The organism is Paenibacillus sp. RC21, from assembly GCF_044907935.1.
Lineage (GTDB): Bacteria > Bacillota > Bacilli > Paenibacillales > Paenibacillaceae > Paenibacillus > Paenibacillus terrae_A.
The window spans coordinates 403,510-634,195 of sequence record NZ_JBIYCS010000003.1 but is presented as its reverse complement, the minus strand read 5'-3'; the positions used below and the strand labels follow the sequence as shown (position 1 = coordinate 634,195).

At 47.2% G+C, this 230,686-nt stretch carries 210 protein-coding genes, 6 tRNA genes, 4 pseudogenes and 3 riboswitches (2 of these 223 running past the window's edge); of the genes and pseudogenes, 47 read left to right on the top strand and 173 right to left on the bottom strand.

What is annotated here, in order from left to right:
* The 25 genes from ABIA61_RS12660 to ABIA61_RS12540 all read right to left on the bottom strand — a co-directional run.
* Positions 1–3,280, bottom strand: partial view of a DNRLRE domain-containing protein gene (locus tag ABIA61_RS12660; protein ID WP_404580812.1) — the 5' portion only. It extends 710 nt beyond the left edge of the window; 3,280 of the gene's 3,990 nt are visible here — the first part of the coding sequence; it begins with the start codon at positions 3,278–3,280; the stop codon falls past the left edge of the window.
* A 36-nt stretch (positions 3,281–3,316) separates the two neighbouring features.
* A complete protein-coding gene (locus ABIA61_RS12655; RefSeq protein WP_404580811.1) occupies positions 3,317–6,091 on the bottom strand; it encodes a filamentous hemagglutinin in 2,775 nt (924 codons plus the stop codon).
* Entirely contained in the window at positions 6,076–6,693 is a 618-nt protein-coding gene (locus ABIA61_RS12650; RefSeq protein ID WP_283655139.1) for a hypothetical protein, read from the bottom strand. Before ABIA61_RS12650 ends, ABIA61_RS12655 begins: the two co-directional genes overlap by 16 nt.
* A gap of 36 nt (positions 6,694–6,729) precedes the next feature.
* Positions 6,730–7,224 carry a hypothetical protein gene (locus ABIA61_RS12645; RefSeq protein WP_025682889.1) on the bottom strand — a complete coding sequence of 165 codons (495 nt, stop codon included), beginning with the start codon at positions 7,222–7,224 and terminating at the stop codon, positions 6,730–6,732.
* A gap of 265 nt (positions 7,225–7,489) precedes the next feature.
* Positions 7,490–8,710 (bottom strand): hypothetical protein, encoded by a 1,221-nt coding sequence (locus ABIA61_RS12640; RefSeq protein ID WP_283655138.1) that lies wholly within the window; start codon positions 8,708–8,710, stop codon positions 7,490–7,492.
* Between the two features lie 143 nt (positions 8,711–8,853).
* Positions 8,854–9,687: a hypothetical protein gene (locus tag ABIA61_RS12635; protein ID WP_404580810.1), complete on the bottom strand. Its 834-nt coding sequence runs from the start codon at positions 9,685–9,687 to the stop codon at positions 8,854–8,856.
* 14 nt (positions 9,688–9,701) lie between these two features.
* Positions 9,702–10,787: a cell adhesion protein gene (locus tag ABIA61_RS12630; RefSeq protein WP_404580851.1), complete on the bottom strand. Its 1,086-nt coding sequence runs from the start codon at positions 10,785–10,787 to the stop codon at positions 9,702–9,704.
* Between the two features lie 14 nt (positions 10,788–10,801).
* The gene (locus ABIA61_RS12625; RefSeq protein ID WP_404580809.1) at positions 10,802–14,254 is read right to left on the bottom strand and encodes a hypothetical protein; all 3,453 of its coding nucleotides are present in this window, start codon (positions 14,252–14,254) and stop codon (positions 10,802–10,804) included.
* A 30-nt stretch (positions 14,255–14,284) separates the two neighbouring features.
* On the bottom strand, positions 14,285–16,120 hold the full coding sequence (locus ABIA61_RS12620; protein WP_404580808.1) for a hypothetical protein: 1,836 nt from the start codon (positions 16,118–16,120) through the stop codon (positions 14,285–14,287).
* 37 nt (positions 16,121–16,157) lie between these two features.
* Entirely contained in the window at positions 16,158–17,582 is a 1,425-nt protein-coding gene (locus ABIA61_RS12615; protein WP_404519920.1) for a hypothetical protein, read from the bottom strand.
* A gap of 64 nt (positions 17,583–17,646) precedes the next feature.
* Positions 17,647–19,965, bottom strand: a complete 2,319-nt coding sequence (locus ABIA61_RS12610) for a PKD domain-containing protein (RefSeq protein ID WP_404519918.1) — start codon at positions 19,963–19,965, stop codon at positions 17,647–17,649.
* A 17-nt stretch (positions 19,966–19,982) separates the two neighbouring features.
* Positions 19,983–20,369: a Low copy number virion structural protein gene (locus ABIA61_RS12605; protein ID WP_404580807.1), complete on the bottom strand. Its 387-nt coding sequence runs from the start codon at positions 20,367–20,369 to the stop codon at positions 19,983–19,985.
* A 3-nt stretch (positions 20,370–20,372) separates the two neighbouring features.
* Complete coding sequence (locus ABIA61_RS12600) at positions 20,373–20,792, bottom strand: hypothetical protein (protein WP_404580806.1); 420 nt, start codon at positions 20,790–20,792, stop codon at positions 20,373–20,375.
* Positions 20,793–20,899: 107 nt separating this feature from the next.
* Positions 20,900–24,352: a peptidoglycan DD-metalloendopeptidase family protein gene (locus tag ABIA61_RS12595; protein ID WP_404580805.1), complete on the bottom strand. Its 3,453-nt coding sequence runs from the start codon at positions 24,350–24,352 to the stop codon at positions 20,900–20,902.
* A gap of 10 nt (positions 24,353–24,362) precedes the next feature.
* Positions 24,363–25,412, bottom strand: a complete 1,050-nt coding sequence (locus tag ABIA61_RS12590) for a hypothetical protein (protein ID WP_404580804.1) — start codon at positions 25,410–25,412, stop codon at positions 24,363–24,365.
* Position 25,413: 1 nt separating this feature from the next.
* The gene (locus ABIA61_RS12585; protein ID WP_404519914.1) at positions 25,414–26,031 is read right to left on the bottom strand and encodes an S-layer homology domain-containing protein; all 618 of its coding nucleotides are present in this window, start codon (positions 26,029–26,031) and stop codon (positions 25,414–25,416) included.
* Positions 26,032–26,086: 55 nt separating this feature from the next.
* Complete coding sequence (locus tag ABIA61_RS12580; RefSeq protein WP_283655128.1) at positions 26,087–26,878, bottom strand: hypothetical protein; 792 nt, start codon at positions 26,876–26,878, stop codon at positions 26,087–26,089.
* 65 nt (positions 26,879–26,943) lie between these two features.
* Positions 26,944–27,162 carry a hypothetical protein gene (locus tag ABIA61_RS12575; protein ID WP_283655127.1) on the bottom strand — a complete coding sequence of 73 codons (219 nt, stop codon included), beginning with the start codon at positions 27,160–27,162 and terminating at the stop codon, positions 26,944–26,946.
* Between the two features lie 125 nt (positions 27,163–27,287).
* On the bottom strand, positions 27,288–27,722 hold the full coding sequence (locus tag ABIA61_RS12570) for a DNA polymerase III subunit gamma/tau (protein ID WP_283655126.1): 435 nt from the start codon (positions 27,720–27,722) through the stop codon (positions 27,288–27,290).
* A gap of 22 nt (positions 27,723–27,744) precedes the next feature.
* The gene (locus ABIA61_RS12565) at positions 27,745–28,797 is read right to left on the bottom strand and encodes a hypothetical protein (RefSeq protein ID WP_404519913.1); all 1,053 of its coding nucleotides are present in this window, start codon (positions 28,795–28,797) and stop codon (positions 27,745–27,747) included.
* 636 nt (positions 28,798–29,433) lie between these two features.
* Positions 29,434–30,132 (bottom strand): queuosine precursor transporter, encoded by a 699-nt coding sequence (locus ABIA61_RS12560; protein WP_404519912.1) that lies wholly within the window; start codon positions 30,130–30,132, stop codon positions 29,434–29,436.
* Positions 30,133–30,284: 152 nt separating this feature from the next.
* Positions 30,285–31,682 (bottom strand): L-cystine transporter, encoded by a 1,398-nt coding sequence (locus tag ABIA61_RS12555; RefSeq protein ID WP_283655122.1) that lies wholly within the window; start codon positions 31,680–31,682, stop codon positions 30,285–30,287.
* Positions 31,683–31,915: 233 nt separating this feature from the next.
* Complete coding sequence (locus tag ABIA61_RS12550) at positions 31,916–33,814, bottom strand: beta-glucoside-specific PTS transporter subunit IIABC (RefSeq protein ID WP_283655121.1); 1,899 nt, start codon at positions 33,812–33,814, stop codon at positions 31,916–31,918.
* A 165-nt stretch (positions 33,815–33,979) separates the two neighbouring features.
* Positions 33,980–34,813: a BglG family transcription antiterminator LicT gene (gene licT / locus ABIA61_RS12545; protein ID WP_283655120.1), complete on the bottom strand. Its 834-nt coding sequence runs from the start codon at positions 34,811–34,813 to the stop codon at positions 33,980–33,982.
* 324 nt (positions 34,814–35,137) lie between these two features.
* A complete protein-coding gene (locus tag ABIA61_RS12540; RefSeq protein WP_283655119.1) occupies positions 35,138–36,379 on the bottom strand; it encodes a PTS transporter subunit EIIC in 1,242 nt (413 codons plus the stop codon).
* Between the two features lie 514 nt (positions 36,380–36,893).
* Here ABIA61_RS12540 and ABIA61_RS12535 point away from each other — a divergent pair.
* Positions 36,894–38,594, top strand: coding sequence for a methyl-accepting chemotaxis protein (locus ABIA61_RS12535; protein WP_283655118.1), 1,701 nt, complete (start codon positions 36,894–36,896; stop codon positions 38,592–38,594).
* 100 nt (positions 38,595–38,694) lie between these two features.
* Here ABIA61_RS12535 and ABIA61_RS12530 read toward each other — a convergent pair whose 3' ends face one another.
* From ABIA61_RS12530 to cobD, 10 genes are all read right to left on the bottom strand, one after another.
* On the bottom strand, positions 38,695–40,311 hold the full coding sequence (locus tag ABIA61_RS12530) for a cobyric acid synthase (protein WP_404580803.1): 1,617 nt from the start codon (positions 40,309–40,311) through the stop codon (positions 38,695–38,697).
* Positions 40,312–40,350: 39 nt separating this feature from the next.
* Complete coding sequence (gene cobS, locus ABIA61_RS12525; protein ID WP_283655116.1) at positions 40,351–41,217, bottom strand: adenosylcobinamide-GDP ribazoletransferase; 867 nt, start codon at positions 41,215–41,217, stop codon at positions 40,351–40,353.
* Complete coding sequence (locus tag ABIA61_RS12520; protein WP_404519905.1) at positions 41,214–41,975, bottom strand: bifunctional adenosylcobinamide kinase/adenosylcobinamide-phosphate guanylyltransferase; 762 nt, start codon at positions 41,973–41,975, stop codon at positions 41,214–41,216. Before ABIA61_RS12520 ends, cobS begins: the two co-directional genes overlap by 4 nt.
* Positions 41,972–43,042: a nicotinate-nucleotide--dimethylbenzimidazole phosphoribosyltransferase gene (cobT, locus tag ABIA61_RS12515; RefSeq protein ID WP_283655114.1), complete on the bottom strand. Its 1,071-nt coding sequence runs from the start codon at positions 43,040–43,042 to the stop codon at positions 41,972–41,974. Before cobT ends, ABIA61_RS12520 begins: the two co-directional genes overlap by 4 nt.
* Positions 43,043–43,123: 81 nt before the next feature.
* A complete protein-coding gene (locus ABIA61_RS12510) occupies positions 43,124–43,990 on the bottom strand; it encodes an ABC transporter ATP-binding protein (RefSeq protein WP_283655113.1) in 867 nt (288 codons plus the stop codon).
* Positions 43,987–45,033 (bottom strand): FecCD family ABC transporter permease, encoded by a 1,047-nt coding sequence (locus ABIA61_RS12505; protein ID WP_404519904.1) that lies wholly within the window; start codon positions 45,031–45,033, stop codon positions 43,987–43,989. The genes ABIA61_RS12510 and ABIA61_RS12505 overlap by 4 nt, the downstream gene beginning before the upstream one ends.
* Positions 45,030–46,034, bottom strand: coding sequence for an ABC transporter substrate-binding protein (locus ABIA61_RS12500; RefSeq protein WP_283655111.1), 1,005 nt, complete (start codon positions 46,032–46,034; stop codon positions 45,030–45,032). The genes ABIA61_RS12505 and ABIA61_RS12500 overlap by 4 nt, the downstream gene beginning before the upstream one ends.
* Positions 46,035–46,241: 207 nt before the next feature.
* Positions 46,242–46,435, bottom strand: a riboswitch (cobalamin riboswitch).
* Positions 46,436–46,635: 200 nt separating this feature from the next.
* Positions 46,636–47,385, bottom strand: a complete 750-nt coding sequence (locus ABIA61_RS12495) for a histidine phosphatase family protein (RefSeq protein ID WP_283656221.1) — start codon at positions 47,383–47,385, stop codon at positions 46,636–46,638.
* Between the two features lie 44 nt (positions 47,386–47,429).
* Positions 47,430–48,401 carry an adenosylcobinamide-phosphate synthase CbiB gene (cbiB, locus tag ABIA61_RS12490; protein ID WP_404519903.1) on the bottom strand — a complete coding sequence of 324 codons (972 nt, stop codon included), beginning with the start codon at positions 48,399–48,401 and terminating at the stop codon, positions 47,430–47,432.
* Complete coding sequence (gene cobD, locus ABIA61_RS12485) at positions 48,391–49,494, bottom strand: threonine-phosphate decarboxylase CobD (protein ID WP_283655109.1); 1,104 nt, start codon at positions 49,492–49,494, stop codon at positions 48,391–48,393. The genes cbiB and cobD overlap by 11 nt, the downstream gene beginning before the upstream one ends.
* A 163-nt stretch (positions 49,495–49,657) precedes the next feature.
* Between cobD and lplA the strand changes: the two genes are divergently transcribed.
* Both lplA and ABIA61_RS12475 read left to right on the top strand, forming a co-directional pair.
* A complete protein-coding gene (gene lplA / locus ABIA61_RS12480; RefSeq protein WP_283655108.1) occupies positions 49,658–50,659 on the top strand; it encodes a lipoate--protein ligase in 1,002 nt (333 codons plus the stop codon).
* 162 nt (positions 50,660–50,821) lie between these two features.
* The gene (locus ABIA61_RS12475) at positions 50,822–51,622 is read left to right on the top strand and encodes a Cof-type HAD-IIB family hydrolase (protein WP_283655107.1); all 801 of its coding nucleotides are present in this window, start codon (positions 50,822–50,824) and stop codon (positions 51,620–51,622) included.
* A gap of 116 nt (positions 51,623–51,738) precedes the next feature.
* Here ABIA61_RS12475 and ABIA61_RS12470 read toward each other — a convergent pair whose 3' ends face one another.
* Complete coding sequence (locus ABIA61_RS12470) at positions 51,739–52,650, bottom strand: DMT family transporter (RefSeq protein WP_404580802.1); 912 nt, start codon at positions 52,648–52,650, stop codon at positions 51,739–51,741.
* Between the two features lie 131 nt (positions 52,651–52,781).
* Here ABIA61_RS12470 and ABIA61_RS12465 point away from each other — a divergent pair, with 131 nt between their 5' ends.
* Positions 52,782–54,275 carry an aminotransferase-like domain-containing protein gene (locus ABIA61_RS12465; protein ID WP_404580801.1) on the top strand — a complete coding sequence of 498 codons (1,494 nt, stop codon included), beginning with the start codon at positions 52,782–52,784 and terminating at the stop codon, positions 54,273–54,275.
* A gap of 9 nt (positions 54,276–54,284) precedes the next feature.
* Here ABIA61_RS12465 and ABIA61_RS12460 read toward each other — a convergent pair whose 3' ends face one another.
* Positions 54,285–55,055, bottom strand: a complete 771-nt coding sequence (locus tag ABIA61_RS12460; RefSeq protein ID WP_283655104.1) for an MBL fold metallo-hydrolase — start codon at positions 55,053–55,055, stop codon at positions 54,285–54,287.
* 152 nt (positions 55,056–55,207) lie between these two features.
* Complete coding sequence (locus ABIA61_RS12455; protein ID WP_283655103.1) at positions 55,208–56,269, bottom strand: sulfate/molybdate ABC transporter ATP-binding protein; 1,062 nt, start codon at positions 56,267–56,269, stop codon at positions 55,208–55,210.
* A 234-nt stretch (positions 56,270–56,503) separates the two neighbouring features.
* On the opposite strand from ABIA61_RS12455, the gene ABIA61_RS12450 reads away from it, so the two are divergent.
* Positions 56,504–56,905 (top strand): secondary thiamine-phosphate synthase enzyme YjbQ, encoded by a 402-nt coding sequence (locus ABIA61_RS12450; protein WP_283655102.1) that lies wholly within the window; start codon positions 56,504–56,506, stop codon positions 56,903–56,905.
* A gap of 168 nt (positions 56,906–57,073) precedes the next feature.
* On the opposite strand, the gene ABIA61_RS12445 is transcribed toward ABIA61_RS12450, so the two are convergent.
* The 3 genes from ABIA61_RS12445 to ABIA61_RS12435 all read right to left on the bottom strand — a co-directional run bounded on the left by ABIA61_RS12445 (position 57,074) and on the right by ABIA61_RS12435 (position 59,798).
* Positions 57,074–57,655: a TetR/AcrR family transcriptional regulator gene (locus ABIA61_RS12445; RefSeq protein ID WP_283655101.1), complete on the bottom strand. Its 582-nt coding sequence runs from the start codon at positions 57,653–57,655 to the stop codon at positions 57,074–57,076.
* Positions 57,656–57,660: 5 nt separating this feature from the next.
* The gene (locus ABIA61_RS12440) at positions 57,661–58,293 is read right to left on the bottom strand and encodes a YigZ family protein (protein WP_014280426.1); all 633 of its coding nucleotides are present in this window, start codon (positions 58,291–58,293) and stop codon (positions 57,661–57,663) included.
* Between the two features lie 149 nt (positions 58,294–58,442).
* Positions 58,443–59,798 carry a glucose-6-phosphate isomerase gene (locus tag ABIA61_RS12435; RefSeq protein ID WP_404580800.1) on the bottom strand — a complete coding sequence of 452 codons (1,356 nt, stop codon included), beginning with the start codon at positions 59,796–59,798 and terminating at the stop codon, positions 58,443–58,445.
* Between the two features lie 251 nt (positions 59,799–60,049).
* On the opposite strand from ABIA61_RS12435, the gene ABIA61_RS12430 reads away from it, so the two are divergent.
* Positions 60,050–60,949 (top strand): NAD(P)-dependent oxidoreductase, encoded by a 900-nt coding sequence (locus tag ABIA61_RS12430; protein WP_283655100.1) that lies wholly within the window; start codon positions 60,050–60,052, stop codon positions 60,947–60,949.
* Positions 60,950–61,059: 110 nt separating this feature from the next.
* Here ABIA61_RS12430 and ppnP read toward each other — a convergent pair whose 3' ends face one another.
* The 6 genes and pseudogenes from ppnP to ABIA61_RS12400 form a co-directional block, all read right to left on the bottom strand.
* Positions 61,060–61,374 (bottom strand): pyrimidine/purine nucleoside phosphorylase, encoded by a 315-nt coding sequence (ppnP, locus tag ABIA61_RS12425; RefSeq protein WP_283655099.1) that lies wholly within the window; start codon positions 61,372–61,374, stop codon positions 61,060–61,062.
* 170 nt (positions 61,375–61,544) lie between these two features.
* Positions 61,545–63,590: a transketolase gene (gene tkt / locus ABIA61_RS12420; protein ID WP_404580799.1), complete on the bottom strand. Its 2,046-nt coding sequence runs from the start codon at positions 63,588–63,590 to the stop codon at positions 61,545–61,547.
* Between the two features lie 349 nt (positions 63,591–63,939).
* A pseudogene (locus ABIA61_RS12415) lies at positions 63,940–65,054 on the bottom strand (RNA-guided endonuclease TnpB family protein).
* A gap of 11 nt (positions 65,055–65,065) precedes the next feature.
* On the bottom strand, positions 65,066–65,464 hold the full coding sequence (tnpA, locus tag ABIA61_RS12410; RefSeq protein WP_283655097.1) for an IS200/IS605 family transposase: 399 nt from the start codon (positions 65,462–65,464) through the stop codon (positions 65,066–65,068).
* 302 nt (positions 65,465–65,766) lie between these two features.
* Positions 65,767–66,666 carry a formyltetrahydrofolate deformylase gene (gene purU / locus ABIA61_RS12405; RefSeq protein WP_134910680.1) on the bottom strand — a complete coding sequence of 300 codons (900 nt, stop codon included), beginning with the start codon at positions 66,664–66,666 and terminating at the stop codon, positions 65,767–65,769.
* A gap of 22 nt (positions 66,667–66,688) precedes the next feature.
* Positions 66,689–67,816: a deoxyribonuclease IV gene (locus ABIA61_RS12400; RefSeq protein WP_283655096.1), complete on the bottom strand. Its 1,128-nt coding sequence runs from the start codon at positions 67,814–67,816 to the stop codon at positions 66,689–66,691.
* 272 nt (positions 67,817–68,088) lie between these two features.
* On the opposite strand from ABIA61_RS12400, the gene ABIA61_RS12395 reads away from it, so the two are divergent.
* Positions 68,089–69,003, top strand: coding sequence for a TIGR01777 family oxidoreductase (locus ABIA61_RS12395; protein WP_283655095.1), 915 nt, complete (start codon positions 68,089–68,091; stop codon positions 69,001–69,003).
* Positions 69,004–69,082: 79 nt separating this feature from the next.
* Here ABIA61_RS12395 and ABIA61_RS12390 read toward each other — a convergent pair whose 3' ends face one another.
* The 4 genes from ABIA61_RS12390 to ABIA61_RS12375 all read right to left on the bottom strand — a co-directional run bounded on the left by ABIA61_RS12390 (position 69,083) and on the right by ABIA61_RS12375 (position 71,666).
* Positions 69,083–69,433: a hypothetical protein gene (locus tag ABIA61_RS12390; protein WP_094155898.1), complete on the bottom strand. Its 351-nt coding sequence runs from the start codon at positions 69,431–69,433 to the stop codon at positions 69,083–69,085.
* Between the two features lie 14 nt (positions 69,434–69,447).
* Positions 69,448–70,653, bottom strand: coding sequence for a WXG100 family type VII secretion target (locus ABIA61_RS12385; RefSeq protein ID WP_404580798.1), 1,206 nt, complete (start codon positions 70,651–70,653; stop codon positions 69,448–69,450).
* A 357-nt stretch (positions 70,654–71,010) separates the two neighbouring features.
* On the bottom strand, positions 71,011–71,265 hold the full coding sequence (locus ABIA61_RS12380; protein ID WP_283655093.1) for a hypothetical protein: 255 nt from the start codon (positions 71,263–71,265) through the stop codon (positions 71,011–71,013).
* Positions 71,266–71,270: 5 nt separating this feature from the next.
* Positions 71,271–71,666: a hypothetical protein gene (locus tag ABIA61_RS12375; RefSeq protein WP_283655092.1), complete on the bottom strand. Its 396-nt coding sequence runs from the start codon at positions 71,664–71,666 to the stop codon at positions 71,271–71,273.
* 271 nt (positions 71,667–71,937) lie between these two features.
* Between ABIA61_RS12375 and ABIA61_RS12370 the strand changes: the two genes are divergently transcribed.
* Entirely contained in the window at positions 71,938–72,162 is a 225-nt protein-coding gene (locus ABIA61_RS12370) for a helix-turn-helix domain-containing protein (protein WP_283655091.1), read from the top strand.
* A gap of 77 nt (positions 72,163–72,239) precedes the next feature.
* Here ABIA61_RS12370 and ABIA61_RS12365 read toward each other — a convergent pair.
* Positions 72,240–72,413, bottom strand: a pseudogene (locus tag ABIA61_RS12365) (FHA domain-containing protein); the annotation flags it as partial.
* A gap of 256 nt (positions 72,414–72,669) precedes the next feature.
* The gene (locus ABIA61_RS12360; protein WP_404580797.1) at positions 72,670–73,251 is read right to left on the bottom strand and encodes a hypothetical protein; all 582 of its coding nucleotides are present in this window, start codon (positions 73,249–73,251) and stop codon (positions 72,670–72,672) included.
* 491 nt (positions 73,252–73,742) lie between these two features.
* Here ABIA61_RS12360 and ABIA61_RS12355 point away from each other — a divergent pair, with 491 nt between their 5' ends.
* Positions 73,743–73,982: a helix-turn-helix domain-containing protein gene (locus ABIA61_RS12355; protein ID WP_283655089.1), complete on the top strand. Its 240-nt coding sequence runs from the start codon at positions 73,743–73,745 to the stop codon at positions 73,980–73,982.
* Between the two features lie 80 nt (positions 73,983–74,062).
* On the opposite strand, the gene ABIA61_RS12350 is transcribed toward ABIA61_RS12355, so the two are convergent.
* From ABIA61_RS12350 to ABIA61_RS12280, 15 genes are all read right to left on the bottom strand, one after another.
* Complete coding sequence (locus ABIA61_RS12350) at positions 74,063–75,988, bottom strand: DUF6382 domain-containing protein (protein ID WP_283655088.1); 1,926 nt, start codon at positions 75,986–75,988, stop codon at positions 74,063–74,065.
* Between the two features lie 65 nt (positions 75,989–76,053).
* A complete protein-coding gene (locus tag ABIA61_RS12345; protein ID WP_283655087.1) occupies positions 76,054–76,566 on the bottom strand; it encodes an A24 family peptidase in 513 nt (170 codons plus the stop codon).
* Positions 76,567–76,683: 117 nt separating this feature from the next.
* Positions 76,684–77,679: a TadE/TadG family type IV pilus assembly protein gene (locus ABIA61_RS12340; RefSeq protein ID WP_283655086.1), complete on the bottom strand. Its 996-nt coding sequence runs from the start codon at positions 77,677–77,679 to the stop codon at positions 76,684–76,686.
* On the bottom strand, positions 77,648–79,864 hold the full coding sequence (locus tag ABIA61_RS12335; protein ID WP_404580796.1) for a hypothetical protein: 2,217 nt from the start codon (positions 79,862–79,864) through the stop codon (positions 77,648–77,650). The genes ABIA61_RS12340 and ABIA61_RS12335 overlap by 32 nt, the downstream gene beginning before the upstream one ends.
* A 39-nt stretch (positions 79,865–79,903) precedes the next feature.
* The gene (locus ABIA61_RS12330) at positions 79,904–80,572 is read right to left on the bottom strand and encodes a TadE family protein (protein WP_404519890.1); all 669 of its coding nucleotides are present in this window, start codon (positions 80,570–80,572) and stop codon (positions 79,904–79,906) included.
* Complete coding sequence (locus ABIA61_RS12325; protein WP_013309278.1) at positions 80,572–80,763, bottom strand: Flp1 family type IVb pilin; 192 nt, start codon at positions 80,761–80,763, stop codon at positions 80,572–80,574. The genes ABIA61_RS12330 and ABIA61_RS12325 overlap by 1 nt, the downstream gene beginning before the upstream one ends.
* A gap of 13 nt (positions 80,764–80,776) precedes the next feature.
* The gene (locus ABIA61_RS12320; RefSeq protein ID WP_283655083.1) at positions 80,777–81,655 is read right to left on the bottom strand and encodes a type II secretion system F family protein; all 879 of its coding nucleotides are present in this window, start codon (positions 81,653–81,655) and stop codon (positions 80,777–80,779) included.
* An 11-nt stretch (positions 81,656–81,666) separates the two neighbouring features.
* A complete protein-coding gene (locus ABIA61_RS12315; RefSeq protein ID WP_404580795.1) occupies positions 81,667–82,464 on the bottom strand; it encodes a type II secretion system F family protein in 798 nt (265 codons plus the stop codon).
* The gene (locus tag ABIA61_RS12310; RefSeq protein WP_283657719.1) at positions 82,461–83,708 is read right to left on the bottom strand and encodes a TadA family conjugal transfer-associated ATPase; all 1,248 of its coding nucleotides are present in this window, start codon (positions 83,706–83,708) and stop codon (positions 82,461–82,463) included. Before ABIA61_RS12310 ends, ABIA61_RS12315 begins: the two co-directional genes overlap by 4 nt.
* A 15-nt stretch (positions 83,709–83,723) precedes the next feature.
* A complete protein-coding gene (locus ABIA61_RS12305; RefSeq protein WP_283655080.1) occupies positions 83,724–84,881 on the bottom strand; it encodes a P-loop NTPase family protein in 1,158 nt (385 codons plus the stop codon).
* 546 nt (positions 84,882–85,427) lie between these two features.
* Positions 85,428–87,755, bottom strand: a complete 2,328-nt coding sequence (locus ABIA61_RS12300) for a histidine kinase (RefSeq protein ID WP_404580794.1) — start codon at positions 87,753–87,755, stop codon at positions 85,428–85,430.
* A 216-nt stretch (positions 87,756–87,971) separates the two neighbouring features.
* Positions 87,972–88,859, bottom strand: coding sequence for a metal ABC transporter permease (locus ABIA61_RS12295; RefSeq protein WP_283655078.1), 888 nt, complete (start codon positions 88,857–88,859; stop codon positions 87,972–87,974).
* Positions 88,856–89,785, bottom strand: a complete 930-nt coding sequence (locus ABIA61_RS12290; RefSeq protein ID WP_283655077.1) for a metal ABC transporter permease — start codon at positions 89,783–89,785, stop codon at positions 88,856–88,858. The genes ABIA61_RS12295 and ABIA61_RS12290 overlap by 4 nt, the downstream gene beginning before the upstream one ends.
* Before the next feature lie 5 nt (positions 89,786–89,790).
* Entirely contained in the window at positions 89,791–90,555 is a 765-nt protein-coding gene (locus tag ABIA61_RS12285; RefSeq protein WP_283655076.1) for a metal ABC transporter ATP-binding protein, read from the bottom strand.
* Between the two features lie 15 nt (positions 90,556–90,570).
* Positions 90,571–91,542, bottom strand: coding sequence for a metal ABC transporter solute-binding protein, Zn/Mn family (locus tag ABIA61_RS12280; protein ID WP_283655075.1), 972 nt, complete (start codon positions 91,540–91,542; stop codon positions 90,571–90,573).
* 236 nt (positions 91,543–91,778) lie between these two features.
* Here ABIA61_RS12280 and ABIA61_RS12275 point away from each other — a divergent pair, with 236 nt between their 5' ends.
* Positions 91,779–92,588 (top strand): DUF3153 domain-containing protein, encoded by an 810-nt coding sequence (locus ABIA61_RS12275; RefSeq protein ID WP_283655074.1) that lies wholly within the window; start codon positions 91,779–91,781, stop codon positions 92,586–92,588.
* Positions 92,589–92,592: 4 nt separating this feature from the next.
* On the opposite strand, the gene ABIA61_RS12270 is transcribed toward ABIA61_RS12275, so the two are convergent.
* The 3 genes from ABIA61_RS12270 to ABIA61_RS12260 form a co-directional block, all read right to left on the bottom strand.
* Positions 92,593–93,033: a thiol-disulfide oxidoreductase DCC family protein gene (locus ABIA61_RS12270; RefSeq protein ID WP_283655073.1), complete on the bottom strand. Its 441-nt coding sequence runs from the start codon at positions 93,031–93,033 to the stop codon at positions 92,593–92,595.
* Between the two features lie 123 nt (positions 93,034–93,156).
* Positions 93,157–93,483, bottom strand: coding sequence for a hypothetical protein (locus tag ABIA61_RS12265; protein ID WP_137062016.1), 327 nt, complete (start codon positions 93,481–93,483; stop codon positions 93,157–93,159).
* Between the two features lie 124 nt (positions 93,484–93,607).
* Entirely contained in the window at positions 93,608–94,027 is a 420-nt protein-coding gene (locus ABIA61_RS12260; protein WP_283655072.1) for an organic hydroperoxide resistance protein, read from the bottom strand.
* A gap of 290 nt (positions 94,028–94,317) precedes the next feature.
* On the opposite strand from ABIA61_RS12260, the gene ABIA61_RS12255 reads away from it, so the two are divergent.
* Positions 94,318–95,640 carry an Nramp family divalent metal transporter gene (locus ABIA61_RS12255; protein ID WP_404519883.1) on the top strand — a complete coding sequence of 441 codons (1,323 nt, stop codon included), beginning with the start codon at positions 94,318–94,320 and terminating at the stop codon, positions 95,638–95,640.
* A 97-nt stretch (positions 95,641–95,737) separates the two neighbouring features.
* Here ABIA61_RS12255 and kdpC read toward each other — a convergent pair whose 3' ends face one another.
* The 6 genes from kdpC to ABIA61_RS12225 all read right to left on the bottom strand — a co-directional run bounded on the left by kdpC (position 95,738) and on the right by ABIA61_RS12225 (position 101,749).
* Positions 95,738–96,463, bottom strand: coding sequence for a potassium-transporting ATPase subunit KdpC (gene kdpC, locus ABIA61_RS12250; RefSeq protein ID WP_283656220.1), 726 nt, complete (start codon positions 96,461–96,463; stop codon positions 95,738–95,740).
* Between the two features lie 58 nt (positions 96,464–96,521).
* A complete protein-coding gene (gene kdpB / locus ABIA61_RS12245; RefSeq protein WP_404580793.1) occupies positions 96,522–98,552 on the bottom strand; it encodes a potassium-transporting ATPase subunit KdpB in 2,031 nt (676 codons plus the stop codon).
* 52 nt (positions 98,553–98,604) lie between these two features.
* On the bottom strand, positions 98,605–100,281 hold the full coding sequence (gene kdpA, locus ABIA61_RS12240; RefSeq protein WP_283657988.1) for a potassium-transporting ATPase subunit KdpA: 1,677 nt from the start codon (positions 100,279–100,281) through the stop codon (positions 98,605–98,607).
* Positions 100,282–100,430: 149 nt separating this feature from the next.
* The gene (kdpF, locus tag ABIA61_RS12235) at positions 100,431–100,505 is read right to left on the bottom strand and encodes a K(+)-transporting ATPase subunit F (RefSeq protein ID WP_223264321.1); all 75 of its coding nucleotides are present in this window, start codon (positions 100,503–100,505) and stop codon (positions 100,431–100,433) included.
* A 215-nt stretch (positions 100,506–100,720) separates the two neighbouring features.
* A complete protein-coding gene (locus ABIA61_RS12230; RefSeq protein ID WP_283655069.1) occupies positions 100,721–101,116 on the bottom strand; it encodes a hypothetical protein in 396 nt (131 codons plus the stop codon).
* 115 nt (positions 101,117–101,231) lie between these two features.
* Positions 101,232–101,407, bottom strand: a riboswitch (cyclic di-AMP (ydaO/yuaA leader).
* A gap of 159 nt (positions 101,408–101,566) precedes the next feature.
* Positions 101,567–101,749: a hypothetical protein gene (locus ABIA61_RS12225; RefSeq protein WP_404529652.1), complete on the bottom strand. Its 183-nt coding sequence runs from the start codon at positions 101,747–101,749 to the stop codon at positions 101,567–101,569.
* 125 nt (positions 101,750–101,874) lie between these two features.
* Between ABIA61_RS12225 and ABIA61_RS12220 the strand changes: the two genes are divergently transcribed.
* Positions 101,875–102,360 carry a glutathione peroxidase gene (locus tag ABIA61_RS12220; RefSeq protein ID WP_404580792.1) on the top strand — a complete coding sequence of 162 codons (486 nt, stop codon included), beginning with the start codon at positions 101,875–101,877 and terminating at the stop codon, positions 102,358–102,360.
* Positions 102,361–102,513: 153 nt separating this feature from the next.
* Here ABIA61_RS12220 and ABIA61_RS12215 read toward each other — a convergent pair.
* Positions 102,514–102,596: transfer RNA gene (locus ABIA61_RS12215), tRNA-Leu, on the bottom strand.
* 262 nt (positions 102,597–102,858) lie between these two features.
* Between ABIA61_RS12215 and ABIA61_RS12210 the strand changes: the two genes are divergently transcribed.
* Both ABIA61_RS12210 and ABIA61_RS12205 read left to right on the top strand, forming a co-directional pair.
* A complete protein-coding gene (locus tag ABIA61_RS12210) occupies positions 102,859–103,548 on the top strand; it encodes an urease accessory protein UreF (RefSeq protein ID WP_349361957.1) in 690 nt (229 codons plus the stop codon).
* Between the two features lie 352 nt (positions 103,549–103,900).
* Complete coding sequence (locus tag ABIA61_RS12205) at positions 103,901–104,122, top strand: XRE family transcriptional regulator (RefSeq protein ID WP_134910706.1); 222 nt, start codon at positions 103,901–103,903, stop codon at positions 104,120–104,122.
* A 127-nt stretch (positions 104,123–104,249) separates the two neighbouring features.
* Here the strand turns inward: ABIA61_RS12205 and ABIA61_RS12200 are convergent, their stop codons facing one another.
* The 6 genes from ABIA61_RS12200 to ABIA61_RS12175 form a co-directional block, all read right to left on the bottom strand.
* Positions 104,250–104,633 (bottom strand): helix-turn-helix domain-containing protein, encoded by a 384-nt coding sequence (locus tag ABIA61_RS12200; protein WP_014280376.1) that lies wholly within the window; start codon positions 104,631–104,633, stop codon positions 104,250–104,252.
* A 96-nt stretch (positions 104,634–104,729) separates the two neighbouring features.
* Positions 104,730–105,104, bottom strand: a complete 375-nt coding sequence (locus ABIA61_RS12195) for a helix-turn-helix domain-containing protein (RefSeq protein WP_283655066.1) — start codon at positions 105,102–105,104, stop codon at positions 104,730–104,732.
* Positions 105,105–105,289: 185 nt separating this feature from the next.
* On the bottom strand, positions 105,290–105,745 hold the full coding sequence (locus tag ABIA61_RS12190; RefSeq protein WP_283655065.1) for a MarR family winged helix-turn-helix transcriptional regulator: 456 nt from the start codon (positions 105,743–105,745) through the stop codon (positions 105,290–105,292).
* Positions 105,746–105,908: 163 nt separating this feature from the next.
* Positions 105,909–105,991 (bottom strand) — tRNA-Leu (locus tag ABIA61_RS12185).
* 15 nt (positions 105,992–106,006) lie between these two features.
* Positions 106,007–106,082, bottom strand: a tRNA-Lys gene (locus ABIA61_RS12180).
* Between the two features lie 81 nt (positions 106,083–106,163).
* Positions 106,164–106,235, bottom strand: a tRNA-Glu gene (locus tag ABIA61_RS12175).
* Between the two features lie 245 nt (positions 106,236–106,480).
* Here ABIA61_RS12175 and ABIA61_RS12170 point away from each other — a divergent pair.
* Together ABIA61_RS12170 and ABIA61_RS12165 are read left to right on the top strand one after the other, a co-directional pair.
* The gene (locus ABIA61_RS12170; protein WP_044644752.1) at positions 106,481–107,239 is read left to right on the top strand and encodes a DeoR/GlpR family DNA-binding transcription regulator; all 759 of its coding nucleotides are present in this window, start codon (positions 106,481–106,483) and stop codon (positions 107,237–107,239) included.
* A 47-nt stretch (positions 107,240–107,286) separates the two neighbouring features.
* Positions 107,287–108,159 carry a Cof-type HAD-IIB family hydrolase gene (locus ABIA61_RS12165; RefSeq protein ID WP_404580791.1) on the top strand — a complete coding sequence of 291 codons (873 nt, stop codon included), beginning with the start codon at positions 107,287–107,289 and terminating at the stop codon, positions 108,157–108,159.
* Positions 108,160–108,288: 129 nt separating this feature from the next.
* Here ABIA61_RS12165 and ABIA61_RS12160 read toward each other — a convergent pair.
* From ABIA61_RS12160 to ABIA61_RS12150, 3 genes are all read right to left on the bottom strand, one after another.
* Positions 108,289–108,377, bottom strand: a tRNA-Ser gene (locus ABIA61_RS12160).
* Between the two features lies 1 nt (position 108,378).
* Positions 108,379–108,454, bottom strand: a tRNA-Asn gene (locus ABIA61_RS12155).
* A 44-nt stretch (positions 108,455–108,498) separates the two neighbouring features.
* Positions 108,499–108,999: a SprT family protein gene (locus ABIA61_RS12150; protein ID WP_283655063.1), complete on the bottom strand. Its 501-nt coding sequence runs from the start codon at positions 108,997–108,999 to the stop codon at positions 108,499–108,501.
* Positions 109,000–109,159: 160 nt separating this feature from the next.
* Between ABIA61_RS12150 and cmpA the strand changes: the two genes are divergently transcribed.
* Positions 109,160–109,294, top strand: coding sequence for a cortex morphogenetic protein CmpA (gene cmpA / locus ABIA61_RS12145; protein WP_007429337.1), 135 nt, complete (start codon positions 109,160–109,162; stop codon positions 109,292–109,294).
* 101 nt (positions 109,295–109,395) lie between these two features.
* On the opposite strand, the gene ABIA61_RS12140 is transcribed toward cmpA, so the two are convergent.
* From ABIA61_RS12140 to iolA, 16 genes and pseudogenes are all read right to left on the bottom strand, one after another.
* A complete protein-coding gene (locus tag ABIA61_RS12140; protein ID WP_404580790.1) occupies positions 109,396–111,618 on the bottom strand; it encodes a Tex family protein in 2,223 nt (740 codons plus the stop codon).
* A 182-nt stretch (positions 111,619–111,800) separates the two neighbouring features.
* The gene (locus tag ABIA61_RS12135) at positions 111,801–112,151 is read right to left on the bottom strand and encodes a type II toxin-antitoxin system PemK/MazF family toxin (RefSeq protein ID WP_007429335.1); all 351 of its coding nucleotides are present in this window, start codon (positions 112,149–112,151) and stop codon (positions 111,801–111,803) included.
* A 6-nt stretch (positions 112,152–112,157) separates the two neighbouring features.
* The gene (locus ABIA61_RS12130) at positions 112,158–112,439 is read right to left on the bottom strand and encodes a CopG family ribbon-helix-helix protein (RefSeq protein WP_007429334.1); all 282 of its coding nucleotides are present in this window, start codon (positions 112,437–112,439) and stop codon (positions 112,158–112,160) included.
* Between the two features lie 294 nt (positions 112,440–112,733).
* Complete coding sequence (alr, locus tag ABIA61_RS12125; RefSeq protein ID WP_283655061.1) at positions 112,734–113,930, bottom strand: alanine racemase; 1,197 nt, start codon at positions 113,928–113,930, stop codon at positions 112,734–112,736.
* Positions 113,931–114,191: 261 nt separating this feature from the next.
* Positions 114,192–115,514, bottom strand: coding sequence for an outer membrane lipoprotein-sorting protein (locus ABIA61_RS12120; protein WP_404580789.1), 1,323 nt, complete (start codon positions 115,512–115,514; stop codon positions 114,192–114,194).
* Between the two features lie 116 nt (positions 115,515–115,630).
* Positions 115,631–115,937, bottom strand: a pseudogene (locus ABIA61_RS12115) (hypothetical protein).
* Between the two features lie 244 nt (positions 115,938–116,181).
* Positions 116,182–117,054: a class II fructose-1,6-bisphosphate aldolase gene (gene fba / locus ABIA61_RS12110; RefSeq protein ID WP_349361956.1), complete on the bottom strand. Its 873-nt coding sequence runs from the start codon at positions 117,052–117,054 to the stop codon at positions 116,182–116,184.
* 53 nt (positions 117,055–117,107) lie between these two features.
* On the bottom strand, positions 117,108–117,959 hold the full coding sequence (gene iolI, locus ABIA61_RS12105; RefSeq protein ID WP_283655058.1) for a 2-keto-myo-inositol isomerase: 852 nt from the start codon (positions 117,957–117,959) through the stop codon (positions 117,108–117,110).
* Positions 117,960–118,064: 105 nt separating this feature from the next.
* Positions 118,065–118,940, bottom strand: coding sequence for a sugar phosphate isomerase/epimerase family protein (locus ABIA61_RS12100; protein WP_192510392.1), 876 nt, complete (start codon positions 118,938–118,940; stop codon positions 118,065–118,067).
* Between the two features lie 137 nt (positions 118,941–119,077).
* The gene (iolG, locus tag ABIA61_RS12095; protein WP_283655057.1) at positions 119,078–120,106 is read right to left on the bottom strand and encodes a bifunctional inositol 2-dehydrogenase/D-chiro-inositol 1-dehydrogenase; all 1,029 of its coding nucleotides are present in this window, start codon (positions 120,104–120,106) and stop codon (positions 119,078–119,080) included.
* Positions 120,107–120,138: 32 nt separating this feature from the next.
* Positions 120,139–121,566 carry a sugar porter family MFS transporter gene (locus ABIA61_RS12090; protein WP_283655056.1) on the bottom strand — a complete coding sequence of 476 codons (1,428 nt, stop codon included), beginning with the start codon at positions 121,564–121,566 and terminating at the stop codon, positions 120,139–120,141.
* Between the two features lie 5 nt (positions 121,567–121,571).
* Positions 121,572–122,477, bottom strand: coding sequence for a myo-inosose-2 dehydratase (gene iolE / locus ABIA61_RS12085; RefSeq protein WP_283655055.1), 906 nt, complete (start codon positions 122,475–122,477; stop codon positions 121,572–121,574).
* Positions 122,478–122,494: 17 nt separating this feature from the next.
* Positions 122,495–124,405, bottom strand: a complete 1,911-nt coding sequence (gene iolD / locus ABIA61_RS12080; RefSeq protein WP_404580788.1) for a 3D-(3,5/4)-trihydroxycyclohexane-1,2-dione acylhydrolase (decyclizing) — start codon at positions 124,403–124,405, stop codon at positions 122,495–122,497.
* Between the two features lie 14 nt (positions 124,406–124,419).
* Entirely contained in the window at positions 124,420–125,436 is a 1,017-nt protein-coding gene (iolC, locus tag ABIA61_RS12075; protein ID WP_404580787.1) for a 5-dehydro-2-deoxygluconokinase, read from the bottom strand.
* Between the two features lie 22 nt (positions 125,437–125,458).
* Positions 125,459–126,295, bottom strand: a complete 837-nt coding sequence (gene iolB, locus ABIA61_RS12070; RefSeq protein WP_404580786.1) for a 5-deoxy-glucuronate isomerase — start codon at positions 126,293–126,295, stop codon at positions 125,459–125,461.
* Positions 126,296–126,310: 15 nt separating this feature from the next.
* The gene (iolA, locus tag ABIA61_RS12065) at positions 126,311–127,774 is read right to left on the bottom strand and encodes a methylmalonate-semialdehyde dehydrogenase (protein WP_283655051.1); all 1,464 of its coding nucleotides are present in this window, start codon (positions 127,772–127,774) and stop codon (positions 126,311–126,313) included.
* A gap of 373 nt (positions 127,775–128,147) precedes the next feature.
* Here iolA and ABIA61_RS12060 point away from each other — a divergent pair, with 373 nt between their 5' ends.
* The 3 genes from ABIA61_RS12060 to ABIA61_RS12050 all read left to right on the top strand — a co-directional run bounded on the left by ABIA61_RS12060 (position 128,148) and on the right by ABIA61_RS12050 (position 132,362).
* On the top strand, positions 128,148–128,909 hold the full coding sequence (locus ABIA61_RS12060; protein ID WP_192510385.1) for a DeoR/GlpR family DNA-binding transcription regulator: 762 nt from the start codon (positions 128,148–128,150) through the stop codon (positions 128,907–128,909).
* 586 nt (positions 128,910–129,495) lie between these two features.
* Entirely contained in the window at positions 129,496–130,491 is a 996-nt protein-coding gene (locus ABIA61_RS12055; protein ID WP_404580785.1) for an ABC transporter substrate-binding protein, read from the top strand.
* Between the two features lie 113 nt (positions 130,492–130,604).
* Positions 130,605–132,362 carry an ABC transporter substrate-binding protein gene (locus tag ABIA61_RS12050; protein WP_404580784.1) on the top strand — a complete coding sequence of 586 codons (1,758 nt, stop codon included), beginning with the start codon at positions 130,605–130,607 and terminating at the stop codon, positions 132,360–132,362.
* 26 nt (positions 132,363–132,388) lie between these two features.
* On the opposite strand, the gene ABIA61_RS12045 is transcribed toward ABIA61_RS12050, so the two are convergent.
* The 3 genes from ABIA61_RS12045 to ABIA61_RS12035 all read right to left on the bottom strand — a co-directional run bounded on the left by ABIA61_RS12045 (position 132,389) and on the right by ABIA61_RS12035 (position 134,926).
* Positions 132,389–134,020 carry a formate--tetrahydrofolate ligase gene (locus tag ABIA61_RS12045; RefSeq protein WP_404580783.1) on the bottom strand — a complete coding sequence of 544 codons (1,632 nt, stop codon included), beginning with the start codon at positions 134,018–134,020 and terminating at the stop codon, positions 132,389–132,391.
* 210 nt (positions 134,021–134,230) lie between these two features.
* Positions 134,231–134,377, bottom strand: a complete 147-nt coding sequence (locus ABIA61_RS12040; protein ID WP_404580782.1) for a hypothetical protein — start codon at positions 134,375–134,377, stop codon at positions 134,231–134,233.
* 36 nt (positions 134,378–134,413) lie between these two features.
* The gene (locus ABIA61_RS12035) at positions 134,414–134,926 is read right to left on the bottom strand and encodes a DUF6933 domain-containing protein (RefSeq protein ID WP_283655047.1); all 513 of its coding nucleotides are present in this window, start codon (positions 134,924–134,926) and stop codon (positions 134,414–134,416) included.
* Positions 134,927–135,264: 338 nt separating this feature from the next.
* Here ABIA61_RS12035 and ABIA61_RS12030 point away from each other — a divergent pair, with 338 nt between their 5' ends.
* From ABIA61_RS12030 to ABIA61_RS12005, 6 genes are all read left to right on the top strand, one after another.
* Complete coding sequence (locus tag ABIA61_RS12030; RefSeq protein WP_283655046.1) at positions 135,265–135,972, top strand: response regulator transcription factor; 708 nt, start codon at positions 135,265–135,267, stop codon at positions 135,970–135,972.
* 1 nt (position 135,973) lies between these two features.
* Positions 135,974–136,918: a sensor histidine kinase gene (locus ABIA61_RS12025; RefSeq protein ID WP_283655045.1), complete on the top strand. Its 945-nt coding sequence runs from the start codon at positions 135,974–135,976 to the stop codon at positions 136,916–136,918.
* A gap of 118 nt (positions 136,919–137,036) precedes the next feature.
* Positions 137,037–137,960, top strand: a complete 924-nt coding sequence (locus ABIA61_RS12020) for an ABC transporter ATP-binding protein (protein ID WP_283655044.1) — start codon at positions 137,037–137,039, stop codon at positions 137,958–137,960.
* Positions 137,953–138,648, top strand: a complete 696-nt coding sequence (locus ABIA61_RS12015; protein WP_404519865.1) for an ABC transporter permease — start codon at positions 137,953–137,955, stop codon at positions 138,646–138,648. Before ABIA61_RS12020 ends, ABIA61_RS12015 begins: the two co-directional genes overlap by 8 nt.
* 123 nt (positions 138,649–138,771) lie before the next feature.
* Positions 138,772–138,916: riboswitch (FMN riboswitch) on the top strand.
* A 170-nt stretch (positions 138,917–139,086) separates the two neighbouring features.
* Complete coding sequence (locus tag ABIA61_RS12010; protein ID WP_283655042.1) at positions 139,087–140,034, top strand: DMT family transporter; 948 nt, start codon at positions 139,087–139,089, stop codon at positions 140,032–140,034.
* 241 nt (positions 140,035–140,275) lie between these two features.
* Positions 140,276–142,318: a methyl-accepting chemotaxis protein gene (locus tag ABIA61_RS12005; protein WP_283655041.1), complete on the top strand. Its 2,043-nt coding sequence runs from the start codon at positions 140,276–140,278 to the stop codon at positions 142,316–142,318.
* A gap of 113 nt (positions 142,319–142,431) precedes the next feature.
* Here the strand turns inward: ABIA61_RS12005 and ABIA61_RS12000 are convergent, their stop codons facing one another.
* Both ABIA61_RS12000 and ABIA61_RS11995 read right to left on the bottom strand, forming a co-directional pair.
* The gene (locus tag ABIA61_RS12000) at positions 142,432–143,913 is read right to left on the bottom strand and encodes a carboxylesterase/lipase family protein (RefSeq protein ID WP_404580781.1); all 1,482 of its coding nucleotides are present in this window, start codon (positions 143,911–143,913) and stop codon (positions 142,432–142,434) included.
* 154 nt (positions 143,914–144,067) lie between these two features.
* A complete protein-coding gene (locus ABIA61_RS11995) occupies positions 144,068–144,631 on the bottom strand; it encodes a GbsR/MarR family transcriptional regulator (protein WP_134910742.1) in 564 nt (187 codons plus the stop codon).
* Positions 144,632–145,148: 517 nt separating this feature from the next.
* On the opposite strand from ABIA61_RS11995, the gene ABIA61_RS11990 reads away from it, so the two are divergent.
* Both ABIA61_RS11990 and ABIA61_RS11985 read left to right on the top strand, forming a co-directional pair.
* Positions 145,149–146,372: a quaternary amine ABC transporter ATP-binding protein gene (locus ABIA61_RS11990; protein WP_404580780.1), complete on the top strand. Its 1,224-nt coding sequence runs from the start codon at positions 145,149–145,151 to the stop codon at positions 146,370–146,372.
* Positions 146,347–148,935: a glycine betaine ABC transporter substrate-binding protein gene (locus ABIA61_RS11985; protein WP_404519861.1), complete on the top strand. Its 2,589-nt coding sequence runs from the start codon at positions 146,347–146,349 to the stop codon at positions 148,933–148,935. The genes ABIA61_RS11990 and ABIA61_RS11985 overlap by 26 nt, the downstream gene beginning before the upstream one ends.
* 103 nt (positions 148,936–149,038) lie before the next feature.
* On the opposite strand, the gene ABIA61_RS11980 is transcribed toward ABIA61_RS11985, so the two are convergent.
* From ABIA61_RS11980 to ABIA61_RS11955, 6 genes are all read right to left on the bottom strand, one after another.
* A complete protein-coding gene (locus ABIA61_RS11980; RefSeq protein ID WP_283655037.1) occupies positions 149,039–150,262 on the bottom strand; it encodes an ABC transporter permease in 1,224 nt (407 codons plus the stop codon).
* A 1-nt stretch (position 150,263) separates the two neighbouring features.
* Positions 150,264–151,628 (bottom strand): HlyD family secretion protein, encoded by a 1,365-nt coding sequence (locus tag ABIA61_RS11975; RefSeq protein WP_404580779.1) that lies wholly within the window; start codon positions 151,626–151,628, stop codon positions 150,264–150,266.
* Between the two features lie 20 nt (positions 151,629–151,648).
* Positions 151,649–152,236: a TetR/AcrR family transcriptional regulator gene (locus tag ABIA61_RS11970; RefSeq protein ID WP_283655035.1), complete on the bottom strand. Its 588-nt coding sequence runs from the start codon at positions 152,234–152,236 to the stop codon at positions 151,649–151,651.
* 266 nt (positions 152,237–152,502) lie between these two features.
* Positions 152,503–153,870 carry an ABC transporter substrate-binding protein gene (locus tag ABIA61_RS11965; protein ID WP_404580778.1) on the bottom strand — a complete coding sequence of 456 codons (1,368 nt, stop codon included), beginning with the start codon at positions 153,868–153,870 and terminating at the stop codon, positions 152,503–152,505.
* A gap of 122 nt (positions 153,871–153,992) precedes the next feature.
* Positions 153,993–154,814 (bottom strand): carbohydrate ABC transporter permease, encoded by an 822-nt coding sequence (locus tag ABIA61_RS11960; protein ID WP_404580777.1) that lies wholly within the window; start codon positions 154,812–154,814, stop codon positions 153,993–153,995.
* The gene (locus ABIA61_RS11955) at positions 154,811–155,776 is read right to left on the bottom strand and encodes a carbohydrate ABC transporter permease (RefSeq protein WP_404580776.1); all 966 of its coding nucleotides are present in this window, start codon (positions 155,774–155,776) and stop codon (positions 154,811–154,813) included. Before ABIA61_RS11955 ends, ABIA61_RS11960 begins: the two co-directional genes overlap by 4 nt.
* Positions 155,777–155,969: 193 nt before the next feature.
* Here ABIA61_RS11955 and ABIA61_RS11950 point away from each other — a divergent pair, with 193 nt between their 5' ends.
* The 6 genes from ABIA61_RS11950 (at position 155,970) to ABIA61_RS11925 (ending at position 161,177) form a co-directional block, all read left to right on the top strand.
* Positions 155,970–156,290, top strand: coding sequence for a hypothetical protein (locus ABIA61_RS11950; protein ID WP_283655031.1), 321 nt, complete (start codon positions 155,970–155,972; stop codon positions 156,288–156,290).
* Positions 156,291–156,506: 216 nt separating this feature from the next.
* A complete protein-coding gene (locus tag ABIA61_RS11945; protein ID WP_404519854.1) occupies positions 156,507–157,289 on the top strand; it encodes a polysaccharide deacetylase family protein in 783 nt (260 codons plus the stop codon).
* A 113-nt stretch (positions 157,290–157,402) separates the two neighbouring features.
* On the top strand, positions 157,403–157,711 hold the full coding sequence (locus tag ABIA61_RS11940; protein ID WP_044647859.1) for a hypothetical protein: 309 nt from the start codon (positions 157,403–157,405) through the stop codon (positions 157,709–157,711).
* A 50-nt stretch (positions 157,712–157,761) separates the two neighbouring features.
* Positions 157,762–158,469: a class F sortase gene (locus tag ABIA61_RS11935; protein WP_404580775.1), complete on the top strand. Its 708-nt coding sequence runs from the start codon at positions 157,762–157,764 to the stop codon at positions 158,467–158,469.
* 2 nt (positions 158,470–158,471) lie between these two features.
* Positions 158,472–159,599 (top strand): amidase domain-containing protein, encoded by a 1,128-nt coding sequence (locus tag ABIA61_RS11930; RefSeq protein ID WP_404580774.1) that lies wholly within the window; start codon positions 158,472–158,474, stop codon positions 159,597–159,599.
* Positions 159,600–159,686: 87 nt separating this feature from the next.
* Positions 159,687–161,177 (top strand): oligosaccharide flippase family protein, encoded by a 1,491-nt coding sequence (locus tag ABIA61_RS11925; protein ID WP_283655026.1) that lies wholly within the window; start codon positions 159,687–159,689, stop codon positions 161,175–161,177.
* A gap of 79 nt (positions 161,178–161,256) precedes the next feature.
* Here ABIA61_RS11925 and ABIA61_RS11920 read toward each other — a convergent pair whose 3' ends face one another.
* The gene (locus ABIA61_RS11920; protein WP_283655025.1) at positions 161,257–161,709 is read right to left on the bottom strand and encodes an SRPBCC family protein; all 453 of its coding nucleotides are present in this window, start codon (positions 161,707–161,709) and stop codon (positions 161,257–161,259) included.
* Between the two features lie 445 nt (positions 161,710–162,154).
* On the opposite strand from ABIA61_RS11920, the gene ABIA61_RS11915 reads away from it, so the two are divergent.
* Positions 162,155–162,706, top strand: a complete 552-nt coding sequence (locus ABIA61_RS11915) for a DUF4367 domain-containing protein (RefSeq protein WP_404519851.1) — start codon at positions 162,155–162,157, stop codon at positions 162,704–162,706.
* 101 nt (positions 162,707–162,807) lie between these two features.
* On the opposite strand, the gene ABIA61_RS11910 is transcribed toward ABIA61_RS11915, so the two are convergent.
* From ABIA61_RS11910 to ABIA61_RS11805, 22 genes are all read right to left on the bottom strand, one after another.
* Positions 162,808–164,133, bottom strand: coding sequence for a prolyl oligopeptidase family serine peptidase (locus ABIA61_RS11910; protein ID WP_404580772.1), 1,326 nt, complete (start codon positions 164,131–164,133; stop codon positions 162,808–162,810).
* Positions 164,134–164,234: 101 nt separating this feature from the next.
* Positions 164,235–165,116 carry an AraC family transcriptional regulator gene (locus ABIA61_RS11905; RefSeq protein WP_283655022.1) on the bottom strand — a complete coding sequence of 294 codons (882 nt, stop codon included), beginning with the start codon at positions 165,114–165,116 and terminating at the stop codon, positions 164,235–164,237.
* 444 nt (positions 165,117–165,560) lie between these two features.
* A complete protein-coding gene (locus ABIA61_RS11900; protein ID WP_283655021.1) occupies positions 165,561–166,364 on the bottom strand; it encodes a histidinol-phosphatase HisJ family protein in 804 nt (267 codons plus the stop codon).
* 18 nt (positions 166,365–166,382) lie between these two features.
* Positions 166,383–167,498, bottom strand: a complete 1,116-nt coding sequence (locus ABIA61_RS11895; protein ID WP_283655020.1) for an ABC transporter ATP-binding protein — start codon at positions 167,496–167,498, stop codon at positions 166,383–166,385.
* Positions 167,495–168,325 (bottom strand): carbohydrate ABC transporter permease, encoded by an 831-nt coding sequence (locus ABIA61_RS11890; protein ID WP_052646828.1) that lies wholly within the window; start codon positions 168,323–168,325, stop codon positions 167,495–167,497. The genes ABIA61_RS11895 and ABIA61_RS11890 overlap by 4 nt, the downstream gene beginning before the upstream one ends.
* A 10-nt stretch (positions 168,326–168,335) precedes the next feature.
* The gene (locus ABIA61_RS11885; protein WP_137061976.1) at positions 168,336–169,274 is read right to left on the bottom strand and encodes a carbohydrate ABC transporter permease; all 939 of its coding nucleotides are present in this window, start codon (positions 169,272–169,274) and stop codon (positions 168,336–168,338) included.
* A gap of 82 nt (positions 169,275–169,356) precedes the next feature.
* A complete protein-coding gene (locus ABIA61_RS11880) occupies positions 169,357–170,724 on the bottom strand; it encodes an extracellular solute-binding protein (protein WP_283655019.1) in 1,368 nt (455 codons plus the stop codon).
* Between the two features lie 150 nt (positions 170,725–170,874).
* Entirely contained in the window at positions 170,875–172,233 is a 1,359-nt protein-coding gene (locus ABIA61_RS11875; protein ID WP_283655018.1) for an aspartate aminotransferase family protein, read from the bottom strand.
* On the bottom strand, positions 172,214–173,035 hold the full coding sequence (gene phnX / locus ABIA61_RS11870) for a phosphonoacetaldehyde hydrolase (RefSeq protein WP_283655017.1): 822 nt from the start codon (positions 173,033–173,035) through the stop codon (positions 172,214–172,216). Before phnX ends, ABIA61_RS11875 begins: the two co-directional genes overlap by 20 nt.
* Positions 173,025–174,134, bottom strand: a complete 1,110-nt coding sequence (gene phnW / locus ABIA61_RS11865; RefSeq protein ID WP_283655016.1) for a 2-aminoethylphosphonate--pyruvate transaminase — start codon at positions 174,132–174,134, stop codon at positions 173,025–173,027. Before phnW ends, phnX begins: the two co-directional genes overlap by 11 nt.
* Entirely contained in the window at positions 174,131–175,105 is a 975-nt protein-coding gene (locus ABIA61_RS11860) for a CehA/McbA family metallohydrolase (RefSeq protein ID WP_283655015.1), read from the bottom strand. Before ABIA61_RS11860 ends, phnW begins: the two co-directional genes overlap by 4 nt.
* Positions 175,102–176,082, bottom strand: coding sequence for a CehA/McbA family metallohydrolase (locus ABIA61_RS11855; protein WP_192510354.1), 981 nt, complete (start codon positions 176,080–176,082; stop codon positions 175,102–175,104). The genes ABIA61_RS11860 and ABIA61_RS11855 overlap by 4 nt, the downstream gene beginning before the upstream one ends.
* A gap of 264 nt (positions 176,083–176,346) precedes the next feature.
* A complete protein-coding gene (locus ABIA61_RS11850) occupies positions 176,347–177,141 on the bottom strand; it encodes a DeoR/GlpR family DNA-binding transcription regulator (RefSeq protein ID WP_283655014.1) in 795 nt (264 codons plus the stop codon).
* A 60-nt stretch (positions 177,142–177,201) separates the two neighbouring features.
* Positions 177,202–178,581, bottom strand: a complete 1,380-nt coding sequence (locus ABIA61_RS11845) for an MATE family efflux transporter (RefSeq protein ID WP_404580771.1) — start codon at positions 178,579–178,581, stop codon at positions 177,202–177,204.
* Between the two features lie 143 nt (positions 178,582–178,724).
* Positions 178,725–178,919, bottom strand: coding sequence for a hypothetical protein (locus ABIA61_RS11840; protein WP_404520256.1), 195 nt, complete (start codon positions 178,917–178,919; stop codon positions 178,725–178,727).
* Positions 178,920–179,043: 124 nt separating this feature from the next.
* Positions 179,044–180,672: a chaperonin GroEL gene (gene groL, locus ABIA61_RS11835; RefSeq protein ID WP_025685232.1), complete on the bottom strand. Its 1,629-nt coding sequence runs from the start codon at positions 180,670–180,672 to the stop codon at positions 179,044–179,046.
* Positions 180,673–180,743: 71 nt separating this feature from the next.
* Positions 180,744–181,025 carry a co-chaperone GroES gene (gene groES, locus ABIA61_RS11830; protein ID WP_025685233.1) on the bottom strand — a complete coding sequence of 94 codons (282 nt, stop codon included), beginning with the start codon at positions 181,023–181,025 and terminating at the stop codon, positions 180,744–180,746.
* 348 nt (positions 181,026–181,373) lie between these two features.
* Positions 181,374–182,144: a twin-arginine translocase subunit TatC gene (tatC, locus tag ABIA61_RS11825; RefSeq protein ID WP_404520259.1), complete on the bottom strand. Its 771-nt coding sequence runs from the start codon at positions 182,142–182,144 to the stop codon at positions 181,374–181,376.
* Between the two features lie 112 nt (positions 182,145–182,256).
* Positions 182,257–182,508 carry a twin-arginine translocase TatA/TatE family subunit gene (locus tag ABIA61_RS11820; protein ID WP_283655009.1) on the bottom strand — a complete coding sequence of 84 codons (252 nt, stop codon included), beginning with the start codon at positions 182,506–182,508 and terminating at the stop codon, positions 182,257–182,259.
* A 179-nt stretch (positions 182,509–182,687) separates the two neighbouring features.
* Complete coding sequence (locus ABIA61_RS11815; RefSeq protein WP_013309212.1) at positions 182,688–183,170, bottom strand: MogA/MoaB family molybdenum cofactor biosynthesis protein; 483 nt, start codon at positions 183,168–183,170, stop codon at positions 182,688–182,690.
* 112 nt (positions 183,171–183,282) lie between these two features.
* Positions 183,283–183,771 (bottom strand): cyclic pyranopterin monophosphate synthase MoaC, encoded by a 489-nt coding sequence (moaC, locus tag ABIA61_RS11810; protein ID WP_137061965.1) that lies wholly within the window; start codon positions 183,769–183,771, stop codon positions 183,283–183,285.
* Between the two features lie 37 nt (positions 183,772–183,808).
* Complete coding sequence (locus ABIA61_RS11805; protein ID WP_283655008.1) at positions 183,809–184,468, bottom strand: 5-formyltetrahydrofolate cyclo-ligase; 660 nt, start codon at positions 184,466–184,468, stop codon at positions 183,809–183,811.
* A gap of 274 nt (positions 184,469–184,742) precedes the next feature.
* Here ABIA61_RS11805 and ABIA61_RS11800 point away from each other — a divergent pair, with 274 nt between their 5' ends.
* Positions 184,743–186,701 (top strand): ABC-F family ATP-binding cassette domain-containing protein, encoded by a 1,959-nt coding sequence (locus ABIA61_RS11800; protein WP_404580770.1) that lies wholly within the window; start codon positions 184,743–184,745, stop codon positions 186,699–186,701.
* Positions 186,702–186,824: 123 nt separating this feature from the next.
* Here the strand turns inward: ABIA61_RS11800 and ABIA61_RS11795 are convergent, their stop codons facing one another.
* From ABIA61_RS11795 to tsaE, 5 genes are all read right to left on the bottom strand, one after another.
* Positions 186,825–186,980, bottom strand: a complete 156-nt coding sequence (locus ABIA61_RS11795; RefSeq protein WP_404580769.1) for a hypothetical protein — start codon at positions 186,978–186,980, stop codon at positions 186,825–186,827.
* Positions 186,981–187,298: 318 nt separating this feature from the next.
* Positions 187,299–188,363: a tRNA (adenosine(37)-N6)-threonylcarbamoyltransferase complex transferase subunit TsaD gene (gene tsaD / locus ABIA61_RS11790; protein ID WP_404580768.1), complete on the bottom strand. Its 1,065-nt coding sequence runs from the start codon at positions 188,361–188,363 to the stop codon at positions 187,299–187,301.
* The gene (rimI, locus tag ABIA61_RS11785) at positions 188,360–188,875 is read right to left on the bottom strand and encodes a ribosomal protein S18-alanine N-acetyltransferase (protein ID WP_283655005.1); all 516 of its coding nucleotides are present in this window, start codon (positions 188,873–188,875) and stop codon (positions 188,360–188,362) included. Before rimI ends, tsaD begins: the two co-directional genes overlap by 4 nt.
* A gap of 17 nt (positions 188,876–188,892) precedes the next feature.
* Positions 188,893–189,729, bottom strand: coding sequence for a tRNA (adenosine(37)-N6)-threonylcarbamoyltransferase complex dimerization subunit type 1 TsaB (gene tsaB / locus ABIA61_RS11780; protein ID WP_404520263.1), 837 nt, complete (start codon positions 189,727–189,729; stop codon positions 188,893–188,895).
* A 3-nt stretch (positions 189,730–189,732) separates the two neighbouring features.
* Positions 189,733–190,212 carry a tRNA (adenosine(37)-N6)-threonylcarbamoyltransferase complex ATPase subunit type 1 TsaE gene (tsaE, locus tag ABIA61_RS11775; protein ID WP_283655003.1) on the bottom strand — a complete coding sequence of 160 codons (480 nt, stop codon included), beginning with the start codon at positions 190,210–190,212 and terminating at the stop codon, positions 189,733–189,735.
* Between the two features lie 135 nt (positions 190,213–190,347).
* Here tsaE and ABIA61_RS11770 point away from each other — a divergent pair, with 135 nt between their 5' ends.
* The gene (locus ABIA61_RS11770) at positions 190,348–190,875 is read left to right on the top strand and encodes a cysteine hydrolase family protein (protein WP_283655002.1); all 528 of its coding nucleotides are present in this window, start codon (positions 190,348–190,350) and stop codon (positions 190,873–190,875) included.
* Positions 190,876–190,963: 88 nt separating this feature from the next.
* Here ABIA61_RS11770 and ABIA61_RS11765 read toward each other — a convergent pair whose 3' ends face one another.
* The 4 genes from ABIA61_RS11765 to ABIA61_RS11750 form a co-directional block, all read right to left on the bottom strand.
* Positions 190,964–191,143 carry an aspartyl-phosphate phosphatase Spo0E family protein gene (locus tag ABIA61_RS11765; protein ID WP_283655001.1) on the bottom strand — a complete coding sequence of 60 codons (180 nt, stop codon included), beginning with the start codon at positions 191,141–191,143 and terminating at the stop codon, positions 190,964–190,966.
* Between the two features lie 256 nt (positions 191,144–191,399).
* Positions 191,400–191,762 carry a hypothetical protein gene (locus ABIA61_RS11760; protein ID WP_404580767.1) on the bottom strand — a complete coding sequence of 121 codons (363 nt, stop codon included), beginning with the start codon at positions 191,760–191,762 and terminating at the stop codon, positions 191,400–191,402.
* A gap of 14 nt (positions 191,763–191,776) precedes the next feature.
* A complete protein-coding gene (locus ABIA61_RS11755; RefSeq protein ID WP_404580766.1) occupies positions 191,777–192,913 on the bottom strand; it encodes an amidase domain-containing protein in 1,137 nt (378 codons plus the stop codon).
* A 640-nt stretch (positions 192,914–193,553) separates the two neighbouring features.
* Positions 193,554–193,949: a hypothetical protein gene (locus tag ABIA61_RS11750; RefSeq protein ID WP_404520270.1), complete on the bottom strand. Its 396-nt coding sequence runs from the start codon at positions 193,947–193,949 to the stop codon at positions 193,554–193,556.
* Between the two features lie 340 nt (positions 193,950–194,289).
* Between ABIA61_RS11750 and ABIA61_RS11745 the strand changes: the two genes are divergently transcribed.
* The gene (locus tag ABIA61_RS11745) at positions 194,290–195,495 is read left to right on the top strand and encodes an L-threonylcarbamoyladenylate synthase (RefSeq protein WP_404580765.1); all 1,206 of its coding nucleotides are present in this window, start codon (positions 194,290–194,292) and stop codon (positions 195,493–195,495) included.
* Between the two features lie 119 nt (positions 195,496–195,614).
* On the opposite strand, the gene licT (ABIA61_RS11740) is transcribed toward ABIA61_RS11745, so the two are convergent.
* From licT (ABIA61_RS11740) to ABIA61_RS11725, 4 genes are all read right to left on the bottom strand, one after another.
* Complete coding sequence (licT, locus tag ABIA61_RS11740; protein ID WP_283654997.1) at positions 195,615–196,454, bottom strand: BglG family transcription antiterminator LicT; 840 nt, start codon at positions 196,452–196,454, stop codon at positions 195,615–195,617.
* 72 nt (positions 196,455–196,526) lie between these two features.
* Positions 196,527–197,975, bottom strand: coding sequence for a glycoside hydrolase family 1 protein (locus ABIA61_RS11735; protein WP_404580764.1), 1,449 nt, complete (start codon positions 197,973–197,975; stop codon positions 196,527–196,529).
* Position 197,976: 1 nt separating this feature from the next.
* Entirely contained in the window at positions 197,977–199,860 is a 1,884-nt protein-coding gene (locus tag ABIA61_RS11730; protein WP_283654995.1) for a beta-glucoside-specific PTS transporter subunit IIABC, read from the bottom strand.
* Between the two features lie 654 nt (positions 199,861–200,514).
* A complete protein-coding gene (locus ABIA61_RS11725) occupies positions 200,515–200,748 on the bottom strand; it encodes a helix-turn-helix domain-containing protein (protein ID WP_044645178.1) in 234 nt (77 codons plus the stop codon).
* Positions 200,749–200,900: 152 nt separating this feature from the next.
* On the opposite strand from ABIA61_RS11725, the gene ABIA61_RS11720 reads away from it, so the two are divergent.
* Positions 200,901–201,275 carry a hypothetical protein gene (locus ABIA61_RS11720; RefSeq protein WP_404580763.1) on the top strand — a complete coding sequence of 125 codons (375 nt, stop codon included), beginning with the start codon at positions 200,901–200,903 and terminating at the stop codon, positions 201,273–201,275.
* A gap of 96 nt (positions 201,276–201,371) precedes the next feature.
* On the opposite strand, the gene ABIA61_RS11715 is transcribed toward ABIA61_RS11720, so the two are convergent.
* Both ABIA61_RS11715 and ABIA61_RS11710 read right to left on the bottom strand, forming a co-directional pair.
* A complete protein-coding gene (locus ABIA61_RS11715; protein ID WP_283656219.1) occupies positions 201,372–202,070 on the bottom strand; it encodes an alpha/beta fold hydrolase in 699 nt (232 codons plus the stop codon).
* A 30-nt stretch (positions 202,071–202,100) separates the two neighbouring features.
* The gene (locus ABIA61_RS11710; protein ID WP_404520277.1) at positions 202,101–202,688 is read right to left on the bottom strand and encodes a DJ-1/PfpI family protein; all 588 of its coding nucleotides are present in this window, start codon (positions 202,686–202,688) and stop codon (positions 202,101–202,103) included.
* Positions 202,689–203,433: 745 nt separating this feature from the next.
* On the opposite strand from ABIA61_RS11710, the gene ABIA61_RS11705 reads away from it, so the two are divergent.
* The 4 genes from ABIA61_RS11705 to ABIA61_RS11690 are packed head-to-tail and all read left to right on the top strand — an operon-like array spanning position 203,434 to position 206,776.
* A complete protein-coding gene (locus ABIA61_RS11705) occupies positions 203,434–204,618 on the top strand; it encodes an acetyl-CoA C-acetyltransferase (protein ID WP_283654992.1) in 1,185 nt (394 codons plus the stop codon).
* A 57-nt stretch (positions 204,619–204,675) separates the two neighbouring features.
* Positions 204,676–205,416, top strand: a complete 741-nt coding sequence (locus tag ABIA61_RS11700; protein ID WP_283654991.1) for an acetoacetate decarboxylase — start codon at positions 204,676–204,678, stop codon at positions 205,414–205,416.
* A 41-nt stretch (positions 205,417–205,457) separates the two neighbouring features.
* Positions 205,458–206,123 carry a CoA transferase subunit A gene (locus tag ABIA61_RS11695; RefSeq protein WP_404580762.1) on the top strand — a complete coding sequence of 222 codons (666 nt, stop codon included), beginning with the start codon at positions 205,458–205,460 and terminating at the stop codon, positions 206,121–206,123.
* Positions 206,120–206,776, top strand: coding sequence for a 3-oxoacid CoA-transferase subunit B (locus ABIA61_RS11690; RefSeq protein WP_404580761.1), 657 nt, complete (start codon positions 206,120–206,122; stop codon positions 206,774–206,776). Before ABIA61_RS11695 ends, ABIA61_RS11690 begins: the two co-directional genes overlap by 4 nt.
* A 238-nt stretch (positions 206,777–207,014) precedes the next feature.
* Here ABIA61_RS11690 and ABIA61_RS11685 read toward each other — a convergent pair whose 3' ends face one another.
* From ABIA61_RS11685 to ABIA61_RS11675, 3 genes are all read right to left on the bottom strand, one after another.
* Positions 207,015–207,194, bottom strand: coding sequence for an H-type small acid-soluble spore protein (locus ABIA61_RS11685; protein ID WP_044645186.1), 180 nt, complete (start codon positions 207,192–207,194; stop codon positions 207,015–207,017).
* A gap of 57 nt (positions 207,195–207,251) precedes the next feature.
* Positions 207,252–207,491 carry a hypothetical protein gene (locus ABIA61_RS11680; RefSeq protein ID WP_014280296.1) on the bottom strand — a complete coding sequence of 80 codons (240 nt, stop codon included), beginning with the start codon at positions 207,489–207,491 and terminating at the stop codon, positions 207,252–207,254.
* 166 nt (positions 207,492–207,657) lie between these two features.
* The gene (locus ABIA61_RS11675; protein ID WP_044645187.1) at positions 207,658–208,056 is read right to left on the bottom strand and encodes a RidA family protein; all 399 of its coding nucleotides are present in this window, start codon (positions 208,054–208,056) and stop codon (positions 207,658–207,660) included.
* A gap of 352 nt (positions 208,057–208,408) precedes the next feature.
* On the opposite strand from ABIA61_RS11675, the gene ku reads away from it, so the two are divergent.
* Positions 208,409–209,326, top strand: coding sequence for a non-homologous end joining protein Ku (gene ku, locus ABIA61_RS11670; RefSeq protein WP_404580760.1), 918 nt, complete (start codon positions 208,409–208,411; stop codon positions 209,324–209,326).
* A 60-nt stretch (positions 209,327–209,386) separates the two neighbouring features.
* On the opposite strand, the gene ABIA61_RS11665 is transcribed toward ku, so the two are convergent.
* From ABIA61_RS11665 to ABIA61_RS11630, 8 genes and pseudogenes are all read right to left on the bottom strand, one after another.
* A complete protein-coding gene (locus ABIA61_RS11665) occupies positions 209,387–211,285 on the bottom strand; it encodes an ABC transporter ATP-binding protein (RefSeq protein ID WP_404580759.1) in 1,899 nt (632 codons plus the stop codon).
* A gap of 20 nt (positions 211,286–211,305) precedes the next feature.
* Complete coding sequence (locus ABIA61_RS11660; protein WP_404580850.1) at positions 211,306–212,502, bottom strand: nucleotidyltransferase domain-containing protein; 1,197 nt, start codon at positions 212,500–212,502, stop codon at positions 211,306–211,308.
* 6 nt (positions 212,503–212,508) lie between these two features.
* A pseudogene (locus tag ABIA61_RS11655) lies at positions 212,509–212,970 on the bottom strand (lasso peptide biosynthesis B2 protein); the annotation flags it as partial.
* 1 nt (position 212,971) lies between these two features.
* Entirely contained in the window at positions 212,972–213,274 is a 303-nt protein-coding gene (locus ABIA61_RS11650) for a lasso peptide biosynthesis PqqD family chaperone (RefSeq protein ID WP_283654985.1), read from the bottom strand.
* Entirely contained in the window at positions 213,243–214,304 is a 1,062-nt protein-coding gene (locus ABIA61_RS11645; protein WP_283654984.1) for a dephospho-CoA kinase, read from the bottom strand. The genes ABIA61_RS11650 and ABIA61_RS11645 overlap by 32 nt, the downstream gene beginning before the upstream one ends.
* A gap of 109 nt (positions 214,305–214,413) precedes the next feature.
* Positions 214,414–214,542 carry a paeninodin family lasso peptide gene (locus tag ABIA61_RS11640; RefSeq protein ID WP_013369856.1) on the bottom strand — a complete coding sequence of 43 codons (129 nt, stop codon included), beginning with the start codon at positions 214,540–214,542 and terminating at the stop codon, positions 214,414–214,416.
* A 44-nt stretch (positions 214,543–214,586) separates the two neighbouring features.
* Entirely contained in the window at positions 214,587–216,512 is a 1,926-nt protein-coding gene (locus ABIA61_RS11635) for an asparagine synthase-related protein (protein WP_404520293.1), read from the bottom strand.
* Positions 216,509–217,777 carry a sulfotransferase family protein gene (locus tag ABIA61_RS11630; protein ID WP_404580758.1) on the bottom strand — a complete coding sequence of 423 codons (1,269 nt, stop codon included), beginning with the start codon at positions 217,775–217,777 and terminating at the stop codon, positions 216,509–216,511. The genes ABIA61_RS11635 and ABIA61_RS11630 overlap by 4 nt, the downstream gene beginning before the upstream one ends.
* A 231-nt stretch (positions 217,778–218,008) precedes the next feature.
* Here ABIA61_RS11630 and ligD point away from each other — a divergent pair, with 231 nt between their 5' ends.
* Positions 218,009–218,899, top strand: coding sequence for a non-homologous end-joining DNA ligase (gene ligD / locus ABIA61_RS11625; protein ID WP_283654983.1), 891 nt, complete (start codon positions 218,009–218,011; stop codon positions 218,897–218,899).
* 55 nt (positions 218,900–218,954) lie between these two features.
* On the opposite strand, the gene ABIA61_RS11620 is transcribed toward ligD, so the two are convergent.
* Together ABIA61_RS11620 and cls are read right to left on the bottom strand one after the other, a co-directional pair.
* On the bottom strand, positions 218,955–219,899 hold the full coding sequence (locus tag ABIA61_RS11620; protein ID WP_283654982.1) for a YitT family protein: 945 nt from the start codon (positions 219,897–219,899) through the stop codon (positions 218,955–218,957).
* Between the two features lie 195 nt (positions 219,900–220,094).
* The gene (cls, locus tag ABIA61_RS11615; RefSeq protein ID WP_404580757.1) at positions 220,095–221,525 is read right to left on the bottom strand and encodes a cardiolipin synthase; all 1,431 of its coding nucleotides are present in this window, start codon (positions 221,523–221,525) and stop codon (positions 220,095–220,097) included.
* 127 nt (positions 221,526–221,652) lie between these two features.
* On the opposite strand from cls, the gene ABIA61_RS11610 reads away from it, so the two are divergent.
* Positions 221,653–222,684, top strand: a complete 1,032-nt coding sequence (locus ABIA61_RS11610; RefSeq protein WP_283654980.1) for a M23 family metallopeptidase — start codon at positions 221,653–221,655, stop codon at positions 222,682–222,684.
* Positions 222,685–222,729: 45 nt separating this feature from the next.
* Positions 222,730–223,191 carry a bactofilin family protein gene (locus ABIA61_RS11605; protein WP_404520443.1) on the top strand — a complete coding sequence of 154 codons (462 nt, stop codon included), beginning with the start codon at positions 222,730–222,732 and terminating at the stop codon, positions 223,189–223,191.
* 419 nt (positions 223,192–223,610) lie between these two features.
* On the opposite strand, the gene ABIA61_RS11600 is transcribed toward ABIA61_RS11605, so the two are convergent.
* The 8 genes from ABIA61_RS11600 to ABIA61_RS11565 all read right to left on the bottom strand — a co-directional run.
* Positions 223,611–224,393 (bottom strand): ABC transporter permease, encoded by a 783-nt coding sequence (locus ABIA61_RS11600; protein WP_404520301.1) that lies wholly within the window; start codon positions 224,391–224,393, stop codon positions 223,611–223,613.
* The gene (locus ABIA61_RS11595; RefSeq protein WP_283654978.1) at positions 224,386–225,306 is read right to left on the bottom strand and encodes an ABC transporter ATP-binding protein; all 921 of its coding nucleotides are present in this window, start codon (positions 225,304–225,306) and stop codon (positions 224,386–224,388) included. Before ABIA61_RS11595 ends, ABIA61_RS11600 begins: the two co-directional genes overlap by 8 nt.
* Before the next feature lie 108 nt (positions 225,307–225,414).
* Positions 225,415–225,906 (bottom strand): hypothetical protein, encoded by a 492-nt coding sequence (locus ABIA61_RS11590; RefSeq protein WP_404580756.1) that lies wholly within the window; start codon positions 225,904–225,906, stop codon positions 225,415–225,417.
* 61 nt (positions 225,907–225,967) lie between these two features.
* Complete coding sequence (locus ABIA61_RS11585; protein ID WP_283657691.1) at positions 225,968–226,945, bottom strand: LCP family glycopolymer transferase; 978 nt, start codon at positions 226,943–226,945, stop codon at positions 225,968–225,970.
* A gap of 15 nt (positions 226,946–226,960) precedes the next feature.
* Positions 226,961–228,301: a UDP-glucose dehydrogenase family protein gene (locus ABIA61_RS11580; protein WP_283654976.1), complete on the bottom strand. Its 1,341-nt coding sequence runs from the start codon at positions 228,299–228,301 to the stop codon at positions 226,961–226,963.
* Between the two features lie 51 nt (positions 228,302–228,352).
* Positions 228,353–229,162, bottom strand: a complete 810-nt coding sequence (locus ABIA61_RS11575) for a WecB/TagA/CpsF family glycosyltransferase (protein ID WP_283654975.1) — start codon at positions 229,160–229,162, stop codon at positions 228,353–228,355.
* Entirely contained in the window at positions 229,140–230,345 is a 1,206-nt protein-coding gene (locus ABIA61_RS11570; protein ID WP_404520444.1) for a glycosyltransferase family 4 protein, read from the bottom strand. Before ABIA61_RS11570 ends, ABIA61_RS11575 begins: the two co-directional genes overlap by 23 nt.
* Positions 230,346–230,503: 158 nt before the next feature.
* Positions 230,504–230,686: the final stretch of a glycosyltransferase family 4 protein gene (locus ABIA61_RS11565; RefSeq protein WP_283656216.1), read on the bottom strand. 1,056 nt of this gene lie beyond the right edge of the window; 183 of the gene's 1,239 nt are visible here — the last part of the coding sequence; its start codon lies beyond the right edge, outside the window; its stop codon occupies positions 230,504–230,506.

Here is a 230,686-nt window from a genome sequence, read left to right as displayed (position 1 = left end):
CTGTAATTCGTGACTGCATATCCATTCTTATATGGTACGGAATGGATATGGAGGCCCATAAATTTCCTGAAAGTACAGTGAGACTTGAAGGCACATCTTTTTTCGGCCAGATCGCTATACTTGATCTCAAAGAAGTATAATGCGGTATTGTGACCGTTGAAGATAGCCCGGATTGCGCTCTTGTTCTTACAGACAAATCGGATATGAGCAGGTTACCAAACACAATTTGGAGCCTGCCGTAAAAATCAGGATTGTGGATATTCATATCCGCAGGCATATCTTGCCTATAAAGTATATGCCCCTCCACCATCAGATCCGCTTCACGAGATCTACGGACTGAAATAGAGCTTTTCTTTACCGCTCCCTGAAAGACGGTTATGCTCCCTAATATATTAGGGATACTCAGTTCCATATTAGAAGAGATATCCTGATGCTCTGTCCTTCTTACACGGATCGACCCAAGCGTTTCCTTTCGATTGACAAGAATCGTTGCCGGAAGTTCGGGAAACGGAGCTGCCCAGCGGGCAACGCTCAGTTCGGAAGCAAGGTTCTCCCTGTAAAAGACATACATACTCGAAGGTACTATTTTCCTATTCACCCACAGGGTGCTGTCCATTGAATTCTCACGTGCAACAGCAATAACAAGCTGAGCTTTCAAAGAATGATTATCCTTGCGCCGTACGGACACCTTACCGTTTAAGTTAGGTACCGTCACTGTGATATCGGCCAGGACCTCCCTTTGGTTATGGACAAACAAGCTTCCCTTCAAAACCGTTGCTCCATGGGACTGTTTGATGCGAAACGAAGCTGGAAGATGAGACACCTTACTTACACGAGAGGTAAGGCCACCTTCTATACTGTTCCTGCCCAAACTATAGATACGAGTATCATAGTAGGTAATATCCAATATAGGACGGTACGATTTTTGCTCCTTGGTAAAAAAACGGATACTTCCATTTTCAAATTCATCCAGAGCTTTAAAGATATATCCAAAATTCGGCCTTTTTCCTTCATACCATGCACGAATGGAATCAGTCACATCAAAAGAAATGTACCCTGAATCTCCACCTACATCTTGAACGATGTTTATACCGTCATAGGTTGAATTAGGACTGCTAAAGCCAAACGGAAACGGTTGGTTTTGCCAGGTAACTCCATATTCTGTCCATTCCCTGGATGCTTCAATGAGCTGTATCCCCTTCAGGGGTACGTTGCGACCATCGAAATACACTTTGAGCTCGGCAGATTTAATCGTTGTATTTTTCTTGGGAATAGAAGCTGTATCCAAATCAAAGCCAACATAAGATCTGTATCTTTCCTGAGCCGAGGCAGAATATCCGACATACATTTGTTCCTCAACACCATAGTTTAATCTGGGCTGAGACTCACGAACAAAAGCATCTTTATTAGAATACATAATCGTCGTGTACGTTGGGGGCTCGATAACATCATATCTGCCTTTCATCCATGTATAGGGTGCAACTCCTATGGATGAAGCCATATTCGAAACTTCCCGAACCGTCATTGCAGACGGAAGATCATCATAACTCCGAGAAGTTATCCCGTATCTGCCGGTAGACTGGGTAAAGGATGCAATAGACAAGAATGAAGGTAGATTCTCCGTCTTCTTAATTTCCAGACTAGCATATATATCTATAACATGACTTTTACGAATATGGTAATGCCCCATTAATCGGGTATGGGTACCTACCAGAATGCTACTGTGTAGTTCAGATATACTTGGTACCGTCAGGAAGGAGGTTAAGTCTTCGGCTCCAAGAGACTCTATACCATATTTCACGCCCAGGTGAGTATGGGCTCGTACAGACAATAATGAATATATTTGATGAATAGACTTAATTTGCAGGCTGGAGCTGAGATTAGCAGGCTCAATTCCCCGTACCTGATATCTTCCGTTGCTGTTTACCTGAGTGTTTACCTTTAAGCTACTGACGATATCATTAGGCTCTTTGACCTCTATTACAGCTTTGAGGTTTTGCTCCTGAACAGCATGAATATCGTATTTGGCGGCTAAGGTAGTACTTGCTTGAACCGATATACGGGAAGGTAATCCCTGTTGCACAACATTCAGGCTGGAAAGCAAATCATTTGGCATGAGCCGCTTCACATCGTATGTGCCTACTGCTATAGCTGATGAGCTAACACTCAGCACAGCAGTGAGATGATCGGATACCTTAACTGCCAACCTACCTTGGACATCACTATTATCCGCAGGCAGGATACTATATCGAGCCTTTACAGCCGTTTTCCCTGACGCACTAACACCCAGTACGGCTGCAAGATTATCCGCTACTTTAACTTCAATAGTACTCTGTACATCATCATGATCCGCAGGGCGGGTCGCATAGTGCGCTTTTACAGAAACATGAGTATTAATATGCATATTGCTCACTATATGACTAGGCTTTTTAACGGTTATATGTGAAGACATGTCAGCCATGTCGGTAGGAATAATGGTCTGCTTTCCTTGAACTCCTCCGCTAATTCCCACTTGCAAAGATGCTGTGAGATTCTGCCTTTCTGGTACTCTCGTATAAATCTGCATGTCAGAATGACCTATCCCCAAAAGGTAACCAGCCATATAGTTTGCAACGATTACATCCATCGTTAACGCAACATTGTACATCCGTACAACAGGAATATATCCACGAAACCATTGGCTATCCTCTGTACTGTGCCTGCCAATAAAAAGTCCATCTGGCTGCTTGATATGTTCAGTGACTTCAGCTTGCACATTTCCTTGAGGAGCCCCATTCAGAAAGGTAGATAGATTGCCTGTAATTTCGTCATATGCGCCAACAATATGATACCATTTGTTTCTGGGTAATTCCCCTAAGTTGGCATATGCTTTTCTTGTACGGGTCGCAACCTGAAGCTCCAATTCCCCCACAGGGTTAAACATGACCAAAATGCCCTGGGTATCGTTCAACCGTCCCCCGGAAGACAAAACAACGTTGCCCCCGATATAATATATCCACACTTCAAAGGTAACACTGGCGACAGGCTTAGAGGTATCCGCGCCTGTACATTGGACATAATGGCTCGTCCCGTTAAAAAACAGGGCATAGGGATCGACGGGGGTGTTTCTGCCTCCCCAACCATCATCTTTCGTAAAATGGAAGCCATTCAGTATGCCGTGATTTCCTTTACCACTCAAATCATGCCATTGCGAAGTGGGTTTTGAGTTGGAGCCAACCTCCAAACCTTGATCGGCAAGGGAAGCGTGAAGGGAAAGGATTAATCCTCTCTTACTAAACATCAACATCACGCCCTATTCCATTGTATTGGAACATCATTACATGGGGCTTGCTTTCGCCCTTAGATCAAACGTTCCGCCCGTCTTCACTGCAATATCCGACTTGATTCGGACATAGAACTTTTCCGCGCCGCCCTTGGCCAAGGTGCCATTAAAGGCTAATTCCTGAGCAGGTAAAAACGGAGTATCCGACATGCTTAAATCAATTTCCATCCCTTTGGCTACCGTCGTGCTGTCCACCCATGCTTTGAGCTGATTTACCGGGAAATCAGCATTATTCTGCAACCATACTGGTTTTGGAGAAGAGGTTTGGCTTGCGACTAATGTACCAAACTCCAGGTAACGCAGCCGCTCTCCTGCATTATCCGTATAGTATTTACCAAATTCATTACGGAAGCCGAGCAACGGTAGATCAAGAGGTAGGAGCTTTCTTAATGCAGGATAACCGTCATTATATTTAGGATCCATAATCCATATATCATCAAAATTCCAGGCCGTATTGGAGTAGGTTCCCCTGTACTTCATTTCACGGGTGGTTAGGCCTGATCCCCCTGTACCGGAAGTAGTCTTATACAATTCCTTATCAAAGTAATTATGTGAAAAGGCTCCGCTTCCTGTGTAAATAAATCCATTCAATCCGGAGGAAGCAAATGCCTTGCCTAACGCGAGGCACCGTCTTATAGTGAGGGTAACCGTATTTCCACCAAATCCACCCACCGTTTTTCCATTTAAATTCGCAACTGTGCAGCAATCCTCCACTACAGAGGAACCAGCACCATAACCTAAAAATCCCCCCAAGTAATCCCCTGTACTCTCGCCTTTACCAGAAGCATAGCATCTGCGTATGATTCCATTACCAGTGAGATAGCCTGCGAACACTCCAGTGTAGCTTACTCCTACAACAGTTACATTTACACTACAGTCCTCTACGATTCCATCCGTAGTTATTTGTCCTACCAAACCGGCTCCATGACTTCCTGTACTTGTAACTTTGCAATATGAAAATGTATCGACATGGCAATTGCTAATGGTAGATTTGGAAACCTGGCCTGCTAATGCTGACGTATAACTGCTGCCTGTAATATTACAATCAATGATATCCAGATTCTTGATCCACCCGCCCATCATATAGCCAAACAGACTTAAAAATGAATCATTGGGACGATAGATGAATAAGTTAGCAACACAGCGCCCTCCACCATCAACATATCCTTTGAAATACGATTCTTTACCCACAAGATTAAAACCAATGGGGTAAAATCCGTCCTCCGCCTGGAATTGTGTCATTTTGATATCATCTTCAAATTTGAAATAAGATTCATTGCGGAACCAGCGCATTTGAGCAAGATCAAACTCGGTCAGAATCATGTAAGGATCCTCCTTTGTGCCCGTCCCACTTTGGTATCGAATGAACTGTCTATGTTCTGGATATCCTCCATTGTAATCCTGACTCATGTACCAATAATTTGCAAAATCCCAATTTTCAAATGTGGATGCAACCTTTAATTCCGACGAAGATTTACCAACACCTGCTGCACTGGTTGGAACTTCAGAGGTTTCTATATCCCAATAACAATTTGTAATTGCAGAAGTATTATTACTGCCTATAAAGCCCCCAATATTGCTTCTTTCCCGAGCTAATGTGATATCCTCAACCTTACCGGTAGAGTAACAATATGCAATTGAGAAACTGCCGCTGTAATAATTTACATTTCCAATGAACCCTCCTGCAATATTGCCTGCTGATCGAACGTTACACTTAAAATTATATAAATAATTAAGGATTGAGCTGCCTACGTAATTCTGATTGGTTTGACTTAGATAACCTATTAATCCACCAACAATTCCACTCTGACCTTCTACTACACCTGAAATAACATTACAATTATATACTGAAGTATTGAATGCATAACCTATTAAAGCACCTGTATATAACTTTTTATTCGTTATGTTAGGATTGATTAACCGTAAATTACGAATTGTTGCCGATCGAGTATATCCAAATAAACCAACAAAATCCCTATCCTGATTCATGTACAAGCTTTTTATAGAGTAACCATTACCATCATACACACCTGTAAATAAAGAAGTACCAGAACTTATCGGTGTAAACCCCTCTCCGGTCTGAAAGCTCCCCATGACAATATCCCTATCCTGCATATACCAGGCCCCAGGCTTCTTCCGTACATCATCCAAATCCTGTTCGGTAGAAACAATATAAGGATCTGCCTGCGTTCCACCACCACCAGAGAAGTGATCCACATAAATATAGGTCTGACCCTCTATCTTTTCATAATAGGGTCTTACGCCGTCCGTCTCTTCCTTCGTCTTCACATAGGTCAGCTCGGCAACACCGTCTTCATCCGCATCACTGACTACGTATACATCCGAATAATCATCATAGGGTAAAATAATCGTTCCGCTAAGGTTGGAGGCTCCATGCACATAAGCGAATTCACGGCCAAACGGAATCTGTCCACGGGTTTCCGCATCCAATACATGCTGCACCCGATCTCTGCCTACGATGTCAATTCCCGTCGGATCGACGGTATCCAAAATAATCGTGGAAGCTATTTTATTCTCGTAAAAGGAATCAGCCAATTGCTTATATTCCTGATAAATCTGCTCTTCATCAGGTGTTAATGTATCATTGACATCCAGCTTTTTTTCCTGCAGCTCTTCAAATTCTTCTTTAATACTTTCCCAACCATTTGGAGTGAGAACTTCTACAGGATATGGGTATATACTGAATACTGACTTTTTATTGATGTTATCCACTTCAATCGTATAATTACGAATTACTGAACCAGCCAATTCAATTCACCTCCGATATCGGGTTTTAATGGAGCACTAAATTCCTGAGTAACCAAGCCGTTTACCTTGACCTGTAATTTACCATTCAGTTCCGTATTGGATACTAGTCTCAATGCCATATGAACGGGTGCGTTGAATGGAATCTTACAGATCGCTTTGACATGAAATTCAACATGGTCAAACAGAAGTGCCGCCTTATATCCAAAATTAAATTGGGTAATCGTACTACTCATTACACCTTTTTCTCCAGCCGCAGCAGGGCTATAATTGGGTAATCCAGATGCCTCCGCATCCTTATATGAAATAATGTCTCTGTAGGATTGAAACACGTTACCCGTCAGGTTATAGTCTTTGTCCGGCGTTGAATATACCAGCTCCACCATCCTGCCAGCCAATTTGAAAATACCGTCACTTTCAAAGAAAAAAGTTTGACCGTGCCCAACCATACCAAAGCGAATCAATTTATCTCTTTGAATGGCGTAAAAGCTGTTTTCTGCCTGAGTGACAAAATCATACTCAGAAAGGTGAGTACCGTCTGTGTACTCACCCAGCCAAATAAAATCCTGTGACACAGGAGAATATCCGTTACATTGTGCAAACATAGATATTCTTCCTCCCATTGTATTGGATATCAGTTGTTAGACGTATTGATAGGCCACACGTGTCAAAAAGTTAACGTTTCCTGCCGTAGCTGTAGCTGGAACGCTTGCTTGTAGTGTCACTTGTGTGTAATTGCCTTTGGAGTTCCCTACGGAGCCATCGTTGATAACGCCCAGAATTTCCTTGTTTCCCGGCGAAAAGGTTCCCTTGGAATTGACCGTATTCCCGCCCGCCTGAATGACCTTCGTCGCTGTCCCGCCAATAGAAGTAAAGCTGGATTCTGCCATACTATCCACACGTACCTGAATCCATGTATTCAGTACCAGCTCCCCACTATCCCCACCTGAGCTATCCTTGGTCGTAATGGTACAATTGGTCATCGTAGAGAAGTCAGTGTTTACATTTCCCCGGTTGTTCCAAATAAGTACACCCAGGGATGGAGAAGAAGATCCTGCGTCTATCGTCCCGATCTCCCATTTTGACAATGTTGTTACGTTGTCTGTTTTAAGCCATGATACTGCTGGTGCTGGCATGTTTTTTCCTCCTTCATTTTAGAAAAGATAGAATAAAATAAAACCTTTCGCCACGTTCCTCATGGCATACTCAATATAAGTAACTTGAATCGAAAACTAACATTCTGCGGAGATAAAGCATACAAAATTCTTTAGAGGTAGTAGACATAAATACACCCCTTAGCTGCTACGAATGAGCATACACTCGTTCAACGCTTCTAAGGGGTGCTGCTATAGCTCAAGCTGATGGATATAGAGTTAAAATAGGATTAAGCCTGCTTATTGCTTATTCAGCCTTTTTATACTGAATGAACAAAACATCTGGTACATCTTCGACAACCTTCAACGTATCCGGCGTAAAGTTAAAGCCTGTAATCAATCCGCTGACATCCTTGATATAGGTAAAGTTAATACCTGGTGTTTGGAGCTGCCCGTTGATGGCCAGATGTACCGTTTTGTCTTTGGCTTTTCCCTTTTTTAGAGTGTATTCCGTCTCGCCCCCAACTGCTTCAAATACCTCTTCTTCATCCGCAGCTTCGATAGTGCCCACTTTCACACTTAATGCTTTGAACGCGGCATCTGCCGCCTTCTCCAAATCAAGAATACGACCTTCCGCATTACCAAAAGCACCTGCTTTGAAGTAACCATTTGAAGAATCTGCATCCCGGTCATTAATTCCATTCATCAAATCCTCAGAAGATTTCAAGCGCTGCGCCAAATGGCTGAGAGCCAACTGTAAAGTCACTCCGCTATAGTTCGGATCTGTCGCAACCCCGATCAGTTGTGCGCCTGTAGCAGACGCCAACTGATCCCGAATCGCCTGATCCGCATCTTGGCGATCTTGTGCCTCCTGGCGAATCTGATCTTGAATAGAAACTACCAGATTCGAATTACCGTCATTGTCCAGCGTACCGGTCGAACCATACACATCCTTCATCAGCTGAATCAGGTTCATATAGGCTTTGGCATCGGTGGCCCCTTCCACGAATCCGCTACCGCCTTGAATGATCGCATCCGAAGGAATGACAGACAAATTCGTGCGAATCACGAAACGATAATCAATCTTGTTCGCTTTTGCATCAAATGTATAAGGCTGCTCTTTGCCCCCTTCTACACTATAAAATTTCAGAAGGTAGCTGCCTTTACTTTCTTCAAGACGACCGTATACCACGTCAGAATCGCTGTCTCCAATCGGGCTATCTGTACCAGCGGCGCGAAGCTGCACCTTCTCGGTCAGTACGACACCCTCCACCTTGGCTCCGGTCGAGACAGCTCTTGTACCGATATCGCCCGATACATCCAGTTGTGTGCTGCCAGCAACCGCTTTTTCATTAACCTGTACAAATACATCAATCTTGGTGTCTTCCAAAATTTCACGGTGATTATGAAACTGGAGGTCAATGTACTTCTCTGCAATCTTGTTCGCTTCGTCAAAATGTTGATTCCGCAACAGTTTGTTGTTCAACTGCTCACCACGAAATCTCGCAATACCTCTTGTTTCTGCCATAACATACCTCTCCTTGTCGGGATTTTGCAAAATCCTCTTTTATGTTTTGTTACGAATGCAATATAAGTTTGCTTGATGCCTTCTTATCCGATACTGTAGTAATATTTTGTTGTAAATCATTAATTTTTACTTTATTTTCTATCTTATATAGTAACAACAATTTCTAGTGTCAAGCCTCTTAAGCCTTCGCCTGCCACATGAGTGTAAATACGAAAATGATCATTTTTATGAATCAGAGGATCGGACAGAACATAGGGTAAGTTGCTCGTATTACTGGATTTCTCACCTGCATGAATGGTCAGGTTGCGGGTGAAAATATTAGTCCAGTTCGGCAACGTTTCATAGTCGAACTGTGAGCATTTTTCAATGGAAAACTCACTCTTACTTGTCCCGTACGCTCCACAAGAAGCATATATTTCTCTGATCTTACCTTCGAAGGGGAATCTCATTTCATATTTACAGGGACCCAGCGGAATCCGTTCCAGCACAAATACCATCGTTTTGACCTCTGCCCGCTCCTGAATATAATCCAGCCTGTCATCCAGACGATGAAACAGGACATCACGCTCCGTATATTTACGGGCCGATACAATTTCTTCCTCCAGCCTTTTGAACCTGAGATCATCAATACCGCTTCCGCCCCCTTGACGATACTCATCCTTCCAGGTGCGGATGTATATTTCATCATTAATCACGAGAGGAATGTGCTGCCCTGCCAATGGATGCTCCAGCGGGTATGTGCCCAAATCGAGACGAATCGTGTTTTCGTCCACTTCTTCATATCCACCCTGAACCAGCAAATGCTGCCCATTCAGATATACGTCCAGCATCTTTGTACCCAATATATAAGGATGTGTCAGACGGATGTACAAGTCTTTATGCTTGTCCAGGTAGGCCTGATCCACAATAATCTCCTGCTCGTTCCAATAGATTAGTTCATTTCCATATCTGCGCAACGTCATCTTCGTACCAGCCAAAATCCAACACCTCCTTATATATGAGTAATATCCAAAATAAAATGAAGCGGCTTGATGCCAAAGTGCTCATTTTTGCGCTCTATCTTCATCCAGAATTTCATCTTGCCGTCGGGGGGGAGAGTCCCCATAGGGAGTCGCTGCATATAATCCCCTTGCGGATGATCTGACCCATCATCATGGCTCAAGTCCGCCCATTCATAACCAAATTCCTCCAGATATTTCAGGATACCCATGGAGATCTGCTCGGACTTCTTATTTTTCGAGGGATTATATAGCTCCATCTGAACCTGAATGGTATTGTCATACATCGTGCCCAGGTAGGTTTCCCCGCTTAAACTAAGCTCTTTATCCTTCCACAGCACACGAAGATCGGTACCATACAGATACAGATCACCACCGTACATATCCATTTCGCCAAGGCTCGATAAAAGAACTCCATTTTCATCATAAACCCTCAGCATTCCGCTAAAGGGCATCGTCGGAAGCTCCAAATGTACCCCTGTCCACGTAGGCTCTACTTTAGAGGAGGCAATAGCATATCCGTCGGGATCGCATAAAAACACGGAATAGCCTTCTGGCAAATTTCCCATCGTTATTTTGTTGCTTTTACATAACACAAGCCTCTCTAAACCAAGTTTTTCATATTCATCACGTTGTGGATTTTTTAAGAGGACACCTATTTTTTCAGCCGACAGATCAGCCGAGTCAAATAGCTCCCACCCCAATCCGCGATCAGCATAAAAAATCCATCGATTGCCCTTCTTCTCTGCCCGCCATCGGCTATACTCCCGGGTTGTCGTATCCTTACTCTCCAGGAATTCCAGCCGATGGTAGCCATCCTGCCAGATGACAATCCCCCCTTCGTCACCATATGCAATAGGAACATAGTCAGCAGTAACTTCTAACAGCAGGGTAGGCTCATCCTTTGGTGCATCAAACAAAAGCATGGTTTCCGGTTCTGTGTGGGACATGATTAACTGCTGCAAGCCTGTATCCAGGGTACAAGCCGTTGTCGGAGATAATTGGTAGCGGGAATGGATTTCTCCACTTTGGAACGCATCATCAAAAATCAATCCACTCCATTTCTTGTAAATCCCCATGAGATTTCTATCACCTACCTTGTCTTCTTCCAGTTCCAGATGTTCCAAGAAGCGATCTTGCCCATAATCATCCATATTTTTCGTTTAGGCATGCCTGGTACCGATTGATTCGTAGCTTCGGATGGAGTCCCAATCACCGTCTTCAGGGTTTTATGCCGCTTGGCTGACTCTGGAGCTTCGATACGAACAGTAGCTGTTTTTTTCAAACGTGTACCCTCTTCTGCATCTGTAATCTGTGTTTTTATTACCTTTTTCTTTCTGCTAGCTTGTTGGTGTTCATCCTCAATATTTGTAGACATGACCTTCTTCTTACGAGTACCTTCAGATATAGCATGCAGGTCGGTTTCTTCTATTTTTAAAATAGGCTCTGCATCGGTATGAGCAGGCACCACTGCTTCCAACGTTTGTTCGTTGGCTTGGCCTTGTTCCAGCTCCTGAATATCCACCATTTTGCTGATATCTCCTAGCGTGGCTGTTTCAAGATCGTCTCTGACACTGGTGTAGGTCTGCTTCTCACCACTGGAGCCTTCCCCATGTACCCATATGGCTTCACGTACATTTTCAACATTGTTACCTTGTCCATGCACCTGCTCGATCACAGCCTCATTCGTTCTCATGATGCTGTTCGCCTGATCGATCTCATCTGTAATCGTCTCGCGAACCGATTCCATAGAGGCTGCTTGCTCTCCGTCAACGAGAACAGCATCGGAGACCTGATTATTCTCTTGGCTGTCTGCACAAGTGCCGCTAGTGATAACACCGGCTTGAATATCCGGATAGACAAAAGCGCGCTCCAATGAAGTCACATCAGCTTCCTTCATCTGTTCTAAGAGCTCGCCAGCTTTGACCTCATGCCGATCGGCTTCCACGCTCACAATGCTTACACGTTCCGACGGAACCAGCACGACTTTTTCCGCTTCCAAGCTCTCAATGCTTGTTCGCTCTGCTGGAACTAACGCCACTTTCTCCGCATCCAATTCCCCAATATACTGTGCACTTTCCAGTGGCCCTGACTCCGTTGCATCAAAGTTTCCAGCGCTCATGGCTGCCCTCTCCAAATGACTGTATTCACCATCCGTAAACGATTGGAGAACGCCCTGTTCCATGGAATCCGTGACACCTGTAGTGCTAGAGAAGGTTCTGCCTGTTTCCGTGTCCTGTATCATGACATTCGCACAATCCGAGCTAATAAGTGCCTTGCCCAATGCCTGGTATTCAGCTTCGGCAGACATGCGTCTTTCTGCATGTTCCATCGCATGATACGCACCTTCCTTAGAAGAGAAGGAGTTACCGGATTCGGAATTTGTAAGCTGTCCCTTTTCAGCAGAAGACTTGCTTCCTTGTTCAGCGTTCGTTTGTAACGTTCCTTCGGTATGCTCAATATTGGCTTGATCCGAACGAATCTGGATAGCTTCCAGCGAACCATCACCCAATGATGTTTCCAACTGATGAAAGACGCTATCTGTAATTAGATCTACCGAAGCCTGAGTTGTCCCTTCCTTCACAGCCTCTGCCACAATATTTTCAATGCCTGCTTCAATCAGCTCTATCGCTTGCTCACCATACATAATCCGGAGCATTCGAGCCATCTTGCTGATTTCAGGAGACTCTGCAATCATTTCTCTCAGAACATGAGCTGCAAGCAACTCTCCATGCTGCCCATCCAACTCCAAGCCATTAAAACGGGCAGAACCAAGATCGTCCAACTCTCCTTCTTCACTGACATATATCCGCTCTCCACGCTGAGAGTCGTCTAACGTCGCGTTATGCTCAAGGATACCCGAACTCAAATGTTCATTGTCGGCATCTGTGGAGGCATGAATATAAGCTGTACTGCTCCGCTCCACTGGCTGAGCTTTGGAGTCGTCGTATGGAGAAGCTGCTCTATACTGATTTAGACTGATAGGATAGACTTGTTCATTATCGTAGCTAGCCACGCTCGCAGGCTCGTTCAAACTGTCCCGGCCTGAGGAAGTGAAACCGCTTGTAACCATTTCTGTCTGCACACCTATCGTGCCATCAGATGATTCCATGCTTCCTGTCATCGAATGACCTTGAACCCCCTCCAGTGAACCGCCGTTCAAAGTCTCCTGCATTCGATGAATTACACTTTCAATCGAGCTTGGTGTGGCTGGTACGTCAACTTGCTGCAAGCCCTCTGGCAGACTACTTTCCATTCCCGCTTCAACCCATTCCATCGCTTGTTCGCCATATACAGAGCGGATCTCTTTAGCCAGCATGCCTTGAGACTCCGTAGCAACTTGAGGATAAATACGATTACCTGTGGCAGACTCTTGAATCATCATTGGCTTGTCATGACTCAACTCTGTTACGCCCATTCGTTCATGTTCAGCACCAGTGCCGGAACGCATCAATGCAGCAGTGCTATGTTCGTCGGTGGAATCCTTAAATTGGCGCTGATTGACAGACACCTGCCAATCTATGATGACATCCTCGCTTTTGTCGGACTTCGCCATACGAGCTTCCATGGGAGCATTATCATCCTTGGCTCTAGCCTCTGTCTCTCGCAAATCATCGGGAATAGTCCCGACTACCTGTTCAAGCTTCCCGGCTTTTGTTAAATCGTTGATTTCGTCCGAATCCAAAATCTGTTCCTTCACACTGGACTCTGATGTCTCAATCAGGGCATCCCGAATATCGGTTCGATAGCGCAACGCCTCACTTGCTGGCTGGAAGAGAGTTTCCATCGCAAGGCTTTCAGCCGCGTTTTGCTGTTCTACCACTACTTCTCGATCCTGAAATATCTGATGAATAACCGTCTGTTGTTCAACGTTGTCTCCCTGCTTCACCGTTTCTCCATGAATTGCAGATTCAGAAGAGGGAGATCCGTCACCCTGTCGATGCTCAGATCCAGAGCTTGCATCAAAAACTCCCTCATAAATAGAGAAAGCCTTCCCGGATTCATAAGCATCACTTGAAGCCTCTACCTGCTGCCTTATTTCAGAAACTGCGTCTTCTTCCTGCACCGCATTAAAAATAAAATCAGCCTGAATGGACTCCTGCCTATATCCCTGCTGTATAGAATCTGCATGTTCCATGGAATGGATCTTGCTACCCATTTTCCAACGCGCATCTGACGCTGTAGAACGTGATGGTTGCTGCACTTTCTGTCTGAGTTCTCCTCTAAAATGCCTGTGAATATCTGATAGGTAAGATACAATGGTCGAGTGAACGGCTTCCACGGTTTGACCCTCGAATTCACCAGCAATCGCTGCCTCTCTCCAATCTCTCCCGAATAAACTTGTAGCGGAATATGGAGCTTTGGATGCATTCTTTAACGTATCCTGCCTCAGCGTTCGGTACGTACTATTCACAGGAGCAGACAGATGGTAACGCGTATCCCGCTGTGTATCCAAGATCATGTCTGTACCAAATGCCAGTTCATAGCCCTTTTTAGAAAAAAGGGCGGTGATACTGATCAGGTAAGATTTTTTACCGTCCAGCATGTCACCGCCGACCTCCTTTAACCCTGTAGGTTAACTGTTCTTAACAAGCGTTTCCTTCAGAATACCCAAGCCGATCGGAGCGAATGGACTAATGGTAGCCAGCGTGAACGGGCTCACAGGTGTATCCGCCAAGGTATAACGGTAAATCTGTTTATACTCATAGGTGGCCAGAACCTCTTCATCCGCTTCCGGTCCTTTACCGTCCAGGAACGTGATTTGCTTGGTTTCCAGATCCAATGTGTAATCCGTACCGAATTTGGCCTCGACACAATTAACTTTGATCACCAGATTGAATGGTGTACCATCATCTTTTAATGAAGGCTGATGAGATAAATGGAATACCTTATTTTTCCCGTCACCTGTGCCCAGAATTTCATGATCTGTCGTTTCTACGACCTCCAGCTCGTCGAGCTGAGAGATATTTTTCGGATGAACAGCGTAGCACTCATCCAGCTTACCGACAAAACCGTCATTTGGATGAACCACATACATAGGAGAAATGTGGTATTTTCCGCTGTATACCGAAGGATTGAATCGGGACTCACCCGCATCCACCTGTTTATCATGTGTAATGAAGGCGAGATAATGCTGCTGATAATACGTTCCGCCAATAGACTGTTGAAGCTGTACGGAGCTGTTACCATTCGAGGTATTCAGTCCATAGTCTACGTATGTGGCACCCAGCTTCATATCCTTTTTCCATTTCACTTCGTCCTTTTCCCGGCATCCAGAGATCAGAACGTGATTTTTTCTTGGCGATTTGCCAAGTGTGGTCATTTTGCCAATGTAAAGTGGTGCAAAGTATGTGTTTTCAGGACCCGAGGTAGGATCGGGACGCAGAAACATAACAATACGGTCTTTGTTGAAGTTCCCCCAATAATAGATGCTGGAATCACGCTGCCAGCCGCGAGTATAATTATCCAGTGAAGTAAAAGACAACGCTGTAGGCAACGAAGGATAAATATAGTATATGCAGGAGTACACAGCGTCCATTAAGCTTGCTCCAGAATCCGGGTCAAAGTTCCGGGTAGTCACATCCCCGAAATTAATCATGTCTGTTCCCGTACCCGCCAGTACTCTGATATAAGAAGCGTGAAGCTCACTACCGGCGTCCGGCGCCTTCACTGTTGTTGGGATTTTAATCGTATTGGTATCGTAGTCAACTGTAAAATCGGTAGGAGAAACCTCTACCTGATTAATATACAACCGGACGCTTCCTGCCTTGATGGTCGTGTCAGCAGGTATTTTAAATTCTCGACGAGTTCCATCTCCGTCAGGAAGAAGGGATTCAGGGTCGCCTACCCTTACTCCGTTATTTACAGCTTCTACGATCTTTTCCGAGCGTACATCATCGAAGGTAAAGAAAAATAAACGTTTGGGCAGACTTGGAGCATTAGCAGCAGGTGCATAGGATACGGTAAATTGATCGCTTGCTAGTGCAGCTTTATTCAGCTTAAACACGCCACTGTAAGGTTCAAAGGTATATTCTGTCTTCTGAACGAATACGCCATTCTTATACAGCATCTCCGAGTCCGCCTCTACAGGACGTACGACGACCTGCAATTGCGTGTCACTACCTTGTACCCGCTGTGCTTCTCCAAGCATGGAGTTTTGTGAGATGAAGTCCATCTCCCCGGGCTGTTTGACCGTCCCACCGTAACCAAAAGCCATGCCGAAGTTACGTATCTGACCGTCACTGCCCGTGGACCTGAACAATCGGACGTCAGCAAATTTGGTCGCCGTATTTCTAGGGTTCCCGGTTACTGCCCGGTATTTAATAAACGTGTTCCAGCCATGAGCATTGAATTGTTTCTCTAATTCCTGCGGAAACAGTTGAAAAGTAGCATCTCCATCAAACCACGACACAATCAATCACCTCTAATATTAGATTAGCCAAGCTACACTACAGAGTAGTTGGTTTTATTTCATTTCCTTCATCATCTACGGTGTTCACATACAAGCCAATGCCCGCGGATCTGAATTGAGTACCTGGTTTTTTGGTCAATGGGGAAATTCCCTCTATCAAGAAGTAACGGTATACATCAAATTCATCTGGACAGTTGGCTCGCTTAACTCTTAATTTGTTGGCATTAAACGAAAAGGCAGCCAAAGAGATCGTATCTTTTAATGTACCGCGCACACCCTCCTCGGGATGAATAACGTATACTTTGGAAGTATGCACCTTCCCACTGTAACGAGAAGGATTGAAAGTGTATTTGTACAAAGGATTTTCAGCATTATTCCAGGCTCGCGGGTAATCCTTCTTGCCGTCAACAGAAGTTCTGGCTGGCGGCATGAGATTGGGTGGCGAATTCCAGGAAAGATAATGGGCTTGATATCTCGCACCCAGCTTGGCGCGATTAACCATGATATTATCCAGACCATTAGCCGGAAAGTTAGGATATGATTTTAATAAAGGCATAATATGAGGTTGTCGGGTAGTGGTATCGTCAAAATCATACGTAGCGACTCCATTCACCGTATCCCTGATCGGAACCGTTCCTGCAAATAAAGCATAAACGTTATCGCCTTCCTCGACCGGATCCAGCTTGCCAAAGTAGAGCGGAATGATCGGGACCAGATTGTTTTCTGGAGCCGGTACATTATCACACTGAATGGTAAAAAAGAAATTAGTATCTGAAAGAGTCCCCTTTACGGAAATTTCAGAATCACTCCACCAGTTTGTGTTTTGGACAGGATAATTAAAAGAGTTGTTGTAATAAGACTCCATCAGCTTGTAGCGCAGACCTGCTTGCATAATCGGAGACTGCATACGCGCGCCTTCTGCTTTAGTCACCGTAAACATAGGACCGCTAACCGTTGTTTTCCAGGCAGATTCCTCTACTTCGATATCTAGCGCTGCTCGAAGCTGTCCGGCTTCAGAATTATCATTCCAGGCCAGTACAACATCTGCACCGTCTGGTTTCAATCCTTTTAAATCCTCCAGCATGTACACATATAAAGTATGGGAAAGCCGGTATTTGCGGAATTCATTCGTTGCCCATTCCCCAAATTGCTTGTAGGAATCTTTATCCGGACGCTTCACATAATCAACCAGTCGAGGGTACCATGTTCCGGCGATGGCGATACCAAAGCTTTGATTATCCTTATTGGAATATATAAAATGTTCGGCAACCGTAATCCTGAAATTTTGATAATTCCTCACTGCATCTGAGGGATGGGTAATATTGGCGTCGAAAATGACCCTTTTATAATTGGCTGCAACTTTCCAGCCTGCGGTAGCCAGCAACTCTCCCAAACGGGGCTGTAAGTCCGCTTCCGTTACTTTTGGAGTAAATGCTGCTGCTGTCGTATCAATGAATGACATTTGTTTCTCCCCTTTCTTTGAATTACGATTGTGTTCTTTGCTACTTCAGGATTTTGCAAAATCCTCACTTCACTACGGTAATGTCCGCTGTCGCCGTTCCTGTCTGTCCCAGCTCATTCGTTAAGGTAAAGGTTACGGTATACTTCCCCTCTTTCTGAAAAGTAAAGCGGGCGTTATTCACCGTAATGCCTTCTGGATTCGCACCACCTGAAGCAAACCAGTTGGAGATCAATACCGGAGAATGCTTGTTATAGGAAGACATCAATTCCACTCCCTCCCCAGCATGGACCGAAATATGGGATGGAGTCAGGGATACAACGAGCGCAGGCGGCGAAATAGGTAACCGTTTTGCTGGCCTTCGAAGATTTCCAGCCTTCAGAATACCGATACCCGCTGGTCGATAAGGTGTCGCTGCCCGCTTGGTCAATGGTGATATGCCCTCTGTCAGATAATAAGAAAACGTCTGATGCTTAGCACCCTCTCCATCGGTGCAGTGTTCATCAACAGCCTCCAGCTCATCCCCGTTCATTATAGTTAGGGGCGACAGTAAAATAACATTTCGTAGTGTTCCGTGCGTACCATCTTCCGGATGTATTAATATAGCTCTCGAAGAATGTACCTGCTCCGTGTAGCGGGATGGATTAAACTGATACTGATAGGCACTGCTCATATCGCTGTTGTTCCAGGCTCGAACGTGCTTGGCTCCAGTCGTGTCCTCCCGCAAGGGAGGCATCCTGTTCGACGGAACAGTCCAGGCAAAATAGTACGATTGATAACGTGCACCATACTTTGTTCTCTTGACCATGACAGAATCAATACCGTTACTCGGGTGAACAGGATATCCTTTTAGCATCGGCATAAGCGTATCCTGATGACGTTTTGGATCTGCATCATCATAGTCAAACCGGGCCGATTGGCTGAGCGCACTCTCTAAACTTAAGCCGTCTTTTGCAAATGCAGTCCCTGCGAATAGAGCAGCTGTAGCACCCGCGTTTTCTGTATAGATTTGAAGCTCCACCCAGACTCTTGCGGAAACAGGACTAAAGCCATCAACTCCAGAAGAAGAGAACACTTCCAAGTTAAATGAATTTTTACCATCCACCCCGTAAACAGAGAACTCTCCAAGGTACTCTGCCTGATCTCTGGAATGGGCGGGGGTGTGGGCTTCCGTGGTTCGTAGCTTTACAAGCTCCTGACCTGCAACACGTAGAGAAATATAGTTTGATTCCGCAGCCACATCTCCCGATAACCACACTTTCATCGTCGATCCGGTATTAACCATAGGACTATCCGAGAAAAAGGTTGCTTTGCGAGATTCCTCACCGCCATTCAGTTCAAAAACGCAACTCTCGTTCATTATCGAATGGGTATTGCCCTTGACATCAAAATCGCCCATATAGATCGGGATCGAAGGTACTGCATTACGCTCCCAGGCAGGTGCTGTATCTGCCAGCAAAACCAGCATGACAGTCTTTGCATCCACGTAGCCTCTAAGCTGGACCTTACTGTCCTGCCACCAGTTCGTGAATTTCACATTCATGGTGGCTACCTGTTCATAGCGATCCAATTGCGGAATCCGCGTCCGCGAAGCAACGTAAGGAGATTGGTAGAATTGAGGGAATTGATGCGTAATCATCAACTGAAGCGCTTGGGTCTCATCGTGCAGCCCCCACATAGAGGATTGAATCTCTACATCCAAAGCGAGCCTTTTAAAATCAGCGGATTTATCCCAGCCTACAATCATTCTGCTCGTATTCACGAACTTTTCCAATTGATAAAAATACATCGTATGACGCTCAAACAGATTGTCCTGTTCGACCTTCTGAACAGCCCAAGAGAATATCCCATCAGATTGTGGCTCCAGCTGCGTTCCCCAACCGGCATGGTTTCTGTGAACAGCAAACGGGATTTTTGAGCCTGTATTGTGCAGCTTTTCCTTCACACTGCCCAGCATAGCCATGCCAAAAAGATGCCCTGATACATTTCGCAAAATGTAGTGCTTGGCTACGACAAATTCAAATTCCTCCGAGCCGTTCAGATCACTGTAATAAACAGCCGCCTCTCCTGAAACCCCTGACGCGAAGCTAATACGTTGTCCGCCATCCTTCTTCTCTTCTGCTGAATAATAGGAAGAAGGCATAAGCTCGCCATCCAAATACACAAAGTAGTCACCCTTATGCGCAAGCTTGGGAATATCTACATAGGAGTTGACGAGTGGAAGAGAGAAGCGCTGAATCGTGGGTTTGGCCAGTCGGCTCGAATACACGACCTTATGAAATTCATCCACAATATCCCATCCGTTTTGAGAGCAAAGGGTAACGATTTGACTCAACAACTGATCTTCGTTAACGAGCATTTCCAGCCAAGGACTATCCTCTGGCATTATGTTTCACCTCCTTTCTATTGGAGCATTTGATAATTCACCCATATATCCTTGTTCCTGCCGCCTTCATTAAAAAACTCAAAACGAAATTCAGTCCCTATCGGACAAGGAATAACGGCTGTAAAATACATCCCTTCAGGTAGATCCTTCGTGAAGATACGTTGGCATATCAGCTTATCCCCTACATACAGATTCCAATAATCGCTGGACTCATAAAAAGATGCTCCCACAGCTACCGCAAGCAGCTCGCAATCATGGCTGACTTGCATTGTGCTTTCTACCTTGCCAATTCCTCGGGATTCAATCCGATTGCCCACAATGTACGGTTGGGTCTTCGTTGGCATAAAAGGCGGGTCCAAACGTCCTCCTACCATATAGCTTGCAAAATTAGCACCACTGGACAAAGACTACACCGCCCTTACATAATCAAGAGTCAGATTTTTGAACAAACCATTTTCACGAATAATGCTTCCCCGTATAGCGTTTAACGATGGAATACCAGCCTCTTCTTCCATTTCTGCATTGAGGGTTGTGGAGGCTTCAAATTCAATAAAAAATCCGGTCACCTGCAACAGATCGTCCCGATACAGCGTTAGCCGTTCCAGCAAGCCGTTATCATAGGTGTATAACACTGACGTTACCAATGCAGGATATTGAAGCATTTCACGGGCCACGTCGATGGTCATGACATTGGGCTCCTCCTGAGCCTTTTTTTCCAACAAGTCGTCCGTCTGACCCGCATGTACCCTTTCCTTACGTACTTCGCGTCGAATCAGATCAATAATCGGAAATACCTCGTTGGAGTTCGTAAAATTCTGGTTCTCCAAAGTTCACACCTCACCTTCTCCTTCAATATAAGAAAAAGGAAACGACAATTAACGCAGGCTACGTAATGCCATTTCCTTTTATTATGTTATGGATCATACTGTAAAAATCAGGATGTTGCAGGAAGAGCGGACCAGGTTAGCTCCAGATAGTTAATCATGCCGCATTCATTACCGACCAGCCTGTTGCCCTTAATCAGATAATATCCCGCATTACAGGTATGGTTGTCATACACATAACACCCATCCAAAAGCTCTACGAGCGGGTTACCGCGAATGACAATGTTTTTGGTGCGGGCTTGTCTTTTCATATCAAAAAATACTTTATTCGCTATCTGCTGCTTGAGATCACGCATGGATGCCCCATCCTGCTCTTCAATCCATGGTAGCTGTAATCCGGTAGTTCTCATATTCCCTTTGGTGGCGACAATCAGGCTTTTATCCAGAAAATGCTCCGTTAACCCCTCAGAACCAGAAATCATCAGATGGTTGCGAACACGCGAGTAGTCGGTAGAAGACGTCATTTCAAGCAAATGATCATCTGTAAATTCCCACTTGGAACGTGCTATCTGATCCCAATCCGGAGTATCCAGAAAATTCATTCGTTTCAGTGTAAACGTTCCGTAACGATCACATCTGACATCATAGGGCAAATCCTGTATGAGCGATTGTATAGCATCTGATGCCCTTGTTCCCGTCTTGAAGGATACCGTTGCTACGAAAGGATTTTCCCAGCCTTCGGCTGTTTTCACACATTCTTGATCTTGGGGAATCGTCTGAAGCTCTCCTGACTTGGGATCAAATCTCATGTAGGAGTGCTTGCCCTTCTTCACATCAACATATACCGTTTCGTCTATATCCAAATCGGGATATTGGCATTCTTCCCCGTGCACACGCCATGAATTAAGCCCGGCTGCGACCACAATATCCTTTACAATACTGGATTTCATCCAGGCAAAGGCGCCGCCGTCCCCAGCATACGCTTCCTCTGGAGGGTAGATCATATCCTTATAAAATATAAATTCCTCCAGCATGTCATAACGGTCTACACAGTGGAACGTAAGCGTTCTTCTCTCGGCATCCTCCTCAATTTCACCCTTGATCATGCCTGTAAATACACGTACCAGCTCATCACCGTAGCCTGCATAAATACGGATGGGAGTCCCTTCACTAATCAGATGTCTTCGCTCACCCTCCTCCCAATAGGTAAATTCGTTAGGTGGCTGCTTCCTCCCATCAGGAAATGCAGCGTAACGTTCCAGGGATAGGGAGTAGATCCCTTTGGCATTATTTAAAGTTACGGTGGCTGACGTCGAGGACATATCCATGTGAGAATGAACCTCCCAGTTCATCACATCCCGTTCCAGTGAAGCGGTATCCTCATACTGAAACCCGCCGACGTCATACCATTTCTCCTTATACGTATCTGCGATATGGGTGGCAAACTGCTCAATAGAGTAATCATGAAAGGAATATTTTACCTCTGCAATATACAGACCACCGCTGGATACGGAAAACCGCAGTCTGTTCGCCGTATCATCCTCGGATACGCCGCGTACCCGGGTATTTTCCCATTGTTCGACACCACCCGGAAGTATGCTTTTAATATATACATCCAGATCTGTTTCGTTATGGCAGGTTACTACATAATCGGTGTACTCGCTCATATGGTTATGGCTATAGGAGCCAACATTCGTAGAAATCCCCTGATCTGTAACCTTGACCACAAAGGCTTTGGAGCCACTGGACATTATTATTTTCCCTTGTGTTCCCTGATCGGCCTTAATTCGGAACTGCATCGTAAATGGAAATTTGTTTATCTTCCCTGTCCGTTCAATACCAGCCTCTTCCCGTGCTGTGGATATCTTCTGCTGATCCCCCAGATCCGTCACCACTACCTGCTGATCGGGAGTCCAATCATTTATTGTGCTCATCGGGTCTTCGAACGTCCAGACTGTTTTGGCTGAGACGGATTCCACATCAAATTCTCTGGCTTTCAGGAAAGTGATCCCGAAATTGCCTCTTGACGCCTTGGAAGGATTCGACATTGAAAATTCGATCTTGTGGTGTCCACCAGGCACCGGAATAGAGGGAGGATAAGCCAGTCCGTTTTTGGCATTTACCCCTTCAATGGTCGCAACTACATGGTCGTCCACCTTCACCTCTACTCTGTCCTGGATATCCATATCCGACACATAGGCCCAGCTTAAACAACCCGCCTTGAACCAGTCATGCACAAACGTGAATTTCTTCACCTGACCCGCCCCGTCTGTTCGTTGAAAACCTAAAACATTACGAACCTGATTAGGCGTTTCATTGGTGAAAAATTGTGTGGCACCCACGATATCCACAAATTTCAAAGGGTCCAGACTCGTTTTTTGAGCCGTAAAATCCTTGTTGTACGACACCTTCTCCGTGGCACGGTTGATCTGGTAGGATACAATGGATTGATCGACTTCTGAGTTTGCGCTGCGAGTTCTTCCGTCCCCCCATTGCTTGATTTTCACAATGACAGGTTTTCGCCCAAACTGGAGGCATTGCTCCGCATTTTCCATTAAAATTTCAATACGTTTGCCCTTCGTGGAGCCAGCCGTATCATCAGCCACATATTCGCCCCAATTTTTCCCGTCTACCAACAGCTCAACCTTACTTCCCAACGGAATGACAGAGGGATCGACAGCAATAATTTTGTAATCCTTCCACTGCCGTACATCTGTTCCTCCTCTTGTAATGCCTTCAGAGTTTGCAGCATTTACATAATAAGCCCACGCTTCCATACTATATTCCGTGTAGGATTCGACAGTGCTAGCTGCCAACGATGGAGTGACTGTGCTTTTATTCTGAACAGCCGCATCCAGCAATCGAATGGGCAATTGTATGGATTTTTCCCCGCGCAGGAAAGCTTCGGGGTTCAAATCCTCGCCATCCTTGCGAACCTCAAAATGAAGATGTGCTCCATCCCCACCTCCACTACTACTCTTGTGACCCGAGTTCCATCCTATAGCAATCGGATCTCCAGCCTTCACATGATTTCCAACCTTGACCATCATCGCATTGGGTTTCAAATGAGCATACCGGGTCGTCCAGCCGTTGCCGTGATGAATATATACAGCGTGACCGTAGCCCTTTACAGCACCAGCCGCAGTAATTCTTCCATCCCATACGGCATGAATGGTATCCTCCTTGTCACAATCCAGGTCCACTCCCTTGTGAAGAGGGCGCTTGGAATTCACTGAACGGTGACGGCTGGTAACCAGCATGCCCTGTATATGATTCGAATCGGTAACATGCCCACGCATTTTCGAACTAGAAAGTATAGGCATGGACATAGGCAAATTGGCGAGACGGGCTATTTCGCTAACCTTTGTGGCTTCCTTTTCACTTGATAGCTGGGTCACACCATCAATGGACAAAAAGTCTTTAACGACCGTATCTTTTACATATTGAACAACGTCTTGGTTTGGCCGCAAGCTGCGGACATAGGACATTTTGTCCAGCTCTACAATTACGCGTGGCTGATGACCCCGAGCCTGTCCGTGCTTATTCATGGATTCAAAAGTCATTTTTCATCACCTATCTGAATTTTTCTAGGGCCCATTCTATGAATCGGTTTAAAAATACGACAGCTTCCGCACGTGTAATACATTTTTCTGGCTCCAGCATATTGTTTTCATAGAGTGGAAATACATAGCTTCCGTCTAGAAACTGCTCACTTATCAAGTCCATAACATCCTGCTCATACCATTGGCCTGAGAAAGAGCTTCGGTCCTGCAAGGTTCTCGGCGGATACGTATTGCTCTCCAATCCACGGTCGGTATATCTGTTATAGATATCCACCCGCATCTGTTGAAGAAGAACAAGAAACTGTGCTCTTTTCATACGAACATTCGGAAAGAAACGGTCATGATAACGAGCATGTACAGTGCTGACAACGACCGTCTCCTGTTTAAATTGCACACTCCCGGCTTCACGATAGTTATATCCGACAGTCGCGGGAAATCCGTTATAGTTGAAGGGGAGATACACAATTCCTTGATGAATCACAAATGCATCCTGCCTGAAGCCGAATGCTTTCTTAATCACTTCCTTTGGATCTTCTTCCGATTGGATTTTCACAGGTAACCGCTTGAGCTTGGTTCCCAGAACCGTGACCGTCTCCGGCTGATATTTCGTTTGGCTCTGATAATCAGCTGCCATGGACAAGATCGCAGAAGGCAGGATAATCAGACTTTCGTCCGTATCCATATAAGGTTTTTGAACACAGCCATCCCCCTGATAAGCGGGTCTGCCATAAGCGATACATACCACCTCAAGTCCGCCGGATAAAGGATGGGGCATCGTTATTTTTTCGTTTTCCACTCTTTCAGGCTGTACCTGAACTCCAGCGACGAAAACAAAAACTGGATTTTCAATATGCATCTGATAGCCGGGAATGGCAAATTCCTGCTGACCATCGAACGTTACAAAGCGCTTGACAATGCGTTCATGTCCTTGTTCAAAAGTGTCGTAGGGCATCCCCTCGATAAAGCTTTGCTCGTTGCGGGCATCCAGACCTAAACGTGCCATATCTAACATATCTCTATAAAACCAATCCAGTGGATCTACATCAATCCAACGTTTCATCTCAATACCCCCTTAGAATCCGGTCCACATACCTATAGGACCTCATCAAAAAGGTGATTCCCTCTGCCCGGGTACAGCCCTCGTCCGGTCTGAAATAAGGGCTGACTTCGCCTTCATCCGCAGGGATGGTAACCATACCACGCTGCTCCATTTCCTCGATATAGCTGGATGCCCAATGGCCATTGAGGTCCATGAATTGGCTTTTGCAGCGGTATTCATCACCTTGCTTGCGAATAAGTGACATTTGGACTTGGATGATATATTTAGTCTCCATCTCCGCCGTTTGAATATCTGGTTTACCTGTCACAACCCCCAGATAGATCGTGCCTTTTTCATCATAATATTTGTGTTCTGAGCCTATAAAAGATAGCCAGTCTGCGTATTCCTTTTTACTGTAAAATAAAAGTGTTAGGGCAGCTGTATAATGTGAAGTTCCACGATTGACCAAGCCTGCTGAGTAGGAAAACGTTTCATTAACATGGGATTTCAGAGTCGGAGCCGGTGGCTTATATTCGCTGATAAACTTGGCCTTAACCTCGACAAAGCGAATTCCGTTATCATAAAATAATCGCTTTTTGTAGATCACATCTTCTGATTTATTGGGGCTTTGCTGAGTCAAATGTATACCTCCTGTCATTAAAAATGATGTTTACTCCGGTTCGACAGAGTATGGATTAATATGACGTACTGCTACGATAAGCAGTGGTCGGATTCATAAGAAGCTGATCCCGTAAGCTTCCGGCTCTACCGTTTTTAAGACCTCTTCCCAGTCCGTTACCGATCGCTTCCAGTTGGGTCGGACTTACGTCATTCGTGACATTAGGCAATGTCATATGGACGATGACGTCACCGGAGTTGATCGTGTACGATGGGTGCATGTTTGCACGTGTCAGATATTCTTTGCTGGTCAGCTCTGTGACGCCCCCTGGCATATGAAACGTTCCAGCTAATGGCTCCACCCCACTCCAAATCCCCAATTGGGCTTGCAGGGACTGCCCTCTCCATTCGCTGTGCTGCTCTCGGAATTCCCATGAAGCTTCCGACTTCATATGAAATGCACGCTGATGACGGAGTACACTTTGCAAGTCCTGAGTTTGGTGCTTGCGCATACAGATATACTCCATAGAGCCTGTTCGTATATCTGCTATTTCAGCGTTTAGCGTCTTCCTGCTTGGATCCCTCTGCACCTTGCCCACGTATTCATTCATGGGGAAGGTCAGCGGCTTCGTTTTACCATTCATATCATGTTGCAGACTTTGGCTCTCATCTGCGGGTAGCTGATCTGGTTTTTGCTGGTTTACTTCGGACCTTGTCCTACAATCTAATAAGGTGCTTAATGTGTGCTTGTGTTCACTCAAACGCCCTAAGCGTGAAGCCAGCTCCCGAATATCAGCACGAGAAGAATGCCTTAGTGTCTGAATAAATGCCTGTAGCTCCACAAGCACATCAACCTCTATATTGCCCATACATTCACCGCCTTTTATAAAATGAAACTCCCGCCCCTCCATACGGAGCAGAGCAGGAGTGCCTTTCATCCAAGCATATTAGCCAGAAATGCCATATCTTCTTCGTCCGCTATCTTATAGCTGCCCATATATGAGCCGTCTTCCCTGACTTCTTCACGGGCTGTATGGCGGGTATCCGAACGATCCATTTGATCAGTCCCGCTCCATAGCCCACCGGCAGACATGGAGGATACTTTAATTGTAAATTCGATATGGTCATGACACTGCTCCAGATAGTAGCCCAACTGAGGGAGCGTAAGGTCCCAAACCTGATGCTTATCCAGGTGACAATAATGGGCCAGCTTAAAAAAAAGATTCGCCCAGTCAACGGGAGCTTGCCGGTCATACTCCAGCTCCTCATCCTCAGTCGCTACATGGACTTTTTTATTCCATTCAGTCCGATCATGGCATCAATAATTTGCTTGGCCGTTTCGAGGTCAACATACTCCTCCAGATGCTCAGGAGTCATCCAGCTATAATAAGGCTTGAAGCCCATCATCAGCACATCTATCAGCTCATGATAACGATCCGCACCTTCCGGGTCATCTGGAATCAGATTTGCAATAATAATGCCGGAATCAATAGCGTTCAGCTTTTTAATCAGCTTACGCGCATCCTTTAACCCAAGCGGAGGCAAATAATACGTTTTACCGTCACGGAGACGCACCTTTTCATCTTCTTCAAAGAAAGCTTTTTCTTTGATCTGTGCTTCCTCTTCTGTCAAAACCTTCTTTGTACTTTCTACCACCGCATCTGACTTGGAAGGCTCATTTTTAGATGGAACGGTGAACTCTCTTTCATTCATTTCGAAAACACATCCTTACGTATCAGTTGTTAGCAGATGTTGTTGCGATCTCATAACGCTTGATCGTGCCGAGCTTGTTATCAAAGCGTTCCGGGTCAATGACCGTCAAGGTTACACTATGCGTAGACGCCTGCTGGCGCTGAGCATCAATCGTGAAATTGGATTTCACACGACATTGATACAATTCCGTTTGGTATCCTTGCACAGAACCGTCCTTTTGCTCAAAACGGCCATCATGAACCAGGTGAACCGTCAACGGTAAATCCCTGCTCGAAATATCCAGAACATCCACCACTTCATTGCGTTTATAGTTTACATAAATGGCTACATCCTTCAACGCTGCATTGAAAATCAGCTTTCCCCCTTCAACAAGGTATTGCTCCTCGGTAGGGGTTCCGGTGAGCGAACGTTTGAGAAGCTTGTTTCCATTTAGCGTACGCACTGAAATTTCAGGCGTGGTATGCAGCGAGGTACCAAAGACAAGCTCTGCCTCACACTTCCCGTTTACTTCCTGAATAACGTGCTTCTCTTCCAGCTCCCATACAAATCCATCATCATCCTGCTGGATTCCACTCAAAGCGACAGGATAGACAATCACTACTTTTTTCCCGGCCAACGCTGCATCGAACACTGCCTTATTACCTGTCACGGTAACTTCTGTGGTTACATCTGTGCCTGTAATTACATCCTCGTAAGCCTTCATTGCAGGACTTGTCGCTGCGGCTTCTGTGAGCAGCACCTGGTATGGGGATTCCCCTGGAACCGTCACGGTTTCCGTTGTCAGTCGGTAAGACGCTCCGCTAACACCTTCACGAAGCTTGGAACCGAGGACGAGACGGACCAGATTTAAGTCAAATTTGGCATCTTGAGCTGTAATATCAATCGTTTTTTTACGAAGCAATGCATCCAAGGGCACACTGGAATCTCCACCCTCGATATCGTGCATATCCAGTTGGATGTCCAAAAGCATGTTGTTCAGTGTTCCAATCGTGATGAGTTCATCACTATTCGGAATTTTAGCCATAAACTTGCCCGCACCTTTAATCAACATTTTTTTGTTTTTCGTCATTCCCATCTTCAAAAACCTCCAGTTTATTATTCCATTCTAATGGTATCCCGATTGGAATGGAGTATTTATATGTGTTCTCAAGGCCCGCGTCATGATCTGAACCCGTGACAACTTGACCTTTGAGCAAACCACCTTCCTGACGATATCAATATAAGTGAAGTATTGGATGTTTTAACTGTAGCGATGTACTTGATCTCTTCATCGTCCTCGTTTCTTCATACAGGGTCTACACCCCTCAATAGACGACCTCGGAATATGCTGCTGCCAATTAGACTGTTCAACCTCATGAGGATAAACAAGTTTACCGAACTGATCCATTACTTTACCCGTAAGTTCGCCGATACAATGCAGGCATAGCAAGGGTTCTCCTGCCATTTTCTCTGCCATAAAGTTTTCTCTAGCCCTTTGTGTCACATAACGAAATTCACACCGGATACATGGGGTAAACTGCATCATTCCTGTAGCCTCCTTCATAGTACAAGGTTTGATTTTCTCCTTACGTAGTCTCCAATATTACAATTCATCTGACGATCTCTATACTTCAATATAAGTAACTGTAAGCTTCATTGAACGATTTATATATAAGAATAAGAACGATTTCATTGGTTATACAAAAAAAAGGAGGAGCAACCCCAAGCCAAATTACGGCTTGAGCGTCTGCCCCTCCTCTTCTGCAAAGCGGAAGTTGCGTGCGATGTACAATATCGGTGTACCCGCCGCGGTTAGTACAAATTTTAAGATATAGGTGGTGAACAGTAGCTCCAGCCATATTCCCCATTCATAGCCGTAAAAGGCGATGCTGCAAAAAATGAGCGTATCAATAAACGAGCTAATCATTGTACTGCCATTGCCGCGAATCCAGAGCTGGTGACGTTGCGGGAAAAACTTGCGAATCCACGAGTATAGACGAACGTCCAGCAATTGGCTAACCGCATAGGCCGTCAGGCTGGCAAGCGCAAGTCTGGGTAATAGTCCGAATAATTGCTGCATCGGCGCCTGGGCAAAATCGGTTGCATTAGGCTGAAACACCAGCGCCATCTGCATCGTTAGCGTCGTCATAATCAGCGTGAAAAAGCCGAACCACACCGCTTTGCGTGCCTCTTTAGGCCCGTATTTTTCATTCAGCAAATCGCTGGCCATGTACATAGAGACATACATTGTATTTCCCAATGTCGTCGTAATACCGAGCAAATCAATGGTTTTGGTTACCTGAATGTTGGCAAGTACGGTAGCCACACCAATCCAGGCGTACAACCCTTTTTTACCGAACAAACGATAACATAACAAAAAGAACATAAAATTGACGAGGACAAAGGCTGCCCCCCATAGCAAATTAAACATGAAATCCTCCTAGTTTTGATAGCGCGGGATGGTTGCGAACCGCGGTTCATCCGGAGTAAGCCGGAAAAACATTATTTTAATGTATCACAGATTACGATTCGTGAACAGTAAACCTGCTCCCTAAACTGCGAAGAGAGTCCCTATCGTTCCAATTAGGAGCTTACCGTCGTATCTAGATCCATACCCTGATCGTTGAACACATCCTGATCATTCTCCTTAAGCACCTTGCCTGAAATGAGTCCTGCCGTAATAGAATCATTGACATTCAGCGCTGTGCGTCCCATATCGATCAGTGGCTCAACCGAAATAAGCAATCCCGCCAAGGCTACGGGCAAGTTCATGGTCGAAAGCACGATCAGAGAAGCGAAGGTGGCACCACCGCCTACACCCGCCACGCCGAAGGAACTAACCGTAACGACCAGAATGAGCGTGAGGATAAAATCCCAGCTCGTCGGATTTATGCCCACGGTTGGCGCAATCATGACCGCCAGCATGGCCGGATAAATACCTGCACAGCCGTTTTGTCCAATGGTCGCTCCCAAGGAGGCAGACAGATTCGCGATGCCGTCTGACACACCGAGCTTTTTCGTTTGCGTTTCAACATTTAGCGGAATCGTTGCCGCACTGGAACGGGATGTAAAGGCAAAAACCAGCGTAGGCAATACCTTTTTCACATACGTTACCGGGTTATAGCCGAACAGAGCCAGCAAAATAAGATGAATGACGAACATGACCAACAGAGCCACATAAGAAGCGAGTACAAACTTGATCAGCTTCAAGATTTCATCCGGATTCGTCGTGGCTACAACTTTAGTAATCAGCGCCAAAATACCGTAAGGCGTCAATCTCAGCACCAGCGTCACAATCCGCATCACCACCGCGTACACGGCGTCGATTACTTTACGGAAGGTTTGCGCCTGCTCTGGCTTTTTACGATCCAGTCCAAGCACGGCTACCCCGATAAAAGCCGAGAAAATCACTACTGCCAGCGTCGAAGTACGACGTGCTCCCGTCATATCCTCAAAAGGATTGGATGGAATAAATTCCAGCACCTGCTGTGGAATCGTCATATCCTGAACTGTTCCAAGACGCTCCTCCATCTTCAAACCCTGTGCTTGTTCCTTTTCCCCACTTTGAATCTCAATCGCTTTAAGATCGAACGACAAGCTGGTCACAATACTGACCGAAGCGGCAATAGCCGTTGTAATCAGCAGTACTGCAATAATAGACACGCTTATTTTGCCAAGATTCTGTCTTCCCTTCAAATTCATAATAGCCGAAATGATCGACACCATGATGAGCGGAATAACTACCATTTGCAGCAAACGGACATAACCATTGCCTGCGAGGTTGAACCAATCGACCGATTTTGTAATGACCTCTGAGCCCGCCCCATAGGCGTATTGAAGAATAACCCCGTAGATCAGCCCGAAGCCCAGCCCGGCAAATACCCTTTTTGTAAAGGAAATGTGTTTTTTCTGCATCCAGACCAACACGCCGAGCAGTGCAAGCAGCACAAGCACATTCAAAATAATAAAGAAGGTATCCATATATTTTTCCTCCAGACAGATGATATTTTATTAAGTGACCCTTCAATCCGTTAATTACTATATCACAATACCAACTATCTTTGTAGGTTTTGTTTTAATAAATGGGTTGAAGCCAGTATAGCTTTGGGGGATTACATTGAAAACGCAAAAAGGCAAGTCTTCCTGTTTCGAAGACTTGCCTTTTGTTAATCCAACGATTGATGTTAGATTATACGTAAAATCTTTTGTTGTCGTTAGACGATTACTGTATAAAAAAGCTCCTGTTCCTTAACCACTTTATGCTCATTTCCAGCAGGCTCCAGTTCACTAAACTGAGCTACGTTCGTAACAATAACAGGTGTAATCGTTTCGTAACCAGCCTTGCGAATTTCCGCCAGATCAAACTCCAGCATGAGATCGCCTACTTTCACTCGATCCCCTGCTTTCACATGAGGAGTAAAATGAAGGCCTTTCAGCTTTACCGTATCCATCCCAACGTGTATGAGCATTTCAAGCCCGGAATCACTCACCAAACCTACGGCATGTCCACTTTTGGCAATGGAGAATACGGTACCTTCAACTGGAGAAACAACGCGACCTTCAGATGGCTCAATAGCCCATCCTCTACCCATGATTTCCTGAGAAAAAGCAGGGTCATTGACTTCACTGAGCGGCTTAACCTCACCCATAATCGGGCTGTATACCGGGATTTTCTCGCCTTTTGGCAGTGAGGCCACAGGAGATGGTGCTACTTCCTCAGTAGAGATGTCTCCAGCAGCACCTGTTGATGAAGCTTCTTCTTCCTTCACATCTTCAAAACCGATCAAATAGGTTGCCACTGTAGCAGCCGCAAATGCGATAATGATACCAAGAATTGCGTACAAGAAAGTTGGTCCGATAAACATTGCCAAGCCAGGCAAGCCAGCCAGTCCACCCATAACATAAGCTTTTGTGCCAAACAAGCCCATGAATCCTCCGCCAACGGCACCTCCGATCAACGCTGCGATAAACGGTTTTTTAAACCGCATGTTTACCCCATACATTGCAGGCTCGGTTACACCCATAATAGCTGTCAAGCTTGTGGAGAAAGCCAACGTTTTGATTTTGGCATTTTTGGATTTCAAGAATACACCCATTGTAGCGCCAGCCTGAGCCAAGTTAGCTGCTGCCATAATCGGAATCATGTAGTCATAGCCCAGCGTGGCGATAGAACCAATCATGATAGGAATCAACGCATAGTGCATACCTGTCATGATGATCAGGGAGAAGGTACCACCGAGTACCAGACCTGCAAGCGGACCTGTATTTTCAAACAACCAAGAAATACCACCCGACAGGCCATTACCAATAATGGCGCCCAGCGGACCTACTGCAATCAACGTTGCAGGCACAACAATCAACAAAGTCAGTGTCGGAACGACAATCAGCTTCAATGATGCATGTGTATACTTATCAATGAATTTTTCAACATGGGCCGCCAGCCAGATCGCAATAACGATGGGAATAACAGTCGATGCATAGGTTGCCGCCGTCACCGGAAGACCGATAAAGCTAACCTTCACATTGGATGCCAGCAATGCCGTAATCGTCGGATGCAAAATAGAGGCACCTATCGCAGCCGCGATAAACATGTTACTTCCCAGTTTTCTAGCAGCACTCACAGCCAGAATAATCGGCAGGAAATAGAATGCTCCGTCTCCTATTGCCGCTAAAATCGTATAGGTTTGACTCTTATCGGACATCCAGTTCATTGCCACCAATAGAGCAATGATCCCTTTGATCATACCTGCACCGGTGATCGCCGGCAAAATAGGTGTAAACATACCAGCTATAAAGTCAAACAGACTGCTGATCGGGTTTTGTTTTTTCTTGGATGCATTGCTTGCGACTGTCTCACTTTGCGGCACCTTGGACATGTTGCTCACCAACGATTTGTACACGTTAGCTACATCATCACCGATAATAACCTGAAACTGGCCGCCACTCTCCATCACTCCCATGACGCCATCCGTTTTTTTCAACTGATCTTTCTGAGCTTTCTTATTATCATAAAGATTGAAGCGCAAGCGGGTCATGCAGTGAACTACCTGCTCAACGTTTTCTTCACCACCAACCAGTTTAAGTATCTCTTTGGATAATTGATTTCGATCCATGAGGGTTTCCTCTTTTCTTTTAAGGTATAAAATGCGTAAATTGGCAATAAAAAAACCTGAATACAGAAAGCAGACAGCTTTATAAAAAGCCAATCTTCTTTCAGCATTCAGGTTTTGCCTTCTGGTTTAGAAGTAGCAATCCTAAATCCCTGATCATCCATGAAATCATTGATTTTTAATGATACGCTCGATATGAATGGTGAGATATAGCATCTCATCCTGGGATAAGCTCCGACCATAGATTTTAGTCGTATAATCTCTTATTTTTTCAGCACAGGCGTAGGCATTCTTGTACTGCACCTTAACCATATCATGAAGGGAATTATCTGCATTTTGTACAGGGGTCCCGTTCATTACCCGTTGAGCAAAAAATTTGAGATGTGTAATAAAGCGGTAGTAGCTTAACGACTCTTCATCCAGCTCCATTACAAAAAAGCGGCTTACAATGTTAATGATATCCTTGACGATGTTAGTCAGGGCTATCGTTTCGCGCATTTCACTGTTGAGCTGAGCATTCACCAGATGCAGAGCAATGAAGGCTCCTTCATCATCCGGAAGCGTAACTCCCAGCTTGTCCTGAATCATATGCAGTGCTTTGGTCCCAATCGAAAATTCCTTGCGGTACATTCGTTTGATTTCCCAGAAAAGGGCGTTCTTTATATCCATCCCCAAACGATAACGCTCTATGGCAAAATGGATATGATCCGTCAGCGAAATGTAGATGCTGTCATGTAATTCCACACCGAGTATCGTTTTGGCATATTGAATGATCTCATCAGAAATTTCAACATATTCAATAGGGATATCAGACATCAGGGTCATCAGTTTGCGGGAAACCTCGGTGCTTTCAAGCTTAAAGATTTTCTCGATATGCCCTTCATCAATCTCATCGCCTGAGCTTTTCTTAAAAGCAATGCCTCTTCCCATAATGACTAATTCTTTCTGCTGCTCATCAATGACCGTTACAACATTGTTATTCAGCACCTTTGCTATCTTCATTCCATCACCTTAGGCCGCTTGGAGTAGTAAAAAAAGGCAATACCAAAACTGACACTTAGTGCCTGCTTATGGTTTTGCCTGATACAATCAGTAACAATCCACGAATGTGCAGTTTTGAATAACTGCCATCATAATATCATATAAGAACTGAGCTGACAAGTTTTTTTTGTAAACACTTTCATAAGGCCCCTAGGCGATGGGAGCACCAAATTACTGCCTTTAATCTGCACGATAGTGCTGCAGCGTGTCCGCTTTTGGAGTTAGAAAACACGATCCCTCCACTGGGGGAAATGACAAGTCCTTCGATGGTTTATTCGAAGCAGCCTAGTTGTTGGCGCTCTTTTCCACTGCCAAATCCGAAGCAGTGCTGGTGCCAGATGTGGATGGTCCTTTTGAATGTTCCTCTTTTTCCTCCACAAAGCCCATGAAATACGTAATTACACCAGCCGTCACAAACGAAATGACCATCCCCAAAACGGCATACACAAGCGTGGAGTCACTAAACAGCGGTAAAGTCATTAGTCCGAATAAGCTTACCAGAGCAGTGATCGCCGTTTCAAACAGGCACACAAATGCCCCACCAATGGCCCCGCCGATCAACGCAGCAAGAAACGGTTTTTTGAAACGTACATTAACACCATACATGGCCGGTTCAATGATTCCTAGCACGGCTAACAAGCCTGTGGTTGCGGCCAGCGCCTTGACTTTGGAATTTTTGGATTTAATACATACGCCGAACGCCGCCCCCGCTTGAGCCATAACCGCCGCCACCATGACAGGAGCAATGTAATCATAGCCCGTCGCAGCAACGGATTCCAGCATATCGTTCACCAGCATATATTGCATGCCCGAAAAATGAAGCAAAGGTATAGTGCCTCCATACAGCAGACCCGCCAATACTTCCGAATTGAAGAAGAACAATGAAGAAAATTCTTCTGACAATGTATGAGCCAAGGTAGTCCACAGCGGACCGAAAACAAACAGCAATAAAGGCATGATAATCATGAGCGTCAACGTTGGGACAACCATCAGCTTTATGGCATAGCGATTAAATTTGCCTAATCCTTGCTCAATTTTCGCTGCAAGCCAAACGGTAATAAGGATCAGTATAAAGGAAGAAATATACTGGGGCTCCGCCACTGGTAAACTGGTCGAGCTGATCTCTTTAGCGGACTTCAGCACTTCCGTAAGGCTGGGAAGAAACGAGCATCCCCCGATGACTGCTGCAATGAATATGTTGCTGCCAAGCTTTTTGGCTGCACTTACTGCTACCATTAGGGGTAAAAGATAAAATACTAATCCGCCAATGTACATTACAATTGTAAAAATTTTAAATTTAGAATCAATATCCAGATACAACAAGACAGAAGCAATCACCTGAATGATTCCCGCCCCGATCAGTGCCGGCAGGATTGAGGTAAACACACCCGAAATAAAATCAAACAGGCGACTTATCGGATTCCTTGCTGTGCCAGTTTTTCCATTGCCGGAAGCGGAAGCAGGCTCCTGTTTGTCTTCTCCTCCTGCCTGCGAAATCATTTCTTTGGAAAGTAAATCCTGATTCATAAAAGCCTTTTCCCCTTTTTTATGTATATTGAAGGCCACATTCGTACTTAATATATAACTGCTTACAGGAAGTACATGGAAAGCGACATTCCTTATACTACTTTCATTCCTTCTTTTTTACAATAGTCTTAAAAGAAGGAATGAGATATTCATTTTCATCCTCTGATGATTTTACATCAAGCTTACATCTAATAGCCCACGACCATAGTTACATTTTTTTGTTTGTTTTTGGGCAAATATGACTATTCAACCGCCTGTTAATTATGTAAAATAGGTCTAACCTACTTTTTAGTAATTCATGGATTGCTTCCCTTTCTTGTTCTTGCCCCTTGAATACAACTGAAATATACATAGAATCCGAACATTTTCAGTTTTTTCTTCAAGCAGAAAAGGAAAATAAGTAGATCATGACGTGTCTAATGTAAATTGGACAAGCGACCTACTTCAAGCAGGGAAATCTGTATATTTTCTTTTTAATACCAACTTATCATTATCATGTGAGAGGAGATTTTCCATGCAACGTTTTAATCGTTCCATTGGCGCAAGATTGCGGATTATGATTATATTGATTCTGCTCTTCGCGTCCCTTCTGTTCAGTGTCAGTTTTTATGCAGTATCCATGAGTATCATTAATAACAGTGTCATTCCTCAGGTGGATCAAATGCTGGAAACCGGGGCCAAGAGTGTGTATCAGGATCTTAATATTTCTTTGGCAGTTCAGGCACAGCAAGGAAATGGTTCAGATTCCGGGTCTGGTATGCAGATGGAATCTTATCTTCAAGATAAGGTCAACACGCTTAAACTTGAATCGGCATATATCGCAGTGGTGAAAGATGGTAATGCCGAAGTTGTCGCACGAAATGAAAAATCGGTATATAAGGTTAAAGATGTACTTGTTCCTGTGGAGGATATCAAAAAAGCAAAACAAGGCGAGATGAATGTCAGTGACATTTACAGCGATTCATACGGATTACACAAAACCGCCTTCTTTGCCATAGCGGGCAGTAACCTGGTCCTGGGTGTGAACGAGGACGTTGGATTTGTGCAGGACAAATCCCAACAAATTTTATGGATCTGCATAGGTATTACAATTGTAACGCTTCTGCTGGGTGGAATTATTTCTACCATTGTCGTACGCAAGGTTGTAGAGCCTATTGCCGAATTGGTTCGTCATAGTGAAAAAATTGCTCAAGGTGACCTGTCGCAAGAACCGAAGGTTATCGGTAACAACGAAATTGCGCAGCTTGCCCGCAGCTTCCAATCCATGTCCCACAATCTGAAAGAAATGATCGGTCATGTGCTTTCCACATCCGGTGCGGTTGTACAAGGCTCGGACGAGCTGCTTCGCCGGACTGAAGCCATGGGTGTAAAAGTACAGGACTCTACCGTTGCCGCAGAGGAAGTGGCAAAGGGTAGTACCAGCATAGCTTCTGCTGCTGCTGAAAATGCACAGGCTATGGAGGAAATCGCTCAAGGTGTTCAACATATCGCCTCCTCTGCCAATGATGTATCCGATCAGATCAGTGAAGCAACCGAAGAAACAGTGAACGGTAATACACTCGCTCAAAATGCTGTTGCCCAAATGTCGCAGGTAGGACAGGCTGCCGATGAGTCGCTTCGATACATCCATAGTATGAATGAGCGCTCCGAGGCCATTGGTAGCATTGTTTCAGCTATTTTTGATATTACGAAGCAGATTCAAATGTTGTCCCTGAATGCCTCCATTGAGGCTGCCCGTGCGGGTGAGCATGGACGCGGCTTCGCCGTTGTAGCCGGAGAAGTTCGCAAGCTGGCCGAGCAGTCGAAAGAAGCGACACAGCAAATTTCCGATTACCTGGTAACCATCCAGGAAGTATCGCAGCAGTCCGTTGACTCTGTGACCCGGGTCAGCCGTGAAATCCATTCGGGAACGGAAATGGTGCAGCAAGCGAGTACAGCCTTTAATCAGCTAAGTCAGCTCATGCAGACGATCAACGCGACGATCCAGACGGTATCCGCAGCAACAGAGCAGGTATCCGCCAGCTCGGAGGAAGTATCGGCTTCCGTGGAAGAGACAGCTCTCATCGCTGCCAATGCCCAGCTTATGATTCAGGAAATCGGTTTAAATTCCGATGAGCAACTGAATGAAATGGAAGGCTACAGCGAGGTCGTACGCCAATTAAGCAAGCAAGCAACCGAACTGCAAACAGCCGTACAAAAATTCAAAATCAAGTAAGCTGAACTACAAGGAAAGAGGTATCTCGCGGCCACGAACACGGCTGTGGAGATACCTCTTTATTTTTTAAAGCGTGATGTTATACGATCATCTATAAAGGTTAAGAGTCCATCCCCATAATGCGGTAGATTCGGTCCATGTCCAAATGAGCCCGCACCACCTCTGCAACACGGTCAAACTCACGTTCCTTGGCTTCACGTACGGTAAAGGTGCTATCCAGCCCTGCCAAGCCCTTGGCTTGTCTCAATCCATCCAGCCAGGAACGGCGAAAACGATCATTATCAAACACACCATGCAAATAGGTACCCCATACTTTACCATCCGCTGTTCCCCAACCTTCCTCAAAGGCTGTTCCCTCGCCGCGACGGATATGGAATAAGGTGTGCATTGGGTTCATTCCCTCGGTACCATCTTTAGGCGCGTGTGGTTCTGTAACACACTCCGTGACGCCCATATGTATTTCATAGCCTTCAATTATCGACGTGGGAGCAGAATCCGAATCGGGTGCAATTAGCAACAAGGGGCAGTGATTAGACAAGGTTCCCTGTACGCGTACCGTTTGCTTTTCCTTTAAAAAGGTCGTGGATAGCGCCAGCCAACCTAACCCTTCTGCCTGCTGCGGCAACCCAGATTCGACCGCTTCGGGATCAAACAAGGCTGTGCCGAGCATCTGATAACCTCCACAAATGCCAACCAACTGCGTGTGTCCCGTATTCATAGCCTCCCGAATGTCCTGCTCCAGACCTCTTGTCCGCAATTCAAGCAGATCGCCAATCGTGTCCTTCGTCCCCGGTAAAATAATAGCGTCAGGTACACCCAGTTCTCCGGCCTCCGTGACATAACGTACACTCACATCCGGCTCTACGGCCAAAGCATCCGTGTCTGTAAAATTGGAAATACGCGGATAACGAATGACCGCGATGTCCAGCGCTTTATCCTTTGCAGACAGCTTGGGCTTCTTGTCCAGCACCACAGAATCCTCTGCCTCAATGCGGATATCCGGTAGATAGGGCAGCACGCCGAGTACAGGAATACCGGTTCGTTCCTCCAGCCAGTCCAGTCCCGGCTGAAGCAGGGACAAATCCCCTCTGAACTTGTTAATGACAAATCCACGGATACGCTGCACCTCATGCGGCTCCAGCAGCTCAATCGTTCCTACCAGAGAAGCGAAAACACCGCCCCGGTCGATATCCGAAATAAGCAGCACGGGAGCGTCCGCCCAGCCCGCAAGATTCATATTTACAATATCGCGGTCCTTTAAATTAATTTCTGCCGGACTGCCTGCCCCTTCCATAAGCACAATGTCATAGGTATCACGCAGCCGATTCAGCGCGTCCATGACCGTCTGTTTGGCTTGCGGCAAAAATTTCTTTCGATAATCGGAAGCACTCATATATGCATAAGGCACACCGTGAACAACAATTTGTGAATGCATATCCTTGACCGGTTTGATCAAAATCGGATTCATGTCGGTCGTCGCTTCAATACCGCAGGCTTCTGCCTGCACACCCTGAGCGCGTCCAATTTCTTTGCCGTCCTCGGTGACATAAGAATTTAGCGCCATATTTTGTGACTTGAACGGTGCGGGACGATAGCCATCCTGCGTGAATATACGGCACAGTGCAGTGGTCACCACGCTTTTGCCCACATCCGATGCTGTGCCCTGGAGCATAAGCACCGCTGCGGGATTCGTGCGGGACGGTTCGAAATTTGACAATTGCCTCTTCCCCTTTTACCAATTCATTTAAAAATCTGCCTACAGTCCGTGCAAAATTACAATAAACAGCAATAAAACGGTCTCCAGCAATTCGTTCAAGGCTCCGTAAATATCCCCTGTCAGTCCTCCCAAACGGCGGTTAATACGGCTTGCTGTGAAGCTTCCAACACCATTAGCCAGCAGCGGCAGCAGCAAAAAGCCTGTCCAAATGGCTAATTCGCCCGGATGGGAAAAAATTGACTGCCCATACGCTATAAAAGATGTATTGCCCAAGCCGCCTGTTCCTGTGAACCATCCGGCAATGATAAATTGCCCTACTGCGGCACACACCGTAATGAGTACAGCCCAGAACACAGCCAATCCGGCACGTCTGCTACTCATATCAGCAAAACGCGCCGCCAGTCCATCATCATTACGAGCTTTCGGCCAGCGCTTCATCGCGCTTACCATAAACCAGCGGCTCCAAACCATCGGAAGCAGCAATAAACCGGACAGATCCCGTTCAGCCAGCACCGTATACAGCAAAGAAGCCTTGAGCATAAGCAACAACACACAAGCAATGACACCCATCGCTCCTACACGGCTATCCTTCATAATCTCCAGCATCCGTTCACGGGAACGGTAGCTGAACAAAGCATCAGCCGCATCCATCCAGCCGTCCAGATGTAATCCACCCGTGAGCCAGACCCAAACAGCAAGAGTAAGAACTGCACATGGCAACGGTGGCAATATCAGAGAAGCAAGCGCTGCAAAGCACCATACAATGAGGCCAATGACCATCCCTACCAACGGATAATAGCTTGCACTACGTTTTAGCAGCTCTGGCGAAAAATCCAGCTCCGCCTTAACTGGAAGACGGGACAAAAATTGAAAAGCCGCCGCAATCGCCTGACGTTCGCCGCTCATAGCTTGTATTCCAACTGTTTTAGTTCTACGGGAATGCCAGCCGTCACCAGAAATACCTCATCACAAAGGCGGGCGATCCGCTGATTCATCATCCCGCTTAAATCCCGATACAGCCGTCCAAGCGGATACTCGGGCACAATGCCATCACCGACCTCATTGGTCACGATGACAAGTGGCCCCGGATACTGCTCCACAGCTATCGCCAGTTCATCCATGGCGGCACGGGCCGCAGCTTCGTCGTCCTCACCTGCGGCCAGCAGCACGTTCGACAGCCAAAGGGTCAGGCAGTCGACCAGCACCATCGGCGCGGACGCTGGCTGCGGTGTTTGACTGGCGTGCAAGTTGGCAGTGTCACTGCCGCGCTGCTGTTCCACAGCGACAGACTGCGCCGCAGAATGCAAAACGCTGCGGCCTTCGCCTGTTGGCGATGCGTCAGGCTGCGCCACTGAGAACGCAGCAGATGCGCCCGATGCAGAGGCTTCGTCGCCAGGATTGGTGCCTTGCGCAGCCAGCCGTGGCTCTACGCCGCCGCCCAGACGCCGCAGCAGCTCCGACAGCGCCTGCTCTTCCTCCAGCGTCTGCCAGTCGTACCCGGCAGACTCGCGCTGGAGCCGATGAAGGGCGATGCGCTCCTTCATCTCCACGTCATAGGCTTGCGCCGTTGCAATGTAGCAGGCGCGCGGGGCGCGCGACATGCACAATCGCTCGGCAAAGCCGCTTTTACCGCTGCGTGCGCCGCCGGTCACGAGCGCCTTCATCGCTGCGCGGCTCCCTGACCGTCCGATACGCCTGCATCGGCAAAGGTCGCCATTTCGCGCATAATGCGGCACGCCGCATCAATCAGGTGCAGGCTAAGCGCACCGCCTGTGCCCTCTCCAAGCCGCATGTCCAGATGAAGCATCGGCTCCAGCTTGAGCTCGCGAAGCACCGCCGCATGCCCGCGCTCGTCCGAGGCGTGCGAAGCGAGCATGTACGCTGCGCTTGCAGGCGCAAGTGTACGCGCAGCGAGCGCAGCTGCGCCGGAGATAAAGCCGTCCAGCACGACCGGACAGCGATGAGCGGCTGCGCCGAGGATGACGCCTGCCAATGCGGCAATTTCCAGACCGCCGACCTTGGTCAGTACATCTAAGGCATCGTTCCCATCAGGCTGGTTCACGTCCAATGCGCGGCAGACGACCGCTATTTTACGGGTCAGCCCAGCCGAATCCACACCTGTGCCCCGGCCGACGATTATTTCTGGCTCCAGCCCGGTAAGGGCACATACGACCGCAGCGCTGGCCGTCGTATTTCCAATGCCCAGCTCTCCGGTTACGAACAGTCGTGTGCCGCCTTTGACTGCTTCCGCAACGGCTTCAGCTCCTGCCAAAACCGCTTGCTCGGCTTCTGTACGCAGCATCGCCGGCCCCTTCGCCATGTTCGCGGTACCCATACGCACCTTGCGGTTCACCAGATCCGCATGAGCGACATCTGCGTTCACACCCACGTCTAGCACCTTGACATCTGCTCCTGCATGACGTGCCAGCACGTTAATTGCCGCGCCGCCGGACAGCATGTTATACAGCATTTGCTGTGTAACCTCAGCCGGGAAGGCGCTGACCCCCTCTTCACACACACCATGATCCGCAGCCATCACCATAACGGTTTTACGGTCAAACTCAGGCTTGTCCACCCCCGTAATGCCTGCTAACTGTATAGCCAGACTTTCCAGCTTTCCAAGACTTCCCGGTGGCTTCGTTAATTGATCCAGATGCTCCGAAGCCGCCAAGGCTGTCGCCCCATCCGGCTGTGCAATGCTGTCTATTAACTGCCGTAATTTTTCGTTCATGCCTTCCACTCCCTGCTCCGTATATATGTGTTTAGCGATCTCATCGTAAATTCTGTTGCTTCAGCACTTGACTCAAGCAAGCTACTCAAGTCGTTCACCCTGACCAGATACATCCCTTGCACGTCTTCGCAGTAAAAGCTGCGGCACACCACTATCCGGGTGAGGCAGCATCACAGGCTCAACACCGTACACATGGCGAATACGTTCCTCTGTTAGCAGCTCTGACGAAGCTCCTAACCCTTCAACCATCCCGTCCTTGAGCACAAGCAAATCATCACAAAACTGGGCAGTCAAATTGAGATCATGCAGAACAGATATAATCGTCACACCTGTTTCCCGGCGCCATTCCGCCAGCAGCTCCATAAATTCAAGCTGATAGCGCAGATCCAAATAGGTTGTAGGCTCATCCAGCAGCAAAATCTGCGGCTCCTGCACCATCACCTTCGCCAAAGCCACACGCTGCCGCTGTCCCCCGCTCAATTGGTCTAACGGCCTGTCCGCCAAAATAGTAAGACCCAGCCTCTCCAGCACGCGATCCGTGATGATTCCCGGGTCCATCCCTTTTTCCTTATCCACCTTTTCTCTACCAAACCAGTCCTGATGGGGAAAGCGTCCCATTTCCACAACTTCCCTTACCGTGTAGCCCACTGGAGGAAGCCCTTCCTGCTGGAGTACAGCCACAAAACGGGAAAGCTCTTTTCTGCCATAGCTGCTGACCTTTTTTCCATATATAAGAACGTTGCCCGAAGTCGGGTGATCCACACCGGAAAGCAGATGCAGCAACGTCGACTTTCCACTGCCGTTCGGACCGATGATGCCCCACCAATCTCCTTCGTCTACGCTCCAGCTTATATTTTTCAACGCATGGAATTCCCCGAAATCACGAGTCAGACTGGCAATCTCCAGCGCCCGGACTCGCGTCTCCTGTGGTCCATTTGCTTCTTTCACAGCAATCCCCCCCTGCGCAGCTTCTTGTTCCGGTACAGGAGATATGCGAAGAACGGTGCACCGACAAAGGCCGTCATGACACCAAGAGGAATTTCCGTCGGAGCCAGCAATGTACGCGCCGCAGTATCGGCCCATGCCATAAAAATAGCCCCGCCCAGCGCGGATAACGGAACAATCATCCGATAGTCGGGGCCCGTCACCAGACGGATAATATGCGGTACAACGAGTCCCACAAAGCCAATCACTCCGCATACCGAGACAGCCGCGGCTGTCAGCAGCGTGGATATGATCAGAACAGATAACTTCGTTGCATCTACATTAACCCCCATATGAGCCGCCTGACGTTCACCCAAGGCCAGAATGTTCAGCACTCGTGCCCGGTTCCACAGAAACACCAGCCCAATGACCACATAAGGTAAAAGAATGCCTGTATACGACCAGCCGCGCAGACTGAGGCTTCCCATTGTCCAGTACAATATTTCATTGACCGTCTCCCTGGACATGGCTGTCAGAAAGGAAACGACCGCACCCAGAAAAGATTGCATCACCACGCCCGATAAAATGAGACTTTGCGTCGGAATTTTGCCGCCTTCCCTCGCCAGCGTCAGCACCATCCACAACGTCAGCATTCCGGTCGTAAACGCCACCAGCGGCAGTGTCCATACGCCTACAAATGAAAATTGAAGCCCCCAATAAATCAGTACCGCTGCCCCTACCGAAGCCCCCGAGGATACCCCCAACGTGTAAGGATCAGCCAGCGGATTGCGCAGCACACCCTGAAATCCGGCTCCCGCCAGCGCAAGCGCTGCGCCTACCAGCATACCCAGTAACACACGCGGCAGTCTGACCTTCAAAATAATCTGCTCTGTGGATGTATTCCAATCCGGTGTAACCGTCTCACCTAACCACGGCAGATGGTTGACCAGAATACCCGTGATTTGGCTGACGGGAAGCTTGGCTGAACCGATGCCGAGACAGAGCAGCAGCGTCAGCAGCAATAAAGCAAGACCTGCCCCTCCAAAGCCAATCAGTCTACGATTCATTTGAAAATTTCAGGATACACGCCCTTGGCCACTTCCTTGAGACCTTCCGTTACACGCGGACCCGGCCGACTGATCAGATTATCATCCACGGCAAACACCCGGTTGAGACGAACAGCCGATATTTGATCCCATCCACTACGGGCTTTGATGATATCGCCCAGTGTCTGGCCTGTTTTGTCGTCCTTGACATTTTTGCTGTATAAAATGACGTCCGGATTGGCCGCAATAATATTTTCCTCACTGATCTGATACCAGCCCTTTTGTGTTGCAGCCACATTTTCGCCGCCCGCCAAAGAAATCAGCTCGTCCATAAACTCGCCCTTGCCGACCGTCCAGCCGGGTGAAAATTCGACGTAGACTCTCAGCTTTTGCCCTTTACCGATATTTTTAACACCGTTTTTCACTTCCGCTACATCGGCTCTCATCTTGTCGGTTACCGCTCTCGCTTCTTTCTGATGATCGGTAATTTTCCCATATAGTTCGATATTAGCCATGACATCTTCAACCGTTTTCGGCTCGGTTTTAAAAATCATAATTCCCATGTCACGCAGCTTGGTTGTCGCCTGCTCACTGAGTGATATCCCTGCAAAAACGACTTCCGGATTCGCAGCAATGATCGCCTCTTCATTCGGCTTCATAATACCGCCCACTTTGGGCTTCTTTGTAGCCGCTTCCGGGTAATCCGAATAGTCCGATACACCGACAATTTCCTTATCCAGTCCGATGGCGAACAGCGCCTCGGTTTCAGCCGGGGAGACGGAAACGATTTTGTCCGGCGCTTTTTTGAACGTAAACTCCTGCCCGGTCGCATCCTTAATGGTCAGCGGGTAGACCGTTTTGCCCGGAGGCTCCTGAGCGGTTGCCGTCTGCCCCGGTTGCTGTGAAGCTTGATCCCCTTTATTTTCAGCGTTCTTTCCGTTAGCTCCACATGCACTCAGCACAACCGCCAAGACCAGAGCCAATAAGCCTGTAGTCCAGACCTTTATTTTATTCCCTGCCATAATTTACACCCCTCCATATAAATTCTTTTAAGAGCGTCACTTGAACATCATCCGATATCTGCTAAATCCAGCCTTCTTTTCCTTTCAAAAAACCCCTGCATCCTCAGATAAGGACACAGGGGTCACGTTAGCGCAGATCGTACGCAGGCGGCAGTTTCTTCCGCATGGACAGTCACTGCGAACACGTCATCCTTTCCTCGAAGGACTATGGTGACAGGCGGACGGGCAGGTATCCTGACTTACAGAAACATGCGACAGCCTGTTGCTCCTTCATATGCTTTATGGCACATAAAGCAGAGCGGGCTGGCATTTTTCCATTTACAGTGGCGGGACCGCGCCGGATTCAAACCGGCTTCCCTTTTAACAGCGCACCGGAAAGAACCCGAGGGTTTCATCCCGCTGCACCGACCTCGTCTGCTGGATATTTGATGTAGTGTTGGTCAAGCCGTTCTTTTACTTGATGATTATAGGTTAAAAAAGACTGGCTTACAACCCAAACCGCCTGTTTACCTGCCCTATGTCTGTGATCATGAGAAGTATAGCGTAGTCAGTTCATCCAGGTTATTCGGGAGTAGCAAATGCGGAGCCAGAGCTATAAACATCATGCCTGCTCCACCAGCCATCCGGTGAACTTATGCCCTGTAGCCAAATCTGGATGTGATTCTGTAGAACGGGTGGCGGTTAAATCTGCAAATGGCTTTTGTGCCAAACTCAACCGAATCGTAATTGCCGCTCCCGGCTTCGGATTCAGGCTCCAAAAATCATGACCCGGTACCAGCATACAAGCCAACTGACGAATCACTCCACCATGCGTGACGACCAGAACAGAAGGTGGAGCATCAGACAAACCTGTTTTCTGAATCTCCATCATTTTACGCCACTCATACAAAGAGTATAGAAATTCACCCAGGCGGTTCACAAAGTCTTTCCAGGACTCTCCACCCGGCGGCGTAACCCGTTGCGGCTCATCAATCCACGCGCGGTACAACGCCACATCCTTGAGCATATCATACGTTTTTCCATCCCATTCCCCAAAATGAAGCTCTCTCAGACGTGGTTCCATGGTGGCAGACCAAGCAGACATATTATCTGGTTTCAGTTCCGATTCTGGCAAAATGATCTGCAAGGTCTGACGACAACGTATCAAGTCACTACAATAGATTCGGGCAAAGGAATGTCTCTGTAATTTTTCCCGCAAAGACTCTAATTCCTGCTCTGCTCCCGGTAGCAAGCCCAGATCGGAGTGCCCCAGGTATCGACGTTCCCTGTTCCATAAGGTTGTGCCGTGACGTACCAGCACAAGCTCCAAATCCCATTGCGGGTGTTCTGTAAAATAATGCTTCAAGGTCATGTCACTTCCTGCTCTATTGCCGGTGTTCGGTGCGTCACGCTTCATCACTGCGTCCACCCCAGTGCATAGCATCCGGCGGACACGAACAGACACAATCCCACGAACATACTGGACACGGCAAACATCAGCCGAATCGTATGTCGGATATCCTCCGGCTCCATCGGTCGCACCAGTTCTCCCATATATGCACGGAAAGAGCGCACGCCATGATATACATTATAGCCCCCGAGACGAATTCCCAACGCACCCGCAACTGCTGATTCTGGAAAGCCACTGTTCGGACTGGGATGCAGCCGCGCATCTCGCCTTACCATACGCCAGCTACGTCCAGCATCATGCCCATAAACCCACGCCGCTACTACCAGCATACCCGCTGTCAGGCGTGCCGGAATGTAATTAGCCACATCATCCAGACGTGCCGAGGCCCAGCCCAAATGCAGATACTTTTCATTTTTGTAGCCAACCATGGAATCGAGGGTATTCACAGCACGATAAGCCAGAGCTAATGGTGCTCCCCCGATCAGGGCATAAAAAAGCGGGGAAATAATTGCGTCCACGATGTTTTCAGCCACCGTTTCGACGGTACCGCGCGCAATCTCAGGCTCATCAAGCCGCTGCGTATCCCGCCCGACGATCATCCCCAGCTCCCGGCGTGCCGCAGACAGGTCACCTGCCTTCAATTCGCGATACACCGCCATTCCGGCGTCCTTTAGTCCTTTGGAAGCAATCGTGGTGGCGATCAGCACAATTTCCGCGCCGATAGACAGCCACGGATGAATCCAGGCAAGCAAGCGCAGTAACGCCCAGCCAAGCGCGAAGGAGCCGCCCACCACAATCAATGGCAGCAGCAAGCCAGCGCGTTTCAAACCACGGTCACTGTGAACCCGGCGGCGAATCGCCTTTTCCAAGGCAGAAATGGCATGTCCCATGCCGATGACCGGATGTGGCAACCACCTCGGATCGCCGATCAGCCTGTCCAGAAGATATGCAGCCATCATGATCAAGCTAACTATCACGCCGCCGTTCCTCCTCCAGCACTTCACCCAATACAGACAGTAGCATGCCGTTGGCTTCCGTGTCCTTGACTGCAATTCGAAAATGGCTCGCCGTTAGCCCCGGGTACATAGCACAGCTACGTATAAGAATCCCGCGCTGTCCAAGCGCCTGTTGAATGGCCGATGCGCTCCACGTCCCCGGCGCCCGTGCCAGCACGTAATTCGCTTCACCGGGGATGACACCGCAACCCCATTCCGCCAAAGCGGTCAGCAGATGGCTACGCTCCGTAGCAATCAGCTCCTGCGTGCGGCGCTCGTACGCCTCACCGCTCCGCAAACACGCCTCTCCGGCCAGCAACGCCATTCCGTTCACGCTCCAGGTCACCTGCTTGGCGGTCATTCGCCGGATGTAGTCCGGATGAGCAATCGCATAGCCCAAGCGCAAGCCCGGAATCGCATAAAATTTCGTCATCGACCGGATCAAAATCACATGGGGATACCGATCCAGCACAGGCAATAGTGAAATTTGCCGCTCCTGCGGGATAAAATCAATAAACGCTTCATCCACCACCAGCACGGTGTCCGTTTTCCCCGCCGCCTCTGCCAGCTCGCGCAGCTCCTGATCGCCGTATTGCACACCGTTCGGATTATTCGGCTGACCGAGAAACAGAACATCCACCTGCTCCATGAGCTGGAGTATGTCCTCCACATCCGCCTTCCATTGAAGCGAGGCCTTGCCGTACACCCTGCTTACCTCGGCTCCAAATTTGCCTGCCAGCTCGGCATATTCCGAAAAGCACGGCTCCACCGTGCCCACACGCTTGGGAGCCAGTCCCAGTAACAGCAACGCCATACTCTCAGCCGCACCGTTTCCGATACTCAGCGACTCTGGTGGAACATGCAGTCGCCGCGCCAGCATATTTTTAAAATTCCGGTGTCCAGGGTCTGGATAGCGAACCACAGTGTCCAACGCGCTTTGTAGCACCTCAAGCACCTCTGGTGGCGGACCCAGCGGATTAATGTTCGCGCTAAAATCCACAAAATCCGCAGCCGCCCCGCCGAATGTCGCCGCAGCCGTCTCCCTGTCCCCACCGTGACCGTAAACCTCTATCATTGCCTATCATCCTTTCCGGCCGTTCCGAATCATTAGCTCCATTATGGGGCTGCTTTTCGCGTTGCGTCAATGCAAATGAGCTTTTGTGTACATCGCTCACTTGGGTTACAATAGAAGGAGATACACATAAAACTACACAGTTTATATATACGGAGGAATGGACATGCTGTTCATCGACAACCAGGGCATACACGATCCAGCCATTAATCTTGCCATTGAGGAGTACGCACTCAAGCATCTTCCGCTGGACGACAGCTATCTGCTGTTTTACATTAATCAGCCTTCTATTATTATAGGCAAGCATCAAAATACCATTGAAGAAATCAACGCCGAATTTGTCAGAGACAACAACATTCAAGTCGTTCGTCGCCTGTCTGGTGGCGGGGCTGTATATCATGACCTCGGTAATTTAAATTTCAGCTTCATTACCAAGGATAACGGGGAGTCCTTTCATAATTTCCTCAAATTCACACAGCCTGTCATTGACGCCCTGCGCCAAATGGGTGTGGAAGCCGAAATGACCGGACGCAACGATCTTCAGGTTGGTGAGCGGAAAATTTCAGGGAACGCCCAATTTGCCACGCGCGGACGCATGTTCAGCCACGGTACACTGATGTTTAACCTGAACCTGGACAATGTGGCCGCATCACTGCATGCCAATCCCGAAAAGTTTAAATCCAAAAGTACTAAATCTGTCCGTAGCCGTGTCGCTAACATCAGCGAGCTAATGGACCGTGAGATGACCATTGAGCAATTCCGCGAGGAGCTGCTGCGCTACATATTCGATGCAGAGCTGGATCAGGTACCCCAATATAAGCTAACCGATGCCGACTGGGCCAAAATCCATGAAATTTCCGCTGAACGCTACCAATCATGGGACTGGAACTACGGTCAATCCCCTGAAAGCAATATCAAGCACACACGTAAATTTCCGGTCGGCATTATTGATATCCGCATGGATCTCAAGGAAGGCCACATCCGTGATATTAAAATCTACGGCGATTTCTTCGGTGTGGGTGACGTCGCTGATATTGAAAATATTCTGCGCGGCAAACGCTACGATGAAGGTGAGGTTCGTCAAGCCTTGTCCTCTCTTGATTTGAAGCATTATTTCGGTAATATTGAATTGGACGATTTTGTCGGACTCGTATTTTTGGAAGACTAACATCCACTTTTCCCCATTGATTCAATCCAATTCTTCAGTGGTTATAAGGGGACAGGCTCTTAAGGGAGTCGTCCCCTTTTCATTGTGATATTGTCATTTTGAATATTATAAGATACAATTTGGACATTGCCCCATGATAGAGATAAAGGAGAGAATACCGATATGTATAAATTAATTGCCATTGATATTGATGATACACTCATTAACGATCAGAAAGAAGTTACTCCTGCAACACAACTGGCGCTTGAAGCCGCTGTAGCCAAAGGTGTCGTGGTTACACTTGCAACTGGACGTGCTTATGCATCTGCCAAACAACTCGCCCGCCAAACTGGCTTGAACGTACCGATTATTACGTACCAAGGTGCCTTGATTAAAAACCTGCTGGACGAAAACGTGCTGTATGAGCGTTATGTTCCACTCGTGGCTGCACGTCGCTTGTATGAATTCTGCGTGGAACGCAATCTGCATCTGCAAACGTATATAGATGACAAATTGTACACACGTGAAGATAATCAGAAAATCAAAGATTACACCGCGCTAAACAATACGGAATATTTTGTAGAGCCTGTATTCAGCAAATTGATAGAACTGCCTACGCCTAAAATGCTGATTATTGACGAGCCGGAAGTGCTGGACAAATTGATTCCAGAACTGCGCGAGCTGCTTGGTGATGAAGTGCATATTACCAAATCCAAGCCTCATTTTCTGGAAATCATGCATCATGAAGGCACCAAGGGTCACGCTCTTACGTTCCTTGCTAACCATTACGGCTGTGATCTGTCCGAAACGATTGCAATCGGCGACTCCTGGAATGATCACGAAATGCTCGAATGCGCGGGTCTCGGCATAGCGATGGAGAATGCCATTCCTGATTTGAAAAAGCTGGCTGATTACATCACTAGCAGCAATAACGAAGACGGCGTTAAGCACGCCATCGACAAATTTGTTCTGAATGCTGAATAATTTGTGCTAATGAAATAGCAACACAACAAAACCTCCAAACGTCGCATGTTCAGTAACACGCGATAGCTTGGAGGTTTTTTCTGTCATATCATAGGATGCTTAACAAATTCTAAATATCAGGCAGCAGAACGCACCTTTCGCCTGTTCACCAGACGGATCATTCCATTGTTCATAAGCATTAATCCGGTCACAATGAGCAGCACCCCCGCCAGCATCCACCAGCTTACATGCTCTCCGTACACCAAGGCTCCCAATCCCACCGCAATCGGCGGTGAAATATACAACCACGTCGTCGGGAAAAGAGGATTTGTACGCTCCATGAGCCAGTAAAACAGTGTATGTCCAATCATCGAACCAAACAGAATCAGATACAATAAAGAGCCCATGGCAGGAAGGTACTGCCACCCCTCAGAACTCCACGGCTCCGTGATCGCAGACAGTAACAGCAGCATCCATCCCCCATGGAGCATTTGCGCCGCATTCAGGGCAATCGGGTTCGTTTCCCGAAATACATCCATCACCCGCTTGGAATAAAGAGCCCCCCCGGAATAACACAGCTCCCCCAGCAAAATGACAAGGCATCCCGCCAGCCACAGGCCGCTGATCTGAACCGCCAATCCAGGCAGCACCACCAGCACCACGCCAAGAAAGCTGATCATGCAGCCAATGACTGTAATCCGCGACGTTTTTTGCCTTAGCAGCATTGATTGCAAAATAACAATCATCATCGGCCCCGTGGCTGACAAAATGGCTCCGATCCCCGAGCTGACATATTGCTCTGCCCAATACAAGGCCGAAAACGTACCAAAGGTCGTTCCCGCTCCAATGAATACCATTTCCTTCCGCCATAATAACGACCAGCGAACCTTACCCATCAGCTTCATGGCGACAAACAATATAGCCCCTGCTGCGAAAAAACGTACACCCGCCGACAAAAACGGCGGAAGTCCCGCTTCTACTCCCACTTTTATAGCCAAAAACGTTGTACCAAAAATAAGACACATTACCGTAAACGCGATTCCAACCATTATACGTCCCTCTCCCTTCAGTTGCTTTCAAGCATACAGGGAGACGAACAGAACAGATGTGTACCTACAGAACAGTTGTATACAGTTTTGAAATGTTTTATAGTAAAATACACAAAAGGAGTGTGGACCGAGTGGGCAAGAACAACAGCGAATTACTTTTTCCAGCCGATCATGCCTTAAAGCTGTATGAGCAGGTCATCCATTATGTGACTGTGCGGATTGATCGCGGGGATTGGCAAGGAGACACGAAGCTGCCATCCGTACGAAGCCTGGCTCAGGAGTTGGGTGTACATAGGCTAACCGTTTTCCGGGCCTATCAGGAGTTGAAGCAACGGGGGCTGGTTTATGTAAAGGACAAATCAGGATATTACGTTCATGCTTCCCCAGCGACCGGCCATGCGAAATATGCTGGCTACTCGGGGCATTCATCCATTGACCTTACGTTTCACTCCGAATCCGCCCATGCGGCAGATGATCCGTCTGTCTCAGCCTGGAGAGGAATGGATGGACTTAGCCGCGTTCAATCGGTGAATGCGAATTTTCAGTTTTCCAAAGCGCTGATTGACCCGTCTCTCCTGCCCAACCGATATTGGGGTGAGCTGATGATGCAGGTATTTGAAAAGCATCCGAAAGTAGCGGCCACTTATTCCTCTGTACAGGGCGATTCCGAGCTTCGGGATGCGATGGCGCAGCATTTTAGCGTCGATAAGCATTTTGCATTGTCACCGGACGAAGTACTGATTACCTCCGGCGCACAGCAGGCTATCGACCTGATTTCCCGTTCTCTGATCCGGACAGGGGACCGCGTATTGACCGAGCGTCCCGCCTATGGCCCTGCTATGGAAATATTCCGCAGACAAGGTGCGCGCCTGACCATGACCGATATCCGACCGGAAGGCTATGATATGGAACAAATTGAATGGTGTATGAAGACAGAAAAGCCACGTGTGTTCTATATCAATCCAACGTTTCATAACCCGACTGGCTTCACGGTACCCGATGAACAGCGCAAGCGTCTGCCCGAGCTGGCCGAGCGCTACGGCTGCCTTATTGTCGAGGACGACAGTACCTATGACATCAGCTTTGGGCAAAAGCCGCCGTTACCTATTTTCGCTTATGATATTTCGGGAAGCGTCGTCTACATTCGCAGCTATAGCAAATATGTCGCGCCAGGTCTGCGAATCGCAGCCGTGACCTGCCGACCACAGCTCATGAACAGCCTGCTGAACGTCAAAGCGCTGGTAGATAACGGCTCGCCACTGCTGAATCAAAAGCTGTTCCTGCAATACTTTCAATCTCCACGCATGCAGCAGCATCTCAAAAAGCTATGTATAGCGCTCCAGATTCGTAAGGAAACGATGGAAGACAGCCTCCGCGATTCCGGCTGGACATGGACCAGCCCGGCAGGCGGCCTCAGTCTGTGGCTCCAGTTGCCTTCTACGTTGAAACCTAATGAACTGCTCTCCAAATGCGTACAGGAGTCGGTCACCTTCGTACCGGGTAATGTATTCGATCCGATTGGCGAGGAAGGCAAAACGCATGTGAGATTGTCCTATTCGTATGCCAACGAGCTGCAAATCAAAGAAGGCATCGCGACCCTTCTCCGCATCAGCCGGACGATGTAAGGGACAGCATTATTCCAATGGCAGGCTCATTCCGGTCCGTGCCAGGCTGATCCCTTCCAGAAGCCCGTAGTTGCGTGTGGCATCCACATCATGAGACATATGTGTAAATACCGTGCGGTTGGGCTGGAGTCTCCCTATAAGCTCCTGAGCCTCCAGCATGTCATATACCGAGCGGGATGCATATTCGGCTTCTTCATGATAAAAGCTCGTTCCCAGCACGAGCAAATCCAGATTGTGCAGGGGCAGAATTTCCGCATCATTTAGTCCGATCGAATCTGAACAGTAGGCCCACGAGAAGCCGTCCTTTTCCAGTCGATAAGCGTAAGCATATCCGTTCTTCCCGTGATTCACACGCCAACCCCGGATATTCCATCCTCCAAGCAAGGCTCCCTGATCGACAGGGATAAGGTCAAGATGCCCCGGAAGCCAGGAAAATTGACGCAGGATCGTGTCGATTACCTCCTGTGGAGCGTACAAACGGCCTCTGTTTCCCGTCCAGCGGCAGGCATCCGCCCATTCCGGCAGTCCTCCAATATGGTCAAAATGTGCGTGCGTCACGAGGATCGTACGGATAAAGCGTAGCCCGCGCATTTCCAGTTGTTTGCGCCAGTCCGGGCCGCAATCAATCATAAAGTCCTCCGTCTCGCTTTCGATCATCACAGACGACCTCAGCCTCACATTTGCCCCTGTCGTGCGGGCCTCCGTACATACGAGACAATCACAATATACACGCGGAACGCCCATCGCATCCCCTGTGCCAAGAAAAATAAGCCGATTCATGGTTTAACTCCTATCTATCTGGGTGTTTTTACTACTATTATAACGAACACATCAAGTCTGCGTAAATCCTTCCAGCGCCCAACGCCAAAAGGAGCATGCCCAAACCTTGAAATCAGGCCAGACATCCCCTTAAGTATGATCGCGTTATAATTTTAAATCATAATAGGCATTGGATCTTTCTTGAGACGGTTTTCCACCATCCAACTGGACTGGTCGTTATACAGATAAGCCCGATGCACCAGTACGCGCACCTGCTGACCGGGCTCCAGCGTGGACTTCTCCAGCGAACGGTACGTCATGAGTCGATGATCCCCGACCTGTACTTCGACCATCCATTCACTCCCCCGAAAATGCAAATGCTTCACAATGCCTTCCTCGGTCGCCGACAAAAGCGCAAACTCCTCGCTTGGCCCGACATCAATATACTCCGGACGGATCAAGGCACGTGCTCCCGTTCCGGCAGCTTCCTCGAAGCCTTTGAGACTGCCCGCCTGTTCGATCACCGTCGATTCCCCAATAAAGGAAGCTACGAACGGGGTCCCTGGCTTTTTATAAATATCCCAAGGTGTTCCCTTCTGCTCCAGCCGTCCCTGATTAATCACCATAATTTCATCGGCTACTTCAATAGCCTCATCCTGATCATGCGTAACGAAAATCGAAGTGATTCCCACCCGCTCAATCAACTCCCGCAGCCAGGTACGCAGCTCCTGGCGAATCTTGGCGTCAATGGCTGCAAAAGGCTCATCCAGCAGCAGTAATTGAGGCTCCGGTGCCAAGGCGCGTGCAAAAGCAACCCGCTGCCGCTGTCCACCAGACAACTGATGCGGATAACGATGCTCGAAACCTTTGAGTCCTGTCAGCTCGACCAGCTCTGTGACGCGTTCCTTGATGCGGGCTTTGGAGCTTTTTTTCACTTTTAGACCAAAGGCAATATTGTCGTACACGCTCATGTGCTTGAACAAAGCATAGTTTTGAAATACAAATCCGATTCCGCGTTCCTGCGGGGCCAGCTCGTTTACCCTTTTTCCGTGAAAATGAATTTCTCCCGCATCCGGTTGCTCCAGACCTGCCAAAATCCGAAGAATGGACGTTTTACCGCCACCACTCGGACCGAGTAAACCAATCAGATGACCCGCTTGAATATCAAAGGATACGTCCTTAACCGCATGAAAATTACCGAAATGCTTGTTTAAACCCCTTACTTCCACATGCATAACCGTACACTTCCTTTCCGCTTCTGAACCTGTGCAGGAACAGCAGCAGCCTTGCTTACCGCAAAGCGCGTACCTCATTTGAAATCATATTATTATTCCAATGTATATACTATGTTTTTCTTATGTGATACTTTATCAAAGGAAAGCTTTCGTCGTCAACTCTATATATTACGTCAGGTGTTCATTGGGTAAAGTAAAATGGGTAAAGTAATAAGAAGAAGGGAGAGTGTAATAATGTTGCATACTTTAGAATTATCCACTAGCGGACGAGATGAGATGCGTGATATTACACGCGAGGTCGCTTCATTGATCGAAAAAAGCGGAGTCCAGGAAGGAACCGCACTGATCTATTGTCCACACACAACGGCCGGAATAGCCATTAATGAAAATGCAGACCCGGACGTCAAACATGATGTGATTTTAAGGCTGGATGAGGTTTATCCGTGGGAGCATCCCCAATATCGCCATATGGAAGGGAATACGGCATCCCACCTAAAATCTATCACCACAGGTCCCTCTCAGACTGTCATTATTCATGATGGAAAGTTGTTGCTCGGACGGTGGCAGGGGCTTTATTTTTGCGAATTCGACGGACCGCGCAGACGCCAGTACCATGTGAAAATCATGAAGGACTGACCATGCAAAAAAACAGACCATGATGTTCTCCTGCTGGATGCATCATCGTCTGTTACAATCTTAGTCGCTTTCGCAAAGTACCGTAATGATAAGGCACCGTCATGAAGTGAACATATCCAGAAAAGCGCCCTACAGATTCATAGCCGAGGCGTGTGATTGCAGGTACGCTCATAGGTTTCTGCACAGCAGCTTTACATGTGCCAAAGCAGCGGGCCTGATTTCTTCAAATGTTAAACCATCCTGAATATAAAAGGATACAAAGCCATGCATAGACAAAAACAGACTTTGCGGTACTCGTGAAGAATCTTCCTCTGAATGTCCCTGATCACTCAATTCCTGACGGATCATGGACGCGAATAATTCCACACAACGGTTTTGCTCCGTGCGACAGTAAGCGAACAGTTCTTCATCGTGCATCATGAACATAATTTCGTATTGATAAGGATTTTCCAAGCCAAAACGGATAAACTCCAGCATCAAGTGCTCCAGTCTGTTCAGACCATCCTCTGGGGTGCCTGTTGCTCCTTGTAGTAGAATTCCGCGTAACGTATTAAAATCCTCAATTACAATGGCGTAGAACAGTTCAGCCTTCTCTTTAAAATGATAGTATAACGAACCATGACTGTAACCCAGATGCTGGCCAATGCTGCGCATTGAAATCGCACGGTAGCCCTTGGTAATAAACAAGTGCCTGGCCGCTTCCAGAATCCGCCCTCTTGACAACTCCTGTTCTACTGCTCTTCTAGCCATATTTTTTATTCCCCTTCAATAAAGTAAAGCTGCTCTCCCTCCGACACAAGCGATTGCCCCTGTGTCAAGTCTGTTATCCAGTTGCTGAAGGATTCCGCATCACCAGCCAGCGGCAGACAGGTTAAGGTAACTTTATCCGTAAACATGGTTTCTCCTGTACGGATGCTGCGATTTCGCAATTCATTTTCCACTTTGCCCAACCAGGTGTAATCCAATTCCACAAAAATTTCACGATGCAGCACACGCGTAATCGCATCCCCTGCCTCAATGGCTGCAACAGCACCGTCTGAATATGCACGAATCAGACCGCCTGCTCCCAGCAAAATCCCCCCAAAGTAACGGGTAACGACAATTGCCACATTTTTCAGCTTCTGGTTACGGATAACCTCCAAAATGGGCTTGCCCGCCGTACCGCTCGGTTCACCGTCATCCGATTGCTTCTGGATTTCGTCTCGTTCCCCGATCATGTAGGCAGAACAATTATGGGTTGCGTTCCAATGCTCTTTTTTAATGCGCTCGATAAAAGCAGCCGCTTCTTCCTCGGTCTGAACAGGCTGGATGTGACCGATAAAACGGGATTTCCGGATCACAATTTCCTTGCTGCCGGAGCCGCGTACAGTTCGGTATTGTTCCAACATTTCACGTATAACCTTCCTTACTTCATTTTACAAGAAAGCAGTCCCCCGCTTCTGGCAGCCGGTGAACTGCTTTCCTGTACTTTATTTGGTGCTATACGCTATAACGCTCCTATCTGAAATCCTGTTTCAGTCAGGAGTTTACAGCTTCCTTATTCGGACAATCTCGCTTCAAGCTCCGCTTTTTGCTCTTCGAAGCCTGGTTTACCCAGCAGAGCAAACATGTTTTTCTTGTAAGCTTCTACGCCCGGTTGATCGAACGGATTCACACCCAACAGGTAGCCGCTGATGCCACAAGCTTTTTCGAAGAAATAAGCCAGGTACCCGAAGGAGTAAGGGCTCAAGTCAGGAATGTTCACAATCAGATTCGGTACTTGTCCATCTGTGTGAGCCAGCAATGTACCCTGGAATGCTTTTTTATTTACAAAGTCCACCGTTTTGCCTGCCAGGAAGTTCAGTCCATCCAGATCATCCTCATCTGCTTCGATGGTGATGTGGCTAGGTACATTTCCCACTTGGATAACCGTTTCGAAAATGTTACGGCTACCTTCCTGGATGAATTGTCCCATGGAGTGCAGGTCAGTCGAGAAGTCAACGGAAGCAGGGTAGATACCTTTGTAATCCTTGCCTTCGCTTTCGCCGTACAATTGTTTCCACCACTCGGAAACGAAATGCAGGGACGGCTCATAGTTCACGAGAATTTCAATAGCTTTACCTTTACGGTACAACGCGTTACGAACGGCTGCATATTGGTAAGCCTCGTTCTCAGCTACATTCGGATTGCTGTATTCCTTGGAAGCGTCTGCCGCCCCTTGGAGCATTTCCTCAATGTTAATGCCAGCTGTAGCAATCGGCAGCAAGCCTACTGCTGTCAGCACGGAGTAACGGCCACCTACATCATCAGGAATAATGAAGGATTCGTAGCCTTCCTCATTAGCCAGTTTTTTCAGAGCACCGCGTTCTTTATCTGTTGTTGCATAAATACGTTTGCGCGCTTCTTCTTTACCGTATTTTTTCTCCAGAGCCGCACGGAATACGCGGAAAGCGATAGCTGGCTCTGTTGTTGTACCTGATTTGGAAATGACATTCACGGAGAAATCTTTTCCTTCAATCAGTTCCAACAGATGATTCACATATGTAGAGCTGATGTTATTGCCTGCAAAATAAACAGCCGGGCCTTTGCGCTTGTCCTTAGGCAGTGCATTGTGGAAGGAATGCGACAGCATTTCAATCGCAGCGCGTGCGCCAAGGTAAGAACCGCCGATGCCGATGACGATCAGCACTTCGGAATCACTTTGGATCTTTGCAGCAGCTTTTTGGATGCGTGCAAACTCTTCTTTATCATAATTGGTAGGCAAGTCAATCCAACCCAGGAAATCGGAACCTACACCGGTTTGGTTATGCAGCTGCTCATGAGCCAGCTTGATGGGTTCTGCAAAATAATCAATTTCGTGCTGTCCTACAAAGGAGAGCGCTTTGGTGTAATCAAAAATAACTTTTTTAGACATGTTTGGAACCTCCTGTTTTGTATTGCTAAGACCATGAATACGAACATAAGGACTTAGGAATAGGATACTTTAATTTGCAGGGCCTGACAAGCTTACGTTACCTGTATGTCCGGTGCCTTGCCAGACCCTAGTCTAGATAGGGTGGCATACCCATGCTACAATAAACGGAGATCAACTGATTCAAACCGTCAAATCAAGCCGAACTCGCATCTGCATCGGACGGCAACCTCCAACAAGAAAGGTGATTAGCTATGAAGAACATCGGATTTATCGGACTGGGCACCATGGGCGCCCCGATGGCATCCAACCTGCTGAAACAGGGATATGGAGTCACGGTCTACAACCGCACCGCCTCACGCTGCGAACCACTGGCAGAACAAGGCGCACGTACGGCTTCAACGCCCCGTGAGGCGGCTGAAGGCCAGCAGCTGGTCATTACCATGGTCAGCGATGATCACTCGATCCGTGATATCTACTACGGCGAGGACGGCGTGTTTGCCGGTCTTACGTCTGGTGTAACTGTGATGGACAACAGCACCATTTCACCTGAGCTGGTCAAACAACTGGCCGCCGAAGCGGACAAGCTGGGCTGTTCCTTCATTGATGCTCCAGTAACGGGCAGTAAGCCTGCTGCTGTAGACGGCACGCTTGTGTTCATGGTTGGCGGTGACGCGGAGGCCATTGCCGCACAGTCGGACGTTTTTGATACGCTGGGCAAAAAGGTGCTTCACATGGGACCGAATGGCAGCGGAGCCGTCGCCAAGCTCGCACATAACACGATGGTCGGTATTAACAACCTCGCTCTGGCTGAGGGCTTCGCCATTGCTGCTAAGTCCGGCATTCCGGCGGAAAGCTTCCTTGAACTGGTACAGCTCGGATCGGCAGGCAGCAAGGCTGCTGACCTGAAAGGACGCAAAATCATCGAGCATGATTTCAGCAACCAGTTCTCACTGGCCTTGATGCTCAAAGACTTGAAGCTTGCTGCCTCGCTGACGGATAGCCAGTCCATCCCGGCGCCTATGCTGTCCATTGCCAAAAGCCTGTTTCAAGCCGGGCAAACGCAAGGCTATGGCGACGAGGACTTATCCGCTGTCGTGAAGACCTATGAATCGTGGATCGGCCGCACTATTGGCGGTAAGCCACTCGAATAAGCCGCATCCTTCTTTTTAACCATGTTGCTGTGCTTTTGTACATATCGCATAGCTTATAGGGTAAGCACACTTGACTTAGAGTCGAGTGGTGCTTGCCCTTTTTTCACTACTTATTCCGGGTAAGAACAGCAGTAATCTGTTACGCTTCGTACTTCCAGCTTGAATGAAGATTGTGCAGGCACGTGGAACGTTGCCGTTCCCTGTATTTCCAGCCATTCCTCAGTACCTGGAAGCAACACCTTCAAATCCCCTGCCAAAATCTCCATAATCTCACGAGAATCCGTTCCGAATTCATACGTTCCAGGCAGCATAATACCCAATGTAACCTTACTGCCATCACCCAAAATAACTGTACGGCTTGTGACCTGACCGCCGTAATATACATTTGCTTTTTTAACTACGCTGACTCCATCAAACTGTGTCATTCGTTATCCCCTCATCTGCTCATCAATGGTTGAATGAATATTTATGGATCATAACATAGTTTTGATCCAAGCCTCAGTATGAAAATACACAAGGCTACAAAATTCCTCAATGTATGAAACAAACAGCCGTAAGCCTTGCTCAGGTTACGACTGTCTGTTTAAAGATTGTTTTATTTCAACAAAGTTTTTACACGATTAACAACGTTCTCTACCGTAAAGCCATATTCCTTAATGACGCGGTCGCCAGGTGCGGATGCGCCAAATGTGCTGATACCGAGAATGTCGCCTTGGTCGCCGACATATTTTTCCCAGCCCAGTGGATAAGCCATTTCTACAGCCAAACGTGCTTTTACTTCAGGCAGTAGAACGGAATCTTTGTATGCTTTGTCTTGTTTTTCGAACAGATCCCAGCTTGGGAAGCTGATAACGCGTACTTGGATACCTTGCTCCGCCAGTGCTTCCTGGGCTTTAACAGCCAGTTGTACTTCGGAACCCGTAGCCAGAATTTGAGCAACCGGCTTGCTGTCTGTCGCATCTGCAACGACATAAGCACCGCGTTTGATACCTTCGCGTGCATGCTCAGCAGTAGCAGCCAGGATTGGCAGGTTTTGACGAGTCAATACCAGAGCAACCGGGTTTTTCTTGTTTTCCAGCGTGTAAGCCCAAGCAGCAGAAGTTTCATTGCCGTCCGCCGGACGAATGACCGTCAGGTTCGGGATAATACGCAGGGAAGCCAATTGTTCGATTGGCTCATGAGTCGGGCCATCTTCACCAACAGCAATACTGTCGTGAGTCAGAACGTAAGTAACAGGCAATCCCATCAGAGCTGCCAAACGAACGGCCGGACGCAGGTAATCCGTAAACACGAAGAATGTACCGCCGAATACTTTTACCCCTTGGTGCAATGTCATACCATTCATCGCAGCAGCCATACCAAACTCACGGATACCGAAATAGATGTTACGGCCGGCATAGTCTTCTGGTGTAAAGTTCGTCAGGTTGTTCAAGTGTGTCATCGTGGAGCTTTCCAGATCGGCAGATCCGCCAGTCAGGAACGGTACGTTTGGAGCCAATCCGTTCAGTGCATTACCGGAAGCCACACGAGTCGAAACTGCTTTGTCTTCGGTCGTGTACTTCGGAAGATCACGGTCCCATCCTTCTGGAAGGTCGCCGTTTACGGCTGTTTCGAACTGAGCTGCCAGGTCAGGGTGAGCCGCTTTGTATTTCGCGAACTGCTCATCCCATGCTTTGTTAGCTGCGATGCCGCGCTCTTTTACTTTAGCAAAATGCTCACGAACCTCTTGCGGTACATGGAAGTCCTCTTCATATACCCATTTGTAAAATTCTTTAGTCAGCTTGGCTTCGTCTGCACCCAGTGGGGAACCGTGAGTACCGCCATGTCCGCCTTTACCTTGTTTGTTCGGACTTCCGTAGCCGATGACTGTTTTCACTTCAATCAACGTAGGGCGTGTCGAGTCGCCTTGCGCTTCCTCAATCGCTTTTTGGATCGCTGGAAGGTCGTTACCATCTTCTACGCGCAGCACTTGCCAGTTGTAAGCTTCAAAACGTTTTGCAACACTTTCGGAAGAGGACAGGTTCAGCTTGCCGTCCAGTGTAATATCGTTGGAATCAAATAATACAATCAGCTTGCCCAATTGTAGACGCCCAGCCAGCGAAGCCGCTTCGTGAGACAGGCCTTCCATCAGATCGCCGTCGCCGCAAATTGCATACGTGAAGTGATCCACAACTTTGAATTGATCTTTATTATAGGTAGCGCCCAGTTGAGCTTCAGCCATTGCCATACCTACGGCCATAGCTACACCTTGTCCCAGAGGTCCGGTCGTAGCGTCTATACCAGCGGTATGTCCAAACTCAGGGTGACCTGGTGTAAGGCTGCCCCATTGACGGAATTGTTTCAGTTCTTCCATAGGCAGATCATAGCCGCTCAGGTGCAGCAGGCTGTACAGCAGCATGGAGCCGTGTCCTGCGGACAGTACAAAACGGTCACGGTTAATCCATGTAGGGTGATTCGGGTTATGATTCATCGTTTTAGCAAAAAGTTGGTAGCCCATCGGCGCGGAACCCATCGGCATGCCGGGATGTCCCGAGTTTGCTTTCTCGATAGCATCGATTGCCAACGTACGGATTGTCGTAATGGACAAATTGTCGATCGTGGAGTTTTCATCCTTTTGAATCGCTTGATTCTGGTCAGTCATAGTTAGCCTCCTCATATTGTAAAAAGTATGCCAATTGCATTTGGTCATGCTCTCCAATACCGCCGTCCGATATAGTAACGACGCCCATTGAAGTGAGTGAATCTGCTTGAATGTTTCAATATGACTTATACATCCTTAAATATTGTACCATTTGCCGTGCAGGTTTGCCAGATCGTTTATAAAGATGGTTGTCGAAATGTCGTACCGAGTCCTCATATAAATATACCCGCAAAGTATTAACCTCATGTGTACTACCCTCCACTTACGCTAACGCTTAGAGGTGAGGGCTTCTAAGGTAATCGTACCTAACGGTACGAGCTATCAAGCCTGAACCATGCTCTATTGTGGGCTACAATTGCTCTAACAGCCGCAATCCTTCGCTTCTGATATTGATAGAAGCGTTCCCATCCCTATCTGACACAAAACCACATTCACAGTGGAATATACGTTCAGAAAGGGATAGAGATTCCTTTACTTTACCGCAACACGAGCAAGTCTTAGACGATGGAAACCACTTGTCTATTTTTATCAGTTTTTTTCCTTGCTCCTCTAACTTGTATTGGAGAAATGTCGTGAACATTCCCCAAGCATTGTCAGCAACGCTTTTGCCAAAGTTCAGGGCTTGCGACATTCCTTTCATATTGAGGTCTTCAATGACCACTCCGTCATACCGTTTGGCCAATTTGTGTGATTCCTTATGTAGAAAGTCTTTTCGTTGGTTGGTGATTTTTTCATGAATCTTTGCTACTACCATCCTTTGCTTGTTCCAACGAGAAGAACCTTTCACACGTCTGGATAAGGTACGTTGTGCTTTCACTAAACGATCTAACATTTGACGGTAGAAACGAGGATAATTGGCTTTCTCACCCTCACTACCGACATATAGTTCAGCCATTGTAAAGTCTAACCCAACGACGGTTTCGACTTGTTTTTGAATACGTTCCGTCTCATATTCAGTGAGAATAGACACGTAGTATTTCCCAGTGGATGTCATCGAGATCGTACATGACTTCATGATATGTTCAGCAGGGATTTCTCTATGTTGTTTTACTTTCACCCGTTTGAGCTTTGGTAATTTGATATAGCCATTCATAAGCATAATGTTTCCGTTCATAACATGGGTTGTGTATGATTTTCTTGCCTTCTTACTCTTGAATGTAGGGAAATCAGTCGTTCCACTATAGAAATTTCTGTAAGCAGTCTGCAAGTTTAATTGGGCATTAGCCAATGCCAAAGAATCGACTTCTTTCAGCCACACAAACTCATCTTTGTATTTGCAGGGGTAGGGAACTTTTGCTTTTTCAAGGCTTCTTTATCGTCCTTGAATTGTTCGTAAACTTCCTTGCGTTCAGCTAACATTTTGTTATACACAAAACGAACACAACCAAAAGTTTTACGCATAAGGTGGGCTTGTTCCTCTGTTGGATACAAACGGAACTTATATGCTTTATTATATTTAGCCATATATTCTCACCTCACTTTTGGCCTTGATTTTCTATATACTTCTTTATTACCTCAACAGGCGAGCCACCTGTTGTAAGTAAGCAAAAACTTCTTGACCAAAACATTTCTTTCCAAAGCTTCTTTCTGACTTGCGGAAAATCTCTTTTGATGAGTCGAGAACTTGCACTCTTATACGCATTTATGAACTTTGTCATTTCAGTGTTCGGATGTGCTTTGAACAGAACGTGAACATGGTTATTGTCATGATTCCATTCCATCAGAGTTATGTTGTAACCCTCCGCAAGTCGCACAAACATGTCTTTTGCATAATCGGATATTTCATCATCAAATACATTTCTTCTATATTTCACGACAAGTACGAGATGATAATACAATAAGAACACTGAATGATTATTACTATCTAATTTCATTGATATACCAATCCTTATACTCGATACGACTGATTATAAACCAACCCAAATAATAAGCAAACCTTTTTGGCTACGCCAAACTGAAATTCATCTCCACCTTACCATTGGAACTAACGTTCCTTAACACGCTTGAAGATGGAGACTTAATTTAGAAAATCGTTTAAAAATCATAAAATCGCGACAAATAATGCATTTTGTCCGGTTTTGACACCCGCAGCTGTAGAAAAAAGCAAAAAACCCGTCATTTCGACGGGCTTTGCTTGTAAGAAGTATGAACTTTTACATTTTAAAAAATATAAAAATCAGTTAAAAACGACCGTTTTATTTTCATGAACCAAAATTCGGTCCTCTGCATGCCACTTCACGGCTCTTGCCAAAACGACCCGCTCAATGGTGCGACCGATCCGTTTTAACTCATTGACATCATCACCGTGGCTTACCCGCTGCACATCCTGCTCGATGATCGGGCCGCCGTCCAGTTCCTCAGTTACATAATGCGCAGTAGCGCCAATAATTTTCACACCGCGATTATAGGCTTGAGCATATGGCTTTCCACCCACGAATGCAGGCAGGAACGAATGATGGATATTAATGATCCGGTTGCGATAATGCTCAATGAACTTGGGTGAAATAATCTGCATGTACCGGGCCAAAATAATGACGTCGATATCCTCACCAATAACCTCCAGTTGACGGCGCTCCGCCTCCGGCTTGGTATCGGCTGTCACTGGAATATGGTGATACGGAATGCCGAATGATTCCACGTACTCCTTCATATCCGGATGATTGCTGACGACCAAAGAAATATCCGCGTCCAGATCCCCTGCCTGCCATTGCCACAATAGCTCTACCAGACAATGATCTTCTTTGGAAACGAAAATAGCGAGCTTTTTCTTGCGGCTGACCGCTGAAATCGTCCACTCCATCCGGAATTGTTCTGCAACCGCGGCAAAATCCTGCTCCAGTTGGGGCTGGGTTTCACTCAAATATGGCAGATCAAATTCAACCCGCATAAAAAACATACCGCCGGACGGGTCCATCGTGTATTGATCAGATTGAACAATATTGGCTCCATGCTCGTACAAAAAGCGAGACACGGCCGCTACAATACCCGGGCCATCAGGACAGGATACGAGCATACGCGCACGGTTTTCATGCGCAGATTGAGTACTGTTTGGCTGATGTTTTACGTGAAGTTCCATGTGGCTACAAATCCCCCTTGGCTTATACTGTCACTGGCAAATGACTGCCGGCAAACCAGGCAATCAGACGATGATTAATATGTTCTTCGCTCAGCTCTGGAAACAGGGCTGCTTCCGTGATCATGTCGTACAGACGCTCCAGCGGCTCACGTGGGTCGGCTTTTCTCGCTTTGGCATCATTTTTCAGCAGCGTCCAGGTGTCTAGCACAAATTTTCGTACATCCACATCCTGCTTTTTGAAAAACGAATTCAATTGCTCTACTTGACCCAAAAATTCATCGCCAAAACGCTCCTTCACATTCCCGCGAAGCAAAGCTATTTCAACCTCATACATTGGACGCTGAGTTTTGGCTTCCTTTCCGATCCATGGCGTTTCCAAAATAAATGGACGTCCTTGAAGTGCTTCATGATGCACCACATTATGAATGGTCTGATAGCCAATCCAGCCCGATCCAATCGGAGTATGGCGGTCTTTATGAGCGCCGACTGGATTTTTACTGTCATTGACGTGAACCACTGCGATGCGATCCAGCCCGACAATACGATCAAATTGCTCCAACACGCCGTCCAGATCATTCACAATATCATAGCCCGCATCGTGAATGTGACAGGTATCCATACAGACAGTAAGACGCTCGTTGTGCTCTACTTTATCTATAATGGAGGCAATTTCCTCGAAGCTACGTCCCATTTCGGTGCCTTTGCCTGCCATCGTTTCCAGCGCAATGTTAACATCCGTCTCCTTCACACCGTTCAGTACCTCGTTCAAGCCATCAGCAATACGCTGAATGCCATACTCTGCATCCTTATCGGTAAAAGCGCCCGGATGAAGCACGATATTTTTCACGCCAATCGCGTGGGTGCGACGAATTTCCTCCTGAAGAAAGCTGACTGCCAGCTCATAGGTATTTTCTTTGTAAGAGCCGAGATTGATAATATACGGGGCATGCACCACGATATCATCCATCCCTTTTTCAGCCATCAACTGCTTGCCTTCCTCCAGATACATGGATTCCATCGGCTTACGACGCGTGTTTTGCGGTGCACCCGTGTATATCATGAACGAGCTGGACCCGTATGAAGACGCTTCTTTTGTAGCGCTGAGCAGACCCTTGTCCGAAAAGGACACATGAGAACCAATTTTCAGCATGATTCGGTTTCATCCCCTTATCCCTGTTATTCTGTTATGCTTATCTTATTTTGATTTAATCATTTTAACGTGATTATCGAAATCAAACAACATGGCTTTTATGGTAGTGCACACACAAATCAGGATTACACGAAGGGAAACGAGGTAAATGAAAGCATGGATTGACATCCTTTAGCGTATACAGATACATTCGAATGAGGTTTTTTTCTTGAAAAGGGTTATATTCTATAACATACATATTTTTTTGCGAATCGGAAGGAGAGTCAAACTCCATGAACATCGTCATATGCGGAGGTACTGGATTAGTAGGGTGTGCGCTGACCAAAAGCTTGCTCAACGACGGGCATACGGTGAAGGTAATCACCCGTAAACCCATGGTAGGTCACGAAGCGAGCCCACGCTTGCAATATATGAGCTGGAACGAACTGAAACAAAAGCCGGAAGCATTAGAGGGCACAGATGTGGCCGTTAATTTGGCAGGCGAAACGCTGAATCAGCGCTGGACGGATAAGTCCAAACAAAAAATTCTCCAATCACGCCTGCTGTCTGTTGCCAAATTGGCCCAAGCACTAAATGCTCTGCAAAAAAAGCCGGAAGTTATCATTCAGGCTTCGGCTGTCGCCGCCTACGGCACATCTCTTACTGAAACGTTCGATGAAACCAGCCCGCGCCGTTCGGAAGACTTTCTGTCTCAAGTGGTCGAGCAGTGGGAGGAAGCCGCCAACGCCTACCCTTCCGATACCCGGTTAATCAAGCTGCGCATTAGTCTCGTACTGGACAGCAAACGCGGTGCATTTCCACTGATGAAGCTGCCTTACAGCTTTGGATTCGGCGGAAAAATAGGCAGCGGCCATCAATGGATGAGTTGGATTCATATTAAGGATATCGTCCGCCTGATCACCCACTGCATCCATACGCCGGATATCACTGGGGCTGTGAACGCTTCATCACCACATCCGTTGACGAACGACCAGTTTGGTAGAACCGTGGCTGAGGTATACCACCGTCCACACTGGTTTCCCGTTCCCGGCGTTCTCGTACAAAAGCTAGTCGGTGAGATGAGTACCCTCGTATTGGATGGTCAAAAAGTAATCCCGCGCAAGGCGCTGGAGCACGGATTTCAGTTTAAATATCCTTCACTGAAGGAAGCACTGGAGGAATTATATTCTCCTCATAAGCAGCATTGAATTGATTTTAAAAAGAGGAACTCTATGTGGCGGCATCTCACCAGCTCAGAGTTCCTTTTTTAGATAATCTATTTTCATTTTAGCCTATCCCTTCAGCTATCCTCTCAACTATTTCCTTATCAAAATCATCTAGTTCAGCCATTAAAAGATCATATTGTTTTATAGATTCAGAGGTGTTCAATACTCGAAGTACAGCAATACTGTAGTGTCCAAGAGTATCAATACCAAATAGCTTATTTACCTTAGGATCTCTGAACTGGCTAATATGCTTCAATTTTTCGATAATTTTTTCGTTGCAGAGCTTCTTTTTTGCTATCTGACTCATAGCATTCATCATAACCTGGTTATGATGAATATCCAGACACTCCACCAATTTATCGTCACTTATCTTTCCCTCTCGTATTTCTTTTGATAAAGTAAGTAGATTCATTATACAATCTCCATTCAATCTAGTTTAACTGGCCCAAAATTCTCCAAAAGATACTGCAGTTCATCCCTGTAATTGCTCCAGAGATGTTCTGCAAGCTCCTTATTTCCAATCCTCTCTGCTTCTTTTATTTCCACCATATAAGCCCTAAGCTCCATGATAATTCTATTTTTGAATTCATATGTTACATCCAAACTTGGAAATCCTTTAGCCTTATCATCAAGGAAATGTTGATACTCATGTCGCAATGCACTAATTGAAGCATCCTCATATATATTCAGCTGACCAGGCTTCCCTGATCCTTTGGGAGCATACGCCATAATATCTCTATCCAAAATCCTAACTTCAACGCCCGCTTCTTGTGTGTTTTTAATAATGTTACTCCACTCTTCTGGGTGAGAAAGTCTTCCCGGACCATAAATATCCCTAAATGGGTCAGCATCATTTTTACCTAACATATTATCAGATAAACGTTTTGAAGTCCCTTCGGCTTCAACAATAGTCCCAGATTTCACCTCATATTCTATTGACGATCCCAAACCAACTTTAGGCTTAATTACTGAGCTAACTCCTCCAAATATTGCTGCTGTACTAATCATATTGGCCCAATGTTCCTTTGACCAAGCATTTGTAGGCATTGTAGCTTCTCTGATCGTTCCATGTACACCAAAAGTCCAGAAGTTAAAAAAATCATTTGCTGAATCAAACTGCTTGGATGCTCGCTCCGCATATCCTTGATACAGACCTTTCGGAATACCAAATGTCCAATAGTCTAAAAATCCTCCTACTGAATCATAGCGTTTTTCATACCTTTCCTCAGCAGCGTTCAAGAAATCTTGACCAAGCTCCAATAAACTATCTGCCGATTTCTGAAACGCATTTCGTGTATCTGGAGGAGGAACAGCACATGCATTAGGTGGAGGTGGTAAACAACTTGCGTCAATGTAACCTGCTTTCATCAGATCAGCTAATCTGAATTTGTCTGCATGGTGACGTAGCTCCCTCGCAATAGAATCCGTCAGGGTAACAAAGTCAGTCATATTCTTCTGAGAGACTTGAAATTGACTATAAAATTGTTGTTTAGTTGTACCATCCCATGATTGCTGCATAAAAGAAATTTGCTGCATCAATTGACTATTCATCTGAATCGCTGTTTTCTGTGCAAGGTCAAATTGCTTGGAGACGGTTATAAGTTGTTCAGGAGTCACTTTAATGGTTGTCATAATTTACCTCGGTTCAAGTTCATTATGACATGATAGCATTATTCAAATTTATGGAAAACAGCCTTATCTCCTAAATTGTTATAAGAAAGAGTGTTTCTTTATACCTGTATCAAAAGACTTAGCCCTGAGTATCGCAAATAGTCATTCACACGTTCTTTTCACAAGAAGAATGAGCAATCGAAGGCTAATCCATTTATCGTCCCAAGTCTTGAGAAAAAGTTTACCGTCAATGAGTTTTCCGGTTTTGTACATAGATAAGCTCCTTTACGGAATAGAGGGGTTGTTGATTACAGGTTTAAAGCTATTTATATTTTGGGTAGTCGGATGTATTTTCCCTTTATGTAGGTTATAGAGAGGTTAATATCCAGATGCCAAACCTCTTGTTTCATCCTCAGCACGTTCTATCGCCTGAATCAAAGTCATCAAAGGTTTTTCAAGTTTGTATTGAATGGCTTTTTCACACGTACCACCAGCAGCTTCCCACTCCCAAAACGCAATGATGTCAACGGGTTCAAGGAAATATAAAGCTAAGGCATTCACTGGATTTGCAGTGTACAGTTTCATAAACTCTTCGTCTAAAAGTTGATTATACGTAAGATATTGCTCTTGCATCACTTCTAGGAGAAAAAGTACACTTCCTCATTCACATTAGTAATTCGATTAACAAAAGCATTTCGTCTTTCAACCGTATTCAGTATAATTTGTATAGCATTTCGAGTACGCGAAGCATCAGAAGTAATACCAAGCATATTAATTAGATCATTAGTAGTGAGATCAGGATTAAATGGGGCTTGCTCTATAATATACATCCATTTATCGTCGCTTCCATTTTGAAATACTCGAATAGCATCGGAAACGTTATAGCCAATCGTTTGCCATTTTCGATTAAGCACGTCAATAATGTGATAATAGTACAACTCTGTTTCTCCGTTGCCTACTTCCTGTCCCCAGACCTTTTTCATACGAACAATGTTTTTAATATCTTGTTTATTGAACTTTTCTTTTAAAATCATAGGTGTCATCTCCAGTTCTATTTTGGTAAAATGTCCATAGCAAAGCTAAGGGTGTTGTACATCATTTTTTTAGGATGATATGATATAGCTTAGCTTTGTTTCATCAGTTCCTTTTTAGATTTTTTTCACTTTGTCGTAAATATTTACGACTTGTTATAAACGATATCATCAACCCTTTCATTATTCAACTGTTTTAACGTAATTATTTCCGACTTATTGGAATTAAATCATATTTTCTATGTCATCTGGTATTAAAGAAGGAGAATGATAAATGATTAGTTTTGAACCATTACAAATAACTTTGATTAAAAAGAAAATCTCTAAAATGGAGTTTATAAAACTAATGAATATCTCCCCGTCAACTGCCGCTAAAATGTGGCGTAACGAGTACATAGCTATGAAAATTATCGACGATATATGTAACAAGCTAGAATGTAATTTGACAGATGTCATTGAACATACTCCAGATGATAAATTGAATCAAAGTACTCAATAGCTACCCCCAAATTAAACGTCAAAAAGAAGCCCATAACATTAATAGGCTTCTTCTTTATACATATCAAACTATTTCACTCAAGAGGCGTTGGCGGAAGATTTAAAAGAGTCCAGTCTATAAGCGTAGGACACTCCGGCAATCTTAAAAGTGTCTCCAGCATTCGGGATGAACTTCTTGTATGGCACCATCGCCTCTCCATTCAGAACAGTTCCGTTCGTCGAGGACAAATCCTTGATGATGTGGCCGTGCTGCTCTCTGCGTTGGAACTTTTATCCGTCTTTTTGATTTCGTCTTTTCCCATATCAGTGTTTTGCAACCGGCCGTAACTGCTTGTAAATGTCGGCATACGTGAAATGTTCATTGCTTTACCTCCTAATTCTGTAATGAGGAAATATATGTTTTCGTACACCACAATTCATTGTCAGTTTTTTGGGAAAAGTAAAGATGAATGACAGAAAAAATGAAGCGGGGCAATCCAAAGAGATTACCCCGCCCTAGCCTAACGGATTATTCCAAAACGTAGGAAATAGTCATTTCAACAGATTTATAAGAAAGGCTGCCGAACCATCTGTCTCCGGTAGAACTTGCAATGTTTGTTCCAAAGACCTGTGCTGTCCATGTACCACGTGCTTCCTGATCTAGAAAACTTGCTCTCTCAGTCATTCCACTGGGCTTCCATGCGATAGTAGCAGATTTGCCGCTAGGAGAGGATACATTCAAATTAGAAAAAACAACCGTCCCCAGCATATTTCTATTGTTGTTGTTGATAATTCCTCTTCCTGGGTCAATCTCAATCGACTTTACCTTGGCATTAAGAGGCAATGACGTAAACCGGAAGCTAACCTGATCGGAAAAACCGCTTTTGCCGGGGGCTAATGCCAACCCTAGGCTTTTGCCTGCGCTCACTGTTCTACTGCTGCTGGAAGCATTGGGAGCGGCACTTAACTGTACATCCACTGTCTGTGTATAGACAGTTTCACCAGCCACATTGGTGGATACCTTAACATTCGGCTCCGCTGCAAATGCAGTCACGGACATTGCGGCACTCATGGATACCGCCAGTAACATTGCACCTAAACGTTTTTTCATGCTCATACTTTTTTACCTCCAAAAAATATTATTAAGGTGGTATGAATTGCTATCCGAGCATAAAGACCTATTTCCAAAAAGGATGACGTTTTCTAGTAGAACAGCAATAACCCCTTGTTAATATTATCGGTATATGGTTGGAAAAAGTCAATTGTTTCCAATGATTTTTTTGGTATAAATGGATTGAATTTTAATATTCTACCCTTTGTGAACCATCGCCTTAGTTCATCGTCTTCGCACAACTTTTTATAGCGTGAATGCGTGATAATCAAAACATCAGATTCACGTACAGCCTCAAGATTTTGCCTATAATAACTCCACTTTTTGGTAAAATGTCCATAGCAAAGCTAAGGGTATGTTGTACATCCCTTTACTAAAATGATATAATCATTTAATGAACATGAACATTTGTTGATTATATAAACAATATAAGACTATATACATCTGTTATCAATAATAATTCAATATGTTCTTGGAGACTATCCATTGTCATGAAGATTAAATTCGAATTAACCTGTAACTTGGAGAGAATTCTTAAAGAAAAAAACATTACACCTTATAAGCTATCAAAAGATACAGGAGAGAGAATCGGAACGATCTATAAGTTAGTAAACAATCAAGGTCTGGATAATTCACGTCTTTCAACCTCATTGCTAGCCAATATTTGTGGATATTTAGGAATTACTTTAGGGGAATTATTTGACGTTGTTCAAGTGGAAGAAACTGAATAAACCTCCTTTCTATTAAAATACAAAAGAAGCCCGTAGCATTAATCGGGCTTCTTCTTTATACATATCAAACTACCCTTCACTCAAGAAGCGTTGGAGGAAGATTTAAAAGATTCCAGTCGATAAGTATAGGATACTCCGGCTATTTTAAAAGTGTCTCCGTCCTTCATAGCATACTCCTTGTAAGGCACCATTGGCTCTCCGTTCAGAACGGTTCCGTTCGTCGAAGACAAATCCTTGACGATGTGACCTTGTCCTTCTGCATCTATACAAAGCTCAATATGAGAACGGGACGCTCCCTCCGTATGTTCTACAAACTGGACCAATTGCGGGTCTCTTCCGATGAAGAAACTGCCTGCAACAAATTGATCCGGCTGCAATCGAATGCGCTCGTCCGCTCCACTTCCTGGTGGCTTGCGCTCCAGACAAGCAATCGGTGATTGTTGAAGGTGTGGAATATGTACTGCCTGATCTGCACGAAGCAGCACGGTTTCCTGCCTTGATGTAGCATTTAACAGCTCCGTCACACCAGACAAGGACTTATAATATGCCTCGCTGGTATCACTGGCTTCCAAATCATTTCTTCGAGCCGCACCTATCCCCTGTGGCTCGTGCAAGTCGTGACGTGCAGAAGCTTTATCTCCTTGTCCCGTATCCCGGCTACCCACATTTTCAGACTCCGGGTCAGGAAAAGACCAGCGCCAGCTTTCCTGTCCTTGATTACCTGAATCGGAAGAGTGCTTATCCTTATTCTGACGTCCTGCTACGAATCCGGTTAGCTTGTCAACCTGATAACGGTCATTTTTCCGTTGTGCAGGAGAAGCTGCGCCAAGCCATTCCGAATCCAGCATAGGGACTGAATCAGCATAAGTATGAGACGAAGCATCCTTGCGTCCCCATTTTCCTGTCCAGCTCATATAAGCAACGGCTACGAGCACCAAGGTCAGCACAACGGAAATAGCCAGCGGCACCGTATCTGGATGGTCCAGATAAATATAGCGCCACACGATGGCTGAAGCTAGAAGACAGCCTAAAGCAATATACGTTTTGTATTTCTGCAATGCAGGCTCCGTTTCTTCTATTTCTACATCTGCCTCATCATTCTCCTGGGGCTTCACGGACGGCTTGAGCCGATTGATCCGTTTAAGCTCCTGGATCTCCTGTAGTGTATCCTGATCCTCATGCATTTTTTTCCCGATTCTCGGATCCCTTGAGGCGAAAAATTTGTATTCCTCTCCTTGCCCATATCCTTCTTGACTCGCTGAATGATCACGCGTTGACGAATGACCGGATAAGGATTGATTAGCAAACGGAAAAGATTTTCCGTTTGCTGTTGAATGCAATCCATCACGCTCTCCTTGAACTCCCATTTGAACATGGGTATCTCTGCTGCGTCCTTCTCCATCTTCACCTTGAACGCTAACACTGTCAGTGCCGACCGCCATCCCTTGCAACAGCAGTTCCTTCAACGCTCTCGGATCAAATTCATCCCTATCACATAATTCAAATATATACTGCATATGGGCCCCTTGAAAATGAACCACACGTGTCATCAAGCGAATAACCAATTGCTTAAATTGGCTCCCAGCCTGTCCTTCATACAATACACCCTGCAAAGGGACATAGGTTAAACTGACGTTTTCCCTTGAACCTGAACCGCTCATAAAAATATAATCTTCGTGTAAAATAAATTGGCGCATATCCAGCATATACTGCGGACTACGATGGAGAGCATCCACTACTGCAAAAAGAATACGATAGAAATCGGAAGTCGACACTCCCCCTCCCTTCCATACCTGGGACAGCATACGTTGACCCGAAATATCGTAGTGCAGCTCCACCTGAAAATCGACTTCCTTGATTCTCAGCTCCAGAAGACCGGGAATCCGATTGCCAGTCATCATTCCGGTTTGCACGGAATTTAAATCATCGGTCTTAAGCCCGCCTTCCTTGTTTAAAATCATAAATGTCCCGCCGTTGCGGGCAAAATCCCTGCTTAAACCAAACAAATCATGACCTCCTTAGCATTTTCCCGATCTCCGTGAGTACCATGCTATCTACCTAACCGAACCTGTTATGGCAAAAAGTAAAGATAAGCGCTGATCGCTCCCGGAATGACAGCGGTCATAAAAGGAAACCTGAGGTGTGCCTCCCTCCCGTTCGTCAGCGCCTTGCCGCTGCGAAACAGAAAGAATCCTCCCAGATTAAAAGCCACACGCCGCAATCTCATCATGGTTTCCCGTCTCCACAGCAGGATCACCAAACCAATAATACCCGCGAAAAAAATCGAATAGAGAGCCGACTGCCATGCAAAAGCAGCCCCCGTCCATGCTCCGATCAAGCCAAACAGCTTCACATCGCCTGCACCGACAGCTCCCATCCAGTACAGAATCAACATGAAGCCGAATCCCGTCCCCAATCCAGCTGCTGCAAATAAAAATCCATGCCAGCCCCCAAACACCGTATTAAACAGCAAGCCCATCGCCATGCCGGGCAGCGTAAGCTTGTTAGGAATTTTCATACTACGTAAATCCGTGACCAGTGCAATCGCCAGCAAAACACCACATACGATATACATCCACGTCAATGCAATTCCCCCCTTAATGATAAGCACGAAGCGTTTCAAACCTTTTCCGTCGTTATTTTCTCTACCTATTCGCATCGTTCCCATATATCCGTGCTATGGCGAACCATCTGTGTTCCTCTATCCGTCCGCCGTCTTCTCCACCGAAAATGGAACCTCGATACGTTGTCCATCCTCCGTTTCGATCACAAAGCTCCATTGACCGGGTGTCGTATTTGTACCTACAAACCAGTTCCATTCAATAATCCCGTCCGCATCGGCAGAGGTCCAGCCCAAGTGTTGAGCCGTGCTTTGACCCGACTTATAAAGTACAGAAAGATTAGCAGACGTTCCAGGTTCCACCTTGGCCTTGATCAAATTGTATATACCCTTCACAGCAGGCTCAGGCTTGGCAAGCAGTTGTATGGAACCCTGCGCATCCTTAGCCGCTGTAGCATCTCCTGTACCTGCTCCCTCTCCCGTATCACCGATCCAAAGACGTTCCTCTGCCGCCGCTTGGAGCACAATACTACGATACAGAAAAGGAACCTTCATCGGCAGCTCGTAAGACAGCTCAACCCTAAAATAAGGGTCCTTAGTTCCCGTAAGAGACGGCACATGCACGCTCGTTACGTGTATACGGTCGTACTCCAGAATGCTATCCTCTATAAAAGGCTTTAAGAGCGGCTTTAGAGCAGGATCAAGTACGGCTTCCGTCAAGCGTCCTCGTAACTCTTCCATGGGCTTTTTGCCCCCCTGCACAGCGCTTTCTACCCAATCACCGATGGGAGGTGGCAGTTGGGCAGCGAATTGGCTTGCATATTCACTCACAGATAACTTGGGCAGCTCATCCAGCGGTTGGCGAACTGCATCTATTTTCGCAGATGCCGCATCCACAGCCAGAGACACCGGATAGATTTTAGCCGAAACCTGTTTAACCGCTTCTGAAGCGGTGGTCTGCAAGGCCGTAGATACCAGCGTCATCTGTACCATATAAATCAGAAAAATAATAAAAAACAGAAACAACGGCAACACCAGCGACGCCTCTAAAACGATACTTCCTTGTTCACGGCAACTCCGTCCCCCAATCCGCTGTAAATACCGATTAATAAGAAAAATGGGCTGTTTTAGTAACATAGTACACACTTCCCTTAATGCTTTCGCCTTCCTCTGAGGCAGTGCCCAGCATCTTCATCACCCCAGGTAAAAACAACAGCCTCATCCCGTTCTTAACCTCTCCCCTTGCATACGTTTGCCGTTCAGCAGGATTGACATCAGTATTCAGGCGAATCAGGGCCAGCATGCGGGACATTTTGCGTTCATTATTGCTATGGAGCATCAAGAACAATCGCAAATGATCCTTGTACGTCATTCGAAATTTAAGAAAATCAGACAAAGGCACATACCCCTTCTGGGCCAGCATAATCATATCTTCAATCGCCTTCTCTACCCCATATAGAAGAGCTGCCGCCAAAACGACCAACGGATTGCCTTTGGAGCTATTTTTGACCAATCCCTCCATCGTACGAATGGCCAGCCTCATGGCAAAAATCTCGCCATAAGCGGAGGCCAGGTTTCCGGTCGGATTATGGAAACCGTACAGAATGTACTCGACCTCCTGATTATTCAACTCCAGTTGGTCTCCCAAAATTTGCGCTGCGTTTCCCACACTTCTGCCTGATCCGGCTAAACTGCCAAATCGACTAAAATCCACGTGATTAAAGTATGAGAGCGCATATTCATTCTGGAAAAATTCATCACCCATTTGCGTCAGCAAGCCGGATGCTGCCCCGTATAGACCATCCATACTGTCCATGGAAGCTCCTGCCGCATCATAGGTGTCATAGGACAAATCAGCCGATACAGACGGGCTGGATGCAGACTGGTTAAAAGAAATACTTTCATCGTAATACTGCTCCAACTTTTGAAATTGTCCGGCACCTTGCGTACCTTTTGAAAGCATTTCAATGATCCGATAGGCTTGCTTGAGCTTGTTCTTCGCCTCTTTTTCCATTTTTTTGCGTTCTTTATCAGGTCCGCGTCGCGTGTCCATTGCTCTGGCTTCATCATCGAGTACATTAGAAGGTCCCGACCAGGCATACGCATTCAAGTATTGATCCATTTCCTTGAGCGTTGAGATCACTTCTTGTCTGAACATATCTGTATTGAAATTCGGATCTGTATAAAAGGATAATGTGCGGATCATACTCGTTAATCTGTTGTTAACCGTATGAATAGCCGTTCGCTGCTTTTCTATAGTCGTTTCCATCTGATCAAATTCCTTATCTGGAATCAATAAATCGTCAGCCTTTTGCCTTGCGCTTCCTACAGACGGATCAGCACTGGAGCTCCCTCCACTCGGAGTAGGGGCTGCGGAAACCTCATCATACCCTGCATTGGCAGCTCTCTGTTTATATTGAGCAATGACTTGACGCATCTCTTCGTTAATTTGCCTGGCTTCATTCAGCGGCTCCTTAGCCTCTACAAGCAGCTCATCATGCTCTTTTCCTACCTTGGTCATGGCTTGGCCCAGACGATCAAGTGCCAATCTCGCCCTGCTCGCATATTTCTCGATCTGCATGATTTTAACGTCGTCTACACTCTTTTTATTATCCTCATACACATGCACGTAATGCTTATATTGGGCGGCAATATCGGCTACAACCTCAAGCGAATCCCAAATATACTGATTGGGGATATACGCACCCCTCTGTTTAATAATCCGTTTGCGAACCTCTTCCATATAAGCTCCTGCCTCACGCTGCTTTTCCAGCATGTCATCCAGCTTGGCCTCACGTTTGTCATACAGCTTTTGCAGCCGTTTCAGCAAATCAACCGTATGCGAGGCCTCTTTCATGTTCTGAGAGAGCGGCTTCAGCTTTTCCAGCACTTCCACTGTAAAATCGACAGGCGCTTTATACTTCATTTCTTCTCGAATCTGCTCATTAAATATGGCATATTTACCAAGCTCTCTTTCCATATGCAAAGAGCTTGACTCCAGCTTCATATTCATAAGCGGCAGTGTGTCTGCCCGCGACGTACGCTTGGCGCTGTCATTCAGCACTTTGACCATAATTTGTTCTCCGCTGCTCTCACCATAAGCAAACAGACCGTAATCCTGTTGCAATGTTGGATCATAGGCAGACATGACTGAACGAACCGCCGCATGGGTCAACCGTTCGGTTTGCACATGTAGCGCAGCAATTCGTGCATAATCAATAAAAACAGCAATGAAGCCGAACATGACCGCCAAAATCAGAATCAAAAAAACCGTGACGGCACCTGACTCTCCATCCTTTGCATTACGTCCTCTTCCAAACACCCGCTTCCTCCTTTCCAGTCCATTCGCGTTCCCCGCTTCTTACTGACCGTTCTGTCCATATTGCGTCAATACTTGTCCTGCAACTGCCGGGTTTACCTTTTCCCCTGATCCTCTGCCCATAAACTTTGCTCCATAATATCGAGCCAGCTCCACCGTGCGAATCCATTCCACAGGCTCCACTACCCCTGAGCTCATGGTCCCCTGCAAATCCGTCTGATCCAGAAACTGATTCAGCAAAGGCACTTTCACTATTTTATTCAGCTCCGTCGTCACCTTGCGGCTGATCAGGCTGTTCTCATACGTCATCTGTCCCTGCATACCGGCAGGCATGCCACTCTCGGCGTGAGACAGCTTCTGAGCGGGCAAATCGCCTCCTCCACCGCCACCAGGCACCTGCACACTTACCTGATTATTGGCTCCAGCCCACCCAAACAAAGCTCCCAGCATCACATCATCCTTTAAGCGCCAATAAAGCGAATCTCGTTGTCCTTGGGTGAATGCGCCTGTACGCGGTTCCTTGAAGCTGTTATCCCAGCTATAAGCGGCTCGTTCCGAAGCAGTAGAAGCGACCTGCACCAAGATGGATTTTTGATATATGTACAGGCAAAAAAATAACATCACAAAAATGACCAGCAACAGTATAGGAAAGACGAGGGAAGCTTCCAATGAGAAGCTCCCTTCTTCTTTGTGTGCCAAATTGCGCAGCATTATGAATCCATGAAGTCGTTACTCTTTTTATCCGCTTTTTTCAACAGACCTTCTACAATCTTCTTGATCTGATCCTTGAAAATAATCGCCACCGCAATCAGAATCGCGATAATCAAAATCATTTCCAACGTACCCAGACCGTCCTCATCCTTGTACAATTTACGAATACTGCCTGTTACTAATGTCATCATCGTTGTATTCCTCCTACATATTCATCATCATTAAAGCGGGAGCACCCACCAGCACAATAACCGTTAGCAAAATCAGCGCCATCGGAAATACCAGCTTAGATGAAGCCTGCTCTCCTCTTGTGCGGCTAATCGAAGTCCGCTTGCTCCATAACGTCTGGGACAACTCACGTAAAGCCATCACAAAATCGCTTCCGCCGCGTCTCATATTCAGCAACACCGTTGTCGTAAACACCGTCATTTCCTGAATGCCGCAGCGCTTGCTCAAATGCTCAAATGCCTGTTGAAAGGAATAGCCACTTTCCAATTCCCCCACCGTCTGACGCAGCTCCCGATACAACGGATGTACCGTATCCGCCCCTTTGCGCTCCACGCAATGAAGCAATGCCCGCTGTACCGTCTCGCCTGCACCGACCAAAAGCATGATTTTACTCAGCAATTCAGGTAACTCCATTAAAATTTGCTGATCCCGCTTCTGTACCTTCCCGTGCAAATCCTTGACCAACGCGATAGGCACCAGAATACCCAGCCCTAATCCGAGCACCAGCCCGGTCGTATCCCCGCCCATCATGAGCGATATTAAAGCTCCACCAGCGACCATCAAGTATCCGTAGCAGAGCATCTCAGCTAAAAAAATCATCGTTTTCTCCCCGCTGTTGCGCATACCGTACAGCTTTTGTACCGAGCGCTGTAGCTTGAACATCAGTAAAGGCAGTCTTTGGGCGGCACGTGAAGCATGGATCATGTGTACGAAAGGAACCGAGAGCCTTTGCAGCCGCAGTCCTTCCAGCTTCATATGACGAAAGCTCGCATACTTAGCACCATATATCCGGTTCAGCACCACCCAACCTCCCACTTGCAGAACCAGCATGACCAGACAAACCAATATCACCACGCTATCTCTCCTTACACTTCAATCTTCATAATGTGGTTGATCCACACGAGACAGCCACCAAGCACCAATAGGCAAAAGGTAGACAAAATCATACCTGTCCCGCTGTATAACGGCATCATGTAATCTCCCGCAGTCATGGTCATAAACAGTACAAACAAAAAAGGCGCCGCAAACATAACTCTCGATTCAAAACGTTTCTGCGCGATCATCACACCGATCTCTTGCTGAATTTCCAGCTTCTCCCCTATAACACTTGAAGCCCGTCGCACGACCTCCACCAGATCACCCCCGGTTCGTTTGCAAGCTGCAAACACGTCCGCAAAATTCGTAATATCCTCCATCTGCGCCCGATGAGCAAAATCCTGCAAAGCCGTCTCCACAGGTTGTCCAATTTCCAGATAGGCTGTAATAATGTTAAATTCAAAAATCAGATCATGATCTCCATCCGGGCTAAGTAGCCTTAAATCCTCCACGGCTTCACGAAAGCCGTTCTCCACCGACCTTCCCGCCGAAAGGGAAGACGAGAGCGAATATAAAGCCTGCTTGAATTGAATGCTTAGAGCCGACCTGCGCCGTTGCAGCAAAAGCTGACGAAAATAACGTGGCGTCACTAAAGCTCCAGCAGCGCACAGCAACGACAATATCCATTGATGATAAAAAAGATAGCCGATCATCGCGAATAGCACGCCACTAAAGAGGATACACAGGCTTTTTTGCACAGGTGACAGTGTATATACCGTATAGTCCGGCAGAGAATTAGCCTGACGGGATGCTTGCCCCGACTTCACAGCCGCTTTTCCTGGCTTCATACCGACGCTTCCCCCCTGCTCCAGCTTTCCGGCTTCATCCCGGCCATTTGCAGCTTCAACGTATGCTGCAGACCTTCACCGCAACACTCCAGCCTTCCGACGATGCGTCCTTTACTTTCCCCCCGCTCCTGAAAACGATAGAGCGGATTGAGTATCACTTCACCATTTTCAAAGCCAGTTACCTCGCTAATTTCCAGCACCCGTCTGGATTTGTCGCGCAATCGTGACAGATGCACGAATATATCAATGGCCGAGCTGATCTGCTGTCGTACCACACCAAGCGGAAGATCAGCCCCACCCAGTACCATCGTTTCCAATCTGCTGACCATATCACGAATATTATTCGCGTGCCCCGTCGATAACGATCCATCATGTCCTGTGTTCATCGCCTGTAACATATCCAACGCCTCGCTCCCCCTGACCTCACCCACCACAATGCGATTGGGCCGCATACGCAGGGAGGAACGAATCAGATCACGAATCGTGATTTCGCCCTTGCCCTCGGTGTTGGCATTCCGTGTTTCCATGGAAACCAGATTAGGGACGGTTACAATTTGCAGCTCTGCCGAATCTTCAATCGTAATAATCCGTTCCGACGGCGGGATAAACTGGGATAATGCATTCAGAAAGGTGGTTTTACCGGAACCCGTACCCCCGCTTATAAAAATGTTGTACTTGCTACGTACCAAGTCCTTGAGCATATGGGCGGCTTCTGCATCCAGCGCCCCCATTCGTATCAAATCATCCATCGTCATCGGACGCTCGGGAAACTTCCGTATCGTCATCGTCGGCCCTTTGAGAGCGACTGGCGGTAGCACAATATTTACGCGTGATCCATCCTTTAATCGGGCGTCGACAATCGGCGAAGACTCATTCACAATCCGGTTCACCCCGGCTACAATCGTCTGGATCAAATCCTCCAGTCGCTCACGGGATTCAAATTGATCGGGTGCCTGGATCACCTCACCTGCCCGCTCCACAAAAATTTCCCGATGACTGTTAATCATAATTTCCGTAACCGTAGGATCATCGATCAACGGCTGGAGCACATCCAGCCCACGGAAGGAATTAAAAATTTTACGGACCAGCGCATGCTTTTCTCTGGAGGTCAAACCTGCCAGCTCTGTGTCATGCAAAATTCGATTTTCAATATGCCGCACTAACTCTGCATCCCCTACCGAGGACGTGACGTCCAGGCCTCCCCGGATATCCGCTCGTAGTGCACGAAACCGTTCTTCATTCATGTTCATCGGCCCCCTTTAAGACCAAGCAGCGGGCGGCTGTGTTACAGTCTCCACATTCAGCAGCTCGCGGCACAGCTGGCGAATTTCCCGCTGATAAATCGGCGAACTAAGCAGCAGCTCACGATGCTGCATCTGCTTCCATGAAGGAATGTAAGGCAGCGCCCCGTTCAGCTCCATAAAATCCCGAGGTAACGAGTTGACCATAGTTCCCATATAACGGTTCACCACAAAGCGGGTTTTGGTCAGCATGGCTTCAAGTCCTTCCGGCTGTGTGGCTTCCAGAACATCCAGCCATAGCCCGCACTTGTGCATGCTCATTAAATCGTCAGCCAGCAGCCAAATCAGCCTATGACTGGCTTTAAGCACAGCTTGAGCCCGGTCACTATTTTCAGACTCGCCATCTACAATTACGACATCATACTGTCCACTTTCGGCAATCGTCCGAATCAGCTCTACCGCTTCATCACAGGTCATGTCTATCAGTTCCTTGCGGTTATCGACAGGTTGAAAGGTGTCGGCCTGAATTTCAGAACGGCGCACACAATACGAAGCGACAGATAAGGGATTTCCGTTATGTCCCATCGCCTTGAGATCATAAAGCAGTCTGGACAGCCCCTCTCCTTCTCCTTCACTAGAACTGCCGGAACCTGTGAATAACGAACTTGAATCCACCGTTTCCAAATTCAAATAAAAAACCGAATACCCCTCATTTCCCAGCTGCTTGGATATATTGAGTGCGGCCGTTGTCTTGCCCAGCCCGCCGGAGGCTGCAACCATGCCAATAATCATTCCGCCTTCCCGGCTGTTTAAGCTCTGCTGCCCACTTGTCCGCTGTCTCACCGTTTCCAAAATAAAGCCCACCAGTTCAGACAAGGGCTGATATTTTAATAAAGGTTGTCCGTATTCGCTCACCTGTTCTCCCTCATGTAGCACCAGACAAGGAATATCAGAAGCTTCCCGATCTGTCCACAGACTCAAAAAAGCGGCTTCACCCACCACAACATCCGGCTTTTTCATTCCAGCCGTTTCCATCATGTATTGGCGAAATGCCTCCGGCTGCGAAAATGCCGTTACTCTCAGCCTTCTGGCGTACTCGCTTCCGTGTACATAATTCAGCAGTGGCTCGATATAATCCCGACTACCTACAGCCAGAACCACTTTTACCGGAATCATGACGCTCATCCCCTCCCCCAAAACAACAACGCAAAAAAGCACCGTTCATCAAACCGTACATACATACGGTTGGTGAACGGTGCTTCCGTCACGTGCAATCTATTTACTGGTAGAATAGCACAGCGCCTATTTTAGAGCAAGCATTTTTTATGTTAGAATTTCTTCACAATCCTTATGTAGCAAAAGGCGGGCATTCAAGCCCGCCTCCATTGCCTTAATCTTAGAAGAATTTGTGGTGACAACGGTGACAGTCATGGTGACGATGATGACGATGTTTCCGGTGGTGATGGTGATGGCCTTTCAGCACGCCACATTCCACATGAGTGAAATGACGACGTTTAACTTTAGGTTCAAATTTAATTGTAGTCACCGTTGTTTTGAAAATCTTCTTAAAGAAACGTTTTCTTGGCTTAGGAAAATGACAATGACGCGGACGATGTTTAAACATATTCGAATTCGCCTCCAATTCTTTGAGATAGAATATACTATGGAAGCACTGAACAACCGGAAACCAGCATCTGACTATTTATAAAAGGATTAGGCGATTCAATCCTCTTCCTCCAACTTGATGTCCGGGTCATAGTCCGCCACGATCAGAACATCCATATGACGCGCTTGACGGAGAATTTGCGGGACGACCGCATCCTTTCCCCAACGGCTGCTTCTGGAGGACTGCCCCACAATTAACTGCGTCCCCGTGTACCCTTCCACCGGAGTAATCAATATATCAGCAATCTTTCCCCGACTGGAAACAAGCCGGATTTCGAAGGTTCCTCCCAGACGGTGGGTTAGCATTTTCAACTGCTCCAGTCGGGAGTTTAGCTTCTCCGGTATGCTTATACCTACATGAACATAGGTCACGATCCACACCGCCTTCAAACGAAAAGCAATACGAAAACCGCGTCGAATCAGCCTTTCGGCATTGTTACTGAGCGTCACCCCTACGAAAATTACTTCCTCTCTACGCCACGGACCTCTAAGCGATTCGTGTCGATCCCACGATTCCAGCCGTTCGTCTACGTCATCTGCCAATTCCCGCAGAGCAAGCTCCCGCAAGGCAATCAGATTGCCTAATTTAAAAAAATGGCTAAGCGCCTGCTCCACCTTGACAGGATCGTATATTTTGCCATCACGCATACGCTGTTGCAACGATTTGGGAGCCACATCAATGAGCTGCACCTCATCGGCCAGCCGCATCATATGGTCGGGAACAGTCTCCCTCACCCGAATCCCGGTAATCTGCTCAACCGCGTCATTCAGGCTCTCCAGATGCTGTACATTCATTGTGGAAATGACAGAAATCCCTTGTTCCAAAATCATCAGCACATCCTCATAACGCTTGGATCTTGAACTGCCGGGAACATTGGTATGCGCCAGTTCGTCAATTAGGACCACCTCGGGATTGCGCCTGAGAATCGCTTCAGTGTCCATTTCCTCCAAATGTACGCCATGCCGCTCCATAGTCTGACGAGGAACGGTATCCAGCAAGCCTACTTGTGTCAGCGTTTCCGTCCTTCCATGCGTTTCCAGTAGTCCGATAACAACATCAATCCCGCTTGTCAGCAGATCATTTCCCTCTCTGAGCATCGTGTACGTCTTGCCGACACCGGGAGCAGCACCAATATATACCTTGAGCCTGCCGCGCCGGATTTTGGCAGCCTCAGCCTGCGCTTCTTCATCGCTCAGACGATGATACGGATCATTGTCTCCTTCCTCCTGCCTCATCGTCGGCAAAATACGTTCGCCCTCCTGCTCAGCGCGGTCGGCAATAAGCAGCAGATCCATATTTTTCATTCGCTTAAAGATTCCGTTCACCAGCGAGCCTCTAACCAGTTCCTGCCACCGGGTCTGCCGGGAATGTCCCATAACGATCCGGGTAACATTGCGCGCCACCGCATAATGGATAAGCTGCCGAGGCAATCTTCTGCGGGAAATGAGCGGGATTTCTTCAAATTCCGACCCTACCTTGTCAACCAGTTGCTCAATCGAGCGCTTGAAGGCCGCCGATTCCTTGGACAGCTTGCGCTTCGGATCGACAAAGGAGGCCACCAGCATATCTCCACCCAGCCGCTTGGCCACTTGCTCCCCCCTGCGTACATAAATGGACCCGTTCCAGTGATACTGGACAGGCACCAAAATACGCTCTGCGGCTCCTGATGCCCCGTGCAAACCCAATTCCTCTCGATGCCGTTCCAGTGAATCGTTCACATCCTCCGCCACCAATCGCAGAGCCAGCTCACGCAGCTTACCCAGATTCCCCCGATGAAACATCTCAGGATTGGGCGCATGCATGTACCCTTTCGCCAGCCGTTCCAAAATCGTTTCGGGTGTGACATCAATCAGACGAATTTCATCCGCCAGCTCCAGCGTATCGATAGGAACTGTATATTCCGTTTCTATTCCTGTTAGCTGATAAACCCACTCCGTAATTCCTTCCAGCTCATAGACATTGACCGTCGTAATGACACTAATCCCCAGCTCCAGCAGATATTGAATATCCTCCAGCCGGGTTGGAAATGGGGCGCCTTCCCGGTTGCGATGTGCCAAATGATCCACCAGCACCACCTCGGGATTGCGTTCCTCCAGTGCTTTTAGATTTAAATCCTTCTGCTCTATCCCATCCTGAACCCAATGGATACTGGGTATCCGCTCCAGCGTGCCCACCTGCTCCACCGTCTCGCGCCGCTGCATGGTCGACACTGCACAAATCACAACGTCGATACCTTCATGCTGAAGCGATTGTCCTTCCTGAAGCATATGATACGTTTTGCCCGATCCACTGACCGCTCCAATGTATATTTTGAGTCTGCCTCGATGCAGTTTATTAATGGAATCCAATATTTCCTCTGGTGATTTACGTTTAAAACTCTCCATCTTTGTGCCTCCCTGCAACGTGACAGATCGTTCCGTCCGTTCTTGTATCGCTGTAATGAATGTACTCCCGTGTCCCCAACAATTCAAGACGATCCGCTCCAGCTTGCGCCAAATAAGTCACACAGGGCAGCATACGCGCAAAAAAACGCGCATTCAGGCATTTTCTACCTGTCTGCACGCTATTTTAGGCACTCATAGATGATCGCTTTCTGCGAATTACTTGCTGTCTTCACGAACCAGTCCTCGTTGCTGGAACAGCTTTTGCCACACCACCCCATGGGACGGGGAAAAGAGAAAGGCCAACAGCAACAGCAAACCCGATACACACAGCATACATGCGGCAATAGAGGCATCCAGTACACTTGCTATGTAAAAGCCTGCTACCGAACTGATCGCCCCCAACCCGACGCTGTACACAATCATACGGGATAACTTCTCCGTCAGCAGATAAGCCGTAAGAGGCGGTACCACGAGCATTCCGACCACCAGAATCGCACCCACGCTCTCAAACGATGCCACCGTCGTAAGCGAGACGAGACTCATCAGCAGATAGTGAAAAAAAACAACCGGAATACCTATCGAAGCCGCCAGCGCAGGATCGAAAGAAGTGATTTTAAATTGTTTGAAAAATACTCCTACCACGAGCAAATTAATCAAAAACATCGCACCCGTAATCCAAAGCGCTCTCGGACCGACATCTACGCCGGCAATCTCCAATGTATTCCACGGCACATATGCAATCTCACCATATAGCACGTGATCCATATCCAGATGGACATTGGAAGCAAACACACTAACCAGCAGAACACCTATGGCAAACAGTGTCGTAAACACCACACCAATGGCGGCGTCACTTTGCAGACCACTTTGTTGGAACAGCTGAATCAGATACACCGTAAGGAGTCCCAATACCGCTGCACCAAACATCATCCACACCGAATCCCTGGACCCGCTGATCAAAAAGGCAATGACAATCCCTGGCAACACGGCATGGCTGATGGCATCACCAATCATGGCCATTTTTCGTAGCACGAGAAAACAGCCGACAATGCTGCATCCCCCTGCCACTAACATTCCAGTCAAGATCACATAAAATGTACTCACAGGGCATGCTCCTTTCCTGGCTGTGTTGCAGCTGCCAGCTCCAGATTCTTTTTGGCGTTCAACCGAACGATAGCCTTGGAAATCAATCCACGCTGCGGTGCAAAAACCAGACTCACCCCGAACACGACAGTCGCACACAGCACACACAACGGCCCTGTGGGCAGATTTTGTCCCAGAGAACTAATAATTGTTCCACCGAAGCCCGCTATAGCACCAAACAAACCCGACAGACACACCATGACCCCCAGCTTCTCCGTCCAGTATCTTGCAGACACCGCGGGTGTAATTAACAAGGCCGCCATCATAATGACACCCACCGCCTGAATACCGGCAACCACCGCAATAACAATCAGCAGCATCAACAGCTTATCCAGCAAGCCTGCCGGAAAACCAAGTCCACGGGCAAAGCCGGGATCAAAGCTAAGCAGCTTAAATTCCTTGAAGAACAATATACAGATCCCGATCAGTACCACCGAAATGGCCGCCATCGTGTAAACATCAGACAATACCATCGCCGCTGCCTGACCGAACAGAAATTTATCCAGCCCGCTCTGATTCCCCGCCCCGCTGTGCTGGATTTCCGTCAAGAGCATAATGCCAAAGCCGAAAAATACAGACAGCACGGCCGCAATCGCCGAATCGCTTTTGATTCGTGAGTATCGGGTCAGCGCACTGATGGCAAAGGTTGCAACAATACCTGCAATGGCGGCCCCGATCATAAATCCAAATACGGATTTTGTGCCCGTAATCATAAACGCTACACATACCCCCGGCAAAGCCGCATGTGCCAAAGCATCCCCCATGAGCGACTGCTTGCGCAAATACATAAAGCTGCCAATCACGCCGCTGCTTAAACCGAGCAAGATGCAGCCCAGTAAAATCCACTGCATATTCGGATCGGCCAAAAGCGTAGCCAAGCTTGTCATACCGCTCACCTCACTCCGAGTATCGATCCGGAATCCGGACCTGTTTTGAGTATGCTCAGACGTCCGCCATACGTACGTTGCAGATTTTCCTCGGTGAAAATATCTGCCGTCTCTCCGAACCCCATCAGATGCCCGTTTAGCAGCATGACCTGATCAAAATAATCTGTGACCGTAGACAAATCATGATGAACGACAAGTACGGTTTTTCCTTGCCGCTTCAGATCTGTGAGCAATGAAATAATGGCTTTTTCTGTTGCAGCGTCCACACCTACAAACGGTTCATCCATAAAATAAAGCTGAGCGTCCTGCGCAAGTGCTCTGGCTAGAAAAACACGCTGCTGCTGCCCGCCGGATAACTGACTGATCTGCCTGTCCGCATAGTCGCTCATGCCTACCTTGTCCAGACTTTCCAGCGCAGCCTGACGATCAGCGGCTCCCGGCCGCTTGAACCAACCAAGTCTGCCATATCGTCCCATCATAACCACATCCAGCGCATTCGTTGGAAAATCCCAATCTACCGACTCACGTTGCGGCACATAACCAACCTTGAGCAACTGCTGTTTATAAGGCTTGCCGTAAACCAACACCTCGCCCCTGAGCTTTGGTATTAGTCCCAGCGCAGCCTTGATCAGCGTGGACTTCCCAGCCCCGTTCGGACCGATAATACCAATCAGCTTGCCTTCTGGCACCTCGAAGGAAACGTCAAGCAGAACGGGCTTTTTTTGATAAGCTACAGATAAATCACGAACCACAAGCGGTGAATGCCTCATGTGTTGCCTCCTCCTTTAATTAAGAGCTTTAACAATCGTATTGACGTTATGCTTGACCATTCCAATATACGTACCGTCTTCCGTGCCCTCTTCACCCATGGCATCCGAGTACAACTCGCCACCAACCTTGATCGTATGACCCTGCTGAGCCGCTCCCTGAATGACCGCATCTATGGCCTTTCTCGGAACGCTGGATTCTACGAATATGGCCTTGATTTTATGTTCAACCAAATAATCACGCAGCTTGGTCACATCCTGAGAGCCCGCTTCTGATTCTGTACTCATTCCTTGAAGCCCTTTCACTTGAATGTCGTATGCATCTCCGAAATAGCCAAAAGCATCATGGGCCGTGACGAGCACGCGCTGGGCTTCCGGTATGCTGGCAATCTGCTCCCGCGTGTAATCATCCAGCTTCCGCAGCTCAGCGAGATAGGCTTCTGCATTCGCCTTATAATCCTCCGCATGAGCAGCATCAAGCGCAGACAATTCATCTCTGACGGTTTCTACCGCAGACATCCAGTTTTGTACGTTAAACCAGATATGCGGATCATGCTCCGACCCCATTTCCGGGCTACCTGAGCGCAACTGATCCTGAGCAATATTTTTGGATACAGGTACGACAGGTTTTTGCTTGCCGATCTTCTCCAAAATGTCCTGCATTTTTCCTTCCAGATGCAACCCGTTATAAAAAATAATATCTGCCTGATCCAGTTTGCGCATATCTCCCTGAGAAGCCTTGTACAAATGCGGGTCAACGCCTGATCTCATAATGCCTGTGACCTCCACATGATTACCGCCTACCTTGCCGACAATATCAGAAATCATGCCAATAGTAGCTGTGGCCTTTATTTTTTGCCCCGCCTCCCCGGCAGCTCCCTGCTCCGCCTTCTTACCATTAGTGCATGCACTTGCTGCAACTAAAATCAGGAACAATGTTCCTGCAATCAAAGCCCAACGCGGTACAGCCGCCTTAAACCGTTTATTCATGTTTCAATATCCTCCTCTATTTATATGCATTCAGGACAAACTATTTCGTGTTATCAATTGTTTTTTACTAATACTATTTTTTAGAGTATACACTAAAATGTTTCCCTAGGTAAACATATTAAATATAAAAATCTATTTATACTGTCAGCTCGTTCGATTTTAGCTCTCCGAATGTGTAATATATAGAAGATATCCAATCGTTAAATGAAAGAACATATATAAAGAAGGTGAAGATCATGGAGCAAACAGAATACGACCCTTACCGGGACAAGCATCAACAAAATCAAACACGGAAAATGCTGCCCATTTTTGTGTTGCTGTGCTGTCTGATCCCTCTCACTTCCTGTGCACGTGGGGATGTCCATGTAGACGTTCATCTGGATCAGAGCGTGGATATGGATGCTTCGTTCAGTGTAAACAATCAGACGCTGTTGATGCTGAATAATCCCGGGCTACTGGACCGCTTGGCCAAGCGGATTCAAGGCAACAGTCTAAATGTTAAGCCACTATCTGAGCAGGGAAGAAAGGGTTATCAAATCAAGGGGCACTATCAAGGAGATTGGAGTACAAGCGGAAAAAATCCCATTCTGGGTTTAAATCTACCTGAGGGATTAGAATTTAAAAGCGCTGTGACTCAACATTTTTTCACAACGAATGTTGATCTTACAATGAAGCTCGATCTGCCACGAATGCTTCCTGAAGAAGCTCGGGGACTGAGTGACAAATTGGAGCAAATGAATGTGTTCGCACGCAAAATACTGGAGCGGCAGCTTGATCTTAATTTTAGCCTGTCCTTACCGATCCAGCCCGCTGCGAGCAATGCCGACAGTGTATCGGCAGACGGGAAAACGCTACGTTGGGATATTGCCCCATTAGAGCCTAATGAGCTAAAGCTATCCGTCAACGTACCCAATGTGCGTCATATTATATATGTAGCCGTTGCGGGCCTGATCCTCATTACGGCAATTGTGATATGGCTAATCCGTCGTCATCGCTCCAAAAAGGGCGCTAATAAGGAAGCTGCTCCTCCGAAACCTGAATCCTGAACAGTTAAAAAAATCGTTGCCTCATTTCTGGTGGGGGGATCTGACATTGATCCTCCTCATCCTTGCCAAACCAGCGGTATCGGTTACGTGCCACCCAGCTATAGACTGCATTGCGTATAAAGCGGGGGACGAGGATGAAGACATAGGCCAGCGGATATGGAAAACGAAGACGTCTGGCAATCCGCAGAGCTGCGGTTGACCTCGTGTAATACATACCGCCTTCAATTAGTACGAACGTATCCAGCTTATCCGTTGACAATCCTCCTGCACGCAATAGCTTTTGTCCCTGCTCGGATTGCAAGGAACCAAAATGAAACCTCCCCTTCGGGTCACGCTTAATAATGAAGCGGGCCGCCCCCTGACAAAAATGGCATACACCATCCACCAACACAATTGAATAATCTTGCTGAGAAGGATTTCGATAAGCATCGTCAGATTGCTTCATAAATGCATTTCACCTCCAGGAAATAAACAACAGAATATAATCAGCAATATAGTATAAACAAAAAAACGCCGAAATCATCCGACGCTTGTTTAACAATGTATAGGCTTTTACCTGTTTTGAGAACTAGCTCAATGCTTTCTCAAACAGCTGTTTCGATTTAATTTGCTCTAAAAACTCATCATGGAACTTATCCATACACTTGCAGATAAAATCCTTATGACATACCGGGCAAGGCGTCGTTAGCAATCGACTGATATTCGTCAAGATCCACTCCGGATTACGTTGAGAAAAAACGCGGCACTCCGTTCCATCGGCCAAACTCATTTTAAACTCATAAAGCCCTTCTTTTTCGTTGCTGCCAGCCAGCGTGAAATTAACAATATTCGGTCTGTAAGACATCATATCACCCGTATTTTTCAAATTTGTTTCGTACCTGATGACCAGAATCACCTAAGCCATCTTAATGAATTTTGGCGATGATGTCAAATGGTCGCGGATCTCGGCGAATCAAGGTCTATATGCAAAAGCCGCCGATCAATCAGCGGCTGGAACGTAGAGATGATGTGTTTCGTGATCAAATGACGTTCAGCTCAACGTCAATGTTGCCGCGAGTCGCTTTGGAGTATGGACAAAAATCATGCGCCTGACGTGCCAAATCTTCGGCTTGGGGACGCTCAACACCCGGTATTTTCACGTCCAGACGCACCGCTAATTGGAAGCCGCCGTCGCTCGGGTCCTTGCCGATGGACACGTGGCTGGTGACCTCAACATTGTCTACCTTTACCTTGGCTTTGCGGGCTACATTAGCCAATGCGCTCTCATAACATGCACCATAGCCTGCCGCAAACAATTGCTCCGGATTCGTTGCCTCTCCACCTGCGCCACCCAATTCCTTCGGCGTACTGAGCTTATGCTTCAAAACTCCGTCCGAGGAAGCGACAGAGCCGTCTCTTCCACCATGTACCGTTGCTGATGCTGTGTATAATGCTTCCATGATTTCATCTCTCCTTCTTTTATGTTTTACATTCTGCTGGCTGGGATTATCGTCATATTAATGATGATTTCCTTCTCGTATGTACTTTAAACGAACCACACAAAATGAATCATTTGAAATATGAATGAAGGGAAAGCTTGATTTTTTCATTATATCTATAAAATAAGATTAATTTGCTTGACCACACAAAAGTTGCACTAGACAAAAACTATTGTGGGTGTACAATAGGGATAAGGCAATCATTATGTCACTAATAATATATTTCAACATGAATAAAGAAGGTGAAGCGTATGAGAAATACAAAAGGTAACTTGGCGGAAATCGCTTCACTAGCGGAAGTGAATCGTTCCTTGAACGTCCCGAAGAACGGCACGTGGTTTCGGAAATTCCTAGCCTTTGCCGGACCCGGCTATATGGTCGCTGTCGGCTATATGGACCCCGGCAACTGGGCTACAGACATTGCGGGCGGATCGCAATTTGGCTATACACTGCTCAGTGTCATTCTGATCTCTAATCTGATGGCCATCTTGCTGCAGGCCTTATCCGGCAAGCTCGGCATTGCCACAGGTAAAGATTTGGCTCAAATGTGCCGTGAAGCCTACAGTCGCCCGGTCGCGATCGGCTTATGGCTTTTATGCGAAATCGCTATTGCAGCCATGGATTTGGCCGAGGTCATCGGTTCAGCCATTGCACTCAAGCTGCTGTTCGGCATACCCCTATTGTACGGTGTCCTGATTACTGCATTCGATGTCATGCTCATTTTATTGCTGCAAAACAAAGGTTTTCGTGCTTTGGAAACGCTGGTCATTGTACTGATGGTGACGATTGCCGGCTGCTTTGGCATCAATCTCATTTTGGCCCAACCGGAATGGAGCGGCGTGTTAGGTGGCTTTGTGCCGGACTCGCAAATCTTGACCAACCCAAGCATGCTGTATATCGCCATTGGTATTATGGGTGCTACCGTGATGCCCCATAACCTGTACCTGCATTCGTCCATCGTACAAACTCGTAAATTCGAGCAGACGTCAGCAGGCAAACGGGAGGCTATCAAATTCGCGACATGGGATTCGAGTATAGCACTCATGTTCGCCCTGTTTATCAATGCCGCCATTCTGATCGTGGCCGCAGCCGTGTTCCATACAGCAGGAAAAACCGATGTGGCGGAAATCAGCGATGCTTTCTATCTGCTGTCGCCATTGCTCGGAACCACACTCGCGAGTATCCTGTTCGGGGTGGCGCTGCTCGCTTCCGGTCAGAATTCAACCGTAACCGGTACCTTAGCCGGGCAAATCGTCATGGAGGGCTTTCTCAGCCTTCGTCTCGCGCCTTGGCTGCGCCGTCTGGTGACCCGACTCATTGCTATCATTCCAGCGGTAATCGTCACAGCTATCGCGGGTGAAAAAGGGGCCGAAGAGCTGCTGGTACTAAGTCAGGTTATTCTGTCCATCCAGCTTCCCTTTGCCATCATCCCATTGCTGATCTTCACCAGCGACAAAAAGCGTATGGGTGAGTTTGCGAACAAAACATGGCAAAAAGTATTAACCTGGATCGTGACCGCCGTCATCATTGTTTTGAATGTGGTGCTTATCATTCAAACCATTTCAGGTCATTGAGAGATAAGCAACACTTTAAAATCAAGAAAAAGGTATCTCACTAGCCCAAATGGCTGCGGGATACCTTTTTTTGATCGCTCTATTCCAACCTCTAGACTTACCGCTTGGCAGGCTGGGCCCGCGTTTGGGCTTCAAGCGCGAGGTTCAGCTTGAGCACGTTCACACGTGGCTCACCAAACACTCCGGCACTGCGTCCTTCGGTCTGCTCCTGCACCAGTGCCTTCAGCTTATCCTGCGCAATACCGGTCAAGCCGCTAATACGCGGGATCTGAACCTGTGCCGCCTGCGGCGAGATATGCGGGTCCAGACCAGAGCCGGAGTTCGTAATCAGGTCCACCGGAACCTGACTGATCGGTACATCCGGGTTATTTTTCTGCCAATCCGCTATGGAATCCTTGACCCGCTGTATCAAGGCCGGATTGGACGGTGCGTAGTTACTGGAGCCTGAACCGGCCCCATTATAATCTATGCTCGATACCCGCCCCTGAAAAAACGCCGGATTGGCAAAGGACTGCCCGATCAGCTCGGAGCCGACTACCTGACCCTCGGCATTACGAAGCATACTGCCATTCGCCTGCTGCGGAAACAATACCTGTGCCACGCCCGTGCTAACCAGCGGATAAGCGAGGCCGCACAGGAGGATCATCAGCACCGAGGTACGCAAGGCTACTCCTATAATGGTGCCTCCCCGCATCTCTTCTCTCTCCGACTGTCCATTCGGCACAGCCCCCTCTGGACGCTTGTTATTCCCCTGCCGGGCAGACCCGGCTTTTTCGTGGGCAGCAAATCTGCGTCCAGACATCATCCGATAAAAGCCACTCATATTGCTCACCCTTTCCGCTTCCATTCAGTATCCAAGATGCACACCTTCACAGGCTGCGTTAAATCCACAAATGCACTAGCAAATCAATGGCTTTAATGCCAACAAACGGCACCACCATACCGCCCAAACCGTAAATCAGCAAATTCCGTCCCAGCAGGCGATCCGAGCTCATGGGCTTATACTTCACGCCCTTCATGGCCAGCGGGATCAGAAGCGGAATAATAACAGCATTAAAGATCAGCGCCGACAAAATAGCGGACAACGGAGAGCCAAGCCCCATTACGTTCAATGCGCTCATTTGCGGAATCGCCAGCATGAACATCGCCGGAATAATGGCAAAATATTTGGCAACATCGTTCGCGATACTGAATGTCGTCAAAGCACCGCGTGTCATGAGTAACTGCTTTCCGATAGCGACCACCTCAATAATTTTGGACGGATCGGAATCCAGGTCCACCATATTGGCGGCTTCCTTGGCTGCGACCGTGCCACTATTCATGGCAAGCCCAACGTCAGCCTGCGCCAGCGCAGGAGCATCATTCGTACCGTCCCCGGTCATGGCAACCAGCTTTCCCAGCTCCTGCTCACGACGAATAACCGCGATCTTATCCTCTGGCTTGCTTTCAGCCACAAAATCATCCACACCCGCTTCCCGCGCAATCGTCGCAGCAGTCAGCGGATTATCCCCTGTACACATGATCGTACGGATACCCATTTCCCGGAGCTGATCGAACCGCTCCTTCATGCCCGGCTTCACCGTGTCCTTCAAATAAATAATGCCATACATCTGATCATCCAGCGCGACAGCCAGCGGCGTACCTCCTTCAGAGGCCACCTGATTCGCCTTTTCCTCCAGATCGGCTGGGACGCTGCCGTTTTGCGATAGTACCCACTGCCGGACAGAGTCCACCGCGCCCTTACGTACCTTTCGTCCATCGGCCAGATCCAGACCACTCATCCGGGTTTCCGCCTTGAACTCGATAAAGGTCCCTCCTGCTGCCAAGGATTCATCCAGTGTGTACTCCTGCTTGCGCATCAACTCCAGAACTGAGCGCCCCTCGGGCGTCTCATCCTTCATCGAGCTCATCGCAGCCCACTTTACTAACTTTGTTTCCTCTACGCCCCCTACAGGCACGAATTGGCTCGCCATCCGGTTACCGAAGGTAATTGTACCCGTTTTGTCCAGAATCATTGTATTGATGTCTCCAGATGCTTCTACCGCCTTGCCTGACATCGCCAGCACGTTAAACTGCGTGACCCGGTCCATACCGGCAATCCCGATGGCTGACAGCAGTCCTCCAATCGTCGTCGGAATCAGACAGACCAGTAACGAGATAAGTACGGGAACAGGCAGATCGATGTTAAAATGACGAGCAATCGGTGCTAGTGTCACTACCACGATCAGAAAAATAATCGTTAGGCTGATCAGCAGGGTATTCAGCGCAATCTCGTTCGGCGTCTTTTGCCGCTGTGCGCCTTCCACGAGCGAAATCATTTTATCAATGAACGTCTCACCCGGTTCTGTCGTAATCCGGACCTTAATCCGGTCACTAACCACACGCGTCCCGCCGGTTACCGAGCAAAAATCACCACCCGATTCCTTGATCACCGGAGCCGATTCTCCCGTAATCGCCGATTCATCCACTGAGGCAAGACCTTCAATAACCTCACCATCGCTCGGAATCATCTCGCCCTGGGACACCATCACAATGTCACCTTTCCGCAGCTCGGTTGAGCTGACCACCTGAATCTCATCCCCGACAAGCTTGTTAGCTTGTGTGTCCTGCTTGGATTTTTTCAAAGAGGCAGCTTGTGCTTTACCCCGACCCTCTGCGAGCGCTTCAGCAAAGTTAGCAAAGAGCAACGTGAACAACAGGATGATAAAAACAGCCAGGTTAAAGCCCATTTCATTACCCGTTCCAAAATAACCGGGAAACAGCAGCATCAGCAACACAACCAAAGTGCCGATCTCCACGACGAACATGACAGGATTTTTCATCATGATCATCGGATTTAATTTCATAAAGCTATCCTTGATCGCATGCTTCAAGATGCTTTTATCCAGCATGCGTTTGCGTTGTTCCTTCATGATCAAGCACCCCGTTCATCCATTCTCAATTTCTTCTTCATGTTCATCTTCTTCACATGGTCAAAAATTCAGCCACAGGCCCCAATACGATGACGGGCAAGAAGGTCAACGCACCAATCAGCAGCACAACCCCGATCAGAATCGCCCCAAACAGCTTGTTGTCCGTACGAAGTGTGCCTGTCGTCACTGGAGTCGGTGCTTTGGCATTCAATGAAGCTGCTACAGCTAACAGTGCAACAATCGATACATATCGTCCGAAGAACATAACGATACCCGTTGTCGCGTTCCAGAATACGTTGTTATCCGCAAGCCCCTCAAATCCCGAACCGTTATTAGCCGCAGATGACGCATATTCATATAACACCTGAGTCAACCCGTGATATCCGGGGTTTGTGACCGCATCGTATCCCCAATGACTCATAAAAGCGAGCGCAGTCGGCACCAGAATGAGAAACGGATGTACCAAAATGGCAATTGCGATCAGCTTCATTTCCTTGCCTTCAATCTTCCTGCCCATAAATTCCGGGGTCCTGCCGACCATCAATCCACATATAAATACACCCAGAATCGCGTACATCAGCATATTCATCAGCCCGACACCCTTACCGCCGAAAATGACGTTCAGCATCATTTCACCCAAAGCAGCCATACCGCCCAGCGGGGTCAGTGTATCGTGCATATTATTGACCGAACCTGTCGTAGCCGCCGTCGTTACCGCCGTGAACAGTGCCGATTGTCCGATGCCGAAGCGGACCTCTTTCCCTTCCATGCTTCCCTGAGAAGCATCCACCCCCAGTGCCTGAATCAGCGGATTACCCGTTTTCTCTGACACGTACGTAATAGATAGGAATACGAGAAACAGTACCATCATGGAGCTAAAAATAATCCACCCCTGCTTGCGATTACGAGCGAACAGCCCAAAGGTATACGGCAGAGAAGCTGGCATCACCCACATCGCCAAAATTTCCAGCACATTCGTCCAGGGACTTGGATTTTCAAAAGGATGCGCCGAGTTGGCCCCATCGAAACCGCCCCCGTTCGTCCCCAAGTGCTTGATCGATTCCATCGAAGCAACGGGTCCCAAGGCAATCTGTTGCTGTGTTCCACTCATCGTCGTGATATCCGCCGTAGGCTGAAGCGTCTGCGGTACTTTCAGTCCGACCAGCACCAGCGTAAGCACAAAGGCCAACGGAAGAAAAATCCGTATAATTGCTTTGATAAAATCCTGAAAAAAGTTGCCCATTCCTTCACCGCGCCGCGTCAATCCTCTCATAAAAGCCGCAGCAACCGCAAAACCGGAAGCAGCCGAAGTAAACATCATCATCGTAACGAACGCCATCTGCGTCATATACGTAAGTCCACTTTCTCCGCTGTAATGCTGGAGATTCGTATTGGTCATAAAGCTGATCACTGTATTAAAAGCCAGTGACGCTTCCATATTGTCGTTTCCAGCCGGATTACCGGGGAGCAGTCCCTGCAAGCGCAGTAGCACATAGCTGATCGCCACAAGCACGACATTCGTAGCGATAAAGCTCATCACATACGTGGTCCAACGCATGCTCTCCAGCTTTTTCAATCCTATAACCTTGTAAATCAGCTTCTCCGTCCCGCCAAACACTCGGTCCGTCCGATTCGGTTCATTTGAGAATACATGATACATATAGGTGCCCACTGGTTTCACCAAGAGCAGCAATATCACAATCACAATTCCAATTTGCAGCAGCTCCATCATCTATTCCCTCCTCCAAAATGCTCCTGCGTTTGGAATAACAGACGGGTTCGTAGCACCAGGCGTTGCACACGTTTGCGAAAGCCCGCTGCCTCTGATGCTTCATCCATGATCTGCTGTTCCCCGCCCGCTTGATCCTGTTTAGCTGATTAGAACTTTTCAGGATTCAGGAGTGCGTAGATTAAATACACAAACACAATAGCCGTAAGCGTAAGCACAACCATCATCCTTTTCGCCCTCCTTTGGAGGTCTGTGCATCACACCAGCGTACAAACAGCAGTATCACTCCATAACTCGCAGCCATCACGAGCAGCATGTATATATCCATCATGTTCATACCCTCCCGTATCTGTCCTCAGATCGTTATTCTTACACCCTCGTAAAATCAACATACAATTACTTTGAAAATTTTAATTTATATTAGCCATATCGTAAGCGACTATCCGTTCAGCAGGAAACCCACCTCTCCATTCAAAGTGTAGATCACATGGTCCGCTCCCAAACCTCGATAAATCCCTTGAGGATTACAGCCGTGTGTAATGACATAGATCGAATCTGATGTCAGCGGCCGGCATATTTGCAGAAAACGGCACGTCAGATTCAAGCTGTTCTCGAACAAATACACGCAGCCAATTTCTTTTTTGGGAAAATTCCATTTCCCCGCTTGCATCGTATTGATGCGCACAATATGCTCCACACCCATTTTTTTGAGCTGTCGTTCCTCCTGAGCGCTATTCGTAAGAACCGCAAACGCCAGTTTTTTGAACATAAGCAATTTCACAAAATTTCTGCCCGTTTCATTCGGTGCAGTGACAATGATTAGCCGACCTTCCATCAGTAGCTCCTCTCCCGGTATAAAAAGACAACAAAAAGAAGCCAAAGGAAAAAGGCTTTCCTCCGGCTTCTTACGTAACCATGATAAAATAAACCATGGCTGCACACGGCGGTTTGTTGCCTCTCCCTGTACGCTTACGAGGTTAGCTGTCGGATTCGGACGTGAGAGTCGCCCTATTTCTGACACTTGGCCAGAAAATTCACCCCTTGAGACACTCGGCCCTTTAAAAGCCGCATAGATCTCGTTTGGTTCCCCCGCTTTTGCAACTGCAAAATTCAGCGCTATAGACAATTCGTTGCTGCTTCATTCACTTAATTTGAAATTACGTCTTGAATCATACACCCGCGCAAGGAACACTGTAAAGCTCACCTGCGGGGTTATAAATCGGTCTTTGGAGCATAAAAGATTAATAATAGCGCTTACAACACAAATATCCTTCTCCCAGCTCCTTCAATCTCGGTTTTTCATCCCTTTTCGAAAATGAAGAGGCATGTCAATATTGGCGTATGGGGAGCATTTTTTGTCCTTTTTTTGTAAAAGAGAAAGGAAAAGTGCTGTATGTACCTGATAAACGCCGATTGAACCTGTTTTTACCATGAGAAACACCGCTATTTGCCCCATTTGCAGTGCCATTTGCCGTTTTGGACAAAATACGATTTTACAGCAGCAGACGGCGCATTACATCTATTTATAGACTTGCAACTCTTCGTTAAATTGCTTACAATTTAATTGTAGAATATCAAATTAGGAGGAAAACCATGACCGTTTATGAACATGATGCACAAACCCTGCAAGGGAAAGAAATTCCGTTGTCCACATACGAAGGAAAAGTACTGCTCATCGTGAATACAGCCAGCAAATGCGGGCTAACCCCCCAATACAAGGCGCTACAAGAGCTATATGACCAATACCATGAGCGGGGTCTTGAAATCTTAGGGTTTCCCAGCAACCAGTTTGCCAAGCAAGAGCCGGGTTCCAGCGAGGAAATTTCGGAGTTTTGCCAGATCAACTATGGAGTTACATTTCCGATGTTTGCCAAAATAGATGTCAATGGCGATCAGGCGCACCCTTTATTCCGCTACATCACCCAAACAGCTCCGGGCGTATTAGGCTCCAAAGCAATCAAATGGAATTTTACTAAATTTTTGATTACACGCGAAGGTAACGTATTTAAGCGCTATGCCCCACAGACAACTCCGGATAAATTGGCGGGGGATATCGAGAAGCTCTTGCAACAAAGCTGACAGGTCCATCCCTGTTCACAAGCAGCCAATCCAAACGGCTGCTCCTGTGGCTAGGAAAAAGGGATATTTTAGTTCGGCTTATATAACAAAAAAAAGCATCCAATCACGTCAAAAACGTGTCAGGATGCTTTTTTAACTGTGTCTTGCATGTAATGCGGTCGAGAGGACTCGAACCTCCACGGGCGTACGCCCACTACCCCCTCAAGATAGCGTGTCTGCCATTCCACCACGACCGCAAATTCTAATGTTTTGAGGCAACAGATTTATTATACTCCCTTGTATTCTATTTGTAAACATAAATACAATAATTATTTTTATGTCAAATAAACTAACATATAAAAGCTATAAAAATATTTAATTTGACATATCAACACTATGAGTGTAAATATATATTACATAATATCTCTAATTTTTTTCTGAATTCATTTTTAAAGTCATTTAATATAACATAAATATTCTACTCCAAGGAGGCGAACCGCATTGCACAAAGGCAATCGTTTGCTGAACTACGCATTGCTGTTGGACCCTTCCCTGCCTGTCGGTGGCTTCACTCGTTCCTACGGGCTGGAGGAGCTGTTTCGCAATGGCCGCTTAACCTGTTTACAAGACCTGGAACACTATGCACGCACTGATCTGCTTCCTCAGTTCACATCCCTCGATGGCATGGCTATCAAAAGCCTTTATATTGCCGTTCAGCAAAATGATGGTTGGCGTATCGCCCTCATTGATAAAATGCTGCACGCCCAGCGCTCTTCCCTACAACACGTGAAAGAGTCACGCCTATCCGGCCAACGCCTGCTTAAGCTCGCCAAAGCCTTGTACCCTTGGCTTGAATTCGACCAACTCGAAGCTACACTCATCCAATACAATGCGATTGGTACACTTGCAACCGTTCATAGTTGGATTAACGTTTCCCTTGGAAATGATGTAGAGCAGACCATTCACGGCTACCTTGCCGCAGCAGTGTCCTTCTGTGTCGAAGATGCTTCCAAGCTGCTTAATCCCCCTTATGAGGAAAAGAATCCTGTTATTCAGCGAATGACCAACGAGCTTCTAACCGCATGGAAACAATTCAACACCCCAGAGTCTGAGCCAACCGCATTTCAGCGTGGCCTTCTGCATAGGCATTGGTCCAGCTCCTACATTGCTCAGCCACCCTATATGAGCAGCAACCACCAGCGCGGGTGAAATTCACTGATTCCTTTGTCCGGCCCCATTATACGCCTACAGCATCCCCCTGATGCCTGTTTTCACCAATCCAGTACCAACGACAAAAGCACTCCCACCACTTTTTCCAGTGGCAGAGTGCTCTTTTTATCCAGAATACAACTGCAATTTCACACAATTAACAGGCTCCAGATGGATTATCCAGACATCCATCACTTAATTAAGTTATATTTTTATCTGAATTACGTATTTTAGATTGTAAAAACACGTATAAACGTGTATCATAGTTTTAGATGGTTAATTCTAACATGTTTACTGATGATTATTATAACACACCAATTATTCCGCAAGAATCCGTAAGGGGCGATTTCACTTGAACAACAAAATGCCTGTCACCTCCTTAGGGTGGGCCATCAAACAAAGGCTTGTCGAACTTCGGCTGGATCAGAAAACATTTTGTGAAACGCATAACATCCCGCCTTCACGCTTGTCCAATCTGATTCACGGCACCCGCAAAGCACAAAGGTACAGAAAACAAGTTGCTGCAATCCTCAACATCGACGATAACGATTATAAGGAGGCATCACCACTCTGAAACCAACGATGTGAGCGTCCCCCAAGCATGCGGCACGCTATAACATCGGCAACCCAAATAAACTCGTCAATCGAACCCGTCGGTCCGTTTTACGGGTTTTCAACCTGAGTGATCTTTAGCGAGAAGATCATTCAGGCTGTGTTTTGTCATTCTCACCTTTTTGCTTACGATATTTCGCAAATTCCACATATTCTAATATGAAATTCTGTTCTTCTGTATCCAGATCCTCTGCCTGGCAATTCAATGGCCCCATCACTCCAAAAAAATAAGCAGCCTTCTGCTCCTGAAGTACACCCTCACCCGGTTTGACGCCTTTCATTAACCAATCCAGCGATACATTAAAAAAGTCCGAAATCTGGATTAAATGCATCGTTCCCGGCGTTGTTTTACCTCTTCTCCAGTCTCCAAGATTACCCGAGCTGATTTTGAGCTTTTCACAAAACGCCTTCTTCGTCATTCCCCGATCCTTAATCAAGGCTTCAATTCGCTGATAAATCGTTTGGTCTCCCAAAATTATCCCCTCCGACACCCTAACTTTTTCTTGAACTATTCCCAAAATTTCAACCATACTTATTCGGTTATCATTACTTTAATATTCCGCACCCGATTATTCCGTAGTGGAACCTTCCTGCCTTTTCTCTTTACGAAAGCGGGTAAATTCAATATACTCAAGTATAAAATCCTTTTCCACCTCGCTAAGCGATTCCCCCTGGCAATCCAGTTGCCCTGAAACTCCAAAAAAATAAGGGTCTCTCGACTCCCTCAGCGCCTCACCCTGCACATTGCGCCCCAACATGATCCAATCCAGACTGGCATTAAAAAACGAAGCGATTTCAATGAGCTTATTCGTGCCTGGCGTCGTTTTTCCTCTTTTCCAGTCCCCAAAGTTCCCTGTACTAATACCCAACTGCTCGCAGAACGCTTTTTTTGTCATTCCACGTTCCTTGATAAGTTCTTCAATACGTTGGTAAATAGATTGCATAGAAGTTCCTTCCTCCCCAGCAGACTCTCAAATAACCATATCATGTCCCCTGTTCCCATTTCAAAGATCACGTGTGCCAAAATTGCCGAATTATGTATGTTGGCTTTCATTATACCACAATATGCAACAAAAACCGCCTATTTTCCGAAGAAAATGGCGGCCCTCAGTCAGCTCGTGTACACCCATTACAAATTATAGTTGTCAATTTTAAGTAGAATCTGCTTCAATTCGTTCAAAGTTTCACTCAAGTGTGATAAATCTTCTTCTGGCAGAAGCACCAGTCTCTCTTGAATTTTATTGGAAAAGGTATGAAATACCTGTTCACAAAAAGCATCGCCTTCTTCTGTAATCGCCACGTTCACGACTCTGCGATCCGAGTCACACGACTGGCGGTCAGCCAACCCAAGCTCCACCAGCTTGTCCAGCAGAGGAGTCATGTTCGGGCGTGAGACATTAAGTAGTTTGGACAAATCAGATACCGTAGACAAACGCACTTCTCGCAGCAACAGTAATGCCTGAAAGTTATTAGGCGACAAATGTAATGGGAAATCGAGCGGACCGTAGGTGAAAAATTTCTTCTTCACCATTGGAAACAAGCCCAAAATATTTTCTGATATATTCCCTAACAGTTGAGTGTCCATATTTTTCACCATCACTTCATCAGTTTATACTTATCATTCTATAACATTATGGCTTTATATTATACTATGGAATCATTATTTCTTCATAATAATTACTTTATTACATTACTGCACAAACAAAAAAAAGCCTCTACTACCAGAGACTTTTCCGTTTATTCATTGATGCGGTCGAGAGGACTCGAACCTCCACGAGCATACGCTCACTACCCCCTCAAGATAGCGTGTCTGCCATTCCACCACGACCGCATAATAAAATATAAATGGTGAGCCATGAAGGACTCGAACCTTCGACACCCTGATTAAAAGTCAGGTGCTCTACCAACTGAGCTAATGGCTCATGCTGTTCATCCAAGATGTCCGCCATCAGACTTCAGGAATTTCCCTTAAGCATATAACATGTAGTCCATAAAGACAACAATGACCCGTAGGGGAATCGAACCCCTGTTACCTCCGTGAAAGGGAGGTGTCTTAACCGCTTGACCAACGGGCCGCATTTTTAAACACCAACTTGGCGACAAGAAAGAGTATATCAAATAGAAGAATGAATGGCAATACTTATTTAAAAAAATTTAAAACAAGTAGTTTACCGAAAATTAAACCGCATTTTCACTTACGTAAATTTGCTCTTTTCACATTAATCAGAAGCATAAAAAGAGATTATATTGCAAAATAACTTAACTTTACTTATAATCACTTACATAATACCGAAATCATTTTGAACACAAGGAGCTTTGTATGTATCAAGAAGAACGGATGCTAAAAATTGTGGATTACCTACAGCTTCACAAGCGTATTTCGGTGGATGATATTTGTGAATTTTTTAATGTATCACGAGATACGGCCCGCCGGGATCTGGTAAAGCTAGAGGAGCACCAGAAGATTATTCGAACCCGTGGCGGTGCCCTTCTGCCTACACTGGATCATGAATTAACCAGAAACTATAAAGAGAGACTGCTCACCGTATCCGCAGAAAAACAAATTATCGGACAAATAGCTGCCAATATGGTTCGTGACGGAAATCGCATCATACTCGACTCCTCCACCACTGTGCAGGCATGTGCCGAAAGACTCCATGTACAGGAGTGCTCGGTCATTACCAATTCGATCAATCAGGCTGATGTTCTTTCCGAAAAGGACGGCGTTTCCATTCATCTGCTCGGCGGACGCTTGCAAAAGGAGCACCGTTTTGTCTACGGTTCCTCCGCCATCGCTACCCTGTCCCGCTATTTTGTAGACAAAGCTTTTGTTGGGGTCGGGGGCATTTCTCTCCATGGACTGAGCATTAATCATGAAGAGGACGGTATGCTCAAGCACCAAATGATGAAACAGGCCGATCAGGTGATCATTCTTGCGGATCACTCCAAATTCGGCAAAAACCTTTCTTACCGCTTTGCCGATTTATACGAGGTGGATATCGTTATCACCGACCGCTTGCCAGACCCGGCCATGCTGGATGTTTTTCGCCGTCATGATGTTGAAATTATTGTTCCGTAAAGGAAGAAGTTGCATGAGACATAAAGAAGAAGACAGGAGATGGAGAAATGAAACTGTTTGCGATTGATTTGGATGGAACGCTGCTAAACGACGAAGGAAAAATAAGTAAGGTGAACGCGGACGCAATCCGCAAGGCACAGCAGCAAGATATTCAGGTAACCATTGCCACGGGCAGAGCCGCTTATGATGCCTGGATCAAGCTGGAGGAAGCAGGACTTGTCACCCCCGTCATCGGGGCAAACGGCGCGACCGTACACGATGCACAGCGTCGCCAGCTAACCTCTACGCCTATGGACCGGAATGAAACGTTTGAAGTGCTTAGCTGGCTGCGCGAAAACGATTTTTATTATGAGGTCATGACAGACCGCGCTATTTATTCTCCACAAAACGGTCATCAGCTACTGGCTGTTGAAATGGATCGCCTGTTAAGCGCCAATCCGGATATTTCGCTGGATGCTCTGTTACATGCAGCCGAAAAACAATATGAACAGACCGGACATACCCGTATCCCCTCGTATGAAGACATTCCGCTGGATGTAGAGATTTATAACGTGCTGTGCTTCTCCTTTGATCAAGCCAAGCTGAACCGGGGTCGTGAGCGTTACCGGGATTTTCCCGGCCTGAACATGGTCATTTCCTCAGACCGCAACTTCGAAGTCGAGCATAAGGATGCTTCCAAAGGAAACGCACTACGTTATCTGGCAGATTATTTGAGTATTCCCATGGAGGAAGCCGCAGCGGTAGGAGACAGCTATAACGATATTTCCATGCTGACAATGGCAGGTAAAGGCATCGCTATGGGCAATGCAAATGACGACATTAAGGCCGTCTGCTCTGAAGTTACCCTGACCAATGTAGAGAATGGCGTAGCTCATACTCTCCTAAATATACTGGATCAACTTCCGAAGCCGACCTTTTAAACTAAAAATTCACATGCTGTGCCACTTTTTAGATCATCGTTATTTTCAGAATCGAATATAGACAAAAAAAGACGCTCGCAAGCATCATCCGATGCATACAAGCGTCCTTTTTCTGATTTGAAAAACCAACGGAGAGAGAGGGATTCGAACCCTCGCACCGCTTTCGCAGCCTAACCCCTTAGCAGAGGGTCCCCTTATAGCCACTTGGGTACCTCTCCATGGCTCCCCGAACAGGACTCGAACCTGTGACAACTCGATTAACAGTCGAGTGCTCTACCAACTGAGCTATCAGGGAACATTACTGTAAATTATCATACAGTATATTTAATTTACCATGATTCAGGGGGTGCCGTCAAGTGCCAGCAGACGAAGTTTACCTCCGCATTTGCCGCAGCGGTAACGCTGGGGGTTCATTTTACGCTTCCGCAAGTATTCCTGACTACATGAGGCGCACACCAGCTTGTAGCGATAGGGCTGCGGCTTCCGTTCCGCTCTCCCCGGTAGAGTTTGGCAATGCCTGCTCCCTCCTACACGGGCCAACCATGCTTTGAAATCCGCATCTCGGTGCTGGTAGCCCATCCCGCGCAAATGCAAATGATAATGGCACAGCTCATGCTTAATAATTTTTTCCACCTCGGGCCGCCCGTAGGCTGCAAGCTGATGCGGATTAATTTCAATATGATGGCTTTTCATAAAATATCGACCGCCTGTGGAAGACAGACGCGAATTAAAGCTGGCACGATGGCGAAACGGTACGCCAAAACTCTCCATTGAAATGTGCTCCACCCATTCCTGAAGCTCTTCCTCGCTCATGGAATTGCTTATGGACTTGGACTCCATCCTTCCCCAATCCCCTCCTTTGCTCCATACTGCCAAGCATATTACAAAATAGCGTCCAAAGTCTAACCCTCAATTCATAAGCCATTCAATTGATAAGCACACTTTAGGCACCCACCCCATATGCTAAACATACAGATGTAACGCAGAGGAGGAGATTGGCTTGCCTCAATGGCTCAGCAACCAGCTTATGCGGGCCTTTTACAAAAAGGACCGGCGCCAGATCAAACTGTTGAATGACTGTTGGTTTTTTTATCATAAAGCACCGGGTGTAGAGTTTGATGCCAACAATGGGTAGAAGTTCAGGGCAGTAAAAAATGAAGGCCGGAATCTCCGAAGTGGTTCGGAGATTCCGGCTTTTGTTATACCCTAAAGGCGGTTATACGGATTTGTAGAGTATTATGCCTGCGATTGCGCTTCTGCCGGAGCTTTCATCGTCAGACCGACCCTGCCTTTTTTCAAGTCTACATTCAGTACCCACACGGTTACGTTATCACCAACGGATACGACATCCATCGGATGCTTGACGAAGCCGCTGCGCAGCTGCGAAATATGAACCAATCCATCACTCTTGATGCCGATATCGACGAACGCACCGAAATCAATTACATTGCGGACGGTTCCCTGAAGCTCCATGCCCGGTGCCAGATCCTCGATCTTGAGCACATCCTTACGGAATACAGGCAACGGCAGCTCGTCACGCGGGTCGCGGCCCGGACGCTGGAGGCTGTCCAGAATATCCTTCAACGTCGGCACGCCGACTTCCAGCTTCGCGGCCAGTTCGTCAATGTTGGACACGTTCAGCGCTTCCATCGCAGCCTTGGTGCCCAGATCGTGGGCGCTGATGCCCAGTTCAGCCAACAGGCGGTCTACGACAGCATACGATTCAGGGTGAATCGGCGTGCGGTCCAGCGGATTTTCTCCACCCGGTATACGGATAAAACCAACCGATTGCTCGTAGGTTTTCGCGCCAAGACGCGGTACCTTTTGCAACTGACGACGGTTGTTGAATTTGCCGTTTTCCTCACGGTATTTCACGATATTTTTGGCAATTGTCGAGTTAATGCCCGCTACATAGGACAGTAATGCCGAGGAAGCGGTATTCACATCCACACCGACATGGTTAACTGCCGATTCAACAACATCCTTCAAGCTTTCATCCAGATGCTTCTGTGACACATCATGCTGGTACTGGCCTACACCAATGGCCTTCGGCTCAATCTTGACCAGCTCGGCCAACGGGTCCTGCACACGACGTGCAATGGATGCCGCGCTGCGCTCAGCCACGTCCAGATCCGGGAACTCCTCCTGCGCCAGCTTGGAGGCGGAATAAACGCTCGCGCCTGCCTCATTGACGATCAGGTACGCTAGGCTGCTGTCGCCAATATCTGCGATGACTTCAGCCACGAATTGCTCTGTTTCACGCGAAGCCGTTCCGTTACCGATGACGATCAGCTCAATGCTGTATTGGGCAATGAGCTGCTTGAATTTCTCGGCAGCCTCACGCTTTTTGTTGTTCGGCGGTGTCGGATACGTCACCGCGACTTCCAGCAGCTTGCCCGTATCATCTACGACCGCCAGTTTGCAGCCTGTCCGAAACGCCGGATCGACACCGAGCACACGGCGGCCCTTGATCGGGGCCTGTAACAGCAGGCTCCGCAAATTGCCCGCAAAGATAGAGATGGCCTGCTGCTCGCCCTTCTCTGTCATTTCAGCGCGCACCTCACGCTCAATAGAGGGTGCGATGAGCCTTTTATATGCATCCTCAATGACGTTGCGCAGCAGCTCTTCCACGGCGGATGAGCCTTTAATCACTTGACCTGCGACGTAATTGTGAATCGAATCGGGCGCTACCTCCAGTCCGACCTTGAGAATGCCTTCACGCTCTCCGCGATTAATCGCCAAAATACGATGAGGCGGCATTTTCTTAGCCAGCTCACGATAGCTGTAGTAATTCTCGTAGACAGACTCTTGCTCTGCATCCTTCGCTTCGGAGGTTAGCATGCCATGATCCAGTGTATATCGACGCACCCATTGGCGAATACCCGCGTCGTCCGCTATATTTTCCGCTAAAATGTCCAAAGCTCCTTGTATTGCCGCCTCAGCGCTGTCCACTCCCAGTTCCGCATTCACATAGGACTCAGCTTCCTTCAGAGCATCACCCTGCTTCGGCTGACTCCAGATCCAGATGGACAACGGCTCCAGCCCCCGTTCCTTCGCCACACTCGCGCGGGTTTTGCGCTTTTGCCGATATGGACGGTACAGGTCCTCCACTTCCTGAAGCTTAACCGCAGCAGTGATGGCAGCCTGAAGGTCTTCTGTCAGCTTGCCCTGCTCATCAATAATGCGAATGACCTCTACCTTGCGGTCCTCCAAATTACGTAAATACAGCACACGATCTTCAATTTCACGCAGCTGATTTTCATCCAGTTCCCCAGTCATTTCCTTACGGTATCGTGCGATAAAAGGAATCGTATTCCCTTCATCCAGCAAACTGATCGTCGTCCGGATTTGCTTGAGTGCCAGCGACAGCTCTCTCGCCACTTGTTTGACAATCCGCTCCTGGCGTTCTGCTTCGTTCGGCTCCTGCCGGACTTCCATCTTCGTTTCCTCGTTAGACAAAGCTATCCCTTCTTCCTTACAACTCTTGTCTTTCATCATGTCTTTCATTATCACAAAAAAAGAATCAAAGCGCCAGCACGTAACGATGAGGCCAGGCCCAGCCTGCATTTTTCATCGGACACGCAAAAGGACAGCGCCCACGCGCTGCCCTTTTCCCGTTTCACTCGTCGTTCCAAAAATGCCTAAAAATCAATCAAACCAAGACTGATTTGTAGCGAATCGCTCACTTTGCGCATGGTTTCTTCATCCAAATGGGTGATTTTGTCGGTAAGCCTTTGCTTGTCAATCGTCCGAATTTGCTCCAGAAGAACGACAGAATCGCGATCAAAGCCATGCGTCGCCGCGTCGATTTCCACGTGTGTGGGTAGCTTCGCCTTTTGAATCTGGGCGGTGATGGCCGCCACAATCACGGTGGGACTGAACCGATTGCCGATATCATTTTGGATGATCAGCACAGGTCTGACGCCACCTTGCTCGGAACCGACTACGGGTGAAAGGTCTGCAAAAAAAACGTCGCCGCGCTTTACGATCAATATGGATTACACCCCGCTAACTGTACGGCCCAAGGTGCTGTTTGCATCTTCCTCCGCATGAAAGGCTTCGGAGGCCATGGTCAAGTTAATTTTAGCCATCTCCATATAACCACGCTGCATGGCTTCACGAATGTAACGTTTCTTACGTTCGCCCACATACAGCTTCATGGCCTGCCTGATAAATTCACTACGGTTGGAATTTTCCATGGCTACGATCCCGTCCACTTCCTGCAAGAGATGATCCGGCAAACTGATCATTATTCTTTTGGTGTTCTGCAAATTGGCCAACTTCTCTTCCACCCCCAAAACCTTGTCGCCATTGTACCATTATAACGTTATTCCCGGTAATTTATTCAAACGGAATACAAGAGAATGTATATGATATTCGTATATCATCTATGCTGTATTCCATTATAAACTACGCAGTTCGTTTTCGTACAGGCGTTTGATCCCCGAAATACAAGTGTCAGCGGAGCCTGATGCGTCGTTTTGACAGTTACAGCGCTCTTTTCTTTCCTTTGTACATATTTCGGGACGTTCTGCGAAAACTCCTGCTTTTATCCGGTAATTTGCGTCATGAAATTAATCCCAGCGGGTTGGAAGAAGCGAATTCACTCGAACGACAGGAGTATCTCCCCGTGTATAAACACGCGGCACCCTGTGTGCGATCATGCAGATCACCTCATAGTGGATGGTACCCAGCTTGGATGCCAGCTCATCCGCCGCAATCGTTTCGCCGGACTGCTGGCCGATGAGAACAACCTCTTCGCCGATTTGAATTTCTTCCGCATCCTCTGCGAAAGATTGTAAGGATACCATACACTGATCCATGCAAATGGTGCCGAGCACCGGGACGCGGCGGCCGCGTATCAATACTTCGATGTTCCCACTCAGCATGCGGGAGTATCCATCCGCGTAGCCAATCGGCAGTGTGCCAATTCGTTCTTCCTCAGTGGTCACGTACCGGGTGCCGTAGCTAACCCCCCAGCCGGGAGGGAGCGTCTTGGTGTAAACCACTGCCGTCTTTAATGACAATACAGGCAGCAGCTCAATGGCTTGCCGGTTAACCTCATCGGACGGATACAGGCCGTATATACTGATGCCAATCCGCACCATATTGGGGGAAAGCGCAGGGGTATCAATGGTGGCCGCGCTGTTGCCCGTATGTATAATGGGAATGGTGATGCCTTGTTCCCTTAGCGCCTCCGCCACGCCCTGAAACCGATTATACTGTTGCAGTGTATAGCTTTTGTCTTGTTCATCCGCGCGGGCAAAATGGGTGTACATGCCTTCCAGCAGCACTTGCTCCAACTGGTGAGTCTGCCGGACAAAGGCAACTGCCTCTTCTCCAGGCAGCAGGCCCAGTCGTCCCATGCCGCTGTCTATTTTGATGTGCACCTTCAGCTTGCGTTCGCTTCCTTTGCGGTCCAGTCTGCGGATACCCTCCAGCACTTCTTCACTGAACACAGTCAGTGTAATATCATGCTCCCAAGCCGTCTGCACAGCTTCGGGCAGGGTATAGCCGAGTACAAGGATAGGCAGTCTGATCCCCGCCTGCCGAAGCTCCAGAGCTTCGTCCAGAAAAGCGACGCTCAAGTAATCCGCACCAAGGCGTTCCAATTCCTTTGATATTTCCACGGCACCGTGTCCATAGGCATTAGCCTTGACACAAGCCAACAACAGCTTATCCGCTGGCAATGCCCTGCGAAAAGCCTCATAGTTGGCGCCAAGGTGATTCAGGTTGATTTCGGCCCGGGTCGATCTGTATTGTGCTTGCAAAATCCAGTCACCTTCTTCAATTGTTAGCCTGTAACATAGCCTCTTACCATTCGAAATGGCAAAATCCTTACTTCCAAAGGTTAATGGTAATGTTCAGAAACGTGGCTGTCAATGGCAGATGGCGTTTGCCAGCATCCTCCATAAAGAACATGACTCCCAAGCGAGCGGTGCACACCTCTAGACCTCGAATGAACAAAAGACGGATACGGGCGGAAGCAGAGTAAAATACACTCTAAACCGTCTGCATCCGTTTATAAAGTTTTATTTACCCGATTGATCCTGTATAGAAGCGGCAATTTGTATCATTTCGCTCACGGGCAGGTCAGCACTGGTAATACGGAACTCTATGCCGTCATTCATCCAGGTCATCGTCTGCTGCTCACTACCCGTCAGAACAGCAAAGCTTCCTCCAATATCGACCAGTTCACCCGCAGCCAGCGAAACGGCCCGATCTTTCGGACGCGCCTCCACTATCGTATAGTTATACGTCCCACTATACCGTAGCATCACCGCATGTGTACCATTGTCCTCCAGCTCCGGCGTATCCTTAATCTGTACCCCGGCCGGCGTATAGGACGGTTCAATCAAGCCGAACTCACCCATCACAGCTTCAGCAGCATCCGTGCCTGCCGATGTCCCTGTTGCTGCATCAGATGCACCCGGGGTTTGCTGCTGCGTCTCTGTGTTGCCCGCTGTATCCGGCTTGGCCTCCGTATCCGTGCTGCCCGTCGCGTCCGCGCTATCCGGTTTTGACGTATCGCCTGTGGCAGCTCCATCCATCGACGCTTCTCCTGACGGCTGCTGTGCCTTCTCTCCTGCTGTTCCCTGCACTTGTCCTTGCTCGCCCGAGATTACGCCAGTCGTGCCATCAATCGTACCTGTAGGATCTAGTTGCCCGCTGGAATCCACTGCTCCGGCCGAAGGCGTCCCTTCATTTCCCTTACCTGTTTTTCCAGAAGCCATATTGCGCTCCATATCAAAAGAGTCCTTGTCGAACTTCGTATCAAACGCAAATTGATCGAATTTCAAATCCACAACTACCTTCGCATTCGCATCAGATACCTGTACCTGAGTGGGTGCATAGTTATTTTTGGACAGCCATATTTTTTGCCTTACCAGCGCGTGGCTGTTGTAGTTTGCCGCTACATCGAACACATAGGATTTATCGTCCGAAGCCAGCTGACGTGAAGCATCGCCGATAATACTGCGAACCAGCGTTTCATACAAATATACCTGGCCCTGGTTGTTCGGCCAATCGCTTTTAAAGCGGAAGCTCTTATTCAGACTGGGCGTCAATACGAATACACCCTCATCATTTCGCAACACGATCTGAGTAACATCCTTTTTCTCATTCGTCATGGCAATTCGGTAATAGGAAGGCTTGCGGTAGGAAATGTCCACCTTGTACTCCTGCGGCGTGTCGCCGGTATGCAGCGTCATCAAAGCTGTACCGTGGTAGCTGTTCAGGTCACTCACCACGTCACTCAAATCCTTAACCACATCATCCGCGCTCTTCTTGCCGCACCCGGCCAGCAGCAGCGTTACACACATGACCATGGCAAGCATCCATGAAATCCGGCGCATATCATCAACCCCTTCAGCACATGTTTTAAATGAATTAGTACATGTCTATGAAGGACTTGTTCGATTTATGCAGACTGGCATGACAAGCTTGAGAGCTTGGATGGCGATTTGTATTGCTACAAAAGCTTTTGAACACTAATGATAAATTCATACCAAAAATACATCGAAAAACCGATTAAAACAACTCCGGCACTGATCGTGACCCACTTAATTGCCGTTCGATTCATCGCTTTTCGAGTAGTTGCTACGATAGTCATTAAGCCTAAATCATGAATCAGAATACCAGATTTCCAGGTGAAATAGCTACGAGCAACCCATTTTTGTATGAAGAGAACAACGTTTAGTAATAAAATTAACTTTCATTCCTCCAAGGCCCACAATCCATCCATGCATAAACCCGTTCTTTAGCCCTTGTTTCGTCATCTCAACCGTAATCGTACCCACAGGCAGTGCTATAGAAAAGCCCAGTAAAACATATGTAAAAAGCAATCCCGTTACAAAACCTCTTTCATTAATAATGTATAAAAATACATTGTATACTATGGAAAATAAAAATCGATACATTTTGCCTACTTTTTGCGCACGAAAAAAAGCCGTTCCCTACACGGTAAAATCCGCACAGGAAGCAGCTTTGAAATTACTTTGAAGGCTGTGTTCTCTAATCGCATTACACGGTAAAACGCGCATCTGCCTTATGACTCGTGCCAAACTCTTGCATCTTCCCTTTGACCACAGCAGTAATCGCTGCCGTACCCGGTGTGAGAATTGTTTTCGGATCATAGACATGGGAATCACTCGTTAATACGTTACGAACGGCCTTAGCCCAAGCCTGAATGCATTCGGTATTGACGTTGATTTTGGCGTGGCCCAATTCAATCGCCTTGGTAATCTGATGCTCAGGGATGCCGGAACCACCATGCAGTACAAGCGGGATGCCCGTCAATTCCGAAATATGCTTCATTTCAGCAAAGCCCAGCTTGGGCTCTCCCTGATACGGCCCGTGAACCGAGCCAAGGGCGGGCGCCAATGCGTCAATTCCCGTTTCCTGCACCATGCGTGAGCATTCCTGTGCATCCGCGTACCGGATTCCGCCCACCAGCCCGTCTTCCATCCCTCCGACCGTACCGACCTCTGCTTCCACAGAGACCTTATAAGGACGCGCATAATCTACGACTTGTCGGGTCATCGCTATATTGACATCAATCGGATCATGAGAACCGTCAATCATCACCGAGCTGAACCCGGCATCAATCGCTCGCTTGCAGTTCTCTACCGTCCTGCCATGATCCAAATGAAGCGCCACCGGAACGGTAATCGACATTTCCTCCATTAAGGCGCTGACCATCACTGCAATCGTCCGATAGCCTCCCAAATATTCTACCAGCCTGTCGGAAGCAGCCACAATGACGGGGGCATGCTCTTCCTCGGCTGCCTGTAAAATCGCTTTAGCCCATTGTAAACCGTTTAAATTGTACTGTCCCACCGCATATTTCTCGTCTTTGGCTTTGAGCAGCATCTCTTTCATGGACACGAATGGCAACGGCATAGTGGCCCTCCTTTCCGGGTATCTCTATTTCCAGATCATCTGACCGATTATCTGACTTCCTGCCGAATCTCATAAACGCCGGACACCGCCTGAATGGTTGTCTCTTTGGCCGTCCGGATGGCTTCCTCGGCATCCAGCTCATAATATTCCGGCCGGAACAGCTCCACCGATACAACGTCCGAGAAGCCAATTCCTTTTAAAGTGGACAAAATGCTCTCCAAATCAATGGCGCCAAGTCCCGGCCATACCCGGTCCTCATCGGTCAGAAAACCAATTGGGAAATCCTCGGTGTCGTCAATGTGCAAAATAAATATTTTCGAGCCGTCCGCCTTTTGCAAATCCTCCAAACGTGAACCCATCGCATGGAAATGGAAACAATCCAGCACCAACCCAACATTAGCCCGATCCACCGCCTCGACAATATCGTAAGCCTGACCAAATGTATTAACTGTACATTGCGGATGCCCCACAAACTCGACCGCTATACGGATGCCGTAAGGCTCAGCTAAATCCGACAGCTCTTTCAAAACAGACACAGCGCTTTGACGAATATCCTCTTTGCGTATTTTTTCTTCTGTCACCAGCGGAACGGCTACGATGTATTGAATCCCCAGTTTTTGGCCTGTAACGAGCATTTCTTTAAATTCACGAATGATTTCCTGATATCCGGCTTCGTCACGATTGTTGAAAAAGACTAACGCGTTGAACGCCAACGGCTTAATATGATGAGTGTTGAAATACGCTACCAAATCGTCAATCGTATGATCCTGCAAGTATTCCGGTAATTTATCCATCGTGCGAATTTCAATGTAGTCGTAGCCGTGCTGTTCACAAAGCTCCAAATCCTTCACCAGATTGGAATTTTGCAGGGTCGTCGCCTGATTAAAACATAGCTTCATCGTCTGCACCTCTCTCCTGTTATGAGGAAACACCGTAGTCCCAGTTCGAACGGGTCTGCCCAAGGCGTTTCGTAAAATATCTTCAAGTTCCGGTTATTGCCTTGATCATTTCGTCGGTGACGCAAGTCCCAAACCATCTTTGATTTTGTTCAGCATAAAGGTGCTGGATTCATCTGCCTTTTCCATCCAGGCAAATACGGAGTTGGTGGCAATTCCGTCGAATTTCATCTCTTTTAACTTACGGAAGATGGTGTCAAAATCCACTTCTCCCTCGCCAATGTTCAAATGCTGATGGACCGTCGCTTCGACGCCGGGAGGGTTGACGATATAACGCAGGCCGTCAGCAGCTTTGTGGTTAAATGTATCTGCAAACAGTACATGCGTCAGGCGGTCGCCTGCATAGTCGAACATGGGCGCAATATCGCCAATCCCATCATCATAGAAAAAGGTATGCGCCGTGGAATACACCAGGTTAATCCAAGGTTTGTCGAGCGCCCGAATCATATCCACTGCGCCCTGATTGGTTTCGATAAAATCATACGGATGCGCTTGCAGATTCAATTTCACGCCTTCCCTCTCAAAAACCGGAAGCAGCTCATCCATGGATTTGATAAACTTTTCCTCGCAAATATCCGCGTTAAACTTGGAGCCGTTAAATTCGCTGTTCATCAGGTCCACATCCAGCTCCACCGCGATTTCAATGGCACGCTTCCAGTTCCGCACGGCAGCCTCGCGGCGATCTTCGTCTGGTCCGGCCCAATAATATAGCGGCAGCAACGATGAAATTTTCACTCCTGCGTCGTTTAGCCACTTTTTCAGATTTTTAATCTGAGCCTTATCGACCTTGGGATATTTGTAAAATGGACAGAAGTCCTCACGAGGTGACAATTCAATGTAGTCATAGCCCAATTGCGCCGTTTTATCTACCATTTCTTTCAACGGGATATTTTTGTACAGGGTTGGGTCCAACGCTAATTTCATATTTCATTCCTCCATTTTTTGTGATGATTTTTTAGCCTTACATCAAAAGCTGTACCAGACAAGCATATGAGCATCTAAGGCGCTACGGGGTCGGATGAAGTCCCTCACAAATTTTTGTTATAAGTCTTTTGTTGTGATTATTGATGAACGACATTTTGGTAGAAGGCTGGCTTATCTCCGATTGTAACCGCTTCCTTAACTCCGCTTGCTTGTGCCTTCACACACGCATCGGCTGTCACTGCGGCAATGTAGCCGTCCCATGAGGTTGGGCCTTTCGGTTCGCCTGTTGCCTTGATCGAATCAATGAAATCCTGCAACTCCCGGTCATAGGCATCTATAAAGCGTTGCTTCCAATCCATCAGCAAATCCACGCCCAGTTGAGCTTCCTTGCGGTACACAATGCCCGGCACCTCTGGCAGCTTCGCTACACCCTCTTCACCAATAATCTCGCATTGGATGTCATAGCCGTATTTGCAATTCACGAACACCTCGGCTTGAATAGCGATCCCGCCTTTGGTTTCCAGCATAATAATTTGAGGGTCCTTCAAATGGCTTGATGCATGGCGCGTTTTCTTAGGATATACGACCTGTACGGAGGTATAATCATCATCGACGAGCCAGTGCAGCACATCTATTTCGTGAATCAGCGTATCGGTAATCGCCATGTCAGTCGTGTAGTTATCGTCTACTTCCGGATTCCGGTGTGCGGCGCGGATCATGAGCGGCTCTCCGATAAAACGATTGTCAATCGCTTGCTTCAATTGCTCGTAGCCCCGGTCATATCGGCGCATAAAGCCCACTTGAACCAGTCGCTTGCCATGCTTGATCTCTGCTTCCACGATGCTTTTGCAGCCTTCGGCTGTCGTAGCCAGGGGCTTTTCACAAAAAACGTATTTTCCTGCCGCAATCCCCGCCAGCACGCTCGCCTCATGTGCAGGTCCCCAGCTCGTAATAATGATCGCATCTACATCGGATGCAGCAACCAGTGATTTATCATCCGGGTACACGACGGCATCCAGCTTGAATTGCTCAACCGCACTTTTGGCAGCTTCCGGGTTCACGTCTGTGACTGCTACAATTTTACCGCCGGACAGGTTGTTGGTAATTCGTCTGATATGCTCGCGTCCGATGGCTCCCGTTCCAATAACTCCAATATTTAATGTCATGTTGTTGCTCCTCCTCTAATTCATCTGTACGATTATTTCATTTGCACGATCTCTTCAAGATGCTTGCCAGCAACGGGCTGTTTGCCGTGATTACGGAAATTATGCTCGACTTGCTCCAATGTAAGCCCTTTCGTTTCTGGCAGGAATTTTTTGACGAACAGGATTGCGAGAATGCCAAGTACGACGAAAATGTAAAATGTTGTGGACAATCCCAAGCCCCCGAGCAAAACCGGGAACAACAAGCCAATAATAAAGTTCACAATCCAAAGGAAGAAAACGGTTAGTCCCATACCAAAGCCACGCAAACGAAGCGGGAATATTTCCGACAGCATCAGCCAGGTAACCGGAGAAATGGCTCCCTGTTGGAAAGCAAGGAACGTGACGGTCAATGCCAATACTACATAAGGCAGGGCAGGTGATCCTGCTAACGTGCTGGAGAAAATGGAAATGAGCAGCAGCGCCGAGGTGGTCCCGATCAGCCCCGTCATGAGCATTGGACGACGGCCCACTTTGCCAAGTAGCCATATCCCTACAAAGGTCGCCAGTACGGAAATCGCACCGTTAGCAATGTTGCCTATCAGAGCGGCCTGGGTTGCAAACCCCGCATTTTTTAATATTTCGGTGCCGTAATACATGATGGAGTTCACGCCTGTAATCTGCTGAACCACCGCGATACCAATACCGATAAGCAAAATACGACGTACCCAGGGAACCGCCAAATCCTTAAAACCTGCTTTTTGGATATCAGACTCTTCTGCCAGATTGGTTTTGATTTCTACCAATTCGCTGGATGCCTGCTGTTCATTACGAATTGTTTTCAATACGTCCAGAGCCTGATCATTTCTGGCCTTAGATACAAGCCAGCGTGGACTTTCTGGTACACGCAGCATACCGAAGAACAGGAATAAGGCGGGTAGCGCTGCAATGATGAGCATATAACGCCATACATGTGGATGCTCGCCCATCGTTGTACCGAGAATAGCATTGAAAATAAAAGCAAGCAGCTGACCACTTACGATCATTAATTCGTTTTGGGTGACGATCCGGCCGCGCCTGTCGGCGGGAGACATTTCCGCCAGATATGAAGGCACGGTTACGGATGCGCCACCAACAGCTAACCCGAGCATAAAGCGGCATATAATCATCACCGTGATGTTCGGTGCGAGCGTACAGCCAAGCGTGGAGATAAAGAACAGGATAGCGAGGTACAGTATATTTTTTCTGCGACCGTTGTAATCGGATAATCTGCCGCCGAACACTGCACCAAACGCAGCGCCGAACAGCAGCGCACTGGCAACTAAACCTTGTGTAAGCGCTGTAAGATTAAGCTGATCTTTGGCTGACATGTAAGGAAGCGCACCGTTAATAACTCCAGTGTCATATCCGAACAGCAGGCCACCCAAGGTAGAAATGATGACGATCTTGCGCAAAAATGTATTTTGAACTGCCCCGTTACTCAATTCGTTCACCTCTCCTCTGTCTTCCCTAAAGTGTGAGCAAGTAAAGCTTCATTAATATACTTGCGAGCGATCAGCGCGTACTCCAGAGGGTGCGCAACCGCCGGGTCCTGTTCCGCTTCGACAACAATCCAGCCGCTATACTGATGCTTCAAGAGCACTTCGTACACTTTGCTGAAATCGATGCATCCATCGCCAGGGACCGTAAACATGCCCATCAGGAAGGAATCACGGAAAGATTTTTTCTCTTTTTTACAGCTATCCAGCACTTTCTTGCGTGCATCCTTGAAATGCACATGCTGAATGCGGTCCATATGCCGATGCAGCAGCGTCAGGTAGTCTCCATCTGACACATAAATATGGCCTGTATCATAGAGCAAATGTACATACTTCGGGTCGGTATTTGCCATGAGACGATCTACTTCTTCCAGCGTCTGCACACCTGTTCCCATATGATGATGAAATACCAGCTTTAACTGATATTGCTCTGCAATCCTGCCCAGCTCATTCAGCCCTTGGCACAACTGGCTCCATTCTTCATCTGTAAAATAAGGCTTGTCGGAAAAAACGCATCGGCCTGTGCCTTGTATGCTGTATGTTTGCTCGGAAACAACTGCCACACTGGCATGCACCTGCTGCAAATAAGCACAATGCTTGTGGAAAGCCGCCGCTGCTTCCTCGATACCGTCACGAATGATGTAGCTGCTGAACCACTGTCCGGCAATTTTCAGATTGCGTAGCTGTAATTCTTTATTCAGGATTTGGGGTTCAGGGAAAAAGCCGCCTACCTCTGTTCCGTCAAATCCAGCAACGACAATGTCACTAAGTAGATGCTGAAGCGTGTTGTCTGCCCCGATTTCCGGTATATCATCGTTTCGCCAGCCAATCGGGGCAATCCCCCACAAAATAGACATGAGCCAGACCTTCCTTCCTAGTATTGTTTGGCGTTTTCCAGCTTTTTCTCTTTGGCCTCATACGCCTGTTGTACGTTGTCTGAATCAGATACTTCGGCTACACCGACATGCCACCAGCTATCATAGCCATCCGTCATTGTCTTCGGCAGCACCTTCAGTTCAATGAGTGTGGAAACCGTCTGGTTTTTCGCGTCTTCGAGCGCTGCTTTTAATTCCTCTACCGTATTGGCACGGTAAGTCTTCGCTCCATAGCCTTCGGCTACTTTGGCATAATCTATATTGAGAATCTGATTGTCATGTGTACGGAATTCACAATAGTAGCTGCCGCTGCCATGCTCCATCTGCAAATTGTTAATACAGCCATAGCCCGAATTGTCGAATAGCACAATGTTGATTTTCTGATTGTATTGAATCGAAGTAATCAGTTCGGAATGCAGCAGCAGGAAGCTGCCATCACCTACGATGGAGTATACTTCCTTATCCGGTTCCGCCAATTTCAGTCCCAACGTGCCGGATACCTCATACCCCATGCAGGAGTAACCATATTCGAGATGATAGGTGTTCGGGACGGCAGGATTCCATACGCGCTGCAAATCCCCCGGCAAAGATCCGGCTGAGCTAATGATGATACTGTCTGGCGCAATCGTATCGTTAACTGCGATCAAAGCCGTCGTTTGCGGCAATTCGGTCTGGAGAGCGTCCGCATATTCATTCAGCACTTCCTGTGTAAACTGGTTTTTCACCTCTGGTGTAAAGCCTTCTCGACTAAAGGTCACTTGGCTTAGACGGTCACGTTCGGCTAACCAATCCTTCTTCAACCGTGAAATGGTGTCTCCCCACGTGCTTGTGTAGCCTTCCAACCGGGAGCCAAGCTGTTCCAGCGTTGTTTTGGCATCTGCGACAACCTGAAATGCATCCAGTTTGTACGCTTGCATACGACTGACATTGATATTCAGGAACCGGGTCGTATCCCACTCAAAAGCCGTTTTCGAGGATGTGGCAAAATCGGTGTATCTTGTGCCAATCCCGATGATCAGATCCGCCTGTCGCACCGCCGCATTTGCTGCTGCCGTTCCGGTGATACCCACGCCGCCCAGGTTGTTTGCAAACGTGCTTTCCACCGTCGATTTCCCGGCCTGTGTTTCGACCAGCGGAATCTGGTATTGCTCGGACAGCGCGATCAAAGCTTCGCGTGCCTCAGAGTATTTAGCACCGCCGCCGACCAGAATCACGGGCTTGCGGCTCGCCTTTAAAATATCTGCCGCACCCTGTAATTCCCGTTCGGACGGCAGCTTGCGGTCGATATAATGAATGCGCTTACTAAAAAACGATTCTTCGTAATCGAATGCTTCGCCCTCCACATCCTGAGAAATACAGATCGTTGCTGGTCCTGCCGTGGCCGGATTCGTCATCGTTTCGAACGCCCGAATCAGGCTGGACATAAGCTGCTCGGGGCGGGTGATGCGATCCCAATAGCGGGACACGGGCCGCAGCGCGTCATTGGTCGTGATGGCTGCGCTGTGCTCCTGCTCCACCTGCTGTAGCACCGGATCAGGCTGGCGTGTAGCAAAGGTATCCCCCGGCAGCAGCAGCACAGGGATGTTATTCGCCAGCGCTGTACCTGCGGCAGCCACCAAATTAGCTGCGCCCGGTCCGACGGATGTCGTGACTGCGTATATTTTTTGCCGCAGTAGCTGTTTGCTGTATGCAATAGCTGCGTGGGCCATGCCCTGCTCATTTTTCCCCTGAATAATCTTCAAGTGACCTGATTCCTGCTCCAGCGCCTGTCCGATGCCCAGTACGTTTCCGTGTCCAAAAATGTTAAATATACCTTCTACAAATGGAAACTCTCGGCCATCGATATGCACGTATTGCTGATTCAAAAAGCGTATTAACGCTTGTGCGGTCGTCAAACGAATTGTTCGCATCGTCTGCTCTCCTCCTATCTGTACTGTTTGGCTTCATTCTCCGCGATCAGTTGCTCGATCTCTGTGGCTGTCGGCATGGCATCGGAAGAACTGTGCTTGCTCACCACAATAGAAGCCGAGGCGCTGCCGAATCTAAGAGCCGTTTCAATATCCTTGCCCCGCAAGAGTGCATACAGGAACGCGGAGGCATAGGAATCGCCTGCACCAAATGTTTTTAAAACCTTCGTCTTATAGGCTCGGCCGCTGAACGTTTCTCCTGTGTTGGTATAAGCGTAGGAGCCTTTGACCCCATGCTTGATCACGATTAACTCCGGTGAATGCTGAAACAGATAGCGAATCGTCTGCTCATTGGCTTGCTCTCCCTGCTCATCGTCAGCCGTTTGATTTTCCAAAGCATCATATTCGTCACGAGTGCCTATAACTACATCTGACTGCTCGGCAACCAGTGCGTAGTACACTGCCGTTTCCTCCGGTGTGGCCCACGAATACGGACGGTAATCCAGCTCAAACACCACTTTAACGTCATTTTTCCGTGCCAGACTTACCGCTTTCAGCACCGCCTCGCGGGAGGGACTTTTGGACAAAGCTGTCCCTGACACGAGCAACAGCTTGGCTTTGCGGATATATTCCTCATCCACCTCGGACGGGGCCAGGTACAAGTCCGCCACATCCTGACGGTACATCAGAATACTGCATTCATCCGGACTTTTAATTTCGGTAAAAGCCAGCCCGGTCTTGTGCCCTTCCTGATCCACCACGATATTGGAGGTATCAATGCCTGTGTTGCGCATGTATTTTTCAATAAAACGTCCATGCTGGTCGTCAGCAATTTTGCCAATAAATCCGGCCTTCAAGCCCAACCTGGAACCCCCAATCGCGATATTCGCCGGGGAACCCCCTACATATTTGGTAAACGTCATCGTCTCTTCCATCGGGCGGTTATATTCCGTTGCGTTCAGATCAATACAAGCTCGACCGATGGCAATCAGATCATATTCTCTCTCGGTGGGACTGTTGAATTCATATTTCACGGGCTGTTTCTCTCCTCTCCGGTTAACGCTTCAATATCCATTCATGCGCAGGATCATTATGAAACTTCCAAATACGTGTCGGTCCAGCCATGACATTCAAATAATAGGACGTATAACCGTCCGGCACACCCACCGGATGATATCCCTTCGGTACAATGACCACATCGCCGTTCTCCACGGTCATCGTCTCATCCAGCAAACGGTCATCGGTATAGACACGCTGAAACACAAAGCCCTGCGGCGGGTTGATTTCATGATAATAGGTTTCTTCCAGCAATGATTCATCTGGCAGACGATCCCGGTCATGCTTATGCGGAGGATAGCTGGACCAGTTTCCGCTATCCGTGAACACTTCAACCACTAACAGACTGTTCACACCCGGATCGGAATCCGGTAAAATGTTATGCACCGTGCGTTGATTATGATACTGCCCCCGATGCTCCACCTGATTATCTGCAGCCCGAATGAGCCGGGTCGGTAGCTGCTTGGTCGAAGGAGAGTAGCATAACGCAATCCGGGCTGGCGTGACCGCCTCCACCTGAAAAGCACTATCATTGGATACATACACACTATCGGTCGGTATTTTCTCAAACACGCTCGTTCGCGTGCCTATATTCTCATAAGTTTCTCCCTGCGCGGTAACATGAATGCGGCCTGTGACCGCCACAATACAGCATTCCATTTTGCCCAGTTCCTCGGCGTACACTTCACCCGGAGCCAAATCCACGATTTTAAAACCGATATAGGATAATGGCGAATTACTCGCTGTTACATCATGGACGAGGGTCCCCGTTTTCGTAGTTGGTGTAGTTGTTGGAGCTTCGTTATTCGTGCCTGGTTTTCGCAGCAATTTGCTCATCTCTCTACTCCCCCCTCACTCAAAAACAGGCTTGGGATACCGCGCTGTCACAACCTTTTTGCGGGTATAAAATTCTACCCCATCCTTACCGTTGGCAGGTAGTGTTCCGAAGAATGAGGATTTCCATCCCGAGAAAGGGAAGAAAGCCATCGGTGCGGGTACACCCAGATTTACGCCCAGCATGCCTGCGTCGATATTTTCACGGAAATAACGAATCGCTGACGCATTCGTAGTGAAAATACATGCTCCATTTGCAAATTCAGATTGGTTGGCAATGTCTACCGCTTCCTGGAGATGCTTCACACGGATAATGGACAGCACAGGAGCAAAAATTTCTTCCTTCCAGATCGTCATGTCCGTAGTTACGCCATCAAAAATCGTTGGCCCGATAAAAAAGCCTTCGTCCGACACACGTTCACGCCCATCACACAATAAAGTGGCTCCTTCTTCAATGCCTTTTTCAATGTAGCGAATGGTTCGTTGCTGATTTTCTTCCCGAATGACCGGACCGAGGAACACCCCATCATCCAGCCCATTGCCGATTTTCAGGCTCCCTGCTTTTTCTGTCAGCTTGGCTAGAAGTGCGTCCGCAATTCCTTCCTCCACAGTAACCACGGCGCATGCCATACAGCGCTCACCTGCTGAACCAAAAGCCGAAGCTATAATGTTCGTCACCGTATCGTCCAGATCCGCATCATTCAGCACAATGGTATGGTTTTTCGCTCCCGTAAGAGCCTGAACACGTTTGAGATTTTCACTACCACGCTTGTAGATGTATTCCCCTACCGGCTTGGAGCCGACAAAGGAAATCGCCTTGATCTGCGGATGATCCAAAATACCGTTGACCACATCATGAGCGCCGTACACCACGTTAAATACACCTTTTGGCAGTCCCGCTTCCGTAAACAGCTCCACCAGCTTTTCAGTTAACAGCGGCGTTCTCTCGGAAGGCTTCAAAATAAACGTATTTCCCAGCGCAATCGCCATCGGGAACATCCAGCACGGTACCATCATTGGGAAGTTAAAAGGGGCAATGCCGCCAACCACTCCTATCGGATACCGATAGTTCGCCACTTCCACATCCGTTGCAATTGTCGCCAACGAGTCACCCATCATCAAGGTAGGCGCTCCAGCGGCAAACTCCACATTTTCGATCCCACGTCCAACCTCACCCAACGCTTCGGACAAATTTTTACCGTTCTCAATGGTGATCAGGCGGGCCAGCTCTTCTTTGTGCTGTATGAGCAACTGTTGGTAATTGAACAAAATGCGGGCTCGGCGCGGGACAGGGACCTTCTTCCACTGTTCAAAGGTACGGGCGGCAACCTCTGCCGCGTAATCTGTATCCTCCTGCGTCGAAATCGGCACCAGCGCTACAACCTCTTTCGTAGCTGGATTGTATACTTCCTCATAACGTGTTGTTTTGCTCTCTACCCATTCTCCGTTAATGTAGTTTTTCAGTTTCCGTGCTTCAGACATACATTGTTCCTCCTTGCGGCTATTTGGTTGATGCTGAAGTAAGCTCTTGGTTACATTGGGACAAAATTCATTCACAGGGGTGCTAAACCATGGTGTTCATCCCTCTTTTCATCGTTTGTTTGTTATCTTTTTGTTATGTTTTGGTCATAATCTGATAACATCATAATATTTGAAGCGCTTTCAGTCAATACGTAATTTGAATTTTTTATAAATTTATCTATCCAAATTACGAATATATATCGAAATAAACATAAAACACAAAAAAATGATTAAGTTTTGGTTAAATGTTGTTATAATGAATGTAAGAGAACCTTTTACCGCTGTTCAATTGCAATAATCGCTCTCATTTAACCAAATTAAAAGGTGGATTTACATGTTAAAGACGAAACGCATTAAACAAATTCAGGAATATGTTTTTGAGCACCAGACAGCTTCATTAGATGAATTAGTTAATGTATTTGATGTTTCCAAAAATACGATTCGTCGCGATGTTCAGGAACTCGTGGAACGTGGAGAGCTTAAAAAGGTATATGGAGGTGTGGCGGTTAATCATACGACACTGGAGCCTTTTAACGACCGAATCACACGGCACCAGCAGGAGAAGACACTCATCGCCAAAGCGGCGGCAAGCTATGTGGAAGACGGGGATATTATTTTCATAGATTCGGGAACCACGACGCTGGAAATGATCGAATTTCTCAAAAACAAGCAACTGACGATTATCACTAACAATTTTGATTTTATGATCGACTCTTTCCCGTTTCCGGGTTTGAATGTTATTTCGACAGGCGGTATGCTGGAGCGGAAAACCAAATCTTTTGCCAGTTTCAAAAATATTGAACTCTTAAAATCCTATAACATTAATAAAGCGTTCATGGCTTCTACCGGCATTTCCATTGCCAATGGGGTCACCAATTCCTCTCCCCTGGAGAGCGAGATCAAGCAGGTAGTGGTCGAAAAAAGCTCGGAGGTTTTCTTGCTGGTGGACCACTATAAGTTCGACAAATACGCGCTCATGACCTATTGCAGTCTGGATCAGATTCATTATCTCGTCACAGACACGATGCCAGATAACACGTATCAGGAATATGTGCGGGAGCACGATATTCAGTTGATTATTGCGGATCGGGAGTAGAAGTAGAGCGATCAGACAGGACGTTGCGACAGAACAAAACACACGGATAGAACCGGGACAGCCGGCTTATCCGTGTGTTTGTGTTTTGTACAAAGTTAAATTGAGTGCATTCCAAAAAATCTTTATATAAGCTGCACTGAAAGTAAATAGTTACATTTGGAGCCACTGCGCAGTCGGATGGTGCTTCCCATCACCGTCGCCCCTGGATTTCTTGAATAAAGCTTATATTAGGATCAATAAGATATTTAACCTTTGCTTCTGCATCTGAAATCACAATAGTATATAGCTCGTTCTACAGTAATGTACCTATTTCCTCTTTATTAAATAACTAAATTAGACAAAAGCACATAGGGCTGGCTCAAAAGTAGTTTTAACTACTATAAGCGGCCTCTTTTTTGCGTGAGACAAATTGTAATACAAGGTGCGATACGTGTCAGCTCTATTCATGCATCTTCATTTTGTACAAAATCGAATTCCGTGACCAAGTTTGTCCATTGAGTATTGAAGGTGCATCGCTTATCATTGCTTCTGTGATAATAATTCTCATTTACACAACCCTGAATCCATCAATCATACGGAGGTTACCATGATCAATAAGAAATCCACTCGACAATATACGACTATGCTCGGCCTATTCTCTCTTATCGGAGCATTGCTGTTGGGATGCGGCACCTCGGAGAAACCTGCTGCAAATAGTAACACAACAGCACCCACTGCAGGAACGACGGCATCTACCAAGACTTCAGAAGCGGCTGCAACACGCTCTTACACAGACTATAGGGGACACACGGTAAACATCCCCACGTCTCCCCAACGTATTGCCTATTTCGGAGAAAACTATGGGGATCTGCTGGTTTTGGGCATTCAGGCTGTAGGCACATCCACTTCCATGATTGAGGGCAAGGTGTATGAGAAGCAGGTTCAGAATGTAGCCGATCTGGGATTTCCGATTAATTTGGAAAAAGCATTGACGCTAAAGCCTGACCTGATCATTACAGGCAATACAGACGAAAAGCAGTATGTAGCTCTGAGCAAAATCGCGCCTACGATTGTATTCGACACCTTCGCTCCGCTGAACGAGCGATTGCTGCACCTCGGAGAAATCGTAAACAAGAAAAAAGCTGCCGAGGATTGGCTTGCACAGTACAAAATCAAGGAAACCGAGATGTGGAGCAAGCTGCATGCCAACGGCGTCAAGCCGGGAGAAACAGCTACGGTCTTCACTTACTATCCCGGTGATCGCTTGTTCGTGATGGGAAAGACAGGACTGTCACAGATATTGTACGAAAAGAATGGCCTCAAGCCTACGGCCCCTGTCCAGAAAGTGCTGGATGAAGACCAAGGATTTGTGCAAATTTCACCTGAAGTGATTGGACAATACGCCGGAGATCGGATTTTCATACTCAATACCCCAATTGCTGAAGCCAAGCAATCTACTGAGCAGTTGATGAAAAGCAAGCTCTGGCTCCAGCTTCCTGCCGTAAAGCAGGGACATGTGTACGCTCAGGATATTGGCAAGACCGAAAGTGATGCCACCACTCGGGAATGGTTGCTGGAGGAATTACCCAAGCTGATCAAATAAGAATGGGGAAGCATATCGACACTTGTTGATGTGCTTCTTTTTTGTTCACCCAAAAGGAGGTATACTTATGTATATATGATAACGATTCTCAATAAAAGGAGTGTTACACAGTCATGCAGCCTCAATCGCTCGTCTGTCCTCCCTCACCCAGCTCGTTGCTTTTTCACTTTAAGGGGATTGAGTGGGTTCGGAAGCCTGGTGAAGTGCAGTCCTCCAGCCCTTCAGCATCTGCATTTACATCTTATTCACATGCGGTTCCATATCACTGCCTGCTTATGTTCATCGATGGCACAGGTATGGTGGACATTGGACCGGAACAGTTTCTATTCCATGCGGGTCACGGGTATTGGCTGACTCCCGGTGATTCCTATCGGATCGCTCCCCTGAATGGAACTGTACCCGAATACTACAAGCTCATGTTCGAGGTCATCGTCATGTCATCGGAATCAGGATCAGACACAGCTCTGGTTGAAAATACAAATAGCTCTCCTTCCATATATAGAGGTCCTCTACTGCCGGGGTCACGTGAGCATATCGTTACCTCCTCTTCCAAGTCCATTCGGTTGACCGATGAGCTATTCCATAGCGCCCATCAGCCGATACACCTGCATAATGGCCTTTCTGGATTACGGCAGCAAATTATCTTTCAGGAGCTACTGCTATTGTGGCAGGAATCGCATGTCAATGTGGAGCATAAAGATAATTCTTGCCCGGCTTTGCCAGCATCAGTTGAGGCCACCATTACCTACATGGAGAAACACTACGAAAAGCCGATTACCGTCAAGCAGCTTGCCGAACAAGCGAACGTTTCCATTTGGCAATACTCGCAAATGTTTCGCAAAAGGACAGGCAAAAAGCCGCTGCATTACCTCACTGAGCTACGCTTGAATCATGCCAAGCGGCTGCTGCTGGAATGCAAACGGCCTTTACGTGAAATTGCCCGTCAGGTTGGTTTCTCTGACGAATATTATTTTAACCGCCGCTTTCGGCAAATGACCGGGATTCCCCCGAGACAATACGCGCTTACCGTTCCCTGTTCTGTCCGCGTCAAGGATTGGACGGGTCACCAAATCTATATTCCGCGCCGCCCCTGCCGTATTATTTATCATGGAGAAACGATGGGCGACCTGTTCGCACTGGGGGCCAAAGCCATCGGTGGAAGTTTACGGTTCAGTGAATACAGCGTCTATAAGCATCGTCTAGCGAACGTTGCCGATGTCGGTCTTCCACTCGATACTCGCTTGACCAGTGCTCTCGATCCCGATCTGATTATCATCGCCAATTCGGATGAACAGGAATATGAGCGCATTGCCAGCATTGCGCCCACCGTTACCTTCAACTCCTTTGCCACGCTGGAGGAACGTCTGCGGACGCTCGGCTCCTGGCTTGGCAAGGAGTGCGAAGCCGAACAATGGCTGTCTGCCTTCGCCGACCGCAATCTGAGCATGTGGCAACAGCTTGGCACAGAGATTACAGCCGGAGAAACGGCCTCCGTCTTCATCTTCGATCATGGTAATCGTCTATTTGTGATGGGGATGTCCGGCTTCTCGGCGGCTCTTTACCACCCGCAGGGCTTTCAGCCTGTTGAGCCAATCCAAAAGGTACTCGACGAAGGGCATGGCTTTGCAGAAATCGAGCCACACCAGCTTCCCGACTACGCTGGGGACCGTATTTTCATGCTCATTCCCACTGCACCGGACTCCAAACGTACGCTGGAACGCATGCTGAACAGCGCTCTCTGGCACAACCTGCCCGCTGTGCGTCAAGGCCGGGTGTATTTCGTAGAAGCTGACCGCTGGAACTGGAACGATGCCATGACCCGGCAAAAGCTGCTCATCGCATTGCCCAAGCTGCTCGGTACTTCTTCGTAAAACGCCTAACATTTTTCATAAAAATACTACATCAAGCCCTGAATGCTCCCATCCGGCTCCAGCGACATATGCTCGGCTGCCAGGGTTTTAGGCAGACCGGGCATGGTCATGGTGTTGCCCGTTTCCACGACCACAAAGCCTGCTCCTGCGGACAATGACACTCTGGACACGTGGATCGTAAAGCCCTCCGGTGCGCCTAGCAGAGACGGCTGATCTGAAAAAGAATACGGCGTTTTGGCCATGCATACAGGCAGTTGTCCAAAGCCAAGCTGCTCCATACCGGACAACGCCCGTTTAGCCGCTGGAGTATACGCTACCTCTGTCGCGCCATAAAGCTCCTGCGCAATGAACCTGATTTTCGCTTGCAGATCAAGCGCACTATCATACAAGGGTGCAAAATGAGCCTTGTCCTCTTGGAGCAGATGTAGCAGACTTTGGGCCAGCTTTTCTCCCCCTCGGCTTCCATGTGCCCACACCTGCGATAGCTCTGCGGGTACACCCAGCTTGCCACACTCCGCGAAAATCAGTTCCAATTCGGCTTCGCTATCTGTTACAAAATGGTTGACAGCTACCAGTACAGGCACGCCGAATTTTTGCAAATTCCGTACATGCCGATTCATATTGGCTAATCCAAGCTGTAATTGCGCCAGATTTTCCTCGTCCAGCTCATTTTTAGCTACACCGCCGTTATATTTCAGCGCTTTGGCGGTTACGACCAACACAGCCGCATCCGGCTGCAAACCGGACTGACGGCATTTGATATCAAAAAACTTTTCTGCCCCCAGCTCAGCCCCGAATCCGGCCTCCGTCACGACAACCTCCCCTAGCTTCAATGCCAGCTTCGTACCGATCAGACTGCTGCATCCGTGCGCAATATTGGCAAAAGGACCACCATGCACAATGACTGGTGTTCCCTCCAGCGTTTGCACCAGATTCGGCTTTAACGCATCCCGAAGCAGCACAGCCATACCTTCCACTGCTTGCAAATCCTCCGCCGTTACCGTTTCGCCCGCTTCATTATATCCGATGACCATTCGACCCAAGCGCACTTTGAGGTCGTCGATATTCTCGCTCAAGCACAATACCGCCATCACTTCCGAGGCCGAGGTAATCAGAAATCCGCTCTCTCTCACTGCTCCATTACCTGTTCCCAATCCGGTTACTATACTTCGCAAACTCCGGTCATTCATATCTACAGCCCGTTTCCACATGATTCGTTCCGGCTTCAAGCGCAAAGCATTGCCATGAAACAAATGATTGTCAATCATCGCTGCCAGCAAATTATGCGCCGCCGAAATCGCGTGAATATCGCCCGTAAAATGCAGATTAATATCCTCGGCCGGAACAATCTGGGCTTTTCCTCCCCCGGTTGCTCCCCCTTTCATGCCAAAGCAGGGGCCAAGTGACGGCTCCCGCAGCGCAGCTATGGTCTTGTGCCCCAGCGCATTCAGCGCCTGTGACAGTCCAATGGTGGTTAGCGTTTTTCCTTCTCCCGCAGGAGTCGGATTCATTGCTGTGACCAGCACCAGCTTTCCGTTCGGACGGTCCTTCACCTGCTCCCACAGGGACGGATTCAGCTTCGCTTTATATTTTCCATACGTCTCCAGATGCTCTTCTGCGATTCCTGCTTCTTTGGCTACCTCAATAATCCGTTTCATGCTCGTTATGTACCCCCTGTTTTTAAGTCTGACCGATGGTGTCAAACACTGTATCGTTTTATTTTACCAAAGTGTGACGCTTTTTGCGCTGTGATTCATTTCATCGCAAGCTTTGCTTTCCTGTGAGTTGTAAAAAAAGAGCATCCCCCGCCCAGATGGACTTTGGTGGATACTCTTTTGGCACGTCCTGTTTAACGACCAGCTCAGAAACTAACCGACAAAGTTGGCAGCATAATTTTCAGCAATAAATCCTTTAGAAATCAGGACAGCTTGGGATTTCTTCGTCGCAGGACCATAGCCTTGGGACAGCAGATCATTAATATGTAAGCGATTATAATATACTAGATTATATATCATAAGAGGGAACAAATGGAACTTATTTCCGAATTGATCTCAAGACTCTCGAACATTTTCTTGTTTATAATGCTTCTCCAAGGCCTCTTTAAAAGCATCAATAGGATACTGGTATTGTATCGATTTGAAGACAATTCGGTTATTCCACTGGTTTTTTTCCAGATCGATCCCATGCTCCATATCCAGTTCCTTCATGACGAAAATAATCTCATTCAGCGTCCCGACGACACTGCGATTATTGGTTGTAGCAGGCAGCATCTGCTCACCTTCCTGTGTGTACGCCTCTACAATTTGCTCATCAAAACCCTCACTGAGCATAAGTTCCTTCAAGGCTTGGACAAAAAGAGTTGGCAGGTTTTTGTACTGCGCCTTTTTGATTCCGAACAGTGTAACACTCAAGCGGGATGCATCATGCATAAACACAATATTTTTTTTCCGATTCAGCAAAAACAAGTTGGCGTGCCAACTATTCAAAGGCGGATAAATATCAACTTGAAGTGGTTCGACATCCCATTCCTTCAGCAGCTTTTGTGTTCCCCGTATGACAAACATCGTTGCTCTCCTTTATGACGGTCCTGTGCCGTAGCTCATGTTTCGATCATGTCCAAACTTTCGTATAAGGCATGTCCCGGATATCATAACACTGTATTCCAAACTTCGGATTGTAAACTCTTTCAGTATAATATAGGAAGGCGGTGAATTTCCAGTAATTTGATTACATCTTATGCTGGAGATGGAGAAAAAAAATCTACTTCAGTGCATTTAAGTTGAGAATATTCGCCCGTTTAAATTCGTTGGATATTTTCATGGAAATCCTCTCCACTGCTCTATATAATTCAGGTACAGTTCGTCACACGAGCTTAATCTAAAATTAGGGGTGTTCCACACCTATGTCACAACATATTTTACTCATTGAAGATGATACAGCCATTGCCGAGATGCTGCTCAAAGCGCTCAGTAAAGAAGGCTACACATTAACCACCGCCTATGACGGGGAAGAAGGGCTTCTTGCCTTTGAACGTCACACCTACGATCTGGTATTGGTGGATCTGATGATGCCCAAGGTGGATGGTATGGAGGTCATCCGTCGAATCCGTACCCACAGCGCTGTGCCGATTCTGATTATGTCAGCCAAGGACAGCGACGTGGATAAAGCGCTTGGACTGGGCTTCGGGGCAGACGATTATATCGCCAAGCCTTTTTCGATGGTAGAAATGACGGCACGCATTCAGTCCGCTATCCGCAGATTCACTATCTATGCGCGGCAGCAACAGCAGGAGGAACAGCCGAAAGCACAGGTCCTGACCTACGGAAATCTGCGCATTGATTTTGATCATTTTATGGTCACCCGCAACGGAATCCAAATTCAGTTAACAGCTAAGGAATCTGATATTCTCAAGCTATTTGTCACCCATCCGAACCGTGTATTTACTAAAGCGCAATTATACGGGTTTATCTGGAAAGAGGATTATATGGGTGACGAAAATGTGATTAACGTCCATATTCGCCGCTTGCGTGAGAAAATCGAAGAAGACCCCTCCCACCCTGTTCATATTAAGACCTTATGGGGCATTGGCTACAAATGGGAGAACGGGTGATATGAACATCGAGATCATTTCTGAATGGATCGTCGTCCTCATCCTGTCCGTCGTTATTGTATGGCTCTGGCGGGAGCGTGTGGCCCAAAAGCGCAAAATAAAGGATATCCGAAACGCACTGGAACGGATTGTAACCGTTAATCATGCGGAAAAGCTGTTATATGTCACAGGCGATCCCGAGCTGCAAAGGCTCATGACGGAAATTAACCGTCTGCTGGACTTGAATTTGAGAGTGTCTGTGGATTACAACCGAAGCCAAATCGCCATGCGTAAAATGATTTCAAACATTTCTCATGACCTCAAGACCCCGCTGACGGTGGTACTCGGATATGCCGAGATGCTGGATGCCGATCCGCATATTTTGCCGGAAGAACGTGCAAAGCTGCTATCCAGGATTCATCAGAAGACAAGCGAAGCGATTAAGCTGATCGGAAGCTTTTTTAGCTTGGCGAAGCTGGAGGCTAATGATACGGACATTCCGTTGACCCGGCTAGAGGTGGGAGAGCTGTGCAGACGCAGCATTTTGGAGTTTTATGATCTGCTGACCGCGCAGGGGTTTGCTGTGCATATTGATATCCCGGAGCACCCCATTCATGCCTTGGGGAACGAAGGAGCGTTTGGGCGGGTGCTGAACAATCTGATCTCGAATGCGATTCGCTACGGTGCCGATGGTCGGACACTGGGACTGACTCTAACGGAACAGCAGGACACGGTGCGTATAGAGGTATGGGATCGGGGGCAAGGCATACAGGAGCCTGAGCAGGACAAGGTTTTTGAACGTATGTACACGCTTGAGGATTCCCGAAATAAGGCGATACAGGGCAGCGGGCTGGGTCTTACGATTGCCAAACGTCTGGTTGAGACGATGAACGGAGAGATTCATTTGAGCAGCATTCCTTATGAGCGGACGGTCTTCTCTTTTACATTGAAAAAAATCAACTATTAATCGAACTCAGCATTATGCAGAATGCTCAACTTAATAAATTTGTAAGAATCGAGAAAGAAAAATGAACATTTCACCCTTTATGCTTAAATTATCAACAGTATACGAAGGGAGAACACCCATGACTTACATATTAAGGACGCATCAACTGACCAAAGCCCTGAAGGGCAACGAAATTGTAACGGGGGTCAGCATGAATGTGCGCCAGGGGGAAACTTATGGCTTTCTCGGTCCTAATGGGGCGGGGAAGACGACGATTATGAAAATGATTACGAACCTGCTCAAGCCCACCTCCGGTGAGATTGAATTGTTCGGTGAAAAATTAACGCCAAAGTCGTACCACCTGCTCGGCCGGATGGGCTCGATTATTGAATATCCGATTTTTTATGACAGGCTGACCGCCCGACAAAATCTCGAACTTCATTGTGAATACATGGGCTATTATAACAAGCAGGCTGTTCGGGATGCACTGGAACTGGTGAACCTGCGAAACGCAGATGACAAGCCGGTAAAGGATTTCTCTCTGGGGATGAAGCAGCGTCTCGGGATCGCCCGAGCGATTGCGACCAAGCCGGAGCTGCTGATTCTGGACGAGCCAATTAATGGATTGGACCCGGTGGGGATCAAGGAAATCCGCCAATTGTTCCACATGCTGTGCAAGGAATATGGCATGACGATCCTTGTGTCCAGCCACATTTTAGTGGAAATTGAGCAAATTGCCGATACGGTGGGTGTGATTAATCACGGTCGACTGATTGAGGAAGTGTCGATGGAACAGGTGCGGGAAACCAATACAGAATACATCGAATTTACGACCAATGACTGCAAAAAAGCAGCCTACGTCCTCTCCCATCACCTGAATCTGACGAATATCCGGGTGCTGAATGATCAGAATATACGCATTTACGATACAAGTGTACCGCAGAAACAAATTACGAAAACACTCATTTTAAATGATGTAGAGGTGGATTCCATCCACCAAAAAAACAGTACACTGGAAGACTACTTCGTGCGGCTGTTACATGGAGGTGAACTCCATGCTTAAACTGATGCAACTGGAGCTGAAAAAGTTTCATTTGGCGGGATATATCCGTTCGGCGTTGATCGCCAACGCGTGTATTTTTGGCCTGTTCATCATTATTGCGCTGGACAGCCAAAGTGAAGGAGTGCCCGAATTTACAGGGTACGCTGAGCTTTTGGACCTCCTGGACTATATGGTCAGAGCCACATTTATTATTTTTGCCTCCGTCCTGCTGTGCCGCTTTATTGTGAGCGAATTTAAGTCCAAGTCGATTAACATCTTGTTCATGTACCCGATTGACCGCAAAAAGCTGATGTTCGCCAAACTCTTGGTCGTGTTGCTGTTTACGTTCCTGTCCATTATTTTATCGGAAATCATCATTACGGCAGCCCTTCATCTATTAAATCAGTTCGTCGTTATTGTACCGGATAAGCTTAGCCTCACTATACTGGGACAGCAATCAGTGCGGACACTGATCAATGCGGTTGCAGCAAGCTTTATGGGGCTGGTTCCGCTGTACATGGGGATGCGAAAATACTCGATACCTACCACCATTGTGAGCTCGATCCTGATCGTAGCCTTGCTTTTCTCGAATAATAACGGCGCTACGCTTAGCTCCATTGCACTTGTACAGATCGGCTTTGCCGTGCTGGGAATGCTCGTAGCTTATGCGGCCATCCGCCGCATCGAGTATAACGATATTACCTCGTAATATGTAATTTTGTAAAACGCTTTCAAGAAATATATGAAAAACCTTGCTCGATGTACACATATTTTTCACTGGACTTCATTCTAAAACAGGTATATCCTAATAGGAGAAATTAAAAAACGGAATAAGGATCTTCGGGGTAGGGTGTGATTCCCAACCGGCGGTATGGCTCATGGAGCTAAGCCCGCGACTCTGTATCTGGCAACAAGATACGGACTGATTTGGTGAGATGCCAAAGCCGACGGTAAAGTCCGGATGGAAGAAGATCGAAGCATGAACATGCCGTCAAGTGGATGAATGCTGCATTCTTGGTTTTGCAGCAACTTCTTAACTTGCATAAAGCGGCAAGTTTATTTGATCAACCCCCGTCTTGCATGGCCTATCGCCATGGACGGGGGTTTTTATGCCACCGGTCCTGTATTCGCAAGGAGCTAATTGAGAATGAGTCAATCATCAACTGTACTAACATCCAAAGGTTTTGATCGTAGCTCCCACATGAAAAGCGGTTTTTGGCTAGTCGCGATTGGAGCGGCCTTGTGGGGCGCGGACCCACTGTTTCGCATTATTTTGCTCAAATCATTTACCTCTACACAAATTGTGCTGATGGAGCATGTGCTGCTCTTTATCGCCCTGGCACCAGTGCTGTGGAAGCATCGCGAGGAGCTTAAAGCGGTACGGCTTCGTCAGATTTTGGCTATCTTGTTCGTCTCGTGGGGCGGTTCTGCTCTGGCCAGCGTGATTTTCACGATGGCACTTAGCAACGGTGATCTTAACGCTGTGCTGCTGCTCCAAAAGCTTCAGCCGTTGGTCGCTATTATTCTGGCCCGCGTTATATTGAAGGAAATGCTGCCGCGTAATTTTGGAATATTAATTGTCGTGGCTCTGTTTGGGACGTATCTTCTTACCTTCGGCTGGTCGCTCCCTTTTGGACATGTTAATGATTTCGTCCACGTCGGCAGCCTGCTTGCACTAGGAGCAGCGGTCCTGTGGGGCGGTTCGACAGTGATGGGAAGCTACTTGCTTCGTTCGATGAAATATGAGACGGTGACCTCCCTGCGCTTCATGGTGGCTCTCCCTCTGCTGATCGTTCTCACCTCTGTGGAGCATGCACCTTGGAATATGCCTGCTGGCACATGGGCGGGCGCAGCCGTGATTATCAATCTGTTGCTGCAGGCGCTGCTCCCCGGTCTTCTCAGTCTGTTACTGTATTACAAGGGCCTCAGTACGACCAAGGCGTCTTATGCCACGATGGCAGAACTAAGCTTCCCGATGGTCGGTGTTGTAATTAACTGGATCGCTTTCCAGCAGATCGTTACGGTAGCGCAATTGACTGGCTTTATGCTTATCTGGATTACGCTCTTTATGATTTCTCGTCAGCAAAAAAACTAATAGGTTCAATGTCCATTTTATCCCTCACCCAAGCCAAATCGAGAAGATGCTTTTGCATCTCCGATTTGGCTTTTTATGTATAAGTATTAATATATAACATGATACTTTAGAACTATTTTTAGATAAAAACGTGCAAAACAAGCACCTATTTATCTTTTCCCATAGATTACATCTATAAAATTCATCGGTTTCTGTCGAATAAAACAATGTAGTAATTATCAGACACAGAGGAGTAAGAACTATGACTAATAAAGCAAAACAAACAGTGCCATGGTGGACCAGGTTTCTCAGACAGTTTTATTTAATGAAAACAAGATTAATTGTAGCTTTTTTGGCTGTCTTATTGATTCCCAGCATATTGATTGGGTACTTTTCCTATCAGAGTGCCGAAACACAGCTTCGCCAGCAAATGGGTAGCTCGATTGATTTCAACCTGTTTTTATTTCGCAGCAACATTAATCAATATGTATCACCTTTAATAAAAGATTTAAATGTATTAGCTACTGAGGTTCAATCCAATACCCTGAACTCCAAGGAAGAAGAAATTCAGGCTAAATTTGATGTGATCCTGAAAGCTCATCCCGAGCTGGATGGGGTACTTCTCGGTAATACAAAAGGAGAATATGTCCGTTCACCAAAGAAAGAATCAACGGATTATGATCCCCGTGAAAAAACATGGTATTCAAATGCGATGAAGTTAAACGATGAAACATTCATTAGTGCTCCGTCAGTCAGTGCTTCCTCGGGTAATTTAGTGGTCACGTTGTCCAGAAACTTACCAGATGGTCAAGGAGCTATAGCAATGAACTTGAGTCTGGATAGACTAAGCCAAAGCTTGAAGGATGTTACGATCGGCAATCGTGGCGGACTGTTTGTGGTTGATGCGAACAGTACAGTTGTAGCGGGTGCTGGAGCTGCCTTTAAGAATACGGGAAAAAAACCGGCAGACTCCATTGAGGGACTACCCGTTATTACCAAGTTAAATGAAGGGGAAACCCAATCATCATCTGCAACGAAAGAAATTCGATTTATGAACAGAGATATGCAATCATTTACACTCGTTGATCCTCTCACGGGATGGAACATCATCGCCTTGGCAGATCAGGAGGATTTTAGCGATTCGGTAGCTCCCATTTTGAAACAAAGCCTGATCGTTATCGCTATATCCGTGCTGGCTGCTGCTATTGTTATTATCCTGATGATTCGCTCGTTCCTGATTCCACTGGGCAAGCTGCAAAATGGAACCCGCAGCGTCCGTGACGGCAATCTCACCGCACGGGTCAATCTGTCCGGCAAGGATGAATTCAGCGAGCTGGCGCAAAATTTTGACCAGATGACACATGCACTGCATACGATGGTTTCCGAGGTCAACCAAACGTCGTCCCGACTCGCGTCCTCCTCCCTGATGATCAAGGAAAGCACGGAGCAAACGACGGAATCCGTGCAGCATGTAGCGGAAACGGTTATGGAATCCGCAGAAAATGCGACCACCAGTGCAGAGGCATCCGAGCAAACGGCCAATGCCGTTGAGGAAATGGCCAAGGGTGTCAGCACCATTGCGGAATCGGCAAGCTCCATCGTAGATTCAGCAGGACAGACTGAGCATGACGTAGCCAAAGGCAGCCAAATGATCGGAAGCGTACGCACACAGATGGACCGTATTTTGGAAGCTGTGACCCAAACCGCCAGCCTGATGGATGAGCTGTCACAGCTCTCTGACGATGCGAAGCAGATGAATAGCGCAATTGCTGCCATTGCCAAGCAGACCAACCTGTTGTCGCTGAACGCGTCAATTGAAGCCTCCAGAGCAGGCGAAGCCGGGCGTGGATTCGCCGTGGTAGCCGTGGAGGTTCGCAAGCTGTCGGAGCAATCCAAGGAAAGCGCGGATTCCATCAGCCAGATCATTACACAGATGCTGGATCTGATCCAGCGCTCCACAGCTACGATGAACGGTAATGTTCGTAACCAGGTGGGCGAGGGACTGCGTATTAGCCAAGATGCAGAAGGTGCTTTCACGAATATTGAGCGCTCCACATCTCATATTGTGGAACAGATTCAAAGCGTATCCGCAGCCGCTGAACAAATTTCGGCCAGCACAGAGGAAGTTTCGGCTACTGTTACCCATCTGGCAAGCCTGTCCCGCAATTCGGCGGATAGCTCACAGACGACTTCCGCAGCCGTTCAGGAGCAAATGGCGGCGATGGAAGAAATCGCTTCTTCCTCTCAGGAGCTGTCCAATATGGCGCAGGATTTGCAAGAGCTGGTGAAGCGATTCAAGATTTAGTTCCTGTAATACATCTGCACCTGTTCAACCTAAAAAAGCCTTCGCCCGTATACAAAAATACGGGCGAAGGCTTTTGTGATGTTAGGGCATTAGACGATATCTCAATACTTGGATCAAATACTCATCTGTCCGGTCAACTGGCGGCGTCTTTCCCCTTCCGGGTCATGCTGCACCGAGATACCTTGATGAAAAATGGTCGTAGCCCGCGATTCCCTGTCATATACCGGCCATTCCCCTTCCGGCAGCACAGGCTTTCCGTCACGTGCAAAAGCAACCCATGCCTGCTGCATATCGTAAGCCAGCGTCCTCATAGGCGGATGAACGTCCAATCCAAGCTTGCCTAGCAGCTCCAGATTATCAAAAACAAACGCAATTTCCGCGCCGTGAACCGCTTGTCCGAATACAGGATGCCCCGGCAGTGTCCAGTCAAAACGGTACATCCACACCGGGGCATGAACCGCTTGGGCAACCGCTAGAGCCAGCGCAGGCCGCCAGAAGAACAGATCGGTCAGCATCTGCGCTTGACCCTCAATCGTAACAGGGAAAGGTTCCGTCAAATCGCCAACATCTGACATGCCCGTCATCATTTCCAATGCCTGACTCGCCGTCGACTTGTTCATCAGATGGGATTCCTTGCGAATAAAGTAAGCACCCTCCTGCAAATTTGTCCCGATCATAACGGATACCCGCTTCGCTGATCCTTTTGCTATCGCAGAAAGGGGTACGTCAGGCAAGGTCACACCATCCACAACGGGTTGATAGAGCATTGCCAGTCCCGGACCCATCATTTCATGCGTCTTGGCCATGGCAAACATGAGCGCCTCCGTCGGTAGCGTAAACAATCGTTCCGGATGCAGGGTGTCCACCCCCAACTGCTGGAGATATGCAGTCGTGACTTGCTCCGCCTGTGAAGTCGGCAGCACCTGCGATGCTCCGCTCTGTAAAATAGCACGTCGGAACAGGCCCTCAGCGGCTGGCATGGCCAACAACGCGGCAATGCTCATGGCGCCCGCCGATTCACCGAACACCGTCACCTCGTCCGGGTTACCGCCAAATGCGGCAATATGGTCCCTGACCCATTCCAGCGCAGCAATCTGATCCAGCAGCCCCGCATTAGAGGTCAGTCCGTCTCCCCGTGGAGTCAGGTGCAAAAAGCCCAACGGCCCGAGCCGATAATTGAGCGTAACGACGACAACATCGCCATTCTCCGCCATCCGTGCCCCGTCATATAATGGAATAATTCCCGATCCTGTTACAAAAGCTCCGCCGTGAATCCACACCATCACCGGACGTCCCTTCGCAGGTGCCTCCGAAGCAGGCGTCCAGACGTTCAGGTACAAGCAGTCCTCCGAATGCTCAGGCGGTTCCACCAGATTCCCGGTCATACTCTCAGCAGATGGCATAGGCTGCGGACAGATCGGCCCAAAGCGCGTCGCATCTCGTACCTCTTCCCAAGGCTTCAAAGGCTGAGGCGCGTGAAAACGCAGTTCTCCCACAGGAGGCTGTGCATATGGGATGCCTTTCCATACACGATATCCATTCACCGTTTCCCCACGAAGCTGACCCAGGCGGGTATGTACTGTAATACTCTCCATAATGAAGCCTCCTTTAACTCTATTATACCCTTTGCACAGGGCCAAACCAAAATCGAACAAAGCTAATCCAAAATTAACAAAGCCAAACACAAAAAAACGCCGGGAACGCTTTTTACGCTCCGGCATTTTTATGGAAAGAAAAGAGGATAAACGATTAATCACGAACCTCTTCCTTCGGAATCAGCTTGTATATTTCTTCGCTTTCCATCGAATCAATCAGTCGGTCCAGCCACTTGTAATAGGCAACAGCCTGCTTCATTTTCAAACGATCCTGCTGGAGAACAGCCTTAAATTCCTCATATTCCCCATCCCGCTCCAGCAATCTGTCCAGCTCCTCAATGGCCTTGCGCAGCACCAGCAAATTCGTTTCAACCGCTTTTCTCCATTTAATTGCAAAGAAGTCTGTGAACGTTTGATGCCAGTCATATTCGACCTCATACAAATCCTTGCGTGAGCCTTTGCTCCACACCTTGTTGACCATTTTCAAATCCAGCAGTGTTCGGACACCGGTACTCATGCTCGTTTTGCTCATTTCCATTTCACGGCCCATTTCGTCCAGCGTCATCGGTTTATCCGCAAAAAAAAGCAAACCGTACAAATGCCCCGCAGACAGGGTGATCCCATACAAGTCCATATTTTTACCTATAGCTTCTATGACACGTTTGCGAATTTTTTGCAGCGAAGCCTGCTGCTCATCACCTAACTGGTACAAGCTCATGCTTGCAACCTCCTAATTTTAGAGCATTTTGCCTAAGATCGTATGAACGACTTTTACCCGTAATCGATTGGCTTTGACGCAACACATGAAATGTTTCAATTAAAAATGAAATGTTTCAAAAACAAAGCTTCTGTCTATATTACAACAGCATGGGTCGTTCAAAATCACAATTCGCAAAATTGCTAATGATAGTAAACTTTTAAAATTATGGATATACATAAATCTTTTGCTTATGGTTATATTTCATTGTCTATTTTAAAAAAAGAGCTATCGGTTGTAAAGTTCCGGATGTTTGAGCATTCTAAAGAACGAAGGAGCATATGGCAGGAAACTTTGTACAGTTTTTTCTGTACGTACTTTATGAACAGTTTTTTTGTTTGAAAAGTAAGCAATGCTTCTGTTACAATTAATTTTGTCATTAACCGTTCAGGATGTTCAAAATATTGATTTTTATACTCGATCCTTAATGCAACACGGGGTTAATACCAAGCAAAGTATAGAAAGAAGAGGTGTATGTATGACGATTTTGGAAGTCAAAAATGTCAGCAAACTCTTTGGTCCTCACGCAGAGCAAGGTGTTCCGCTCCTGGAGCAAGGCTGGGGCAAGGAAAGGCTGGCCAAAGAAAAACAAATTACCGTTGGTGTCAACAAGGCCAACATGGAAATTAAGCAAGGTGAAATTTTCGTTATTATGGGTCTTTCGGGCAGTGGCAAGTCCACTTTAGTGCGAATGCTAAATCGCTTGATTGAGCCTACCTCCGGTGAAATTCTGGTCCACGGCAAGGATCTCCGTAAGATGAACAAAGAACAACTCCGCGAAGTTCGCCGTAAAACCATTAGTATGGTTTTTCAAAAATTCGCCCTGTTCCCACATCGGACTGTATTGGAAAATGTAGAATACGGCCTTGAAATACAAAAGGTAGAAAAAACGAAACGCCAGGAAAAAGCACAGCAAGCGCTGGAACTGGTTGGTCTTAAAAACTGGGGCGATAAAATGCCCGATGAACTGAGTGGCGGTATGCAGCAACGTGTCGGTCTGGCACGGGCGTTGGCTAATGACCCTGAAGTGCTTCTGATGGATGAAGCATTCAGCGCACTGGACCCCCTCATTCGCCGTGACATGCAGGATGAGCTGCTGGAGCTTCAAGATAAAATGAAGAAAACGATTGTGTTTATCACCCATGACCTGGATGAAGCGCTACGGATCGGTGACCGGATTGCATTGATGCGGGACGGATCGGTCGTGCAGATCGGTACACCGGAAGAAATTATGATCCAACCGGCTAACTCTTATGTAGCCCGCTTCGTCGAGGATGTGGATCTGTCCAAAGTATTGACGGCTGCTCATGTTATGCTTCGTCCAGAAACGATCACAATGGATCGCGGTCCACGTGTTGCTCTGGAATTGATGCGCGAACGCGGGATTTCCAATCTGTTCGTCATTGACCGTACCAAGAAGCTGTTGGGCGTTATCAATGCTGAAGATGCTGTCCATGCACTGCGCAATAATTTGAAGATTGAAGATATTCTCATGACGGACGGACCGAAAGTTGCTGCGGAAACGGTCATTAATGATTTGTTCGAAATTACAAGCTCGTCCAAGGTCCCTCTGGCTGTGGTCGATGACAAACAGAAGCTGTTGGGTGTTATCGTCCGTGGAGCTTTGCTGGGCGCACTTGGCGGAGATGTAACCACCACGAAGGAGGTGAATGCCCTTGATTCCGAAACTGCCAATCGCTGAGTGGATTCAAAGCATTGTAGACTGGATGGGTATTCATCTGGCTGGATTGTTTAATGTTATCTCTTCTGTTATTGAAGCTGTTGTAGGCTTTTTCTCCGGCCTGTTCATGCTTCCGCACCCTCTGGTGTTCATCGTGATCATCGGGATTATCGCGTTTATGATCGGTCGGGTTCAGCTTACGCTGTTTACCGTCATCGGCTTCCTGCTAATTGACAATCTCGGCTATTGGAACGAAACGATGAATACGCTCGGACTGGTCATCACATCCGCACTCGTATCCATTGTCATCGGGATTCCGATCGGGATCTGGTGTGCATACAGCAAAACGGCGTCACGCATTATTACGCCTTTGCTTGATTTTATGCAGACGATGCCCGCGTTCGTCTACTTGCTCCCTGCGGTTACCTTTTTCAGCCTTGGTGTTGTACCAGGCGTTATCGCATCTGTTATTTTCGCAATCCCGCCAACCATTCGAATGACGAATTTGGGGATTATGCAAGTGTCGGGTGAATTGGTCGAAGCCTCTGACGCATTCGGTTCAACCTCGGCGCAAAAGCTGTTCAAAGTACAGCTTCCACTGGCTATGCCAACCTTGATGGCTGGTATTAATCAGACGATTATGCTCTCACTGTCTATGGTCGTTATTGCTTCCATGATCGGTGCGGAAGGTATCGGTGCCGTTGTATACCGTGCCGTGACACAGCTGCAAATTGGTAAAGGTTTTGAAGCCGGATTGGCTGTCGTTGTTCTGGCTATCGTGCTTGACCGTTTCACGCAGAACCTGTTCAAACCAGCGAAAAGAGGTAAAAGTCGCATATCTACCAAACAAAAGGTATGGATTACCTCTGCGGTTACGGCTGTCATTCTGATCGCTGGCGCATCGCAATATTTTGTTGGATCGAATCCTTCTGCATCTGGCAAAGGAAACGCTGCTGCCAACCCGGTTGGCGAAGAAGTCGGTTACAAGATTATTGGAATTGATGCCGGGGCAGGGATTATGAAATCAACTGCCAAGGCGTTAAAAGACTACAATTTGTCCGACTGGAAGCTGGTAGAAGGTTCCGGTGCAGCCATGACTGCAACACTGGACAAAGCCATAAAAGCGAAAAAACCGATCATTATTACAGGTTGGACGCCGCACTGGATGTTCAACAAATATGATCTCAAATATTTGGAAGACCCTAAAAAATCTTATGGCGAGGCCGAGGGTATTCATACGATTGCCCGTAAAGGGCTGCAACAGGACGCCCCTATCGCTTACGAGTTTCTGAAACGGTTCAAATGGACACCGGAAGATATGGGTGAAATGATGGTTGCTATTCAAGGCGGAACCAGTCCTGAGCAAGCTGCCAAGGATTGGGCTGAGAAGCATGCCGATAAGGTGCAGGAATGGACCCAAGGACTGCAACCTGTCAATGGTGACACCTTCAAGCTCAGTTATGTGGCTTGGGATTCTGAAATTGCCAGCACGAATTTGCTGAAATATATTTTGGAAAACAAATTGGGCTACAAAGTAACCGCGTTGCAAGTTGAAGCAGGTCCAATGTGGACGGGTGTCGCCAGTGGTGATGTGGATGCTTCTCCGGCTGCATGGCTGCCACTGACACATGCGGATTACTGGGCTAAATACAAGGATAAGCTTGATGATCTGGGCGCTAATATGACGGGTGTCAAAACGGGCTTGGTCGTGCCAGCTTATATGAATGTCAAATCTATTACTGATTTGCAAGGCAATGGAGCCGCTCCGGCTTCTGCCGCTGCTGGGGACTTTGGCAAGGAGGTCGGATACCGTATTGTTGGTACCGACCCCGGTGCCGGTCTCATGAAGCTGACTGCCAAAGCTATGAAGGAATACAACTTGTCTGACTGGAAGCTGCTTGAAAGCTCCGGGGCTGCTATGACAGCTACACTGGATAAGGCGATCAAAGCCAAGCAGCCCATCGTTGTAACAGGCTGGACCCCTCACTGGATGTTTAACAAGTATGATTTAAAATACTTGAAGGACCCTAAGAAGGCTTATGGTGATAAGGAAGAAATCCATACAATTGCCCGCAAAGGCTTGAAACAGGATGCACCTGTTGCTTATGAATTTCTGAGCCGCTTCAAGTGGACTGCCGAGGATATGGGTGAAGTGATGATCGCCATTCAGGACGGTAACTCCCCACAGCAGGCCGCCAAAAACTGGGCCGATAAGCATCCAGATAAGGTGCAGGAATGGATTAAGGGCTTGCAGCCTGTCCATGGCGATCCTTTGAAGCTGAGCTACGCTGCCTGGGATTCTGAAATTGCCAGCACGAATGTATTGAAATATGTATTGGAGCAAAATTTGGGTTACAAAGTGACTGCCCTTCAGGTAGAGATTGGCCCTATGTGGACAGGCGTTGCAGGCGGGAGTGTGGATGCTACCGCTGCTGCCTGGCTTCCACTGACGCATGCGGATTACTGGGCAAAATACAAGGATCAGGTGGACGACATTGGAACCAGCATGACCGGCGTTATGTCCGGACTCGTAGTTCCATCCTACGTACCCATTGATTCTATTGAAGACTTAAAAACGCAATAATAATTCATTCAACGAATACGATATACACTTAAAACCAAAAGGCAGATCAGGAGTAAAACCTGATCTGCCTTTTTAATATGCGTATTTAGTTACTCTTAGCCTTTTAGCCTTTAAGTGTAACTCCCTCTTGCGTTGATATATCGGCATGCTGGTCTGCCGTCTGACGCTGTCTAAAGAATAGCGGATAGATCGCGAAGGACACCAGCAGACTTACACAGCCAATAACGCCCAGCGCAATCGTATCCTTGAAGACATACGTGATATCCAGCCCTTTGAGGGTGATGTTCCGTACAGCATCCAGGTAATACGTTAGTGGCAATATTTCGGCAAGTCCCCGCAAGAAGCCGGGCATCGCTTCCAGCGGCCACGTATAGCCTGACAGCATAAAGGAAGGAACGGCAATCAACATGAGGGTTTGGGTCGCATCCACTCTTGTCTTGGAAAAGAGACTGAACAGGAACCCTAAACCGCACAAGGCAAAGTTAAAGGCCAGCGACACCATAATCAGCGGCAGCACCTGCCCCCTGAACGGGATATCAAAGCATAGGGCGCTAATACTGAATACAGTCAGCACATTGAAGGCTCCCGCCACATAATACGGTGTCAGCTTGGCAATCGCGAGTCGCCAGGGGGTATTTTTCCATGCGGCAAATCTCCCCCAAGTCCCTGCTTCCTTATCCCGCGTACAGGACAAAGCAATACCGAGCAGCAAACACTGCTGGAGAGCGGCAGAAATGACCCCCAGCGGCATGAACAGCTTGTAATCATATACCGGGTTGAACAGCACTCTGGACCGGAACGGGATGGTACTCAGCGTTGATGCCGCCTGATCGGCGTTCATTCCCTTTTGCTTCATGGAATTGACCGAAACCCCGGCGCTCACGCTACTGATGACCTGATTTGCGATCCGGCTGGCGCTGTTGGAATACATCATGTTACTGCCGTCAATCAGGGTCAGCACAGGCGGGTTCTCCCCATGCTTAAGCCGGGTGGTGAAATTGTCGGGAATGACGATGCCTACCTTCGCTTCCCCGGTTTCCACCTGACGGACAACATCCTCCTGATTGGTGGCCTGCCGTGTAACGGCAAACGAATCTGTCGCATCGAACGCCTGAATGATCTGGCGACTGAGCTGAGAATTATCTCCATCATATACCGTGACAGGCATCTCGGTAATCCGCTGATGAGAATACAGGAAGCCGAACAAGATGGTATACACAATCGGTGTAATCAGCAGAATAGCCATAAAGCGTCGATCCCGGAAGATGCTCAGCCATTCCTCACGAAATACATCGCGGATACGAATTCTTTCCTGTTGATCCTGCATATTACTGCGCCCCTTTGCCTGTAAACAGAACCGTGGAGCCTGTCGGAACCGAAGCAGCAAGATCCGGCAAAGCTATTTTAACGCCAAAGGAACGGACATCCTTATCACCGGAGCTTTGACTCGGTTTTTGAATAGCGAAGTCGGCAGCCGATTCCAGCAAGATGACTTTACCTTTCAGCTCCTTGCCGCCCGACAGCAGTTTAACTTGTACAGTATCCCCTGCCTGAAGACCATTCAAAGACGTTTCCGGCACATAGAATTTAGCCCAACGCTGAGTCGAAGTTTCAATCGTATAGACCGGGAAGCCTGCGCTGGCCATTTCACCCAAGCTGAGCGATTTGGATTTCACAATGCCGTCCTCGGATGCACGCAACGTGGTGTAGCTCAAGTAGGTCTGAGCTTCCTGAAGGGCAGCTTCTGCCTGGGCTACCTGTGCGTTGGCACCTGCAACCGCCGACTGTGCCTGCTCTACCGTGGATTGCGCCGCCTTCACAGCAGATTGCGCCTGTTCTACCGAAGCCTGCGCGGCTTTGACATCCTCCTGCTGCAAAGTAACCTTGCCTGCTCCTGCCTGTGCTTCCTTCACCGCAGCCAATGCCTGACGGTATTGTGCTTCAGCCGCCGTAATTTCTTCCTTGCGGCTTCCCTCGCGTACCATATTCAGTTGCTGGAATGCTGAATTGTACTTGGCTTCCGCCTGTTGATGGTCCAGCGTCGCTTGATCCAGTGAGGCTTGGGTTGCTGCCCCGGCTTCTTGAAGCTTTTTGGCACGCTCCAGATTTTTAGTGGTCAAATCCAGCGTTTCCTTGGCAGCCTTCACACTCACTTGTGCTTGCTCCAGCTCTTGCGGTCTTGCGCCGCTCTTGAGGGCATCCAGCTTCGCTTTGGCCGCAGCCGCAGCCGCTTGTGCCTGTTCGATCTGACTGGAGGAAGCCTGTGCAGTCACGCCCACTGCTGTGGTGCCCTGGCTCTTTTTGGCCTGAGCTGCACTCACGGTAGCCTGTGCCTGCCCCACTCCCGCTTGAGCCTGCAATACGCCAGCCTTCGCTTTGGACACATTACTCTGGGCTGCCAGCAATGCCGCCTGTGCCTGTTTCACCTTGTCTTCCAGCTCACGGCTTTCCAGATGGGCTAACACCTGCCCTTTTTTCACCTTGTCGCCCTCATTGACGAGCATCTGATCAATACGTCCCGCCATCTTAAAGCTGGCATTGAGCGTATCCGATTCTACATAAGCTGTTGGAATGGAAGAGGACTGATCCGCAGACAAGCTACTCCCCCCCCTTTGAAAAGCGGTCAAAGCATAAATCCCTATAGCGATTAAAACAATAAGTACGGCGTAAATCGTATATTTTTTAGCTTTCATGTTCTCATCACTCCATCTGTCTATTTATGATGCATACCCAGCGCATTACAAACAAAAATTTCAATACTCTCCCGAACTACCTGCAAGTTCATCGTTTCGCCCCAAACCATGGATCGCATCGGTGCAAAAATGTAAATACCAAATAAGCAATTTGCCGTCGTTTTCGCATCCAGCTTACTCGAAATTTTCCCGTAAAACTTACCAGAGTCGATCTCCGCTTCCATAAAATCAAAATAGTCAGCCAATACCTGCCTGATATTAAAATGCTGCTCCTGCGAAACCCATCCCTTGCTAACTAGCAAACGACAAAAATCCGGCTCTCTTCCAATAAACTCAACGTGTACTTGAATCAGCTTGTGAATCCTCGTTTCTACCTGATCCTTCGGAACCTGAGACATGGTTTCACGGATATCCTGAACAAAGCGCTCCATCCCCATCTTCAAAATATAAATGTACAGATCTTGTTTATTTTTGAAGTTGTAATAAAGGGTCCCTTTAGCAATGCCGCATACCTTGGCGATTTCCTCCATATTGGTTTCATTGAAGCCACGTTCGGAAAAAGCCTTAAGCGCACCGTTAAAAATAATTTCCTTCGTCTGGTTTTTCATGCTTCCTCCTTTTTGAACTGACCGTCCAGTACAAAAATATGTATTCATTATAAGCCCATTTTTAGTTATCCAGCAATAGGAAATGTACAAAATAAACAATTTTAGACAGTTCGTCTAAACGGACGTTCTAAAAACGGGAGAATTCAGACATACAAAAAACAGACCGAACAAGTGAGGGGGTCACTTATTCGGTCCGTTATTTTATAAAAGCGGCTGGTAAAGGGGTCGCGTATTAAGTTTACCAGCCGCTTTTAAGGGAAGGCCGATTATTTTTTTACCGTTTGATTGTATTGCGCAATTTTGCCTGTAATCTCTTGTGCGGCTTGATCCAACGCCTGTTTTGGCTGTTGCTGTCCGCTCAAGACGGCCTCGATTGCACCCTCTACGATTTGACGCGCTTCCGGGAATACGCCCATCACTGCGCCTTGTGTAGCCGTGGATTGCGCCGATGCGTGCAATTGGTCAACAGCAGTTTGGAATTGCGGGTATTTCACCATATTGTCCTTAAGTACCTGCTCGTTATAAGCTGCTTTGGTGATCGGGAAGTACCCCGTATTCACGCTCCATTGTGCCTGTACAGCCGGGGAAGCAACGAATTTAATGAACTCCCACGCTGCCTTTTGCTGGGCTTCAGGCTTGTTGTTCATGATGTACAAGCTCGCGCCGCCTACAACCACACCGCCTTCTTTCGCTTCGTTCGCTCTTGGCAGAAAGCCAGTGCCTACCTCGAATTTATCGCCAACCTGCTCCACAATATTACGCAGCGAAGCGGTGGAATCCAGTGTCATGGCAATTTGTCCTGCGGAAAAAGCTTTGGCAGTATCATCGGAGTTACGTCCCAGATTGGATACAACCTTTTCGTCGATCATTTTCTTCCACCAAGTCAGGGTTTTCACACCTGCATCCGAATTCAGCAGCGATTCCGTTGCTGCCTGATTGCGTCCGTTGCCATTATTCACATAATCCGCATTCTGATTAGCAAACAACTGCTCCATAAACCAGCCATAGATAGCGATGGAGGCACCGGATTTCCCGTCCTTGCTCAAGGCTTTGGCAGCCTTTTCGAATTCATCATATGTTTTTGGAGGATTAGCCGGATCAAGTCCCGCCGCTTTAAAAGCATCCTTGTTATAGTACAAGATTGGATTCGATGTATTAAATGGCATTGCATTCAGCTTACCGTCAATGGTGTAATACCGCGTAATATTGGGCTCAAGCTGCGAAAGATCGAACTTGTCTGCATCAATAAATTGTTGTACAGGAGTAATCATCTTGGAGTCAATCATGAATTTACTGCCGATTTCATACACCTGAATGATGTCCGGGCCGCTATCGGAACCCAGCGACGCTTTTAGCTTGTTCAAGCTGTCATCATATTTACCTTGGTATACCGGCTCTACCTGAATGTCCTTGTGGCTGGCGTTAAAGTCTGCGGCGATTTGCTTGATTGCTTTCTCACCGTTACCGGACATGGAATGCCACCAAGTCAGCTTCACCGGAGAACCTGCTGCTGCTCCCGCATCACTACCGTTGCTTGGCTTCTCAGCCGCCGTGTTATTGCTACAACCTGCTGCAACAACGATTGCAGTGAGGATAAGCAAGGTCAAAGCACTTTTCAGACGAAAAAATCTCATAATCTCTCTTCTCTCCCTTTGATTAAATGATTCTCGCATACAGATTTTCTTGCAATATTCTTTGGTGATAAAGCACTGTATATAGGCTGCTTGCGCAGGTGTTACTGTACTTGTGGGCTTGTTTAGCCTTTAAGCGCACCCGCTGCCATCCCGCGTACCAACTGCTTCAGACCAAAGATCAGCAGAAGCAGAGACGGTAAAATGACAAGGGCCGTACCCGCGAACACAAGATTCCATGAGGTGGATTCCTGAAATTCGAGCATGGAAATTCCGATCTGTACCGTACGCATATTCTCGCTGTTCGTGATCAACAACGGCCACAGGTACGAATTGTACATATTCAGGAACGAATACACAGCCAATGTTCCGAGCGCCGGGCGCGATAGCGGAAGCACATGGAACAGGAAGTAACGAACATGTCCGCACCCGTCCATACGAGCCGCCTCGAACAATTCCTTGGGAAGCTGGAGAAAAAATTGCCGCAGCAGGAACGTTCCGAATGCCGTCGCCAGAAACGGAACTGTCAGCCCTTGATAGGTATCCAGCCAATTCCAGCTACGTACGGTCAGATAGTTCGGAATAATGGTCACTTCCCACGGAATCATCATGGTAGCGACAAACATGCTGAATATGAAGTTCTTCCCCTTGAATTCCATTTTGGCAAAGGCATATGCCGCCAAGCTGGCTGTAATCAACTGACCGATCATCGTCAGCCCCGAAATGAGAAAGGTGTTACCGATGAATGCAGCAATCGGAACGATTTCAAACACCTCGGTAAAATTGGCCATATGAAAGGAATGCGGGAAAAAGCTCGGTGGATAGGCGCTTGCTTCCTCCGGCGACATAACAGCCATAAAAAATGTATAAATGACCGGATATAAAATCAAAGCAGCCGCAATCGTAAGCAGCACATACACGAGTGTTGAACTAAGATGTCGTTTCATTGGTAATGCACCTTCCTTTCCACCCATTTGAACTGGATCATCGTAAGCAACAGGATGACGACAAACAGTACAATTGCCTGTGCGCTGCCCGTTCCGAATCGGAAATTAACGAAGGCTTCCTGATAAATGGAATACACGAACACATTCGTGCTGTTCACCGGACCGCCCTTGGTCAAAATGTTAATTTGGGCAAAGGACTGGAAAGCTCCAATGATGGATACTACGGTTACAAAGAAAATCGTTGGCGACAGCAGCGGCATGGAAATACGCCAAAACGTCACCAGCGGGCCTGCCCCGTCCATTTTGGCACTCTCATACATGTCATCTGGAATCCCTTGAAGTCCGCTTGATAAAATAATGTAATTAAAGCCGAGATTCATCCAGATGGTCATGATCGCTACGGAAAACAACGCCCAATCCGGGCTGGTCAGCCACGGAACCGGATTGATATGTAGCAGGGAAAGCACGTAGTTAAACATCCCCAGAGTCGGATGAAAAAGAAATTTCCAAATGACCGCAGATGAGCCGACCGACAGCACCATCGGCAGCGAAAAAGCGAACTGGAAAATACGCATCCCCCGCAGCTTGCTATGTGTAAGTGCAGCCAGCACCAGCGCCAGTAAAATGCCTACAGGCACCGTCAGCAGCGCAAACAGGAGCGTAACCTTGATTCCTTGCAGGAATTGACCCGAGCTGAAAAGTGTAGCAAAGTTGTCTAACCCAACATAAGCTGCAACATTTCCTGCGGGATCTGTGGAGTGTAAGCTGAGATAAACCGACTTGATCATCGGGTAAAACATAAATACAGCAAACAAAATGAGCGATGGAGCCAAAAACGTATACGCCAGCGCGTTTTCGCGCAGTCTCTGAATTTTTAGCGAACCCGTGCGTACGCGGGCCTTAGACGAAGTCTGTTGCTGGCTCCTCGTCCCGAGTCCCATAGATTTGTTAAGCTCACCCAAAACGGAGCGCCCCTTTCTTTTCAAACCAACCTCAGTAAGTGTATCGTTTCGATGTAAAGGGAACATCAAGTGGGTTGGAGCATAATGTTAATGTTTCATGCCTTTGTAAAACCTGTCTCATCTGGGTAGCTGCACAATGGCACAGACTCCTGCATACGATACATCATTATATGAGTATGGAGGTGAGAGGCGAATGCCGTACAACACTGTCAATCCGCAAACCTTATATCAGGCCAGACCGGAATTTCAGACAGAACTCAAAAGGGTCCGCGATCATCTGCATCACCAGTTGGGTCCTTACGTCAATCACACCGTCCGGGTTCAAACAATGGATCATCATGTGTATGAAGGAAGGATTGTCCACATCGACGCGGATCACTTGTATCTGAGAGTTCCTCAGCCGCACCACACGCCCCCCCCAGGCACCCCCACTCCCTATCGTTCCTATGCCTACAGAGACGTCATTCTGCCGCTGGTGCTGTACAATCTGCTGGTGGTGACACTGCTGAGCTAACGCTCGATCCATTCAGTCACAAAACAAAAAACCTCCAATTTCGTGAACAGCCGACCATCGGCATATTACGAAGCTGGAGGTTTTTACGTATTTATTTTACATTTTGGACAGGAATTTAACTGAATTAGAAGCAGATAAATTTTGGGAACGAGGAATGGTATGTGCTCCTTCTTGGCAAGCTAATGTGAGAAAACGTCAGAACGGAGAAGAAGCCTAATGAAATATAACCGATTACTGTCTGCAAGTATCGTTGTTTCGTTGTTCTGTGCCAGCTTTTGCGCCACACCCTATACCGAGGCCGCCTCGTATGCCTCCCCTGCACCAACAAAGGGTAGAGCCTATTATGAAGAACGTGGCGACATTGTATGGGAAGTTCCTACCCAGCGCAAGGTAATTGCCCTCACATTCGACGACGGACCGGATGAAAGCAAAACGCCCGCCATTCTGGATTTACTCAAGCAATATGACGCCAAAGCGACCTTCTTTGTCGTCGGCAGCCGTGTAGAAAAACTCCCTGACATTGTTAAACGGGAACGAAAAGAAGGCCATGAGGTTGGCAACCATACTTTCCATCATCCATCCTTCCATAATATTTCCCGTAACAAAGCTCTGTCTGAAATGGATCAGGGCCAAGCCAGCATCGTTCAAGCAACAGGGGTTGAAACCCATCTTTTCCGTCCACCGGGTGGTTCCTATACCGACTCGCTCGTCAAACTATCTAAAGAAAAAGGGCTTAAATTAATTTTATGGTCCTGGCATCAGGACACCCTGGATTGGCGGAAGCCCGGTGTACACCGGATCGCCAATAAGGTACTTCGTAATGCTCGCAATGGCGATATCGTCCTCATGCACGATTATGTATATAAAAGTACACAAACCGTTGAAGCCCTCAAAATCATTTTACCTGAGCTGAAAAAAAGAGGCTTTACCTTCGTCACCGTATCCGAACTGCTTGCCAATCGTGAGACTCCTGAAGGACTTATTGAGGTGAATAAGTAAAGAGTTGGAAAGTTCCGATCCAATCCTTTCCTTTGAAATCATTGGCTACATAAAACGTTCTTCATACGGAAAATATATTTATGAATTACCAACTATCTCAAGGAGGCAATAACATGAAAAAAGCAATATTGACTGTAGCGTCCCTGGCTGTACTTCTGTCAGCAGGATCAATGGTATCTGCAGCACCCGCAACGGAAAAGCATGAACACAAAATGCACCAACATAAGGTTAAGGCTCATGCAAAACATGAACACAAGCTGCACGCCAAGAGCAAACATGAGAAAGTCCACAAGCTACATGCGCGTGAAGCTGCACCTGCCAAAATGATTGGAGAAAAAAGCATTCATGCGAAAAGTATAAAAGCAAAGGCTACTAAATTGCCAAAAACCGGATTCGGTGGCGCGAGCGAGCAAATGAATTAGGGAGGGGTAAAAGGAGAGGGTTAGCTTGTTAACCCTCTCTCTTTCTTCATATGAACAATAAGTGGATTATTCGTGTCATTGTGCTATTGATTTTGCTGGGTAGTACGAGCTGTTCATCTTCGGCTGAACCTCAAGGTAGCTCCCATGCTAACTCCAGCCACACCCCGGCTAAGCCTGAAATTCAACAAACTAAAACGACGAAGCCCTTACAGGTTAAAAGTAAACCTTTCCAAGGGAGCATTCCACGTAAAATCGATATTCCTGCGGTTCGTATTCATTCGATTATAGAACCGGTAACCTACTTAAAAAATGGTCAAATGGGCGTTCCAGGCAACAAGGATCGAGTAGGTTATTTATCTACTGGTATATTGCCAGGAGCGGCAGGTAATGCAATTATGGATGGTCATGTTGATACATACACAGGCCCGGCAGTTTTTTATCCTCTTAAAAAACTGAAAAGGGGGGATTTTGTGTATGTGACTGGCGATGACGGTTGTAAGCTACAGTTTGTTGTGGAGTCGGTAAAATTTTACTTAACCTCTGAAGCACCGATTCAAACGATTTTTGGCCCTACAGAAGAACACCGTTTAAACTTGATTACCTGTGCCGGACGCTACAGTCGAAGCAAGAAGGAGCATGAAGGAAGGCTGGTCGTCTTTACCAAATTAACACACATGAATTCAGCCTGTGAGAAAATTACGGTTCAAAACAAGGACAATTCCAAAAACAACCCAATTATTTTCAAGGAGAATGAATAATTGTGCTTAGGATCAGAAAATTACAATTGCTGTGCATGATCTTAATAATAATTCCGGCTTACAGCTTCTCTTTATTTCATGCACAAGCCGAGCCAGCTAAACAGGATAACGTTACCCCTTTTCTTCAAGAACTGTTTGATGACCGTACCCGGTTGTTAATGGATCAGGACAAAACGCATATCGAAGACCATTACTTATTTAAAGATAAACGAAGCAGCCAATATGCGTACCTTCATGAACTAAACAGGGCCGAATATATTCATGAATGGGCCAAGTTTCGAAAAATAAAATTTGTGAATGCGAAAAGTTCCATTCGGATAGCCCGGGCCATAGTGTTGGGCGATACGGCAAAAGTGTCACTTGTTCAGTCCTTGAAATTGAGCTATGAGTATATCGACAGCTATCCCGGTCGGCATGATTTTGGAATTGGAACACGTCATGGCATTACACTGAGAAAAAGAGATAATCGTTGGTACGTGGAACGTGAATGGTATTCAGATCCTCTGGAAGAGAATTCAAAAAAAATTCAAAAATCCGACTTATTTTTTACTCCCCATAAAGATCCGGCAACACCAGAAAGGGTTATTCATAAATACAACAGGGCCCGCGCCGTTGACTATGCGAACAAGTATGCAGGAACGACATGGGGAGCAGGTAATGGTCAGCGATATAATCAAAAATACCTGGATTATAACTCCAAAGGAGGCGATTGTACCAACTTCTCCTCCCAAGTTATCGGGGACAAGGAGGAAGGTGGAGGGCTTCCTATGAAATCAGGGTGGCATTACTTGTATCGCAACGGTGGAAGCCAATCCTGGGTTCAAACGGACGCATTTAAAAATTTTCTGCTACGCTCCGGCTATGGAAGGATTATAGAACAAGGAAGCTTCTCCGATATTGTCCAATCGGTCAATGAACGACAGCAGCATGTTAACAAGCCCCAGTTGCTTCCAGGTGATTTAATTGCTTACGTATTACAAGGAGACGTAGACCACTTCTCGGTTGTAGTCGGATTTGATCAGAGTGGCTATCCCTTAGTCAACTCCCATACCGCAGACCGTTTCAGAGTCCCCTTTGACTTAGGGTGGGATAAAAATACCAAATATTTGTTGATTCATATACAAGATTAAGCATCATGACCCTTAAGACTTGTTCATATCCCGGAGGTTGCTGTCATAGGAATAAAATGGACAGCTTCTAATGGGGTGGAAAATGATTTGAAATTACCTCTTATATTAAAACAAACCATGGTGAGAGCTAATGCGATGATTGTTGTAAAAGCCATCGGTTTGGTTGGAAAAGTATTTATGACACGACTTGTTGGAGCTGAAGGAATGGGCCTTTATCAGCTAGCCTATTCCTTCTATAGCTTAATATTGATGATTATTTCAGGGGGATTGCCGACAGCTTTGGGTATGTTTACAGCTAAACATACAGCAAGAGGCTGGCGGTTGTTCAAAGTATTTGCGATATTCCTGATTCTCACAGGATTGGCATGCAGTATCTTAACCTTTTGGCTATCAAAGCCGATCGCTAATTTGCTCGGCTATCCACAGCTCGATTTTGTAATTCGATGCCTCTCCCCTGCTATACTGGCCGTTCCCTTGCTAAGTCTGCTGCGCGGATATTTGCAAGGGCTTGAAAGGTACACTGCGATTGCCCTTTCGGAAATCATAGAGCAAACCGCCCGGATCGGTACTTTAATGTTGCTGGTGCCACTATTTATTCAATCCGGCATCGAGTTTGCTGTAGGCGGAGCGGTACTGGGAACTTTTACAGGCGCATTGTTAGCCTTTGCTGTGCTTACTGCTTTTTTTATGTATAACCGTCCCTCTGTAGCTTTATCCCCCCCATCAAGTCGAGCAGATTTACCTTTAGTGGTACAAGCTTCCTTTGCTATTGCACTTACACGCTTGCTTATCCCAACTTCCGACTTTATGGATGCGATCATCATCCCTCAACGATTACAGGTTGCCGGGGTTTCTTCCAAAGAAGCAGCGGAGATGTTCGGTATTGTCACAGGTATCGCTCTTGTCGTCGCTTATATGCCTACTTTAATTACAGGCTCGTTAACACATACGCTCACGATGAAAATAACTTCAGATTGGCAAAATAAGGAGTATAGCTTATTCTACAAAAAAAGCCATACCGCCCTTCAGGTAGCATGGGTGTGGGGATTAGCCTCTGGTTTCTTCATTTTTGAATATGCCTCAGAAATTTCCCTATTTGTTTTTGGTATGCAAAGTGCTGAGATCCCCATTAAATCATTGGCGATGTTACCGTTACTCGTCGGATTGCGGGAAATTACAACAAGCATCTTATGGGCACAAAATCGGAAGAAAACTCCCTTTATTGGCCTTGGAACAGGAGTCCTTGCCAATTTCATCATTCTTTATTCCTTAGTTTCCATTCCCGGTCTTGGATATGCCGGCATGTCCCTGGGAATCATCATGCTGGAGCTGATCGCAACGGCCTGGAATTTCAAAGCCCTACAACCCTTCCAACGAACCAACCCCCGTACAGCCATTGTGCTGTTGATGGACATTTTAGTTTTTGAAGCCATTCTTATCGTTGGTACGCTGTGTTCCAAGGCGTTATCCTCATTGGGCTGGCCGGAGACTGTTCATATGATTGTAGAGGTACTCCATTACTGCTTCTGGTGTGCTATGTATTTGAAGGTACGATTAAAGAGCGTTTTCGAAGAGTAGGGAAGGCCTCCCACAAGTTTATTAAACTCGTGAGATGCCTTTTTCTATTTGATAATATTATTAGCTTTCAGATTTCTAATCAGCTATTGGTCATCATCTTCTTGTCGAGCTGATCAAGTACCATCGGCCATGCCCGCTCGTGCTGGTCCCTCGAATTTGTATCTGGAAAACCTGCGTGCGTTAGGCGAAGCTGTGTGCCATTTCCGCTGAGTTTAAGCTCAACGGTGAGCACCGTTTCATGCCCCTTTGTGCCCCCTTCCCCAGTAACCCAGGTCAATTCGATAAGGCGATCTGGTTCAAGTCTTAGAAATCTTCCGTAATGCGGATGACGTTTTCCCTCAAAATGCGTTTCGAAAAAGAAGGCTGTATTCACTCGGGCGTCCATGATTACGGACCCTGGGGCTGCAAACCATTGCTCGAACTGCTTGGTCCACGCTTGATACAGGACAACAGGGGACGCCTCCATTTTTCGTTCCACCGTCAGATGATGCGGCCTTTGTGAAATATCTGGCAAAGAAATAGGTAGTGTCATTTCATCTTCAATCCCTTCAGTCCAACAGCATTTTGATCATGTCTACATTATTATAACCATAAAGATGTAAGATAAAAAAAGCCACTCAAATGAGTGATAGCTAATCATCATCTGGATTCTTCGCTGCTGCTTCAAGTATTTGGGCGCTTCCTCAGAAGACAGAGAAAGGTTGGAGCATCATTTTTACGTCTAATGTTTTTCTCGGATTACATTTTTTATTCTGGATTGAATCTTCTAGCAGATGGTCTGTCTGGAGGCGCTCTCTGAGATATAATGAGCCGTCTTATTTGCATGTAATCAAACCAAAGAAAAAAGGCTACTCAAAAGTTCAACGAACTCATGAGAGCCTCAAAAAAATCTGATCAGAGTTAACATCTCCTAACCCCTTGCTACAACAAGGGTTTTTGGCATTTTCACATCATGCCGTCCATGTTGTGCAATTGGTATGTCCGCCCCAACCAAATTAGGTGCTGCTCCTACAACTGTAAAAGGAAATGTATATGTTCCAGTAAAAATATACAATATTCTTTTCTCCAATCCTAAAACGGTTAACGTTACTCAACAAACCATTACTATTCATACACCACAAGAGGAAAATGTACAAATTCCGAATCCGCTTGTAGAATTTAAAACATTACAAGCTGCTGAAAAATCTGTAGGCTTTGCAACTTATGCACCTTCAATCCTTACTGATGAATACAAGCAAGATTTGATCCAAGTCATAAGCAATTCAATCGTTGAAGTTTTTTATAGCAATGGCAAAGATACCAATCGTTATAGAGTAGCGGAAGGCAGCGAGGATATTAGCGGAAATTATGAAATTTATAGTCAAGTCTCCAAAAAGGATATACATGGTACTGACATCACAATAAAGGGGAATAATAATGTAGTAAATCAAGCAGCATGGACGCAAAACAATAAAAGCTATTCCTTGTTCTTGGAATCTGGCGTATCCGTTCAAACCCTGGAAAAAATTCTGAAACAGTTGTCTGTATAAAAGTATTTATGAAGTAACTAGCCCCCCATCACTCTAAGAAGCTGATGAGAGGCTTTACTGTTTAACGATAAATAACCTTTTTATTTACATAGCTATACCTTTCAGTCCAATGTTTTGGAGGCTAGCCACTGCATCATCGTTGTTTTCTTTCCGTTAATCACCTTCGATACTTCGTTGTTATACACGTAAATCCAGGACCAATGGCCATTGTATTCATACGGTGTTTTGTCGCTCTTCTTGTACAAGCCGGAAGTATCCACTACGTTGTCAAATAACGACATATGAACATCCTTTGCTCCGGCATTCACTAAACGGTTGTAGGTCGGAATCATATAATCGTTGGGCGGTACTATGGTGTCGGTTTTGGCGGCCACAAACCAGATCGGCAGATCCTTCATTTCGCTAATTTGTTCATCGGTTATAAGGCTATCCTTCAAGGCTTCACACACAACCATAGCTGCTGCAAAATAGTCTTTATAATCACGGATCATCAGCATAGTCATGTATCCGCCGTTGGAGTCTCCGCCAATATAGATTCGATCTGTATCAATGTCTTTGTTCTTGGCCACGTAGTCCTTAATTAAGGACATCAATGCTTGCTCATACTTCGAGGTTCCATCTCCAAAGCCTGTAAAACCATCCATCCAGTAGGTTGGGGTCTGAGGCGCCAACACATAAGCCCCGCCAAAATAGGATTGAATGTCCTTAGAAGCAAAATTTGCCGCTTTATTTCCAGAGATCGGAATCGTTGGATCTGTGCCTCCTTCCCCCATACCGTGTAGCCAGATTACTAGAGGGTTTTTTACTTTGTCTTTTGCCGGCGTATAGTCCGCATAGGTTAAAGTAACCCCGTCAAAAAAAGCTTTGCCGGTTGTAAATTGATCAACAAGCTTCCGTATCTCACCTGTGGAAGTATCAATCTTCAAGCCGGAAATCGTTCCTGATTGGGTTTTAATAGCTTTTTGCTGCGTGATCGTGTATTTGTTTTCATTCCATCCGTTAAACCCGGAACCTGCATCATAATGAATAGCGGAGCTTAATGTTATGGCCGGGCCGATCTCCATTTCCAATACAACGTAGTTTCCGGTTTTCTTTACAGGGTTGCCGCTTTTGTCCGATACATAGGACTTGGTGATCTTCCGGTTGCCTTTTTCAACAAAGGGATTTACCAACCTGCTATCGCTTCTTTCTACATGCACCTTAAATGTATCCTTTGTTATCGCATCTTTGGGTACCGGCTTACCCAGGTTAACAATGATCTTCGTAATGGTTGCTCCCCAATCCTTAACCTCCGCAACCGTCCGGTATGAAGTGGGCTGTATCTTTATATCCTTGGCCCATGCACCAGAACTGAAAGCCAGGGTCGTACCGATAGCCAGAGTAAATATCATGGTTGTTTTAGCAGCCTTTTTAAACCGTTTAAACATGATGTCGTACCTCCCAGGTCCATTTGTGAAACGCTTACATTGTTTATTTTAATGATTTCTTTTATTTGCATCCCGCCTTTTATTAACCTAATTAAGGTCATTTACTGACTCCTGGCCCCAGAACACCCCTTGTTCCCTTTCCGGTATTGATGTGGTGTAACCTGATAAACCTTCTTAAATACCCTGGCAAAAGATTTCTCGTTCGGAAATCCGTGCTCCAGCGCAATTTGTATGATGGAATGGTCCGTATTCATAAGAACACGAAAAGATCCCTCCAGGCGGATGGCATTGATATATTGAAATAGGGTCATGCCTACATGCTTGACAAAAAAGCGGGACAAATACTCAGGAGATAACCCAAAAACCTGGGCTATGGAATCCAGCGATAAGCTCCCATCGTAATTCTCTTTGATATAATCGGTTATCAACGTCAGCCGTTCCAAATATTTATTGGAGTTAAAGCCACGGATAGATTCATTGTCGGTTTTAAAATGCTTTAACAAAAGATACACCAGTTTATAAGATAACGACGTTAAATGGATATGTGCTAAAGGGTCATTATTCTGGTTGAGGTAAGCTGCAAATAATGTGTTTAACAAATCACGCAGCTCCGCAAATTGCTGCAATCTCTGCTCGTTGGTTTCGAAAATGGATATACAGTCAAATGAAATGGGATTACTGCCGTTAACATTTTCTCTAATAAATCCACAAGGAATCAGAACGGTTATAGCCTCTCTTCCTTTTCCCTTAGCCACAGAAAAGGAATGAATAGCATTTGAATTGATGAGCACTATATCCCCCTCTTTGGAGCTATAATTCGCGCCATCAATATAGATATTATCGATTCTTCCTGAAAGCACATAGGATATTTCTATGCTGTCGTGCCAATGCCCAGGTATGTAAACTGGTTCATTTGAGGAATGAACTATAATTTTTAATGGAAAATGATTGTCTGCCTGGACCATTTCATATTTGTACTCCAAGTTTGTCGCCCCTCTCAGATGTGAACATAGTAATATAGAAGAAAATGGCTTCAGCAGAATGCCGAAACCACTTATATTTAACCTTTCTCTTTCTATAAATAAAAAAACCTAAGTACAACAAAATACATAAGATCCTTGGATCTTAACATTTTGTTCCTTAGGTTTTGCCTGCGTAACAGTAACAATCCTAGTACTATTCATTTAACTAAGCTAAGTATATAGTGGGTTAAAATTTATGTCAACGCTTTCATTTTGATTTTTAGTGTTTTAAGTCCACCGATATACCACTGCATTCAAACCACCTCAAAATAGAACATTCGCTCTTATTATATACAAATATACGTTCTGTATTGAACACATAAAAAACGCTGGTGCTAATTTCCAGAGTTCTCCTGTCCATCCTAACAACAACCACTGCCATTACATTGACAGTGGTTGTCATTACTATATGGACACCAAATACGGCGCTCTTCTCTTAAATTGCACAACCTCTTGAATACCTAGGCCATGCAGCAGCTCTATCGCTTCCGCAAAGCCTTGCTCAACATCCCCTACCTGATGTGCATCCGAACCAATGGATACCGCACTGCCGCCTAAATTCACATACATGTCGAGAATATACGGATGAGGGTGAATCCAGCCTTGTCGATATAGTCCTGTCGTATTCAGCTCAAGCACCTTTCCCTTCTCGATGATTAGCTTCAAAATATCATACAAAACAGGTTTGCAAGCCACAATATCTTCTTCATCAACTGGATAAATCGTATATCTCGTAACATAATCCAAATGGGCAACGATATCATAATTATCCATCTGGTCAACAGCCTCTCTTACCTGCATAAAATAGTGTTTAAGCCTTTGCTGGATGGGCAGATCATGATAAGCCTTTTCGGAAAAGTCAAGGTAACCATCATTATGCGCAGAAAGCAAAATGACGTCAAACTCGCGCTGAGCCAAATATTCGTTTATGACGTCTTTATAGTCGCTTCGAAAGCCAACCTCGATGCCTTTGCGAATCTCCATAGGATAACGCAGTAATAGCTCTTCCACTTCTCTATGGTAGCTCTTCCAGTCAATATGAACATCCTGCTTGAAATATTTGCAATCATACTCTAAATGGTCTGTCGTAACGATAGCAGGCTTCCCCAGTGCGAGCGCATATCGCACAAGCTCCTCCAGCGTTGAGTTGGAGTCAGGCGAATAGGAGGAATGCACATGCTGATCGATTAAGAGATTGGGTATTGTCATCCTTTACTCCTTCTATTTCTATTGAAACTGCAAAAGATTGCGCCCTTCGTCTGTCATATCGAACAGATGGAATTTATTTGGCCTAATGCCGATCAAGACCGTCTCGCGCTCCTTTAGCAGTTTCTCGTTATCAGTCAGTAAACGAATCATAATATCGGACTGTCCAGCTGGATCCGTCATTTTCACTAATTGTCCATTACCTAAATGCTCAATAAGATCAATTTCTAGCATAATAGCTGCTTCATTTGGTTGCTCCGGAAAGAACAAATCATGAGGACGTACGCCCAGTTTAACCGCTTTCCCTATGTGCTGCTCCTCAACCCTGCGCGCCGGAGGGATTTCCAATTCGAACAGTTTCGTCTTCACCCACTGCCGGTTCTCTCTCAGCTCCACGGTTCCGTCAATCAAATTCATAGGCGGATTGCCTAGAAAGCTTGCGACGAACAGGTTAGACGGATGATGGAATAGTTCATTCGGGGGTGCGTATTGCTGAATTTTTCCGCCGTTCAGAATAGCTACCCGATCAGAGATGGCTAAAGCTTCCTCTTGGTCATGCGTGACAATAATAGTCGTTACTCCTAATTTGCGTTGGATTTTCCGAATTTCGTCTCGTACATCCAATTTTAATCGCGCATCCAAATTGGACATCGGCTCATCCAGTAGTAAAATTTCCGGGTCCTTGGACAATGCTCGCGCCATGGCGACACGCTGCTGCTGGCCGCCTGATAGTTGCGAAGGCTTGCGATCGAGCAGATGATCGATTTGCAAAATTTTACTCGTTTGCAGAGCACGCTCGTACGCATCCTTCTTAGACATTTTCCGCTCGCGAAGCGGAAACGCGATGTTGTCACGAACCGTCAAATGAGGATAAAGCGCATAGGACTGGAACACCATACCAATATTTCGATCCTTCGGCTCCACATGATTGACAAGCTTATCCTTAAAATAAATTTCCCCGGAAGTTGGCTTCAGTAACCCAGCCAGCATCATAAGTGTAGTCGTTTTCCCGCAGCCTGAAGGACCTAGCAGCGCAACAAATTCACCTTTTGCAATTTCAAGATTCAACCCGTCAACTGCACGGCTTTCGTTTTGCTTACCATCATAGTTTTTCACGATATTTACAAGAGAAATCATACCTGCTTTGCTCCTCCCAAATTGACCTTCAGGAATACTTTTTGAGTAAAGATATAGAACACAACTAGCGGAATCGTGTAAAACAAACCAATCGCCGTGATCAATCCATAGTTCATAATGACATTTTCCTTCGTTACCAGACGAGACAGATAGCCAGCCAGCGTCAGCATATTGTCATCGAATATGAAAAGCTTGAATAGAAACCATTCACCGTAGGCGCCTAAGAAGGCGAACACTGCAATCGCCCCGATGCCTGGCAATACATACGGAACGAGCACCTTCATGAGGGCTCTAAATCTCGTACATCCATCGACCATAGCCGCCCATTCCAAATCCCACGGTACCTCGTCGAAGAAACCTTTCATAATATACACTCTGCCTGGCAATGATCCTGATATCGCAACGAGAATAACGCCTAAGTACGTGTTCACCAGATTCATTTGAACAAGGATGAAAAAGGTAGCGATAATGAGTGTAATGCCTGGAAATGAGCGCATCAGGAACAGGAACTTCATTGCGCCCAGCTTTCCTTTGAAATCGAGCCTGGAGAATGCATATGCGGCAGGTACGGCAATAAAAATTTCAATCACCACAATAAGAAACGAATAGACTAATGTATTTAGAACAATAGGCCAAATCGCCGGCAGGTTAACCCCCGCATACTCGACAGGTTCTTTGACAAAATTGAAGTTCTCCAGTGAAAATTGGCCTGTCGTGCTATTAAAGGTTGCCGAGAGAAAATACCATATAATCATTCCAACGATAGGCATGGTGAATAACAGCAGATATGTGTGCACGAGCAGCTTTTTTACAGTAGTTGTCGACATCTTGGCCCTCCTAATCTTCAATGCGTGATGGCTTGATCATTTCATCGAAATCAAACAGCCTCAGCAGCCATAATGTCAAAATAAGCGAGATCAGAACTACCACAAGAGAAAGAGCGGCACCGTAGCCATAATATTTTAAATTAAAGGCCTGCTGATATGCATATAAAGATAACGTTGTCGTGTCTCGCATAGGCCCGCCATTGGTCAGTAGCAAGATGAAGAAATAGGAGGACACAAAACCGATAAGGTCGGATATCGTAATATACATTAACGGCCATTTTAATGAAGGAAGGATAATTTTAGTGATGACCGATTTTTCACTTGCTCCATCTACTTTGGCAGCCTTATACAAATCTTCAGGTATGGAGCTAATTGCAGCCGATAACAGAATCATGCCGCCTGAAGTTGTAGATACAATGGTAGCAATGATCACTACAGCCATAGCGATTTTCGTAAACCACGAAATGGGATCGCCATCTGGCTGGAATAAGAGCAGAACCTTATTGATAAACCCCTCATCCGTAGGATCAAATAAATATTTCCAGAACGTAACATATACAACAGCAGGAATGATGCTCGGAATTAACCATAGGACACGATAAATGACTGCCGTAAATTTACCCTTCAAGAAGTACTGGGTCGCAATCGATATAAATAAACCAAAGAACAAAGAGAACACGAGCGTAATAACTGCAAATATGAAGGTGTTCCATAAAATTTGAGGCATGCTGTAATCGGAAAATATTCGCTTGAAATTATCCAAACCAACAAAGTTGATTTTCATTGATGCATTCAAATCCGTGAAGGACATGATAATGGTCGCAATAGCCGGAAGAATAAAAAAGACTAGCACCAGAAGAGCAAAGGGCATAATGAATAAATATGGGTACACTTTCTTGGTAAAAGGCTTCTTGTAAGCCGTCTTGGCCAAAGCCACTGGGATCTCCATAATGAGATCTGCACCTGCTTCCTATAAAGAAAATATACAGAAAAGGCGCTCATGCAAGCAGAGCACCTTTTCTGTATCATCGTTATTCTACAATGAGACTGTCCGCTGGTACATTTTGTTGTACATCCTTTTTGAATAGCTCATAGGCCTGAGATGCTGTTCGACCTTTTGTCAGAATAGCATCAATTCCAAGCGTAAAAGATTTCATATAGACCGCATAATCCATTTGAGCCGGGCGAGTTTTCGTAAAATCGATTAAATAAGCATGATCTTTGTAGAAGCTCATTTTTTGGAAGCGCGGATCCTCCTGTGCTGCCGCCGTTACAGGCAGCTTGCCGCTCTTAAGCGTATGATTAATCTGCAGATCTGCATCCAGCACATGCTCAATCAGCCTTTGAACATAAGGCATCTTTTCATCATCCACATTAGCTCCTACATAGATCATCGCAGGATTGCTGTAGGATACAGGCTTTCCTCCCTGCTGAACTGACGGAACCGGAATCCAGATGGCATTTTCCTTAAACCATTTTTCATAGCCAGCCAAGTCATCATCCATGCCAAGTTGCTTACGCATGACTTGATAAAATTCAGTACGGGCAAATTCAGCGAATAACTGGCCTTTAATGAACAGCTCCGCAGCCTTGTCCGTATCAATATCAGCAATCCCCTCCGTGACTACGCCGCGCTGCAGCGCGTCATACCAAAACTCATAGACCTTCTGCGTATTTGGCGACAGCACCATCTTGTTCTGTTCCGCATTATAATTGAAGTTGCCGAATGTATAATTCCAGCCCTCAAATCGGGTATCCTCAACTCCAAAGCCTACCTTAACCAGCTTTTGCTTAACAGCCGCATCTGCAAGATCAACAAGCTCGCCGAATGTAAAACTGCCGGAATCAACACGAGCCTTCAGCTCATCGATTTGCGCGGCTGTCCAGCCCAAGCCTTCCAGTGCCTTTCGGCTAATGAATACAGGAGAAGCGTCCATATCCTGAATAACGCCATAGTAGTGGTTTTGGTACTTCATAATGTTATCGTAGGATTTTGGCATGTTTTTGAACACATCTGATGTCCCAACCCAATCCACATCGCGGATTAGACCGGCGTTCAACTGCCACCCAATATCTACGCTGGAGTTAATAAACACATCTGCTACTTTTTTAGCTTGCGCTTGCAAAATCAGCTCATCATCGCCAACGCCAGGCCACCAGTCTATTTTGATCTGCACATTTTCCGACTTCAATTCTTCGTTCAAACGCTTTTCTGCTTCTATAAAATTGTCCTTACGCGCTCCCCATGTGTTCTCACGAACGGAAATCACGACCTCTTTCATATTCCCATCATTGCTAGAAGACTCTGTAACCGAACCAGAATTTGAGCCTGTACTACATCCCGCTAACAATGTAATACTTGTAATTATACTAACTAATCCAAGTGCAAGCCTCTTCATGCTTCTAAACCCTCCTCGTTTTCCAGCTATCACTGGCATAACTAAACTATAACGGAGAATTGTAAAAACAGTGTCAATTACACATCAATTATTTGTTTTATTTTATTTTCAATTGTATTCATGTTGTTTTCACAAGTTATTAATCTGCTTTCATTTTGTGAACACTTGCTCCAGCGATTGATCCAAAATCAAAATAGCTTCCTCCATTTGTGTAATACTGGTAATTAGTGGGGGGACAAGCGTAATGACATTTCCGCTGGATACCTTGAAGCTTAGTCCTCGGGACAAGCATTCATAGAGAACTTTCTCAGCGCCTGTCACTTCCTTCTCTTTTGTCTCGCGATCAGATACGAGTTCTATTGCCGCAAGCATGCCTTTAACCCGAACATCACCTATTACGGCATACTTCTTCTGCAACTCCCCAAGATGAAAAAGCAGCCATTGCTCCATACTTTGCGCATGGTCAAGCAGGTTTTCCTTTTCGATGTATTCAATGGTAGCCAAAGCTGCCGCACAGCCTACAGCACTTTTCTCATGGGTATAATGTCCGAGTGAAATATCGCCCGCAATATCCAAATGCTCTCTCGCAACGATGCCCGCCATCGGAAAAATCCCGCCTCCAAAACCTTTACCAATGACGACGATATCTGGAACAATATCATAATGCTCGTGAACGAACATTTTGCCTGTACGACCTAATGCCGTCGGTATTTCATCCAATATGAGCAACACGCCATAATCGTCGCAGATTTGACGAAGTCGTTGCATATAGGCAACGCTAGGAATCTGTACATCCGTGCTTCGAATAGGCTCAAGAATGACAGCGCACACATCAACTTCTCGTTCCAACATATAGGATAGGTAGTCCAGATTTTTGGCAGCAGCCGTTTCTCCTTCACCAAAGATTGAACGATAGCTGTTATAAGGCATCATATGCTCTGTTCCAGTCATCAACGGTCCAATCCCACTCCTGAATACAGCTTCGCCACCAACCGATATTGCATCCAGGTTTGCGCCATGAAAGGAATCCCACGTCGAAATGGTTTTGTGCTTACCGGTTGCTCTGCGTGCAAGCTTTAGTGCTATTCCAATAGCACTTGTACCTCCGGGTGCAAATAGCACCTTGTTCAAATCTCCCGGTGCAAGCTCGGTCAGCTTCTGTGCCAGATCAATCGCAACCTGGCTCGTATATCGGCGGGGCAGAAATGGCAGCTGCTGCATCTGTTTAATGATGGCATTCATTACATGCTCATTTTTGTAACCCACATGATGAACGCTATTTCCATGAAAGTCCATTACTCTGCGTCCATCCACATCCTCAATGTATATTCCCTCTGCACTTACAATGGCATTTAAACATGGCGTGGACATCGACTGATGAAGAAAGAGCTTGCTATCCTGGTCCAAGACAGCAAGCGTCTCTTCACTTAGATGCTCATCTTGCCAAGCTTGACGTTCATCCGTTCCATTGATATCTCCTTCTATACGACTATTGATGCGGATTGGCATAAGGCAGCTCCTTATTCATCAATCGTTCATTGATTTGCTCAATCATCGCAGGCAACTGGGATATGTCCTCAATAACGCCATGCGCTCCTGCTTCCATATAGTTCTTACGCACACCAGCCATAATCTGACGTTCTTCCTCTGGAGACAAATGCTCTACCTCAGCTTCCGTAAGACCAAGCATAGAGCTGCCTTTCACGATACCAATCGCCCACACGCCTGCACTATTTGCCTCTTGAATATCAGATATCGTATCTCCGACCTTAACCACTTGTGCATGATGACCCAGACCAAGCTGCTTCATATTTTCATAGATCATATACGGATAAGGTCTGCCTTTATCCATAACCAGATCAGGAGTTACCCAATGATCAGGTTCGTAGCCATATTCCTTGGCAGCCTTTTCCACAATGGAAAGCATGGTGGAAGTATAGCCTGTCGTTGCTCCAATTTTTAAGCCTTGCTGCTTCAACAGCTGTATGGTCTCTACAACATGTGGATTTGGCCTTCCATATTGCGGGAGAATAGACAGCAGTCTAGGTTCAAATCGATCATGCAGCTCATCAATATCCGCCTCCGTATAACTACGGGCAAATTTCACCTGAAAAGAAGCTTCTATTCTTGGCATTTGCAGCAACGATCGAATATGATCCCGCTTCAGTTGCCCCATTGGAGCACGAACCTCTTCCATCGTTAATGGGATGCCCATTTCCTTGAAAATATCCATAAACACCTGCACTGGTGCAAAGCAGCCATAATCAACTGTCGTCCCTGCCCAATCTAAAATAATGCCTTCAATTTTCATATTTGGTCACTCCAACATAACGTAATATTTGCTCACTTAATCGCTCCATATCCTTGGCATGCACATCCCCTATATTCCCGATTCGAAATACATTAGCATCTGTTAATTTGCCAGGGTAAATGACAAAACCAGCCGACTTCAAGAAGTTATAAAAATGTTCAAATGCAAAAGGAATATGTGTTGGATACAAGAAGGTTGTAATAATGGGAGACTGTAGCTCCCTTGGCAAGTAGGCCGTAAAGCCAGCTTGAGTCAACCCTTCCACGACGATTTGCTGGTTGGTCCGATATCGCGCATGACGGGCTTCCACGCCGCCCTCTTCATCTAGCTCCTTTAGCGCCTGCGCAAACGCGTGCACGACATGCGTTGGCGAAGTAAAGCGCCATTTGCCAGCATCCTTCTCCATCGTCTCCCACTGGTCATACAAATCAAGCGATAACGACCGCGCTTTTCCTTTGCATTTTATGAGCTCATCCCTTTTACATAGAATAAAGCTAAAGCCTGGAACACCCTGGATGCATTTATTTGAACTGCTTATTATAAAGTCGATTTGCAACTCCTCTACTTCCATCGGAATGCCTCCGAAGCTACTCATTGCATCAATTATTGCTATTCGATTATTCCGCTTAATCACATCCATCACCGCTTCAAGCGGATTCAGAATGCCTGTTGTCGTCTCACAATGGACCATGGCCACATGTGTAATAGCTTCATCCTCAACCAGTTTTCTCTCCACTGCTTGTGGATCTACCTGCGTATTAGCTTCAAATACAAGAGATAGATGGGGAATTTTGAGCACCTTTGCGATTTCCTCGATGCGCTTCCCATACGCGCCATTTTGCAAAATTAACAGCTTGCCTTCACTCGGGATGACAGATCCAAGCGTCGCTTCAATACCGAAGGTGCCACTGCCCTGCATGAACAGAGCGGCATAGTGCTCGTTAGATGTGCGGCCAACCTCTAATAGTTGCAGACGAATCTGCTCGACAATCGCCTTATACTCATGATCCCAAGTGCACCAATCCTTTAGCATCGCCTCTTTGACCGTTGATGTTGTGGATAAGGGACCCGGTGTTAATAATAAATACGGATTGCTCATAGCTCCTCCAATAACTGCCGCTCAGATTTCGGGTAGATTGGATTGCTCCACGCTACTCTGCCCGATGCATCTACACATTCCACTCGTACATATTGCTCATTATTTTGAATGATATATTCGGCTTCGGTGATGCATTGACCCGTCGGATCCATTTCAGCCAAGCCATTGTCCGGGAAAGTAATAAAACGAATGCTTCGTACAGGAGAGCATTTGACTTTAAACCTGTCGTTCTCAATGCGAAGATCATGGATCATGGGACCATTGGAGCTATAATAATGACCTGCTTTTATGGCCTCGATAATCGCCTGTTGCTCTAATTGATCGGTCTCTACAGCTATCCAACCTCCATAAAATTCGGATACCACCATATCAGTCGGCCCCCCGTGAGCATCGTCTGCGGCGATTGCGTTTACCTGCTTGCCTCGCTTGAGAACATAGTCCCAGTAGGATACACCATAACCTACCGCCTCTTGGATTTCGGATTGATGATTATAGATTTCGATCGCTGCATAGCCCTCAAGTTTATGCAAATCCTCTTCCCGATTTTTAGACCATTCGGGATGATTCATAATGACAAGATTTCCTTTGCTCCTCATTTCATCAATCAATTGCTGAATGGTATCCAAGCTCTCATAATCCGGCTTTGCATGTTCCTCATCATGCTGAAAAGGCTTCTCTGCCAACAATGAGCGATCCAAAAGTCCATGCAGATGATACTGCTGACCGGTCGTATTACGTTCCATCTCGCAAGCCATTTCATAGCCGTCCAGCATAATAAACGTTTCCGTGTCATACGCATCGCTATGAAAATAGATCTCATGGTCACTCAAGCACATAAAATCATAGCCCTTAGAGCGATAGGCTTCTATCATTTGCTCTACGGTATACTCGCCATCACTGCGAAAAGAGTGTGCATGAATGTTTCCTTTATACTTTTGACAGACAGCATCCAAAAGAACAGCATCTCTCATTGTTGTTCCTCCTCCGCCAAATCTCCCACAAAGATCGGATTAGACCAAGCTACTCTGCCCTTCTCGTCCACACATTCGACCCGAATATATTGCATGTCCTTCTGAATCATCATGCTTCCAGAGGTCATCAGCTCACCTGTCTCGTATTGCACGAGGAACGGCCCGCGTTGTGGAAATGCTTTAAACATAATATATTGGCAGGGCGAACACTCGACGTTGACGAACCCATCCTCCACACGATAATCCAGGATCTCAGGTCCAGAACTGGAATAAAACTGTCCCTTCTTTAGTGCATCTATAATCCCTTGCTGCGAAAGCTCCTCCGCCTCGACAGAAACCCAGCCGCCCCCATACTCAGCAATTTTGCTGTTTGGGTCATGATTGTGCGAGTCATCAGCAGCGATCCCAAACACACGCTTGCCATTTTGAAGCGCATGATCCCAGTAGGCCGCTCCATAAGACGAACTTGGCGTCCATTCCGTGGCATGATTGTATATTTCAATCGCAAAAAATCCATCGTACTGAACCATATCCTCGAAACGTGTCAAATGCCATTCCGGGTGATTGAAAATGACGAGATTTCCATGAGCCTTCATTTCATCAATGAGCTTCTGCGGAGATTGTGATCCCTCCCAAGGAATGGGAATCTCAAACGATTGCAAATGATGAAATTGTTCCTTCTCCGACTCTATTGTCGGATCACCCAGCACTCCAAAGTGGTAGCCAGAGTCTTTATCCGGCACGTGATTCAAACCTCCTCTTTCCATGCCTGGCAGCACGATGAAAGAATCCGTATCATATTCAGCCGTACGAACGAATACATCATGATCCGTTATACTGATAAAGTCGTAGCCCTTATCCTTGAACGCAACGACAACATCCAGCGCCTCTTGCGATCCATCTGACCATGTCGTGTGTAAGTGCAAATTTCCTTTGTACTTCCTTTTGCTTTTGTCTAAATACACTGCGTCTTTCATCGTCACCACTCCTGTTTTTATCATCATCAGATTACTAGGAACCTGCTGAAGCGCAAAATTATGAACACAAATAAAAAAATGCTTTTAATTGCTTTTATTTTTATTTATGTTGTTTTTATTATTCTACTGCTAAAAAACAATCAATACAATGCGATCCCAAATATTTAACATAGAGATTACAAATTTAACACAACAACAAACAACACAAAAAAAGCTAGTAGAGAAGAAATTCCTTCTCTACTAGCTTTACGCCTGAATCAAGCCTCACGTATATGATTCACTCGGCATCATCCATTTTGTATTGGAGTCTTCCAGCTGCGTCTTCCATTCTGATGGAGGCTCCAGTTCCGAAATAACCACATCGACATTCTCGAAGTCGCATATCTTAACCATAGACCGCTTGTTCCATTTCGATGAATCCGCCAAAACGATGGAAGTTTCCGACTGCTGGATCCATTTACGAGTCAACGTAGCTTTCTCATAGTCATAGCTTGTAAATCCGTGCTCCATCGATAAGGCATCTACAGTTACAAATGCCTTATTCACAAAAAAATCCGACATATTTGCTTCTGCAATAGCACCTGATACACGGAGATGCTTCACGCTCACTTCGCCGCCAAGCATAATAATTCGGCCATCGAATTGCTCTCGTTTCTGAAGCTCGATCAAGGACATCATGGCAGAGATCGAGCTCGTTAGAACGGTAACCTGCTGCTTCTGAGATAGATACGGGATAATCTGAAGCGGTGTCGTGCCTTCATCTATAAAGATAACGTCATGATCATCAATTAGTGTAAAAGCAAGATATCCAATTTTCTCCTTCGCCTCTTGGTTAATACAGGCTCTTTCAAACAATGCTGGCTCTACCTCTACCTTCAGCTTGATCGCACCGCCATACACCTTCTTGAGCTTATTCTCCTTCTCCAGCTCATCCAAATCTCTACGAATCGTTTCTGTTGTAACCTCGAACATGCGTGCTAGGTCGCCCGCAATGACCTTCCCATGCTCGTTTAGCATGTTCATAATACTTAGCTTTCTTTCTTCACCCGCAAGAGACATTGCAAATCCTCCTATTCTTCCTCGCTACTATTCCCACGCATTTAGACACTCACTTGGACATTATAAAGATAACGCCGAGGAAGGCGTCTCAGGGACATTCTTAACCAAATTCCGCATCCATTTCTGGGAGCGATAACGTTTATACCCTATGAAGGCCTTGCTCATCTCTTCACACAAAAATAATGCATACACCCATTCCAGCGGCAGACGGAGCACATATGCCCCAACAAATACTGCCGGTAATGCAATGGCCCATGTTGTAATTAAAATCATGCTCATCGTAAACAAATTATCTCCACCTGCTCTAAACATACCGACAATCCATACATTATTCAAGAAAAATGCGGTCATTGCCACAGCCTGCAGCAGAAGGATATTTCCTAAAGAAGCGTGAACCTCCCCACTCAAGTAAGGAAAAATAAAGGACACAAACGGCGAAACCATCATCATGACAACACTAACGATTATACCCGTAATGACCGAAATCCGAGTAAATCTGCGAGCATAATCCAGCGCCTGCTCCTGCTTGTCCTGTCCCAGCTTTTGTCCGATCATCACTTTTGCTGCGTAGGCAAATCCGTGAATCCCCATCATAAAATATCCTTGTAGCGTATTCGCAAGCTGGAATGTAGTCAATGCCGCGATGCTTAATGATCCAAAAGCTACGGTATACAGCATATTTCCGATCGACCACATGCCTTCGTGAAACACTAGTGGGGTTATCGTTTTCACCACCTGCTTGCGCAGTATCAGAGGTAAACTGAACAGCTCTTGGAATCGAATATTTAAATAATACGATTTGCAATAAATGAAAACAAACAAAAACAGAAAACTCGTACCTGAAGCTATCAACGTTCCCCATGCCGCTCCTGCAACACCCAGATTGGGTAAACCCAACTTCCCGTAAATCAGCCCATAGTCGAGTGTAATATTAATCGCCATCGCACATAGACCGACATATAAAGTTACCCTAACCTTCCCTATAGATCCCAGCGCCTGAGCATAAGCATCTCTAATCGCACTGATCAGAAAAACAAAAACCATAATCGTGAGGTATTGAATACCAAGCTGCAGTATTTCAATGTCCTTAATAAATAGAGAAAGAATCGGCTCCTTCCAGATCCACACAACAACAAACGCCAGAAGACTGATGCAGATTCCCGTCAACAGCATAAAACCGAATGTTGCTCGCATAAGCGTATGCTGCTGTTTTCCGTGGTACTGGGTCATATAAGCAGTCATCCCATAGACTGCTGTAAGGATCATCGATAAAATGAAGCTGATTCTGCCTACTGCAGCGGTGATAGCAACTGCCCCATCTCCCAAGCTGGTCACCATTAGCATATTCACTAGAGAAAATGAATTAGCAACAAGCATTTGTAGCACAGAAGGAATAACTAATCCCTTCATCTCCCGAGTAAACCCAGACTTTCCGATCATACCCTCTCCCAAGCATATCCCTCATTCACATTCAAATTGTACGATACCTCGCATGTTTTTCACTTCGTTCTGTTTGTATAAATATAGTCTTCTTGTTGTTTTAGTTGCTTTTATGTTGCCTAACTCATCATACATATTGCTTGTCATTTAGTCAATGCATGAGGGCGAGAGATCATGACCTTTACCAATCCTTTAATTTCCATCGCAAAATGCCCACCAATCAAAAATAAACTCCACAAACTCACCAAACATGGTTTGATAGTTTCAATGTTCTTCTGCGTAGTATTTTTGAACCGTCTGTCATCAAAAAAATCCTGATAAGCAAATTTCAATAACATAAAAAAAGACTACCTCCTTGGTTTAGGAAGTAGTCTATACTTTAAAAATTAGTTTTTCACGTAACCAGTTCTCACAATGAGCGAAAATAGCCTAAACTATTTCACAAATGTAAGGGCTGAAAAATTACATCATTCCGCCCATTCCACCCATGCCGCCCATGTCAGGCATTGCAGCCTTTTCTGGTTCTGGCTTATCAGCGATAACTGCTTCGGTAGTCAGGAACATTGCTGCTACGGAAGCAGCGTTTTGCAATGCATAACGGGTTACTTTTGCAGGGTCAACGATACCAGCGTCGATCATGTTTACCCAGTCGCCAGTAGCTGCGTTAAAGCCTACGCCAACTTTTTCACGTTTCAGACGCTCAACGATTACGGAGCCTTCTTCACCCGCGTTAGCAGCGATCGTGCGGATTGGAGCTTCCAGAGCGCGCAATACGATGTTCACGCCTGTTTGCTCGTCGCCTTGCAGTTCAACGGCTGCAACAGCGCTGTATACGTTCAGGAGCGCTACACCACCACCGGATACGATACCTTCTTCAACGGCAGCACGGGTTGCGTTCAGGGCATCTTCGATGCGCAGTTTGCGTTCTTTCAATTCTGTTTCAGTAGCCGCACCGACTTTGATAACCGCTACGCCGCCGGACAATTTAGCCAGACGCTCTTGCAGTTTCTCTTTGTCGAACTCGGAAGTCGTTTCTTCCAGTTGTGTACGGATTTGGCTAACACGAGCGTCGATGTCGGCTTTGTTTCCAGCGCCGTCAACCACAATCGTATTTTCCTTCGTGATACGCACTTGACGTGCTGTACCCAGTTGGTCTACGGAAGCAGTTTTCAGGTCCAGACCCAGTTCTTCCGTAATCACTTGACCGCCTGTCAGGGCAGCGATATCTTGCAGCATTGCTTTGCGACGGTCACCAAAGCCTGGAGCTTTAACAGCTACAGCGTTGAATGTACCACGCAGTTTGTTAACAACGAGCATAGCCAGCGCTTCGCCTTCGATGTCTTCAGCGATCAGCACGAGCGGTTTGCCTTGTTGTACGATTTTCTCAAGCAAAGGCAAAATTTCTTGTGTGTTCGTGATTTTTTTGTCTGTGATCAGGATATACGGATTGTCCAGCACAGCTTCCATTTTGTCCGTATCTGTAATCATGTACGGGGAAATGTAGCCACGGTCAAACTGCATACCTTCAACCACTTCCAGCTCAGTTGCAAAACCGCGGGATTCTTCAACCGTGATCACACCGTCTTTACCCACTTTTTCCATAGCTTCAGCGATCAGTTCGCCTACTTCGTCGTCAGCAGCGGAAATACCGGCTACTTGTGCAATGGATTGTTTGCTTTCGATTGGTTTGGAGATCGCTTGCAGTTCAGCAACAGCTGCTTTAACCGCTTTGTCGATCCCTTTACGGATACCGATCGGGCTTGCACCAGCAGTTACGTTTTTCAAACCTTCTGTGATGAGGGCTTGAGCCAAAACAGTAGCGGTTGTCGTACCGTCACCAGCTACATCGTTGGTTTTGGTTGCTACTTCTTTAACCAGTTGAGCGCCCATGTTTTCGAAAGCGTCTTCCAGCTCGATTTCTTTTGCAATCGTTACACCGTCATTTGTGATGAGCGGGCTACCGAATTTTTTCTCCAGTACAACGTTACGGCCTTTCGGTCCGAGTGTTACTTTAACAGCGTTAGCCAATGCATCTACCCCACGAAGCATGGAGCGACGAGCGTCTTCACTAAATTTAATGTCTTTTGCCATTTGCGATAAACCTCCCATGGATTATGAATGATTTGTTCGATTCCTATATTCAGGTCTTGTCCGGATTCCGGTTAACCAATGATCGCGTGGATATCGCTTTCTTTCATAATCAAATATTCTTTACCTTCATATTTGATTTCCGTTCCAGCGTATTTAGAGAAGATTACACGGTCGCCTTCTTTTACTTCCAGAGGAATGCGGGCACCGTCTTTCAATGCGCCTGCGCCAACCGCGATAATTTTGCCTTCTTGCGGCTTTTCCTTAGCAGAGTCAGGAAGTACGATTCCGAAGGAAGTCGTTTGTTCTTGCTCAATTGCTTCCACCAATACGCGTTCACCCAAAGGTTTGATCATGAAAAAATAGCCTCCTTATTAAGTGTTTTATTCCGTTATACGGTTGTTATGTTGTATGTATTAGCACTCGACACTCGTCAGTGCTAACAACCAACTTTATGATACTCAACTTGAGATTGAATTTCAAGTCCCTGATGTATTTTTTATGGGAATTTCTATGGCCGACCCTTCTCGATTATATCCATCTGCCATAAAAATAACCGTTACCTCAGGCTAATGGTTATTTTTATGGCAGCTAAGCTGCTGCTTTTCATGATCTGCCAATCCCTGATCTTCAAGGTCTGCAAGTTGCCATGTAGCTCCAGAACACGAAGATACCGTTTTGCACAGAAATTCGGGCTCTACCTGTTACCGCTCCGGTGCTACACGCAGTTGTGCCTCCCGTTCTTCGTCTGCACGCAGTTGCCTGCGGTACACCACTGCCGACATATACACACTCACTTCATACAGCACCAGTAACGGGATCGCCACCAGGAAGTCGGAGATAAAATCCGGGGGAGTTATGACGACAGCGACAAAGACAAGCAAAAAATAAGAAATTTTCCGCCATTTGCGAAGCCTCATCGGAGTGAGTACCCGAATTCCCGTCAGGAACATGATGAGTAGCGGCAATTCAAACAACAGAGCCACAGGCAGCACAATATTAAACATGAAGGTGAAATATTGGGCGATGCCATACGTTTCATGCAGTCCCATACTTTTGGTGACAGACGACGTAAACTGAATCGCCATCGGGAAAACAATAAAATAGGCAAAAGCTGCACCAATCACAAACAGCAGCAGCACATAAGGCACATACCGCAAAGTCGCATTCCGTTCTTGCGGTCGCAAGCCTGGACTAACAAACTTCCACAGCTGGTAGCATGCAAACGGCAGTGCAACCGCAATTCCGATCAGCATGGCGATCTTCATATAGATGCCTATTCCGTCCCAGAAGGAAAATGCATTCAGCTGAAAAGCCTGCGCCGAACCGGAGCGAATAAGCCAGTCATAGACAGGACCTGCGGCGAATAAACCACCAGCCAGTGCCAGAACAAATACAATCAGCACATAAATGATTCTACGACGTAGCTCGCCCAGATGCTCCATGAGCGGCATTTCATGCTCTGGTGGGGTCAAACTCGCTCCTCCTTTCTGGATCGGACGCAGCTGCGCCTCCTAAAAAATAAAGCCCTTCCCTGGAGAAGAGGCTCTTCTTGAAATTGTAAAAGGCATCAAAAATGAAACTAACCTAAGATAACCGTTTATCCTCCGGCTGGGGCTGCACTTCTGAAGCCGTCGTCTGGGATGCTTTGGCCGTACTATCCTTACTGTCTTTGCGTTCAGTCCGCTGGTCTTCAGACAAAATGTCACGTGCTCCGTTTTTAAACTCACGGAATGTACGCCCCACAGCGCGACCCAGCTCAGGCAGCTTGTTCGGACCGAATAGCAGCAGCGCCAGAATAATTAACAAAATATAACCCGGTGCTCCGATATTAGGCATGAGTGTTATCCTCCTTATGTTGACGGGCAAAAACTAAAAACAAGAAACAGCATCTGGTATACAGACGCAGAAACAACCATGGGTACCCTACTTGTCCGTTATATGTTTCTTGTATAGTTAGCCCGCATACAGTCATGTAAATTCTTACGGATATCATACCACACTCGACGTGCTGCCTTCTACCGGAACTGGCCTGTCACCATAAGAAGCGCCTCTGGCAATTGATCCATAATAGCCGCCAAATTTTCATGCACGCCCTTGGGCGTTCCCGGCAAATTCACGATCAGCGTACGCCCCCGGATCCCTACGATTCCACGAAAAAGCATGGCCGCCGGATTTTTCTGCATCACAATCATACGCATCGCTTCCGCCATGCCGGGCACTTCCCGTTCCACGACCCGCCGAGTCGCCTCGGGTGTCACATCACGGATTGCCAGCTCGGTTCCGCCCGTCGTCAGCACCAGGTCTGCATGAAAATAATCGGTCATTTCGATTAAAGCCGCAATAATTTCATCCGGTTCATCGGGAACGATCCGGTACTCCACAATCTCTCCGCCCAGCTCTTCTTCGATGAGTTCCCGGATGACCTGTGCGCTTGTATCCTCACGCTCTCCCCTCGCCCCTTTATCACTGGCTGTCAGGATCGCCGTTTTCCACACCATAAGATCACCCTTCTCCTATCATGAAAGAATACTTTCTCTTCTGAAAATCAGAAACAGCTACGCTGCATTCTCCACTACATCACAGTACCCTCTCGGCGACATGTTGTCTATGTCAAGGTTCCCGGTGGTCCTCCCTTTGGAAATCCCCATGCTTGCCACCTGTTTTCGATTGCAGCATGGTAGGGCCGATGATCATATCTTTTTGCAGCGCCTTGCACATATCATACACGGTTAACGCTGCGGCTGAAGCCGCTGTCAAAGCTTCCATTTCCACACCTGTCTTGCCCTCAGTCTTCACTTCGGCTTCAATATGAAGCACATCATGTCCATTATCGGAAAACGTAATATTCACACCCGTCAGGGCCAGCGGATGGCACATCGGAATCCAGTCCGACGTTTTTTTCGCGCCTTGAATCCCGGCGACCTGGGCCACAGCAAGAACATCGCCCTTGCCGATCCTACCCTCTTTCACAGCCGTGAGTGTAGCCGGATTCATCGTAATCCGCGACACGGCGACTGCTGTACGAACCGTGGACGCTTTGCCCGAAATATCCACCATACGAGCTCGTCCCTGTTCGTTAAAATGAGTAAAGGAATCCACGACTCCCTCACAGCTCCTTTCACATGCCGACTTCGCTTCATTCATCGTTTGTTTTTTCTGATTTTGCAATATCGCAATGTATGGGACCTTCCGGGGTAAAAAGCACATCTACCCTCAAATCCCCCGGCTCCATGGGTACCTGCTCCTGCAATTGTCCTGGCAGCAGCAGCGAAACATAAAGCGGACCTGCATTGCCGTTATCACGCTTCTGCGCCTCTACCTGTACGGTGAAACGATCATAGTAGCCTCCGCCGTAGCCGATTCTGCCCCCATGACGATCAAAAGCCAATCCCGGCACGACAACCCAGTCGATTCCCGACCACATTTCAGGCGCCCATTGATCGCATGTGGGCGCAGGCTCAGGAATGTTCCACATGCCAGGCACGATATCGCCGTGCTGCCCCATCTGCCTCAGCTCCATGGTCCGGGTTACCGGGTCCACTCTGGGAGCCAGCACACGGTCCCCCCGTGACCAGCAATGCTCGATAAAGGGAGTCGTAGAAATCTCGCTGCCAAAAGAAAGATAGCTAAATACCGTCAGCCTATCTCCGTTTCTGTCTATTCTAAGCTGCTCCCATGCCTCAATTGCATGCCGACAGGCCACAGCCGATGCCTCCTGCCGCGTCAGCGGGTCCATGGAGTCCCGCGCCTCCCGTTGCTGCAAGCGCAGCGCGTTCTTCACACTCCAGACATCCAAAGAATATCCGTCCTCCCGCACAATCGTCGATAATGCTTTAAAACGTTACTATTTGTCCAATTGTCAGTAAGTCTTGTACCTTGCAAGCTTTTTTCATTTTTTTTCAGTTCTCATTTAAGTTTATCATTGTTTATACAAATTGACTACACGCGGCTCAAGGGTTTACAGGGTGATAGCAGTGCATTAGTGGGTATTTTCATGTAAACTGGAAGGAAGACACCCTGCGGAGGAAGCGGGGAAAACTGTGCATAATGTAATGGAGGAACGATACGCGATGCTATTGCAAGTAACTGGAATTACGAAATCCTACGGAATTGAGCCCGTTCTGGACGGGATTAACCTTCAAATATTGGAACGTGAACGCATTGGACTGGTAGGTGTGAACGGCGCGGGCAAATCGACATTGCTCAAAATCATCGCTGGAGAACTATCATATGACGGTGGACAAATTTTCAAGGCGAAGGAGACCAGCATTGGTTATTTGGCACAAAACAGCGGCTTGAACTCCGACCGATCCATCTGGGCAGAAATGATGCTCGTATTCACTCCACTGATCGAAGCCGAGCGGGAACTGCGGCAGCTGGAGCAGGAAATCGCCGACCCCGCCAATGCGCAGAACGAGAAGCGCTATGCCGATCTGCTGGAAAGATATGCGAGAAGGTCGGACTGGTTCAAGGATCACGGCGGCTATGAAATGGAGACCCGTATTCGCAGCGTGCTTCATGGTATGGGCTTTGGCTCGTTTGCACCGGAAACGCCTGTATCCACACTGAGCGGTGGACAGAAAACACGTCTCGCGCTGGCCCGCATCCTGCTGCTCGCCCCTGACGTACTCATGCTGGATGAGCCGACCAACTATCTGGACATTCAAACGCTGACCTGGCTGGAAGATTATTTGCGCGGCTATTCTGGCTCGTTGCTGGTCGTATCCCATGATCGTTATTTTCTCGACAGACTGGTGACCACCATTATTGAAATCGAGCGTCATCGTTCGACCCGGTATACAGGTAACTACAGTCGATATATGGAGCTGAAAGCTGCCGAGTACGAAACCAATCTCAAGCACTATGAGAAGCAGCAAGGGGAAATTGCCCGTCTGGAGGCATTCGTACAACGCAATATCGTGCGGGCTTCCACGACCAAACGCGCCCAGAGCCGCCGCAAGCAGCTGGATAAAATGGATCGAATGGATCGGCCGATGGGGGATCTGAAAAAAGCCCATTTTTCCTTTGAAACAGCTTATATGTCAGGGAAGGAAGTGCTGGAGGTACGCGACCTCTCCGTGGCCTATGAAGGTAAGAAACCGTTATTTCAGCATGCATCCTTCGACTTAAAACGCGGCGATACCGTTGCGCTGATTGGTCCGAACGGAATTGGAAAATCGACGTTGCTCAAATGCCTGACCGGAACGTTAAAGCCTGCTGCCGGGTCGATTCACTGGGGCACAAAAATCAAAATCGGCCTGTATGATCAGGAGCAAACGAACCTGAACCCGGCCAATACGGTGCTGGAGGAGCTATGGAGCGAGTACCCCCATATGGAGGAGGTACGAATTCGCACAGTGCTGGGTAACTTCCTGTTCAGTGGTGACGATGTACTGAAAAAGGTAGCTACTTTAAGCGGCGGTGAAAAGGCTCGCGTCTCTCTCGCCAAGCTGATGCTGCGCGAAGCCAATGTGCTGATTCTCGATGAGCCTACCAACCATCTCGACCTGTTCAGTAGAGAAGTGCTGGAGGCTGCCCTAATCGACTATGACGGCACGCTGCTGTTCATCTCCCATGACCGTTATTTCCTTAACAAAATGGCGGAACGTGTCATTGAGCTTCATCCTGGAGGAATAGAACATTTCCTGGGGAATTATGATGACTATGTAGACAAAAAGCAGGAGCTGGCGGAAATTGCGCAAGAAGCTCTGGAGGCCAGTCAGGCAACAGGCAGCAAAGCATCGTCTGTATCCGCAACGGTCGAGACAACACCCAAAACAGGTGCAGCAGCCTATGCCGCAGACAAACAAGCCAAGAGCGAGGAACGCAGTCGACAGCGCAAGCTGGAGACACTGGAAAATCAAATCAAAGAGCTGGAAGAACAAATTACCGGGCTGGAGGAGCAAATGACTCTGCCAGAGGTTTATCAGGATTACACGGCGCTTCAGGATATTCAGGCACAACTTGACGCACGCAAGCAGGAATTGACAGCAACCTACGCATCATGGGAGGAACTGTTAGAGGAGTAAGATCTGCTTCACAATTATGGCCTTAAAAATTTCACATTTGCCCCATTCGTCTTTTTATACACAAAGATATCCACAGAATATGTGCATGAAATGTATTGAAAAATGGCCTTTAGGGCCATTTTTTTATTGATAAAAAGCCATTTTCATATGAAAACCAAATTTATCCACCCTTTTATCCACATTATCCACAGATTTCTCAAAACCTAAAGATGCAAAATGCCCCCTGTTCTTGCATCCCAAAAAAGTCTTAAGCTGCTTGCTTCGAGCTTGATTATCCACATTTCGGACGGGATATGTGGATAACTTTGTTCACAACTTGACAAATCATATCATTGTTCGGGGAGTATTAAATTTCAGATTTTTTTGATGAATGCTGAAAAATCGTGCAACATCATGACGAATGTTGCGGGAGAATTAGACAGTAAAATTCCCCGGCTCAAATTCCTGTATTTATGCCTCTTGAATTTTATATATAGAGATGTATACGTATTTTTCGAATTTAGCTTATATATTACATAAAAAGACACGACCCAAATGAGTCGTGTCCCTATCCACTTTCTTCACTTACCTTCTACTCACTAGCCAATGCCTCTCCAATTAAGATTGGACGGACCACTCTTCCAGAGACAGCCCGGGATCGGCTTTCATGTCCAGCGAGGTGAATTCGCCACGCTTCCACTTGGCGAAAGCTGCCGCACCAATCATGGCTGCATTATCCGTACAATATTTCATAGATGGTACTAGCAACTCAATACCTTCACGCTCGCAACGTTCGCGAAGTGCCGTCCGCAGTCCGCGATTGGCGGCAACACCGCCACACAGCAGCAGTTGCTTCGCGCCGTATTCACGCATAGCACGAATCGCTTTTTCTACCAGCACCTCCACGACCGACTCTTGAAAGCCTCTTGCGATAGCTCCGGCATGAACAGTTTCTCCGCGCATTTTCGTCTGGTTGATCACATTCAATACCGCCGATTTCAAGCCGCTGAAGCTAAAATCATAAGAATCCGGCTCCAACCATGCACGCGGCAAGGTGATAGTTTCCTCCGATTCATGAGCCACTCGGTCTACGTGCGGACCACCGGGATACGGAAATCCAATAGCACGGGCTACCTTGTCGTAGGCTTCCCCAACCGCATCATCCCGTGTGCGGCCAATCAGGTGAAAATGACCCTCGGACTCCATCCATACCAGCTCCGTGTGCCCACCCGATACGACCAGAGCAATGCATGGATATACGATTTTATGCTCCAACTGATTTGCATAAATATGTCCTGCGATATGATGGGTTCCGATCAACGGCTTGCCGAACGCCATGGCGGCGCTCTTGGCGGCAACAATGCCCACCAGCAGCGCACCAACCAGTCCCGGTCCTTGCGTCACGGCAACCGCCGAAAGCTCGCGGGGCGTAATTCCCGATGCTTGCATGGCCTCGTCCAGCATGTAGGTAATGCTCTCCACATGCTTGCGGGATGCCACCTCTGGCACAACTCCGCCAAAGGCTTTATGTGTTTCAATCTGACTGGAAATCAGGTTAGAAAGCACCTCGGTGCCATTTTTCACGACGGACACAGCTGTCTCGTCGCAACTCGTCTCCACTGCCAGTATATAGCAAGGCTCGCCAGAGGCGGCGCCTGTACCTGCTTTTTCCTCTTGCGTCATTGCTTCTGCACGCTTCCTTCCTGTTCACCGGATGCCCCATGTGCGGGAAGATCCGCCCACATGATCACGGCATCCTCGTTATTATCCGAATAATAGCCCTTACGGACGCCCGCTGGCTTAAAGCCTTTTTTCTCATACAAGCCCTGAGCAATCCGATTCGTCACCCGTACCTCCAGCGTCATGCGTTCCATCCCCAGATAAGAGGCCGTTTGCATTAGCTCGTCCAGCAGCTTATCTCCAAGCTTGCGCCCGCGATAGGCCTCACGAACGGCAATATTCGTAATATGAGCCTCGTCCATAATCGTCCACATCCCTGCGTAGCCGATGGCCTGTCCGTTCAGCTCCATAATCATATATTTAGCAAAATGATTCATCGTCAATTCATTGCGGAACGCTTCTTCCGTCCACGGTAGCGTGAACGCTTCATGCTCAATCGCCAGCACATCGGGAATATCATCCAGCTGCATCAGTCGAAACTCCAGCTTTTCTTCCCGTTGTATGTTCTTTGCCATGTTGTTCACCGCTCTCTTCAGCGCTGACGAAGCAGATTGGCTTCCGCCTCCGCCAACTGGGTATAGTTTGGAACCAGCGTATGTAACTCGTCATGTTCCTGACGAAGCAGCTTATCCGCCCCAAGGCGGCCAACCCATCTTCCTTCCAGCTCATACGGTACGATACGAAGCTCGCTCCATGCACGCAGGCGCTCGGCTGTTTCTGCGTGAACCGCCGTTTCACCGACCAGCCAAATGACCGCAGGGCGCTGTTCGGACGGCAAAGCCTCCAGCCGTTGCAGCAGGTCCTCAGTCCAAGTGGCCATCAATCGGATCTCATCCGGTTCCAGACGCTGCGGAATCCCGGTATTGCCGTCCACATTCGCTGCGAACAAGCCTGTGTAAACCTGTCCGCGCCTTGCATCCAGCACTGGAACAATCCAGTCTGCCGCCTGCTCTCCGGGCGAGTGTATACTTGCTAACTCACTTCCAGCTTCTTGCCCCTGCGACTCGGTGCCACGGCTCCAACCGCCCCAGGCCAGCGCCTGCAAAGTGGATACGGATGTCACCGGGACTCCCCAGGCCCAAGCAAGTGTTTTCGCTGCGGTCACCGCAATGCGAATGCCTGTGTAAGACCCCGGTCCCACACCCACCGCAATGCCGTCCACATCATCTCGTGTCAGCCCGTCTTCGTTCAGAAGCCGTTCCAATTCGGAAATCACGTGCACCGAGTGATTGCGTTCGCCATAGACATTGCTTTCTCCCAGTAACTCTTTTCCGTTCATCAGAGCGGCCGCCATCACGGTCGTCGCTGTATCTAACGCCAAAAACCGCTCACGCGGCTTTACATTCTCATCTGTATGCTCTCTTTGCATGCTTCAAACTCCATTCTCCCGCAAACTGCGGCACCATTGTTCATAAGGCTCGCCGTACCCGGTAAGGTGAATCAAGCGCTCCTCCACATCCGTTGTTTCTATATACATGTGAAGCCGCTGCTCCGGCAACATATCTGGTATAATACTGCCCCATTCGACCAGACATACGCCTGTCCCGTAAAAATATTCGTCCAGCCCAAGATCCTCTGCCTCATCCTGTGTAATACGGTACACATCCATATGGTACAAGGGCAATCGGCCTTCATACTCCTTAATGAGCGTAAAGGTGGGGCTGTTTACGATACCCGGGACACCCAGATGACTGGCAAAGGCTTTGGAAAAAGCGGTTTTGCCCGCTCCCAGGTCTCCATCCAGCACGATCACCGTTCCGGGAACCGCTTTGGCTGCCAAAAACCCTGCCAAAGTCCCGGTCTGAGCCTCTCCGGCAGAACGGAACGTAAACTGTTCCTGCGAAATTTTCATATATTTTAATCACCTTTCGTCCGAATCGGACCGTGCCAACTTGTCCTTTATTATATAGTTCACCTTATGTCGCCGCAAGGCATGAAGACATGCTATTGTAAGATAGATGAAACATACAGGGAGGGAATCGAAACGATGGGACAAAACGTTTTACTCATAATTGACGTGCAGCAAGCTATGTTTATGTATGATGAGAAGCTGTACCGAGAGCAGGAAGTTGTAGAGCATTTGCAGCAGCTTTTGACCAGAGCCAGAGCTGCAGGTACACCGGTGATTTTTGTGCAGCATACCGATGAAGCGGATGAGGATTTCCGGGAAAACAGTGTAGGCTGGGCCATAGCCGATGCAGTGCGTCCCCTTCCCCATGAGCGAATTGTCCGTAAAACATCCTGGGACAGCTTTTACCAAACCGAATTGGACAATGTGCTCAAGGAACTGGGAGCTGATCGGCTCATCATTGCGGGGATGCAAACCGAGTTCTGCCTCGACACGACCTGTCGGAACGCCTACAGTCTGGGGTACCAGAATAATGTGCTTGTGTCGGATGCGCACAGTACATTTAATAGTAAAGTGCTGAGTGGCGAACAAATCGTTGCACACCACAATGAGATGCTCGGTAATCGTTTTGTACGTTTGCTTGCAACGGAGGCTGTACATTTTTAATATGAATCATTCTGATTTTAAGGCATGTATGATAAAATAATAGAGCGAGTCACCCGCCAAAAGTTTCTCGCTCAGAGGTCGATTGCTTTCAAGCAGTCGGCTTTTTTACATTTGTATAGAAGATCCGATTGTATTGGTTGATGAGTTCGTCGAGAAGCATAGATTGCTTGAGCACACGTGCATCATCCAATCCGTGTTCTTTTTGAAGATCGTAGAGCTTCTGTCTGTTCTTTTCCAAGCGATATCGCAAAATTTCTTGCTTTTTCATCACAATCCCTCCTTTTATGATCTTAGTGTAAGAGGTTATTTCTATTATGAGGATGAATAAATTCAGAAAAAATGTCCGATTTATAGAAAAAAGACCAGCTTGAGCTGGCCTTTGATTAAAGTTAACATTTAGCATAAGATTATCAGTCGCTAACGAATAATATCAACAAATCACTAATTCACGATGAATCTGGCTGGCTGAGTATATAAAGCTTGATTAACTCAATAAGAGTAAAAAAAAGACCCCGTGTGGGGTCTTAAAAATTATCTCTAACTGTAACATTGGTTGTTTGAGTGTCAGAGCTTTTAGTGATAATCAGTAAGTATTTGATATTTTTTTTCTCTACTGATATTACCTTGTTGCTCTCGACTTCAGTTATTTCCCATCCCTCACCTTTGAGTTTTTCTTGATATGAAGCATTAAAATTTTCAAAGGACTGAGGAATTTTATAGTTCTTTAAATCTCTAGCAGATTTTTCATCGACTTCGATGGCAGTGCTGGGAACAGGTAAATTGTTAAGTTCCTGAACATTTTCATATTCAGTACTAACCTCCTTGGTCGAACTGTCTGTTACATTTGAGCATGATGCAAGGATTATTAATAATACTAAACAAATCAAGCGCATAAAACACCTCAGTCATTTGGGCTTCTTTTTGCAGTACTCATTTTCCATGCATAAACCTTGTACCCATTTGAATACCAAGTAGATAAGGGAGCGTCTTTTCTATTTGTTGTATGCTTAGTCAAAAAGAAACGGCCATTCGTAAACTCAGTTATAATAGCTGTATGATCGATGTCACCATCATTATTGAAGTCAGCATTTACTGGGTCTCCCATTGACATATCGTTTGTAATAGATGCTAATTTAGCTCTATACTTCCAGTGATTATAGAAATTATTTGCACCCCCCCAGCTATGAGATGGTTTAAAGGGGGAGCCATTTCTAAAGTACCAAGCATCATCACCAGTTAAATATAAACCATCCCATTCCAGCATACCACCAGCGTATAATGCCTGTGAAACAAAGTTGGTGCAGTCATTCCAACATGCTCTACTTACAGAACAACCAAAATAATCGGCGTAGTACTTAGAGTAAGTTGGATTACGGTCATCCCACCATTTGTAAGCATAGTCTCTTGCATTAACTGAACTGTATCCATTTGCATATCTTAACGGTTTTATGTCCGCCTTTTCTTGATAAACTGAGGCTTCAACAGTTGTAGGAGCCTCAACTGTTGAAGCCTCAGATAAGGATACTGGTACAAGTTCCAACAGTTCCGCTAAGTCTTTCTCATTAATGGACTTTGCATATAATTTTGATTTAAGGTTATTAATAATCTTATTTTTCTCAGCGTTTTCGTATAAATCCACAAACTTAACTAGCTTCACAATCTCTTGTCTGTCAGACTCTGAAAAGTCATCAAGTGATACCCCTAATGACTTTATAAATCTTTGATATTCAATGTTGTCGAGATCTTGATTGATTTTAATATTTTTTTCTGCAATATACTTTTCTACAATATCAAAAGCTTTAGCATATTGTTTTAAGGCTTCGTCTTTTGTAACATTTGTTTCTTTAAGGGTATTGATTCTTAGTTCGGTTTTTCCTTGCACAATGTTATCTACCAATGTAGAAAAAGACGAATTGGGTTTAGCTTTTGACGTCAATTCCTTTTCTACGTCTGCTGATGCAGGCGATGCTATGAATGAGGTGGTTAAAAAAGAAATAACAAGTATCGGACTAACAATTTTCTTTATAAATTTTAACATAATTGCACCCTTTTATGTTATTTATAGTATAAAGACTAGCACACAGCCGAAAATATTTTAATATGCCGTTTATATCAAAAAACGATGTCGTATTTTGTCTTTTCAGGATTATTTGTTTATTTTTGATGAATCTGATATTTCATAAAGATAGCTGTGGCTATTGAAATAAAAATATTTTATTAAATAATGATAAAATGAGTCACCCGCCAAAAGTTCCTCGCCCAAGAACGAATTTTTTACACAGTAGTTTCTTTCATGTGCTGCATAGAAGGTTCATTATACTAATTGATAAGTTTTTATCCAGAACGTTGGACTGCTTGAGCACACTAGAATTATCCGATCCATATCTTTTGCAGATTGTAGAGCTTCTTTCTGTCCGTTTCTAAGGAATGTTGCAAAATTTCTTATTTCTCATCCCAATCCCTCCTTTCACATTCTTAGTCTAAAGCGTTATTTCTAAATCTATGATGGATAAATAAAGAAAACATGTATGATATATAGAAGAAGACCAGCCCTTAAGCTGGTCCTGAATTAGAATTTAACGTTTAGCATATATTATCAACCGCTTCCATGTTGATCAAAAAGAACTCTGATTAAAGAATCGTGTACCTGAGTAGGAACAAACAGTACCAAAAGAAAGCTAGTCGCCAACAACATTATCGCGATTTTTCTTTTCATTTGCGTACACCTCTTTAATGAGTTTTTGGTAGGCTGCTTTTGTTTCGGAAAATGCCTGTTCTCTAAAAAGCTCAAACAAACCTATACACTTAATTATACATGATTTATTATTTATAATAGAAGATTTCCCCAAGCATATTAATAAATATTCAAAACCATCTGGGTATATACCCTTACTTAAATAATAAAAGGCTAATTCGTGTAGAAAACGAGTAAACTGCTCAGATATGTGCTGCTGCGTATAATGTCCTACGGCTTGTTGCTGTTGTTGTATATATTCTGTAATTTCCTTTTCAAACCGTTGTAAAATATTGTCTACATCTATATTAAATCGGTTCGCTGCCTCAATAATATTCACTTCTCTTTCACCTTACTTTAATTACGACCAGAGCCATAGTCTCAGTTACAGCGGACATCTGCTATGGTAAAATATAAGACGATATTTTTTTATTTATATACGGATAAGGAGATTTTGTACCCATGAACAATCCGAGTAAGCAATGGTTAGGCGGCGCAGCAATGATTATCTCTGATTACACTTGTGGCTTGCGTCTCCTCGGGAACTTCACAGGCCGACTATGACAGCTTAAATGAACGTGTGGCCGAACGTGTTCTCATTTCCAGAATGGCAAGCTGTTGACCAAGGCCCAATCAGGCCTTAACTGAGGAACTGCAATTTAATATGAAGAAAGTTTGTGATGAACTTGATAAAAGCGGATACAACTGAATTTGCTGTTCAATGGAAGACTCAGGGAAATCAAGAAACTATATACTGGCAGCTAACCCCACCCAAGGCGGCCGGAGAAACTGTACGGCAGTATTCTGCACAAGATGAGCGGTTTATTGCCGAAGCGGCAGCTTTATTACTTAGCGGAGGTACGGTGGCCTTCCCTACTGAAACGGTCTATGGCCTAGGAGCAGACGCATGCAACACCGCCGCAGTAGAAGCCGTGTTCGCCGCCAAAGGTCGACCGGCTGACAATCCTCTGATCGTGCACATTGCTGAGCGGAGCCAGCTCGAGGAACTGGTTACTGGTGTAAATAAGACTGCCGAAGCGTTAATGGATGCTTTCTGGCCGGGGCCGTTGGCATTGGTGCTGCCTGTCCGGGCAGATGTCCTGTCGAAGCGCGTGACCGCCGGACTTGACACCGTCGCTGTACGGATGCCTGACCATCCCACTGCACTGGCGCTGCTGCGTGCGGCTCGCATTCCCGTAGCGGGGCCCAGCGCTAACCGCTCCGGTCGGCCAAGCCCCACATTGGCCTCTCATGTGATGGATGACCTGGCAGGTTACATCAGCGGTGTTGTGGACGATGGGGCCACAGGCGTCGGATTGGAGTCGACAGTGGTACAAGTGCAGCCTGACGGGACAGTGACCATACTGCGTCCAGGCGGTATCACGGGCGAACAGCTGGAGGCGGTAGCTGGTATTACGGTCTCTACGCAGGCTAATACGGCGGGCCCACTTCACAAAGAAGCAGCAGTCGCTCCGGGCGCTGCCAATGACGACCATTCGGCACCGCGTGCGCCGGGTATGAAATATGCCCATTATGCACCGCGCGGATGGCTCGGCCTGGTAGGCGGTGCTTCGCCGCAGCGCGTAGCGGACGCGGCTGCTGGGCTACTGCGCAATGCGGACAACAGGGGCGAGGTTACAGGACTACTTCTTTTTGAAGAACACAGATCCTTGTATGCCAAGGATGCTGCTTCCTGCGTCGTTTCTCTGGGTTCGTTATCCTCACTGGAAGAGGGGGCCCGCTTCTTGTATGCCGCGCTGCGTCGGTTCGATGAAGTGGGAGCGACCTACATTATCGCTGAGACCTGCCCGGATACCGGACTTGGCGCAGCCATCATGAACAGGCTGCTCAAAGCAGCTCGTGGTTCTCTCATTGATACCAATTGACCATACAAGAAAGCTTTACTGCTGAACACGCCTCAGCCATACCGGGCGCATATCCTCAATTCAAATAGGCAAACGCAGGCTCCTTTAGGAGTTTGCGTTTGCCTATTTGAATTGAATCTTCATTCGTTTGAACTCATAAGAAGCCGGCTAATATGAATCGTCAGGTAGATTTGCTCTTCTCGGGTCAGAATGAATTTGAACGATTTTTCAATGTATGATTTAATGACAAGCGTGCATTGATGCTCTTTGGCAAAGGTTGTACTTATATTGTCGTAGAGGAAAAAATTATCGGAGTCCAGCGGACGTTCCTCAAGTAAACGCTGCGCAAGAAATTGCAAGTGTGTCACAAAACGTGAATAGTTTATGGATTCCGTATCCAGTTCAATCCCGAAATAGTGATTGATAATTTTCAGAACATCTTTGATGAAATTCGTCATGAAGATAACGTCTTGCAGTTGCCCTTCGAGGTTTTGCGCGTTGACAATATGAAAAGCAATATTGCCGCCCTCTTCCTCCGGCAATCGGAGACCCAGTCTGGATTCGATTTCTTTCAGTGCCCGAATGCCAATTTCGAATTCCCGTGGATAGAATTTCCGCACCTCCCACAGCAGCCTGTTCTGTAGGATGATTCCCGATTTAAAGCGAATAACCGCCAGATGAAGGTGGTCTGTTAACGTGAAATACACCGAATCAATCAGCTTAGAACCCAGTGTTTTCTCCGCCATTTCCACAATTCGGCGTGTGATTTCCAGGTATTCGGCAGGTGTTTCTTCCATGAGCTTGATCAGATCTTTGGAGGTCTGGTCTTCGAGCACATAGATTTTTTCGATCTTGGAAGGATCAATGAAATTACCGATCTTGTTGCTATATCCGATAGCTTTCCCCATAACAATGATATCTTCCCCGTTCTCCTTCTCGGCAAGAACAATACTATTATTGAGAATTTTGACAATCTTCATATGTGTGGAGAACCCCCGTATCCATATAAACTCAGAACCTGCCACAGCAGGCCCTGAGCTTATTTATTCTTCTTAAAGATTATCTCCGTTACTTGCAATGACTTGCTTATACCAGTCAAAAGATTTCTTCTTCATTCGTTTGAGGCTTCCGGTGCCATCATCATGCTTGTCCACATAGACAAAGCCATAACGTTTCTTCATCTCTCCCGTTCCGAGCGACACGGAATCTATGCAGGCCCAGCTTGTGTAAGCGATCAATTCAACACCTTCGGCAATCGCCTGCTTCATTTCTTTGATGTGACCCCTCAAATAATCAATACGATAATCATCATTAATATTTCCGTCCTCGTCCACGATATCCACGGCACCCAGACCATTCTCGGCAATCATCAATGGTACCTGATAGCGATCATACAAGGTATGCAACGTATAACGCAGTCCGATAGGGTCAATCTGCCATTTCCATTCACTTTCCTGAAGGTATGGATTCTTAACACCGCCCAGCAGGTTGCCACCGGTCTGTTCCTGATTGGGATCTGAACTGACACATACGGACATGTAATAACTGAAGGATGCAAAATCCATGGTTCCGCGTCTTAAGATATCCGCATCGCCCGGTTCTTGATGAAGTGTGACCCCCTCCTGCTCAAAGAAATGCTTCGAATAGGAAGGATAATATCCGCGGTGAAGAACATCGGCACAATAATAGATTTTCATCTGCATTTCCCGGGTAGCCAGCATAATATCCTCAGGATTGCATGTCAGCGGATAAAAGGTGAAGTGAGTCAGCATGGACCCAAATTGGAAGTCCGGATTAATTTCTCTACCGCGGGCTACCGTCAGCGCAGAGGCCACAAATTGATGATGGAGTGCCTGGAAGCGGAGCTGGGCATTGTCCCTTGTCAGGTCGATTGTTTCACCGTTCTCATCATAGATGATACCTCCGGCTTGATAAGCTTTTTGTGCAAGGGTAAGGCAATTGATTTCGTTAAAAGGAATCCAGTACTTCACATCATTCTTGTAGCGATTCAACAGTACCTCAGCATACCGCAAGTAATGCTGAATCATCTCCCGGCTGGCCCAACCATTAATCGTTTTGGACAGGTGGAATGGAAACTCATAATGCGCAATCGTAACGAGAGGCTCGATGTTGTATTTTTTCAGCTCGGCGAATATCCGGTCATAGAATTCAAGGCCCTTCTGATTAGGCTCCGGCTCATCTCCGTTAGGGAAAATACGCGTCCAGTTAATGGAAAGACGGAACATCTTGAATCCCATTTCGGCGAACAATCGAATATCTTCCTTATAATGATGGTAAAAGTCAATGGCTTCATGCGTAGGATAACGTTCTGCCGGGTCAAGCTCAAGGGTAATCCTGCGTTTCTGGTGGATGGAACCGCCCGTGAACATATCCAGTGTGCTGACTCCCTTGCCGTCTTCGTTCCAAGCCCCTTCAATCTGATTGGCGGCTGTGGCTCCGCCCCAGTAGAAGCCTTCAGGAAATTGATTAGCATTATTCATATTATATTCCTCCTTTGGTTATTAATGTCATGATAGCATCGCCAGGTTGTACATTTGGCAATGATTTGCTCTTAATTTCTGTAAAACTGTCGGTATTGGTTACAATCATCATAGTAGTAGGGTCCAGGCCAAAAGCCTTGATTGCTTCAATATCGAACTCAATCAACTTGTCCCCCTTGGATACGGTATCTCCTGTTTTCACAAACGCTTTAAAGCCAGAACCCTTCATTTTCACTGTGTCTATCCCGATATGAATGAGCAGTTCTACCCCATTATCGGTTACCAGTCCCACTGCATGTTTGCTTTTATAGAGGGGGGAAATGATCCCATTCATCGGTGCGTAAAGGATGTTCTCCCCAGGCACGAAGGCAATTCCTTTTCCCATCATTTCTTTGGAGAAGACTTCATCCGAAACTTCGCTCAGCGGTATGCTCTGTCCACTAAGAGGAGCATAAAGTTCAACAGTCTCTTGCTTGCCTGAAGGCACTTTGATGGACACGGACTGGGCAACCGACTGAGCAACTGTTCTTTCAGTCGGGTCGACCGGCTCATCAAATCCGATAATTCTGGCCAAGATAAACGTTACGACAAACGAAATGGCAAGCGTAATGACGGCTACCGTGAAATTGTTGCCGGCCCCAACGAACATCGGAAGCGAAGCAAGGCCCGGACCAACAACCACATAGGCTTTGAGATGCATCAGCCCTGCGAAGACTCCAGCAACACCGGCCCCGCCCATTGCGGCATACAGCGGTTTTTTGAGCTTCATCGTTACACCGTAGAGCGCAGGCTCCGAAATCCCGAAAGATGCCGTAATACCAGATGAAATCGCAAGCTGGCGAAGAGAAGAACTCTTGGTGCGTGTAGCAACTGCAAAGGATGCGGCGCTCTGCGCAAAGTTGGAGCAAAGGTGGGCAGCCAGAATCAGCATATCATAGCCCGGATTAGCGATAGACGAAACCATAATAGGAATGAAGACTTTATGAATACCCAGGGATACAAAGATAGGCATCAATACAGCCAGAATGGCTACTGCAATAAATCCGATATGGTCCTGAATCAGCAGAATGCTTTGAGTGAGGCCATTGCCCAGGAAAACACCGATCGGGCCAAGAGCCAAAAAGGCTACAGGTCCGGTAATCAATATAACAATGAGCGGACTGAGAAACACTTTGACCACATTGGGCGAGACTCTGTCGGCAAAACGTTGAATGTACCCCATGAAAAACACGATCAGGATGATCGGTACGACTTGTCCGCCATAATTGGCCGGAGTCAGCGGAATACCGAATAATGCCAGCGGATTACCTTCAGTAAACAAGGCAGTCATTTTGGGATGCAGCAACGCCGCACTCACAGCTATTGCCAGCGGCACACTTGTTTTAAATTTGACGGCAGAAGAGTATGCTACCAGTACAGGCAGGAAATAAAAGGCTGCATCCGCAAGGTTACTAAGGATGATATAAGTCTGGTCAGCTGTCTTTAAGATCCCTGTCATCGAGAGCAGCAACAACAGCACCTTGAGCATCCCGGCTCCAGAGACTGCCGGAACGAGAGGCTGGAAGATTCCCGCGATTAAATCAAAGAAAGAGCTGATACTGAATCTTTTTCTGGTTGAAGATTCAGTGGGCCCGGGAGACGACCCTCCAATTTCGGGCAGTTCCCGATAGACGTAGCTAACTTCATTTCCAACGATCACCTGGAACTGGCCGCCACTGTTCACTACGCTGATTACTCCATCTACCTTCTCAATAAAATCTTTGTCCGCCTTGCTCACATCCTTCAATGTGAAACGCAAACGTGTGGAGCAATGATATACGCTTTCAATATTTCCCTGTCCGCCTACACCTTTTAAAATCTGGGACGCTGTTTGTTTATGGTCCATAATAATCCCCTTCTTTTTCATTTAACTGGAAAAGTTAACAAAAAAAGACCCAGATAAAGTACGACAGTACATAAATGTACCATTGAATACTCTACCCAGGTCTTGCCTGCATTATCAGTAACACGCCCAGTTAAATTTTGTAGTTGTAAGAAATCAATTAAATTCCGGAATAAAGCGATTTCATCTTGCCTGAAACTATAATACATGCTGATTTTGAAAAAGTAAAGGGGGGCCTTCAATTCTTATTCTGAGCACAATAAATTCAATGGACTGCGATTTCATAGCGGCCTTGTCCATAATTACCTCCCGTCGGAGTCATTGATCGTTAAAGAAAAAGAACAACGATACAAAGGGCCGATATGGCAGCCCTAAAATCATCATTCTGCTGCTGCGTGAAGGCCGGAATCTTCCCCTTATAGCTCAAGGTATATTGATAACTGCTAGAGTCTCCATGGATTTAAGCAGTACTTGTAACTCGCCAGCTATCACTTTCTCCTTGATAAGTTATTACCTTATTTGAACAAGCTGCTAGTAGAACAAATATTGAGATCATGGGACAAACAAAAGAATTTTCCTCATCGAAACATTCCTTATATGTTTACTCAGCCCAGTATATTATGCAAAAAGACCGTTAATAGTAACGGTCCATGTCAATTATTCAGTACTTTCTTTGGCATTCGGTATGTACTCCAGAAGATCACCGGGAGTAACACCTAATCCGCGACACAATGCACCGAGTGTATCGTAATCTATACGTTTGGTGGCATTGCCAGCAAGCGAGGTAATTGTGTTTCGACTCACGCCTGTTAACTCCACTACATCTTTGTTTTGTAATCCACGTTCTCTCATCATTTCTCCAAGGCGACAACGTATACTCAAAGGTTCCATAGAAATCCCTCCAAAAAAATAAGCACTACATGTTGACATATTGAAATGTTAACTAATATTCACGTACACCCATCGTAGCAAAACCATTCGTTATTAGCAATATGTTAAAGTTCCAAAGCATTTTTCAACTATCCAATAGGAGGCACAATTATATGTTTATAGCACCAGAAACTAATTCACTCGCACTAGAACGGGCAGCGATGGTATTTGGACCCTATGATCAATCACATATGTATGAGATATTTGAGGGAATTATTTACGGTGAACACTACTTCTTTCACATTGAGCATGGTTGCTTGTGGCTCCGTCATGTACTTAAGATAGACCATCCTGAACATACACACTTATTCGTCGACGGTGACATTGGTGGACTACAACTTGCAGAAAACATTCAGTGTGATCTTATGACAGTTGTATCGGATACTATTGAAAGACTACATACTATGGATAGCATGACATTTTTACTCAACGAGCTGCTGTGGCTAGAGAATCGTGGAGATATCAAATTGAATTTCGTAAGAGCATGAAATAGCCCCATCTTATCACTAAGATCAAGGCTATTTACAATTACATTCCGTTTTTCAACGTATCATAGCCCGTACCGCAGACGCCATCCAGAGCGGTCAGAGTTGCTTGAGCAACACATGCGCAAGCAACTCTGGATTGCTAATCATGACGTCATGGGCCGCATCTATCTCGATATAGCGCCAGCCTGAGTCCCTCCGCACGCGCGACAGTGATCGCTCAAGCAGATCTCCAGGTGCCTGAGTGCAACGTATATAGGATTTTCGTTGAATATCGAACGGGCTTTCAAAACGCATTCGCTCGAAATATGTATTCACTGGTTGCGGCGTCAACTGAGCGTCAACCCATGGCTGATCCGGCTCTCCGACCCCGAACAGAGCTGCTGGAAGTGGAGGAATGTTCCAGCTTTCATCTGCGGCTGCCTGTGCGCCATAGTCTTCAATTAGTATCGGAGCATGGTCCAGCAGCATCTCACCATCGCCCGGCAGAAAAGCATCGAGTAGCACAAGATGTGAGACGACATCGGACAGTTGGAGGGCTGCGGCACTCGCAGGAAACCCGCCGTAGCTGTGACCGACCAAGGTGACATCATCGAGATTCGCAGCCCGAATATGATCCACAATGTCGTTGATATGCGTCGTCAGATTCACGTCTCGCGAGAGCGCGGGTGCCCGTTCGGCAAGCCCGGTCAGCGTCGGCGTTGTGACGAAATGGCCTTCTGCTTCGAGCAGCGGAACCACACGCTCCCAGCACCATCCACCATGCCATGCGCCATGAACTAGCACGAAAGATGTCATCATCGAACCTCCTTATCTCTTGCAATATACTTATCTAGCAAAGGGGTCATCATTTTTATTGGAATTCCAGATGTATTCAATTTGATTAGCCACCTGTTGAGCTTTTTCAAGACCAAAGTGGTCAGAAACAAAGCCTAAGGACATATCTATTCCAGCGGATACACCCGATGAAGTATAGAACTTTCCATCTACTACCCATCTTGCCTTTGGAATCCAGTCAACTTCCGTGTCGATGGATTTCACCCAATCAAAGGCTAATTTATTGGATGTGGCGCGCCTGTTTTTTAACAAGCCTGTTTTAGCAAGCAGCGCAGAACCTGTACAGACGGTTATACAAAAACAGGACTGTTCCGCAATCTCTTTGACCTGTTTCATAAATTGATCGTCATGGATTAAACTTCTTGTCCCCTGTCCGCCCGGGATCATGAATATGCCATCGGGCTTTGCTTGTGCAATAGGTTCTGTAACAATCTTGGTTTTTTGCCGACTCTCAATAATTCCCCCGTTCATAGAGAAATATTTTAAGTCATACTCTTCAGGCAGGCGGCCAAAAATCTCAACGGGTCCGAATACATCCAGTGTTTCAAAATCATCGAACAAGCATATGTTAAAGTCCATACGACTCACCTCCCTCAAAGATTAATCATACTATACACCCTGTTTCCTGAATTAAACAATATAAAAAGCGCCTTTTCGGGCGCTTATTCAGGCCGCATCAACTTAGCAATGAAAGAGCTCTTGAATTTCCTTCTGTGGAGATTCAGGAGCTTTTTGTGTAATTGGGGTGACACCGTTAACAAGAAGCAAGCTGGCACAATTATGACGAAGATCATGAATATTTAAAGGCAAAGCCGTCTTCAGAAAATTCTGAAGGGCTTTTTTTTATTTCCCAGCGATGAGTTAGGTTCTATTTGCGAAGAAAAGGAAGGGCGTGATTAAGAGGAAGGTGTGCAAACTCAACGATTGGCCTCGTCTTTTTCACGTATTGATTAGAAATTTCATTTTTAACAGAAAATCCAATTTGTGATCATTATTTTCAGAAAAATCGAGAAATTAACAGAAAACATTAGAATGGCCTATTTATTTTGGAGTATATGGCTTTATAAACATCTGTATACAAATATATGTAAATATTTGAACATTGAGCAAATTCTGCATTGGGACTATGATGAAAATGGTTTTAATTTCCAACGAAAGAAGGCGATCGCACCGTCACACCCACCGTCTTAGGCACCATGATATGCCCGCATGCAAATGTATCTTGCAGTCGCTGTACTTCGTAAGGTAAGAGCGAAAATTACGAATGGAATTGCAGTCATGGATGTATTGTGTCTTGAACACAGCGAAAGGAATGTGAATTTTTATGAAAAAAGTAGCTTTAGTAAGCCCGTTAAGAACAGCGGTCGGCTCTTTTAACAAAACCCTTGCGCCCCTAAGCGCTCCTGAACTGGGAGCAATTGTGATGACAGCATGCCTTCAGCAAAGTAAATTAGAGCCTGCTTTGATTGATCAAATTTATTTGGGAAATGTTCTTCAGGCGGGCAATGGCCAAAATCCTGCCAGACAGGCGGCACTGAAAGCCGATATCCCCATTGATGTACCCGAATCAACGATAAACACGGTTTGCGGTTCAGGACTTCATGCCGTTGCTTTAGCCTACGATTCAATATTAGCCGAACAAAGCAACATCGTCTTGGCCGGAGGTATGGAGAGCATGTCAAACGCCCCTTATCTGCTAAGGAATGCAAGAAACGGCTACAAGCTTGGCAACGGTGAATTGGTAGACTCCCTGGTGGCCGACGGACTTACGTGCCCGATCAATAATTACCATATGGGAATTACCGCAGAAAATGTTGCCGAGAAATATGGAATTTCAAGACTTGAGCAGGATGAGTTTTCCTATGAAAGCCAGATAAAGGCTTTAGAAGCAAAAAACAAAAAGGTTTTTGAAGAGCAGATTGTTCCGGTCATGATCAAAAACAAAAAAGAAACTATTTATTTCACGGAGGACGAACACATAAGAGGAAATACAACGAAAGAAAAACTTGCTCATTTAAAAACTGCGTTTAAGGAGAACGGAACGGTTACCGCCGGAAATTCTTCGGGGATCAATGATGGCGCGGCAGCTATGCTTGTAGTGTCGGAAGACAAATGTAAGGAACATGCGTTGAAGCCGTTGGCATATATCAAGGGTTATTCACTTGTTGGCGTTGACCCTGCATATATGGGAATGGGACCGGTAAAAGCCATTTCGTCACTTCTTAAAAAACAGGGAATATCCATCGATGCCATTGATCTTTTTGAAATTAATGAAGCGTTCGCCGCACAAGCATTAGCGGTATTGAAAGAGCTTGGGGTCAGTCCGGAGAAGGTGAATGTCAATGGCGGCGCGATCGCGATCGGGCATCCTGTCGGTGCAAGCGGTGCCAGGATATTGGTTACGTTGGTTCATGAAATGGTGCGAAGATCTTCACGTTACGGCATAGCCTCGTTATGCATCGGAACGGGAATGGGAATAGCGATGCTGGTTGAAAATGCACTCATTTAAAATGCGTGTTCAAAAGATGACTTTTGGAACTACCTCTTAAAAGGAAGGGAGATCGCTATGAATCAAAAAGATGTACTTTCACTCCAATCCATGCCTGCGGCCAGCGGCAGTTATGGGCGCCCGCCATGCCGCTTCATCAACCGGGAATTTTTTATCATTACCTATGAATCCGACCCCGCTGCGATTAGACAAGCGGTCCCGGAACCTCTTCAGCCGGATGGAAGCAATACTGTTTCCTATGAATGGATCAAGATGCCCGATTCATCCGGTTTAGGAAGCTATGAGGAAAGCGGTATTGTCATTCCGTGTACTTTTCAAGGAGAACCCTGTAATTTTGTTGCCCAAATGTATTTGGATAACGCGCCTGCTATTCTTGGGGGACGTGAAATCTGGGGATTTCCGAAAAAATGGGCGAAGCCTCATCTGATCGTTGAGGATACGGAGACGCTTACAGGTACATTGCATTATAATCACGTCCTGGTGGCCACGGGAACCATGCCTTTCAAATATAACATTCTTGATGAACAGGAAACGGCTAAAGCCATCGCAAAAACACAAGTTAATTTAAAATTAATTCCTGATGTTGACGGTACCCCCAAAATTGCTCAGTTAGTAGCGTATAATCTCGAAGCCATCACTGTAAAAGGCGCCTGGTCAGGGCCTGCCAGATTAAGCCTGATTCCCCATGTCAATGCTCCTGTGGCAGATTTGCCGGTTCAAGCTTATATTGGCGGAAAACATTTTATTGCCGATTTAACGCTTCCATATGGAAGAGTCCTCTACGATTATCTCCAATAAAGTTTGCTTTCCTAAAAATATATATATAAGGAGACGGAACCATGAATAACAAAGTAATCTCCGCTGAAGAAGCAGTTAAGAAGGTCAAAGACGGAGACACGGTGATGGTCGGAGGTTTTCTGGCAGGAGGCTTTCCGGAGGATCTGGTGCGTGCGCTTGTCGACACAAATTCCGCCGGCAATCTCACGATTATTTCCAATGACACAGGCACACCGGAATTATCTATCTATAACCTTGTAAAAAGCGGCAGAGTAAAGCGGATTTTTGCATCCTATATCGGCTCCAATCCGGAAACGGGAAGGCTCCTTATGACGAAAGAAGCAGAGGTTCAGCTCTTCCCGCAAGGCACGCTCGCTGAAAAAATACGCGCAGGGGGAGCCGGTTTGGGCGGTGTTTTAACACCTGTAGGTGTAGGCACCATGGTAGAGGAAGGAAAAAAGAAAATAGAAATTGATGAAAGGGAATATTTGCTTGAACTGCCGCTCAAAGCGGATGTGGCGCTAATCAGAGCCCATAAGGCTGATGAAGAGGGGAATCTTGTCATTAACGGCTCTTCACGCAATTTTAATTTGGTTATGGCTACAGCGGCAGAGTATGTAGTGGCTCAGATAGACGAATACGTAAAGACGGGAGAAATTGACCCCAATCATGTCAACGTTCCCGGAATATTTGTCGACGCGATTGTAAAGGTGGGTGGACACGCATGAATAACAGAGAATTAATTGTTCGAAGAATAGCCCAGGAATTCAAAGATGGCGAAGTTGTCAACCTTGGTGTTGGAATGCCTACAATGGTGGTGGACTATATCCCTGAAAACATTCATATTATGCTGCAGGCGGAGAACGGAATCCTCGGTGTAGGTCCCAAAGCGGCTCAGGGAAAAGAAAGACTCGATTGTATCGATTCAGGCGGAAACTACGTTACATCTGTAGAAGGAGCTTGCTTTTTTGACAGTGCACTTTCATTTTCCATCATCCGCGGAGGACATGTGGATATCACCGTTTTGGGCGCCCTGGAGGTCGATGAGAAAGGTAACCTTGCAAGCTGGATGATCCCGGGTAAAAAGGTGCCGGGCATGGGGGGAGCCATGGATTTGGTGGTCGGAGCCAAGAGAGTGATTATAGCCATGGAGCATGTGAACAAAAATGGGGCGCCGAAAATACTGAAACAATGCAAGCTGCCCCTGACCGCTGTAAATGTTGTAAAGACCATAGTAACCGAAAAGGCTGTCATCGATGTTATTCCGGGTAGAGGGCTAGTGCTGAAGGAAATTGCTCCGGGTTTGTCGGTGGAAGACGTTCAAATGGCGACAGAGGCTGAACTGATGGTTTCACCACATTTGAAGGCCATTGCAGTGTAAAGGTCATGGGAACGGCACAAGCCCTTAAGGGGAGATGGGGCCTGACTCTGAAGAAGTTTCAGGTCCGTGTGGGCTAATCCCCCGTGGAGGCTTGAGTCCTCTCGACCGCATTCATTTTTACAAGTAGGGTTCGCTAATTGCTCATTGAGCAATTGCGAGCCTTTTTTTGTTGGAGTGGGACCATTCTGGGCTTTTTGTCACGGCCATAGATAATGACTAAATGTTTGGTTCCCATCTCCTATCGCTCTTCCAGACGATCCACACGAACGGTTTGAGTATTGCCAGGGTTGCTTCCCACCTGTACGGTAGCCATACCGTTTGCTTCATCCACATGCTCGATCCAGATCGGTTTACCCTCTAATTGCACGGCAATGTTTTCGGATGAATTGTAAATCGCTTTTGCTCGTTCCACGTTCATGCTGATCTCCTCCTGATGATTTGTTTTGTATTCATGTATTCAGAAATACAGGTTCACCTAGTCCTCATCTATAATCCGTTCAACGTCCAATGAAGGGATGCTATGAGAAGGCGAAGTTGAAACCACAGCCTCCAAATCCACATGACCCACAGCTACAGGAAAAGGCGGCTGGATTCCATGGGAAAGGGCAAACTCGGGCGGCAATGCATCCTGTTCGCCTCCGGCGGGTCCCCGAAAGGCGATATGGCTTTGACCCACACGATGTCTGATTTGCCGAGGATATGATTTTCCGGGCATAAATTGTGTACCTCCTTTTGAATCGGATATGCCTTACTATGCACCAAAAAAGCTGCAACCATGCGCAAGCGGATTTTTCGTGAGTTTTAACATCAAACAGCCCCAGCTTCTCACGAAGACCGGGGCTATCTATGATTCCATTCCATAAATGAGGTACGTATTATTTTTATGCTTTAGCTGCCCAAATTTCAATTTCAATTTTTATTTCAGGCAATCCTAGAGCAGTAAGGTAGCCGATAGTCATTGCAGGATAATCATTCCCGAATAACTTTTCCCATTGGGAATACATGTAATCCCAATCTATCTGCTCAGTTGCCCAAACATTTACTTTAATAATATTGTCAGCGGTTAATTGTTCGGCGTCCAAAACTGATTTAATGTTATTAAAAGTATTGCTGATTTGCAGGTTAAAGCTTTCTGGGAATTGGCCATTCTGATCTACTCCAATTTGACCTGAAGTCACGAATAGCTCTGAATTTCTGGGAATTTTAGTTATATGTGTGTAATTCCCTACTGGTTTTGGCATGCCTGCTGGATTTTTTCTAATTATTTTTTCATTTTTCATTTAATCGACCTCGTCATTTTAAAATTTTTCTACCGTTTCTCCTAACCATTTTTAGGCAGACTCCACCCATAAAAATGATTTTAGAAAAAAACAGCAGTAGAGTATCCATATCCAAAAGATATAAAATTTAATGATCTTTTCTTCATGACATGAACACTCCTTCCTTATAAAATGGCAAGATTATTTATTATTCCTTATCTTAATATACCCAATGTAACTTAACAACCTCAAATCATTGTGTTATGCGATGTAGCTCTCCGAAGCATACTAAGTGAAAAATGAATATGCTCACAGCCGAGCGTTGGAATCGAAGGATACAAAATGCGGATTAAAGAAAAGGAGGACTGGCGGTATGCATACGGTCTGGAAAGGCGCGATCAGCTTTGGGCTGGTTCATGTGCCCGTTAAGATGTTTTCGGCTACAGAGGATAAAGATATTTCCATGCGTTATATTCACAAGGAATGCGGAAGTCCGCTCAGTTATGTACGAAAGTGTCCCGTTTGTGACAAGGAGGTCGAATGGGAGGAAATTGGAAAAGGCTATGAATACGAAAAAGGGAAATTTGTCATGTTCGATAAAGAGGAACTGGAGCAAATCAGCGGACAAGCAGATAAAAATATCGTTATTTTGGATTTTGTGGACTTGCAGGAGATTGATCCAATTTATTTTCAAAAAACATATTATTTGTCCCCGGATCAGGCAGGCTCCAATGCTTACAAACTGCTTATGAATGCCATGAAGGATACCGGAAAAATTGGCATTGCTCAAATCTCAATCCGATCCAAAAGCAGTCTGGCGGCTATTCGTGTGCTGGATGAATGTTTGGCGGTGGAGACGATGTTTTACCCGGATGAAATTCGCCCGGTGTCCCAGGTTCCTAATCTGCCGGGGCAGGAGGAAGTTAAAGAGAAGGAGCTGACGATGGCAAAAATGCTCATTGAGCAGCTATCCACGCCTTTTGATGCAGCAAAATACACGGACCAGTACCGCGAGCGTCTGCTGGACCTCATTCAGCATAAAGTGGCTGGAGAAGAGATCCGAATCGCTCCGTCTCAGCCGCAGACCAATGTCGTGGACCTGATGGCTGCACTCCAGGCCAGCATCGAGGCAGTGAAGCCTGTCGTTACCGATCCTGGCCCTGCCGCTGTAAAAAAACGCCCTGCGCGTAAAACAGCAGCCACCACAACACAACAAGCGGTGGCAGGAGATGCCGTTCCTTCGACTCCGATCAAAAAGAAAAGAAGTACTGCCAAACGCAAGGAAACCTGAGACTGCGACATCTCAATTCACCATGCAATAGGAATTTAAGCAGGCCAACAGAACAGGCAGCTAAGGGGTGGCGATGACACTGCTTTGGTATGACAGCAGTTGACTGAACGCCCCCCGCTCTTCCTGTACCAATTGGCGGTAATTCCCCTGCTGTATAATCTCGCCCTGTTCCAGAACGACAATTTGATCGGCATGACGAATGGTCGACAGACGGTGAGCAATGACGATCAACGTCATTTGACCTTTCATCCGCTCCAGCGCCGCCTGAATATCGGCTTCATGCTCCCCATCCAGCGCACTTGTCGCCTCATCCAGAATGAGTACCGGAGGACGATGCAGGACAGCCCGCGCTAGTACCAACCGCTGACGTTCCCCTCCAGACAGGCGAATGCCGCGATCCCCGATCACCGTGTCCAGCCCTTCGGGCAATCTGGTAACAAAGCCATCTGCGGCTGCAAAATGTAACGCTTCCCATAACTGCTGCTCGCTCGCATTCGCATCGGCCAGCTTCAAATTTTCACGGACAGTGGCATGAAACAAAAAAGGGTCCTGCGACACATACCCAAACGACTGCCGCCACTGTGGCAACAGCTCGTCGTCCAGCACATGTCCGTCCATTTTAATCTGGCCCCGAGTTGGTCGTAAAAATCCCATCAGGACGTCAACCATTGTACTTTTGCCTGCGCCCGATTTCCCCACAATAGCCGTCATTCCCTGAGCGGGGATGAACAGATTTATTTGGTGTAATGCAAGCTCTGCTGTACCATCATACCGATAATCCAGACCACTGCATTCAATGCCCGTACGAAGATACAAGGGCTGGCGTGCAGATGCAGTTGTAGATGCAGTTGTAGATGCAGTTGTAGATGCAGATACAGATTTATGGGTTACCGATAAATCGCTTGGAATGCGAGTCTCAAAGGTTGTAAGTGCAGTCAGCGATGGATCTGAGAAAGCTTCGCATTCCTGCTGTACCTTGGTCACACTTTCAAAAGCAGACAGCATAGACATGATATATTCCAGACTCGCTTGAATAAGGGCAAACCTTGGCCATAAGCGAGAAAATATAAGGATGAGCACAATCAGCTTTTCAGGAGAAACGTGTAGCCATTGCAATGACACTAGCATGATGCAAGCGATAAACACGGCAGCCGCCGTGCGGTGAAAAAATTGTGTGGTGGCATTTTGCCGTACAAACTGGGTTGTGTTGTCCTCCATACGTTGGGTCAAAGATCGAAACCAGTCTATATTCGCAGCTTCCAGCAGATTGCTTTTAATATCCTTCATCCCGTTCATATGGTCGGTGATCCCGGCAAAATAAACCTGCGACAGCTCGGTGGTACGGTCGCCCAGTTGTTTAGCATTTTGAATGGATCGGCGAAAGACGACAAACAACCCCAATCCGCACAGGAACACCAGCCCGGTTAAAGAAGGAGACAGCCAAAAAGCCAGCGCAATCTGAATCAGCGTAAAAATAACGGCTGTGGTGAGCTGGAGAAGCAGATTGGTTCCCTGACTAACACGCGCCAGCTCGGTCGTCATCACATGACTGAAATCAGACTTTCGCTGACGCAAGTAAAAAGTCCACTGGGCCTTCATAAAGGAGGTATACACGTCTATTCGAAGGGAACGCATGAACCGTTGCTGAATCCGCGAATTCAGAATGGATTGGTAACGCTGAAGAAGTGCCTGCCCTATGAGCAGTAACACAAAAAGCAGCAGCATTCCCGGCAACAGCCAGCTTTTAGGGATGTTTGACAAGAAAAGATCAAATCCGCCTGACAGGAAGGGTATCCCTGCATGACCGCCAAATATGCCGATAGCCGCCAGCATGGGAACAAGCATGTAAATACCCAGCCCCTCCAGCAAGCTGACGATGATCATACATCCAATATTGAGAAATAAAGCACCGCCATTCACGGCGTACAGCTTGGTCATATATAATCGCAGGTGGTACATAATGCACGCTCCTTATCAGGTCAGTGCTTTGAGAATCGCCGTTTTAGCCAGAGAAATGGACGTAGAGGGATGTACAGAAAATGCAGCTGACGAGGCAGCGGTAAAACGGCCGGATCGCCCGTAGAAGGAAGCAAACGGCTGATCAGGTACATCAATCGGTGGCTCGGCCCCTTTAGGGAGAGCAAATAGGATCGACTGGTTGGCTGGTGGGTAGCTGGTTCGGCTACCGGGTACTCCGCGGGTACGCTGGCCTGAATGAAGTCCAGCGCGCTCAGCGCGAGCCTGTGCGCCTGCCGGGTAGCCGCTACCTGACGCAGCGGCTCTGGTACCGAGGTGCCCAGCAGCGCGGCGGCGAGCGCCCAAGCCTGCCCGCCCACAGGCACGCCCCCGTATCGGCGCAGCATCGGCAGAAGCGCCTCCCAATCGACGGCGCGTACCGCAAGCCTGTCGATGTCAACCAGCCAGCGCAGCCTGAACCAGCCGTGACGCGCCCCGTGTGCGCTGAGGTACAGAAACTGGTGCTCGCTGCCAAGCGTGTACATACAGGGTGCTCCTGTGGCTGTGGCTTCACTCATTTGCCTGTGATCCCACAGCTCGTCAAATGAAGGTTCTCCGCCTGCATCCGGCTGGAGCCGCCAATGCAGCTCTATCTCTACCCGCTTATGCGGATGAAGAAAGGACGCATGATGGTCCTTCCATTTCCAACTGCCCAGGACACGTGCTTCTCCGCTTTTGGATACATACCCGGCTTCCCGCATCCAATGCTCCGCCTGATCCATGTCGTCCGGGGCAATGAGTAAATCCACGTCCTTGGAGGTACGCAGTGAAACATCCCCGTACAATTGCTGCGCCAAGGCAGGACCCTTGAGCATAAGTACACGGATGCCATGATTCATGAGCAGCCTAGTCACACGTCCGGCTTCCGCCTGCAGGTGTAGCATACGCAGAGTGTTCCGGTGATACTGCGCCTGAAGGTTGCGCAGCAACTCAGCAGGAATGGCCGGATGATTTATTCTTTTCAACTGGAGATATACCGCAGGTACCACCCGATGGTGCTCTGCCAGCCGCAACAAGCGGGTCCAATCGAATCCATACAGATAAGCAGCATGGACTGCATCCAGCCTTGAAGTGGCATCTTTTCGCAGTAAAAAGAGCAGCAGCGTCAATTCCTGATCCTCATTCCAGCGGTCAGGTTTCAGAACAGTATGGGTGGACATGCTTTTAGCAATCTTCGTATTTGGGTCCGTCACAGCACGCCTGCCGAAGGTGCCCACCACGGTAAACGCCCCCATCTCCCGTTCGCCCGTAACATAAATCGGTCCACTCCGCACCCAGGCATGTGCCGCCAAACGTCCCGCAGCATTCTTGGCTGTGCCAAGATACAGCGTGCAGTCCAGCTTTCTGCGACTCAGCAACGTCATTGCGGCGGCAGCCTGCACAAGACAGCTACTGCGCCAAGGGGTATACCGACTTGCCAACTCCACAGCATGTGAAATATGCCGAACGGCTTGCTTCTGCCGGGCATCACACTCCCAAGAGGTTTCTTCCATCCGTATACCCCAGCCGCGTGCATAATCTTCAAACGGACGATGCTGGTGAAGACGCGCCCATCCCAGTTGCAGCCAGGCTTCCGGCAATAGTCTCCTGACCTCCGGGGATAGACGACGAAGGCGTTGAAGCCACATTTTAAACCGTCTCCCGCAAAAGCTTGAGCAGTCCTTCCCGCTCCAGTTCAGTCACAAAGGTATGTACCTGCTGTCTGCACCGTTCCTCGTCCACTTCATATTCATCCGTCAGAGCAGCTACGATCTCCCCGAGTGAAGGGCAGGATTCCGCCAGTTCCCAAATTCGTCCTCCCGTGAAGCCGAGATTATAATATTTTCCTGTGTTGATGCTCATCATGACCTTTTCCCCGTCCATGTCACTGACATAGACTTCCTCACCGTGAATGACACGGTCATGATCCTTCGTCGAATGAGTAGCTGCCATAGCTGTTTTCCTCCTTACGAATGATATCAAGTACCCGATCTACAACCTCGGACGCGGTAAAAGCAGAGCTATCCCTCAGTAGTCGCCAGCCCTCCACCTGCCGGGCCATCCGGGCTGCCGTTCCAAAATGCCATTCACCCAGACTCATTCGCGGAATGATCACCCTGCGATATGTATGAAGCAATAACGTATGCAAGAACTCCAGCATGTTCAAAGGTTGCTCCGTAACCGCCGCCAACTCCCCTTCACGTTGGAACTCACGGTTGGGGGACTCTGCCACCAGCTCGAATACACCTCCCAAGGGAAGCGGTTTGTTGTGGAAGTAATCCACTCTCGGCACGGCATATTTATTCAGCTCACCTGTAAGCTTGCGCAAATGTCCATTTTTGAGCATCGCAGGATTTCCGTCCATTAAAACAAGCCCGTGATTACTTTTGCGTGCATGCTGATTTCCCTGTAAAGCCTTCAGCTGGAGCAAGCTTTCCAGACCCAACTTTTGCTGCGGGTAAGCCGGATAGACTATAGTTTCGGAAGCCGTAGCTTGCATAGCAATAACATCATCACTGACCATCCGATAGCCTGCCTGCGTAAAAGCAGCAGCCAGCGTCGATTTTCCTGCTCCGGATTCGCCCACGAAAGCATAGGCCCTGCCTCCGATAACTACCGCACTCCCGTGAATAGGCAGTATCCGTCTCTGCATCAGAAGGACACCCATACATGTGCCCAGCACAAACAACCGCACCGTATCCGGATCAGCGCCAGAGTAAGAGCATACTTCAATTGCCCTGCCTCCCCAGACGGCGTAAATGGCTGTGTCCGGTATATGGAACATAAAGCGGTCACCCTGCATCACAAAATTAGCCTGCTCCAGTTGATCGCTCCATGCTGTCAAATCAGCCTGACGAATGACCACATCCTCCACCGCTCCCGGCGCTGCGGGTATCAATTCAGGCAGGTACAGCTCGCTGGCAAGTTTGAGTCCAAAGGCTGTATACATTGTCAGGTTAACATTGGTACTCCTGTCATGCACGATAGGACTCACTCCCTCTGTCCTTTAAAAATCCCGCCTTTATTTCTTCGAGCAAAGTCTCCAACCCCCAAGAAATAAAGACGGCTGTGTATTGAATAATTGCCACTCTCTAGCTTGGGTTATACAAATCGGCATCGTGGTCAGATACCCAGTCAATCTGTTTCCAGCCCTTACCTGCCATCGTCTGGTTAATATCCAGTACCTCTATGGTTGGCTCTTGCCATTCTTTTTTACTCATGTCATCACCTCCCCTCCAACGAACGACGTATCTGTCTGACCAGATCAGTTAAATCCGCGTATAAAGCGGTACACAATCAGACTGTGCATTAGCAGCCGTATGCTGGGATCGGACGCCTGCTCCGGTCGCGGTTGACGAAACTTCGCCATAGCCGTTTTAATGACATCGATATTCAGAAATTCGGCGGCATGTAAATCATGGCACAGCAGTTGAAGTTCTCCCATAAACGTCTCCCAGCAGGGGAGCATACGGTGCAGCCAATCTGCAGGCTGGACACCGCGTACACGCTGGTTTAACCGGACATCATCGGGCAAATAATCCCGCATAGCTCCGCGAATAAGTGCGCGATCCCGGCCGTTTTGCACGTATTGCTCAAAGGGCACCGACAGGCAAAAGCGGATCACCCGGCTGTCTCCGGTCGGATCACGTTCCCACAGTCCGTATCGCAGCGACAGTTTGGTCGCAACCACACCATTTTTGTTCGCAATCGCCAAATTCGTGAACTTTTCTTTTCTCGCCTGATCTGCATTCTTCATCCATCCGGTTCCACTCAAAGTCGGAATGTCCTCCACATTCATCCGCTTGGCAAACTCCGGGTGAATGAGCGAAGGAACCGGACTCCGATTACCGCCGCGTAACCAGGAACGAGAATCGAGCGAGGTCGCTTTTTTCAGCATCACGGGTAATAAATGCGATACTCGCCTTCCAGTCAGCTTGCTGTACTGCCACAATCCCTGAAAAGATTGCAGCCAGTGCAAACGACGAAGCTGACGGGCATAATAGTCCAGCGCAGGCCCCCACGAAATGGTAAAATTACCTCGCGCTCCGGTTAGCAGCACACCCACATTTTGTTCCTGTGCTTTTTCATAAAAGCCTCTGATCCAGAACGAATTTTCAAAATATTTATAGGGAGCTTCCATCAATTCCAGCCAGATATCAATTTCTGAAAATGGGCTTTTCCCCTCAAAATCCAGGTAATTTTCGTGAATGTTGCCCACATATCGAGCCGTGGATTGGATATAAGCCCGTTCATTTGCCAGCAGTGTCGATGGTGTCCAATCCGTAAAATCCTGTACGGGCACATAGCTGTACGCATGAAGAGGCTTTTGCTGCAATCGCAGCGACGGTGCGGCAAAGCTGGCAACCGCACCGGAATCCAGACCGCCACTCAAGGCCGCTCCCACGCCACGATGCGTGCGCAATCTGGCATTCACCGCCTGTGAGAATACCTCGCGAAAAGCCTCCACGTACTCGCCGCCGGTTTTGAGCCGCAGCGGCTCCACATCATCCAAAGAAGCATATTTATGGATGGTTGACTTTCCCTCCTCCATGGTGAACCAATGGGCGGGCGGGAGCTGGTTTATATGCTTGTAGCCAGTAGTCCCAATATCGACGGATTCCTGCATGGCGCGGATCGACAGAAATTCCGCCAGCCACGGCTCATGCAATTCTTTTTGCAGGGAAGACAGCGTCAGAAGAGGGGCTACTACTGTACTGAATGCAAACCCTCGGTCATGTTGGTATGTATACAGCGTGCGGCTTCCTGCCATATCACGAGCGCCATATAATCTGTGCCGCCCGGCATCCCAAATGACAAAGGCAAAATCGCCTATCAGATAGCGGGCCGCGTCGAGGGCCCATTTGTCGTATGCCAGCAAAATCAACTCGCTGTCCGTGATGTCGTGCCGCCGTTCCTGTCCCACCCCCAGCCGTTCAAACAGCTCGAAACGATTGTCAATAATCGCATCCGCCGTGATTGCCAAATTCCGTTCCTCGTCATAGAAAGGGAGACGCTCATGGACGGATTCCGGTGTCACATGCTGCGCGTGGCAGCCCAAGAATATGGAACCCTCACACCAGGCGCAAACGCGGTCGGCGGGATATTTTCGCAGAGCTTGCATCATTTTACCGCCTTCTTCGGTGCATACGGGCTCATGTCCGAAGCTGTATATTCCGGCAATCGCACTCACGTTTTCCCCCCTTTTTCTTTTTCCATACCTGATAGCGCTACAGACGCCCAGCGACCCAAATGACGAGCAAAGGGGATACGAGATCGGAGCCGTTGATTTCTGCGTTGGTAGGTTTGGAGCTGTGCGATAAGACGATTCCGCTCCTCATAGCTATGTGCCAGCCTATTTTCCAGCGATTGGAGACGTCTATCATTTACAACCTGTACAGCATCATTCTGTCGAGAATCTTGAAGTACAGGATGCTGTTCTGCTTTTATTATAAATCCCCTGTTATCCGCATCCTGCTTTTCCAGCATCCGATAAGCGTTCTTCCACTCAAAGCCGCTTTGCTGGAGAAACTGGCTCGTACGCCGACTTAGTAGCTCCACATCGGCTTCCTCTTCAAACCTTACCCCGGTGATATGCTCGGCCTGCTCCAGTGCTTCCCCGTAGCCAAGTTGTGTAAACATACGAGCTCCGATGCTTCTGCAGTACAGCTCGATTTCCTTTTTGTTCAACAGATGTTGCCAGCTATGTACCGAGTCCAGATGCGTCTGTTCATGCTCCCCCACGAACGGATCACCCGCTCCCATGCTGTAAAATAGACTGGATTTAGGTGTATCCGCAAAATCCCCGTACTTTTCTATGCCTGGTTCATAATCGACACCCAGAAAATCGCACAGCCTCCCGATCTCCACCGCTGGGTTGGCTACAAGTTGTTCATACACAAGCGGGTATGCAAGCGGATGAGGCGTAGCAAAATAATGTGCATAACGGAACAAACCGACCGTAATATCCGTCATTTTCATATTAAAATGCGGGCTCTCCAGCTCCTCCAGCAGATGAAAGCGTTCGCTGCGCATCTGATTAACTTTTTTGAATGAAGCCGCGATAGATAAAGGATTACGGATAAGCCATACCCTGCGGGCTGCCGGGAAAAGACGGTCTATAAATTCCAGCACCGTATAGTAACGCGGGGATTTGTCGATAACCATATTTGCTTTAGTCCCTTCAAGCAGACCGTTATAGATCTCAAGTGCATACGACCGGGAAGCCTGCTCCAATACGTGCGGAGGAACCATACCGTTAAAAAACTGCCGGATGATTCCAGTTCCCCCATAGGGACGTGTTTGCGACTGGGGAAGATCATACAGGCTGAGCAGGAACCACATTTCCTGCGTAGCAAACAGGCGGGAGTGGTTTTGCAAAATGGTAGTCACTAGCGAGCTTCCACTTCGGGGGACACTAAGCAGGAAAACCAGTCCCTCGCCTTGCTTATCAATCAAGGAAACTCCTCCTCTACCTCTGCTCAAGACATTTAATAGATACACTACGTATTTTATTATAAATTTATGATACATATTGTATCTTGTCAATCCCTTTGACGGATAATTTCTGTACATGACGCTCATGTTAATCCATAACTACATCTACAGGTACATCATTCCGCCTACTCCGTTTCCATGTGAATTTCTCAAGCTCAGCTTATAACAGGTTAAAAGAAGGAGCGTAGCGTTATGGGACAAGCTGTTAAAGGCATCATTACCATCGAAGGTCTGGAAATTCCTATCACCAATCCGGATAAACCACTGTGGCCCGAAGCTGGTATCACCAAAGCGCTGTATCTTCGCAAGCTTGCGGTGCTGGCTCCTTTTCTGCTCAAATATAGCCACAACCGTTTGCTGACCGTCATCCGATGGCCGCACGGCATTCACGGGGATTTTTTTTACCAGAAAAATGCCCCGCAGCCCCGTCCAGACTACATCGAGACTTTCCTGCATGACGGCATTGAATATATGGTGCTTGGTACGCTACCGCAACTGCTATGGCTCGGCAATCAGGCCGCGCTGGAGTTTCATCCCTCCCTGCATCAGGCGGGCAGCACGCTACCGTGTGAATGGATGATTGACCTTGATCCTTCCAGAGAAGTGGAGCCACGCATTATGGAAGCGGCATCCATCGTCGGTGAAGTGCTGGCTTCACTTGGTTTGGAATCCGTACCCAAAACGTCCGGGGCCACGGGTGTACAAATTATCGTCCCGATCCGCACAGGTATCACCTTCGACGAGCTTCGCAGCATCGGTCTGCTGGTGGGACAGTTCGTGACCGAAAAGCACCCTCATCTGTTCACACTGGAACGGTTAAAAAAGGATCGGGGAAATGCTATCTATTTTGATTATTTGCAGCATTATCAAGGAAAAACCCTGGCCGCTCCCTATACCCCGCGGGCACGCCCTGGCGCTACGGTATCCACCCCACTAACATGGGACGAGGTACGACAAAACGTATCGCCGCTTGACTATCATTTGCTGAATATTGAGGAACGGCTAAATCAGGTGGGCGACTTGATCGCCAAGGTCCCTCCCCAGCCCATCGAGGATGTTCTAAAGCATATGCGCGCCAAATAAAAAAAGGGGACGAACTCCACAGCCGTAAAATCGGCCGAGGAATCGTCCCCTTGCGCTAGTGTATTCCTTTTTTCTTGAAGCGTCCGCCCTTCACATCATGAATGTTACCAATTGCCACAAAGGCATGCGGGTCCCAATCCTCAACGATGTTCTTCAGCTTCGCTTCTTCCAGACGGGTGATGACGACGAAAATGACTTTCTTGCTTTCGCCTGTAAAGCCGCCCTCACCTTCCAGATAGGTTACACCCCGTCCAAGACGGTCCGTCAGGGCATCCCCGATGTCGCGGTATTTTTCACTAATAATCCAGACCGATTTGGACTGATCCAGACCTTCGATGGTAATATCAATCATTTTCATCGCAATATAATAAGCAATCATGGAATACAGGGCATTCGGCCAACCGAATACAAAGCCTGCGCTGCCCAGAATGAAGATGTTAACGAAAAGTACGATCTCACCGACCGAAAAAGGAGTTTTTTCACTGACGAGAATAGCTACGATCTCTGTTCCATCCAGCGAGCCGCCGGACCGGATGACGAGACCTACCCCAACGCCGAGAATGACACCGCCAAAAATAGCGCCCAACAGCGGTTCGCCAGGGGTTAACGCATTTACACTGTGAAGTAACGTGGTTCCGATAGACATCACGATAATGCCGAATAATGTGGATAAAGCGAAGGTTTTACCGATTTGCTTGTAGCCGATAACCAAAAATGGAAGGTTCAACAGGGTCAGGAAAATGCCGAGCGGGTAGCCAGTAATCTTGGAGGCCATAATTGAAATACCTGTGACCCCACCGTCGATAACGCCGTTAGGAACCAGGAATATCTCGAGGCCCACTGCCATAAGCGCTGCACCGAAAATAATCATGGCCGCACGCTGAAACAGGCGTTTTGCTTTGTTTTTAGGATTGGCTGGAATTTTGCTGATCTTGGTCAACTCTCCGGTCACATCTGTGATCTCAGACAGATTTTGGACTTCCTTGCTCACTACACTCATATATAAATCCCCCCGTTACAGTATGGTATATTGGACCAAAAAAGGGGCTGCATTCCGCAGTCCCTTCTCCTTTACCGCGCTTGTGTTATATGAATACTATACCATAAAACAGTGATTTTGCGCAAAAAAGTTAGCAAAAAGCACATAAATCTCAATAAAGCGGGATTATATTGATAAAAACGGCGAAAACCGCCTTTAAAGGAGCGGAGAGAGCATGCGAGCCAGAATTTCAGCTGTTTTCTGTAATCGTGGCCGTCTGCGGAACACCTTTAAATCGATGTGCGAGGAGTTGGACAGGTCCTCTTCAAAATCGGCCGAAAGGTGTTCCAGCGCTGGCCGGGCAAAGAGTACAGCGGTCAACTCAAAATTATAGAAAAAGCTGCGCATGTCCATATTGGCGGTCCCGACCGAGCCGAGCAAATCATCCACAATGATGACTTTAGCGTGAATAAATCCTTTGCGGTATTGATAGAACTCCACACCCGCCTCCAGCAGCTCTTGCACATAGGACAGGGACGCCAGATGCACCAGCTTTGAATCCGATTTGTATGGAATAATAATTCGCACATCTACGCCGCTGACCGCCGCCAGCTTAAGCGCTTCATAAATCCCCGAATCGGGAATAAAATACGGTGTGGTTATCCAGATCCGCTTCTTGGCAACCGCCAGCGCACCAAAGCACATTTCCTGAATCGTATCCCATACCTGATCGGGGCCGCTGCTCAAAATCTGTACTTCCTCATCCCCTTCACAGGAATGCGGTGGAAATAAATTCTCATCCATCAGCCGTTCCCCGGAGGCCAGCTTCCAGTCGCTCAAAAAAGCATTTTGCAGAAAATAGACGCTATCTCCCTCAATCTGCAAATGCGTATCGCGCCAAAATCCCACCTTGGGGTATTTGCCGAGATAATCGTCGCCCACATTGATTCCTCCAACAAACCCAATCAGTCCGTCCACCACTACGATTTTACGGTGGTTACGGTAGTTAATCCGGCGATCCAGCGTCGCGAAAAACGGGGGCAGAAAATAATGAAACTCTACACCTGCCTCACTACAGGCACGAATAAAAGAATAGGGCAGATTGTAGCTCCCCACGCCGTCCACCACGAATCGAACCTTCACACCCTCGCGCGCCTTGCGGATCATGACCTCCTGAAACCGGATACCGATGTCGTCCGCCCGGAATATGTAAAACTCTACATGGATATGATGCTGCGCCCGTTCCAGCGCTGTCAGCATCGCCTCGAAGGTTTCCTCCCCATTCGTTAGCACATGTGTGCGATTGCAGCCGGTCAACGGATTTTCCGACATACGGATGAGCTGGTTAAAGAGACGCTCTTGTTGCTTGAAATGAGGATTATGCATTTGTTCCACATTCTCAATCACCCTCGATTGCGACCATAGGCGCTCGCGGAATTCACGAAACAGCTGTGATCCCCCTTTTCGCACCATTTTGCGCTTCTTATAATCCTGTGCAACAAAGTAGTACACGACAAAGCCGATAAGCGGGAAGCAGAACAAAATAAATAGCCAGGCTACCGCCTTGGACGGCTTGCGAAATTCAAAGAGCAGGATCGTCCCGGTCTGAAAAATAAAAACAATTAAAACCAACAGCAACCACAGCATGTTTAAGCCTCCTTATACATCTACGTTTTATACCAAGCTCCAATTTTTTTGACATGTTTGCCCCTTAAGCTGAATAGATAGTAACCAAGCACTATAGGATAGGAGCGATGTCCAGAAAGGAGCGATTATGAAAAAAGGAAGCCTAAATCGCCGGATGACCTTGCTCGTCATTCGAGATGCACAGCAACCGCCCAAGCAGCTACAATGCTCTACAGCCGCTGTCATTCTCGTCCCGACCCTTGTGATCGCGTCCATCTCTACACTCGTGATCGGGCTGCAAATCCGTTCTTCCCATATTATCTCCCAAATGGAAACGAATCTTGCTGTCCAGAGCTTGCAGATGGAGGTTACGGTAGCGGACAAGGATGCGGCAATCGGGCGACTGCGCCGCGAAGTCATGAAGCTGACGAATCAGGCCACCAGTATTCGCGAACGCCTCCAGCGTGTAACGGAACTGGAGCAGCAAATGCAGCAATTTATTCGTAAATACGGAAAATCCTCTGCCACCAGCAGCAGCAAAGCGGCCATGACCCCACTCTCCTGGGATGCCTCCGGCTATACCGGGGGTGAATTGATTACAGTACATGAAAATACAGCCATGCTTACTCGTCAAGCCATGGATGATTTTCAGGAAATCGAATCCCTGCTGGACACGGTAGAGCGCACGGTTCCCCGCTCTATTCAGCAGGCGAACGCCGTACAGCAGAACCTTGAGCAGAAGCAAGCCGCACAGTTGCTCCAGACCCGCAGACTGGCGCTTGCCGAACAAGGCAAGCCTTCGGCCTGGCCTGTCAGTTCACGCCAGATGACCTCCAGCTTCGGCTATCGCAGCGATCCGTTTACGGGCAAATCGGCTTTCCATTCGGGCATGGATATTGCCGGACAAACGGGTGATCCCGTCTATGCCGCAGGAGCGGGCACCGTGCTGGAGGCAGCCTCCAGCGGGGCACGGGGCAAGTGCATTATCATCCAGCATCCTGACGGATTCCAGTCCTGGTATATGCACCTGAGCGGTATGCAGGTGACTCCGGGGGAACGAGTCCGTAAAGGACAGACCATCGGCCTTCTGGGAAGCACGGGAAGAAGCACGGGGCCTCATCTTCATTTTCAGATCGTCAAGCATAGTCAGCCTGTCGATCCGTTACTGTATGTACAATGAGGATTTTGCAAAATGCTTACAATAAAAGGATTGGAGGAAAACAACATGTTCAAGGACTCCAAAAAAAAGCTGGCCGCTCCTGCGACCGATACGCTGTTGGCTAACGGCACCAGCTTTGAAGGTACGATTGAGGCTGAGGCCAATATTCGGATTGATGGCCATTTTCAGGGCGATATCCGCAGCACTCGCGCCGTCGTGATCGGGGAATCTGCTGTTGTGCGTTCGGATATCATCGCACAAGACGTCATCCTGGCCGGCAAGGTATTCGGCAGCATCACCACAGAGGGACGGCTGACGATCACGCCTACGGGCGAACTGTACGGTAATGTAGCCGCCGCCGCGCTGGTCATCTCCGAAGGCGGCGTACTGGACGGTACGAGTCAGATGATCCGCACGAAAGACGCAGAACCGTCTGCTTCAACTTACGGTTCTGATCTTGAAACACAATCCGGTACTCGCAAAGACAGAGATACCAGTCAAGCAAACCTGCAATCAGAGACGGGATAATTCCATTTACTCCATCCTATCCTCCGACAGTCGTGACAGCGGATCTTCACCCGGAGGCAGCACTTGTCTCAAGGATTGATTATGCCGCCTTTGGCTCAATTGATCAACCAGACTGCTAATGAGCTTCGGCGCATTTTCAAATAAATTCGTTACCTGATCACGCAGCGTAGGCCATACACCCCATGAGAAAATAAACAGCAGGGCAGCATATCATGCAGCACCCCCTTCTGATCTGTTTTTCTCTACCTCTTTAAACGCAAAACGACCCTATTGATTGATTCTTGCTGAAAATAGGTTGCAATATACCCCGGTACGCATAATCTGTAGCGGTAATTGTATAGATACAAGCGCCAAAACAGTGCAAAAAGGACGTGCAAATGGATAGCCATTTAACACGTCCTTTTTACTGCTTTCAGAATTTAGGTTGAAACATCCCGTTTTACAAAAACTACCCAGGCAATTGCGATAAAAATTACATAATAGGCAGCCAGCACGGTGAGCGAAAAGGTCAAACCAGAACTTACCGTGCCCGGCGGCATTTCGAGATATTTTTTCAGGTCCATATGCGTAAACAGCACGTATTTGGTCCATTCATAACGATCTGTACTAAACAAACCGATTGAATTATAGATTGTTTTGGTGAACATCATGAACAAAGACAGGCCAATCGCCAAGGCGCTGGAACGAAAAACAGCGGACAGCATAAAAGCAAAGGCGATGGTCACGAATAGAGCGATATAGCTGTACAAGAAGTTCAGTGTTACATAAGAAATCGGATCACTGAACGGCGGAATCGAACCGGCTGGCGTATCTTTGGATAACATCAGCCAAGAGGACAGCGTAACCATCGCTATTAAAATGAACGTTCCGAGCAAACTGAACAGGATGACCGATATATATTTGGACAAAAGAATTTTGCTGCGGGTCCAAGGGCGGATAAGCAGCAGCTTGATGGTTCCCCATGTAAATTCACCCGCCACCGAATCAGCCGCTACAATGACCGTAAACGTCGTATTGAGGAAAAATGTAAACATCGCCGTCAACACGATACCATCCCACACGCTGACCTGATCGGAAACCAGGGCAATCAGCATCGGAATCACAGCCGTGATGACCGCCAGCAGCCCTAGCATAATCCACGTCCGTACACGCAAGTAAATTTTAAGATTTTCGTTATGTACCAGCTTGAAGAAGTCAGCCAATGGACCCGCCTCCCGTCACTTCCAAGAATTGATCTTCCAGCGTACGGGCCACCGGACGAATCGCATATACCTTGACTCCATTTGCAGTAAGAAGGCTGTTCATGTCTGCTATCTGCTCCCGCTCCAGATGCAGCAGCAGTTGGTTGCCTTCGACGCGCCCTGCACCGGCAAGCGCATAGGCTTGCTGGGCATCATTCACTTCAAAAGCAATTTCCGCCGTCTGGGCCTCTCCACCTGTGCTCTTTAGCTGCTTGATGTCAATCAGCCGTCCGCTTTGGATAATGGCGACACGGTCGCACATCAGCTCCATTTCGGACAACAAATGACTCGATACAAATATTGTAATTCCCTCGCTCCGGCTCAACTGCCGCAAATAATCCCTCAGCTCGCGGATACCCTGCGGGTCCAACCCGTTGGTCGGCTCGTCCAGCACGAGCAGCTTTGGCCGATGCAAGATCGCCTGTGCTACCCCGAGTCTCTGCCGCATTCCGAGCGAGTAGGTTTTGACTTTATCGTGAATCCGGTTCCCGAGTCCTACCAAACGGATCGCCTCATCTATGCGCTCCCTGGTCACCCCCGATGACATTCTCGCAAAATGCTGCAAATTTTGATAACCGGTCAGAAATTTGTACATCTCCGGGTTCTCCACAATCGCACCAATGTGGGAAACAGCCTTTTCAAAATCGGTTTTGATGCTGTCTCCACAAATATGGATATCGCCTTTACTGATCGAAATCAGGCCAACCATCATACGGATGGTGGTTGTTTTTCCCGCACCGTTCGGTCCGAGGAAACCAAATACCTGCCCCGCTGGAACCTCCAGCGTCAGATCGTCCACAATCGCTTTTGAAGAAATGATTTTACTCACACCCTCCATACGTATGACGGGAAGCTGTCCTGTCGCTTGCTGCATGCTATGAAACTCCTTCCATCCGGAGTGAAGCTCTATTCTATTTTGCTGTTCATTTCCGGTTTTGGAAGTATTGTACCATATTTAACCTGTTAGAAACACCGCGTCCATCTATTCCTTATCCTTGTATATCCAGAGTACCCGCCACTCTTCACCTTCCTGCGTCACATAACAAGGCTGTACGATTTCAAAAGTGCCGAACCGGGTCTTGTAATGCTGGGTAACCGTAATGCGATACGCCTTTCCCAACTCGTCTCCACTCTGCTCTGTGCGAATATCATATTCAGCCTGCGGCTCTCCCAGCTCGAATTTGAACGTATCCGTCCCCATATCCTGCATAAACACATGCGCACGCTGCTGTACATACGTGGATTTTTCAAATCTCTTCTTCATTTGTGGATGAAAAAGCTCCCAGGAGCCTCCGAAATTACCTGCTTGCTCCATCATATAGAACTCATTCAGCGCTTCAACCGCCTGATCGCCCTCACCCGTAGACATCACCCCGCCCAGACCCAGCCACAGCAGCCATAACAGCCCACATATCAATGCAAAATACAGCAGCTTGCGGACGAACGCGGAAACCGCTCTTCTTCTGAACAGCACAAATCGCCCCTCCCCTCAGTTGCACATTCTACTGAACACTACAGATGTATGTGGGACAAGCCTAAGGTGATATGGCTGTGGTAAGCAAATGCTTCTCCATCAGTCCACGGATACGCTGGCGTTCCTGATCATCCACGATGTAATAATACACTCCGTTGATTTTGGTTCCATGGCCCTTCAACTCAATCATATCCGTCTGCCGTAGAGACGGGCCGATCCGGGTCAGGAAGGTCGTCATATCTTCAAAGGTCATATCCGTGCGGATCTGCTCCCCCGCTGCCTGCAATATCGATTTTCCCCTTAACAGCCCTTCCTTGCTGATCGCCTGTGCGACAATTTGCTTGAGCAGCTCCCGCTGGCGGGCATTTCTCCCGAGATCCCCGCGCGGATCATCAAAACGCATCCGGGCATAGGCCAACGCCTCAGTCCCGTTCAGTTTCAAGCTGCCCTGTGTAAAATGATGTCCTTCATATTGAAAATCGAGCGGATTGTTAACCGCGACTCCCCCCAAAAGGTCTACCATTTTCGCAAACCCTTCCATGTTCATTTGCACATAGTAATCCATCGGATGATTCAAGAAATGCTCTACCGTACGAATCGACATGTCCACCCCGCCAAAGGCAAAGGCATGATTGATTTTGTCCTCACGTCCCCTGCCGATCAGCTCCGTTCGCGTATCGCGCGGGATGTTGAACATCAACACAGTGCCTTCGGCGGGATTAACGGACAGGACGATCATCGTATCCGAACGCCCCCGATCATGGGGACGCTGGTCCACCCCCAACACAAGCACGGTGAACGGCTTGAATTGGGATATGGCCGCCGGATTGGGTGTGCCCGATCCGTTGCTTGTTACTGCCGGGCGTCCCGCTCCGCCTGTTGCAAGGGTAGAAATCGCGGCGGGCTGCACGATACTCCGCGGATGGTACATGGCATTTGCCGCCGTTTGAACGGAATGATATACATAAGCGGTGTAAGCACAAGCACCTACCATCAATAATGCAGCGGCCCCTAATGTTATTTTCAGCCATCGTTTCATACAGAGCCTCCCCCTTTACGGGTTCATTACAGACCGATGACGATCCATATCCATATTGTTCATCTGCGGCCTGCCGACAGAATAGTATGCAAAGGCGGACTGTCTGATTTGCTCCTCACGGTACACATTGCGTCCGTCGATCATAATGGGATGCTTCATAAGCTCGTTCAGCTCACCCAGCCCCACCTCACCAAATTCCTCCCACTCCGTCAGCAGACACAGCGCGTCGCATCCTTCTGCCGCTTCTCGTGCGCTATCGGCCCACATCACTTCCGAGCTGTCCAGCAATTTGCGGAAGTTGGCGGTAGCAACCGGGTCATACGCGCGAATTTGCGCCCCCGCTTCCAGAAGCGACTGCATAATATCCAGCGCTGGAGCATCTCTTACATCATCTGTATTCGGCTTGAACGCCAGCCCCCATATGCCAATCGTGGCTCCTTCCAGATCACCCAGCGCTTCTTCCAGCTTGCGTAACACATTAAAGCGCTGCCCCTGATTCACTTCCACCACCGATTTCAGCAGCTTGAATTCATAATCCACATTGCCCGCAATTTGGATCAGCGCCTGTGTATCCTTGGGAAAACAAGAGCCGCCATAGCCGATGCCTGCGGACAGAAAAGAGGAACCGATCCGCTGATCCAGCCCCATGCCGTGTGCCACACGCGTAACGTCTGCGCCCACTTTTTCACAAATATTCGCAATCTCATTAATAAACGAAATTTTAGTCGCCAAAAAAGCGTTCGACGCGTACTTGATCATCTCCGCCGAACGGATATCTGTGGTCAAAATATTTGTCGTCAGCGGCTCATGCAGCGTACACAGCACAGCGGCGACATGAGGGTCGGATGCCCCGATCACGATGCGGTCCGGCTGGAGCGTATCTGCTACCGCCGAGCCTTCGCGTAAAAATTCAGGAACCGAAGCCACGCCAAAAGAGTAGTTCGTGCGGCTCGCGATCAGGCTGTGAATACGATCATTGGTTCCGACAGGCACCGTGCTTTTGGTGACAATCACTTTGTAGCCATTCATGGCGTCTGCCACCTCGCGTGCGGCTCCTTCAATATAGGACAGGTTCGCTTCCCCGCCCGGCAACGAAGGCGTACCGACCGCCAAAATAACAATCTCCGCTCCCTCTACCGCAGATGTGGTATCTGTTGTAAAGGTCAGGCGTCCCTGCTCGACATTATCCTGGATCAAGCCTTTTAAGCCCGGCTCATAAATCGGTACTTTTCCTTCATGAAGCTGACTAATTTTGTCCTCATTCTGGTCGACACAGACAACCGTATTCCCGAGCGCGGCAAAACAGACTCCCGATACCAGTCCGACATACCCCGCACCAATTACACATAGCTTCAAAGCGGCTCCCCCTTTTACATACTGTCTCGCTGAATTACGCTTTTACCAGCTTCACTTCTCTACGCCTCTCCCTGCATGCCGATTATGATGGAGCGTAAGCCGTTTGTTCCGCCGATAGGATTTGAGAAATCGGTATACATACACCGGATTGTTATAGGCGTATCTCTTCCATAACCGTTTCGGCTCGCTGATCAGGCGGTACAGCCACTCCAGCCCCAGCCTTTGTATCATTAGCGGCGGTCTGCGAACCTTTCCGGTGATATAGTCAAAGGCCGCTCCTACACCAATCATCACGCCACGGATGCGGTCTTTGTTACGATACATCCATATTTCCTGCTTCGGACAGCCCAAGCTGACGAAGATGATATGCGCGCCTGACGCATTGATGTCATGAATAATCTGCTCCTCCTCATCGGGCCGAAGCTCCCGAAATGGCGGTGAAAAGCCACCTACAATTCGAATTCCTGGGTAGTCCTGCTCCATTCTTTCCTTCAGGCTGTCCAGCGCATCCGGCGTGCTGCCGTAAAAATAGATACTTAATCCTGTCTGCGGCGCGCGTTCGCACAGCTTGAGCATCAGACTGGGGCCGTCCACCCGGTCCTGACGCTCAAATCCATACAGCTTGAGCGCCCAAACCAGCGGCATACCATCCGGGGTACACAAATCTGCACGCGCAAGTGCTTCATGGAACTCGGATTGATTTCCGGCTGTAACAATAGAATGCGTGTTACAGATACATACATAGCTGTCCTTGCGTCCGACTGCCCATTGCTCCACCGTGTGTACGGTTTCCTGAAACGTAAGCGCCGCAATATCTGCGTCCGCAATCCTTCCGACTCTATACTGGGGCAGTTGCTTCATAAGCACGCTCCTCTATCGCCTCGTTGTATATGGCCATCAGTTGCTCGTAATTCACTTCTTGCGTGTAGCGTTCAGCATATATTTCCGATACCTTCTGTCTCATGGCTGGATAGTTTTCATAGGCTGTCGCACGACGGATTACGGCACTTATATGTTCCATATCATCATGTTGAAAATGGAACCCGGTTACTCCATCCTCCACCACTTCCTCCAGCGCCCCGATCCGGCTGCACAACACCGGGGTTCCCACGGAATAGGACTCTACGATGGTCATGGGAAAGCCTTCATACCAAATGGAAGGAACCATGACATACATGGCCCGGCTCATGCAATCCAGCACCGTGTCTCCATCCTGCTTGCCGAGAAAACGGATGTCCTCCTGCGGATATGCGGCAGCCAGTTCAGCCTTTTCCGGGCCATCCCCGATGATGACCAGTCTCAAGTCGCCCCGATCTTCCACCTGTATCCAGGCTTGCAGCAGATTACGCACCCCTTTTTCAGCAGAGATCCGCCCCACAAACAACAAGTAACGATCATCCGGGTCATACACGGCTTCCACCTCTTTACGTTGGATGAAATTTGGCTTTACCGCGATACGATCCGGTGGAATGCCACTTTCAGCAAATTTCTCCCGCGCAAACTCGGTTAGCGCAATATATCGACTTACTTTGTGCTGCCATGTGCCGATCAGATCGTTGAACTTGATCATCGCCGCCACTGGAATCGTCTGTAGCGGTGAGCCCCGGTAGCACCCGTGGCGGATGGAATGCAGCAGCGTGCCGTGCAGGCATTTTTCACAAACCTCATTCCCTCGCATAAAGGTCGCCGCCGGACAAATCAGCCTGTAATTATGCAGCGTCTGGACGACCGGAATCCCCAGCCGTTCACAGGCATGATAGACGGAAGGAGATATAACTGGAAAAAAGTTATGCACATGCACCACATCCGGCTTCACCCGCAAAAGCAGCTTTTTGATTCTTTTGAACTCTGGCAGGGACCAAGCCGCCTCCACCGCCAGCTTTGCCATGTTAGCCAGCCCTTTGCTTTGGATGCTGTCGTTATGCACATAATAATGCTCTGACTCTATCCCTCTGGAGCGCAGCATAGCCAATTCCTGTTCAACAACCTTGTCTTCTCCCCCGCTTTGCTGATAAAAGTTGTGGATGACCAGCACCTTGCCCACCGTTTTTTGGTTATATTCACGTCGATGGACATGGCTTGCTGTATCCGTTAATGGTGATGATATGTCGGACTGAGGGACCTCCCCCTGAACATGATGATGATCTGGGTTTGAAGCCTGTAGATGTACTGGAGGCCCCGTCTGTATGTTGATCTGTTTGCTCACGTGGCGGTCCCTCGTTCCTGCGTAGATTGCATGGGATGGTGCATAGGCTGCATCGGTTGTATCCGTGAGTGGCTTAGCATTTCTTCCGCAATACGATCCCACGACATACGCTCGACTGTAAGAAACGCCTGCTCCGCCATACTTTGTCTCAGCTCAGCATTGTCCAACAATTCAGAGAC

Coding starts and splice junctions, on each gene's coding strand:
- ABIA61_RS12355 (WP_283655089.1), top strand. CDS start 73,743: ATGAAGATTAAATTCGAATTAACCTGTAACTTGGAGAGAATTCTTAAA.
- ABIA61_RS12170 (WP_044644752.1), top strand. CDS start 106,481: ATGTATCAAGAAGAACGGATGCTAAAAATTGTGGATTACCTACAGCTT.
- ABIA61_RS12555 (WP_283655122.1), bottom strand. CDS start 31,682: ATGGATACCTTCTTTATTATTTTGAATGTGCTTGTGCTGCTTGCACTG.
- ABIA61_RS12290 (WP_283655077.1), bottom strand. CDS start 89,785: ATGACAAGCTTGGCTACGCTTTTGGCCGATCCGAATATGCAGTGGATT.
- ABIA61_RS11680 (WP_014280296.1), bottom strand. CDS start 207,491: ATGCCCGGAAAATCATATCCTCGGCAAATCAGACATCGTGTGGGTCAA.
- ligD (WP_283654983.1), top strand. CDS start 218,009: ATGGGACAAGCTGTTAAAGGCATCATTACCATCGAAGGTCTGGAAATT.
- ppnP (WP_283655099.1), bottom strand. CDS start 61,374: ATGACACAGTTTGATGGAGTCAGCGTAGTTAAAAAAGCAAATGTATAT.
- ABIA61_RS12190 (WP_283655065.1), bottom strand. CDS start 105,745: ATGGACACTCAACTGTTAGGGAATATATCAGAAAATATTTTGGGCTTG.
- ABIA61_RS12375 (WP_283655092.1), bottom strand. CDS start 71,666: ATGATTTTAAAAGAAAAGTTCAATAAACAAGATATTAAAAACATTGTT.
- ABIA61_RS11685 (WP_044645186.1), bottom strand. CDS start 207,194: ATGAACGTGGAACGAGCAAAAGCGATTTACAATTCATCCGAAAACATT.
- ABIA61_RS12560 (WP_404519912.1), bottom strand. CDS start 30,132: ATGTTTAATTTGCTATGGGGGGCAGCCTTTGTCCTCGTCAATTTTATG.
- ABIA61_RS12520 (WP_404519905.1), bottom strand. CDS start 41,975: ATGAAGGCGCTCGTGACCGGCGGCGCACGCAGCGGTAAAAGCGGCTTT.
- ABIA61_RS12460 (WP_283655104.1), bottom strand. CDS start 55,055: ATGAATCGGCTTATTTTTCTTGGCACAGGGGATGCGATGGGCGTTCCG.
- ABIA61_RS12195 (WP_283655066.1), bottom strand. CDS start 105,104: ATGCAATCTATTTACCAACGTATTGAAGAACTTATCAAGGAACGTGGA.
- ABIA61_RS11640 (WP_013369856.1), bottom strand. CDS start 214,542: ATGAGTAAAAAAGAATGGCAAGAGCCAACCATAGAGGTACTGGATATT.
- ABIA61_RS11840 (WP_404520256.1), bottom strand. CDS start 178,919: ATGTTATTGAAATTTGCTTATCAGGATTTTTTTGATGACAGACGGTTC.
- ABIA61_RS11595 (WP_283654978.1), bottom strand. CDS start 225,306: ATGCAGCAAGCGACAGGACAGCTTCCCGTCATACGTATGGAGGGTGTG.
- ABIA61_RS11990 (WP_404580780.1), top strand. CDS start 145,149: ATGACGATTTTGGAAGTCAAAAATGTCAGCAAACTCTTTGGTCCTCAC.
- ABIA61_RS12285 (WP_283655076.1), bottom strand. CDS start 90,555: ATGAGGCATTCACCGCTTGTGGTTCGTGATTTATCTGTAGCTTATCAA.
- ABIA61_RS12270 (WP_283655073.1), bottom strand. CDS start 93,033: ATGAAGCAATCTGACGATGCTTATCGAAATCCTTCTCAGCAAGATTAT.
- ABIA61_RS12020 (WP_283655044.1), top strand. CDS start 137,037: ATGACTTACATATTAAGGACGCATCAACTGACCAAAGCCCTGAAGGGC.
- ABIA61_RS12300 (WP_404580794.1), bottom strand. CDS start 87,755: ATGGAGAGTTTTAAACGTAAATCACCAGAGGAAATATTGGATTCCATT.
- tkt (WP_404580799.1), bottom strand. CDS start 63,590: ATGACTGACCAGAATCAAGCGATTCAAAAGGATGAAAACTCCACGATC.
- ABIA61_RS11765 (WP_283655001.1), bottom strand. CDS start 191,143: ATGAAAAAGCAAGAAATTTTGCGATATCGCTTGGAAAAGAACAGACAG.
- ABIA61_RS11690 (WP_404580761.1), top strand. CDS start 206,120: ATGAATAACAGAGAATTAATTGTTCGAAGAATAGCCCAGGAATTCAAA.
- iolG (WP_283655057.1), bottom strand. CDS start 120,106: ATGACATTAAATATTGGAGTTATTGGAACGGGAGCCATCGGACGCGAG.
- ABIA61_RS12615 (WP_404519920.1), bottom strand. CDS start 17,582: ATGTCATTCATTGATACGACAGCAGCAGCATTTACTCCAAAAGTAACG.
- iolE (WP_283655055.1), bottom strand. CDS start 122,477: ATGTCTATTTTGTGGGGGATTGCCCCGATTGGCTGGCGAAACGATGAT.
- ABIA61_RS12470 (WP_404580802.1), bottom strand. CDS start 52,650: ATGGTTGGAATCGCGTTTACGGTAATGTGTCTTATTTTTGGTACAACG.
- ABIA61_RS11660 (WP_404580850.1), bottom strand. CDS start 212,502: ATGTCCACCCATACTGTTCTGAAACCTGACCGCTGGAATGAGGATCAG.
- ku (WP_404580760.1), top strand. CDS start 208,409: ATGCATACGGTCTGGAAAGGCGCGATCAGCTTTGGGCTGGTTCATGTG.
- ABIA61_RS12310 (WP_283657719.1), bottom strand. CDS start 83,708: ATGAATGAAGAACGGTTTCGTGCACTACGAGCGGATATCCGGGGAGGC.
- ABIA61_RS12370 (WP_283655091.1), top strand. CDS start 71,938: ATGATTAGTTTTGAACCATTACAAATAACTTTGATTAAAAAGAAAATC.
- ABIA61_RS12475 (WP_283655107.1), top strand. CDS start 50,822: ATGTATAAATTAATTGCCATTGATATTGATGATACACTCATTAACGAT.
- ABIA61_RS12640 (WP_283655138.1), bottom strand. CDS start 8,710: ATGGCAGAAACAAGAGGTATTGCGAGATTTCGTGGTGAGCAGTTGAAC.
- ABIA61_RS11995 (WP_134910742.1), bottom strand. CDS start 144,631: ATGAGCTTGTACCAGTTAGGTGATGAGCAGCAGGCTTCGCTGCAAAAA.
- ABIA61_RS11620 (WP_283654982.1), bottom strand. CDS start 219,899: ATGAGTGTAGTGAGCAAGGAAGTCCAAAATCTGTCTGAGATCACAGAT.
- ABIA61_RS11950 (WP_283655031.1), top strand. CDS start 155,970: ATGCCGTACAACACTGTCAATCCGCAAACCTTATATCAGGCCAGACCG.
- ABIA61_RS12565 (WP_404519913.1), bottom strand. CDS start 28,797: ATGGGAATGACGAAAAACAAAAAAATGTTGATTAAAGGTGCGGGCAAG.
- purU (WP_134910680.1), bottom strand. CDS start 66,666: ATGGAACTTCACGTAAAACATCAGCCAAACAGTACTCAATCTGCGCAT.
- ABIA61_RS11705 (WP_283654992.1), top strand. CDS start 203,434: ATGAAAAAAGTAGCTTTAGTAAGCCCGTTAAGAACAGCGGTCGGCTCT.
- ABIA61_RS11575 (WP_283654975.1), bottom strand. CDS start 229,162: ATGAAGCAACTGCCCCAGTATAGAGTCGGAAGGATTGCGGACGCAGAT.
- cobD (WP_283655109.1), bottom strand. CDS start 49,494: ATGATAGAGGTTTACGGTCACGGTGGGGACAGGGAGACGGCTGCGGCG.
- ABIA61_RS11900 (WP_283655021.1), bottom strand. CDS start 166,364: ATGACAATACCCAATCTCTTAATCGATCAGCATGTGCATTCCTCCTAT.
- ABIA61_RS11675 (WP_044645187.1), bottom strand. CDS start 208,056: ATGAAAAATGAAAAAATAATTAGAAAAAATCCAGCAGGCATGCCAAAA.
- ABIA61_RS11885 (WP_137061976.1), bottom strand. CDS start 169,274: ATGGAGATCCCAGTGGCTTTGGCCAAGACGGCTTACAAGAAGCCTTTT.
- licT (WP_283654997.1), bottom strand. CDS start 196,454: ATGAAGATTGTCAAAATTCTCAATAATAGTATTGTTCTTGCCGAGAAG.
- ABIA61_RS12580 (WP_283655128.1), bottom strand. CDS start 26,878: ATGGGCAATATAGAGGTTGATGTGCTTGTGGAGCTACAGGCATTTATT.
- ABIA61_RS11605 (WP_404520443.1), top strand. CDS start 222,730: ATGTTCAAGGACTCCAAAAAAAAGCTGGCCGCTCCTGCGACCGATACG.
- ABIA61_RS12305 (WP_283655080.1), bottom strand. CDS start 84,881: ATGATTCCGGTAAAAGTGGTTCTGGCTGTAGGTAGTCGGGATTATATC.
- ABIA61_RS12385 (WP_404580798.1), bottom strand. CDS start 70,653: ATGACAACCATTAAAGTGACTCCTGAACAACTTATAACCGTCTCCAAG.
- kdpA (WP_283657988.1), bottom strand. CDS start 100,281: ATGGAGCTGCTGCAAATTGGAATTGTGATTGTGATATTGCTGCTCTTG.
- ABIA61_RS12280 (WP_283655075.1), bottom strand. CDS start 91,542: ATGAATAAACGGTTTAAGGCGGCTGTACCGCGTTGGGCTTTGATTGCA.
- ABIA61_RS12165 (WP_404580791.1), top strand. CDS start 107,287: ATGAAACTGTTTGCGATTGATTTGGATGGAACGCTGCTAAACGACGAA.
- ABIA61_RS12380 (WP_283655093.1), bottom strand. CDS start 71,265: ATGCAAGAGCAATATCTTACGTATAATCAACTTTTAGACGAAGAGTTT.
- ABIA61_RS11875 (WP_283655018.1), bottom strand. CDS start 172,233: ATGCCAATCCGCATCAATAGTCGTATAGAAGGAGATATCAATGGAACG.
- ABIA61_RS11700 (WP_283654991.1), top strand. CDS start 204,676: ATGAATCAAAAAGATGTACTTTCACTCCAATCCATGCCTGCGGCCAGC.
- ABIA61_RS11845 (WP_404580771.1), bottom strand. CDS start 178,581: ATGATCGGAAAGTCTGGGTTTACTCGGGAGATGAAGGGATTAGTTATT.
- iolD (WP_404580788.1), bottom strand. CDS start 124,405: ATGCGAACAATTCGTTTGACGACCGCACAAGCGTTAATACGCTTTTTG.
- ABIA61_RS12010 (WP_283655042.1), top strand. CDS start 139,087: ATGAGTCAATCATCAACTGTACTAACATCCAAAGGTTTTGATCGTAGC.
- ABIA61_RS12495 (WP_283656221.1), bottom strand. CDS start 47,385: ATGACCTTGAAGCATTATTTTACAGAACACCCGCAATGGGATTTGGAG.
- ABIA61_RS11940 (WP_044647859.1), top strand. CDS start 157,403: ATGAAAAAAGCAATATTGACTGTAGCGTCCCTGGCTGTACTTCTGTCA.
- ABIA61_RS11815 (WP_013309212.1), bottom strand. CDS start 183,170: ATGGTGTGGAAAACGGCGATCCTGACAGCCAGTGATAAAGGGGCGAGG.
- ABIA61_RS12035 (WP_283655047.1), bottom strand. CDS start 134,926: ATGTTTGTCATACGGGGAACACAAAAGCTGCTGAAGGAATGGGATGTC.
- ABIA61_RS12650 (WP_283655139.1), bottom strand. CDS start 6,693: ATGTTTGCACAATGTAACGGATATTCTCCTGTGTCACAGGATTTTATT.
- ABIA61_RS11820 (WP_283655009.1), bottom strand. CDS start 182,508: ATGCCTAATATCGGAGCACCGGGTTATATTTTGTTAATTATTCTGGCG.
- tsaB (WP_404520263.1), bottom strand. CDS start 189,729: ATGCAAAGAGAGCATACAGATGAGAATGTAAAGCCGCGTGAGCGGTTT.
- ABIA61_RS11965 (WP_404580778.1), bottom strand. CDS start 153,870: ATGAGATTTTTTCGTCTGAAAAGTGCTTTGACCTTGCTTATCCTCACT.
- ABIA61_RS12505 (WP_404519904.1), bottom strand. CDS start 45,033: ATGAATCGTAGACTGATTGGCTTTGGAGGGGCAGGTCTTGCTTTATTG.
- lplA (WP_283655108.1), top strand. CDS start 49,658: ATGCTGTTCATCGACAACCAGGGCATACACGATCCAGCCATTAATCTT.
- iolA (WP_283655051.1), bottom strand. CDS start 127,774: ATGTCTGAAGCACGGAAACTGAAAAACTACATTAACGGAGAATGGGTA.
- ABIA61_RS12260 (WP_283655072.1), bottom strand. CDS start 94,027: ATGGAAGCATTATACACAGCATCAGCAACGGTACATGGTGGAAGAGAC.
- kdpB (WP_404580793.1), bottom strand. CDS start 98,552: ATGAAGGAACAACGCAAACGCATGCTGGATAAAAGCATCTTGAAGCAT.
- ABIA61_RS11695 (WP_404580762.1), top strand. CDS start 205,458: ATGAATAACAAAGTAATCTCCGCTGAAGAAGCAGTTAAGAAGGTCAAA.
- ABIA61_RS11730 (WP_283654995.1), bottom strand. CDS start 199,860: ATGGACCATAAACAAACAGCGTCCCAGATTTTAAAAGGTGTAGGCGGA.
- ABIA61_RS12430 (WP_283655100.1), top strand. CDS start 60,050: ATGAAGAACATCGGATTTATCGGACTGGGCACCATGGGCGCCCCGATG.
- ABIA61_RS12455 (WP_283655103.1), bottom strand. CDS start 56,269: ATGCATGTGGAAGTAAGGGGTTTAAACAAGCATTTCGGTAATTTTCAT.
- ABIA61_RS12060 (WP_192510385.1), top strand. CDS start 128,148: ATGTTAAAGACGAAACGCATTAAACAAATTCAGGAATATGTTTTTGAG.
- ABIA61_RS11960 (WP_404580777.1), bottom strand. CDS start 154,814: ATGAAACGACATCTTAGTTCAACACTCGTGTATGTGCTGCTTACGATT.
- ABIA61_RS12050 (WP_404580784.1), top strand. CDS start 130,605: ATGCAGCCTCAATCGCTCGTCTGTCCTCCCTCACCCAGCTCGTTGCTT.
- ABIA61_RS11970 (WP_283655035.1), bottom strand. CDS start 152,236: ATGAAAAACCAGACGAAGGAAATTATTTTTAACGGTGCGCTTAAGGCT.
- ABIA61_RS12445 (WP_283655101.1), bottom strand. CDS start 57,655: ATGGCTAGAAGAGCAGTAGAACAGGAGTTGTCAAGAGGGCGGATTCTG.
- ABIA61_RS11720 (WP_404580763.1), top strand. CDS start 200,901: ATGTTTATAGCACCAGAAACTAATTCACTCGCACTAGAACGGGCAGCG.
- ABIA61_RS12030 (WP_283655046.1), top strand. CDS start 135,265: ATGTCACAACATATTTTACTCATTGAAGATGATACAGCCATTGCCGAG.
- ABIA61_RS12645 (WP_025682889.1), bottom strand. CDS start 7,224: ATGCCAGCACCAGCAGTATCATGGCTTAAAACAGACAACGTAACAACA.
- ABIA61_RS12450 (WP_283655102.1), top strand. CDS start 56,504: ATGTTGCATACTTTAGAATTATCCACTAGCGGACGAGATGAGATGCGT.
- tnpA (WP_283655097.1), bottom strand. CDS start 65,464: ATGAAATTAGATAGTAATAATCATTCAGTGTTCTTATTGTATTATCAT.
- tsaD (WP_404580768.1), bottom strand. CDS start 188,363: ATGACGCAAGAGGAAAAAGCAGGTACAGGCGCCGCCTCTGGCGAGCCT.
- ABIA61_RS11920 (WP_283655025.1), bottom strand. CDS start 161,709: ATGACACTACCTATTTCTTTGCCAGATATTTCACAAAGGCCGCATCAT.
- ABIA61_RS12595 (WP_404580805.1), bottom strand. CDS start 24,352: ATGACTTTTGAATCCATGAATAAGCACGGACAGGCTCGGGGTCATCAG.
- ABIA61_RS11895 (WP_283655020.1), bottom strand. CDS start 167,498: ATGATTTCTCTTGTAAATATCGTGAAAAACTATGATGGTAAGCAAAAC.
- licT (WP_283655120.1), bottom strand. CDS start 34,813: ATGAAGATAGCAAAGGTGCTGAATAACAATGTTGTAACGGTCATTGAT.
- ABIA61_RS12360 (WP_404580797.1), bottom strand. CDS start 73,251: ATGAAAAAACGTTTAGGTGCAATGTTACTGGCGGTATCCATGAGTGCC.
- iolB (WP_404580786.1), bottom strand. CDS start 126,295: ATGAGCAAATTGCTGCGAAAACCAGGCACGAATAACGAAGCTCCAACA.
- ABIA61_RS12040 (WP_404580782.1), bottom strand. CDS start 134,377: ATGATATATAATCTAGTATATTATAATCGCTTACATATTAATGATCTG.
- ABIA61_RS12100 (WP_192510392.1), bottom strand. CDS start 118,940: ATGAAATTAGCGTTGGACCCAACCCTGTACAAAAATATCCCGTTGAAA.
- ABIA61_RS11650 (WP_283654985.1), bottom strand. CDS start 213,274: ATGGCAGCTACTCATTCGACGAAGGATCATGACCGTGTCATTCACGGT.
- ABIA61_RS12540 (WP_283655119.1), bottom strand. CDS start 36,379: ATGAATCAGGATTTACTTTCCAAAGAAATGATTTCGCAGGCAGGAGGA.
- ABIA61_RS11755 (WP_404580766.1), bottom strand. CDS start 192,913: ATGTTAAAATTTATAAAGAAAATTGTTAGTCCGATACTTGTTATTTCT.
- groES (WP_025685233.1), bottom strand. CDS start 181,025: ATGATCAAACCTTTGGGTGAACGCGTATTGGTGGAAGCAATTGAGCAA.
- ABIA61_RS11725 (WP_044645178.1), bottom strand. CDS start 200,748: ATGGAACCTTTGAGTATACGTTGTCGCCTTGGAGAAATGATGAGAGAA.
- rimI (WP_283655005.1), bottom strand. CDS start 188,875: ATGGCAAAGAACATACAACGGGAAGAAAAGCTGGAGTTTCGACTGATG.
- cobS (WP_283655116.1), bottom strand. CDS start 41,217: ATGAGCGGCGAACGTCAGGCGATTGCGGCGGCTTTTCAATTTTTGTCC.
- ABIA61_RS12550 (WP_283655121.1), bottom strand. CDS start 33,814: ATGGATCGAAATCAATTATCCAAAGAGATACTTAAACTGGTTGGTGGT.
- ABIA61_RS11980 (WP_283655037.1), bottom strand. CDS start 150,262: ATGCAGGATCAACAGGAAAGAATTCGTATCCGCGATGTATTTCGTGAG.
- ABIA61_RS12315 (WP_404580795.1), bottom strand. CDS start 82,464: ATGAAGCCAGGAAAAGCGGCTGTGAAGTCGGGGCAAGCATCCCGTCAG.
- kdpC (WP_283656220.1), bottom strand. CDS start 96,463: ATGAGTGGCTTTTATCGGATGATGTCTGGACGCAGATTTGCTGCCCAC.
- ABIA61_RS11585 (WP_283657691.1), bottom strand. CDS start 226,945: ATGAAACGATGGCTGAAAATAACATTAGGGGCCGCTGCATTATTGATG.
- ABIA61_RS12120 (WP_404580789.1), bottom strand. CDS start 115,514: ATGCGCCGGATTTCATGGATGCTTGCCATGGTCATGTGTGTAACGCTG.
- ABIA61_RS12590 (WP_404580804.1), bottom strand. CDS start 25,412: ATGAAACGTTGGATTGATGTAGATCCACTGGATTGGTTTTATAGAGAT.
- ABIA61_RS12570 (WP_283655126.1), bottom strand. CDS start 27,722: ATGAATGAAAGAGAGTTCACCGTTCCATCTAAAAATGAGCCTTCCAAG.
- ABIA61_RS12330 (WP_404519890.1), bottom strand. CDS start 80,572: ATGCTGCGCAATTTGGCACACAAAGAAGAAGGGAGCTTCTCATTGGAA.
- ABIA61_RS11890 (WP_052646828.1), bottom strand. CDS start 168,325: ATGTCGACAACTACTGTAAAAAAGCTGCTCGTGCACACATATCTGCTG.
- ABIA61_RS12255 (WP_404519883.1), top strand. CDS start 94,318: ATGAGAAATACAAAAGGTAACTTGGCGGAAATCGCTTCACTAGCGGAA.
- ABIA61_RS11800 (WP_404580770.1), top strand. CDS start 184,743: ATGCTATTGCAAGTAACTGGAATTACGAAATCCTACGGAATTGAGCCC.
- ABIA61_RS12395 (WP_283655095.1), top strand. CDS start 68,089: ATGAACATCGTCATATGCGGAGGTACTGGATTAGTAGGGTGTGCGCTG.
- ABIA61_RS12630 (WP_404580851.1), bottom strand. CDS start 10,787: ATGGGGATTTACAAGAAATGGAGTGGATTGATTTTTGATGATGCGTTC.
- ABIA61_RS12435 (WP_404580800.1), bottom strand. CDS start 59,798: ATGTCTAAAAAAGTTATTTTTGATTACACCAAAGCGCTCTCCTTTGTA.
- tsaE (WP_283655003.1), bottom strand. CDS start 190,212: ATGAAAATTTCGCAGGAACAGTTTACGTTCCGTTCTGCCGGAGAGGCT.
- phnW (WP_283655016.1), bottom strand. CDS start 174,134: ATGAGCAATCCGTATTTATTATTAACACCGGGTCCCTTATCCACAACA.
- ABIA61_RS11710 (WP_404520277.1), bottom strand. CDS start 202,688: ATGGACTTTAACATATGCTTGTTCGATGATTTTGAAACACTGGATGTA.
- ABIA61_RS11975 (WP_404580779.1), bottom strand. CDS start 151,628: ATGAAAGCTAAAAAATATACGATTTACGCCGTACTTATTGTTTTAATC.
- ABIA61_RS11935 (WP_404580775.1), top strand. CDS start 157,762: ATGAACAATAAGTGGATTATTCGTGTCATTGTGCTATTGATTTTGCTG.
- ABIA61_RS12440 (WP_014280426.1), bottom strand. CDS start 58,293: ATGTTGGAACAATACCGAACTGTACGCGGCTCCGGCAGCAAGGAAATT.
- ABIA61_RS12220 (WP_404580792.1), top strand. CDS start 101,875: ATGACCGTTTATGAACATGATGCACAAACCCTGCAAGGGAAAGAAATT.
- ABIA61_RS12025 (WP_283655045.1), top strand. CDS start 135,974: ATGAACATCGAGATCATTTCTGAATGGATCGTCGTCCTCATCCTGTCC.
- ABIA61_RS12390 (WP_094155898.1), bottom strand. CDS start 69,433: ATGAATCTACTTACTTTATCAAAAGAAATACGAGAGGGAAAGATAAGT.
- ABIA61_RS11610 (WP_283654980.1), top strand. CDS start 221,653: ATGAAAAAAGGAAGCCTAAATCGCCGGATGACCTTGCTCGTCATTCGA.
- ABIA61_RS11855 (WP_192510354.1), bottom strand. CDS start 176,082: ATGAAAGACGCAGTGTATTTAGACAAAAGCAAAAGGAAGTACAAAGGA.
- ABIA61_RS11665 (WP_404580759.1), bottom strand. CDS start 211,285: ATGTACCACCTGCGATTATATATGACCAAGCTGTACGCCGTGAATGGC.
- ABIA61_RS12150 (WP_283655063.1), bottom strand. CDS start 108,999: ATGGAGTCCAAGTCCATAAGCAATTCCATGAGCGAGGAAGAGCTTCAG.
- ABIA61_RS12325 (WP_013309278.1), bottom strand. CDS start 80,763: ATGATGACATTAGTAACAGGCAGTATTCGTAAATTGTACAAGGATGAG.
- ABIA61_RS11880 (WP_283655019.1), bottom strand. CDS start 170,724: ATGAAGAGGCTTGCACTTGGATTAGTTAGTATAATTACAAGTATTACA.
- ABIA61_RS11915 (WP_404519851.1), top strand. CDS start 162,155: ATGTCCGCCCCAACCAAATTAGGTGCTGCTCCTACAACTGTAAAAGGA.
- ABIA61_RS12340 (WP_283655086.1), bottom strand. CDS start 77,679: ATGTTACTAAAACAGCCCATTTTTCTTATTAATCGGTATTTACAGCGG.
- ABIA61_RS12625 (WP_404580809.1), bottom strand. CDS start 14,254: ATGCTGGACGGTAAAAAATCTTACCTGATCAGTATCACCGCCCTTTTT.
- iolI (WP_283655058.1), bottom strand. CDS start 117,959: ATGAAGCTATGTTTTAATCAGGCGACGACCCTGCAAAATTCCAATCTG.
- ABIA61_RS11910 (WP_404580772.1), bottom strand. CDS start 164,133: ATGTTTAAACGGTTTAAAAAGGCTGCTAAAACAACCATGATATTTACT.
- ABIA61_RS12055 (WP_404580785.1), top strand. CDS start 129,496: ATGATCAATAAGAAATCCACTCGACAATATACGACTATGCTCGGCCTA.
- ABIA61_RS12275 (WP_283655074.1), top strand. CDS start 91,779: ATGGAGCAAACAGAATACGACCCTTACCGGGACAAGCATCAACAAAAT.
- cobT (WP_283655114.1), bottom strand. CDS start 43,042: ATGAACGAAAAATTACGGCAGTTAATAGACAGCATTGCACAGCCGGAT.
- groL (WP_025685232.1), bottom strand. CDS start 180,672: ATGGCAAAAGACATTAAATTTAGTGAAGACGCTCGTCGCTCCATGCTT.
- ABIA61_RS12225 (WP_404529652.1), bottom strand. CDS start 101,749: ATGGCACTGCAAATGGGGCAAATAGCGGTGTTTCTCATGGTAAAAACA.
- phnX (WP_283655017.1), bottom strand. CDS start 173,035: ATGAAAATTGAAGGCATTATTTTAGATTGGGCAGGGACGACAGTTGAT.
- ABIA61_RS11860 (WP_283655015.1), bottom strand. CDS start 175,105: ATGAGAGATGCTGTTCTTTTGGATGCTGTCTGTCAAAAGTATAAAGGA.
- ABIA61_RS12015 (WP_404519865.1), top strand. CDS start 137,953: ATGCTTAAACTGATGCAACTGGAGCTGAAAAAGTTTCATTTGGCGGGA.
- ABIA61_RS12610 (WP_404519918.1), bottom strand. CDS start 19,965: ATGCCAGAGGATAGTCCTTGGCTGGAAATGCTCGTTAACGAAGATCAG.
- ABIA61_RS12005 (WP_283655041.1), top strand. CDS start 140,276: ATGACTAATAAAGCAAAACAAACAGTGCCATGGTGGACCAGGTTTCTC.
- ABIA61_RS12500 (WP_283655111.1), bottom strand. CDS start 46,034: ATGGCAGGGAATAAAATAAAGGTCTGGACTACAGGCTTATTGGCTCTG.
- ABIA61_RS11945 (WP_404519854.1), top strand. CDS start 156,507: ATGAAATATAACCGATTACTGTCTGCAAGTATCGTTGTTTCGTTGTTC.
- ABIA61_RS11715 (WP_283656219.1), bottom strand. CDS start 202,070: ATGACATCTTTCGTGCTAGTTCATGGCGCATGGCATGGTGGATGGTGC.
- ABIA61_RS12045 (WP_404580783.1), bottom strand. CDS start 134,020: ATGAAACGGATTATTGAGGTAGCCAAAGAAGCAGGAATCGCAGAAGAG.
- ABIA61_RS11745 (WP_404580765.1), top strand. CDS start 194,290: ATGAACTTGATAAAAGCGGATACAACTGAATTTGCTGTTCAATGGAAG.
- ABIA61_RS11735 (WP_404580764.1), bottom strand. CDS start 197,975: ATGAATAATGCTAATCAATTTCCTGAAGGCTTCTACTGGGGCGGAGCC.
- ABIA61_RS12400 (WP_283655096.1), bottom strand. CDS start 67,816: ATGCTGAAAATTGGTTCTCATGTGTCCTTTTCGGACAAGGGTCTGCTC.
- ABIA61_RS12230 (WP_283655069.1), bottom strand. CDS start 101,116: ATGGAAGGTCGGCTAATCATTGTCACTGCACCGAATGAAACGGGCAGA.
- ABIA61_RS12535 (WP_283655118.1), top strand. CDS start 36,894: ATGCAACGTTTTAATCGTTCCATTGGCGCAAGATTGCGGATTATGATT.
- cls (WP_404580757.1), bottom strand. CDS start 221,525: ATGCTGTGGTTGCTGTTGGTTTTAATTGTTTTTATTTTTCAGACCGGG.
- ABIA61_RS11850 (WP_283655014.1), bottom strand. CDS start 177,141: ATGTCTCTTGCGGGTGAAGAAAGAAAGCTAAGTATTATGAACATGCTA.
- ABIA61_RS11770 (WP_283655002.1), top strand. CDS start 190,348: ATGGGACAAAACGTTTTACTCATAATTGACGTGCAGCAAGCTATGTTT.
- ABIA61_RS12000 (WP_404580781.1), bottom strand. CDS start 143,913: ATGGAGAGTATTACAGTACATACCCGCCTGGGTCAGCTTCGTGGGGAA.